The organism is Stenotrophomonas sp. YJH_SMC_133 (genome assembly GCF_059370655.1).
Window position 1 is genome coordinate 1 of sequence record NZ_JCAFTW010000001.1, and the last position, 227112, is coordinate 227112.

General features: G+C 67.1%; 195 protein-coding genes, 1 tRNA gene and 2 riboswitches (1 of these 198 only partly in view). Of the genes, 103 read left to right on the forward strand and 93 right to left on the reverse strand.

The features are described from left to right. The first annotated feature begins 491 nt into the window (after positions 1-491). From gcvT to AC5P78_RS00015, 3 genes are all read left to right on the forward strand, one after another. Positions 492-1604: a glycine cleavage system aminomethyltransferase GcvT gene (gcvT, locus tag AC5P78_RS00005; RefSeq protein ID WP_414498644.1), complete on the forward strand. Its 1113-nt coding sequence runs from the start codon at positions 492-494 to the stop codon at positions 1602-1604. 93 nt (positions 1605-1697) lie between these two features. Then, positions 1698-2093, forward strand: coding sequence for a glycine cleavage system protein GcvH (gene gcvH / locus AC5P78_RS00010; protein WP_005410701.1), 396 nt, complete (start codon positions 1698-1700; stop codon positions 2091-2093). A 612-nt stretch (positions 2094-2705) separates the two neighbouring features. Then, positions 2706-3374: a hypothetical protein gene (locus tag AC5P78_RS00015; protein WP_012481035.1), complete on the forward strand. Its 669-nt coding sequence runs from the start codon at positions 2706-2708 to the stop codon at positions 3372-3374. 118 nt (positions 3375-3492) lie between these two features. Here AC5P78_RS00015 and AC5P78_RS00020 read toward each other — a convergent pair whose 3' ends face one another. Next, a complete protein-coding gene (locus AC5P78_RS00020) occupies positions 3493-4386 on the reverse strand; it encodes a LysR substrate-binding domain-containing protein (protein WP_227415905.1) in 894 nt (297 codons plus the stop codon). A 114-nt stretch (positions 4387-4500) separates the two neighbouring features. Here AC5P78_RS00020 and AC5P78_RS00025 point away from each other — a divergent pair, with 114 nt between their 5' ends. Beyond that, complete coding sequence (locus tag AC5P78_RS00025; protein ID WP_076739152.1) at positions 4501-5259, forward strand: SDR family NAD(P)-dependent oxidoreductase; 759 nt, start codon at positions 4501-4503, stop codon at positions 5257-5259. Positions 5260-5358: 99 nt separating this feature from the next. On the opposite strand, the gene AC5P78_RS00030 is transcribed toward AC5P78_RS00025, so the two are convergent. Next, a complete protein-coding gene (locus tag AC5P78_RS00030; protein WP_005410697.1) occupies positions 5359-6759 on the reverse strand; it encodes a serine hydrolase domain-containing protein in 1401 nt (466 codons plus the stop codon). A 324-nt stretch (positions 6760-7083) separates the two neighbouring features. Between AC5P78_RS00030 and AC5P78_RS00035 the strand changes: the two genes are divergently transcribed. Both AC5P78_RS00035 and AC5P78_RS00040 read left to right on the forward strand, forming a co-directional pair. Beyond that, positions 7084-8373, forward strand: a complete 1290-nt coding sequence (locus tag AC5P78_RS00035) for an NTP/NDP exchange transporter (protein ID WP_181453183.1) — start codon at positions 7084-7086, stop codon at positions 8371-8373. Between the two features lie 42 nt (positions 8374-8415). Beyond that, positions 8416-8766, forward strand: coding sequence for a DUF1304 domain-containing protein (locus tag AC5P78_RS00040; RefSeq protein ID WP_099527759.1), 351 nt, complete (start codon positions 8416-8418; stop codon positions 8764-8766). A gap of 257 nt (positions 8767-9023) precedes the next feature. Here AC5P78_RS00040 and AC5P78_RS00045 read toward each other — a convergent pair whose 3' ends face one another. From AC5P78_RS00045 to AC5P78_RS00055, 3 genes are all read right to left on the reverse strand, one after another. Next, positions 9024-9491, reverse strand: a complete 468-nt coding sequence (locus tag AC5P78_RS00045) for a hotdog fold domain-containing protein (RefSeq protein WP_414498538.1) — start codon at positions 9489-9491, stop codon at positions 9024-9026. Positions 9492-9567: 76 nt separating this feature from the next. Next, positions 9568-12045, reverse strand: coding sequence for an acyl-CoA dehydrogenase (locus AC5P78_RS00050; protein ID WP_005410692.1), 2478 nt, complete (start codon positions 12043-12045; stop codon positions 9568-9570). Further along, positions 12042-12959 carry an alpha/beta fold hydrolase gene (locus AC5P78_RS00055; protein WP_005410691.1) on the reverse strand — a complete coding sequence of 306 codons (918 nt, stop codon included), beginning with the start codon at positions 12957-12959 and terminating at the stop codon, positions 12042-12044. Before AC5P78_RS00055 ends, AC5P78_RS00050 begins: the two co-directional genes overlap by 4 nt. A 141-nt stretch (positions 12960-13100) precedes the next feature. Between AC5P78_RS00055 and AC5P78_RS00060 the strand changes: the two genes are divergently transcribed. Both AC5P78_RS00060 and AC5P78_RS00065 read left to right on the forward strand, forming a co-directional pair. Next, on the forward strand, positions 13101-13700 hold the full coding sequence (locus AC5P78_RS00060; protein WP_005410690.1) for a TetR/AcrR family transcriptional regulator: 600 nt from the start codon (positions 13101-13103) through the stop codon (positions 13698-13700). A 230-nt stretch (positions 13701-13930) separates the two neighbouring features. After that, on the forward strand, positions 13931-16888 hold the full coding sequence (locus AC5P78_RS00065; RefSeq protein WP_099562606.1) for a TonB-dependent receptor domain-containing protein: 2958 nt from the start codon (positions 13931-13933) through the stop codon (positions 16886-16888). Between the two features lie 219 nt (positions 16889-17107). On the opposite strand, the gene AC5P78_RS00070 is transcribed toward AC5P78_RS00065, so the two are convergent. Continuing rightward, complete coding sequence (locus AC5P78_RS00070) at positions 17108-17920, reverse strand: XOO1806 family protein (protein ID WP_024956328.1); 813 nt, start codon at positions 17918-17920, stop codon at positions 17108-17110. A gap of 149 nt (positions 17921-18069) precedes the next feature. Continuing rightward, positions 18070-18963, reverse strand: coding sequence for an Hsp33 family molecular chaperone HslO (gene hslO / locus AC5P78_RS00075; protein WP_005410687.1), 894 nt, complete (start codon positions 18961-18963; stop codon positions 18070-18072). Between the two features lie 77 nt (positions 18964-19040). On the opposite strand from hslO, the gene mtgA reads away from it, so the two are divergent. From mtgA to AC5P78_RS00090, 3 genes are read left to right on the forward strand one after another with little or no spacing between them, the layout of a single operon-like run. Further along, positions 19041-19790 carry a monofunctional biosynthetic peptidoglycan transglycosylase gene (gene mtgA / locus AC5P78_RS00080; RefSeq protein ID WP_005410686.1) on the forward strand — a complete coding sequence of 250 codons (750 nt, stop codon included), beginning with the start codon at positions 19041-19043 and terminating at the stop codon, positions 19788-19790. 46 nt (positions 19791-19836) lie between these two features. Continuing rightward, complete coding sequence (locus AC5P78_RS00085) at positions 19837-20856, forward strand: glycosyltransferase family 2 protein (protein WP_005410685.1); 1020 nt, start codon at positions 19837-19839, stop codon at positions 20854-20856. Then, positions 20816-21247 carry a CBS domain-containing protein gene (locus AC5P78_RS00090; protein WP_005414236.1) on the forward strand — a complete coding sequence of 144 codons (432 nt, stop codon included), beginning with the start codon at positions 20816-20818 and terminating at the stop codon, positions 21245-21247. Before AC5P78_RS00085 ends, AC5P78_RS00090 begins: the two co-directional genes overlap by 41 nt. Positions 21248-21428: 181 nt before the next feature. On the opposite strand, the gene AC5P78_RS00095 is transcribed toward AC5P78_RS00090, so the two are convergent. The 4 genes from AC5P78_RS00095 to AC5P78_RS00110 all read right to left on the reverse strand — a co-directional run bounded on the left by AC5P78_RS00095 (position 21429) and on the right by AC5P78_RS00110 (position 26836). Next, a complete protein-coding gene (locus AC5P78_RS00095) occupies positions 21429-23402 on the reverse strand; it encodes an AsmA family protein (RefSeq protein WP_495217138.1) in 1974 nt (657 codons plus the stop codon). Positions 23403-23485: 83 nt separating this feature from the next. Continuing rightward, positions 23486-24124: a PAQR family membrane homeostasis protein TrhA gene (gene trhA, locus AC5P78_RS00100; RefSeq protein ID WP_005410682.1), complete on the reverse strand. Its 639-nt coding sequence runs from the start codon at positions 24122-24124 to the stop codon at positions 23486-23488. A 159-nt stretch (positions 24125-24283) separates the two neighbouring features. Then, complete coding sequence (locus tag AC5P78_RS00105; RefSeq protein WP_414498539.1) at positions 24284-25888, reverse strand: peptide chain release factor 3; 1605 nt, start codon at positions 25886-25888, stop codon at positions 24284-24286. Between the two features lie 66 nt (positions 25889-25954). Continuing rightward, positions 25955-26836: a M23 family metallopeptidase gene (locus AC5P78_RS00110; RefSeq protein ID WP_012481024.1), complete on the reverse strand. Its 882-nt coding sequence runs from the start codon at positions 26834-26836 to the stop codon at positions 25955-25957. 148 nt (positions 26837-26984) lie between these two features. Further along, positions 26985-27103, forward strand: a riboswitch (SAM riboswitch). Between the two features lie 77 nt (positions 27104-27180). On the opposite strand from AC5P78_RS00110, the gene metX reads away from it, so the two are divergent. From metX to AC5P78_RS00125, 3 genes are read left to right on the forward strand one after another with little or no spacing between them, the layout of a single operon-like run. After that, entirely contained in the window at positions 27181-28212 is a 1032-nt protein-coding gene (gene metX / locus AC5P78_RS00115) for a homoserine O-succinyltransferase MetX (RefSeq protein WP_005410679.1), read from the forward strand. Then, entirely contained in the window at positions 28209-29444 is a 1236-nt protein-coding gene (locus AC5P78_RS00120) for an O-succinylhomoserine (thiol)-lyase (protein ID WP_059035134.1), read from the forward strand. Before metX ends, AC5P78_RS00120 begins: the two co-directional genes overlap by 4 nt. Then, on the forward strand, positions 29441-30508 hold the full coding sequence (locus AC5P78_RS00125) for a homoserine dehydrogenase family protein (protein WP_049404532.1): 1068 nt from the start codon (positions 29441-29443) through the stop codon (positions 30506-30508). The genes AC5P78_RS00120 and AC5P78_RS00125 overlap by 4 nt, the downstream gene beginning before the upstream one ends. Positions 30509-30615: 107 nt before the next feature. On the opposite strand, the gene AC5P78_RS00130 is transcribed toward AC5P78_RS00125, so the two are convergent. Continuing rightward, positions 30616-31611 (reverse strand): alpha/beta fold hydrolase, encoded by a 996-nt coding sequence (locus AC5P78_RS00130; protein WP_414498540.1) that lies wholly within the window; start codon positions 31609-31611, stop codon positions 30616-30618. A gap of 203 nt (positions 31612-31814) precedes the next feature. Beyond that, the gene (locus AC5P78_RS00135; protein ID WP_005410675.1) at positions 31815-33197 is read right to left on the reverse strand and encodes an L-serine ammonia-lyase; all 1383 of its coding nucleotides are present in this window, start codon (positions 33195-33197) and stop codon (positions 31815-31817) included. A 100-nt stretch (positions 33198-33297) separates the two neighbouring features. Here AC5P78_RS00135 and AC5P78_RS00140 point away from each other — a divergent pair, with 100 nt between their 5' ends. Then, complete coding sequence (locus AC5P78_RS00140) at positions 33298-33528, forward strand: glutaredoxin family protein (RefSeq protein ID WP_005414144.1); 231 nt, start codon at positions 33298-33300, stop codon at positions 33526-33528. Between the two features lie 71 nt (positions 33529-33599). On the opposite strand, the gene AC5P78_RS00145 is transcribed toward AC5P78_RS00140, so the two are convergent. From AC5P78_RS00145 to AC5P78_RS00155, 3 genes are read right to left on the reverse strand one after another with little or no spacing between them, the layout of a single operon-like run. After that, positions 33600-34172, reverse strand: coding sequence for a YceI family protein (locus tag AC5P78_RS00145; RefSeq protein WP_005414145.1), 573 nt, complete (start codon positions 34170-34172; stop codon positions 33600-33602). A gap of 3 nt (positions 34173-34175) precedes the next feature. Then, positions 34176-34748: a cytochrome b gene (locus tag AC5P78_RS00150; protein ID WP_005410672.1), complete on the reverse strand. Its 573-nt coding sequence runs from the start codon at positions 34746-34748 to the stop codon at positions 34176-34178. 10 nt (positions 34749-34758) lie between these two features. Next, complete coding sequence (locus AC5P78_RS00155) at positions 34759-35391, reverse strand: YceI family protein (RefSeq protein WP_414498541.1); 633 nt, start codon at positions 35389-35391, stop codon at positions 34759-34761. A gap of 164 nt (positions 35392-35555) precedes the next feature. Here AC5P78_RS00155 and AC5P78_RS00160 point away from each other — a divergent pair, with 164 nt between their 5' ends. Then, positions 35556-39098 carry a sensor histidine kinase gene (locus tag AC5P78_RS00160; protein ID WP_049396073.1) on the forward strand — a complete coding sequence of 1181 codons (3543 nt, stop codon included), beginning with the start codon at positions 35556-35558 and terminating at the stop codon, positions 39096-39098. Between the two features lie 94 nt (positions 39099-39192). Then, on the forward strand, positions 39193-42720 hold the full coding sequence (locus tag AC5P78_RS00165) for a hybrid sensor histidine kinase/response regulator (RefSeq protein ID WP_099474504.1): 3528 nt from the start codon (positions 39193-39195) through the stop codon (positions 42718-42720). A 513-nt stretch (positions 42721-43233) separates the two neighbouring features. Here the strand turns inward: AC5P78_RS00165 and mdtD are convergent. The 5 genes from mdtD to AC5P78_RS00190 all read right to left on the reverse strand — a co-directional run bounded on the left by mdtD (position 43234) and on the right by AC5P78_RS00190 (position 47837). Then, positions 43234-44643, reverse strand: coding sequence for a multidrug transporter subunit MdtD (gene mdtD, locus AC5P78_RS00170; RefSeq protein WP_010482759.1), 1410 nt, complete (start codon positions 44641-44643; stop codon positions 43234-43236). Between the two features lie 92 nt (positions 44644-44735). Beyond that, positions 44736-45818, reverse strand: a complete 1083-nt coding sequence (hemE, locus tag AC5P78_RS00175) for a uroporphyrinogen decarboxylase (RefSeq protein ID WP_099480911.1) — start codon at positions 45816-45818, stop codon at positions 44736-44738. A gap of 26 nt (positions 45819-45844) precedes the next feature. Next, entirely contained in the window at positions 45845-46084 is a 240-nt protein-coding gene (locus AC5P78_RS00180; protein ID WP_005410666.1) for a WGR domain-containing protein, read from the reverse strand. A 101-nt stretch (positions 46085-46185) separates the two neighbouring features. Then, a complete protein-coding gene (gene aroB / locus AC5P78_RS00185; protein ID WP_109337473.1) occupies positions 46186-47298 on the reverse strand; it encodes a 3-dehydroquinate synthase in 1113 nt (370 codons plus the stop codon). Further along, on the reverse strand, positions 47295-47837 hold the full coding sequence (locus AC5P78_RS00190; protein ID WP_005414151.1) for a shikimate kinase: 543 nt from the start codon (positions 47835-47837) through the stop codon (positions 47295-47297). Before AC5P78_RS00190 ends, aroB begins: the two co-directional genes overlap by 4 nt. A gap of 98 nt (positions 47838-47935) precedes the next feature. On the opposite strand from AC5P78_RS00190, the gene AC5P78_RS00195 reads away from it, so the two are divergent. After that, positions 47936-48139 (forward strand): dodecin family protein, encoded by a 204-nt coding sequence (locus AC5P78_RS00195; protein WP_005410663.1) that lies wholly within the window; start codon positions 47936-47938, stop codon positions 48137-48139. A gap of 6 nt (positions 48140-48145) precedes the next feature. Here the strand turns inward: AC5P78_RS00195 and AC5P78_RS00200 are convergent, their stop codons facing one another. Then, on the reverse strand, positions 48146-48973 hold the full coding sequence (locus AC5P78_RS00200) for a hypothetical protein (protein ID WP_060380704.1): 828 nt from the start codon (positions 48971-48973) through the stop codon (positions 48146-48148). 40 nt (positions 48974-49013) lie between these two features. On the opposite strand from AC5P78_RS00200, the gene pdxH reads away from it, so the two are divergent. Together pdxH and AC5P78_RS00210 are read left to right on the forward strand one after the other, a co-directional pair. Next, the gene (gene pdxH, locus AC5P78_RS00205; RefSeq protein WP_060380703.1) at positions 49014-49613 is read left to right on the forward strand and encodes a pyridoxamine 5'-phosphate oxidase; all 600 of its coding nucleotides are present in this window, start codon (positions 49014-49016) and stop codon (positions 49611-49613) included. 9 nt (positions 49614-49622) lie between these two features. After that, positions 49623-49982, forward strand: a complete 360-nt coding sequence (locus AC5P78_RS00210) for a YqfO family protein (RefSeq protein WP_060380702.1) — start codon at positions 49623-49625, stop codon at positions 49980-49982. Between the two features lie 55 nt (positions 49983-50037). Here AC5P78_RS00210 and prpR read toward each other — a convergent pair whose 3' ends face one another. Beyond that, positions 50038-51621: a propionate catabolism operon regulatory protein PrpR gene (gene prpR, locus AC5P78_RS00215; RefSeq protein ID WP_076739161.1), complete on the reverse strand. Its 1584-nt coding sequence runs from the start codon at positions 51619-51621 to the stop codon at positions 50038-50040. 154 nt (positions 51622-51775) lie between these two features. Between prpR and prpB the strand changes: the two genes are divergently transcribed. The 9 genes from prpB (at position 51776) to pbpC (ending at position 67538) form a co-directional block, all read left to right on the forward strand. Next, on the forward strand, positions 51776-52669 hold the full coding sequence (gene prpB / locus AC5P78_RS00220) for a methylisocitrate lyase (protein ID WP_049404562.1): 894 nt from the start codon (positions 51776-51778) through the stop codon (positions 52667-52669). 36 nt (positions 52670-52705) lie between these two features. Further along, the gene (prpC, locus tag AC5P78_RS00225) at positions 52706-53863 is read left to right on the forward strand and encodes a bifunctional 2-methylcitrate synthase/citrate synthase (protein ID WP_111188339.1); all 1158 of its coding nucleotides are present in this window, start codon (positions 52706-52708) and stop codon (positions 53861-53863) included. Between the two features lie 97 nt (positions 53864-53960). Beyond that, a complete protein-coding gene (gene acnD, locus AC5P78_RS00230; RefSeq protein ID WP_495217139.1) occupies positions 53961-56579 on the forward strand; it encodes a Fe/S-dependent 2-methylisocitrate dehydratase AcnD in 2619 nt (872 codons plus the stop codon). 100 nt (positions 56580-56679) lie between these two features. Further along, on the forward strand, positions 56680-56922 hold the full coding sequence (locus tag AC5P78_RS00235) for a type II toxin-antitoxin system ParD family antitoxin (RefSeq protein ID WP_005410653.1): 243 nt from the start codon (positions 56680-56682) through the stop codon (positions 56920-56922). Continuing rightward, positions 56919-57281: a type II toxin-antitoxin system RelE/ParE family toxin gene (locus AC5P78_RS00240; protein ID WP_024956932.1), complete on the forward strand. Its 363-nt coding sequence runs from the start codon at positions 56919-56921 to the stop codon at positions 57279-57281. The genes AC5P78_RS00235 and AC5P78_RS00240 overlap by 4 nt, the downstream gene beginning before the upstream one ends. Before the next feature lie 3 nt (positions 57282-57284). Further along, positions 57285-58463 carry a 2-methylaconitate cis-trans isomerase PrpF gene (gene prpF, locus AC5P78_RS00245; protein ID WP_111189059.1) on the forward strand — a complete coding sequence of 393 codons (1179 nt, stop codon included), beginning with the start codon at positions 57285-57287 and terminating at the stop codon, positions 58461-58463. 97 nt (positions 58464-58560) lie between these two features. Next, positions 58561-60021, forward strand: coding sequence for a bifunctional 2-methylcitrate dehydratase/aconitate hydratase (locus tag AC5P78_RS00250; RefSeq protein WP_495217140.1), 1461 nt, complete (start codon positions 58561-58563; stop codon positions 60019-60021). A 163-nt stretch (positions 60022-60184) separates the two neighbouring features. Then, positions 60185-65092, forward strand: a complete 4908-nt coding sequence (locus AC5P78_RS00255) for an alpha-2-macroglobulin family protein (protein ID WP_495217141.1) — start codon at positions 60185-60187, stop codon at positions 65090-65092. A gap of 64 nt (positions 65093-65156) precedes the next feature. Then, complete coding sequence (gene pbpC / locus AC5P78_RS00260; protein ID WP_414498583.1) at positions 65157-67538, forward strand: penicillin-binding protein 1C; 2382 nt, start codon at positions 65157-65159, stop codon at positions 67536-67538. Positions 67539-67610: 72 nt separating this feature from the next. Here the strand turns inward: pbpC and AC5P78_RS00265 are convergent, their stop codons facing one another. Both AC5P78_RS00265 and AC5P78_RS00270 read right to left on the reverse strand, forming a co-directional pair. Further along, positions 67611-68186 carry a ferritin-like domain-containing protein gene (locus AC5P78_RS00265; protein WP_005410647.1) on the reverse strand — a complete coding sequence of 192 codons (576 nt, stop codon included), beginning with the start codon at positions 68184-68186 and terminating at the stop codon, positions 67611-67613. Between the two features lie 29 nt (positions 68187-68215). Then, positions 68216-68698, reverse strand: coding sequence for a peroxiredoxin (locus tag AC5P78_RS00270; RefSeq protein ID WP_005410646.1), 483 nt, complete (start codon positions 68696-68698; stop codon positions 68216-68218). Positions 68699-68958: 260 nt separating this feature from the next. Between AC5P78_RS00270 and AC5P78_RS00275 the strand changes: the two genes are divergently transcribed. After that, complete coding sequence (locus AC5P78_RS00275; RefSeq protein WP_005410645.1) at positions 68959-69852, forward strand: DnaJ C-terminal domain-containing protein; 894 nt, start codon at positions 68959-68961, stop codon at positions 69850-69852. Between the two features lie 88 nt (positions 69853-69940). On the opposite strand, the gene pilH is transcribed toward AC5P78_RS00275, so the two are convergent. Continuing rightward, positions 69941-70312 (reverse strand): twitching motility response regulator PilH, encoded by a 372-nt coding sequence (gene pilH / locus AC5P78_RS00280; RefSeq protein WP_005410644.1) that lies wholly within the window; start codon positions 70310-70312, stop codon positions 69941-69943. An 88-nt stretch (positions 70313-70400) separates the two neighbouring features. Next, positions 70401-71396 (reverse strand): YhdH/YhfP family quinone oxidoreductase, encoded by a 996-nt coding sequence (locus AC5P78_RS00285; protein ID WP_043034522.1) that lies wholly within the window; start codon positions 71394-71396, stop codon positions 70401-70403. A gap of 153 nt (positions 71397-71549) precedes the next feature. Here AC5P78_RS00285 and hflK point away from each other — a divergent pair, with 153 nt between their 5' ends. From hflK to AC5P78_RS00310, 5 genes are all read left to right on the forward strand, one after another. Then, positions 71550-72683: an FtsH protease activity modulator HflK gene (gene hflK / locus AC5P78_RS00290; RefSeq protein ID WP_012481000.1), complete on the forward strand. Its 1134-nt coding sequence runs from the start codon at positions 71550-71552 to the stop codon at positions 72681-72683. Next, a complete protein-coding gene (gene hflC, locus AC5P78_RS00295; RefSeq protein ID WP_005414169.1) occupies positions 72680-73543 on the forward strand; it encodes a protease modulator HflC in 864 nt (287 codons plus the stop codon). Before hflK ends, hflC begins: the two co-directional genes overlap by 4 nt. A gap of 67 nt (positions 73544-73610) precedes the next feature. Further along, a complete protein-coding gene (locus AC5P78_RS00300) occupies positions 73611-73796 on the forward strand; it encodes a DUF2065 domain-containing protein (RefSeq protein WP_005414170.1) in 186 nt (61 codons plus the stop codon). A 399-nt stretch (positions 73797-74195) separates the two neighbouring features. Further along, positions 74196-75488, forward strand: coding sequence for an adenylosuccinate synthase (locus tag AC5P78_RS00305; protein WP_005410639.1), 1293 nt, complete (start codon positions 74196-74198; stop codon positions 75486-75488). Positions 75489-75605: 117 nt separating this feature from the next. Next, positions 75606-76268 (forward strand): hypothetical protein, encoded by a 663-nt coding sequence (locus AC5P78_RS00310; protein ID WP_049396062.1) that lies wholly within the window; start codon positions 75606-75608, stop codon positions 76266-76268. On the opposite strand, the gene AC5P78_RS00315 is transcribed toward AC5P78_RS00310, so the two are convergent. Together AC5P78_RS00315 and AC5P78_RS00320 are read right to left on the reverse strand one after the other, a co-directional pair. Then, positions 76204-76881: a M23 family metallopeptidase gene (locus AC5P78_RS00315; RefSeq protein WP_049459394.1), complete on the reverse strand. Its 678-nt coding sequence runs from the start codon at positions 76879-76881 to the stop codon at positions 76204-76206. The two genes, AC5P78_RS00310 and AC5P78_RS00315, sit on opposite strands and share 65 nt — an antisense overlap. A gap of 4 nt (positions 76882-76885) precedes the next feature. After that, the gene (locus tag AC5P78_RS00320) at positions 76886-77848 is read right to left on the reverse strand and encodes a L,D-transpeptidase family protein (protein WP_065183425.1); all 963 of its coding nucleotides are present in this window, start codon (positions 77846-77848) and stop codon (positions 76886-76888) included. 232 nt (positions 77849-78080) lie between these two features. On the opposite strand from AC5P78_RS00320, the gene AC5P78_RS00325 reads away from it, so the two are divergent. Then, a complete protein-coding gene (locus tag AC5P78_RS00325) occupies positions 78081-80207 on the forward strand; it encodes a methyl-accepting chemotaxis protein (RefSeq protein ID WP_114619096.1) in 2127 nt (708 codons plus the stop codon). A 90-nt stretch (positions 80208-80297) separates the two neighbouring features. Here the strand turns inward: AC5P78_RS00325 and AC5P78_RS00330 are convergent, their stop codons facing one another. Together AC5P78_RS00330 and AC5P78_RS00335 are read right to left on the reverse strand one after the other, a co-directional pair. Continuing rightward, a complete protein-coding gene (locus tag AC5P78_RS00330; protein WP_005410634.1) occupies positions 80298-80588 on the reverse strand; it encodes a hypothetical protein in 291 nt (96 codons plus the stop codon). A 14-nt stretch (positions 80589-80602) separates the two neighbouring features. Then, positions 80603-81142 (reverse strand): hypothetical protein, encoded by a 540-nt coding sequence (locus AC5P78_RS00335; protein WP_111198030.1) that lies wholly within the window; start codon positions 81140-81142, stop codon positions 80603-80605. Between the two features lie 140 nt (positions 81143-81282). On the opposite strand from AC5P78_RS00335, the gene AC5P78_RS00340 reads away from it, so the two are divergent. Next, complete coding sequence (locus AC5P78_RS00340) at positions 81283-82023, forward strand: alpha/beta fold hydrolase (protein ID WP_111198032.1); 741 nt, start codon at positions 81283-81285, stop codon at positions 82021-82023. 9 nt (positions 82024-82032) lie between these two features. Here AC5P78_RS00340 and AC5P78_RS00345 read toward each other — a convergent pair whose 3' ends face one another. After that, positions 82033-82524: a hypothetical protein gene (locus tag AC5P78_RS00345; RefSeq protein WP_099480891.1), complete on the reverse strand. Its 492-nt coding sequence runs from the start codon at positions 82522-82524 to the stop codon at positions 82033-82035. A 22-nt stretch (positions 82525-82546) separates the two neighbouring features. Further along, on the reverse strand, positions 82547-84637 hold the full coding sequence (locus AC5P78_RS00350) for a catalase (RefSeq protein ID WP_005414177.1): 2091 nt from the start codon (positions 84635-84637) through the stop codon (positions 82547-82549). Between the two features lie 114 nt (positions 84638-84751). On the opposite strand from AC5P78_RS00350, the gene AC5P78_RS00355 reads away from it, so the two are divergent. The 3 genes from AC5P78_RS00355 (at position 84752) to AC5P78_RS00365 (ending at position 87438) form a co-directional block, all read left to right on the forward strand. Further along, complete coding sequence (locus AC5P78_RS00355; protein ID WP_005410629.1) at positions 84752-85474, forward strand: helix-turn-helix transcriptional regulator; 723 nt, start codon at positions 84752-84754, stop codon at positions 85472-85474. Between the two features lie 82 nt (positions 85475-85556). Then, positions 85557-86924, forward strand: a complete 1368-nt coding sequence (locus AC5P78_RS00360) for an amino acid permease (RefSeq protein WP_414498612.1) — start codon at positions 85557-85559, stop codon at positions 86922-86924. A 103-nt stretch (positions 86925-87027) separates the two neighbouring features. Then, complete coding sequence (locus AC5P78_RS00365; RefSeq protein WP_005410627.1) at positions 87028-87438, forward strand: VOC family protein; 411 nt, start codon at positions 87028-87030, stop codon at positions 87436-87438. 93 nt (positions 87439-87531) lie between these two features. Here AC5P78_RS00365 and gcvP read toward each other — a convergent pair whose 3' ends face one another. Next, positions 87532-90399, reverse strand: a complete 2868-nt coding sequence (gcvP, locus tag AC5P78_RS00370; RefSeq protein ID WP_414498611.1) for an aminomethyl-transferring glycine dehydrogenase — start codon at positions 90397-90399, stop codon at positions 87532-87534. Positions 90400-90461: 62 nt separating this feature from the next. Beyond that, positions 90462-90564, reverse strand: a riboswitch (glycine riboswitch). A gap of 299 nt (positions 90565-90863) precedes the next feature. On the opposite strand from gcvP, the gene AC5P78_RS00375 reads away from it, so the two are divergent. The 3 genes from AC5P78_RS00375 (at position 90864) to AC5P78_RS00385 (ending at position 93588) form a co-directional block, all read left to right on the forward strand. Continuing rightward, positions 90864-92090 carry a multidrug effflux MFS transporter gene (locus AC5P78_RS00375; protein WP_032966071.1) on the forward strand — a complete coding sequence of 409 codons (1227 nt, stop codon included), beginning with the start codon at positions 90864-90866 and terminating at the stop codon, positions 92088-92090. A 140-nt stretch (positions 92091-92230) separates the two neighbouring features. Next, on the forward strand, positions 92231-93127 hold the full coding sequence (locus AC5P78_RS00380) for a siderophore-interacting protein (RefSeq protein ID WP_138970189.1): 897 nt from the start codon (positions 92231-92233) through the stop codon (positions 93125-93127). Positions 93128-93195: 68 nt separating this feature from the next. Then, positions 93196-93588: a hypothetical protein gene (locus AC5P78_RS00385; protein ID WP_005410623.1), complete on the forward strand. Its 393-nt coding sequence runs from the start codon at positions 93196-93198 to the stop codon at positions 93586-93588. A gap of 294 nt (positions 93589-93882) precedes the next feature. Here the strand turns inward: AC5P78_RS00385 and AC5P78_RS00390 are convergent, their stop codons facing one another. From AC5P78_RS00390 to AC5P78_RS00405, 4 genes are all read right to left on the reverse strand, one after another. Beyond that, positions 93883-95847, reverse strand: coding sequence for a M2 family metallopeptidase (locus tag AC5P78_RS00390; RefSeq protein ID WP_049395147.1), 1965 nt, complete (start codon positions 95845-95847; stop codon positions 93883-93885). Between the two features lie 621 nt (positions 95848-96468). Then, positions 96469-98118: a phosphoethanolamine transferase gene (locus tag AC5P78_RS00395; protein ID WP_049397846.1), complete on the reverse strand. Its 1650-nt coding sequence runs from the start codon at positions 98116-98118 to the stop codon at positions 96469-96471. Beyond that, positions 98115-98867 carry a phosphatase PAP2 family protein gene (locus tag AC5P78_RS00400; RefSeq protein ID WP_005410619.1) on the reverse strand — a complete coding sequence of 251 codons (753 nt, stop codon included), beginning with the start codon at positions 98865-98867 and terminating at the stop codon, positions 98115-98117. Before AC5P78_RS00400 ends, AC5P78_RS00395 begins: the two co-directional genes overlap by 4 nt. Positions 98868-98978: 111 nt before the next feature. Beyond that, the gene (locus tag AC5P78_RS00405) at positions 98979-100682 is read right to left on the reverse strand and encodes an ArnT family glycosyltransferase (RefSeq protein ID WP_049397847.1); all 1704 of its coding nucleotides are present in this window, start codon (positions 100680-100682) and stop codon (positions 98979-98981) included. 131 nt (positions 100683-100813) lie between these two features. Between AC5P78_RS00405 and AC5P78_RS00410 the strand changes: the two genes are divergently transcribed. Next, on the forward strand, positions 100814-101527 hold the full coding sequence (locus tag AC5P78_RS00410; protein WP_005410617.1) for a response regulator transcription factor: 714 nt from the start codon (positions 100814-100816) through the stop codon (positions 101525-101527). Beyond that, on the forward strand, positions 101514-102800 hold the full coding sequence (locus AC5P78_RS00415; protein ID WP_005410616.1) for a sensor histidine kinase: 1287 nt from the start codon (positions 101514-101516) through the stop codon (positions 102798-102800). The genes AC5P78_RS00410 and AC5P78_RS00415 overlap by 14 nt, the downstream gene beginning before the upstream one ends. Before the next feature lie 86 nt (positions 102801-102886). On the opposite strand, the gene AC5P78_RS00420 is transcribed toward AC5P78_RS00415, so the two are convergent. Further along, positions 102887-103276, reverse strand: a complete 390-nt coding sequence (locus AC5P78_RS00420; protein ID WP_065183429.1) for a VOC family protein — start codon at positions 103274-103276, stop codon at positions 102887-102889. A 127-nt stretch (positions 103277-103403) separates the two neighbouring features. Here AC5P78_RS00420 and AC5P78_RS00425 point away from each other — a divergent pair, with 127 nt between their 5' ends. Then, a complete protein-coding gene (locus tag AC5P78_RS00425) occupies positions 103404-104654 on the forward strand; it encodes a DUF819 family protein (RefSeq protein ID WP_065183430.1) in 1251 nt (416 codons plus the stop codon). A 351-nt stretch (positions 104655-105005) separates the two neighbouring features. Here the strand turns inward: AC5P78_RS00425 and AC5P78_RS00430 are convergent, their stop codons facing one another. Further along, positions 105006-105230 carry a YbdD/YjiX family protein gene (locus AC5P78_RS00430; protein WP_005410613.1) on the reverse strand — a complete coding sequence of 75 codons (225 nt, stop codon included), beginning with the start codon at positions 105228-105230 and terminating at the stop codon, positions 105006-105008. Beyond that, entirely contained in the window at positions 105230-107311 is a 2082-nt protein-coding gene (locus AC5P78_RS00435; RefSeq protein WP_005410612.1) for a carbon starvation CstA family protein, read from the reverse strand. Before AC5P78_RS00435 ends, AC5P78_RS00430 begins: the two co-directional genes overlap by 1 nt. Before the next feature lie 215 nt (positions 107312-107526). On the opposite strand from AC5P78_RS00435, the gene AC5P78_RS00440 reads away from it, so the two are divergent. After that, positions 107527-108378, forward strand: coding sequence for a pirin family protein (locus AC5P78_RS00440; RefSeq protein WP_033834360.1), 852 nt, complete (start codon positions 107527-107529; stop codon positions 108376-108378). Between the two features lie 128 nt (positions 108379-108506). Here AC5P78_RS00440 and AC5P78_RS00445 read toward each other — a convergent pair whose 3' ends face one another. The 4 genes from AC5P78_RS00445 to AC5P78_RS00460 all read right to left on the reverse strand — a co-directional run bounded on the left by AC5P78_RS00445 (position 108507) and on the right by AC5P78_RS00460 (position 113563). Continuing rightward, positions 108507-108965 carry a hypothetical protein gene (locus AC5P78_RS00445; RefSeq protein ID WP_005410610.1) on the reverse strand — a complete coding sequence of 153 codons (459 nt, stop codon included), beginning with the start codon at positions 108963-108965 and terminating at the stop codon, positions 108507-108509. Positions 108966-109160: 195 nt separating this feature from the next. Continuing rightward, positions 109161-109880 carry an aquaporin Z gene (aqpZ, locus tag AC5P78_RS00450; protein ID WP_414498629.1) on the reverse strand — a complete coding sequence of 240 codons (720 nt, stop codon included), beginning with the start codon at positions 109878-109880 and terminating at the stop codon, positions 109161-109163. A gap of 120 nt (positions 109881-110000) precedes the next feature. Beyond that, positions 110001-110864, reverse strand: a complete 864-nt coding sequence (locus AC5P78_RS00455) for a pirin family protein (RefSeq protein WP_005410608.1) — start codon at positions 110862-110864, stop codon at positions 110001-110003. Between the two features lie 635 nt (positions 110865-111499). Then, positions 111500-113563 carry a 3-hydroxyacyl-CoA dehydrogenase NAD-binding domain-containing protein gene (locus AC5P78_RS00460; protein WP_024958698.1) on the reverse strand — a complete coding sequence of 688 codons (2064 nt, stop codon included), beginning with the start codon at positions 113561-113563 and terminating at the stop codon, positions 111500-111502. A 235-nt stretch (positions 113564-113798) separates the two neighbouring features. On the opposite strand from AC5P78_RS00460, the gene rpoE reads away from it, so the two are divergent. From rpoE to recO, 9 genes are all read left to right on the forward strand, one after another. Further along, positions 113799-114419: an RNA polymerase sigma factor RpoE gene (gene rpoE, locus AC5P78_RS00465; protein WP_005414197.1), complete on the forward strand. Its 621-nt coding sequence runs from the start codon at positions 113799-113801 to the stop codon at positions 114417-114419. Next, positions 114416-115297, forward strand: coding sequence for a sigma-E factor negative regulatory protein (locus tag AC5P78_RS00470; RefSeq protein WP_005414198.1), 882 nt, complete (start codon positions 114416-114418; stop codon positions 115295-115297). The genes rpoE and AC5P78_RS00470 overlap by 4 nt, the downstream gene beginning before the upstream one ends. A gap of 74 nt (positions 115298-115371) precedes the next feature. Continuing rightward, a complete protein-coding gene (locus tag AC5P78_RS00475; RefSeq protein WP_005410604.1) occupies positions 115372-116907 on the forward strand; it encodes a DegQ family serine endoprotease in 1536 nt (511 codons plus the stop codon). Positions 116908-117087: 180 nt separating this feature from the next. Continuing rightward, positions 117088-118881, forward strand: a complete 1794-nt coding sequence (gene lepA / locus AC5P78_RS00480; protein WP_005410603.1) for a translation elongation factor 4 — start codon at positions 117088-117090, stop codon at positions 118879-118881. Positions 118882-118935: 54 nt separating this feature from the next. Then, positions 118936-119730: a signal peptidase I gene (gene lepB, locus AC5P78_RS00485; RefSeq protein WP_005410602.1), complete on the forward strand. Its 795-nt coding sequence runs from the start codon at positions 118936-118938 to the stop codon at positions 119728-119730. A gap of 52 nt (positions 119731-119782) precedes the next feature. Further along, positions 119783-120166: a DUF4845 domain-containing protein gene (locus AC5P78_RS00490; RefSeq protein ID WP_005410601.1), complete on the forward strand. Its 384-nt coding sequence runs from the start codon at positions 119783-119785 to the stop codon at positions 120164-120166. After that, on the forward strand, positions 120156-120836 hold the full coding sequence (gene rnc / locus AC5P78_RS00495; protein WP_005410600.1) for a ribonuclease III: 681 nt from the start codon (positions 120156-120158) through the stop codon (positions 120834-120836). Before AC5P78_RS00490 ends, rnc begins: the two co-directional genes overlap by 11 nt. After that, positions 120833-121729 (forward strand): GTPase Era, encoded by an 897-nt coding sequence (era, locus tag AC5P78_RS00500; RefSeq protein WP_005410599.1) that lies wholly within the window; start codon positions 120833-120835, stop codon positions 121727-121729. Before rnc ends, era begins: the two co-directional genes overlap by 4 nt. An 18-nt stretch (positions 121730-121747) precedes the next feature. Beyond that, complete coding sequence (recO, locus tag AC5P78_RS00505) at positions 121748-122467, forward strand: DNA repair protein RecO (RefSeq protein WP_005410598.1); 720 nt, start codon at positions 121748-121750, stop codon at positions 122465-122467. Between the two features lie 569 nt (positions 122468-123036). Here recO and AC5P78_RS00510 read toward each other — a convergent pair. Next, entirely contained in the window at positions 123037-123765 is a 729-nt protein-coding gene (locus AC5P78_RS00510) for a response regulator (RefSeq protein ID WP_012480972.1), read from the reverse strand. 127 nt (positions 123766-123892) lie between these two features. Here AC5P78_RS00510 and rlmD point away from each other — a divergent pair, with 127 nt between their 5' ends. From rlmD to AC5P78_RS00555, 9 genes are all read left to right on the forward strand, one after another. Further along, positions 123893-125227 (forward strand): 23S rRNA (uracil(1939)-C(5))-methyltransferase RlmD, encoded by a 1335-nt coding sequence (rlmD, locus tag AC5P78_RS00515; RefSeq protein ID WP_414498450.1) that lies wholly within the window; start codon positions 123893-123895, stop codon positions 125225-125227. 34 nt (positions 125228-125261) lie between these two features. After that, complete coding sequence (locus tag AC5P78_RS00520) at positions 125262-125747, forward strand: CYTH domain-containing protein (RefSeq protein WP_012480971.1); 486 nt, start codon at positions 125262-125264, stop codon at positions 125745-125747. A 113-nt stretch (positions 125748-125860) separates the two neighbouring features. Beyond that, on the forward strand, positions 125861-126556 hold the full coding sequence (locus tag AC5P78_RS00525) for a DsbA family oxidoreductase (RefSeq protein WP_414498451.1): 696 nt from the start codon (positions 125861-125863) through the stop codon (positions 126554-126556). Between the two features lie 160 nt (positions 126557-126716). After that, positions 126717-127724 (forward strand): beta-N-acetylhexosaminidase, encoded by a 1008-nt coding sequence (gene nagZ / locus AC5P78_RS00530; protein WP_005414204.1) that lies wholly within the window; start codon positions 126717-126719, stop codon positions 127722-127724. Beyond that, positions 127724-128278, forward strand: coding sequence for a hypoxanthine-guanine phosphoribosyltransferase (locus tag AC5P78_RS00535; protein ID WP_005410592.1), 555 nt, complete (start codon positions 127724-127726; stop codon positions 128276-128278). The genes nagZ and AC5P78_RS00535 overlap by 1 nt, the downstream gene beginning before the upstream one ends. A gap of 82 nt (positions 128279-128360) precedes the next feature. After that, positions 128361-129107: an S-methyl-5'-thioinosine phosphorylase gene (locus AC5P78_RS00540; RefSeq protein ID WP_099605972.1), complete on the forward strand. Its 747-nt coding sequence runs from the start codon at positions 128361-128363 to the stop codon at positions 129105-129107. A gap of 88 nt (positions 129108-129195) precedes the next feature. Then, positions 129196-129402, forward strand: coding sequence for a cold-shock protein (locus AC5P78_RS00545; protein WP_005410590.1), 207 nt, complete (start codon positions 129196-129198; stop codon positions 129400-129402). Positions 129403-129505: 103 nt separating this feature from the next. Then, positions 129506-130774, forward strand: a complete 1269-nt coding sequence (locus tag AC5P78_RS00550; protein WP_043035435.1) for an FAD-dependent oxidoreductase — start codon at positions 129506-129508, stop codon at positions 130772-130774. A gap of 180 nt (positions 130775-130954) precedes the next feature. Further along, positions 130955-131224 carry a hypothetical protein gene (locus tag AC5P78_RS00555; RefSeq protein WP_024958257.1) on the forward strand — a complete coding sequence of 90 codons (270 nt, stop codon included), beginning with the start codon at positions 130955-130957 and terminating at the stop codon, positions 131222-131224. Between the two features lies 1 nt (position 131225). On the opposite strand, the gene pdeM is transcribed toward AC5P78_RS00555, so the two are convergent. Genes pdeM through AC5P78_RS00575 form a run of 4 tightly spaced genes read right to left on the reverse strand, consistent with a single transcriptional unit; the run spans position 131226 to position 136915 of the window. Then, positions 131226-131867, reverse strand: coding sequence for a ligase-associated DNA damage response endonuclease PdeM (gene pdeM, locus AC5P78_RS00560; protein WP_183153529.1), 642 nt, complete (start codon positions 131865-131867; stop codon positions 131226-131228). Continuing rightward, complete coding sequence (locus AC5P78_RS00565) at positions 131857-134316, reverse strand: ligase-associated DNA damage response DEXH box helicase (protein WP_043035437.1); 2460 nt, start codon at positions 134314-134316, stop codon at positions 131857-131859. Before AC5P78_RS00565 ends, pdeM begins: the two co-directional genes overlap by 11 nt. After that, complete coding sequence (locus AC5P78_RS00570) at positions 134313-135920, reverse strand: ATP-dependent DNA ligase (RefSeq protein ID WP_043035438.1); 1608 nt, start codon at positions 135918-135920, stop codon at positions 134313-134315. The genes AC5P78_RS00565 and AC5P78_RS00570 overlap by 4 nt, the downstream gene beginning before the upstream one ends. Beyond that, the gene (locus tag AC5P78_RS00575) at positions 135917-136915 is read right to left on the reverse strand and encodes a ligase-associated DNA damage response exonuclease (protein WP_005414211.1); all 999 of its coding nucleotides are present in this window, start codon (positions 136913-136915) and stop codon (positions 135917-135919) included. The genes AC5P78_RS00570 and AC5P78_RS00575 overlap by 4 nt, the downstream gene beginning before the upstream one ends. 113 nt (positions 136916-137028) lie before the next feature. Here AC5P78_RS00575 and AC5P78_RS00580 point away from each other — a divergent pair, with 113 nt between their 5' ends. Beyond that, positions 137029-138666: an acyl-CoA dehydrogenase family protein gene (locus AC5P78_RS00580; RefSeq protein WP_414498452.1), complete on the forward strand. Its 1638-nt coding sequence runs from the start codon at positions 137029-137031 to the stop codon at positions 138664-138666. 236 nt (positions 138667-138902) lie between these two features. On the opposite strand, the gene AC5P78_RS00585 is transcribed toward AC5P78_RS00580, so the two are convergent. From AC5P78_RS00585 to AC5P78_RS00595, 3 genes are all read right to left on the reverse strand, one after another. Then, complete coding sequence (locus AC5P78_RS00585; RefSeq protein WP_005410582.1) at positions 138903-139313, reverse strand: hypothetical protein; 411 nt, start codon at positions 139311-139313, stop codon at positions 138903-138905. A gap of 157 nt (positions 139314-139470) precedes the next feature. Further along, the gene (locus tag AC5P78_RS00590; protein ID WP_005410581.1) at positions 139471-139812 is read right to left on the reverse strand and encodes a hypothetical protein; all 342 of its coding nucleotides are present in this window, start codon (positions 139810-139812) and stop codon (positions 139471-139473) included. 124 nt (positions 139813-139936) lie between these two features. Continuing rightward, the gene (locus AC5P78_RS00595) at positions 139937-141112 is read right to left on the reverse strand and encodes a thiolase family protein (RefSeq protein WP_005410580.1); all 1176 of its coding nucleotides are present in this window, start codon (positions 141110-141112) and stop codon (positions 139937-139939) included. 183 nt (positions 141113-141295) lie between these two features. Between AC5P78_RS00595 and AC5P78_RS00600 the strand changes: the two genes are divergently transcribed. Continuing rightward, positions 141296-144142, forward strand: coding sequence for an autotransporter serine protease (locus AC5P78_RS00600; RefSeq protein WP_012480961.1), 2847 nt, complete (start codon positions 141296-141298; stop codon positions 144140-144142). A gap of 45 nt (positions 144143-144187) precedes the next feature. Here the strand turns inward: AC5P78_RS00600 and AC5P78_RS00605 are convergent, their stop codons facing one another. Then, positions 144188-145285, reverse strand: coding sequence for a Glu/Leu/Phe/Val dehydrogenase dimerization domain-containing protein (locus AC5P78_RS00605; protein ID WP_005410578.1), 1098 nt, complete (start codon positions 145283-145285; stop codon positions 144188-144190). A gap of 278 nt (positions 145286-145563) precedes the next feature. Between AC5P78_RS00605 and AC5P78_RS00610 the strand changes: the two genes are divergently transcribed. Next, entirely contained in the window at positions 145564-146640 is a 1077-nt protein-coding gene (locus AC5P78_RS00610) for an HDOD domain-containing protein (protein ID WP_049396637.1), read from the forward strand. A 3-nt stretch (positions 146641-146643) separates the two neighbouring features. Here AC5P78_RS00610 and AC5P78_RS00615 read toward each other — a convergent pair whose 3' ends face one another. The 3 genes from AC5P78_RS00615 to AC5P78_RS00625 form a co-directional block, all read right to left on the reverse strand. Then, positions 146644-148236 carry a phospholipase D family protein gene (locus AC5P78_RS00615; protein WP_495217142.1) on the reverse strand — a complete coding sequence of 531 codons (1593 nt, stop codon included), beginning with the start codon at positions 148234-148236 and terminating at the stop codon, positions 146644-146646. A gap of 130 nt (positions 148237-148366) precedes the next feature. Next, complete coding sequence (locus AC5P78_RS00620) at positions 148367-149065, reverse strand: RNA pseudouridine synthase (RefSeq protein ID WP_012480958.1); 699 nt, start codon at positions 149063-149065, stop codon at positions 148367-148369. Positions 149066-149112: 47 nt separating this feature from the next. After that, on the reverse strand, positions 149113-149613 hold the full coding sequence (locus AC5P78_RS00625; RefSeq protein ID WP_005414217.1) for a M48 metallopeptidase family protein: 501 nt from the start codon (positions 149611-149613) through the stop codon (positions 149113-149115). 62 nt (positions 149614-149675) lie between these two features. Here AC5P78_RS00625 and AC5P78_RS00630 point away from each other — a divergent pair, with 62 nt between their 5' ends. After that, entirely contained in the window at positions 149676-150233 is a 558-nt protein-coding gene (locus AC5P78_RS00630) for a DUF2058 domain-containing protein (protein ID WP_012480957.1), read from the forward strand. Between the two features lie 170 nt (positions 150234-150403). Continuing rightward, positions 150404-150670, forward strand: a complete 267-nt coding sequence (locus AC5P78_RS00635) for a DksA/TraR family C4-type zinc finger protein (RefSeq protein WP_012480956.1) — start codon at positions 150404-150406, stop codon at positions 150668-150670. A gap of 511 nt (positions 150671-151181) precedes the next feature. Here AC5P78_RS00635 and AC5P78_RS00640 read toward each other — a convergent pair. After that, on the reverse strand, positions 151182-151775 hold the full coding sequence (locus AC5P78_RS00640) for a mechanosensitive ion channel family protein (protein ID WP_005410571.1): 594 nt from the start codon (positions 151773-151775) through the stop codon (positions 151182-151184). A gap of 36 nt (positions 151776-151811) precedes the next feature. After that, positions 151812-151991 (reverse strand): hypothetical protein, encoded by a 180-nt coding sequence (locus AC5P78_RS00645; RefSeq protein ID WP_044570681.1) that lies wholly within the window; start codon positions 151989-151991, stop codon positions 151812-151814. A gap of 126 nt (positions 151992-152117) precedes the next feature. Between AC5P78_RS00645 and AC5P78_RS00650 the strand changes: the two genes are divergently transcribed. The 3 genes from AC5P78_RS00650 to AC5P78_RS00660 are packed head-to-tail and all read left to right on the forward strand — an operon-like array spanning position 152118 to position 154118. Next, positions 152118-152696 (forward strand): RNA polymerase sigma factor, encoded by a 579-nt coding sequence (locus AC5P78_RS00650; protein ID WP_012480954.1) that lies wholly within the window; start codon positions 152118-152120, stop codon positions 152694-152696. After that, positions 152693-153226, forward strand: a complete 534-nt coding sequence (locus AC5P78_RS00655) for a hypothetical protein (protein WP_012480953.1) — start codon at positions 152693-152695, stop codon at positions 153224-153226. The genes AC5P78_RS00650 and AC5P78_RS00655 overlap by 4 nt, the downstream gene beginning before the upstream one ends. Before the next feature lie 10 nt (positions 153227-153236). After that, complete coding sequence (locus AC5P78_RS00660) at positions 153237-154118, forward strand: DUF4097 family beta strand repeat-containing protein (RefSeq protein ID WP_012480952.1); 882 nt, start codon at positions 153237-153239, stop codon at positions 154116-154118. Between the two features lie 49 nt (positions 154119-154167). Here AC5P78_RS00660 and AC5P78_RS00665 read toward each other — a convergent pair whose 3' ends face one another. The 3 genes from AC5P78_RS00665 to AC5P78_RS00675 form a co-directional block, all read right to left on the reverse strand. Further along, the gene (locus AC5P78_RS00665; RefSeq protein ID WP_005410566.1) at positions 154168-154350 is read right to left on the reverse strand and encodes a hypothetical protein; all 183 of its coding nucleotides are present in this window, start codon (positions 154348-154350) and stop codon (positions 154168-154170) included. Positions 154351-154361: 11 nt separating this feature from the next. Beyond that, positions 154362-154655: a YkgJ family cysteine cluster protein gene (locus tag AC5P78_RS00670; protein ID WP_053462562.1), complete on the reverse strand. Its 294-nt coding sequence runs from the start codon at positions 154653-154655 to the stop codon at positions 154362-154364. A 229-nt stretch (positions 154656-154884) separates the two neighbouring features. Continuing rightward, the gene (locus AC5P78_RS00675; RefSeq protein ID WP_012480950.1) at positions 154885-156246 is read right to left on the reverse strand and encodes an Hsp70 family protein; all 1362 of its coding nucleotides are present in this window, start codon (positions 156244-156246) and stop codon (positions 154885-154887) included. A 182-nt stretch (positions 156247-156428) separates the two neighbouring features. Here AC5P78_RS00675 and AC5P78_RS00680 point away from each other — a divergent pair, with 182 nt between their 5' ends. Continuing rightward, positions 156429-156764 carry a zinc ribbon domain-containing protein YjdM gene (locus tag AC5P78_RS00680; RefSeq protein WP_005414225.1) on the forward strand — a complete coding sequence of 112 codons (336 nt, stop codon included), beginning with the start codon at positions 156429-156431 and terminating at the stop codon, positions 156762-156764. 6 nt (positions 156765-156770) lie between these two features. Here the strand turns inward: AC5P78_RS00680 and AC5P78_RS00685 are convergent, their stop codons facing one another. Beyond that, positions 156771-157922 carry a transglutaminase-like domain-containing protein gene (locus tag AC5P78_RS00685; RefSeq protein ID WP_012480949.1) on the reverse strand — a complete coding sequence of 384 codons (1152 nt, stop codon included), beginning with the start codon at positions 157920-157922 and terminating at the stop codon, positions 156771-156773. Positions 157923-158162: 240 nt separating this feature from the next. Between AC5P78_RS00685 and AC5P78_RS00690 the strand changes: the two genes are divergently transcribed. The 4 genes from AC5P78_RS00690 (at position 158163) to AC5P78_RS00705 (ending at position 161027) form a co-directional block, all read left to right on the forward strand. Continuing rightward, positions 158163-158765: an HD domain-containing protein gene (locus AC5P78_RS00690; protein ID WP_005410561.1), complete on the forward strand. Its 603-nt coding sequence runs from the start codon at positions 158163-158165 to the stop codon at positions 158763-158765. Positions 158766-158814: 49 nt separating this feature from the next. Further along, positions 158815-158988, forward strand: coding sequence for an oxidoreductase-like domain-containing protein (locus AC5P78_RS00695; RefSeq protein WP_050550426.1), 174 nt, complete (start codon positions 158815-158817; stop codon positions 158986-158988). Next, positions 158985-159602, forward strand: a complete 618-nt coding sequence (locus tag AC5P78_RS00700; RefSeq protein WP_012480946.1) for a DUF998 domain-containing protein — start codon at positions 158985-158987, stop codon at positions 159600-159602. Before AC5P78_RS00695 ends, AC5P78_RS00700 begins: the two co-directional genes overlap by 4 nt. A gap of 78 nt (positions 159603-159680) precedes the next feature. Beyond that, on the forward strand, positions 159681-161027 hold the full coding sequence (locus AC5P78_RS00705; RefSeq protein ID WP_012480945.1) for a virulence factor family protein: 1347 nt from the start codon (positions 159681-159683) through the stop codon (positions 161025-161027). A gap of 150 nt (positions 161028-161177) precedes the next feature. On the opposite strand, the gene mprF is transcribed toward AC5P78_RS00705, so the two are convergent. After that, on the reverse strand, positions 161178-163742 hold the full coding sequence (gene mprF / locus AC5P78_RS00710) for a bifunctional lysylphosphatidylglycerol flippase/synthetase MprF (protein ID WP_138970198.1): 2565 nt from the start codon (positions 163740-163742) through the stop codon (positions 161178-161180). Between the two features lie 192 nt (positions 163743-163934). On the opposite strand from mprF, the gene AC5P78_RS00715 reads away from it, so the two are divergent. Then, positions 163935-164282: a RidA family protein gene (locus AC5P78_RS00715; RefSeq protein ID WP_005410556.1), complete on the forward strand. Its 348-nt coding sequence runs from the start codon at positions 163935-163937 to the stop codon at positions 164280-164282. A 148-nt stretch (positions 164283-164430) separates the two neighbouring features. On the opposite strand, the gene rnfB is transcribed toward AC5P78_RS00715, so the two are convergent. The 9 genes from rnfB to AC5P78_RS00760 all read right to left on the reverse strand — a co-directional run bounded on the left by rnfB (position 164431) and on the right by AC5P78_RS00760 (position 173562). Then, positions 164431-164844, reverse strand: coding sequence for an Rnf electron transport complex subunit RnfB (rnfB, locus tag AC5P78_RS00720; RefSeq protein ID WP_012480943.1), 414 nt, complete (start codon positions 164842-164844; stop codon positions 164431-164433). A gap of 24 nt (positions 164845-164868) precedes the next feature. Continuing rightward, the gene (locus tag AC5P78_RS00725; RefSeq protein WP_005414141.1) at positions 164869-165459 is read right to left on the reverse strand and encodes an HAD family hydrolase; all 591 of its coding nucleotides are present in this window, start codon (positions 165457-165459) and stop codon (positions 164869-164871) included. 78 nt (positions 165460-165537) lie between these two features. Further along, positions 165538-167604, reverse strand: a complete 2067-nt coding sequence (gene metG / locus AC5P78_RS00730; protein WP_043035451.1) for a methionine--tRNA ligase — start codon at positions 167602-167604, stop codon at positions 165538-165540. Positions 167605-167706: 102 nt separating this feature from the next. Beyond that, on the reverse strand, positions 167707-168150 hold the full coding sequence (locus tag AC5P78_RS00735; RefSeq protein WP_012480941.1) for a DUF2147 domain-containing protein: 444 nt from the start codon (positions 168148-168150) through the stop codon (positions 167707-167709). A gap of 410 nt (positions 168151-168560) precedes the next feature. Beyond that, positions 168561-168965: an SMU1112c/YaeR family gloxylase I-like metalloprotein gene (gene gloA2, locus AC5P78_RS00740; protein ID WP_012480940.1), complete on the reverse strand. Its 405-nt coding sequence runs from the start codon at positions 168963-168965 to the stop codon at positions 168561-168563. Beyond that, the gene (locus AC5P78_RS00745; protein ID WP_138970199.1) at positions 168962-170032 is read right to left on the reverse strand and encodes a serine hydrolase domain-containing protein; all 1071 of its coding nucleotides are present in this window, start codon (positions 170030-170032) and stop codon (positions 168962-168964) included. Before AC5P78_RS00745 ends, gloA2 begins: the two co-directional genes overlap by 4 nt. Before the next feature lie 16 nt (positions 170033-170048). Beyond that, on the reverse strand, positions 170049-171989 hold the full coding sequence (locus tag AC5P78_RS00750) for a DUF885 domain-containing protein (RefSeq protein WP_005410549.1): 1941 nt from the start codon (positions 171987-171989) through the stop codon (positions 170049-170051). Between the two features lie 95 nt (positions 171990-172084). After that, positions 172085-172870, reverse strand: coding sequence for a queuosine precursor transporter (locus tag AC5P78_RS00755; protein ID WP_138970200.1), 786 nt, complete (start codon positions 172868-172870; stop codon positions 172085-172087). Then, on the reverse strand, positions 172867-173562 hold the full coding sequence (locus AC5P78_RS00760; protein ID WP_005414135.1) for a DUF502 domain-containing protein: 696 nt from the start codon (positions 173560-173562) through the stop codon (positions 172867-172869). Before AC5P78_RS00760 ends, AC5P78_RS00755 begins: the two co-directional genes overlap by 4 nt. A 76-nt stretch (positions 173563-173638) precedes the next feature. Between AC5P78_RS00760 and AC5P78_RS00765 the strand changes: the two genes are divergently transcribed. Continuing rightward, a complete protein-coding gene (locus tag AC5P78_RS00765) occupies positions 173639-174955 on the forward strand; it encodes a hypothetical protein (protein WP_012480936.1) in 1317 nt (438 codons plus the stop codon). A gap of 7 nt (positions 174956-174962) precedes the next feature. Here AC5P78_RS00765 and AC5P78_RS00770 read toward each other — a convergent pair whose 3' ends face one another. The 4 genes from AC5P78_RS00770 to trxA form a co-directional block, all read right to left on the reverse strand. Further along, positions 174963-175415: a DUF4442 domain-containing protein gene (locus tag AC5P78_RS00770; protein WP_010482929.1), complete on the reverse strand. Its 453-nt coding sequence runs from the start codon at positions 175413-175415 to the stop codon at positions 174963-174965. 73 nt (positions 175416-175488) lie between these two features. Continuing rightward, positions 175489-177114 carry a CHASE2 domain-containing protein gene (locus AC5P78_RS00775; RefSeq protein WP_012480935.1) on the reverse strand — a complete coding sequence of 542 codons (1626 nt, stop codon included), beginning with the start codon at positions 177112-177114 and terminating at the stop codon, positions 175489-175491. After that, positions 177111-178766, reverse strand: coding sequence for a FecR family protein (locus AC5P78_RS00780; protein ID WP_099524270.1), 1656 nt, complete (start codon positions 178764-178766; stop codon positions 177111-177113). Before AC5P78_RS00780 ends, AC5P78_RS00775 begins: the two co-directional genes overlap by 4 nt. Before the next feature lie 153 nt (positions 178767-178919). Next, positions 178920-179777 (reverse strand): thioredoxin, encoded by an 858-nt coding sequence (gene trxA / locus AC5P78_RS00785; protein WP_012480933.1) that lies wholly within the window; start codon positions 179775-179777, stop codon positions 178920-178922. Between the two features lie 124 nt (positions 179778-179901). On the opposite strand from trxA, the gene AC5P78_RS00790 reads away from it, so the two are divergent. From AC5P78_RS00790 to AC5P78_RS00825, 8 genes are all read left to right on the forward strand, one after another. Then, positions 179902-180504 (forward strand): DUF998 domain-containing protein, encoded by a 603-nt coding sequence (locus tag AC5P78_RS00790; protein ID WP_062606135.1) that lies wholly within the window; start codon positions 179902-179904, stop codon positions 180502-180504. 105 nt (positions 180505-180609) lie between these two features. After that, a complete protein-coding gene (gene leuS, locus AC5P78_RS00795; RefSeq protein WP_012480931.1) occupies positions 180610-183252 on the forward strand; it encodes a leucine--tRNA ligase in 2643 nt (880 codons plus the stop codon). Positions 183253-183388: 136 nt separating this feature from the next. After that, positions 183389-183973 carry an LPS-assembly lipoprotein LptE gene (locus AC5P78_RS00800; RefSeq protein WP_005410539.1) on the forward strand — a complete coding sequence of 195 codons (585 nt, stop codon included), beginning with the start codon at positions 183389-183391 and terminating at the stop codon, positions 183971-183973. A gap of 9 nt (positions 183974-183982) precedes the next feature. After that, positions 183983-185020, forward strand: a complete 1038-nt coding sequence (gene holA, locus AC5P78_RS00805; protein WP_005410538.1) for a DNA polymerase III subunit delta — start codon at positions 183983-183985, stop codon at positions 185018-185020. After that, positions 185021-185689: a nicotinate-nucleotide adenylyltransferase gene (gene nadD / locus AC5P78_RS00810; protein WP_005410537.1), complete on the forward strand. Its 669-nt coding sequence runs from the start codon at positions 185021-185023 to the stop codon at positions 185687-185689. 58 nt (positions 185690-185747) lie between these two features. After that, entirely contained in the window at positions 185748-186158 is a 411-nt protein-coding gene (gene rsfS / locus AC5P78_RS00815) for a ribosome silencing factor (protein WP_005410536.1), read from the forward strand. A gap of 64 nt (positions 186159-186222) precedes the next feature. Next, entirely contained in the window at positions 186223-186693 is a 471-nt protein-coding gene (gene rlmH / locus AC5P78_RS00820; RefSeq protein WP_005414126.1) for a 23S rRNA (pseudouridine(1915)-N(3))-methyltransferase RlmH, read from the forward strand. A gap of 22 nt (positions 186694-186715) precedes the next feature. After that, positions 186716-186792: transfer RNA gene (locus AC5P78_RS00825), tRNA-Asn, on the forward strand. 73 nt (positions 186793-186865) lie between these two features. On the opposite strand, the gene AC5P78_RS00830 is transcribed toward AC5P78_RS00825, so the two are convergent. The 4 genes from AC5P78_RS00830 to AC5P78_RS00845 form a co-directional block, all read right to left on the reverse strand. After that, positions 186866-188287, reverse strand: a complete 1422-nt coding sequence (locus AC5P78_RS00830; RefSeq protein ID WP_099472665.1) for a basic amino acid/polyamine antiporter — start codon at positions 188285-188287, stop codon at positions 186866-186868. Between the two features lie 129 nt (positions 188288-188416). Beyond that, a complete protein-coding gene (locus AC5P78_RS00835) occupies positions 188417-191251 on the reverse strand; it encodes a TonB-dependent receptor (RefSeq protein WP_012480927.1) in 2835 nt (944 codons plus the stop codon). A 196-nt stretch (positions 191252-191447) separates the two neighbouring features. Then, positions 191448-192098: an energy transducer TonB gene (locus AC5P78_RS00840; RefSeq protein WP_012480926.1), complete on the reverse strand. Its 651-nt coding sequence runs from the start codon at positions 192096-192098 to the stop codon at positions 191448-191450. Between the two features lie 213 nt (positions 192099-192311). Then, positions 192312-193049: an SIMPL domain-containing protein gene (locus AC5P78_RS00845; protein WP_005410531.1), complete on the reverse strand. Its 738-nt coding sequence runs from the start codon at positions 193047-193049 to the stop codon at positions 192312-192314. 131 nt (positions 193050-193180) lie between these two features. Here AC5P78_RS00845 and AC5P78_RS00850 point away from each other — a divergent pair, with 131 nt between their 5' ends. From AC5P78_RS00850 to tldD, 4 genes are read left to right on the forward strand one after another with little or no spacing between them, the layout of a single operon-like run. Next, on the forward strand, positions 193181-193789 hold the full coding sequence (locus tag AC5P78_RS00850; protein WP_012480925.1) for a Maf family nucleotide pyrophosphatase: 609 nt from the start codon (positions 193181-193183) through the stop codon (positions 193787-193789). Beyond that, positions 193782-195269 (forward strand): ribonuclease G, encoded by a 1488-nt coding sequence (gene rng, locus AC5P78_RS00855; protein ID WP_005410529.1) that lies wholly within the window; start codon positions 193782-193784, stop codon positions 195267-195269. Before AC5P78_RS00850 ends, rng begins: the two co-directional genes overlap by 8 nt. 30 nt (positions 195270-195299) lie before the next feature. Next, complete coding sequence (locus tag AC5P78_RS00860) at positions 195300-199154, forward strand: YhdP family protein (RefSeq protein WP_012480924.1); 3855 nt, start codon at positions 195300-195302, stop codon at positions 199152-199154. Between the two features lie 60 nt (positions 199155-199214). Beyond that, positions 199215-200660, forward strand: coding sequence for a metalloprotease TldD (gene tldD / locus AC5P78_RS00865; protein WP_012480923.1), 1446 nt, complete (start codon positions 199215-199217; stop codon positions 200658-200660). A 41-nt stretch (positions 200661-200701) separates the two neighbouring features. Here tldD and yjgA read toward each other — a convergent pair whose 3' ends face one another. After that, positions 200702-201289 (reverse strand): ribosome biogenesis factor YjgA, encoded by a 588-nt coding sequence (gene yjgA, locus AC5P78_RS00870; RefSeq protein WP_005414121.1) that lies wholly within the window; start codon positions 201287-201289, stop codon positions 200702-200704. 68 nt (positions 201290-201357) lie between these two features. On the opposite strand from yjgA, the gene pmbA reads away from it, so the two are divergent. After that, positions 201358-202725, forward strand: coding sequence for a metalloprotease PmbA (pmbA, locus tag AC5P78_RS00875; protein ID WP_065183446.1), 1368 nt, complete (start codon positions 201358-201360; stop codon positions 202723-202725). 87 nt (positions 202726-202812) lie between these two features. Beyond that, a complete protein-coding gene (locus tag AC5P78_RS00880) occupies positions 202813-203187 on the forward strand; it encodes a DUF4870 domain-containing protein (protein ID WP_005410524.1) in 375 nt (124 codons plus the stop codon). Between the two features lie 81 nt (positions 203188-203268). On the opposite strand, the gene AC5P78_RS00885 is transcribed toward AC5P78_RS00880, so the two are convergent. The 5 genes from AC5P78_RS00885 to AC5P78_RS00905 form a co-directional block, all read right to left on the reverse strand. Beyond that, complete coding sequence (locus AC5P78_RS00885) at positions 203269-204147, reverse strand: polyprenyl synthetase family protein (RefSeq protein WP_012480920.1); 879 nt, start codon at positions 204145-204147, stop codon at positions 203269-203271. Continuing rightward, a complete protein-coding gene (locus AC5P78_RS00890) occupies positions 204137-204397 on the reverse strand; it encodes an exodeoxyribonuclease VII small subunit (RefSeq protein ID WP_005410522.1) in 261 nt (86 codons plus the stop codon). Before AC5P78_RS00890 ends, AC5P78_RS00885 begins: the two co-directional genes overlap by 11 nt. 36 nt (positions 204398-204433) lie before the next feature. Beyond that, positions 204434-205720: a tRNA lysidine(34) synthetase TilS gene (gene tilS / locus AC5P78_RS00895; protein ID WP_173364576.1), complete on the reverse strand. Its 1287-nt coding sequence runs from the start codon at positions 205718-205720 to the stop codon at positions 204434-204436. Between the two features lie 534 nt (positions 205721-206254). Further along, positions 206255-206800 carry a WG repeat-containing protein gene (locus AC5P78_RS00900; RefSeq protein WP_012480918.1) on the reverse strand — a complete coding sequence of 182 codons (546 nt, stop codon included), beginning with the start codon at positions 206798-206800 and terminating at the stop codon, positions 206255-206257. After that, on the reverse strand, positions 206797-208503 hold the full coding sequence (locus AC5P78_RS00905; protein WP_005410519.1) for an alkaline phosphatase: 1707 nt from the start codon (positions 208501-208503) through the stop codon (positions 206797-206799). The genes AC5P78_RS00900 and AC5P78_RS00905 overlap by 4 nt, the downstream gene beginning before the upstream one ends. A 153-nt stretch (positions 208504-208656) precedes the next feature. Here AC5P78_RS00905 and AC5P78_RS00910 point away from each other — a divergent pair, with 153 nt between their 5' ends. Continuing rightward, a complete protein-coding gene (locus AC5P78_RS00910) occupies positions 208657-209991 on the forward strand; it encodes a dicarboxylate/amino acid:cation symporter (protein WP_005410518.1) in 1335 nt (444 codons plus the stop codon). Between the two features lie 226 nt (positions 209992-210217). On the opposite strand, the gene AC5P78_RS00915 is transcribed toward AC5P78_RS00910, so the two are convergent. Together AC5P78_RS00915 and AC5P78_RS00920 are read right to left on the reverse strand one after the other, a co-directional pair. After that, complete coding sequence (locus AC5P78_RS00915) at positions 210218-210991, reverse strand: C40 family peptidase (RefSeq protein WP_005410517.1); 774 nt, start codon at positions 210989-210991, stop codon at positions 210218-210220. Between the two features lie 131 nt (positions 210992-211122). Further along, entirely contained in the window at positions 211123-211701 is a 579-nt protein-coding gene (locus AC5P78_RS00920) for a C40 family peptidase (RefSeq protein WP_005410516.1), read from the reverse strand. A 73-nt stretch (positions 211702-211774) separates the two neighbouring features. Between AC5P78_RS00920 and AC5P78_RS00925 the strand changes: the two genes are divergently transcribed. The 7 genes from AC5P78_RS00925 (at position 211775) to AC5P78_RS00955 (ending at position 218352) form a co-directional block, all read left to right on the forward strand. Beyond that, entirely contained in the window at positions 211775-212257 is a 483-nt protein-coding gene (locus AC5P78_RS00925) for an FKBP-type peptidyl-prolyl cis-trans isomerase (protein ID WP_012480915.1), read from the forward strand. 99 nt (positions 212258-212356) lie between these two features. Next, the gene (locus AC5P78_RS00930) at positions 212357-213601 is read left to right on the forward strand and encodes a DUF418 domain-containing protein (protein WP_329755495.1); all 1245 of its coding nucleotides are present in this window, start codon (positions 212357-212359) and stop codon (positions 213599-213601) included. A gap of 3 nt (positions 213602-213604) precedes the next feature. Further along, on the forward strand, positions 213605-214855 hold the full coding sequence (locus AC5P78_RS00935) for an NAD(P)/FAD-dependent oxidoreductase (RefSeq protein ID WP_012480913.1): 1251 nt from the start codon (positions 213605-213607) through the stop codon (positions 214853-214855). Next, the gene (gene gorA / locus AC5P78_RS00940; protein WP_005410512.1) at positions 214852-216210 is read left to right on the forward strand and encodes a glutathione-disulfide reductase; all 1359 of its coding nucleotides are present in this window, start codon (positions 214852-214854) and stop codon (positions 216208-216210) included. Before AC5P78_RS00935 ends, gorA begins: the two co-directional genes overlap by 4 nt. Positions 216211-216328: 118 nt before the next feature. After that, entirely contained in the window at positions 216329-217249 is a 921-nt protein-coding gene (locus tag AC5P78_RS00945) for a DMT family transporter (protein ID WP_414498630.1), read from the forward strand. Further along, complete coding sequence (locus tag AC5P78_RS00950) at positions 217156-217584, forward strand: MGMT family protein (protein ID WP_371105605.1); 429 nt, start codon at positions 217156-217158, stop codon at positions 217582-217584. Before AC5P78_RS00945 ends, AC5P78_RS00950 begins: the two co-directional genes overlap by 94 nt. A gap of 93 nt (positions 217585-217677) precedes the next feature. Then, on the forward strand, positions 217678-218352 hold the full coding sequence (locus tag AC5P78_RS00955) for a rhomboid family intramembrane serine protease (RefSeq protein ID WP_005410509.1): 675 nt from the start codon (positions 217678-217680) through the stop codon (positions 218350-218352). A gap of 139 nt (positions 218353-218491) precedes the next feature. Here the strand turns inward: AC5P78_RS00955 and AC5P78_RS00960 are convergent, their stop codons facing one another. Both AC5P78_RS00960 and AC5P78_RS00965 read right to left on the reverse strand, forming a co-directional pair. Next, complete coding sequence (locus AC5P78_RS00960) at positions 218492-220075, reverse strand: phytoene desaturase family protein (RefSeq protein WP_062606189.1); 1584 nt, start codon at positions 220073-220075, stop codon at positions 218492-218494. 76 nt (positions 220076-220151) lie between these two features. After that, positions 220152-220646 carry a VOC family protein gene (locus AC5P78_RS00965; protein WP_049459374.1) on the reverse strand — a complete coding sequence of 165 codons (495 nt, stop codon included), beginning with the start codon at positions 220644-220646 and terminating at the stop codon, positions 220152-220154. A 318-nt stretch (positions 220647-220964) separates the two neighbouring features. Here AC5P78_RS00965 and AC5P78_RS00970 point away from each other — a divergent pair, with 318 nt between their 5' ends. Beyond that, the gene (locus AC5P78_RS00970; RefSeq protein ID WP_049459373.1) at positions 220965-223988 is read left to right on the forward strand and encodes a TonB-dependent receptor; all 3024 of its coding nucleotides are present in this window, start codon (positions 220965-220967) and stop codon (positions 223986-223988) included. 130 nt (positions 223989-224118) lie between these two features. Here AC5P78_RS00970 and AC5P78_RS00975 read toward each other — a convergent pair whose 3' ends face one another. Together AC5P78_RS00975 and AC5P78_RS00980 are read right to left on the reverse strand one after the other, a co-directional pair. Beyond that, the gene (locus tag AC5P78_RS00975; RefSeq protein WP_005414105.1) at positions 224119-226128 is read right to left on the reverse strand and encodes a M13 family metallopeptidase; all 2010 of its coding nucleotides are present in this window, start codon (positions 226126-226128) and stop codon (positions 224119-224121) included. Positions 226129-226350: 222 nt separating this feature from the next. After that, on the reverse strand, positions 226351-227112 hold the 3' end of the coding sequence (locus tag AC5P78_RS00980) for a M13 family metallopeptidase (protein WP_197634432.1). Its footprint extends 1341 nt past the window's final position; 762 of the gene's 2103 nt are visible here — the last part of the coding sequence; its start codon lies off the right edge, out of view — the gene reads right to left on this strand; the stop codon is at positions 226351-226353.

Here is a 227112-nt window from a genome sequence, read left to right on the forward strand (position 1 = left end):
AGTGCTCGACTATGGACGGTCAAACGGGCATTTTTATGGTGGTTCATCCGGGCTCTTTGGGGTCTGGAGAGGTGTGGTAACCACCATTTTCCAAAGATGTCCCGGATGAACAACGTACAGAGAGATCACAGTTAGTCGACTGGCATGTGTTGGGTCGGGCGGGTTGGGTTCGCGGGACACGCCGTAAACCCCGCTCTGCGGTCCGGCCCAGCCGCTGGCGGCTGCGCGTTCGCGCGCTTGCGAAGCAGTGCTTCGCAAGCAAAGCGCCCCCAGGGATGGGTTCACGGCGTGTCCCGCTCGCCCCATACCGCTCCGGCCAAGCCGTCGACTTCACCGAGCCGATACGCTTTGGCTGTTGCCGTTGCCTGGCCTGTAAAAGGCGCCCGCCGGCCGCAGGCCGGCCAAACACCCCCGCTGCGCTGCGGCGCGACCTGCAGGCGACCGATCTGGGATAATGGGCATCCTTGTTTCCTCTGCTGCCGGACCCGGTCATGACCCAGAAGACGCTGCTCAACGATACCCACCGCGCCCTTGGCGCCAAGATGGTCGATTTCGGGGGTTGGGACATGCCCATCCACTACGGCTCGCAGCTGGACGAGCACCACCTGGTGCGTCGCGAGTCGGGTGTGTTCGACGTCAGCCACATGACCGTGGTCGACCTGCGCGGTGACCAGGTCAAGCCGTTCCTGCGCCGCCTGTTGGCCAACTCGGTCGACAAGCTGAAGGTCACCGGCAAGGCGCTGTACTCGTGCATGCTGAATCCGCGCGGCGGCGTCATCGACGACCTGATCGTCTACTACCTGGGCGACGATTTCTTCCGCATGGTGGTCAACGCCTCCACCCGCGAAAAGGACCTGGCCTGGCTGCGCGAGCAGGCCGCGCCGTTCGGCGTCAGCGTCGAGCAGCGCCCGGACCTGGCCATCCTGGCCGTGCAGGGCCCGCAGGCGCGCGCGATCGTGATCGGCCTGGCCCGCGAATCCGAGCGCGAGGCGCTGACCAAGCTGGGCCGCTTCGCCGCCCTGCAGGTGCAGTCCGACGACGGCGTCGAGCTGTTCGTCGCCCGCACCGGTTACACCGGCGAAGACGGCTTCGAAATCCTGCTGCCGCAGGACGCGGTGGTCGCGTTCTGGAACCGCCTGCTGGCGGCGGGCGTGAAGCCGGCCGGTCTCGGCGCACGCGACACGTTGCGCCTGGAAGCCGGCATGAACCTGTATGGCCAGGACATGGACGAAGAGATCAGCCCGTACGAAGCGGCGCTGGCCTGGACCGTGTCGCTGGACGAAGGCCGCGACTTCATCGGCCGCGACGTGCTGGAAGCGCAGAAGAACGCAGGCACCGCGCGCCAGATGATCGGCCTGGTGATGGACGAGAAGGGCGTGCTGCGCCATGGCCAGGCAGTGACCACGGCCAGCGGCCAGGGCGAGATCCTGTCCGGCACCTTCTCGCCGACCCTGGCCAAGGGCATCGCCTTTGCCCGCGTACCCGCCGGTGAACTCGGCGAGGTCACCGTCGACATCCGTGGCCGGCAGGTGCCGGTGCGCGTGGTCAAGTTCCCGTTCGTGCGCGAAGGCCAGGCCCAGCCCGGCGTGCTCGCCGACGCCTGATCCGGACATGCCGGTCGTCACTGACAGCAGTGGCGGCCGGTTGGTTACACTAGCCCCGTTTTTTCCACCCCTGCATATCTCTGGAGCAGTCCCATGAGCGAGATCCCCGGCGACCTCAAGTTCCTCAAGTCCCATGAGTGGGCCCGTGTCGAAGGCAATGGCCGCGTCACCGTCGGTATTTCCGACCATGCCCAGGGCCTGCTGGGTGACCTGGTCTACGTCGAACTGCCGGAAGTCGGCGCCGACGCCAAGGCCGGCGAACAGATCGCCGTCGTCGAGTCGGTGAAGGCCGCCTCGGACGTCTACAGCCCGATCAGCGGCAAGGTTGTCGAGGTCAACTCGGCCCTGTCCGACAAGCCGGAAACCATCAACGAAGATGCCTACGGCGAAGGTTGGATGTTCGTGGTCGAACTGACCAACGCTGAAGAGGTCAACGAGCTGCTGGACCCGGACGCGTACGCCGAAGCCCTGGAGAACGACGACCACTGAGTCGTCGTTTCCGGGTTCTGCAACGGCCACCTTCGGGTGGCCGTTTTTGTTTTGGCGAGTACGTCGGCTCATGACGCAGGGTTTGCTGCGCGCCCTCGACGCGGCATCAGCAGACCCGCGAACGGTACCGAGGGGCGTGCGCAGTTTTGCGCAAATCCGCGTTTCCGCCCCGCGCCGACGCGTCCGGATGTGAAAACTTTTCGCCCCCCGTTGCGGTGCCGTTGTGCTGGCGCTGGTGCCGGCGCCGGCCGGTGCCGGCGTTGCGTGCATGCAGCGGCCGCCAACATGCATGCATCTGCGCAGAGTGCCTATTTCAAGTGGTTTTTGTTCAACGCTTGCGTTGTTGTTGCTGCAGGCAACGCGCGTGCGTGGTGCATTGTTGGTCGTCGAGGGCGGAGCGTCGCGACCGTGCAGGCAACACCGCGGATGGCGCGGATGTGAAAATTTTTCGCGGGGGTTGTTGACAGTAAAAAAAACCGTGATTAGGTTTCGCCTCAGCAGACCTTGCCTGCCAAACCGAGTGCGCAGAATCAATCGTCCGATGCGAAGCAGCCCCTTCAAGACCACCGCGACCCAGATGACGGTGGACATGGCCCCGCTTCCCCCGGAGAAATGCAAGGCACCTCCCGTTCCGATGCCCGCTCCGCCGATCGAGGCGGGCATTGCCGCATCCGTAACGGCGCGCTTGACGCGCCGGCGGTCCCCGCACGCAGCATCCGCGGGTTTGATCCACCTGGGCGTTTCAACTCCCTATCACTGACGAGGAGCCATCCCATGGCAACCAAGAAAGCTGCGAAGAAAAAGCCCGCCGCCAAGAAGGCGGTGAAGAAGGTCGCGAAGAAGGCCGCTGCCAAGAAGGCAGTGAAGAAGGTCGCGAAGAAGGCGACCGCCAAGAAGGCAGTGAAGAAGGCTGCGAAGAAGGTCGCCAAGAAGGCCACTGCGAAGAAGGCAGTGAAGAAGGCGGCGAAGAAGGTAGCCAAGAAGTCTCCTGCCAAGAAGACCGCGAAGAAGGCCGTCAAGAAGGTAGCCAAGAAGGCCACCAAGAAGACTGCCAAGAAGGCAACGGCCCGCAAGCCGGCCAAGAAGGTCGCGAAGAAGGCGACTGCCAAGAAGGCCGTCAAGAAGACCGCCAAGAAGGCAGTGAAGAAGACCGCGAAGAAGGCCACCAAGAAGGCTGCCCCGAAGAAGGCAGCGAAGAAGGTTGCCAAGCGCAAGCCGGCCGCCCGCAAGAAGAAGGCCGCTCCGGTCGCTCTGCCGGCAACCCCGGCGCCGCTGATCTAAGTACTTCCCGATAGCCGCATCCTGAAACCCCTTCCCTGGCTGCCCAGCGGGGAGGGGGTTTTTTTATGGGCCATTGGTAGCGTCGAGCCATGCTCGACCGCCTTGCTGACGGTCGATGCTAGCGGTGCGGCGCCGGTGGAAAGCGCTCCACCAGGAAATCGATGAAGCTGCGCAGGCGGGTCGATGGGTAGCGGTCGTGGGCGTAGACCACGTGCATCGGCCGCCCCGCGTGGCCGTGTTCGGGAAACAGCTGCACCAACCGCCCAGCCTCGACATCCGCGGCCAGAAGCAGTGCCGATTGCAGCACGATGCCCAGCCCATGCAGCGCCGCTGTACGCAGCGCTTCGCCGTTGTTGATCTGCAGCCGACCTGTGGGCACATGGCCGAGCCCGCCAGCATCGGCCTGCGGCCACTGCGCCAGCGCGCTGGGTTCGAAGGACAGGCATTGGTGCCGGGCAAGCGCCAGCAGGTCGGAGGGCGTACCGTGCCGGGCGAGGTATCCGGGCGAGGCGCACATCATCAAGCGATACGGTGCCAATGCACGCGCCACCAGCACGCTGCTGTCGGCCAGCGTGCCGATGCGCAGGGCTGCTTCGAAACCCTCCTCTGCGAGGTCGACCACGCGGTCGGTCAGCACCGCGTCGACACGCACGTCGGGGTAGCGCGCCATGTAATCGGCCAACGCCGGTACCAGCGCATGCGTGCCGAAGATCACCGGCGCGCTGATGCGCAGCGTGCCTGCAGGTGCAAGGTGCTGGTACTGGGCCTGAGCATCGGTTTCCTCCACCAGCCGCAGGATCTCCCGGCAGCGGGCGTAGTAGTCCTCCCCGAACGGCGTCATGTGCTGGCGCCGGGTGGTACGACTGAGCAACTGCATGCCCAGCCGCGCCTCCAACGCACGCAGGTGCTTGCCGGCCATCGTCGGGGAGATGGCCAGTGCTGCCGCCGCAGCGCTGAGGCTGCCCTTGTCCACGATCAGCACGTAGACCTGCATGCTTTCCAGCAGGTTCATCTGACACTCCGGGTGTTGAATGCTGAAACTTTTGCGGAGTTTATCAATCACGGGTGATCAAACAGCATGCACTGCAGGGGCCGGATCCACCGGCCGTGCTGAAAGGAGAACACGATGGATTTGAATCTTGAGGGACGCACAGCGCTGGTCACCGGGGCGGGCAGTGGCATCGGTGCCGCTGTCGCCAGGCAACTGGCCGCGCAGGGCGTACGTGTTGCCATCTCGTCACGGCGGCAGGCACCGCTGCAGGCGCTGGCGGCAGGGATCGAAGCGGCGGGCGCACCCGCGCCGATCATCCTGCTGGGCGATGTCACTGACGCCGGGGACGTGCGACGCATTGCTGACGCGTCGCTGGCGGCGTTGCAGCGGGTGGACATCCTGGTCAACGCGGCTGGCGGTTCGCGGCCAACGACCGTCGATGCAGCCGACTCGATCTGGGAGGAGGCATTGGCGCTGAACTTCTCTGCCGCACGACGGCTGACCCAGGCACTGCTGCCGGCGATGCAGGCGCAGGGATGGGGGCGGGTGATCAACTTCAGCGGTTCGATGGAGCCCCGTTCGGTGAATGCCGCCACCGCGGCGAAAGCAGCGCTGCATCTGTGGAGCAAGGGGCTGTCGTCGGAGGTGGCCGGGCAGGGCATCACGGTGAATGCCATTGCGCCGGGTCGGATCAACAGCCCGCAGATCCTGGACCGCCTGCATCCCACCGAGGAAAGCCGACGCGCGTTCATCGCCAGTAACATCCCGATCGGGCGCTTCGGTGAGCCGGAAGAAGTGGCGCCGCTGGTGGCATTCCTCGCCTCGCCGCTGGCCGGTTACATCACCGGTGCGGTGATTCCGGTGGACGGCGGCATGCACTACTTCGCGCATTAGCCCTCCGTTTGTAGAGTCGAGCGCGGCTCGATTCCACAACAGCCAACAAAAAGGGCGGCCTGCAGGCCGCCCTTCATGCTCACGGTCGCGCCCGCCTGATCAGCGCGGCGACGCCACCGCGCGGTTGCTGGAAGCGCCCTTGCCCTTGCGCTTGTCCTGCTGCGCCGGGCTTGCACCTTCGGCCATCAGGTTGTCGCTGCCGAAGTCGGTGTCCACATCCAGCCAGCGCTGTGCCGGCAGGCCGAGCGCGGAATCGAGCACGGTCGGCAGCAGGCCGCTGGGCAGGCCGCTCTCGCCATTCCACATGATGGCGATGCCGAGATCGCGTTCCGGCACCAGCGCGACCAGGCCGCGGTAGCCCTGTACGGCACCGGCATGGAACACCACGTCGTGGCCGGCGTAGTCGAAGGTGCGCCAGCCCAGCGCGTAGCCGGCCGAGTGCAGGCGCTCGCGGCGCCAGCCCGAACGCATCTCGCCGGGGGTGTTGATCAGGCTCGAGTGCAGGGTGGCCAGCAGCGGTGCCGGCAGCACATCGGGGCGATGGCCGGTGTGCGCCAGCAGCCACTGCGCCATGTCGCTGGCGCTGGCGTTGACGCCAGCCGCCGGGGCAACACGGTAGTAGGTCGGCTTCGGTGTCAGCGACACCCAACCGTTGCGGCTGCGCACGTGCGGACGCGCCCAGCGCGAGCTGGCCTGGATGCCGGCCAGGCCGAGGCTGGCATCGTTCATGCCCAGCGGCTTGAAGATGCGGCGCTCGACCGACTGCTCGTAGAAGCTGCCGGAGGCGGCATAGACGACGTCGCCGATCAGGCTGAAGGCCACGTTCTGGTAGGCGTAGCAGTCGCCCGGCAGGCACTTCAGGCTGGTGTTGGCCAGCTTCTGGGTCAGCGCGTAGTACTCGGCGTTGCCTTCGATGTCGCGGTCGTAGGCGTTGTACGGCAGGCCGACGCGATGGCTGAGCACATCGGCCACGGTCAGGCGGTCGGTGGCTTCGGGCGAGTTGAGACGGAAGCCCGGCACATAGTCGGTGACCTTGCTGTCCCAGCGCAGCGTGCCGTCGTTGACCAGCAGGCCGGCCATGGTGCCGGCGAAGGCCTTGGACAGCGACGCCAGGCGGAACACGGTGTGCGCATCGACCGGCAGCGGATTGTTGACGTCAGTGACGCCATAGCCGCGCGCGCTGAGGATGCGGCCGCCCTGCACGATGGCCACGGCCATGCCCGGCACGCGCTCGCCATAGGTGAGCTGCTGCGCCATCGATTCGATATTGGCGACGTTGAAGCCTGCGGCGGGCGCCTGCACCTGCGGCACCAGCCCGGTACGGTAGGCCGCCGGCTGGGTGTGGGCAACGGCGGTGGCCGCAGCGGACTCGATGTTGGCCGGCATCGGCGGCAACGGCGGCGGGGTCTGCGCGGTGGTGGACAAGGCAACAGGCATCAACATGCCCAGCAAACCGGTGGCCGCCGAACGGATCGGACGACGCAGGCTGTTCTTTTTCATCGGTGGGACCCGTGCGCGACTGCTGATGGCGATTCTAGCGCCGCTTTTCCTCTGTGCACAAACAAAGCGAAGATGAATGCGCATCTCGTTGAAAAAGTTGGGATTTTGACGCCTCGAAAGCGTGTATCGGAACGTGTCATCCGGACCCGGTCATGACACCGCGTTGCGGCCTTCAAACGGCTACCTGCTGGCGATGTTGCAGTGCATTGGATAACGTACGCGCTTCACCGCCCCGGAGCCTGCCATGCCGCTGTCCAACCGCCGTCATCTGGCGAGGGACGCCGCGTGAGCGCGGTACGAGGGAAAGGCCCGCTGCAGGGGCTGATGGCGGCACTGCGCGAGTCCCCGGCGCTGTGGTGGTCGTTCCTGTACTTCTTCTGCCTCCTCAGCGGCTACTACGTGTTGCGTCCGGTGCGTGAAGCCATGGCCGCCTCGGCGGACCTGGAAACGGTGTTCCCGCCGATGCTGATCGCCTGGTTCGCCAGCCATGACATCGCGCTGAAGGACTTCGTCCTGCAGTTCCTGTTCTCCTGCGTGTTCGTGATCATGCTGGTGCTGCAGCCGGTGTACGGCTGGCTGGTCAGCCGCTTCCCGCGGCGGGTGTTCCTGCCGGCGGTGTATGGCTTCTTCATCGTCACCCTGCTTGGCTTCTACATGATGTTCGACAGTCACGTGCCAGGGCGGGGCATGGCCTTCTTCCTCTGGGTGATGGTCTTCAACCTGTTCGCGGTGGCGGTGTTCTGGAGCTTCATGGCCGACGTGTTCTCCAACGCGCAGGCGCGGGCGTATTACGGCTACATCGGCGCGGCCGGCACCGTCGGCGCGTTCCTTGGCCCGGTCATCACCAGCGCGCTGGCACAGCGTGTGGGCATCGCCAACCTGATGCTGGTGTCTGCGGGTTTCCTGATTGTCTGCTTGTTCTGCATCTGGCGGTTGCGGCACTGGGCGGTGCTGCGCGAACGCGAGCAGCAGCTGGTCTCGGGCGAGAAGCCGATGGGCGGCAGCGTGCTGGATGGCCTGAAGCTGATCGTGCGCGAGCCGCTGCTGCGCTGGCTGGCGGTGCTGGTGGTGTTTGGCGTGGGCGTGGGCACCCTGTTGTACAACCAGCAGGCCAGCATCGTGCGCGCGGCCTTCAACGACCCGGCTGCCAGCACCGCGTTCTTCTCGCGCATCGACCTGGCGGTGAACGCGCTGACGCTTCTGTTGCAGTTGAGTCTGACCCGCTGGCTGTTGTCGCGCCACGGCATAGCCCCGGCCCTGCTGATTCCCGCATTCGCCATCCTGATCGGATTCTCGGTGCTGGCCGCATCGCCGCTGCCGATGATGGTGGCGGTGGTGCAGGTGCTGACCCGGGCCAGTGAGTTCTCGCTCTTCAAGCCGGCACGCGAAACCATCTACACCCGCGTGGACCGCCAATGGCGCTACAAGGCCGGTGCGGCCATCGACACCGTGGTCTACCGTGGTGCCGACCTGAGCTTCACCTGGGTGCACAAGGGCCTGTCATTGTTCGGCTCGCACGTGGTGTTCATCGGCGGCATGCTGGTGGCCGCGTGCATGACCGCAGCCGCGTTCGGTGTACTGCGCGAAGAAAAGAAACTGCCGCGCGACCGCTGATTTTCCGGGGCCCGATCCCCATCCCTGTCCAAGGAACTGCCCATGTACTGGATCGCACTCACCCTGACGTTGCTCGTCGCCCTGCTGCACGTCTATTTCCTGATGCTGGAGATGTTCCTGTGGACCAGCCCGCTGGGCCTGAAGACCTTCCGCAACACGCCGGAGAAGGCGGAGACCACGCGGGTGCTGGCGGCCAACCAGGGCCTGTACAACGGCTTCCTGGCAGCAGGCATCGTGGTGGGGCTGGTGATCGGGCAGCCGGTGCTGGTGACGTTCTCGCTGGCCTGCGTGGTGGTGGCAGGGTGCTATGGCGCCTACAGCGTGAGCCGGCGCATTTTCATGATCCAGGCGGTGCCGGCGATCGTGGCGCTGGTTCTTCGCGCGGTGGCGTAGTTCCCAGCCAACGGCGCAGCCCCTCGTGGGTTGGTCGCGGAATGCGGGTCGTGGATCTGGCCGGGCGGATGGGCTGGGCAGGGGACGCCGTAAACCCGTCCCTGGGGGCTTGGCCGCGGCATGGATGCCGCGGCCAAGCCCCCAGGGACGGGTTCACGGCGTCCCCCTCGAATCCATCGCCCTCGGCCCCCACCGGAAACCCGCGCTTTCCGCGACCAACTGCCCGCCCACGAGGGGCTGCGCCGTTCGCGGGAACACTACTTCGCCGGCGACATCCACATGTCGATGACCGCGCTGAACACCTCCATCCCCGCGCGGTCGCGCACACTCACCGACACCGGCAGTGCATAGCCCTCGGCAGCGGCCACGATCGGCTGGGCCGGCAATGCCACCGCCTGCAGCATGCCCCGTGCCTTGGCCAGGTACTGCACCTGCATCCCCTTCGGAATCCAGCGCATGCCCTTCGGCAGCGAGGCGTCGACCATCAGCCCGGCGGTCAGTTCGGCCAGGTTGCACATCGCGATCGCGTGCACCGTGCCGATGTGGTTGCGCACCCTGCGGCGGTCGGCCAGCGTGCCTTCGCAGCGGCCGTGTTCCAGGCGGGTGATGCGCGGCGCGATGCTGGCGAAGTACGGCGCCTTGAAACACACCGCGCGTGAGAACAGCCAGGTGCCGGCGGGCCAGCGCTGCAGGCGGTTGTAGAGCGAGAGCAGGGGCGTGGACATGGTCGGTGTTCCGGTCGTCGGATAGAGCGACGGCGGGCCGAGGCCCGCCGTCGAAGGCAACGCGTATCGCGGGCGATCAGGCGGCCTGCGAATGCGGATCCTTGTGCTGGCGGTCGTAGTAGCTGGCCGCGCGCAGTTCGTGGGTGTCGAAGTCGTCCACGGTGATCGTATCCAGGGTCAGCGTGCGCAGCTCTTCCAGCAGGCTGCGCTCGTCCTGGGTGATCACGCCCTCGGCCACGGCTTCGTCCAGCTGGCTCTTGAAGTCCAGCGCCTCGATGCCCTTGCTCTTCAGCGCCTTCAGGAACTTGCGCTCCACCGGCTCGGCCATGATCGCCTTGCTCAGGTAGCTGTTGATGCGGCCACCCGGGTTGTTCTCGCACGGGGTCAGGAACACGCCACTGGCCAGGCGGTCGCGGGCTTCGTTCGGCGCCATCAGCAGGGCGGCGACGCGGCGGCTCAGGCGGTCGCCCGGGGCCTCGGCACGACGGCCCAGCGGGAAGATCAGCGCCCACATCAGCCAGCCGATCGGACGGATCGGGAAGTTGCGCAGGGCCGCCGACAGCGATTCCTCGATCTTGTGCACGCTGTCATGGAAGGCCCAGGCCAGCAGCGGCTGGTCGGCCTGCGGTGCGCCCTCGTCGTGGTAGCGCTTGAGCATGGCGCTGGTCATGTAGACGTGGCTCAGCACGTCGCCCAGGCGGCCGGACAGCGATTCCTTGAACTTCAGCTTGCCGCCGAGGGTCATCATCGAGATGTCGGCCATCAGCGCCAGGTTGGCCGAGTAACGGTCCAGCTTGCGGAAGTAGCGGCGGGTGTAGGCGTCACCCGGGGCGGCACCGAAGCGTGCCCCGGTCAGGCCGAACCAGAACGAGCGCACGGCATTGGAGATGCCGAAGCGGATGTGGCCGAACAGGCTGCGGTCGAAGTCCTGCAGGCCGGCACGGGTATCCGGATCCTGCGCGGCCTTCATTTCCTTCAGTACCCACGGGTGGCAGAGGATCGCACCCTGGCCGAAGATCAGCAGGCTGCGGGTCATGATGTTGGCGCCTTCCACGGTGATCGCGATTGGCGCGGCCTGCCAGCTGCGGCCGGCGAAGTTGCGCGGCCCCAGGATGATGCCCTTGCCGCCGATCACGTCCATCATGTCCGAGATCACTTCGCGGCTCATGGTGGTGCAGTGGTACTTGGCGATCGCCGACGGTACCGACGGCACGTCACCACGGTCGACTGCAGCAGCGGTGGCCTGCGACAGCGCGCTGATCTTGTACGCCTTGCCGCCGATGCGGGCCAGCGCTTCTTCCACGCCTTCGAAGCGGCCGACCGACAGACCGAACTGCTTGCGGATGCGTGCATAGGCGCCGGTCACGGCGGCACCGGCCTTGGCACCGCCGCTGGCGGTGGACGGCAGGGTGATCGAACGGCCCACGGCCAGGCACTCGTTGAGCATGTTCCAGCCCTTGCCGGCCATGGCCGCGCCACCGATCAGCTGGGTCAGCGGAATGAACACGTCCTTGCCGCGGATCGGGCCGTTCTGGAACGTCGAGTTCAGCGGGAAGTGGCGACGGCCGATTTCAACGCCGGCGGTGTCGCGCGGCAGCAGGCCCAGGGTGATGCCGATGTCGCGGGTGTCGCCGATCAGGCCATCCGGGTCGTACATGCGGAAGGCCAGGCCGATCAGCGAAGCGACCGGGGCCAGGGTGATGTAACGCTTGTCGAAGGTCAGCTTGACGCCGAGCACCTGCTCGCCGTTCCACTCGCCCCTGCAGACGATGCCGTAGTCCGGAATCGAGGTGGCGTCGGAGCCGGCGAACGGACCGGTCAGGCCGAAGCAGGGCACTTCGCGGCCATCGGCCAGGCGTGGCAGGTACTGGTCCTTCTGTTCCTGGGTGCCGTAATGCACCAGCAGTTCACCCGGGCCCAGCGAGTTGGGCACACCGACGGTGGAGCTGACCACCGAGGACACCGAGGCCAGCTTCTGGATCACCTTGTGGTGGGCCAGCGCAGAGAAGCCCAGGCCGCCATATTCCTTCGGGATGATCATGCCGAAGAACTTGTTCTTCTTGATGAAGGCCCACAGCTCCGGCGGCAGGTCAGCGTGGACGTGGGTGATTTCCCAGTCGTTGACCATCGTGCACAGCTCTTCGACCGGGCCATCGAGGAAGGCCTGTTCCTCGGCGGTCAGCTGCGGCTTGGGGTAATTGAGCAGGATGTTCCAGTCCGGATCACCGGTGAACAGTTCGCCCTCGAAGCCAACCGAGCCGGTTTCCAGCGCGATGCGCTCGGTCTGCGACAGCGGCGGCAGCACCTTGCGGAACACCTTCATCATCGGGCCGGTCAGCAGCGGCTTGCGGATGAACGGCAGCAGCAGCGGCACGGCGATGACGGCCAATACGGCGGCAGCCACGATCGTGGCGGTCTGGTTGACGTAGGGAATGAACCAGCAGGCGACCAGCAGGGCCACGCTGATCAGCGTCCAGGTAACCAGCCGCATGCGGTGGTAGGCGACGAACGCGCCTGCCAGCAGCAGGGCGAGGAAGGGAAGAACGATGCTCATGAGCGTGCTCCGGTGACGTGCTCGTTTGTGGCGGACGAAGCTGCAGCATCCGCTGCGGGCAACACGTCCAGATAGTCCAACACAGTAGCGGTAAAGGCGTCGTTGTCATCGCCGGCGACCATGTGCGTGGCCTGCGGCAGCTGTACATGACGCGCGTGCGGCGCCAACGCCAGGAATTCGGCCACGGTCTGTGGCGTGACCAGGTCGCTTCGGCCGCCGCTGACCAGCAGCAGCGGGCACTTCACCTGGCGTGCGGCCTCGGCCAGCGCATCCTGGTGCTGCTCGCTGTCGCGGGCCAGTTCGGCCACCAGGCGCGGGTCCCAGTGCCAACGCCAGCGGCCGTGGCCGTCCTCGCGCAGCAGTGCGCGCAGCGACTGCTCGGATTTGCGCGGACGGTGCGGCATGTAGGCCGAGATCACGTCGGCGGCCTGGGTGAGCGAGGCAAAGCCGTCGGGATGGGCGGTCATGAAGGCCAGGATGCGTTCAACACCGGCGGTATCCCAACGCGGGGTGATGTCCACCAGCACCATCGCCGAGAACAGGCCCGGCCAGCGCGATTCGGCCAGCAGGCCGAACAGGCCGCCCATCGAGGCTGCGACCAGCACCGGCGGGCGTGGCTGTTCCCCGGCCAGCACGATCAGGTCATCAGCGAACTGCTCGCCGTGATAGGGCAGTTCGGCAGAATTCCAGTCCGAATCGCCGTGGCCACGGGCGTCGTAGGCCAGCGTCTGCAGCCCCGCCGCAGACAGGGCCCGCGCGGTGGCGTTCCATGCGTGCCGGGTCTGGCCGAAGCCATGCGCGAACAACACGCGGCCACGGCGGCCGTGGTCGCTGGCGGTTGCGGCCAGGCGTGCGCCATGGGCGGCCTCCAGGCGAAGATCATGGAACGCAGCGGGAGTAGGGGACGTAACCATACTTGCTAGTATGGATCGCTTGTGAGGGAAGTCAATACTGCACGGTATGGTGCGCTGCGGCAGGTGCCCAGGCGGGCGTCGAGACGGTTTCGGCCGCAACCGCGTACTGCAACGAACCCCGGCGTATGGTTAAATCAGCCCATGAATCAACCTGACGCTTCCGCCGGCGAACCGCGCGCCGGCCGCAACAGCCGCCTGAGTGCCGAAGACTGGGCCCAGGCCGCTCTCGATCTGATTGCTGAACAAGGTGTGGGGGCCGTCGCGGTGGAACCGTTGGCGCGGCGCCTGGGTGTGACCAAGGGCAGTTTCTACTGGCACTTCCCCTCGCGTGATGCACTGCTGCAGGCGGCGCTGGAACGCTGGGAACTGTTCGAACAGGAACAGGTGTTCGGCAGCCTGGAGGACGTGCCGGATCCGCGCGTGCGCCTGCGCCAGCTGTTCCAGATGGTGGCGCACGAAGTGCAGCCGCACATCATCTACAGCGAACTGCTGAAGGCGCTGGACCACCCGATGGTGCGCCCGGTGATCGACCGCGTTTCGCAGCGCCGGCTCGACTACCTGGTTGCTTCGTTCCGCCAGGCCGGGCTCAGCTCCACCGATGCACGGCATCGCGCGCGCCTGGCCTATGCCGCCTACGTCGGCTTCCTGCAGCTGTCGCTGCAGCTGCAGCAACCCAAGCAGGCCCGCGAGGATTTCGAGGCCTATGTCGAGCATCTGATCGAGACGCTCATTCCCAGCTGAATGGGAGAATGGCGCCCTGCAAGTGCCGAATGCGCCTTGCAGGCGACCTCAATGCGCCAACGTATGTCGTGGTGAGGCTGGTTTCACGCGATTTGGGCATTTTCTTAACGACTCTTTAATTCCAGATCAAGTGTGGCTACTATCGGGTCACCAGCCGTTTTTTGTGCCTCCCTTTTGGGGCACGTCGGTTGGACTCAGCACACAACCCAAGATCCATGGAGAGAGAGCCCATGAAGTTGAACAGCAACAAGCTGCGCGATGCAGTGTGCGTTGCGCTGGCCGCCAGCGCCGCATCCGTTGCCGGTACCGGGGTGGCGTCTGCCCAGACCGCCACCAACCTGGACCGCATCGAAGTCACCGGTTCGCGCATCCGTACCGTCGACGTCGAAACCGCCCAGCCGGTCCTGACCCTCAACCGCGCTGACATCGAGAAGCAGGGCTTCTCGTCGGTCGCTGACATCCTGCAGAACATCAGCGCCGTGGGTACGCCGCCGATCAGCCGTGCCCAGCCCCTGTCCTCGGGCGAAGCCGTCGGCGGCACCTACATCAGCCTGCGTGACCTGGGCGCCACCCGCACCCTGGTGCTGCTCAACGGCAAGCGCCTGGGCATCACCACCGGTGGCCTGCAGGACATCTCGACCGTGCCGGTCTCGGCCATCGAGCGCATCGAAGTGCTGAAGGACGGCGCTTCGTCGATCTACGGTTCCGATGCCATCGCCGGCGTCATCAACATCATCACCCGTACCAACTTCGAAGGCGCCACCGGCAGCGTCTACTACGGCCAGTACAGTGAAGGCGACGGTGCCACCCGCACCATGGACTTCACCATGGGCGTGAAGGGTGAGCGCGGTTCGCTGACCATCGGTGCCGAGTACGCCAAGGAAGACAAGGTGCGGGCGGCCGATCGTCCGTACGGTGCGTTCCCGCGCAGCTCCAACCACCCGGATTTCGGTTGGACCACCGTGGGTGAGTTCGGCGGTTTCGTCAGCCGTCCGGCCGATGGCCTGCCGGGCGTCACCTATCCGGCCGCCAGCCCATCCAACCCGAACCGCGAAGTGCGCGTGATCCTGCGTGAGGGTGGCAACGCGAACAACAAGGCCGACTACGTCGCGCAGAACGTCAACAGCTTCTCCACCAAGGACAAGACCAACACGAACCTGCAGACCGACCTGCGTACCCCGCAGGAACGCCGTGCAGTGTTCGTCGATGGCATCTACGACCTGACCGACAACGTGCGCCTGCGCACCAACATGCTGTACAGCTTCCGCGATTCGAACCGCCAGATCGCCGGCTACCCGTACGGCGCACTGGCCTTCGGTTCGCCGATTTCGGCCAGCAGTGCGTTCAATCCGCTGGGTGCTGACATCGCCAACTGGTGGCGTCGTACTTCGGAAGTGCCGCGCAACACCCGCGCCGAGCTGACCACCTTCCGCTTCAGCGGCGGCCTGGAAGGCAGCTTCGAGTTCTCCGACCGCCTGTTCGACTGGGATGTCGGCTACCTGTACAACAACAACAAGCTGGTCCAGACCAGCACCGGCGACCTCAACCTGACCGCGCTGCGTGCGGCGGTGGGTCCGTCCTTCATCAACAGCAGCGGCGTGGCGCAGTGCGGTACCGTGGCCAACCCGATCGGGCTGAACCAGTGCGTGCCGTACAACCCGTTCCTGCATGCCGGCATCCAGAGCAACGGTGCCAACGGCGCATTGACCGGCAACACCGCCCTGCAGAACCTGCTGTTCCCGTCCGCGCACTCCACCGCCGAGACCACCACCAAGGTCATCACCGCCAACCTGGCCGGCAGCCTGTTCACCCTGCCTGCCGGCGACCTGGGCTTCGCCGTGGGTGTCGAGCACCGCAAGGAAACCGGCAGCTTCAGCCCGGACGCGCTGGTGCAGTCGGGCAACACCTCCGGCCTGGCCAACTTCCCCACCGGTGGTGGCTACAAGGTTGACGAAGTCTATGCCGAGTTCAACGTGCCGATCCTGGCCGACCTGCCGGGCGCCCGCGAGCTGAGCCTCAACGCGGCCACCCGCCATTCGGACTACGACACCTTCGGCACCACGCTGAACAGCAAGTTCGGCTTCAAGTGGAAGCCGATCGACTCGCTGCTCATCCGCGGTACCTGGGCGGAAGGCTTCCGTGCCCCGACCATCGCCGACCTGTACAGCGGCGGTTCGCAGTCGTTCGACTTCTTCACCGATCCGTGCGATTCGGTCTACGGTGCGGCGCGCACCAATCCTGCGGTGCGTGCCCGTTGCGCCGCCGCACTGCCGGCCGGCGTAAATGCAGCCAACTTCCGCCAGCAGCAGCAGGGCTTCACCCCGACCACCGCTGCATCGTCGCAGACCCCGCTGGCCTTCGTCTCCGGCTCCAACGACCAGCTGACCCCGGAAACCTCGACGTCCAAGACCCTGGGCTTCGTCTGGAGCCCGGGTTTCATCCAGAACTTCAACATGTCGCTGGACTGGTGGGAAATCCGCGTCGAGAACACCATCATCTCGGACACGGCCAACCTGATCCTCAACGACTGCTACATCAACGACATCGCGGCACGCTGCTCGGCGTTCACGCGTGACCCGGTGACCGGCATCGTCAACAACCTCAAGCGCACCGGCATCAACGCCGGTTACCGCGAGGTGGAAGGCTTCGACCTGGATGTCAGCTACCGCCTGCCGACCGATCGTTTCGGCAACTTCAGCGCGCAGTGGACCAGCACCTACACCTCGCGTGATGACCTGGTCACCACCAAGAACCCGGTCACCCACCCGAATCCCCGCACCGGCGTGGGCTGGGCGGGCGGCGCCTTCCGCGTGCGTTCGAACCTGAACCTGGGTTGGGAAATGGGTGACTTCGGCGCCAGCTGGACCGTCCGTTACTTCTCCGGCATGAAGGAATCGTGCCTGAGCGCCGTGACGTTCCCGGAAGAGTGCAACCTGCCGAACTACGCTTCGCCGAACAACCAGGGCGTGGCGGTGGGCAGCGCGACCAACCAGCGTGGCGCGACCGTGTTCAACGACGTCCAGCTGCGCTGGAACGCACCGTGGAATGCGACCGTGGCCGTGGGTGCCAACAACGTGTTCGGCCGCGTGGGCCCGACCATGTACAGCCAGCCGAGCGCGAACGTCTCCTACTACGGTGGCTTCGACATCGGTCGCTTCCTGTACATGAAGTACACCCAGCGCTTCTGATCGCGGCGTAATATCTACGTGTGACATGGCCACGCCCCGAAAGGGGCGTGGCTTTTTTCATGGGGCAGCCAGGCTTGATGGCGCAGGCCTTTGCGCAGCCGTGCTGGACCAGGCCGCGCACAGGCGCTTGCGCATCGCCGCGTGGTGGCGGCGAGGTGTCATTACGGGGATGGGCGAAGGGAGCGCGCGCGGAAGCGTCGCGGTGAGGCGGCAGGGAGCTTACAGGTCCTGCTCGTAGCGCACGTACGGCACGGTGCCGTCGTCGTTGCTTTCGTTGCGTGGCGAGAACGGATTCTTGCCGCGGCTGATCACGTTCTCGGCGCCCACGGTGAGCTGGCCGGACCATGGCGTGCGCCAGGTCAGGCCGATACCCAGGCCTTCCCACTTGCCGGGCTTGCCGGGCACGTCGATGACGCGGCCGATGATGCTGCCGGTGAAATTGCCGTAGCCGGCGCCGATGCTCAGGCTCTTGCTGTCCCAGCGGTCGGCAATGGCCGGCGAGGCGTCGGCCAGCGGCACCAGGCGGGCCTTGGCGTAGGTGCCGGCGATGGACACGAAGCCTTCGCGGCCGATGTTCTTCTGCGCGAACACGGTCAGGTCATTCTGCTCGGCGCGCAGCGAAGGGGTCTTGTTCGGGCCTGCCAGCCATGCCGGCAGGGTTTCACGGCCGGTGCCGGCGGTGATGCCGAGGCGGCTGCTGCCACGGTTCAATGCGGCGGTGCCGGTGAAACGCCGGCTGTTGAGGTCGTCCTCGTCGCCGAGGCTGGCCAGCATGCAGTGGCTGGCCAGGCCGCTCATGCTGGTCCCGCTGCTGCTGCAGAGCAGGCCCAGCGAATCGCCGGAGGACAGGCCAAAGGCCGCATCCAGCGAGTTGCGGCCGAAATGCCAGCGCGCCCCGGCCGCCTGCTCACCGGTCGGCTCCAGGTACAGCAGGGCCTCGACCTTGCCGCTGCCCTTGTTCCATACCGGCAGCACGGTGCGGGTGTCCTTGCTCTGCGCATGCACGCCCGTGATCGCGCCAAGGGCGATCATCATGGCCAGCGGTAGACGCAGGAAGGTACGCATCGGACCAGTTCAGACAGGGACGGACAACGGAAGTTCCCGTGGGGACGGGAACTTGATCCTAGGGTGTTTATGAATTCTTAACAAGCCTTGATCCTCCCCAGGTACAAGACTGCCGTTCATTGAAGCCGTTCAGGCGCCGGTACAGCCCCCTGGGCGCCGTGGAACAGTATGCCGAACTCCGTCAATGGAAAGTGATACTCACGCCCGCAGAATTCGCAACGGACCTCGACGGCGCCGGTGTCTGCAGCCGCTGCACGGGCCTCCTCCTCACCCAGCGACTGCAGCATCGCCGCCACCCGCTCGCGGGAACAGGAGCAGGCAAAGGACAGCGGCTTTTCGCCCATCAACGCCGGCTTCTCTTCGTGGAACAGGCGGTGCAGCAGCTGCTCGGCCGGGGTGGCCAGCAGTTCGGCCTTGCCCAGGGTCTCGAACAGGGCGCTGGCGCGCGCCCAGCCGTCCTCGTCGCCCTCGTCGCCCGGCAGCTTCTGCAGCAGCAGGCCGGCGGCACCATTGCGGTCGGCCGCCAGCAGCAGGCGGGTCGGCAGCTGCTCGGACTGGCGGAAGTAGTCCTCGAAGGCCTCGTCCAGTTCCGGTGCGGTCAGTCCGACCAGGCTCTGGTAGCGCTGTGGTTCACGCGGGTCCAGGCCGGGGTTCTCGATGGTGATGGCGAGGATCGCGTCATCGCCCAGGCTGGACAGGTCGCGCGGCGCGTCGCCGCCTTCGCTGAGCTGGGCGATACCGCGCAGGGTGCCGGCGGCGGTGCATTCGGCGAACAGGGTGCGCAGGGCAGTGCTGCTGCGCAGCTGGATCGACAGGCGTCCATCGATCTTGGTATGGCCGGTGAACAGCGCCGAGGCCACGCAGGCCTCGCCGAGCAGTTCGGCGGCGGTATCCGGGTACTCGGCGTGGGACAGGATTTCCTGCCAGGTGGCCTGCAGGTGCACGTGGACGCCGCGGACGCCGGCGTCGGGGAGCAGGAAGCGGATCAGGGAATCGGAGTTGGCGGTCATCGGCTCACATCGCGCGTAAACGGGGGCAGTTGCCGGATAATGCGCCGACAACCAGATAGAAGAAGGATGCACCAGTAATGGGGGCAGGGGGAGAGCAGCACAAGGTGGAAGCTGTCGTAGAAGGCCCGCGCCGCAGGCGCTGGCGCTGGAAACGGCTGCTGTGGCTGCCGGTGCTGCTGGCTGCTTTCAGCTGCCTGCAGGTCCTGGTGCTGCGGTTCATCGACCCGCCCGTGTCCATGGTGATGCTGTGGCGCTATGGCGAGGCGCTGGGCGAGGCCGATTGGTCCTATCGCCTGCATTACCAGTGGCGCGACCTTGACCAGATGGCGCCGAGCCTGCCGATTTCGCTGGTGGCCGCCGAGGACCAGCGTTTTCCCGACCACAACGGCTTCGATCTGCAGGCGATCGAGAAGGCCCGCGACCATAATGCCAAGGGCGGGCGACTGCGTGGCGCCAGCACGATCAGCCAGCAGGTGGCCAAGAACCTGTTCCTCTGGCAGGGCCGCAGCTGGATCCGCAAGGGGCTGGAGGTCTGGTACACCGTGCTGATCGAAGCGCTGTGGCCAAAGGAGCGCATCCTGGAGATGTACGCCAACATCGCCGAGTTCGGTGATGGCGTGTACGGAGCTCAGGCGGCGGCGCAGAAGTTCTGGGGCAAGGACGCGGCCAGGTTGAGCCCGGCCGATAGCGCGCGGTTGGCGGCGGTGCTGCCGGCACCGCGGCGCTACAACGCCGCAAAGCCAGGGCCGTACGTGCAGCGGCGCGCCGCCTGGATCCAGCGCCAGGCACGGCAGCTGGGCGGGGCCGCGTACCTTTCGGAAGAGTGAGCGCGCGCCGCCTGATCTACGGCCGGCGGCAACGTACAATCCGGGCATGACCCGCGAACGGCTCACTTTCGTCATCGCCGCCTACAACGAGGCCCTGGCACTGCCGTTGCTGCATCCGCGGTTGTGCGCGGTGCTCGACGCGCTGCCCGACATCGACGGCCACATTCTGTACGTGGACGACGGCAGCCATGACGGGACCTGGGAGGTGATCGCCCGCCTGGCCCAATCCGACGCGCGGGTCTCCGCGCTGAAGCTGTCGCGCAATTTCGGCAAGGAAGCCGCACTGACCGCTGGCCTGGACCTGGTGCGCGAAGGGGCGGCGATGATCCTGGATGCCGATGGCCAGGACCCGCCGGAGCTTGTGCCGCAGTTCGTCGCGCGCTGGCGCGAGGGCCATGACAACGTCTATGGCACGCGCCTGGCGCGCGATGGCGAGGCCTGGATCAAGCGTGCCACGGCGGCGATCTTCTACCGCGTGATGGGGCGCCTTTCGCGTACGCCGATCCCGGCCGACACCGGGGATTTCCGCCTGCTGTCACCACGCGCGCTGAGTGCGCTGCGCGAGATGCGTGAGCGCCATCGTTTCATGAAGGGGCTTTTCAGCTGGGTGGGTTTCAAGCGCGTGGCGGTGCCCTACCACCGCCACGCACGCGTGGCCGGCACCAGCAAGTTCAGCCTGTGGCGGCTGTGGAACTTCGCCCTGGAAGGCATCACCGGGTTCTCGACCGTGCCCCTGCGCGCGGCGACCTACCTGGGGCTGGCAACCGCGGCGGTGGCCTTCGTGTTCGGCATGTGGGTGATCGTCAAGGCCGCGCTGTACGGCGACCGGGTGGCGGGCTGGCCGACGATGATGGCGGTGATCCTGTTCCTGGGCGGGGTGCAGTTGATCGCGCTGGGCCTGATCGGTGAGTACCTGGGGCGCCTGTACGAAGAGTCCAAGCAGCGGCCGTTGTACCTGGTTGACGCGTGGCTAGCATCCGCCGTGGCAGACTCGGCTCTGCAACCCACCCTCGGAGGGCAGGCAGATGACCACGGTACGGCAACTGTTGGACGGCAAGTCTCCTGAAGTACATGCGGTCGCGCCGGATGCGGCGGTGATCGATGCGATCCGGTTGATGGCGGAAAAGGGCATTGGCGCGGTCCTGGTGATGGACGGGCCACGGTTGGTCGGGATCCTTTCGGAGCGCGATTACGCGCGCAAGATCGTGTTGCGTGATCGTTCTTCGCGCGATACGGCGGTGGCCGAGATCATGACGACGCAGGTGGTGACGGTGTCGCCGGGCGAACAGGTGGAGCATTGCCTGCAGCTGGTGACCGACTACCGCATCCGCCACCTGCCGGTGGTGGAGGGCGCGCAGGTGCTGGGGGTGATTTCCATTGGCGACCTGGTGAAGTCGGTGATCGATGCGCAGCGCAGGGAGCTGGATCAGCTGCAGCAGTACATCGTGGCGGGATGAGTTTTTCGCTGGCGGGCCTGCGGCCCGCCGGCCCGCTTTTCGAAGCTCAAAGCCAGGGCCAAAGCCAAAGCCAAAGCAGCGCCTTCCTGATGCGGGGGAGGCTGAGGGCATGGGCGTGTCCTGCCTGGGTCACCCGTCCCCCTCAAACCACGATCAATCCAGGCGCCACGAACGAACGCTCCTACTTCGCATACTGCCCACCGCAGTCGGCATCCTTGCCCGGCCCCAGTTCAATCGTAGCCAGCAGCGCTGCCGGCGGGGCAATGCTGCCCAGTGCCAGGGCCACCGCGCCGCGAATACCCAACGCCTTGAAGTCAGGGCGGAACGACGGGTCCTTGAACGTGCCGCTGATATGCAACGGTGACCGCAGTACCAGGATGCTCTTGTCCTTGGGGCGCGGTTTCAGCAGCAGGTCCAGGGTCTCGTCGCGCAGGCTGACCGTGCCTTCGCCGATGAGGATGGTATCGGTGGTGTCCACCGCCAGTGCCTGGCTGGTCATCAGGCCGTCCTGCACACCGAAGTCGGCGAAGGCGCAGCGCAGCGGAATCTGCTTGTCACCGGTCACCAGGAACTTCAGTGATTCGGTGATATCCAGCCCGGCCAGTTCCATCACCAGGTTGCCGACATGGCCACGGCCCATCGCCAGCCCGACCTTACCGCTGCTGCTGCCGAGCATGGCGGCGATCGAGTTGCCGCGCCCGCTCAGGTCCACTTCGCCGCCGATGCCGCCCTTGGCCTGCTCGGCCAGCTTCGCATCCGGGAAAAGCTGGCCCAGTTGCACGCCGCGTACGCTGGCCCTCAACGCAGTGCGAATCTGCGCCTGGCGTGCATCCATGCGGATCGTGCTGCGGATATCGCCGCCGGCCACGCCGAAGTTCAGCGGGTCCAGCCGCAGCACGCCGTCATCCAGCAGCAGGTGCGCGTCCATGTCGTCCAGTGGCAACGAGGGCGCGTTGATGCGGTGGGCCTTCCAGCGCACGTCGGCATCCATCGCACGCAGTTTGCCCAGGTTGTAGGGCGTGTCGGGCAATACCCGGCTGCTGGCGGCGACGCGGGCGGCCTGTGCCTTTTGCTCCGCATTCGCGGTTTCGCCGCCGCCGGTCTTCGGTGGCGCTCCCACGAAGCCGGCCAGGTCATCGAAGTCCAGGCGCCTGGATTCCAGTGTCGCGGTCAGCCGTGGACGGTCGCGTCCCACCTCGAACTGCAGGTTGCCAGCGAGGTCGCTGTCACCGACCTTCCCGGTGAAGCTGTCGTAGCGCCAGACGTTGTGGTCGCGCTTCAGCCGTCCGTCCAAGGCGTAGGGCGGTGAGGGCGGGATGGCAATGCCGAGCAGCGGGTACAGGTCCGACAGGTCCTGCCCGCTGAGTGCGAACTGCAGGTCGAACACCCGCAGCTGGAACGGATTGGTCAGCGTGCCACTGGCCACCGCGTGGGTAGCGCCGGCGCGACCGTCGAGGTGGATGCGGAACGGGTGGTCGCTGTCGGTCAGTTCCAGCGGAGATTCGGTGCCACCGCGCAGGGTGAACGGGTTGCCTTGCCAGTGGCCTTTGCCCTGTACCAGCAGCGGCGGTGAGGCATCGGCCTGTTTCGGCTGACCGCTGCGCACGCCCACGCGGATGTCGGTGCGGCCCAGTGCATCGATGAACTGCAGCCGACCATCGTCGATGCGCAGGCGTTTGAGCTGCGGGCTTGTGCCGCCGGCGCTGTCACCGAGGAAGTCCCAGTTGCCCGGCTCGCCCTTGCGCGGGGCGGTTTCCAGCAGCACGTCCGGCCGGGTCAGGCGCACCTCGGGCAGCTGCACGCTGCCGCGCAGCAGGGGCCAGACCCGCACGTCGATCTCGACGCGGTCTGCGCTGGCCATCTCAGGTTGTTTCGCCCAGCTGGCATTGGCGAAGGTGATCGCATCGGCGCGGATCGTGCTGGTGCGGCCGAGGTCGACATCAAGGTTCCCGATGCGCAGCACTCGGCCGGTGCGTGCCTGTACCGCGCGCTCCACCGGTCCCTTGAACCAGTTCCAGTCCCACAACGCGAGCAGTATCAGGATCGCCGCCAGCAGGAAGACCAGGATCGTGAGCCAGCGCCGGCCTCGTGGGCCGGGGCGGCGGAGGCGCCAACGGGACGTGCGCTTTGCGGCAGGGGAGGCGGCAGCATTCACGCTGCCATGGTTGCCCCCTGTTCGTGGACAGGGCGCGAAGCGACCATGTGCATGGCGTGCACACGCCGCCGTCGAGCGGCCGTTTACAGCACCTGCATGGTGACCGCGACGAAGTGGCAGACGCTGCCGCCGATCACGAACAGGTGCCAGATGGCATGCGAGTACGGGATCGATTCACGGTGGTAGAAGTAGGTCCCCAGCGTATACGACAGGCCGCCGGCGAACAGCCAGGTGAGGGTGCCGCCATCGATCGAGGCCCACATCGGCTTGATCGCCACGACCACCAGCCAGCCCATGGCGATGTAGATCACCGTTGAGAGCACCTTGAAACGGCCGGTGTAGAACAGCTTGAACACCACGCCGCCCAGCGCCAGCGCCCAGATCGCGGTGAACAGGCCCCAGCCCCACGGACCGCGCAGGCCGATCAGGGTGAACGGGGTATAGGTGCCCGCGATCAGCACATAGATCGCGCAGTGGTCGAACACCTTCAACCGGCCCTTGGCAACCGGATGCTGGATGGCGTGGTACAGCGTGGAGGCGGTGTACAGCAGCAACAGCGCGATACCGAACACGATCGCGCTGGCCAGCTGCCAGCCGTCGCCGTAGATCGCAGCCAGGGTGATCAACACCGCGCTGGCGGCCAGGGCGAATACCGCGCCCAGGCCATGGGTCAGGGCGCTGGCGATTTCTTCACGGATCGAAGCAATGGACGTCGTGGACATGGCGTAGGCATTGTTCGCGGGGAGGGGGACCCGCACCCCCTTATCATCGCCGCGATGGGCGATACGTGCACGCCTGTCACCGTATGGTGGGTGAATGCCTGCCTTGCGTTGGCTGGGGTCAGAGCCCTTTCCTGCGGAAAGGGATCCGACCCCTTGGCATCAGCCCACCGAAACGGTATGCGCCGCTTCGCGGGTGGCCGAGAAACGCACGTCCGGCGAGCGTTCCTGCGCCAGCTGCAGGTTGACCCGGGTCGGTGCCAGGTAGACCAGGTGGCCGGCTGCATCCAGTGCCAGGTTCAGCGCATTCTTTTCTCGGAACTCTTCCAGCTTCTTCTCGTTGCTGCAGTGGACCCAACGCGCGGTGGTCACGCTGACCGGCTCGAAGGTGGCTTCCACGCCGTACTCGTCCTTCAGGCGATAGGCCGCCACGTCGAACTGCAGCACACCCACCGCACCCAGGATCAGGTCGTTGCTGGTGAGAGGGCGGAAGAACTGGGTCGCGCCTTCTTCGGACAGCTGGGCCAGTCCCTTCTGCAGCTGCTTGAGCTTGAGCGGATCGCGCAGGCGCGCGCGGCGGAACAGTTCCGGCGCGAAGTTGGGGATGCCGGTGAAGGTGACCGCTTCGCCTTCGGTAAAGGTATCGCCGATGGAAATGGTGCCGTGGTTGTGGATGCCGATCACATCGCCCGGCCAGGCTTCGGCGGCGATTTCACGATCGCTGGCCATGAAGGTCAGTGCGTTGGCCAGCTTCATTTCCTTGCCGGTGCGCACGTGGAAGGTCTTCATGCCGGCGCTGAAGCGGCCCGAGCAGACGCGCATGAACGCGACGCGGTCGCGGTGCTGCGGGTCCATGTTGGCCTGGATCTTGAACACGAAGCCGGTCAGCTTGTTTTCTTCCGGGGCGATCTCGCGGCCGGTGGTGGAGCGTGCCTGCGGCGACGGCGCATGCTCGACGAAGAAGTCCAGCAGCGGCTGCACGCCGAAGTTGTTCACGCCCGAGCCGAAGAACACCGGGGTCTGCTTGCCGGCGCGGTAGGCCTCCAGGTCGAACGGATGGCTGGCGCCCTGCACCAGTTCCAGCTCGTCGCGCAGGTCGGCCAGCATCTGCGCACCGATCTTCTCGGCCAGGCCGGGGGCGTCGATGGACGGGAAGATGGTCGAGTCCTGGCGGGTGAAGTTGCGGCCCGGCTCGTACAGGTGCACTTCGCCGCTCAGCAGGTGGACCACGCCCTTCAGGCGCTGGCCCATGCCGATCGGCCAGGTGACCGGCGCGCACTGGATGCCCAGCACGGTTTCCACTTCATCCAGCAGCTCGATCGGGTCCTTGCCCTCGCGGTCGAGCTTGTTGATGAAGGTCATGATCGGGGTATCGCGCAGGCGGCACACTTCCATCAGCTTGATGGTGCGCTCTTCCACGCCCTTGGCCACGTCGATCACCATCAGTGCCGAGTCCACCGCAGTCAGCACGCGGTAGGTGTCCTCGCCGAAGTCGGCGTGGCCGGGGGTGTCGAGCAGGTTGACGATCTTGTCTTCGTACGGGAACTGCATCACCGAAGAGGTGACGGAGATGCCGCGTTCCTTTTCCAATGCCATCCAGTCGGAGGTGGCGTGGCGGGCGGCCTTGCGGCCCTTGACCGAACCGGCCATCTGGATCGCGCCTCCGAACAGCAGCAGCTTTTCGGTCAGCGTGGTCTTGCCGGCGTCAGGGTGGGAAATGATGGCGAAGGTGCGGCGACGCGACGCTTCGTTGGCGACTTCGGACATGGCAGTGGCGCCCACCCGGGGCGCTTTTCAAAGAGATAAGCGCCCGATTATACCGACCGGGGCCGTTCAGCGCCCGATGCCGCCCTCGGCCTCGCCCTGGCGGGCGAACTGCAGCTGGCCCTGTTCGGCGAAGATGCGTGCCGGCACCGAACGCAGGCCCATGCCGCGGTTGACCTGTACCACGAAGTGCAGGTGCGGTGCGCTGCTGAAGCCGCTGTTGCCGGACAGGCCGATGGGCTGCCCGGCGCCCACTGCCTGGCCGCGACGCACGCGCATGCCGCCGGCCTGCAGGTGGCCGTACAGGGCCATGCTGCCGTCGCTGTGCAGCACGCGGATGAAGTTGGCGCGGGCACCATCACGTTCGCGGTCCTGGCCGTTGCCTCGGAAGCCATCCTGGATCTGCATCACAGTGCCCTCGCGCGCGGCCAGCACCAGTGTGCCCTCCGGCAGTGCGAAGTCGACCGCGTCGCGGTTTTCCTCGTCGTCGTGGCTGAACCGGCCCTGCGGCGCCTGGTCCACGCGCGGGCGTGCATCATCGAAGGGCAGGCGGTAGGCCACATCCTCGGCCTGTGCGGCGGGGTTGCCTGGTACCGACTGCAGGCGCAGGTCCAGCATCCGGCCGTTGACCGGCGCGGGGAGGTGGCCGACGACCAGACTGCTGTCGCCCTGTATCAGTGACTGCACCGGCAAGCCGTCGACCGGGTGCCCAGGGGCGGCGCGCAGTTCGATCTGCAACGGCCCGGCCAGGGTGTTGTCGATCCGGGCCTGCCACTGTTCGCCGATCGACTGCAGGCGCAGCTGGGCCATCGGAAGGGGGGCCTTCGCCTCCGCGCTGGCGGGGGCAGGCGCCTTCGGCAGCATCCCCCAGCCCTGGCGCCAGTCGCTGGCGCCGGCAGAGGCGCTGGCCAGCAGCGGCAGGAGCAGGCAGGTCAAGGGCAGGCGTGGCATCAGCGGATTCAGGAAAACGGACCGTCCGGACTGTACCCGATCCTGAACGGAGCGACCGCGACACCTCTCGCATACCTGTCGCGAAAATATTCATCGCTTTATCCGCATGAAGGGATTGACAGCGCCCGGAAGCGCTGGCATCGTGGCCTCACCATCGAGACCGGCAGAGGGACAGGCCCTTTGAAGCCGGGGCAGCCCGCGGATGCGAAAGCGTTCGCGTAGGTGCCAAATCCTGCGGGGACCGTGGCGTCCACCGGAAGATGGTTCGATCCATGCACCGCACGTGCATCTCGAACGCGAGCCCCGCGAAGGCTCGATGGCCGATTCCCCAACCGGATCCCGCCATGAGCTTCGCTGCCAGTACCGCCGTTCGCCCCGAACCCTTTGTCCCCGTCAGCGTGCCGGTTGAAGACCGCGTGCATGCCGAGCGCGGTGAGTTCGCCGCGGTGCTGTCGATGCGTCACGCTGGCCCCAGCCCGGTGCGCCTGCGCTATGAGTGGGTCGGCCCGGCCAATGCGCCGGTGGTGGTGCTGGCCGGCGGCATTTCCGCCCATCGCCATGTGGCGTCCAACGCACAGTTCAGCGAGAAGGGCTGGGCCGAAGACCTGGTCGGCAGTGGTCGCACGCTGGATCCGCAGCAGTTGCGCGTACTGGCGTTCGACTTCATCGGGGCCGACGGTGCGTTGGACGTGCCGATCGATACCGCTGACCAGGCCGATGCGCTGGCGCTGCTGCTGGATCATCTGGGTATCCGCACGCTGAAGGCCTTCGTCGGCTACTCGTATGGCGCGCTGGTCGGCCAGCAGTTCGCAATCCGTCATCGAGCCCGGGTGCGCCAGCTGGTGCTGGCCAGCGGCGCGCATCGTCCGCACCCGTATGCCGCGGCCTGGCGCGCACTGCAGCGCCGCGCCGTCGCCCTCGGCCAACTGCAGTGCGGCGAAGACCACGGCCTGGCGCTGGCCCGGCAGTTCGCCATGCTCAGCTACCGCACCCCGGAAGAGTTCGGCGAGCGCTTCGACGCCGCGCCGGAAGTGATCAACGGCCGCGTGCGGGTCGCCGCCGAGGACTATCTGGACGCCGCCGGCGCGCAGTACGTCGCGCGCACGCCGGTGACCGCCTACCTGCGCCTGTCCGAATCGATCGACCTGCACCGCGTGGACCCCGCGGCCATCCTGCCGCCGACCGTGGTGGTCGCGGTGGAGGGTGACCGCCTGGTGCCGCTGGCCGACCTGGTCGGCCTGGTCGAGGGGCTGGGGCCGCGCGGAAGCCTGCGCGTGCTGCGCTCGCCCTATGGCCACGACGCCTTCCTCAAAGAAACCGATCGCATCGACGCGATCCTCGCCACCGCCTTCCGCACCTCTGGAGAGTCCGCATGAGCCTGCACGCCAACGAGCCGTCCTGTAGCCGCACCACTGCCGCCGTCCGTGCCGGCATCGATCGGGACACCGCGCATGGCGCGGTCACGCCGCCGATCGTGCTGTCGTCGAACTTCAGTTTTGAAGGCTTCGGCAACAAGCGCCAGTACGACTACACGCGCAGTGGCAACCCGACCCGCGACCTGTTGGGTGAAGCGCTGGCCGAGCTGGAAGGCGGTGCGGGCGGCGTGATCACCGCCACCGGCATGGGGGCGATCAACCTGGTGCTGAACGCGCTGCTTCAGCCGGGCGATACCCTGGTCGTGCCGCACGACGCGTACGGTGGCAGCTGGCGGCTGTTCAATGCGCTGGCGAAGAAGGGCCATTTCGAACTGGTCACCGCCGACCTGACCGATCCGCGCGCGCTGTCGCAGGCGCTGGCCACCCAGCCGAAGCTGGTGCTGGTGGAAACGCCGTCCAATCCGCTGCTGCGCATCACCGACCTGCGCTTCGTCATCGATGCCGCGCACAAGGCAGGTGCTCTGGTTGTGGTCGACAACACCTTCCTGTCGCCGGCCCTGCAGCAACCACTGTCATTCGGTGCGGATCTGGTGCTGCATTCCACCACCAAGTACATCAACGGCCACAGCGACGTGGTGGGTGGTGCGATCGTCGCGCGCGATCCGGCACTGCATGAGCAGCTGGTGTGGTGGGGCAACGCGCTGGGCCTGACGGGTTCGCCGTTTGATGCCTTCCTGACCCTGCGCGGCCTGCGCACGCTGGATGCGCGCCTGCGCGTGCATCAGGAGAACACCACGTCGATCGTTGCGCTGCTGGACCAGCATCCGGCGGTCGGCCGCGTCTATTATCCGGGTCTGGCCGATCACCCGGGCCACTCCATCGCTGCTCGCCAGCAGAGTGGCTTTGGCGCGATGCTGTCGTTCGAACTGGCGCACTGCGCGGGTGATGATCCGCACGCGGCGGTGCGCGCGTTCGTCGATGGCCTGCGCTGTTTCACCCTGGCCGAATCGCTGGGCGGCGTCGAAAGCCTGATCGCGCACCCCGCCACCATGACCCATGCGGCGATGACCGCCGAAGCGCGTGCTGCGGCCGGCATCAGCGAAGGCCTGCTGCGCCTGTCGGTTGGCATCGAGGCCGAGCGTGACCTGTTGGCCGATCTCGGCGCCGCGCTGCAGCGTGCCGAAGCGGTGATTGATGCGGCTGCGCGCCGCAAACAGGTGGTGGATGCATGAGCGCGCTCGCCGCAGAAATTCCTGCTCTGGGCGTGGGACGCCTGGCGCTGCTGGGCACCGGCACGGTCGGCTCGGCCTTCGTACAGCGTTACCAGGCATTGCGGGCGCGTGGGCTGGAACTGCCCAGCGTGCAGTGGCTGGCCAATTCACGCACTGCGCTGGAGATCGATCGTGACCTGGCCTTGCCGCTGGAACTGGCACGGCGTGCACCGCGCGATGGCCAGAGTTCGCCACCGTGGGCGAGTGCGGAAGGACTGGAGCGTGGCGACGTGGTGGTCGACGCCACCGCCAGCGAAGACGTGGCCGCGCGCCACGTGCAGTGGCTGGCGCGGGGCGTGCATGTGGTGACCGCCAACAAGCTGGGGCGTGGTGCGCAGCTGGCCCGCGCGCAGGCCATTGCGGAAAGCTGTGCCGACAGTGGCGCACGCTATGGCGACAGCGCGACGGTGGGCGCGGGCCTGCCGCTGTTGAGCAGCCTGCGTGCACTGGTGGCCGGTGGCGATCACATCCATGCCATCGAAGGCGTGCTGTCCGGTTCGCTGGCGTGGCTGTTCCATCGCTATGACGGCCAGTCGCCGTTCTCGGCGGCGGTGCGCGAGGCGCTGGCTGCCGGCTACACCGAGCCCGATCCGCGCCTGGACCTTTCCGGTGAAGACGTGCGTCGCAAGCTGCTGATCCTCGCTCGCAGCAGCGGGTTGGCGCTGGATGCGTCGCAGGTAGAGGTGGATTCACTGGTGCCTGAAGCGCTGGCAGCGCTGCCGCTGGAGGATGCGGTGGCGGCGCTCGAGCAGCTGGATGCGCCGTTGCAGGCGCGCTGGCAGCAGGCGCATGACAATGGCCGCGTGCTGCGTTTCGTTGGCCGTGTTGATGGCGAGGGTGCGCAGGTGGGCCTGCGTGAGTTGCCTGCCGATCACCCGTTGGCGCAGGGCGCGGGCACCGACAATCGGGTGGCCATCCACAGCGATCGCTATCACCGCCAGCCGTTGTTGATCCAGGGCCCGGGCGCGGGCGCGGAAGTCACCGCCGCCGCGCTGCTGGATGACGTGCTGCGGATCGTCGGCTGATCGCACTGCTTCTGTAGAGCCGAGCCCATGCTCGGCTGCTGCTGGCAAAATCCCCTCCTGCTGGATAAGCCGAGCATGGGCTCGGCTCTACAGGGGACGGCTGCCGTTCAATGCGCCTTCAATGCCTTCAGCAACGCCGCGTTGAACTGCTTCGGGTCCTGCACCTGCGGCGAATGGCCCAGTTCGGCGAACTCGATCAGCGTCGCGCCGGGAATCGCCGCGGCTGCCGCCTTGCCGAGCACCGGATAGTTGCCCAGCGTCGCCTTCACCGCTGGTGGCGCCAGGTCGCGACCGATCGCGGTGCGGTCCTTCTGGCCGATGAACAGCGTGGTCGGCACCTGAACATTCTTGAGTTCGTAGACCACCGGCTGGTTGAACACCATGTCCGAGGCCAGCGCCTGGCTCCATGCAACGGCCTGCTTGCCCGGGCCTTCGTACATGCCCGACTGCATCCGCGCCCACGGTTCATATGCCGGCTTCCATTTGCCGTCGTAGTACACGTCCAGCTGGTAGTGGCGGATGCTGTCATAGCTGATGTTCATTTCGCCGGCGTACCACGCGTCCACGCTGCGCCAGGGAACACCCAGCGCCTTCCAGTCTTCCAGCCCGATCGGGTTGACCAGTGACAGGCTGCGCAGGTCCTGCGGGAACATCAGCGCATAGCGCACCGCCAGCATGCCGCCCATCGAATGACCGACCAGGTGCACCGGGACGTCACCCAGTTGCAGCTGTTGCAGCAGGGCATGGGTGTTGGCGGCCAGCTGCGCGAAGCTGTACTGGTAGCGCTCGGGCTTGCTGGATTTGCAGAAACCCACCTGGTCCGGGGCGATCACCCGGTAGCCGGCGGCGACCAGTGGCTTGATCGATTCCTTCCAGGTGGCGGCACAGAAGTTCTTGCCGTGCAGCAGCACCACCACGCCGATGGGTGCTTTCTTCGGCGCGATGTCGAGGTAGGCCATTTCCAGCGGCTGCCGCTGCGATTCCAGCGCGAAGGTCTTCACCGGATAGCCGTAGTCGAAACCCTCCAGCCGCGACCCGTAAGTGGGCGCGGCCAGCGCAGGCAGTGGAAGGCAGGCAAGCAGGGCGGCAGCGATCACGCGCATGGGGCGGTCCTGGATAGGGGAGCCCCGAGCCTAACCGGAACGCAGTGACGGTGTCGTCCGACCGGGCAAGGGCGACTGGGTAGAGTCGACTGTTAGTCGACTACCTTCCCCACAACGAGCGAAAATCCCGCGCTGCGCGCGATAGTCGACCAACGGTCGACTCTACCTGTGGCCCGGCGCCATCGCGCCGGGACCGGTCGACCTCAACACTCGATGACGTTCACCGCCAGGCCGCCACGGCTGGTTTCCTTGTACTTGTCCTGCATGTCGCGGCCGGTATCGCGCATGGTCTTGATCACCTTGTCCAGCGACACCTTGTGCTTGCCGTCGCCGCGCATCGCCATGCGCGAGGCATTGATCGCCTTCACCGCGCCCATCGCATTGCGCTCGATGCAGGGGATCTGCACCAGCCCGCCGATCGGATCACAGGTCAGGCCGAGGTTGTGTTCCATGCCGATTTCCGCGGCATTCTCGATCTGGCTCGGGTTGCCACCCAGCGCTGCGACCAGGCCACCGGCCGCCATCGAGCAGGCCACGCCCACTTCGCCCTGGCAGCCCACCTCGGCGCCGGAGATCGAGGCGTTTTCCTTGTACAGGATGCCGATCGCTGCCGAGGTCAGCAGGAAGTCGAATACGCGCTGTTCGTTGGCGCCGGGGCAGAAACGGTCGAAGTAATGCAGCACCGCCGGCAGCACGCCGGCAGCGCCGTTGGTCGGCGCAGTCACCACACGACCACCGGCGGCGTTCTCTTCGTTCACCGCCAGCGCGTACAGGTTGACCCAGTCCAGCGTGGTCAGCGGATCGCGCATCGCTGCTTCCGGCTTCGACGACAGCTCGCGGTACAGCGCCGGTGCACGACGGCCGACCTTCAGGCCACCCGGCAGCACGCCTTCCTCGCGGATGCCGCGCGCCACGCACGACTGCATCGCACTCCAGATCTCGCGCAGGTTGGCGCGGATCTCGTCTTCGCTGCGCCAGCACTTCTCGTTCTCGAACATCAGCTGGGCAATGCTCAGGCCGCTGCGCGCGGTCTGCGCCAGCAGCTCGTCGCCGCTCTTGAACGGGTAGGGCAGCGGGGTTTCGTCGGGCACGATGCGGTCATCGGCCGCGTCGTCCTGGTTGACCACGAAGCCGCCACCGACCGAGTAATAGTCGCGGGTGGCGATCACCTCGTCCTCGGCGTTGTACGCGGTGAAGCGCATGCCGTTGGTGTGGTACGGCAGCTTCTGGCGCTTGTTCATGCCGAGGTCGCGCTTCTCGTCGAAGGCGATCTCGTGCTGGCCCATCAGTTGGATGCGCTTGCTGCTGCGGATGCGCTCCAGGGTGGCCGGAATGATGTCCGGATCGATCAGGTTCGGCCGCTGGCCTTCCAGGCCCAGCAGGATCGCCTTGTCGGTGCCATGGCCGCGGCCGGTCAGCGCCAGCGAGCCATAGACATCGGCGCGGATGCGCGCGACTTCGTTCAGGCGACCCGGGTCGAGCAGCCAGCGATGGATGAATCGCTCGGCGGCCTTCATCGGCCCGACGGTGTGCGAGGAGCTCGGGCCAATGCCGATCTTGAAAACGTCGAACGTGCTGACAGCCATGGTTGCCGTACTGCGGGTACCGGAGGAGACCGCTATTCTAGCGGTTCATGCCGCACTTCCATGGCTGCGGCGCAGCATTTCGGCAGAGGGAGCAAAACCGGTGTTGACCCTGTTCCAGCGCGATGACTGCCACCTGTGCGACATGGCCCTGGCCGAGCTGGCCAAGGCGCGGGCACCGGAGTTCGAATCGGTGTTCCTGGATGACCAGCCTGCGCTGGAAGCGCGCTACGGCGCGCGGGTGCCGGTGCTGCGCGACGAGCGCGGCGACCGTGAGCTGGACTGGCCGTTCGACGCGGCCACGGTCCAGGCCTGGCTGGCCGTCGATCGGTAGTGCCGGCCGTTGGCCGGCAACCCCGCGATGCCCGGTGATGCCGGCCAGCGGCCGGCACTACCAGAGGCGGTTTATTTCGCGTCGAACTTCACGATCGTGCTGATCGCGGTTTCGTCCGGGATGGTCTTGGTGTCGGCCCAGTCGCCGCCGCCGACGCCGAAGTCCAGGCGCTTGACCGTGGCCTTGCCGGTCAGCACCGGCTGGGTGCCCGGCTTCCAGGTGAAGGTGAGGGTGACCGGCTTGCTGACGCCTCGCAGCTCCAGTGTGCCATCGGCGGCGAACTGGTCATTGCCCACCGCGCGGAAGCCCTTGGCGGTGTAGCGTGCGGTGGCGAACTTGCCAACATTGAAGAAGTCGGCGGTCTGCAGGGTCGAGTCACGGTCGCTGTTGCCGCTCTTGGCGCCGGCCAGCGGGATCACCACGTCCAGCGAACCGGCGGCCGGATTGGCCGGGTCGAAGCTGAGCTTGGTGGCGAAGCCCGGGAAGCTGCCGGTGAACACTTCGCCGTCGTACTTGGTGGCGAACACCAGGATCGAGCCGGCGCCGGGCGCCTGTGCGTAGTCGGCGGCGAACACCGGGGTGGTGGCCAGCATGCCGGCCAGGGCGGCGGCCACGGCGGCCGGAGTGGTCAGTTTCAGGTTCATCGGTCAGTCCTTCTGAGGGGAGGCGAGCCAGCCGCGCGGCAACATGCGGGACAAGGTCGCATCGCGCTGGAACAGGTGGTGGTAGAAGGCAGCGCCGGCATGGGCCAGCACCACTGCGATCAAAAGCCAGAAGCCGTACTCGTGGATGGCATGCGATACCGCGACCACCTGCGGGTCGGGACCGCTCAGCTTGGGCACGTCGACCAGGCCGAACCAGCGGAACGGGCGCAGGCCGCTGGCCGAGTCGTACAGCCAGCCCGACAGCGGGATGGCGAACATCAGCACGTAGAGCAGCACGTGGGTGGCACTGGCGATGCGTTCCTGCCAGCTGGGCACGCCCGGCACCGGCTTGGGGGCACCGGCATACAGGCGCCAGCCGAGGCGGAAGAGCACGAGCGCCAGCACGGTGATGCCGATCGACTTGTGCGCGGTATAGACCCAGAAATACTTGGGGGTCTTGGGCAGTTCGCCCATGGTCAGGCCGACCACGCCCAGGGCGAGGATCAGCAATGCGATCAACCAATGCAGGATCTGGCTGACACTCCCCCAGGCGGCGGGGGTGTTCTTGGCGGTCATGAAGGGTCCTCTAGGGGGCCGTCTTGGGGTCGGAGTGTGGAACGGGAGCGGGAGTTCCCGGGGCGTCGCTGCGGTCGAGGGTGGCTTCAGCCTCGATCCTCAGCTGTACTGCATCACCGATGACGCCCGGCCAGGCGGTGATGCCGAACGCGCGCCGGCTCAGCGTGGTGCTGGCGGAAAAACCGGCGGTGCGTCGGAACGGGGGGAGGGGGTAGCGCTTGACGGCGTTGAGGGTCACGTCCAGCGTGATCTCCTGGCTGACCCCGCGCAGGGTCAGGGTGCCGATCACGTGGGCGCGCCTGGCATCGATCGGTTCGACCCGGCTGGAGACGAAATGTGCCTTCGGGAAACGCTCGCCATCCAGAAGGCTGCGGGCCAGCGTGGCCTGGTTCCATTTGGCGTCACCAAGGTCCAATCGCGACACGGGGACTTCGACGTCCAACGTGGCTTCGCGCCAGTTGTCGGGATCGAACTGCAGCCGGCCCTCACTGCCGGAGACCGTGCCCATCGCCTGCGAGTAGCCCGCGTGGTCGATGCTGAACAGCACACGCGTGTGCACCGGATCGAGGCGATAGGTATCTGCATCCGCCCAGGCGGGAGCGGTGGCGAGCAGCATCGGCAGCAGGGCCAGGCAGGGACGCATCGATGGCGGGCTCCGGAAGGGGTACGCTGTGATCATACGCACAGGCCCCTGCCAAGGATGCGTGCATGGCTGCAACAGTTCGTGGTGGTCCTGCCCCGGCAACAGGCTGTTGCAGCCATGACCCCGGCCCTGTGTGACAATCGGGACAGGACAGGGGGTTCAGGATGACGAGCAGCTGGCGCCTGTGGTGCCTGGGCATCGCGGCAACGGGGCTGCTGCTGTTGGCGTCTGCCACGGCGGCTGCAGCCCTGGACATGGCAGAAACACCACGCCTGCGGCGCTTCGGTGCCGCCGAAGGCATGCCTTCGCGCATGGTGCTGGCGCTGGCCGAGGACCGCCAGGGCCATGTCTGGGCCGCAACCGATGGCGGTCTGGTGCGCTACGACGGCAGCTCGCTGCGGGTCTGGGAACATGACCCGGAACAGCCCGGTTCGTTGCCCGGCAACGAGATCGAGACCCTGCTGGTCGATCCGCTGGACCGCGTGTGGGTGGGCATCAATGGCAAGGGCGTGGCCCGCCTGGATGCCGACCGCGAGCGGTTCAAGACCTTCGATGCGGTCAATGGTCCGTGCCTGGGCCAGTTCTGGACGCTGGCCTACGCCGGGGATGCGTTGTGGATCGGCACCAGCAGCCAGGGTATCTGCCGGTTCGGGGAGGACGGCAGCCTGCGCTTCTTCAAGCACGACCCGGCCCGTGCCGACGGCCTGCCCAGCAACACCATCTACAGCAGCCTGGTCGATGCGCGGGGGCGCCTGTGGATCGGTACCGAGGCCGGCGTCGCACGCTGGAATGGCCGTGACTTCGAGCCCGTGGCACCGCACGCGCTGGGCGCATTGAGCGTGCTGCGGATGAGCCGCGATCCGGATGGCTCGATCTGGGTCGGCAGCCAGAACGATGGCCTGTACCGCATCGATGCGCAGGACCGGGTCAGTCGTCCGCGCTGGAGCGACAGCGCCGGCCTGCGCTCGGCGCTGGTGCTGGCCGATCGCCAGGGCGGCTACTGGGCGGGCACGTCCGATGGCCTGCTGCGTGGCGACGCAAGTGCGCTATGGCGGCTCGACGGCGACCGCGGCAGTGGTTTCCTCACTGCACAGAGCGGTGTGCTCGATCTGCTGCAGGACCATGAAGGCGGATTGTGGGTCGCCCTGCTGACCCAGGGACTGGCCTACCTCCCGCCGGACTGGCGCCGCTTCTCGATCTGGAACCAGCTCGATGGCAAGCCGCTGGACAGCCAGTACCTGCTGGGCGCGGCCAGTGATGGCCAGAACTACTACGTGGGTTCGGCGCACGGCGTGTATCAGCTGGACGCGCACGGCACGTTGCGCCTGCTGGCCAGCGACCGCGAGATCGGCAGCGGTGCGGTGTGGTCGGTACTGCCACGGTCGGACGGGCGCCTGTGGCTGGGGCGTGCCGGCCGCATCAGCGTGTATGACCCGGCCACCCGCGCGCTGCACGACTGGCACATCGGTGGAGGCGCCGATCTGCGCCAGCGCATCGACCTGATGCGGCAGGCACCCGATGGCACGGTCTGGCTTTCGGTGATGAACCTGGGCCTGCAGCAGCGCAGTGCGGAGGGCCGGGTGCTGCGCAGCTATCCTCTCGACGATTTCCGCAAGGCGGCCGACTCACCCATCGAGCAGATCCGCTTCGATGCCCATGGCAAGGCATGGGTGATGGGCGACATGGGCATCTGGCGTGAGCAGGCCGGTCGCTTCGAAGCGGTGCCGGGGGTCTCGCGCGGGCTGATCTACGACCTGGTGTGGGTGGATCCGCAGCAGTTGTGGCTGGCCCGCCAGGGCGCGCTGGAGCGCTACCAGTGGGATGGCATGAGCCTGCGCCTGATCCAGCGCATTGATGGAAGCGCCGGTGTGCCGCCGGTCAGCATGGGGGGCCTGGCATTGGCCGACAATGGCCGGGTGTGGGCGACCACGCCGCGCGGCCTGCTGCGCTGGGACCCGAAAGCACGACGCCTGCAGTTGTTCAATGAACGCGATGGCCTGTCCGATGCCGAGTTCACCAGCCGGCCGCCAGCGGTGAATGCTGATGGTCGCGTTCTGGCCGTCGCCCAGACCGGCCTGGTTGCATTCGACGTGAATGCCGACGACGTGGTGCTGCCCGGGTCGTCGCTGGTGATTGCCGAGGTGCGCGTGCGCCGCGACGATGCACGCGGCTGGCAGCCGCTGCCGAACACCGGCACCCTGCTGCTGGGACCGGATGATCGCGACCTGCAGATCGATGCACGGTTGTTGTCGTATGCCAATCCCCAGGGCAACCGCTACCGCTTCCGGGTACGCGGGTATGACCAGAACTGGGTGGAGCAGGGCGGCGACGGCCAGCGCACGCTGTCGCGACTGCCGACCGGCAGCTACGTCATCGAAGTGCAGGCGGCCACCGCCAATGGTGCATGGACGCCTTCGCAGCAGCTGCAGGTGAAGGTGCTGCCACCCTGGTGGCGCAGCGGCATGGCGATCTTCGGCTACATCCTGATCGGTTCGCTGCTGCTGCTCGTCCTGGTCTGGTCGATCCGTGCGCGCCTGCGCCGTCGCCAGCAATGGCAGCTGACCGTGCACAAGCAGGAGCTGGCCGAACAGGCCTCGCAGGCCAAGAGCCGGTTCCTGGCCACGCTGGGGCATGAAGTCCGCACGCCGATGACCGGCGTGCTTGGCATGAGCGAGTTGCTGCTGGCCACACCGCTGGACCCGGTGCAGCGCAGCTATGCCGGCTCCATCCAGCAGGCCGGCAGCCATCTGCTGCGGTTGGTCAACGATGCGCTGGACCTCGCGCGCATCGAAGCCGGTCGACTGGAGCTGGATCTGCGTCCGTTCGACCTGGCCGGACTGCTCGACCAGGTGCAGGCGCTGATGCAGCCCATGGCGAAACAGCGCAAGCTGGATTTCCAGCGTGGCGACGATCCGCCCGGCCCGATCAGCGTCAGTGGCGACGAGATGCGCGTGCGGCAGATCCTGCTCAACCTGCTGGGCAATGCCATCAAGTTCACCGAGCGCGGTCATGTCGGCCTGGCCGTGCACCTGGAAGAGAACGGCGGCGGTCTCTGCTTCGAAGTGCACGACAGTGGTCCGGGTATCAATGCCGAGCAGCAGGAGCGGCTGTTCCACCGATTCGAACAGGCGGAGGGGCCGCGCACGGCCTCGCGCTATGGTGGAAGCGGGCTGGGCCTGGCGATCTGCCAGGAGCTGGCCGTGGCGATGGGCGGGCGCATCGAAGTGGACAGCCAGCCAGGCAAGGGCGCGCGTTTCCGGGTGCGGTTGCCGCTGCCCTGGACCCGGCAGGCAGCCGCCACGGGCGAAGCGCCGGCACTGCCGATGCTGCCGCCACTGCGCATCCTGCTGGTGGAGGACGATGCCACCGTGGCCGAGGTCATCGCCGGCCTGCTGCGCAGCCGCGGCCATGAGGTGGTGCATGTGCTGCATGGCCTGGGGGCTTTGTCGGAGATCGCTACCGACGGCTTCGATGTCGGCCTGCTCGATCTCGACCTGCCTGCGCTGGACGGTACTGCGATCGCCCGCCAGCTGCGCACCCTGGGCTACGAACTGCCACTGGTGGCGGTGACCGCCCGCTCCGATGCGTATGCCGAATCGCAGGTGCTCGCTGCCGGTTTCGATGGTTTCCTGCGCAAGCCGGTGACCGGCGACATGCTGGTGGCAGCGATCATCCAGGCTCGCGCCAAACGACAGACCACAACTTGAAAACGTCGACGCCGGGCGTGAACGGCGCGACTTTCGGTTTACCATGCCGACGCCCGCGGCGCGGGAATCATCAGGCAGCGTGAGGAGGCAATCGGTGGTGTATCTGCGGGCGGCAATGCTGCTGCTGATCCTCCTGTGCGGCCTGTCACCCGCTGCCGCGCAGCCGGTGCCACCGAGCCCGCGCCAGGTGACGGTATTCGACGGCCTGCCGTCCAATACCGTCAACCGCATGGCCGAAGACCGCTATGGCTACCTGTGGATCGCCACCAACGACGGCCTGGCCCGTTACGACGGGCGCAACTACCGGATCTGGCGTTCTGAGGATGGCCTGCGCGACAACCGCATCTGGACGGTCCTGGTCGATGCGCGCAACCAGCTCTGGATCGGGACCGAGAACGCGGGCCTGGTACGGATGTCGGCCGACCGCCGCCAGCTGCATTTCTACGACCGCAGCAGCCAGCCCTTGATGGGGACCAACACGGTCTGGAGCCTGGCGACCACGCCGGACGGTGCGATCTGGTTCGGCACCCACGAAGGTGGGCTGTACCGGCTGGACAGCCAGGACCGCCTGCAGCGTTTCCTGCCCGAGGCCAACAATCCCCGCAGCCTGCCTGCCGCCTCGGTGCCGTACCTGGCTACGCTGGCCGATGGCAGCCTGTGGGTCGGCACCAAGCATGGCGTGGCGCGCTGGACCGGCACCGACTTCGAGCGGGTCGGCACCGACGTCATTCCCAGCCTGCTGATCAATGGGTTGACCAGCGAACCCGATGGCAGCCTGTGGATCAGTACGATGGCCGGCGCCACGGTGCGTCGCCCCGACGGGCGTTTTGAATCGCCGCCCTGGAAACTGCCGCCGGGCGAGCAGGTGCTCGGCATGATGCTGCGCGATGAACAGGGCGGGCATTGGTTGGATACCCGTACCGGGCTTGGTCGGGCCGTGGATGGGCAGTACCAGACCGTTCCGCTGTACAGCGCCGTTGCGCGCGGGCCGGTGCGGCCGAACTGGACGGGCGCCTACGAGGACCGCGAAGGCGGCATCTGGTTGGCCAGTACCAATGCCGGCCTGTGGCATCTGCTGCCGCGCTGGTGGCAGTTCTCGGTGCTGTCGCGATTGGAGGACGACACCGGTTCTCTGCGCAATGCCTTCGTGCTCGGCACCAGCCCTTCCAGCAATGGCGGCATCTGGACGGTCGGCAGCCACGGTGCGCTGGACCGGTTCGATCCCAGGACGGGCAAGATCGAGCAGCACCGCACCTGGGTCAATGGCATGTACTGGTTGTCCTCGGTACGCGAGGATCGCCGTGGCCAGGTCTGGATCGGCTCGACCGATGCGTTGCTGCGCTATGACCCGAAGCGACGTGAGCTACGTCGCTGGGGCCGTGATGCCGGGGCCGACGCGACCATGGAAGGGGTCATCGAGTCGATGATGACCTGTGACGGCGACAGTCTATGGTTGATGTTGCCTGCAGGTCTGCAGCAGCGTGACCTCGACGGTCGCCTGCGCCGCCAGCTGGAAAACGGCCAGCGCGGCCTGCAGCAGGGCCAGCTCAACCTGGATGTGGAATGCGGGCCGCAGGACCACATCTGGCTGGCCAGTAGCCGTGGCCTGCTGCAGTGGCTGCCGGAAAGCGAGCGCTTCCAGCCGGTGCCGGGCGCGCCGGCGACGGCGATCCATGCGTTGCACGTGGGCCGCGATGGCCAGGTCTGGCTGTCGGAGGATGGCCGCCTGTCGCGCTACCGCTGGAGCCAGGGCCGGTTGGAGCGGCAGGCCGTTGTCGGCGCGGAGCAGGGCTACCCGGCAATCTCCGCCTCCGGGCTGGTGGTCGACGCACAGGGCGTGGCCTGGGCCACCAGTGCGCGCGGCCTGGTCCGGGTTGGCGCCGACGGGCAGAGCGTGCGCCTGTACGGCGTCCACGACGGCCTGCCCAGCCAGGAGTTCCGCGAGCACACGTTGACGATGTCCGGCGATGGCCATCTGGTGGCCGGTACCCCGGCCGGCGTGGTGGTGTTCGACCCGGAACAGGTGCGGCCGTCGGTGCGGCGGGCGCCGTTGGTGATCGAACGGGTCGAAGTCCGCCGCAACGAGCAGGTACTCGACCTGACCCACGACACGCCCTTGCAGATTGCCGATGGTGACCGTGACCTGCGCATCGTCGCGCGACTGTTGTCATTCGCCGATTCGGCCTCCAACAGCTACCGCTACCGCCTGGCCGGCTACGACCCCGATTGGGTGGAAGTGGGGCCGGCCGGTGAGCGCCTGTTCTCGCGCCTGCCGCCGGGCAGCTACCGCCTGGAGGTACAGGCGCGCTCGGCCGACCATGTCTGGTCGCGGGTGCAGAGCCTGGAATTCCGTGTACAGCCACCGTGGTGGCGCAGCCTGTCCGGGCTGCTGGTGCTGGCCTCGATCGCGCTTCTGCTGACCAGTTGGTTTGCCTGGTTGTATCGCCGTCGCCTGCAGCGGCGCCATGCCTATCAGCTGGCACTGCATAAACAGGAACTGGCCGAACAGGCCTCGGCGGCCAAGACCCGCTTCCTGGCCAATCTCGGCCACGAAATCCGCACGCCGATGACCGGTGTGCTCGGCATGAGCGAACTGCTGCTGGCCTCGCCGCTGGACCCGCAGCAGCGCGGCTACACGCAGTCGATCCGGCACGCCGGCGAACACCTGCTTCACCTGGTCAACGATGCACTGGACCTGGCACGGATCGAATCCGGACGGCTGGAGCTGCAGTCCAAGCCGTTCGCGCTGAGCTGCCTGCTGCAGGACCTGGCCGCGCTGATGGGACCTCTGGCAGCGCAGAAGGGTCTGCGCTTCACCCTCGACAACCAGTTGCCGCCGGGCCTGCAGGCGACCGGCGATGCGATGCGGGTAAGGCAGATCCTGCTCAACCTGCTCTCCAACGCGGTCAAGTTCACCAGCCGTGGAACCATCACCCTGCATGCGCGCAGCGACGGCGAGCTGCGCGCGTTGCATTTCGAAGTGCGCGACACCGGGCCGGGCATCAGCCAGGAACAGCAGCAGCGCCTGTTCCGCCGCTTCGAGCAGGCCGATGGCGCCCGCACCGCGGCGCAGTACGGCGGCAGCGGCCTGGGCCTGGCGATCTGCCGCGAACTGGCGCAGGCGATGCAGGGGCGTATCCAGGTCGAGAGCCAGCTCGGCCGCGGCACGTGTTTTGGCGTGACCCTGCCGTTGCCGCTGGTGGTCGATGCCAATGCAGAGTCCGAGGGCGAAGTGCACCGCGAGGATGCGGCCAACATGCCGCCATTGCGCGTGCTGCTGGTCGAGGATGATGCAACCGTGGCTGATGTGGTGCGCGGGCTGTTGAGTGCGCGCGGCCATGAAGTGGTGCATGCGGGCCATGCGCTGGCGGCACTGCGCGAGATCAGCGCAGGGGATTTCGACGTCGGCCTGCTGGATCTGGACCTGCCGGGCCTGAGCGGCTTCGAGCTGGCCCAGCACCTGCGCAACCAGGGCTACATGCTGCCACTGCTCGCCGTGACGGCACGGACCGATCCGGACCTTCAGCAGCAGGTGGAAGCGGCCGGCATCGGTGGTTTCCTGCGCAAGCCGGTGACCGGTGAGCTGCTGGTGGAAGCGATCGCCAAGGCGATGGGCAGGTAGGGCTTATTGCAGGGCTTGCAGCCCTGCACCTGCAGAGGCTTCAAGCCAAGGCAACAGCAACGGCAAAAGCAGGCATTCCGTGGGTGGTGGGGCGGTGTGGGCTTGCAGGACACGCCGTAAACCCGTCCATGGGGGCTCGATGGCGCCATCCATGGCGCCAACGGTCCTGCGCCCACACCGCCCCACCTCTGACAGATTTTCGCGATCGGGTAGATCCACGCCATGCGTGGATGAATCTCTATCGAGATCGAATATGTCGAATTGAGATCGAAAGGCATCCACGCATGGCGTGGATCTACTGCAGATCGCAGAATTCTGTCGAAGGCGGGGTGGGTCCGGTTGCGGGAGTGTCCGCGGCATGGATGCCGCGGCCAAGCCCCCAGGGATGGGTTTACTGCGTCTCCCGCAACCGGATCCACCCCGCCATCCCTTAGGACGCCAGCTTTTGCTTCGGCTGTTGCCTTGGCTTGAAGCCTCTGCAGGTGCAGGGCCGCAGGCCCTGCCGAACCACCCTCACTCCGCAACGTGCTCGACCTGCCGTGGCTCCGGCTTGGTATCGGGCAGCTGCCAGAAGATCATCGTAGAGGTCAGGGTGATCGCGCCCACGCACAGGAACGTGGCATGCAGCGCGGCGGTGGCGCTGTTGCTGTCCAGGTGGTTGCCGAACGCGGCCAGCAGGCTGCCGGCCGCAGCAGCACCAAAGCCGGCGGCGAGCATCATCACCATCGACAGCAGGCTGTTGCCGGAACTGGCGAACTCACGGTCCAGATCGCGCAGGGTCACGGTGTTCATCACGGTGAACTGCAGCGAATTGACCGCGCCGAAGAACGCAAGCTGCAATAGGCGCCAGGCCAGGTGCTGGCCGGGTGTCATCAGGATGAAGCTGGCCATCGCCAGGCCCACCAGCACGGTGTTGACCATCAGCACGCGGCGGTAGCCGTAGCGCTCCACCAGCTTCACCGCCAGTTTCTTTGAGACCATGCCGGCGGCTGCCACCGGCACCATCATCAGGCCGGCGTTCATCGGGCCCAGGCCCAGGCCGACCTGCAGCAGCAACGGGATCAGCATCGGCATGGCGCTGCTGCCGATGCGCGAGAAAAGATTGCCGAGAATGCCGATGCGGTAGCTGGGTACGCGGAACAGCGCCAGCGAGAACAACGGCGCCGTCGAATTGGCGGCGTGCAGCCAGTAACCCACCAGCGCCGCCAGCCCTGCAACGGTCATCAGCATCACCAGCGCGTGTGGCGTGCCCAGTCCGGAGATGCCGTCCAGCGCCAGTGACAGCACCACCATCGCGAAGGCCAGCATGATGTAGCCACGCAGGTCGAAACGGGTGCGATGGCTGGCGTAGTGGTCGGGCATGATCTTCATCGCGGCGATGAATCCGATCACGCCGATCGGCAGGTTGATCAGGAACACCCAGTGCCACGAGGCGATCTCCACCAGCCAGCCGCCCAGCGTGGGGCCGATCAGCGGGCCGACCAGGGCCGGGATGGCAATGAAGCTCATCGCGCGCAGGAAATCCTCGCGCGGCACTGATCGCATCACTGCCAGCCGGCCGACCGGCAACAGCATTGCGCCGCCGATGCCCTGCAGCACGCGCGCACCGACCAGCTGGTGCAGGTGCTGGGCCAGCGCGCAGGCCAGCGAGCCGAGGGTGAACAGAATGATCGCCACCAGGAAGGTGCGACGGGTGCCGTAGCGGTCAGCGATCCAGCCCGAGGCGGGAATGAAGGTGGCCACCGCCAGCGCGTAGCTGAACACCACCGACTGCATCTGCAGCGGGCTTTCGCCCAAGCTGGCCGCCATCGCCGGCAATGCCGTGTTGACGATGGTCGAGTCCAGCATCTGCATGAAGATCGCCAAGGACACCAGCCACAGCAGGGGGCGCTGGCGGTTGTAGGTCGATGGCGATGTGGACATGGGGTGCGGCCGGTGCAGCGTGGGGGATGCCATGATCGCGCACTGTGGGTCACGGCGCGATCAACATCGCGCCGCAACCGTATGCCGAATGCTCAGCGCTGGCTGTGCGCGTGCACCGCGTCGACCAGCACCTGCACGTGGGCCGGGTCCATGTCCGGCGACATGCCGTGGCCGAGGTTGAACACGTGGCCCTCGCGCGAACCGCCATTGCCGGCGGCGTAGGTGTCGAGCACCCGCGCTGCGGCTGCGGCAATCGCATCCGGCGAGGCGTACAGCGTGGTCGGGTCGAGGTTGCCCTGCAGCGCGACGCGGCCACCGGTGCGGCGCATCGCCTCGTCCAGGTCCAGCGTCCAGTCCAGGCCCAGTGCATCGGCGCCGGTCTGCGACAGCGCTTCCAGGTGCAGGCCGGTACCCTTGCCGAACAGGATCAGCGGCGTGCGCTCGCTGCCTGCGCCGCGCTCCAGGCCCTCGGCGATGCGCTGCAGGTAGCGCAGCGAGAACTCGCGGTACATGGCCGGCGACAGCACGCCGCCCCAGGTGTCGAACACCTGCAGCGCCTGCGCACCGGCCGCGCGCTGCGCGCCCAGGTACGCAATCACCGCGTCAGTGGTGACCTCCAGCAGGCGGTGCAGGGCCTGCGGATGGTTCAGCGCCATTGCCTTGATGCGCGCGAAATCCTTGCTGCCGCCGCCTTCCACCATGTAGCAGGCCAGTGTCCAGGGGCTGCCGGAGAAGCCGATCAACGGTACCTGGCCGTCCAGCTCCCGACGGATCAGGCGCACTGCGTCCATCACATAGCCCAGGTCCTGCTCCATGTCTGGTACCGCCAGCCGGGCGATGGCCGCTTCGTCACGCACCGGATGACGGAACTTCGGGCCTTCGCCTTCAACAAAGTAGAGCTCCAGGCCCATCGCATCGGGAATGGTGAGGATGTCCGAGAACAGGATGGCTGCGTCCAGCGGGAATCGGCGCAGCGGCTGCAGCGTGACTTCGCAGGCGATCTCCGGGTTCTTGGCCATGGCCAGGAAGCTGCCGGCCTTGGCCCGGGTTGCGCGGTACTCCGGCAGGTAGCGGCCGGCCTGGCGCATCAGCCAGACGGGGGTGCAGTCCACCGGTTCGCGGCGCAGGGCGCGCAGCAGGCGATCGTTGCGGAGAGGGCTGGTCACGATGGGCATTCCTTGGACGAAAGTTGGCAGCGGCGTCAGTCGCCGTGCGAGAGGATCTGGAAGCCGCGATGCAGTTCGGCATCGCGGGCCTTCTCGAAGGCATGACGGGCTTCGTCAGCCTGCAGGAACAGCTCGCGCCGCAGCTGCGAGCGGTTACCGACGCGGCCGCTCTCGCGCAGCAGCTCCCAGCCGCCGAACAGGTCCGGCTGCAGGCTCAGGCGCAGGAAGCGCGGTGCCTGCGCACCGGCGTCGGGATGTTGCAGGTAGACGTGCATGGGCCGATTGTAGCGGGGCCAGGGTGACCCCGGCCGCAACGCGGTCGTGCCGGCGGCTGGCGGGCTTCCTCGTTGATGACGTTGCCGGCCAGCGGCCGGCACTACCGGGCCGACAGCACCTTCAGCACCGCCGCCTCATCCACGTCCGGCACCACTTCGGCGCGGCCCATGCCGCGCCACAGCACCAGGCGCAGGCGGCCGGCCACATTCTTCTTGTCCAGCCGCATGCGGCCGAGCAGGGCCTGCGGGTCCAGCCCGGCCGGGATCGACACCGGCAGGCCGAGCCGTTCCAGCAGCGCCTGCAGGCGTGCGCGATCGGCATCGTCGGCCAGGCCCAGATCGGTGGACAGCTTCGCGGCCAGCACCATGCCCACCGCCACCGCTTCGCCGTGGTTCAGGGCATCGCGGCCCGGGGCCGAGTAGCCCTGCTCGGTTTCGATGGCATGGCCGAAGGTATGGCCGAGGTTGAGCAGGGCGCGCTCGCCCTTCTCGAACGGATCACGCTCGACGATGGCCGCCTTGTGCCGGCAGCTGCGCGCGATGGCTTCGGCCAGTACCGCATCGTCGCCGGCCAGCAGCGCATCGGCATGCTGCTGCAGCCATTCGAAGAACACGGCATCACCCAGCGCGCCGTACTTCACCACTTCGGCCAGGCCGGCACGCAGCTCGCGCGGCGGCAGGGTGGCCAGCACACGGGTATCGGCGATCACCGCGCGCGGCGGATGGAACGCGCCGACCAGGTTCTTGCCGGCAGGGATGTCGACCGCCGTCTTGCCGCCCACCGACGAATCGACCATCGCCAACAGGGTGGTCGGCAGCTGCACGCAGTCCACGCCGCGCATCCAGCAGGCCGCGGCGAAGCCGGCCAGATCACCGACCACGCCGCCGCCGAGGGCGAACACGCAGGCGTCGCGGGTGGCGCCGAGCGCGGCCAGCGCTTCGATGGCACGGCCGAATTCGGCCAGCGTCTTGGAGGCTTCGCCCGCGGCCAGCACATGCTCGCCGACGATCAGGTCGGGGCGTGCGGTCAGAAGGGTCTGCTTCACGGCACCCAGATAGCGCGGGGCCACTTCGCTGTCGCTGAGCAAAAGCACGTGGCGGCCACGCACATGCGAGGCCAGCGCGGTGCCGTCGGCCTGCGCACCGGCGCCGATGGTGATGGAGTAAGGATGGTCGCCGCCGACGGCGACCTGCAGCAGGGCGGGGGAAGTCATGGGGTCAGGTCCTGGCGCTGCCATTGCGTGGCCAGCTTGACCACCAGGTGGGCGGTCGCGTCGGCAGCGGTGTACGGGTCGGTATCAAGGGTGATGTCGGCCAGTTCGCGGTACAGCGGGTCGCGGTGCGCGGCCAGATCGTGCAGCACCTGCTCACGGTCCGGGCGCTGCAGCAGCGGCCTGCCTTTGTCGCGGGCCAGGCGCTCCAGCTGCGCGGTCACGCTGACCCGCAGGTAGACCACGAAGCCGCGCTGGGCGATCAACGCGCGGTTGCCAGGATCCAGCACCGCGCCGCCACCGGTGGAGACCAGCTGGCCGCGACCCTCCAGCACGCGGGCAAGCGCCTCGCGTTCATGGCTGCGGAAGCCGGCTTCGCCGGAGTGCTCGAAAATGGTCGGGATGCTGGCGCCGGCGGCATCGACGATGGCCTGGTCGACATCGACGAAGTCCAGCGTGAAGCGCTCGGCCAGGCGGCGGCCGATGCAGGTTTTGCCGGCGCCCATCGGGCCGATCAGGATCAGGTTCGGAGCAGGATTCATGCCCTGTGATGCTAACACCTCCGTGCCCTGGCCTTTACGTCCTTCACGTCAGGGTAGGCGTTCCTGCGGGGTTTCCCGCGCCAACCGGAGTACAGGCCATGACGGTCGCGAAGGTCATCGAAATCACCGCCTCCTCGCCGAAGAGCGTGGAGGACGCCGTGCGCAGCGGTCTGAAGAAGGTCTCCGAGACGGTCAAGGGCATCCAGGGCGCCTGGGTGAACGAGACCAAGGTGGTGACCAATGGCAGCGGCGAAATCACCGAATGGCGGGTCAACCTGCGGGTGACCTTCCTGGTGGAATAGGCGCGCTCAGCGCACGTCCTGCACCTGTCGCTGGCCGTCCAGCACCACCACGTGGTCGGCCAGGGCGGGCAGGGCATGCAGCGCCTGGCGGCTGACCCGCTCGTAGTACTGCACGAAGCGCTCCAGCTGTGGCCGGCTCATGCCGTGCCGGCCCGGCTGCGCGGCCTGCAGGTTCTGCTCCTGCTGCCAGCGCCAGCGCGGTACCACCGAGAAATCCGGCGGCTGCAGGAACCACAGGCGGTCGCAGCGCTGCCACAGCGCCGGGTAGTCGCGGGCCAGCGCCTGGTTGCACCAGCGCCGCCAGCGACCATCGGCGTCGGCTTCGCGCTCCAGTGCGTTCAACGGGCTGTCCAGCGCGTCGTCATCCTGCGCGGGGGTGCCCAGGAACCAGCCTTCGAAGACCAGCAGGTCCAGCGGTTGCTGCAGGCGCGGCCAGTGCGCTTCGGGCAGGCGTTCATCGGCCAGCTTGTCGAAGCGCGGCATCGCGAAGGGCTGGCGTGTGGCCACGGCGTCCAGCACTGCATGGGCCAACGGCAGGTCATGGGTGCCCGGCGGGCCTCGGGTGATCAGCAGCGGGTGCACCTGGCGGGCCAGCCGCTGCCGCTGTGCGCGGGTCAGGTAGACGTCATCGATGGACAGCGTGGCGGCGTTCAGGCCGCGCGACTGGGCGCGCGCCACCACCTGCGCGGCCAGCGTCGATTTGCCGCTCCCCTGCAGGCCGCTGATCGCCAATACTGGAACCGCTGCAGCGTTGCCCAGTGCATCGTCCAGCACCTGTTCGGCCAATGTTTCGGGGAATCCTTTCACCTGGGGCATATACGCAGCAGCGGCCATGCAGCCACAATAGCCCAATCCGTGTGAGAAGAACGCAATCATGAGCGACCTGTACGCCGAAGCCCTGTCCACGTTTGCCGGCCTGTTCGAAGAGGCCAAGCAGAGCCGCGAGGTCGAGCCGAACGCGATGACCGTGGCCACCGCCGATACGGACGGGCGTCCCTCGGCACGTACCGTGCTGCTGAAGGCGTTCGATGAGCGTGGTTTCGTGTTCTACACCCACCTGGACAGCCACAAGGGCCGGGAGCTGCAGGCCAATCCGCAGGCCGCGCTGTTGTTCCTGTGGCGCAGCCTGCGCGAGGCCGGTATCCAGGTGCGCATTGAAGGCCGTGTCGAGCAGGTCGCCGATGCCGAAGCCGATGCCTATTTCGCCAGCCGCCCGCGCATGAGCCGGATTGGCGCGTGGGCCTCGCAGCAGTCGAAGACGCTGGCGACGCGCGAGGAATTCGATGCACGCGTGGCCGAGATCGAAGCCCGCTTCGAAGGCAAGGACGTGCCGCGCCCGGAAGGCTGGAGCGGGCTGCGCGTGGTGCCGGACCGCATCGAGTTCTGGTACGGCGCGCAGTTCCGCCTGCACGAGCGCTGGTGCTATGAAGCCGGTGCAGAGGGGCGCTGGAGCAAGCGCCTGCTGTACCCGTAAGGCCGCCCGATGCAACGCCTGCCGCTGTACCGCGTGGTGGTGTTCGTGCCGACTGCGGCACTGGACGAGGTGAAGCAGGGCATCCTGGCAGTGGACGCGCTGGCGGCCGGCGACTACGAGCATGGCATGTGGTGGTCGGCGCCAGGATTCGAGCAGTTCCGGCCGCACGCGGGTGCGTCGCCCGTGCAGGGTGAGGCGGGCCACACCGAAGTGGTCGACAGCGTGCGCCTGGAATTCTGCCTGCCACGCGATCCGCAGCGGCTGCAGCGCATCTTTGAACAGGGCATCGCGCCGCATCACCCGTGGCAGGTGCCGGTGGTGCAGGTGGAGGAGATCGAGCTGCTGTTGGCGGACGGGCTGCCGTTGTAGAGTCGAGCCATGCTCGACTGATGTTTCCGCACAAGCAGTCGAGCAAGCTCGACTTCTACAGGCCTTCAGCGCGCAACCAGCGCCACAGGGTGGTGCGGGATACCCCCAGCGCCTGCGCCATGCCCTCGCGGTCATTGCGATGTTCCTGCAGCAGTGCTTCAAGCTGTGGACGCGGCGGCCGCTTGCCGTTGTTGTCCACCGGCAACGCCGCGACGCCCTCATTCACCAGCTCGGGTGCCAGCTGCAGCAGTCGCGTGGCATCAATCAGCCCTTCAGCCGGCTGCCAGTGGATGCGCAGGCGATCCACCAGATTGCGCAGTTCGCGCACGTTGCCTGGCCAACTTGCGGCGGTCAGCACCGCCCGTGCATCCTCACCCAGTGGCGCGTCGATGCCGCGCAGCTGGCGGAAGAAGTGCTGTGCCAGCAACGGGATGTCACCACGTCGCGCGCGCAGCGCGGGCAGGGTGATGCGCAGCGCCGCCAGCCGGTAGTAGAGATCGCGGCGGAAGCTGCCGGTCGCCGCGCGCTGCTCCAGCGATTGCAGGGTGGCGGCCACCACGCGCAGGTCGACCGGGGTCGGTTCGGTGGCGCCCACGCGCAGCACTTCGCGTTCTTCCAGCACGCGCAGCAGGCGGGTCTGCAGCGGCAGCGGCAACTCGCCGATTTCATCCAGGAACAGGGTGCCGCCGTCAGCGGCCTCAACCAGGCCGACGCGGCCGCCACGGCGTGCGCCGGTGAAGGCGCCATCGCTGTAGCCGAACAGCTCCGCTTCCAGCAGCGATTCGCTGATCGCGCCACAGTTCAGTGCCACGAAGCGGCCACGGCGTCCGCTGGCGGCGTGCAGCTGGCGCGCCACCAGTTCCTTGCCGGTGCCGGTTTCGCCGGTGACCAGTACGGTGCTGTCATGCGGGGCGTACAGCGCGATCTGTGCGCGCACCTGTGCCATGGCCTCGCTGTCGCCGAGCAGGTCGTGGGCATCGCTGCGCGGTGCGGCACGGCGGCGCGGCGCGGGCCGGCTGCCGCCGGAGCGGGCCAGGGTCTGGGTCAGTTCCAACGCGTGCTCGAACGCTTGCCGTACCGAATCTGCCGAGTACAGCAGCACGCCGGGCAGGCCGGCCTGTTCGGCGTGGTCGATGGCCATGCCGGTGCCGACGATCACCTCGATGCCGTTGGCGCGCAGGTCGGCGATGCAGTCGCGGGCGTCCTCGCGGGTGACGAAGCGGCGGTGTTCGATGTCCAGGCCGAAACTCTGCTGGAAGTTGCTGAACACCGGCACGTCGCTGGCGTGGGTGACCAGGCCGATACGGCCGGCGATCCGCCGTGCGCGCGCCAAGGCTTCCATCAGGTCGAAGCCGTTGGCCTGGATCGGCACCAGCGGCAGCTCCAGCCGGCTGCGCAGCCAGGCCGCGTTGGAGCCGCCGGCGATGACCACGTCGCAGTGCTCGCGACGCAGACGTTGGCCGATCACGTCCACCGCTTCCTCGAAGCCGAGGTTGATCTGCTCGATACGCGCGCGGCGATCGAACTCGGGAATGACGTCGCCGAGAAGACCGGTCAGCCGCGAGACGCTGACGGTCCAGATCACCGGCCGACTGGGGTCGGCATCGGCGTGGCGCAAGGGCGAGCGGGGCAGGTACATGGCGGCGCGCGTTGGACGGGATGTTTCATGATACATCTGTTTCAATGTTTCATATGTTTCACTGTTGCGTGGGCGTCATTCCCGTGAAATCAACGGCTTGCAGCTTGGCATGGTGTTTGCGCTCTCTATCCCGTACTTCAACCTGGATTGCCGCATGACCGCTTCCACTCCTTTCTCCGCCGGTGCCCGCTTCCGTGAGGCGCTGGCTGCCGAATCGCCGCTGCAGGTGATCGGCGCGATCAACGCCAACCACGCCCTGCTGGCCAAGCGCGCCGGCTTCCGCGCCATCTACCTGTCCGGCGGCGGTGTTGCCGCGGGCTCGCTGGGCCTGCCGGACCTGGGCATCAACACCCTGGAAGACGTGCTGGTGGACGTGCGCCGCATCACCGATGTCTGCGACCTGCCGTTGATGGTCGACATCGACACCGGCTTCGGCCCGAGCGCGTTCAACATCGCGCGCACCGTGAAGTCGCTGATCAAGGCCGGCGCGGCCGCCTGCCACATCGAAGACCAGGTCGGCGCCAAGCGCTGCGGTCACCGCCCGGGCAAGGAAATCGTCTCGCAGGGTGAAATGGTCGACCGCGTGAAGGCGGCTGCCGATGCCAAGACCGATCCGGACTTCTTCCTGATCGCGCGTACCGATGCCATCCAGGTGGACGGCGTGGACAAGGCCATCGAGCGCGCCATCGCCTGTGTCGAGGCCGGTGCCGACGGCATCTTCGCCGAGGCGGCCTACGACCTGGACACCTATCGCCGCTTCGTCGACGCGGTGAAGGTGCCGGTGCTGGCGAACATCACCGAATTCGGCGCCACCCCGCTGTTCAGCCGCGATGAACTGGCTTCTGCCGGCGTTGCGATCCAGCTGTTCCCGCTGTCGGCCTTCCGCGCCGCCAACAAGGCCGCCGAGAACGTCTACCAGGCGGTGCGTCGCGATGGCCACCAGCGCAACGTGGTGGACACCATGCAGACCCGCGAAGAACTCTACGACCGCATCGGCTACCACGCCTTCGAGCAGCAGCTCGATGCACTGTTCGCCGCCAAGAAATAAGCAGTACCCTGCACCATCAAGTTTTCGGAGGGAAACATGAACGATACGACCGCAACCCCGACCTTCAAGCCGAAGAAGTCCGTCGCCCTGTCCGGCACCGCCGCCGGCAACACCGCGCTGTGCAGCGTGGGCCGCAGCGGCAACGACCTGCACTACCGCGGCTACGACATCCTGGACCTGGCCAACACCAGCGAGTTCGAGGAAATCGCCTACCTGCTGGTGCACGGCAAGCTGCCGACCCGCGCCGAGCTGGTTTCGTACAAGGCCAAACTGAAGTCGCTGCGTGGCATTCCTGCTGCGGTGAAGGCGGCGTTGGAAGAGCTTCCGCCGTCGGCACACCCGATGGACGTGATGCGTACCGGCGTGTCCGTGCTCGGCTGCGTGGCGCCGGAGAAGGACGACCACAACCATCCGGGCGCGCGTGACATCGCCGACAAGCTGATGGCCTGCCTCGGTTCGATGCTGCTGTACTGGTACCACTGGAGCCACAACGGCCGTGCCATCGACGTGGAAACCGACGATGACTCGATCGGCGGCCACTTCCTGCACCTGCTGCATGGCGAGAAGCCGCAGGAGTCGTGGGTGAAGGCGATGCACACCTCGCTGATCCTGTACGCCGAACACGAGTTCAACGCCTCGACCTTCACCTGCCGCGTCATCGCCGGTACCGGCAGCGACATGTACAGCGCAATCTGCGGTGGCATCGGCGCGCTGCGCGGTCCGAAGCACGGCGGCGCCAACGAAGTGGCGTTCGAAGTGCAGAAGCGCTACGACAGTCCCGATGAGGCCGAGGAAGACATCAAGGCCCGCGTCGAGCGCAAGGAAGTGGTGATCGGTTTCGGCCACCCGGTCTACACCGTCTCCGATCCGCGCAACAAGGTGATCAAGGACGTGGCCCGCGAGCTGTCCGAAGAGCAGTCGAGCATGAAGATGTACAACATCGCCGAGCGCCTGGAATCGGTGATGTGGGACATCAAGAAGATGTTCCCGAACCTGGACTGGTTCAGCGCCGTCAGCTACCACATGATGGGCGTGCCGACCGCGATGTTCACTCCCCTGTTCGTGATCGCCCGCACCGCCGGCTGGAGCGCGCACATCATCGAGCAGCGCATCGACGGCAAGATCATCCGCCCGAGCGCCAATTACATCGGTCCGGAAGACCGCGACTTCGTCGCCATCGACAAGCGCGTCTGATCCACCTGCTGTACTCATCCGGCCGGCCGCGTGCCGGCCGGATGCTTTCGCCGCCGCACCGCCGGCACCCGGCCCGCCCCAAGCATTCCGCCAGCCCATGAATACCGATTACCGCAAGAACCTCCCCGGCAGCGCGCTGGACTATTTCGACGCGCGCGCCGCCGTCGATGCGATCCAGCCCGGCGCCTATGCCACTCTGCCGTACACCTCGCGCGTGCTGGCCGAGAACCTGGTGCGCCGCTGCGATCCGGCCACGCTCGGCGATTCGCTGAAGCAGCTGATCGAGCGCCGTCGCGACCTCGACTTCCCGTGGTTCCCGGCACGCGTGGTGTGCCACGACATCCTCGGCCAGACCGCACTGGTTGACCTGGCCGGCCTGCGCGATGCGATTGCCGACAAGGGCGGTGACCCGGCCAAGGTCAATCCGGTGGTGCCGGTGCAGTTGATCGTCGATCACTCGCTGGCGGTGGAATGCGGTGGCTACGATCCGCAGGCCTTCGAGAAGAACCGCGCCATCGAGGATCGCCGCAACGAAGACCGTTTCCACTTCATCGACTGGACCAAGCAGGCGTTCCAGAACGTGGACGTGATTCCGCCGGGCAACGGCATCATGCACCAGATCAACCTGGAGAAGATGTCGCCGGTGATCTACGTGCAGGACGGCGTGGCCTTCCCCGACACCTGCGTGGGCACCGACAGCCACACCCCGCACGTGGATGCGCTGGGTGTGATCGCCATTGGTGTGGGCGGCCTGGAAGCGGAGAACGTGATGCTCGGTCGTGCCTCGTGGATGCGGCTGCCGGACATCATCGGCGTCGAGCTGACCGGCAGGCCGCAGCCGGGCATCACCGCCACCGACGTGGTGCTGGCGCTGACCGAATTCCTGCGCAGGGAGCGCGTGGTCGGCGCGTACCTTGAATTCTTCGGCGAGGGGGCGGCGGCACTGACCATCGGTGACCGCGCCACCATCTCCAACATGTGCCCCGAATACGGCGCGACCGCCGCGATGTTCTACATCGACGGGCAGACCATCGATTACCTGCGCCTGACCGGCCGCGAGGAATCGCAGGTGGCGCTGGTGGAGAACTACGCCCGCACCACTGGCCTGTGGGCTGACGACCTGGCCACCGCGCAGTACGAGCGCGTGCTGCGCTTCGACCTGTCCAGCGTGGTGCGCAACATGGCTGGCCCGTCCAACCCGCACAAGCGCGTGGCCACTGCCGAGCTGGCCGAGCGCGGCATCGCCGACGAGGCCAAGCTGGAAGCGGGCAAGGCCGAGCAGGCGCAGGGTCTGATGCCCGATGGCGCGGTGATCATCGCGGCCATCACCAGCTGCACCAACACCTCCAATCCGCGCAACGTGATCGCCGCAGCTCTGCTGGCGCGCAACGCCAACGCGCGTGGCCTGCAGCGCAAGCCGTGGGTGAAGTCGTCGCTGGCGCCGGGTTCCAAGGCCGTCCAGCTGTACCTGGAAGAATCCGGCCTGCTGCCGGACCTGGAGCAGCTCGGCTTCGGCATCGTCGCCTTCGCCTGCACTACCTGCAATGGCATGAGTGGTGCGCTGGATCCGAAGATCCAGCAGGAAATCATCGACCGTGACCTGTATTCCACGGCCGTGCTGTCGGGTAACCGCAACTTCGATGGCCGCATCCATCCGTACGCCAAGCAGGCCTTCCTGGCGTCGCCGCCGCTGGTGATCGCCTATGCCATCGCCGGCACCGTCCGCTTCGATATCGAGAAGGACGTGCTGGGCGTGGATGCCGACGGCAACGAAGTGCGCCTGAAGGACATCTGGCCCAGCGATGCCGAGATCGACGCGGTGGTGAAGGCCTCGGTGAAGCCCGAGCAGTTCCGCAAGGTCTACAACCCGATGTTCAACGTGCGCGTGGAGCACGGCACCGCGGTCAGCCCGCTGTACGACTGGCGCCCGCAGAGCACCTACATCCGCCGTCCTCCGTACTGGGAGGGCGCACTGGCGGGCGAGCGCACGCTGGCAGGCATGCGCGCACTGGCGGTGCTGCCGGACAACATCACCACCGACCACCTGTCGCCGTCCAACGCGATCCTGGCGTCCAGTGCCGCCGGCGAATACCTGGCGAAGATGGGCCTGCCGGAAGAGGACTTCAATTCCTACGCCACGCATCGCGGTGACCACCTGACCGCGCAGCGCGCCACCTTCGCCAATCCGAAGCTGTTCAACGAGATGGTGCGCAATGACGACGGCAGCGTGAAGCAGGGTTCGTTGGCGCGCGTGGAGCCGGAAGGCAAGGTGATGCGCATGTGGGAGGCGATCGAGACCTACATGGAGCGCAAGCAGCCGCTGATCATCATCGCCGGTGCCGACTACGGCCAGGGCAGCTCGCGTGACTGGGCCGCAAAGGGCGTGCGTCTGGCTGGCGTCGAGGCGATCGTGGCCGAGGGCTTCGAACGCATCCACCGCACCAACCTGATCGGCATGGGCGTGCTGCCGCTGGAGTTCAAGCCGGGCACCACCCGCCTGACCCTGGGGATCGACGGTACCGAGACCTTTGACGTGATCGGCGAGCGTACCCCGCGTGCCGAGCTGACCCTGGTCATCCACCGCCGCGACGGCCAGGACGTGATCGTGCCGGTCACCTGCCGCCTGGACAGCGACGAGGAAGTGGCGATCTACGAGGCCGGCGGCGTGCTGCAGCGCTTCGCCCAGGACTTCCTGGCAGGCGCCAAGGTGGCGTGATAGCCGGCTGAATGCCCGCCCCCGGAGGCCGGGGGCGGGCTTGTCCGACCCCAGGGCAGGGCGCACACTGGCTTGGCAAAAACTGCCAAAGGAGAGTTTCATGGCCACCATGAACATTTCGCTGACCGATCCGCTCAAGCAGTTCGTGGACGAAGAAGTGCGCGAAGGCGGCTACTCCAGTACGTCGGACTATGTGCGTGACCTGATCCGCCAGCGCCAGCGCAGCAAGGCCGAAGAACTGCTCAAGCAGCTGATTGCCGAGGGGCTGGCCTCTGGTCCTTCGGCGCCTCTGGCGCCGGATCACTTTGACAAGCTGCGTGAGCGTGCACGGAACCGCAAGTGAAACCTTCGCACTGGTCCCCTGCAGCGGTTCGAGATCTTGACCAGGCAGCAGCTTGGTATGCAGATCAGGGCGGAGAAGTGCTGGAAATCGGCTTCATCGATGCGGTGGAATCCGTCGTCAAGCTGATCGAGGCCCACCCGGGTGCTGGTTCCGCACTGCATGCGGATCTGTTGCCCTCGCTGCCAGCGCCATTGCGTTTTCATCCGGTTCGTCGCTTCGACGGCTACCTGGTCTACTACGTGGAGCTACCTGCGCACGTTTCCATCGTGCGCATCTGGAATGCTTCGCGGGGCATGGAAGCACTGTTCGAAGACGAGAAGCTCAACCCCGATATTGGTTCGTCGCATCCAGGATACTGATCCATGACCTTCCTCCCGCAACTCCGTATTCCCGCTACCTACATGCGCGGTGGCACCAGCAAGGGTGTGTTCTTCCGCCTGCAGGACCTGCCCGAGGCCGCGCGGGTGCCGGGCGCAGCACGCGATGCGCTGCTGATGCGCGTGATCGGCTCGCCCGATCCGTATGGCAAGCAGACTGACGGCATGGGCGGCGCCACCTCCAGCACTAGCAAGTGCGTGATCATCTCCACTGCTTCTGTGCCGGACCACGATGTGGACTACCTGTACGGCCAGGTCTCGATCGATACCGCCTTCGTCGACTGGAGCGGCAATTGCGGCAACCTCAGCACCGCGGTGGGTCCGTTTGCGATCGCCCATGGGCTGATCGATCCGGCCCGGGTGCCGCGCGATGGCCTGTGCACCGTACGCATCTGGCAGGCCAACATCGGCAAGACCATCATCGCCCATGTGCCGATGCGCGATGGCGAAGTGCAGGAGACCGGCGATTTCGAGCTGGATGGCGTGACCTTCCCGGCGGCCGAGATCCAGCTGGAATTCATCGATCCGTCCGATGACGGTGATGCGGGCGCGATGTTCCCGACCGGCAATCTGGTCGATACATTGGACGTGCCCGGCGTGGGCAGCTTCGAGGTGACCATGATCACCGCCGGCATCCCGACCATCTTCCTCAACGCCGCCGACCTGGGCTACACCGGCACCGAGCTGCAGCCGGCGATCAACGAGGACAAGGGAGCACTGGAGCGCTTCGAGAAGATCCGCGCCTACGGCGCCTTGCGCATGGGGCTGATCAAGAGCCTGGAAGACGCGGCGACCCGCCAGCACACGCCGAAGGTGGCCTTCGTGGCACCGGCACAGGACTACGTGTCGTCCAGTGGCAAGGCCATCCCGGCCTCGGCGATCGACCTGCATGCGCGCGCGTTGTCGATGGGCAAGCTGCACCACGCGATGATGGGTACCGCCGCCGTAGCGATCGGCACTGCGGCGGCGATCCCGGGCACGCTGGTCAATCGCGCCGCCGGCGGCGGCGAACGCGAAGCGGTGACGTTCGGTCATCCCTCGGGCACGTTGCGCGTGGGTGCACAGGCAGGTCTCGTTGACGGCCAGTGGACAGTGACCAAGGCCATCATGAGCCGCAGCGCCCGCGTATTGATGGAAGGCAAGGTGCGGGTACCGGCCGAGTAACCAGCCGAACGGCGCCGGCATCACATGCATCTGGTGGATGCCAACCTTGGTTGGCATGGTGCACGGGCAACCGTGCACCGCAACGAGGAGATTGACGATGTCCGACAGCCACACCCCATCCAACGAGCGTGCAGCGTGGGATGCGCTGCTGGTGGACATCGTCGATTACGTGCGCGACGCACGCATCGACTCACCGCTGGCGTTCCAGACCGCGCACCACTGCCTGCTCGATACGCTTGGGTGCGGACTGGAGGCACTTTCTTTCCCGGCCTGCAGCAAGCTGCTCGGTCCACTGGTGCCGGGCATCAGCGTGGTCAACGGCGCGCGCGTGCCGGGCACGCACTACGTGCTGGACCCGGTGCAGGCCGCCTTCAATCTCGGCGCAATGGTGCGCTGGCTGGATTTCAACGACACCTGGCTGGCTGCCGAGTGGGGCCATCCTTCCGACAATCTCGGCGGCATCTTGGCTGTTTGCGATTGGCTGGGACGCAACGCGCAGGCCCTGCGTCGTCCGCCGCCGACCGTGCACGATGTGCTGCTGGCGATGATCAAGGCGCACGAGATCCAGGGCGTGATGGCGCTGCAGAACTCCTTCAACCGGGTCGGGCTCGACCACGTGGTGCTGGTCAAGGTGGCCACCACTGCCGTGGTCGCCCAACTGCTCGGGCTGGACCGCGAGCGCATGCTCAATGCGCTGTCGCTGGCCTGGGTCGATGGCCAAGCGCTGCGCACCTACCGGCACGCTCCCAACACCGGCTCGCGCAAGAGCTGGGCCGCCGGCGATGCGACCAGCCGTGGCGTGCGCCTGGCCTTGATGGCGGCCAGTGGTGAGATGGGCTATCCCAGCGTGCTCAGCGCGCCAACCTGGGGCTTCGAGGCCGTGTCCATGCGCGGTCAGGCACTGACGCTGGGGCGACCGTTAGGCAGCTATGTGATGGAGAACGTGCTGTTCAAGATCAGCTACCCGGCCGAGTTCCACGGCCAGACCGCAGTGGAGGGCGCGGTCATGCTGCACCAGCAGTTGCGTGCGATGGGGCGGCGGGTCGAGGACATTGCGCACATCGCGATCCGGACCCAGGAACCCTGCATCCGCATCATCGACAAGCAGGGCCCACTGCATAACCCGGCCGACCGCGACCACTGCGTGCAGTACATGGTCGCCATCGCATTGCTGCATGGGCGGCTGGTGGCAGAGGACTACGAGGACGATGTGGCGGCGGATCCGCGCATCGATGCGCTGCGCGCGAAGATGACCTGCCATGAAGACCCGCAGCTCAGCGCCGATTACCTGGACCCTGACAAGCGCAGCATCGCCAACGGCCTGAGCGTGCGCTTCACCGATGGCACCGAGCTGCCCGAGGTGCTGGTGGAGTACCCGCTCGGCCATGCCCGCCGTCGCGAGGAAGGCATTCCGCTGCTGATGGACAAGTTCCGCCGGCACTTGGCCCACCGCTTCCCGACCAGCCAGCAGCAGCGCATCCTGGCCGCATCGCTGGACCCGGTGGCCCTGGCGGCAATGCCGGTGACCGACTACGTGGACCTGTACCTGCCGGGCTAGGGCGATCGGTAGTGCCGGCCGCTGGCCGGCAATTCCATCCAACCTGCCATGCCGGTTGCCGGCCAGCGGCCGGCACTACCCGCGCCTGGGGCAATTGCCGAAATCGCGTCAACACCTTGACGCGGCCTGCCTATAATGGCCGCCTCGATCAAGGAGTGACGACATGAGCGGTCCGGCACGGCGGAAGCGGTGGGGATGGGCGGCGGCGGTACTGGCAGGAGGCCTGTTGCTGGGGCTGGCCGGCTGCCGCAATGACAGCGGGCAGCTGCCCAAGGCCAGTGGTGAGGCGATCACCACCAAGGCCGAGCAGGTGAAGGAATTCACCCTGCTGCGTGCCTACCCGGACCAGAAGAATGACGGCCTGTCGCTGGCGCTGGAGTTCTCGCGCCCGCTGGTCGGTACCCAGGATTTCGACAAGCTGGTGCGCTTCGAGGAGAAGGTCGGCACCGACGACAGCAGCTGGACGCTGTCCGATGACGGCCTGACCCTGCGCTACCCGTTCGTCGAGGCCGGCAAGGAGTTCAGCCTGGTGGTCTCGCCGGACCTGCTGGCCGCCGATGGCAGCTGCCTGGGCAAGGAACTGAAGCAGAAGGTGTTCAGCGGCGAGCTGAAGCCGGTGGTCGGTTTCGCCTCGCAGGGCAGCGTGCTGCCGGCCAAGGACAGCCGCGGCCTGCCGGTGGTCTCGGTGAACGTGCCGGAGGTCGATGTCGAGTTCCTGCGCGTGCGCGAGAAGGACCTGCCGACCTTCTTCAGCCAGTACCAGCGCGGCGGCCGCCGCGGCAGCTGGGAGCTGAGCAGCGACTACGAGCGCAGCCCGATCAACAAGCTGGCAGAGCCGGTCTACGTCAACCGCTTCATCCTGGGGGGCAAGAAGAACGAGCGGGTGCTGACCTACCTGCCGACCCAGGACATCAAGGAACTGCAGGAGCCGGGCCTGTACTTCGCCCTGCTCAAGCGCACCGGTGACTACGAAGGCGAGTTCGATACCGCGTTCTTCTCGGTCAGCGACATCGGCCTGCATACCCGCGCCTACAAGGACAAGCTGTTCGTCCATACCGCCGGCCTCAAGGACGGCGCGCCGCTGAAGGGCATCGACCTGCGCGTGCTCGATGCCAAGGGCGAGGTTGTGCTGAAGGGCAGCACCGACGGCAATGGCAACGCGCTGTTGAACTACACCCTGGATGCCACCCACGTGCTGGTCGCCAGCACCGGCAAGGACACCAGCTTCCTGCCGTTCAACCAGCCGGCGCTGGATCTGAGCGAATTCGCCGTGGCCGGCCGTGACAATGCGTGGTTCGACGTCTACGCCTGGTCCGGCCGCGACCTGTACCGCCCGGGCGAGACCGTGCGCCTGTCCGCCCTGCTGCGCGACAACGACGGCAAGCCGGTCAAGGCGCAGCCGGTATTCCTGCGGCTGAAGCAGCCCGACGGCAAGACTTTCCGCGAGACCCGCCTGCAGCCGGGCGACCAGGGCTACATCAACTTCGAGCAGGTCATTCCCGCCGAGGCGCCGACCGGGCGCTGGCAGGTCGAGTTCCGCACCGACCCGGCCAGCAAGGAAGCGATCCAGGGCATGACCCTGCGCATCGAGGAGTTCCTGCCCGAGCGCATGAAGCTGGACCTGGACAGCGCGCAGAAGACGCTGAAGCCGGGTGAGGACCTGCGCCTGCAGGCCAATGGCGCCTATCTGTATGGCGCGCCGGCCGATGGCAACCGCTTCACCGCGCGCATGGCGGTGGCCGCCGAGCAGAAGCCGGTGGAAGGCCTGCCGGGCTATTTCTTCGGTGACCCGACCCTGCAGCTGCCGCGCGAGGCCAAGGACGTGATCGATACCACGCTGCCGGGCAACGGCCAGCTGCGTGAGGACGTCGTGTTGCCGGAAGAGGCAGCCAAGGCCAAGGCGCCGATTGCCGTAGTGCTGTCCGGCAGCCTGTATGAAACCGGTGGCCGCACGGTCACCCGTACCCTGAAGCGGGTGATGTGGCCGGCCAACGCCCTGGTTGGTGTACGCCCGCTGTTCAACCCGGAGGACGGTGCCGATTCCAACGGCAACGCGCGCTTCGAATTGATGCGCGTGGATGCTGCTGGTACGCCGCAGCCGGCCAAGGGCCTGAAGATCACCCTGGTGCGCGAGCTGCGCGACTACCACTGGACCTTCAACGACAATCGCTGGGACTACGATTTCACCCGCCGTTTCGAGAACAAGGAAACCCGCACCGTCGATGCCGGCAGCAGTGCGGTCGCCTTCGATTTCCCGGTGGAGTGGGGCGAGTACCGGGTGGACGTGTTCGACCCGTCCACCGGCCTGACCAGCCGTTACCCGTTCCGCGCCGGCTGGAGCTGGGGTGATGACAACCGCGGCCTGGACGCGCGCCCTGACAAGATCAAGCTGGGCCTGGACAAGACCGGCTACAAGGCAGGCGACACGCTAGAGGTGACGGTGACCCCGCCGCACGCCGGCAAGGGCATCCTGATGGTCGAGACCGACCGCATGCTGTACGTGCAGGACATCGACGCCAAGCCGGGTTCGACCTTCAAGATTCCGGTCACCGCTGACTGGGAGCGCCACGACGTCTACATCACCGCGCTGGTGTTCCGCGGCGGCAGTGCGCCGAGCAAGATCACCCCGGCCCGTGCGGTGGGCGTGGTGCACGTACCGATGGACCGCAAGGGGCGCACCGTGGCCGTCGGCCTGGCAGCGCCCAAGCAGATGCGACCGGAACAGGACCTGCCGGTGACGGTCAGCGCACCGCAGCTGGCCGGCAAAATGGCGCACGTCACGGTCTCGGCGGTGGACGTGGGCATCCTCAACATCACCCGCTTCCCGGTGCCCGACGCCGGTGCGCACTTTTTCGCCCAGCGTCGTCTCGGCATTGATGCCTACGACATCTACAGCCGGGTGATCGAGAGCTTTGACGGCGGTGCCGGCAAGCTGAAGTTCGGTGGCGACATGGCGCTGCAGGCGTTGCCGCAGGCCAAGCGCCCGACCGCGCGCGTGCAGACCGTGGACCTGTTCTCTGGCCCGGTGCAGCTCGATGCCAAGGGCATCGCCCGCATCCGCCTGAAGGTGCCGGACTTCAACGGCACCCTGCGGGTGTCGGCACTGGTCTACAGCGATGACCAGTACGGCAAGCGCGACGTGGAAACCGTGGTGCGTGCGCCGATCCTCGCCGAAGCCAGCATGCCGCGCGTGCTCGCTCCGGGCGACCGCAGCACCGTGACCCTGGATGTGCAGAACTTCACCGGCAAGCCGGGCCAGTTCAACGTGAAGGTGGAAAGCGAGGGCCCGCTGAACCTGGGCGAGGGCAGCCGCAGCGTGCAGTTGAATGCCGACGCCAAGACCACGTTGAGCTTCCCGCTTTCGGCACGCGAGGGCCACAGCGTGGCCAAGGTGCGGGTGCGGGTGGACGGCAACGGCTTCAAGGCCGATCGCCGTTACGACCTGCCGGTGCGTGCGGCGTGGCCGCAGGTGCTGCGTTCGCAGGTGCGCACGCTTGATCCGTTGGCCGCGGTCAGCCTCGATAACAGCCTGACCGATGGCCTGATGGCCGAGTCGGTGAATGCCCGCCTGCTGGTCAGCCCGCTGCCGCCGATCCCGTTCGCCAGTGCGCTGCAGGGTGCATTGAACTACCCGTATGGCTGTGCCGAGCAGACCACCAGCAAGGGCTACGCCGCGCTGATCCTGGACCAGGCAACATCGTCGATGCTCGGTGCCGACGGGCTGGATGCCAAGACCCGCCGCGAGCGCATGGAAGGTGCGTTTGGCCGCCTGGCGTCGATGCAGGTGGCCAATGGCAACTTCTCGATGTGGGGTGACGACGGCTACGTGAACCCGTGGCTGACCCCGTACATCACCGAGTTCCTGCTCGATGCCAAGGACGCCGGCTTCGCCGTGCCCGACAACGTGCTGCAGAAGGCGCTCAACCGCCTCAGCGAGGATCTGCTGTCCGGTGGCAACCAGTTCTATGGCCAGGACGACCGCGAGAAGCTGAAGTTCGCCAACCAGGCGTACTCGGGCTACGTGCTGGCCCGGGTCAACCGTGCGCCGCTGGGTACCCTGCGCACGCTGTACGACAACGAGCGCAGCAAGGCGGTCGGCGGCCTGTCGCTGGTCCACCTGGGCGTGGCGCTGTCGTTGCAGGGCGATGCCAAGCGCGGCCAGGCCGCGCTGGCGGCGGCCTTCGCCAAGTCCAGCAGCGAACGCCCGTCGTACTTCGGCGACTACGGCAGTGCGATCCGTGATGACGCGCTGATGATCGCGCTGACCCACGAAAACAAGCTGGCCAAGCCGGCCTGGGATGCACGTGCGGTTGACCTCGGCCGTGGCCTGGATGCGCGCCGCAATGCCGGCTGGATGTGGCTGAGCACGCAGGAACAGGTAGCGATTGCCCGCCTTGGCAAGGCGCTTGCTGCCAACCAGAAGGCGCTGGTGGCCGGTGAACTGGTGATCGGTGGCAACACCGAAGCCATCGGCGAACGCAAGCTGTTCGGCCGCAACTTCAGTGCAAATGAACTCGCCAGCGGCGTGCGCTTCACCCCGCAGGGCCAGCCGCCGATGTTCGCCAGCATCGACGTGGCCGGTATCCCGCGTAGCGCGCCGGCACCGGATAACAGCGTGCTGGGCGTCGAGCGCAGCTACTACGGCACCGATGGCAAGCCGTGGTCGCCGCGGCCGCTGAAGGAAGGCGAAGCCCTGATCGTGCGCGTCACCGTCGCTGCCGACACCACGATGCCCGATGCACTGCTGACCGACCTGCTGCCGGCCGGCCTGGAGATCGAGAACTTCAACCTGGGCGATGCCAAGCAGTGGGCCGACGTGGTGGTCGATGGCATCACCATCAGCGACCGGGGTGAAGCGGCCGATACCAAGCACGAGGAATTCCGCGACGACCGCTACGTGGCCGCGCTGAAGCTCTCGCGTGGCAGCAAGGCCAACGTGTTCTACCTGGTGCGCGCGGTGACCCCGGGTACCTACTCGGTGCCGCCGCCGCTGGTGGAGGACATGTACCGGCCGCAGCTGCGCGGCGTCGGCCGCAGCAACCCGACCACGATCACGGTGGTACAGCCGTGACCGCGCGGACGGGCCGCGACGGTGCGGCCCGTCCAGCTGGCAAGCTCCAATGCGGCACGCTGCAATGACGAACACGATGACGGCCCGGCTGGCGGCCCTGCGCCGCCGGCTGCAGCCGCTGTGGCCGTGGCTGCGCTGGGGTACGGCCGCCACGCTGGCACTGCTGCTGGTGCTGGATTTCGCCTTCCCGCCGCCGCTGCCGAAGCAGCGCGATACCAGCACCCTGGTGGTGGCTGCCGATGGCACGCCGCTGCGTGCGTTCGCCGATGCCGAGGGCGTGTGGCGTTATCCGGCATCGACCGACAGCGTCTCGCCGCTGTACCTTCAGGCGCTGCTGACCTACGAAGACCGCTGGTTCTGGCGCCATCCGGGCATCAACCCGCTGGCGATCCTGCGTGCCAGTGGCCAGCTGTTGCGCGGTGGTCGCATCGTGTCCGGTGGCTCGACCCTGACCATGCAGGTCGCACGCATCCTCGATCCGCATACGCGCACGCCCTGGGGCAAGCTCAAGCAGATGCTGCGTGCGGTGCAGCTGGAAGTGCACCTGAGCAAGCAGCAGATCCTGGCCCTGTACCTGGAGCGCGCACCCTACGGCGGCACCATTGAGGGCGTGGAAGCGGCCAGCTGGGCCTACCTGGGCAAGCCGGCGGCGCAGCTGTCGCATGCCGAGGCCGCGTTGCTGGCGGTGCTGCCGCAGGCGCCGAGCCGGCTGCGCCCGGACCGCCATCCGGAAGCGGCGCAGAAGGCGCGCGACAAGGTGCTGTCACGCATGGCCGAGCTGGGCGCGTGGACAGCGGAAGAAGTGGAAGATGCGCGCATCGAGAACGTGGTCGCACGCTCGCTGCGGCCGCCGCTGCATGCCGCGTTGCTGGCACAGCGCCTGCACTCGGCGCATCCGGGCCAGGCACGCATCCAGAGCAGTATCGACATCGGCCTGCAGCGCACCCTGGAAGAGCGCGTGGCCAGCTACTTCTCCACGCTGCCCGAGCGCACCTCGGCGGCCCTGCTGGTGGTCGACAACCAGACCCTGCAGGCGCGTGCCTATGTCGGCACGCTGGCGTTCGGTGACCGCCAGCGGCTCGGCCACGTGGACATGGTGCAGGCCTGGCGTTCGCCCGGCTCCACGCTCAAGCCGTTCCTGTATGCAATGGCGCTGGACGATGGCCTGATCCATTCGGAAAGCCTGCTGGTCGATGCGCCGCAGAGTTTCGGCAGCTACCGCCCCGGCAACTTCGACATGGCCTTCAATGGGCCGATCGGCGCCTCCAGCGCGCTGCGGCTGTCACTCAACGTGCCCTCGGTGGACCTGCTGCAGCGGGTCGGTCCGGCGCGCTTTGCTGCGCGCCTGTCGCACTCCGGCATCCAGCTGCGCTTCCCGCCGGGCAGCACGCCCAACCTGTCGCTGATCCTGGGCGGCACCGGTGCGCGGCTGGAAGATCTGGTCGGTGCGTTCGCCGCGCTCAACCGCAACGGCATCGCCGGGCGCGTGCGCTACACCGATGAAGAACCGATGATCGAGCGCCGCCTGGCCTCGCCGGGCGCCAGCTGGATCGTGCGCGAGATGCTGGAATCGAATCCGCGGCCGGGGTATGGCGTCGGGACGTTCGATGTCGGTGGCCGCCCGCGCGTGGCGTGGAAGACCGGCACCAGTTACGGGTACCGCGATGCGTGGGCGATCGGCAGCACCCGCCACTACACCGTGGGCGTGTGGGTGGGCCGGCCGGACGGCACACCGCTACCGGGCCAGTACGGCGCGGTGACCGCGCTGCCGCTGATGTTCGAGGTGGTGGACAGCCTGCCGCGCCAGCGCGGTGACTCGGCCGCTGCGCCGATGCCGGCCAGCGTCAGCCAGGAAGACATCTGCTGGCCGACCGGTGAGCGTGCCGAAGGCCTGCCTGCTGCGCTCTGCCAGCGGCTGATGCCAGCCTATCTGCTGGAAGGCGCGGCACCACCGACCTTCCCCGAACGCGAGGCACGGCGCTGGCAACCAGGTCGGCAGCGCTACCTTGCCGATGCGCGTACCGGTCTGCGCGTGTCAGCCGATTGCCGCTTGCCGCACGAAGAAGTCGCGCGCGAGATCGCGCGCTGGCCAGCGTTGCTGTCGCCGTGGCTGTCCAAGGCCACGCGCGAAGCCTCGCAGCTGCCGGCGCTGTCGCCGGACTGCCGTGATGATGGCCGCGAGGCCAGCGTTGCGCTGCACATCGATGGGCTCAACGATGGCGCCACGCTGGCGCGCGCGCCGAATTCGGAACATGGCGTACGTCTGCAGCTGCGCGCGCTGGGCAGCGAGCAGGCGGTGGACTGGTTGCTCGATGGACGCTGGATCGCACAGACGCACGGCGCGCAGCTGATGCAGCGCGAGTTCGCCGAGCCGGGCGCGCACACCTTGACCGCGCTGGCGGCAGATGGCGCGTGGACACAGGTAAGGTTCAACGTCCTGCGGTAGGTGCCAACCTTGGTTGGCGCGCGATGCATGCGCCCACCAAGGTGGGCATCTGCCAAGGCGTATGCGGGGCCGCTATTCCCCGATCCACCCATCCAGCAGGTCGGCGAACTCGTCGGCGTGTTCCTCTTCCTGTGCGAGGATCTCTTCAAGAATGCGCTTGGTGGTGGTATCGCGGTCGCCGATGAAGTTGATCATCTCGCGGTAGCTGTCGATGGCGATGCGTTCGGCCACCAGGTTCTCGCGCACCATGTCGCGCAGGTCGCTGCCTTCCTTGTATTCGGCGTGCGAACGCGCGGTCAGCGTATCCGGGTTGAGATCCGGCTCGCCGCCCAGCTGGACGATGCGCTCGGCCAGCTTGCCGGCATGCGCCTGCTCCTGCTGTGCATGCTCGAGGAACTCGGCCTTGACCGCGTCGGCCAGCATGCCCTTGGCCATGAAGTAGTGCCGGTAGTAGCGCAGAACGCAGACGTACTCGGTGGCCAGTGCGTCGTTGAGCAGCTTGATCACCACCTCGCGGTCAGCGCTGTAGCTGTCTGTGATCGCGCCGTCTTCGAGGTTGCGGCGGGCGCGCTCGCGCAGGGTTGCGCGATCGCTGATGCCAGGAACGTTTGCGGCGGGCTTGCTGGCTTTGGCTGGCTTGCTGGACATGGCTGGCCGTTTCCTTCTGCGGTGGGGAATCAGGTGGGGAGATGCTCCAGCACGTACTCGGCCGAAGACACTTCGAACTGGCCGGGCTGTTCAACCCAGGCCTCTCGAACTACGCCGTCGTCGACGTACAGGGCAAAACGACGCGAGCGGATTCCCATGCCCGACGCGCTCGCATCAAGCTCCAGACCCAGGGCGCGGGTCAGCTCGGCATTGCCGTCGGACAGCATCAGAAGGCCGTCGGGCACGCTCTGGTCGGCGGCCCAGGCCTTCATCACGAACGGGTCGTTGACGGCCATGCAGTAGACGTCGATGCCGCGCTGGCGGAAGGCCTCGAACTTTTCGACGTAGCCGGGAAGGTGACGCGCCGAGCACGTCGGGGTGAACGCGCCGGGCACGGCGAACAGCACCACCTTGCGCGCATCGAACAACGAATGCGTATCAAGCGTTTCAATGCCCTCGCGGATGCGCTTGAGGGTCACTTCGGGAATGCGGTCGCCGACATGGATGGTCATGGGAACTCCTTGCTGGGGCAGGCTAGTGGGCTGGATGGGACAGGGGCGTCAAGACATTGGAAACCCGGTGTGCAGGCCCCATCTTCCGGCTTTGTGGCAGGGGCTTCCAGCCACAGCGTGGCGCACCGGGATGGCAGCCGCATTGCGCAGGATCAGTCGGCCTCACCGGGGCCGCACGAGGGGTGGCGTAGCCTCGCAGGCGCGTAGAATGAACCCGGGGCGGCGCCACCGGCGCGGCCGAAGCGAATCGAGGTAGCTGGATGGAATTCAAGGATTACTACGCCACCCTGGGGGTGGAACCGAGCGCGGGCGAGGCGGAGATCAAGACCGCCTACCGCCGGCTGGCACGCAAGTACCACCCGGACGTCAGCAAGGAGGCTGGGGCCGAAGACAAGTTCAAGGCGGTCAACGAGGCCTACGAGGCGCTGCGTGATCCGGAAAAGCGCGCGGCCTACGACCAGCTGCGCGCGCAGGGCTATCGCCCGGGCGAGGAGTTCAACGTGCCGCCGAACTACGGCGGCGCCGGTGGTTTCAATTTCGAGGAAGTGTTCGGTGGCGGCGGCCCCAACGGCGGCTTCAGCGACTTCTTCGAAAGCCTGTTCGCGCGCCAGCGCGGTGGAGCGGGCGCGGGGGCCGGTCCGGGCTTCAGCAGCCAGGGCCATGCGCCCAACCGCGATACCCGCGCCAAGCTGTCGGTGCCACTGGAAGCGGCCTACAGCGGCGACAGCCTGCGCATCACCGTCAACGGCAAGCAGCTGGACGTGCGCGTGCCCAAGGGCATCCGCCCGGGCCAGGTGATCCGCCTGGCAGGGCAGGGCAACCATGGCGGCAACCTGCTGCTGGAAGTGGAATACGCCGCCCACCCGCAGTTCGAGGTCGATGGCCGCAACATCCTCTATACGCTGCCGCTCACGCCGTGGCAGGCCGCGCTGGGCACCAGCATCAGCGTGCCGACCCTGGGTGGCGCGGTGGAGTTGAAGATTCCGGCCGATTCCGATGCCGGCCGCAAGCTGCGCCTGCGCGGGCGTGGCCTGCCGGGCAACCCGGATGGCGACCAGATCGTCGAGATCGAGATCGTGGCCCCGGCTGCGACCGATGAGGCGCAGAAGAAGGCGTACCGCAATCTGGCCAAGGCGTTCGGCGAGACCATTTGAAGGTAGTGCCGGCCGCTGGCCGGCAACTTCATTGCCCTGGACGGTGATGCGTGGTTGCCGGCCAGCGGCCGGCACTACCGCGCGCGTCTCAGCCCTGGCCCGCGAACACGCGCTCCAGCACCTCGGACAGCTCGTCCTCCGAGAACGGCTTGGTGATGTAGGCCTTGGCGCCCTGGCGCATGCCCCACATGCGGTCGGTGTCCTGGTCCTTGGTGGTCACCAGGATCACCGGGATATGCCGGGTCGCCTCGTCGCGGGCGAGGGTACGGGTGGCCTGGAAGCCGTTGAGGTTGGGCATCACCACGTCCATCAGGACCAGGTCGGGCAGCTCGGCCTTGGCGGTTTCGACCCCGGCGGCGCCATCGGTGGCGGTCAGGATCTGGTGCCCGAGCTTCTCGACGATGCGCTGTATCCCCAACAGCTGCGACGGTGAGTCGTCGACGATCAGAATGCGTGCCATGTTGTTCCCCATGTAATGCCCGCAGTGTAGTGCGGGCCCATTACCGGCGGGAGGGCCACGTCTGCCGTCCGTCGCCTGCCTGCGACGTTCAGTCGATCCGCACCACGGTGCGACCCAGCGAACCGCCCGCCAGCATCCGTTCGAATACGGCAGGAAGGCCATCGAGGCCGACTTCGGCGGTGCAGATGCGGTCCAGGTGCTGCGGCTTCCAGTCACTCCCCAGCCGCGACCACACTTCCTCACGCAGTCCGCGTGGCGCATTGGCCGAGGACACGCCCAGCAGCGAGACACCGCGCAGGATGAACGGCATCACCGTCATGTCCAGCGTCGGACTGGCAGCCAGGCCGGCACTGACCACGCTGCCGTAGGGCACGGTCTGCGCCAGCAGGCTGGCCAGCATGGCGCCTCCGGCATTATCGAGGCCACCCCCGAAGCGGCCCGACTGCAGCGCGCCGGTGTCGGCCAGCGCGTCGCGCGGCAGTACCTCGGTGGCGCCGATGCTGCGCAGGAATCCTGCCTGGTCCGGCTTGCCGCTGACCGCGTGCACGCTGTAGCCGGCACGGCTGAAGATGGACAGCGCCAGCGCACCGACACCGCCGCTGGCACCGGTGACCGCCAGCGGGCCGAGTTCCGGGGTCTGGCGGTTGTCCTGCATGCGCAGCAGGGCCAGCGCCGCAGTGAAGCCGGCGGTGCCCAGCACCATCGCCTCGCGTGGGGTCAGCCCGGCCGGCTGGGCGATCACCGCGCGCGATTCCAGCCGCACGTACTGGCTGTAGCCGCCGTCGCGGGTCTCGCTGAGGCCGCAGCCGGTGGCCAGCACCGCGTCGCCTTCACGCCAGTCCGGGTCGGTGCTGGCGACCACGGTGCCGGCCACATCGATGCCGCCCACCAGCGGGAAGCGGCGCAGGATCTTCCCTTTTCCAGTACCGGCCAGCGCGTCCTTGTAGTTGACCGAGGACCAGTGGGCGCGGATCAGCACCTGGCCGGGGTTGAGGTCGTCGACCCCGAGCCGGACCAGGCCGCTGCGGTAGCCGGCGTCGTCGTTTTCGATGCGGAAGGCGGTGAACGGGGTGGTGGGGGCCATCGGCGTTGCCTGACTTCGAGGAAAACGCCACCTTACCCCGTTGCCCCCCTTTCGATCCTGCCGATCCGCCCCATCTTGTATGATCGGTGATGGTTTCACGGCTGGCGGTGCGGGAAGGGCCCGCGCCGCAGCCCAAATCTTGATGGAGCGTGCATGGCCTGGAATACACCCGGCGGCAACAAGGGCGGACAAGGCCCCGAGGACAATCGACGCGGGCCGTTCGGGTCACGCGGCGGTGGCAATGGTGGTGGCTGGGGCGGTTTGCCCGGGCCGCTGAAGGACCTGTTCGACGGCGGCATCGTGCGTTGGGTGGTGGCAGCCGTGGTGCTGCTGGTGCTGTTCTCCAGCTTCCAGCTGATCGGCGAACAGCAGCGTGGCGTGGTGCTGCGCTTCGGCCAGTTCTCGCGCATCCTGCAGCCCGGCCCGAACTTCAAGCTGCCGTGGCCGATCGAATCGGTCACCAAGGTCAACGCCACCGAGATCAAGACGTTCTCGATCCAGGTGCCGGTGCTGACCCGCGACGAGAACATCGTCAACGTCTCGCTGAACGTCCAGTACCGCATCGACGACCCGCAGCAGTACCTGTTCGGCACCGTGGATGCCAACCAGGTGCTGGAGCAGTCGGCGCAGAGCGCCGTACGCGAGGAAGTCGGCCGCGCCGATCTCAACGCCGTGCTGAACAACCGTGGCCCGCTGGCCGTGGCCGCCGAGGAGCGCCTGCAGGCGCTGCTGAAGGCGTTCAAGACCGGCCTGACCGTGACCGGCCTGACCCTGCAGGATGCCCGTCCGCCGGAAGAAGTGAAGCCGGCCTTCGACGAGGTCAACGGTGCCCAGCAGGTCAAGGAACGCCTGATCAACGAAGCCCAGGCCTACGCCGCCAAGGTCGTGCCGGAAGCCCGGGGCCAGGCCTCGCGCGCCCGTACCACCGCCGAAGGCTACAAGCAGGCCGTGGTGTCCAAGGCCGAGGGTGACGCGCAGCGCTTCAGCCTGTTGCAGGCCCAGTACAAGGACGCCCCGGAAGTGACCCGCAAGCGCCTGTGGCTGGAGACCGTGCAGCAGGTACTGAGCGAGAACCGCAAGGTGATCGGTGGCGATGGCCGCCAGCTGATCTACGTGCCGATGACCGGCGATACCCGTCCGAGCACGTCGGCTCCGGCCGCAGTGGCCAACCCGGACGTGGTGATGCCGTCGCTGCCGGGTGCAGCGACGGAAGCTTCCCGTGATCCGGGCCGGCCGGTGGGCCGCCCGACCGGGCGACCGAACGGCCGTGAGGAGGGCAGCCGATGAAGAGTCCTATCTGGATCGCCGTGATCGTGGCGGTGGTGCTGGGCCTGCTCGGCTCGGTGTACGTGGTCCGTGAGGACCAGACCGCCATGGTGCTGAACCTGGGCAAGGTGGTGCGTTCGGACATCAAGCCGGGCCTGCACTTCAAGGTGCCGGTGGTGGAAACGGTGAAGGTCTTCGACCGCCGCTTCCAGGTGCTCGACACCGCGCCGGCGCGCTACTTCACCGCCGAGCAGAAGGACGTCAGCGTCGACTTCTTCGCCATCGGCTACATTTCCAACGTGGGTGACTACTTCCGTGCCACCGGCGGCGATCCGCGCATCGCCAACGCCCGCCTGGCACCGATCATCACCGACTCGCTGCGCAACCAGATCAACTCGCGCACCCTGCAGCAGCTGGTCTCCGGCGACCGCAGCGAGCTGATCGCCGAGCAGCTGAAGGGGATCAACGAAGCGGTGGCCGGCCTCGGCATGCAGATGATCGACCTGCGCATCAAGCAGGTGGACCTGCCGACCGACAGCCAGGTGATCAACGACGTGTACGAGCGCATGCGCGCCCAGCGCAAGCAGGAAGCCGCAAAGCTGCGTGCGGAGGGCGAGGAGCAGTCGCTGACCATCCGCGCCCAGGCCGACCGTGACAGCACCGTGCTGATCGCCGAGGCCGAGCGTGATGCCCAGCGCCTGCGCGGTGAAGGCGATGCCGAGGCGGCGCGCATCTACGGCAAGGCCGGCTCGGCCGATCCGTCGTTCTATGCGTTCTACCGCAGCCTGGAGGCCTACCGTGGCTCCATGACCGACGGCAACGGCGTGATCGTGCTGGACAAGAACGACCCGTTCCTGCAGTACCTGAAGAACGACCGCTGAGGTCGCAGGGCAGTACCCCACGGGGCCCGGCCATATGCCGGGCCCCGTGCTTTTTCCGGAGTCCCCCATGAAAGATCTGTTTGCCGCTGTCTGCCTGGTCGCGGTGCTGGAAGGCCTGTTCCTGTTCGTCGCCCCGTTCGCCTGGAAGCGCATGGCTGAACGTCTGCTGGACCTGCCCAGCCCGGCCCTGCGCAGCTTCGGTGGGCTGGTGCTGCTGGCCGGCCTGAGCCTGCTGTGGTGGGTGCGGCATTGAAAGGGCAGTGCCGGCCGCTGGCCGGCAACCCGGGATTGCCGGCCAGCGGCCGGCACTACCGCCTGCGTTCACATGCATGGCCCGGCTCTGGTGGATACCAACCTTGGTTGGCGTTGCCGGCCAGCGGCCGGCACTACCGGGCGGGGCCTGAGCGGCCGGCACTACCGGGCGGGGCGGCTGACCGGCCGGTAAAGCCGCCCGTCGGAAAGGTGGCACCCGACCCCGGAAACCCGGATAATGCACAAAAGCCGGACGGGCCTCCCCGTTCGGCTTTTTCCGTGTCTGGGCCTTCCATCGCCGGCCGCTCCCCGTTTGGAGCCGCCTTGCAGGTGCTGGCCAGCCCCGCCACGGTTTACCCGTCCGCGGCCCCGATGGCCGCAACAAATCGAGGAGCCCGTCATGGGTCAGTCTGTCGTAGTGTTGGGTGCCCAGTGGGGCGATGAAGGCAAGGGCAAGATCGTCGATCTGCTCACTGAGGAAATCGGCGCCGTCGTGCGCTTCCAGGGCGGCCACAACGCCGGCCACACCCTGGTCATCAATGGCAAGAAGACCGTCCTGCACCTGATCCCGTCGGGCATCCTGCGTGACGACGCGCTGTGCCTGATCGGCAACGGCGTGGTGATCTCGCCGGCCGCGCTGCAGAAGGAAATCGCCGAGCTGGAAGCCTCCGGCGTGGAAGTGCGTTCGCGCCTGAAGATCTCCCCGGCCGCGCCGCTGATCATGCCGTACCACATCGCCCTGGACCAGGCGCGCGAGCGCGCTGCCGGTGGCAAGGCGATCGGCACCACCGGCCGTGGCATCGGCCCGGCCTACGAAGACAAGGTGGCGCGTCGCGGCATCCGCATCGCCGACCTGCATTATCCGAAGCAGCTGGAAGAGCTCCTGCGCACTGCGCTGGACTACCACAACTTCGTGCTGACCAAGTATCTGAACACCGATGCGGTCGATTTCCAGAAGACCTTCGACGAAGCGCTGGCCTTCGGCGAATACGTGCAGCCGATGAAGTCCGACGTGGCCGGCATCCTGCACGACCTGCGCAAGCAGGGTAAGCGCGTGCTGTTTGAAGGTGCGCAGGGTGCGCTGCTGGATATCGACCACGGCACCTACCCGTACGTCACCAGCTCCAACACCACCGTCGGTGGCGCGCTGGCCGGTTCCGGCGTCGGCGCCGATTCGATCGACTACGTGCTGGGCATCGCCAAGGCCTACGCCACCCGCGTCGGCGGTGGCCCATTCCCGACCGAGCTGGACGACGAAGTCGGCCAGGGCATCCGTGACCGCGGCGCCGAGTACGGTGCGTCGACCGGCCGTCCGCGTCGTTGCGGCTGGATGGACATCGTCGCGCTGAAGCGTGCCGTGGCCATCAACGGCATCAGCGGCCTGTGCATCACCAAGCTGGACGTGCTGGACGGCATGGAAAAGCTGAAGGTCTGCATCGCCTACGAATACAACGGCAAGCGCACCGAGTACGCGCCGCTGGACGCGCAGGGCTGGGAAGAGTGCACGCCGGTGTACCTGGAGTTCCCGGGCTGGAGCGAGAACACCCACGGCATCACCAACTGGGACGACCTGCCGCCGGCTGCGCGCGCCTACCTGCGTTCGCTGGAAGAGCTGGCCGGCTGCCCGATCAGCATCGTCTCCACCGGCCCGGACCGCGACCACACCATGGTTCTGCAGGATCCGTTTGCCTGAGGTAACGCCGGGCGCTGCCCGGCGTAGGTGACAGGAAAAGCCCCGCGCAAGCGGGGCTTTTTCGTTACTGTGTCGCCAGGGCTAGCGGGGAAGCAAAGCGATGACCAGGACGTCAGCGTGAAGGGCGAAACGGTCGTGCGGATCACCCTGTGGGTGTTGTGGAGCCTGTGGGGCATCGCCTGCCTGGTACTGGTGCTGGGCGCGGCCGCCAATACCCTGGCTTCGCGCACGCAGACGGTGCCGTTGGTGCTGAGCCCTGGCGCAACCGCCCAGATCACCGTCTACCGCCTCATCGATGATCAACTGCGGCTGCGCCTGCGCTATGCCGCGGACGGTACGGAGGCCGACCCCGAGGTGCTGCTGCGCATCGAAACTCCGACCGATCATGGAGACTTCCGCGCAGGGGAGCGTTCGGGAGTGGCCGGACAGGGCATCAATCGTGGGCTGGCTTCGGTTGAGTCCAGCGGCCTCATGGCGTCCTACTTCGGCTATGGTCGCGGCGATGCATTGCCACGCGGCCGCTCATGGGTGCGGCTAACCGTGCTGGAGGTGGACCCGGCGCTGGCCGATCGCGCGGCCACCGTCGAGCTGCAGCCGCCACTGGACCTGTTGAAGCTGACTGACCTGGATTATGTCTGGTTGTGGCCGTTCTTCTTCTGGAAGGTGGCGGCACTGCTCCTGCTGATTCCAGGAGCTGCCTTGGCGGTGTTCACGTTCACTTTGCGGCGCTGGCAGCACCGGGCTTCGAAGCAGGCGGATTCAGCAGTGGATACGGATTGATCGATTCCCCCTTCCACCACTGCTTCTCCGGCCCCAGCACGTGCACTTCAAAGTGCAGATGCGGAGCCTCGGCACTGGCGTTGCCGGTGCTGCCGACATAGCCGAGGACGTCTCCGCGCTTGATCACCTGCTTCTCCGCCAGGCCATCGGCGTAGCGCTGCAGATGCGCGTAGTAGTAGCACCAGCGTCCGCTGGGCTCGAACTGGTAGATCGTCAGGCCACCGCGCTCGCTGTCGAACAGTTTTTCCACCGTGCCATCGGCCACTGCCAGCACCGGCGTACCGGCATCGGCCATGATGTCGATGGCATCGTGCACGCGGCCTTCGCTGCGCGCATCGGTGAACGTGTCGCGCAGCTGGGAGGCCAGGACGCCCTGTACCGGCAGCAGCAGACCCGACGGCGCATCCGCAGTCCGCGCAGCTGACGGTGCGGTGGCGGCGGGGGCAGGGGCCGTGCCGAGCGGCGCTACCGATCCCTTGGCCGGCGCCACAGCGGCTGCCGGTTGTGCTTCCGGCAGCGAGGCGGCTACCGGCTCGCCTGCATCGCGGCGCAGCCACCAGCCGGCCCCCAGTCCCAGCAGCACGCCCAGCACGATCAGCTGCGAAAGACGCATCGGCTCACTCCTGCATCACCACGGGGACGGAGGTATCCACCGCATCGGCCACGCGCAGCGCATCCCAGTTGGTCATGCGCACGCAACCATGTGACTCGGTCTTGCCGACATGGCCGGGCTCGGGCGTGCCATGCAGGCCGTAGTGTGGCTTGGACAGGTCGATCCAGACCCGGCCGACCGGATTGTTCGGGCCCGGCGGCAGTGTCGCCTTCTTTTCGCCCTTGCGCGCATCCCAGAACAGCTTGGGGTTGTAGTGGAACGGCGGGTCGCGATACACGCCCAGGATCTTCCATTCGCCAATCGGCAGCGGATCATGCTGGCTGCCGGAGGAAACCGGCACCTGAGCGATCACCTTGCCCTGCGCATCCAGCAGCTGCAGGCTGGAATCGGACTTGTCGACGACCACCTTGGCCGCCTTCGGTAGCGGCGATGGTGCGACATTGGGCACCTGGATGCGGTTGCCCGCCTTGCTCAGATCCACGCCCGGATTGAGCAGCTTCAACAGCTCAGGGGATGCGTGGAAGCGTTCGCCCAGCGACTCTTCGACGTTGTTGAAGCCCAGCGATTTCAGTTTGGCCTGTGCGGCGGGGCCCTTCGGCATCGCTTGGAACGGCCCGGCGACATCCTCGCTGGTCAGCGTGTAGCTGGCCAGGGGGGTGACCCTATCAGCCTGCAGGGCCTGCCAGGTCGCGTCGTCCAGTTCACCGGTGACGGTCAGGCCGTGCGCCGCCTGGAAACCCGACACCGCGCGCCGCTGGTTGCTGCCCACTTCACCGTCGATCTGGCCGGGCGAGAAATTCGCGCGATCCAGCAGCACCTGGGCATGCAGGGCGGAACGTGCTGCGGTGTCCGGTCCGGCCTTCTCGGCAATGGGGGCGGGCAGTCCAGGCGGCGGTGCCTGCGCGAACGCCGGCGATGCCAGCAGCGAGAGAGCGAGCAGGGTGGATCGGTACACGGGTAATGGCATTGGGAACTCCAGCAGATGACGCCACCACCTTGCCTGCAGGCCGCGCCGAGCCGCCGTGAAAGAGATCTGACGTCTGCATGAGCAGTCGGGTCGTTGCGCCACCGTCCCCGCGCGGGTGCCGCCGGCCAAGGGCTCACCAAGGTGAATGGTGCCCCACGCCATTGGCGGTTGGCGATCAAGATTGCCTGGCGGGCCGCCGATAACGCCACATCCCCCCGTTTTGGATGTACCGATGAACTACTTGAGGAATGTCAGGGTTGCCTGGCGTCTTGGGCTGGGCTTTGGCCTGTTGCTGCTGTTGGTTGCGGCCGTGGTGGCCACCGGCGCCACCGCCAGTGTCGTGCAGAAGCGCGCGATGCAGCAGGTGGTCGATGTCAGCGTGGCCAAGGTGCGCCTGCTCTCGCAGATGCTCGATGCCAACAACCAGATGATGGTCGTTCGCCGCGAGATGCTGATCCGCCAGGGCGATGACCGTGGCCATGATGAGCAGCGCATCGCCGATCTGGTCAAGCGCTATGAGGCCAGTTGGACGGCCTACCAGGCGCTGCCCAGCGACGCCGAGGGCAAGGCCATTGCCGAAACCATCGCCGCCAAGCGTGCCATCGCGCGTCCGCTCAACAAGCAGACCAGCGAACTGATGGAGCAGGGCGACTACCCGGGCGCCGTGGCGCTGACCCTGGGCCCGGTGCAGGAAGCCGCCAACGGCTGGAACAAGGCGCTGTCCGATGGCGTGGACTTCGAAGAGAAGGAAAGCCGTGAGGCGGCCGCCGAGGCGATCCGCCTGGGCGAGCGCAGCCTGCTGCAGCTGCTGGTGCTGGGCGGCGTCGCGCTGCTGGTGGGCATCGGTGCCTCGGTGATGATCGGGCGCAGCCTGACCGGCCCGTTGGCCCGCGCGGTGAACCTGGCCGAGCGCCTGTCCAAGGGCCAGCTGGACCAGGAGTTCCGCCTTGGCGGCCGCGATGAACTGACCCAGCTGGGTGAAGCCATGGCCAGCGTGCGGCAGAGCGTGCAGGCGGCGATCGGCGCACAGCTGCAGATGGCCGAACAGCACGAGGCGGGTGCGATCCGCTACCGCATGGACGCCAGCGCCTTCCCCGGCGATTTCGGCCGCATGGTGCAGGCCACCAACAGCCTGGTCGAATCGCACGTGCAGGTGGAACTGCTGATGGCTGAAGTGATGCAGCGTTACGCCATCGGTGACCTCAGCCGCGACCTGCCGGACTACCCGGGCGAGAAGGGCACGCTGACCCGCACCCTGGCCGCAGTGAAGCAGAGCCTGATGGCGATCAACGCGCAGATCGATGCACTGGCCCGGGCCGCGCGCGCCGGTGATTTCAGCATGCGTGGCGATGCCGCTGCGTTCCAGTTCCAGTTCAAGGCGATGGTCGAGCACCTCAACGGCATGATGGCCAGTTCGCAGGCCAGCATCGCTGATGTCTCCGATGTGCTGCGTGCGATCTCGCACGGCGACCTGACTGCACGCATGGACGGCGAGTACGACGGTGTATTCGCCCGCATGCGTGACGACGCCAACACCACCACCGCGCAGCTGACCGGCATCGTGCGTGGCATCCAGGTGGCCGCCGACAGCATCAACAACGCGGCGCAGGAACTGGCCGCCGGCAACAACGACCTGTCGCGCCGCACCGAGCAGCAGGCCGCCAACCTGGAAGAAGCCGCCGCATCGATGGAGGAACTGACCTCGACTGTGCGCCAGAATGCCGAGCTCGCTCGTCAGGCCGACAGTGAAGCGCACGCCGCCGGTGCCGCCGTACGCGAAACCGAGCAGGCGATGGCGCAGATGGCGTCGGTGATGGGTGAGATCGATCAGTCCTCGGCACGCATCTCGGAAATCTCCACCGTGATCGACGGCATCGCGTTCCAGACCAACATCCTGGCGCTGAATGCTGCGGTTGAAGCCGCGCGTGCAGGTGAGCAGGGCCGTGGTTTTGCCGTGGTCGCCAGCGAGGTACGTACGCTCGCACAGCGTGCCGGTGTCGCCGCCAAGGAGATCAAGGAACTGATCGAAGACGCCGCTGCCAAGGTGAAGAGCGGCCTGGCGGTGACCGTTGAATCGGAAGCCGCGATCGCCCGCGTGGCCCAGGCCAGCTCGCGCACCACGCAGCTGATGAGCGACATCGCAGCGGCCAGCAAGGAACAGGCCGCCGGTATCGAGCAGGTCAACCAGGTGGTGGTGCAGATGGACCAGGTGACCCAGCAGAACGCTGCGCTGGTGGAAGAAGCCACTGCCGCCAGCCGCGCGCTGGAAGAACAGGCGCATGCGCTGACCACGTCGGTGGCGGTGTTCAAGGTGGAGCAGGGCGCGCGCATGCCCATCGTGCCTGCGCAGGCGGCGTAAGCAACCTGCGACTGGATGTTGGATGACGCCCTGCATCGCGATGCCCCGCATGCAGGGCACCGCATGCACGCAACCGGTCGGTGCCGCTGGCTAGCGGCCGCGCGCGGCGCGTTCGATCAGCCAGCCGGCTGCGTACAGCAACAGCAGTGTTGGCGGAACCAGTACTGCATACGCGGTCGACCAGGGTTTGCCGTACAGCAGGCTGCCTGCGCCGATGGCATCGAGTGCAGCAGACTGCAGGGTGATGGGGAGCGACATCAGGATATAGGCCCCCTTCGGGTCCGCATCCGACTGCGCGCCGTGAACCAGCCATGCGGTCAACAGCAGGTAGACCACGCAAAGCGCAAGACCGGTCCAGCTCAGTAATCGCCGCATCTTCATCCGCATGCCTCCGTTCAACGGACGTCGAAGTGAGCCTGCAGAGGCAGGCTCACATTCCGCAGCAGATCCCTGACCACCACCTGCGCAGTCCACGTGCCTTTCGGATCACTGGCCTCGGCCACGAACTTCAGGTGCAGGTTGGTCATGTACAACAGGGTTGGCGGGCCGGGCAGGGCAGCGGTGAAACAGGGAACATCGCGTTCGTCGATGCTGGTACTGCCGTCCGGGCGCAGCATGCGCAGATCGCAGTGCACCTTGGGTACGCGGTTCTCATCCAGTTGCGGGTTGGACAGGAATGTCAGCAGGAACAATTCACCGCCCGGGTGGACTTCGTCGGCCTGGGTAAAACCGGGAGTGGTCTCTGGTGGGGTTTCCCACTTGGCCCGCCAGTCGGCATCGGAGGTGACCAGCAGCGATGCCGCAAAGCCACCGCTGGATTTCATGGCATCGGTCTCCGGCATCGCCTTGCCTGCCCCGTTTATCCAGCCATCGCTGGCGGAACTGTTCAGTGGCAGCATCATGACCATCATGGCCAGCGCGTAGGTCCATCGCATCAGAGGCTCTCCTTGGCAGCCGCGTCCCGCAGCAGAGCGGGGAGTATCGCTCAACCTTGACCGGCAAAGCAGCAGGAGAGCCGGAGCGAAGGTTCCGCTGCCTGCCGATGTGGGCGATGCTTGCCAGCAAAGGAGGTGACATGGGAATCGGGCGCGAGGAAAAGCCGGGCTGTGATTCAGCATCACCCACGCCGCAGCACGTGCTGATGCTGCCCGGGCTGGATGGCTCCGGCAGGCTGTCGATCCCGTTTCTGTCAGCACTCCAGGCTCATGGGCTGACGACGCAGGCGATTACGCTGCCTGCGCAGGGAGGGCAGGATCACGCCACGCTGGCCCAACGGCTGTGGTCGCAGCTGCCCGGCCATCCCTTCATCCTGCTTGCCGAGTCCTTCTCGGGCCCGTTGGCGGTTGAACTGGCCACGCGACAGCCCGCCGGGCTGCGCGGACTGGTGCTTGCCGCGACCTTTGCGCGTCGACCGGTGCCATTGCCGGCAGCCAGCGCAGCCCTGCTGACGCCGGCCTGGCCTCTGCCTCCCGTGGCGTTGCTGGCGCGCCTGCTGCTGGGGCGGTGGCGCACCCGCGAGCACCTGTCGATGCTGCGCGATGCGCTGGCCCGGATTCCGGCGGCCACATTGCGGCAACGCGCCGCAGCGACCCTGCGCGTCGACGTACGCGCATTGCTGCCGGCAATCGACGTGCCGACGCTGTGCCTGCACGCGTGCCATGACCGCCTGCTGTGGCCGCCCAGCGTGGCAGAACTGCAGGCCCTTTTGCCGGATGCCCGGCATGTTTCGCTGGAAGGGCCGCATCTGCTGCTGCAGGCACGCGCTGACGCAGCCGCAGCCGAAGTTGCCGCGTGGATGAGGACGCTGTCGCCCTGATCGAAGGACTCAGCCGCGCGCGCGGGTACGCGCTGCCTTCTTCGCCGCCACCTTGCGCACGGCCTTCTTCGCCGCACGTGTCTTCGCCGCCTTCTTCGCTGCAGCACTGCGCGAGGCGGCTGTACCGGCCTTCTTGGCCGCTGTCTTCTTTGCGGTTTTCTTTGTGGCTGTCTTGCGAGCCGGTGCCTTCTTTGCCGCCGCCTTCCTGGCTGTCGTCTTCTTCGCAGGCGCCTTCTTCGCCGCCGTCGCCTTGGTCGTGGCCTTCTTTGTGCCCGACTTTCTGGCAGGCGTTTTCTTGGCGGCCGTCTTGCTGGTCGCCTTCTTCGTACCCTTGCGCGCGCTGCCGCTACGCTTGCCACCACCATCCTGCTTGTTCACGGTCGCCCAGGCAATGCGCTCGGCCGTGCCTTCGCTGGCACCGCGCTCGCGCTCGCTTTCCTCGATGTGCTCGGCCTGGCGCTTCTGTTTATCGGAATATGCGGATTTGTCACCACGGGGCATGACAGTTCTCCTGTTGTTGTAGTCAGGCCAGCAGGCGCAGCTTGGGTTCGCGCGCCCACTGGCGGGTGGCGGCCGCCGCCAGGAATGCCTTGGCGTCTTCCGCTTCGACGATGCCGGCGTCGTTGCCGACCCTTGCCGCCTTCAGCAGCGTCTGGCCGCCCGCATCGCTGGCGATGGCCTTCAGGTGCGCCCACGCCTGGCTGACGAATTCGATGGCTGCACTCTCTTTCGACAAGGCCTTCGCCGCTTCCGGGCTGAGCACCACGGCTACTGCATCGAACACGGCCGACGGGGTGCCCGCCAGTTGCCCATCCGCCGCCTGCAGCGCGCCATCGCTGAGCGTGGCGCCACCCACTCTGGGGGCGACCAGCTTCACATCCGCACCTGCTTTCCTGGCTGCCTTGCTCAGGCTGGCAATGATCCGGGCATCAGAACCCTCATCGAACAGGATGCCGATGCAGCGCCCTTGCAGGGTGGGTTTGTTGCGACCGATCACCCGCACTTCGGGGGCGGGGGGCATGTCCCGCACTGGGGTAGCGGTCGGCGCCGGGTCGGGCAGTGCAGGCAACGCCAGACCATCGGCCACGCGCTGCGCCAGTGAGTCATCGATGTTGCGCAGGTGGCTGACGGTGCGTACCCGCACCTTCAGCGTTTCCACCTTGGACAACTCGAACACCAGCGCCGATGCCAGGTGCGCCTGCTCCGGCTTTTCGAGGCTGCGGAAGAACATGCGGGCCTGGCTGTAGTGGTCGGCGAAACTCTCCGCGCGGGTGCGACCCTTGCGGCCATCGTCGGCGCTGGCATGGCTGCGGAATCCGGCAGGCGTCTCGCGCGGGGTGTCCTCCTGCAGCGAACTGGGATCGTAGGCCACCCGGCCCTTGGGAACCTGCATCTGCATGTGGCCGTCGCGCTGATGATTGGCAAACGGGCACTTGGGCGCATTCACCGGGATCTGGTGGAAGTTCGGGCCGCCCAGGCGCAGCAGCTGGGTGTCCAGGTAGGAGAACAGGCGCCCCTGCAGCAGCGGGTCGTTGCTGAAGTCGATGCCCGGTGGCACGTTGGCCGGGCAGAAAGCCACCTGCTCGGTCTCGGCGAAGAAGTTGTCCGGCCAGCGGTCCAGCACCATGCGCCCGATGACCTGCAACGGCACCAGCGATTCGGGAATGATCTTGGTCGGGTCCAGATGATCGAACGGGAATGCGTCGGCGTCTTCTTCGGTGAACAACTGCACCGCCAGTTCCCATTCCGGGAAGTCGCCGCGCTGGATGGCCTCGAACAGGTCACGGCGATGGAAGTCATTGTCGGCCGACTGCAGCTTCAGCGCTTCGTCCCAGACCGTGGACTGGATACCCAGCTTGGGCCGCCAGTGGAACTTGACGAACGTTGACTCGCCGGCCTCGTTCAGCAGGCGGAAGCTGTGCACACCGAAGCCTTCGATCATCCGCAGCGAACGCGGTATGGCGCGGTCGCTCATCGCCCACATGATCATGTGCATCGATTCGGGCATCAGCGAAATGAAGTCCCAGAACGTGTCATGGGCCGATGCGGCCTGCGGGAAGGCACGGTCCGGTTCCATCTTCACCGCGTGCACCAGGTCCGGGAATTTCATGGCGTCCTGGATGAAGAACACCGGGATGTTGTTGCCGACCAGGTCCCAGTTGCCCTCCCTGGTATAGAACTTCACCGCGAAGCCGCGCACGTCGCGCGGGGTGTCCACCGAACCTGCGCCACCGGCCACGGTCGAGAAGCGGGTGAACACGGGTGTCTTCACGCCAACCTCGGTCAGGATGCGCGCGCGGGTATGCGCCTTCAGTGATCGGGTCAACTCGAAGTAGCCATGCGCAGCGCTGCCGCGGGCGTGCACGATGCGCTCGGGAATGCGCTCATGGTCGAAGTGGGTGATCTTCTCGCGCAGGATGAAGTCCTCCAGCAGCGTAGGCCCCCGAGGTCCCTGGCGCAGGGAGTTCTGGTTGTCTGCCACCGGGATGCCCTGATCGGTGGTCATCGCCGGATGACTGCCCCCGGCCTGCTGGTGCAGTTCATCGCCGTTGCCGCGGTGGTGGTTCTCGGCGTGGGTGGTTGCGCGCTTGCCGGTCGGCTTGCTGGCGGCCATTGACGTTGGCTCCGGATGCTCAAAGAGAACCACGACACTGGAACCGGGCCCGTTAAACCGAGGTCCGGCAAAGGTGAACGTACAGGCAAAAGCAGGCTCGGGTATGCTTGTTCCATGCGAGTCGAGCCCGCCGACATCGAAGCCCTGTTCGACGCCATCCCGGATGTGCTGTTCTTCATCAAGGACCTTCAGGGGCGTTACACCCACGTCAACCAGACCATGCTGCGGCGGCTGGGCCTGCGCGCCCGCAAGGACGTGATCGGGCGTACCGCGGCGGAGATCTACCCGACCGGGCTGAGCGCCGACTACGTGGACCAGGACGCCCGCGTGCTGGCCGGTGAGGTGATCGAGAACCTGATGGAGCTGCACCTGTTCGCCAACCGCGAACCGGGCTGGTGCCTGACCTGCAAGCGTCCGCTGGTGGTCGATGGGGCCATCGAGGGCCTGATCGGCATTTCCCGCGACCTTGGCCAGAAGGACAGTCTGGGTACCCAGTACGAGCAGCTGCGGCTGGCGCTGGCCCACCTCAACGCGCACTACGCCGAGAACGTGCGCATGCAGACCCTGCTGGACATCACCGGCTTTTCGCTGTCCAAGCTGGAGCGCAGCTTCCGCAAGGTGTTCCAGATGACCCCGCAGCAGGTGCTGACCCGGCTGCGGATCCAGATGGCCATGCACCTGCTGCACGGTGACGAGAGCATCGCCAGCATCGGCCAGGCCTGCGGTTTCAGCGACCAGAGCGCCTTTACCCGCAAGTTCAAGGCTGAAACCGGTTTCTCGCCGCGTGCCTACCGCGCCCGTATTGGTGGCAGTGTCGGAGAGCCGGCACTGGCCTGAGCCGCCTGCTGCGCTGTGCCTATCCCCGCGGGCATGGGACAGGGTAAGGTGTCGCCCCTGTAGCCCGCCGCCAGCCCTGCCGATGCCCAACTCGATTCCGACCGCTTCGCCGTCCCGCCTCGGACATTCGCTCAAGCCCCGCCAGCTGATCATGATGGGCCTGGGCAGCGCCATCGGTGCCGGCCTGTTCCTCGGCTCGGGCGTGGGTGTGCAGGCGGCCGGTCCGGCGGTCCTGGTGTCGTATCTGGTCGCCGGCGCGCTGGTGATCATCGTGATGAACGCTCTGGGCGAAATGGCGGCGGCCAAACCGACCAGCGGCGCGTTCTCGGTCTATGCCGCCGATGCCATGGGCGCCACCGCCGGTTCCACCGTCGGCTGGTTGTGGTGGGTGCAGCTGGTGATCGTGATCGCCGCCGAGGCGGTGGGAGCGGCCGGGCTGCTGGCCACCGTCTGGCCAGCAGTACCTGTACCGATGGCGGCGCTGGCCTTCATGCTGTTCTTCACCGCGATCAACCTGCTCGGGGTGAAGAACTTCGGCGAGTTCGAATTCTGGTTCGCCATCCTCAAGGTGGCGGCGATCCTGGCCTTCATCGCCATCGGCGTGGCGCTGCTGATGGGCTGGCTGCCGCAGGTGACCTCGCCGGGCCTGAGCAACTTCACCGAGCATGGTGGCTTCGCACCGAAGGGCCTGGCCGGTATTGGCGCTGCACTGCTGGTTGTCGTTTTTGCCTTCGGTGGCACCGAGATCGTCGCCGTTGCGGCGGCGGAGACCGAAGATCCGGAGCGCAGCATCGCCCGTGCCATCCGCACCGTGGCGTGGCGCATCCTGGTGTTCTACATCGGCTCGCTGAGCGTGATCATCGCCGTCGTGCCGTGGACCAGCGAAGCGTTGAAGTCGCCGTTCGCCGCCGTGCTGGACATTGCCCGTATTCCGGGCGCCGGCACCGCCATCACCCTGATTGCGGTGATCGCGCTGCTGTCGGCACTCAATGCCAACCTCTACGGCGCCTCGCGCATGATGTATTCACTGGCGCAGCGCCGCGAAGCGCCGGCGGTGCTGGGCTGGACCGATCCGCGCCAGGTGCCGGTGATTGCCGTGCTGGCCAGCGTGCTGTTCGGTTTCGCCGCCACGGTGATGGAACTGCTGTTCCCGGACCGGGTGCTGCCGGTGCTGCTGAACATCGTCGGTTCCACCTGCCTGCTGGTGTGGACGCTGTCGCTGGTCTCGCAACTGGTGTTGCGCCGCCGCGCGGATCGCCTGGGTACCCGGCTGCCGTTCCGCATGGCGGGCTTCCCGTGGCTGACCTGCTGCGCGCTGGCGATCCTGGCGCTGATCTTCGGCCTGCTGCTGAGCGAGTCGCACACCCGCCTGCAGTTCCTGTCGATGGTGGCGCTGACCGCCACGATCGCCGCCGGCAGCGCCATCGCACGGCGCATGCGCGAGGCGTGACTGAAGCTGCCGGCCAGCGGCCGGCACTACCACGGGGGCTGCACATCTGCCGTGCCATCCTGATCGTGTGGGCCGTCATCGGCCCGTCGACCGGGAGTACCGCATGCTGCGCAGTCGCCCCTTCCTGATGTTTACCGGCCAGGCCGAGGCCGCCCTGGCCCTGTACGCCGAGGCCTTCGCCGATTTCCGCCTGCTGGCAATGCAGCGCCATCCGGACGGCGCCGGTGCCGGCGTGCCCGGGCAGGTCCGACAGGCCATCTTCCTGCTCGGTGGCACCCACTACCTGTGCTTTGACAGCCTGGACGTGCACGATTTCACCTTCAGCCCGTCGATCTCGCTGTTCGTCGAGTGCTCCGGCGCCGAGCAGTTCGAGCGCGCCGCGCGCGTGCTGGGCGAGGGCGGCCACTGGCTGATGCCGGTGGGCGACTATGACTTCAGCAACCGCTACGGCTGGGTGCAGGATCGCTTCGGCGTGTCGTGGCAGTTGAGCCTGGGGCAGATGCCGGACCCGTGATCGGGATTACCGTGGGTGTGGACCCTGGTCCACCCGCCCTCATGAAAACGGCCCGCTTGCGCGGGCCGTTCTCTTTACCGATGCCGCGAGGAATCAAGCCTCGACTTCATCATCCTTGTAGGCATCGACCGGGATGCAGGCGCACATCACGTTCTTGTCGCCGTACACGTTGTCGACGCGCGCCACCGGCGGCCAGTACTTGCTCTGCTTCAGGCTGGCCAGCGGGAAGGCAGCCAGTTCGCGCGGGTAGGCGTGGGTCCACTCGCTGGCGGTCACCGCGGTGGCGGTGTGCGGCGCGTTCTTCAGCGGGTTGTCCTCGCGGTCCAGGCGGCCGTCTTCGATCGCGGTGATCTCCTCGCGGATCTGGATCATCGCGTCGATGAAGCGGTCCAGCTCGTGCAGCGATTCGCTCTCGGTCGGTTCGACCATCAGCGTGCCGGCCACCGGGAAGCTCAGGGTCGGGGCGTGGAAGCCGAAGTCGATCAGGCGCTTGGCGACGTCCTCGGCGCCGATGCCGCTGGTCTTCTCCAGCGGGCGTACGTCGAGGATGCACTCGTGTGCTACCAGGCCGTTGCGGCCGGTGTACAGGGTCTTGAAGTGCGGGGCCAGGCGCTTGGCGATGTAGTTGGCGTTGAGCTGCGCGACCTGGGTGGCCTTGCGCAGGCCTTCGCGGCCCATCATCGCGATGTACATCCAGCTGATCGGCAGGATCGAGGCGCTGCCGAAGCTGGCGGCGCTGACCATGCCGACCGGGCCGTTGTCACCCAGCTTGCCCGGCAGGAACGGGGCCAGGTGTTCCTTGACCGCGCACGGGCCGACGCCCGGGCCGCCGCCGCCGTGCGGGATGCAGAAGGTCTTGTGCAGGTTCAGGTGCGAAACGTCCGAACCCCACTTGCCGGGCTTGGCCACGCCGACCAGGGCGTTCATGTTGGCGCCGTCGGTGTACACCTGGCCGCCGTGCTGGTGGATGATCTCGCAGATCTCGACCACCTCTTCCTCGAACACGCCGTGCGTGGACGGGTAGGTCATCATGATCGCGGCCAGGCGGTCGCTGTACTTCTCGGCGTTGAGGCGGATGTCTTCCACATCGACGTTGCCGTTGGCATCGGTCTTGGTGACCACCACCTTCATGCCGCACATCTGCGCCGAGGCCGGGTTGGTGCCGTGCGCCGAATCGGGGATCAGGCAGATGTCGCGGTGGCCTTCGCCGCGCGAGCGGTGGTAGGCGCGGATCGCCAGCAGGCCGGCGTACTCGCCCTGTGCGCCGGAGTTCGGCTGCAGGCTGACCGCGTCGTAGCCGGTGCATTCGACCAGCATCGCTTCCAGCGTGTCGATCAGTTCCTTGTAGCCCAGCGCCTGGTCGGCCGGCACCAGCGGGTGGATCTGCGAGAACTCCGGCCAGGTCACCGGGATCATCTCGGCGGTGGCGTTGAGCTTCATGGTGCACGAACCCAGCGGGATCATCGTGCGGTCCATCGCCAGGTCCTTGTCGGCCAGCGAACGCAGGTAGCGCAGCAGTTCGTGCTCGCTGTGGTGGGTGTTGAACACCGGGTGGGTCAGGAACGCGGACTGGCGCAGCAGGCCGGCCGGCAGCGCGTCGGCGGTGCTGGCATCCAGCGCGTCGACGTCCAGCGTGGCACCGAACACCGCAGCCACGGCGACGATGTCGGCGCGGGTGGTGGTCTCGTCCAGGCTGATGCCGACCGAGTCGCTGTCGATCGCGCGCAGGTTGTAACCGGCGGCGCGTGCTTTGGCATGGATTTCATCGGCATGCACGCCGGTGACGTGCAGGGTGTCGAAGAAGTCGCCACCGACCTGCACGCCGGCATTGCGCAGCGCTGCGGCCAGGATCGAGGCCAGTCGATGGGTGCGGCGGGCAATGCGGGTGAGGCCTTCCGGGCCGTGGTAAACGGCGTACATCGAGGCCATCACCGCCAGCAGCACCTGCGCGGTACAGATGTTGGAGGTGGCCTTCTCGCGGCGGATGTGCTGTTCGCGGGTCTGCAGGGTCAGGCGGTAGGCCGGGTTGCCCTGGGCATCGATCGAAACGCCGATCAGGCGGCCCGGCATCGAGCGCTTGTAGGCGTCACGGCAGGCCATGAAGGCGGCGTGCGGGCCACCGAAGCCGAACGGCACGCCGAAACGCTGGCTGTTGCCGACCACGATGTCCGCGCCCCATTCGCCCGGGGCGGCCAGCAGGGTCAGTGCCAACAGGTCGGTGGCCACGGCCACCAGGCCGCCACGTGCGTGCACAGCGTCGACCAGCGCCTTGTAGTCGCCGACCTGGCCGAAGGTATCCGGGTACTGCAGCAGCAGGCCGAAGGCTTCCGACTCCAGCGCTTCGGCCGGGGTGCCGACGCGCAGCACGATGCCCATCGGCTCGGCGCGCGTGCGCAGCAGTTCCAGGGTCTGCGGGTGCACGGCGTCGTGCACGAAGAAGGTGTCCGACTTCGACTTGGCCGAACGCTTGGCCAGGGTCATCGCTTCGGCGGCGGCGGTGGCTTCGTCCAGCAGCGAGGCGTTGGCGATTTCCATGCCGGTCAGGTCGGCGCACAGGGTCTGGAAGTTGATCAGCGCTTCCATGCGGCCCTGCGAGATTTCCGCCTGGTACGGGGTGTAGGCGGTGTACCACGCCGGGTTTTCCAGGATGTTGCGCAGGATCACGTTCGGCGTGTGGGTACCGTAGTAACCCTGGCCGATGAAGCTGCGCAGCACGGTGTTCTTGTCGGCGATCGCACGGATCTTCGCCAGTGCCTGCACTTCGGTCATCGACTCCGGCAGTGCCAGCGGTGCCGGCGACTTGATCTTGGCCGGCACGATGGCGTCGGTCATCGCATCCAGCGACGCGTGGCCGACGACGTCGAGCATCTGCGCGATCTCGGCGTCGTTGGGGCCGATGTGGCGCTCGACGAACGCGTTGTGGTGCTCGAGCTCACGCAGGGAAGGGGTGTTCTGGGACATGGCGAAGGATCCGTCAGGAAAGGGCACACGCACGGGCACAAGCCGCCGGTCGGCGGTCTGCGGGGCGCCCCTCTGTCCTTTTGCCTGAGAGTTTAAAAGCGCGGCGGACCGCAGCTTCGTGCCCCTTCGGCGCCGGATCGAACCGGTCTCTCCAGAGTTGTGTTACGGGTGGTATCGGGCCTGAGCGATTACGGGCGTTGCGCCTTCGGCAGCGGTGTTCCGCTTCTCCCACCGTGTTGCCCGCCGATTATAGCCCGTTGCGGGCGCGGCGGCCGCCTTCGGACCTGGCGGCCGCGCCTGAATGGCCGATGGCCCGTCCGTGCGTTTTGTGCACTGCTGCATGGCATCAGGCGCATTCCCCACCTATGATGGGCGGATACCCGAATTCATCTGGCGCCGTCCCTGCTGCAGGGGACCGGCGCCCGCCGTGCGTGCCGCGCATGGCCCTGCCGGACGCCTTTCCCATGACCGCCGCTGTTGCTCCCTCCACCCGCCGCATGGCCCTGCTGCTCGCCGGCCTGGCCATGTTCGGTCCGTTCTCGATCGACACCATCTTCCCCGCGTTCCCGCAGCTGGCCCAGCGCCTGGCGGTGGACGAAGTGGCGGTGCAGCAGACCATCAGCGTGTACCTGCTGTTCTACGGCCTGATGAGCCTGGCGCACGGTCCGCTGTCCGACGCCTGGGGCCGCAAGCGGGTGATCCTCGGTGGCCTGGTGGTGTTCGTCGGCGCTTCGGTCGGCTGCGCGCTGTCCACCGACCTGACCACGCTGCTGGCGTTCCGTGCGCTGCAGGGCCTGTCAGCAGGCGTCGGCATGATCGTCGGCCGCGCGGTGATCCGCGACCTGTACCACGGCCACGATGCGCAGCGCCTGATGAGCCAGGTATCGATGCTGTTCGGCATCGCTCCGGCCATCGCACCGATCATTGGCGGCTGGATCCTGCTCAGTGGCGCCGGCTGGCCACTGATTTTCTGGTTCCTGGTGGTGTTTGCGCTGCTCCTGCTGGCGGCCACCGCACGCTACCTGCCGGAAACCCATCCGGTGGAGGCACGGGTGCCGTTGTCGCCGCGCGTGCTGCTGCGTGATTACGTGCGCATCGGTTTCAACCCGCGGTTCCTGCGCCTGGCGCTGGCCGGCAGCATCGGTTTCGGCGGCATTTTCCTGTACATCTCCTCGGCGCCGGTGTTCGTGATGCAGCACCTGCATCTGGGCGAGGGTGGTTTTGCCTGGCTGTTCATCCCCACCATCGGCGGCATGACCACCGGCTCGTTCCTGTCCGGGCGCATGGCCGGGCACACCACGCCCACCCGCCAGGTGTCCATTGGTTTCGGCCTGTGTGCGCTGTCGGTGCTGCTGAATGTCGGCTACGTGGCGCTGTCGCCGCAGTTCGTGCTGCCGTGGGCGGTGCTGCCGATCTTCCTGGGTGGCATGGGCATGGCGCTGATCTTCCCGATCCTGGCGCTGGCGGTGCTGGACATGTACCCGCACCAGCGCGGCCTGGCCTCGTCGCTGCAGGCCTTCGTGCAGCTGATGATCAGCACGGTGGTGGCCGGCGTGGTGTCGCCGCTGCTCAGCGCCAGCCCGCTGCACCTGGCGCTGGGGCAGGCCGCGTTCTTCGCCGCCGGCTTCGTGTTCTGGTACTGGGAACACCAGCGTGAACGCGCGGCACAGGCGGCCTGCACGGGCCATTGAGCAGCGCGCAGGGGTAGGGCCGGCCGCTTTGCCCGCAACGCTTGCGAAGAGGAACGACCGGACTAGGCTGGGCACTCCAGCCAGCCGGTGCGTGGATGCACGACAGCCAGCCAATCCGATGTCGTTGCATGAGGTTCCCCATGGCTGCGCAGCAGACCTACCGCCTGTTCGAGGTGGCGCTGAAGGAGCGCCGCGTTCTTTCCCCTTCCCTGGACCGCATGGTGTTCACCGGTGCCGACGTGGCGCGGATGAAGACCGAAGGCCCTGACCAGCGCATCAAGGTGTTCTTCCCCTTGCCCGGCCAGGAGGTGCCGCAGGTCCCCAGCGGTGAAGACTGGTACCCACGCTACCGGGCCCTGCCGGACGACAAGCGCCCGCCGATGCGTACCTACACCATCCGCCAGTTGCGCGCCGAGCAGGGCGAGGTCGACGTCGATTTCGTCATCCATGGCGAAACCGGCCCCGCCTCGCGCTGGGCCATGCACGCCCGCCCAGGCGACCGCGTGGTGCTGCTGGCCCCGGACGCCGACTGTGCCGGGAGCAGCGAGGGCTGGGAGTGGAAGCCACCGGCCGGTGTCGGCCAGGTGCTGCTGGTGGCCGATGAAACCGCGTTGCCTGCGGTGGCCGGCATCCTCGAGGAACTGGCGGCCATGGTCGACCCACCGCGCACGCTGGCGCTGCTGGAGGTGGCGCAGGCCGGTGATGCGGTGCACCTGAAGGCGCCCTCCAGCGCCGAGCTGGTCTGGCTGCCGCGCTGGCAGGCCGCCTACGGACAGCGGTTGCTGCAGGCGGTCCAGGCGCGGTTGGCAGCGACCTCGGGCGTGACTGCCTGCGATGCGCTGGAGGAGATCGACGTCGATACGCAGATCCTCTGGGAGCAGGCCGATACCCGGGTGGCCGGGCCGCTGTACGCCTGGGTGGCGGGCGAGGCGGGGGCGGTGATGGCGATCCGTCGCCATCTGGTGCGCGACTGCGGGCTGGACCGCCGCGCGATCACCTTCATGGGCTACTGGCGGCACGGCAAAGTGCTGGACTGAGGGGTGTGAAGCGGTGCTGCGGGCGGGGTGCGCTATCCTTGCGCCCCCCTTCGCAGCGGTACCGCACCATGTCCACCAGCTCCAAGACCCGCCGCGACCAGCGCCGTCGCCAGGAAAAGCAGGCCGCCAACAAGGCCGCCGCGCAGGCCTCGCCGGTGGAGCCGCATGCGGAACTGCGCGATGCACAGCGCACCCTGCTGGCCGGTGTCGTGCGCCGCGACGGCGAATGGGTGCTGGGCATGGATGGCCGCATTGCCGGCCACAGCGAAAGCGCCGCACAGGTGCTGGCGCTGATCATGCAGGCCGGTGAGCTGCACGAACGCAATGGCACGCCGGTGCGCCTGATGTACTCCGACGCGCTGCGCGATGCCGCACAGGCCGAAGCCAGGGAGAAGGGCCAGACCTTCGAGGAATTCAAGGCCGAGCTGGCCGCAGCGATGGCCGCGAAGAAGAACAGCTGACCGCTGTTGCGGTAGAGCCGGCCGCTGGCTGGCTGCCAGCTGTTGGGTCTTCATCGCGTAGTTGCCGGCCAGCGGCCGGCACTACCGGAAAGGGGCGGATCCTTTCGGATCCGCCCCTTTTTTCATTTCGTCGCCGGGGCCGCGTTGGCCTGCCAGCCGCACATCTGGCCTTTGACTGCCGTTTCGGTAGAGCCGGCCGCTGGCCGGCTGCCCGTTGGGTCTTCATCGCGTAGTTGCCGGCCAGCGGCCGGCACTACCAGAAAGGGACGGATCCTCGCGGACCCGCCCCTTTTTTCATTTCGCCGCCGGGGCCGCGCTGGCCTGCCAGCCGCACATCTGGCCTTCGTTCTGCTGCTTCAGCCACTCGTTGACCGGGGTGAAGTACTCGATCATCGGGCCGGCATCGAGCTTGTCGGTACCGGTCAGCTCCTTCAGCGTGGCCTGCCACGGCTGGCTGGCACCCTTGCTCAGCATCGCCCAGTACTTCTGGCCGGCTTCCTTGTTGCCGTAGAAGGTGCACTCATGCAGCGGGCCCTTGTAGCCGGACGCGTCGCACAGGCCCTTGTAGAACTGGAACTGCAGGATGCGCGCCAGGAAGTAGCGGGTGTACGGAGTGTTGCCCGGCACGTGGTACTTCGCGCCCGGATCGAAGAACTCTTCGCCACGGGTGCTGGCCGGCGCCACGCCCTGGTACTTGGCCTTCAGGTCCCACCACGCCTTGTTGTAGTTGTCGGCAGTAATCGAGCCATCGAACACGCCCCAGCGCCAGCGGTCGATCATCAGCCCGAACGGCAGGAACGACACGCCTGACAGCGCCATGCGCATCTGGTTGTTGATGACCGCCTCGCGGCTTTCGGTCGGCGCATCGACCAGGCCGATCGAGCTGAGGTACTTGGGCGTCATCGCCAGCACGATGGTGTCGCCGATCGCTTCATGGAAGCCATCGTTGGCACCGCCCTGGAACAGCGGTGGCAGCGGGTTGTAGGCCAGGTCGTAATAGATGTGGCCCAGCTCGTGGTAGATGGTGGTGAAGTTCTCTTCGTTCGGCTTGATGCACATCTTGGTGCGCACGTCGCCTTCCATGTTCATGTCCCAGGCGCTGGCGTGGCAGACCACGTCGCGGTCGTCAGGCTTGATGAACTGGGTTTTTTCCCAGTAGGACTGCGGCAGCGACGGCATGCCCAGCGACACGTAGAAGTCCTGCGCGCGCTCGGTCATCTGCTTGGCGGTACGCAGTTCGGCCTCGCGCTGCGCCTTGTACTGCGCGGCCACGTTCGCATCCTTGCCGGCCTTGGCCAGCGCCGCGCTCAGGTTGGTCTGGTACTGCTTTTCCAGCGCCGCGGTGATGTCCAGGCTGCCGGCGCCCGGGTACGGTTCCAGCTGGTCCCACAGGTTCGACCAGTCCTGCTGCCACATGTTGCCCAGCAGGTGCGCGGCGATCAGGCCATTCCCCACTTCGGCCTTGTCCTTGCCATAGGTCTTGTCCAGCTTGCCGCGCGCGTAGCAGTGCAGCTGCTCGTACATCGGCTTGACCTGTTCCCACAGGCGGTCGGTTTCCGGGCCGATCTGCTCCGGCGGCATGTCGTAGCCGCTGCGCCACATCTGGCCGGCATCGGTGAAACCCATGCCCTTGGCGCCTTCGTTCACCAGGCCGACGAACTTCTGGTAGTCGCCGCGCATGCTCTTGGTGGTGCTGTGCCAGCCCTGCCAGGCGTCAAGCTGATTGTCGTAGTCGCGGCTGCGCGCCAGTACCTGTTCCAGCTCGCCCAGCTGGCGGCAGGAGTTCGGATCGTTGGCGTCGGTGCAGTACTTGCCGGCGCCGTAGCTGCCTTCCATGCGGGTGGCGATCTGGGTCAGCTCGGCCAGCTTGGCCGGATCGCGCGGCGCCGGCATCGAGGACATCAGTTTCAGCAGGTGGATCGCACGCTTGCTGTCCTCGCTCATCGGCTTGCCATCGAATTTGGCGGCCTGTTCGATCCAGCTGTTGAGCTGGGTCAGCGAGCGCTCGTTGGCCTTGGCCGCGATGCGTTCGGAATCACTGTTGATGTAGGTGGAAGACAGCCACTGCGCCGAGGTCATCTCCGGGTAGGCGGCCTTGAATTCGGCATTGATGCGGGCCACGAACTGGTCGGCGGTTTCGCCGGCCGGGGCGCTGCTGCTGGCGGTATCGGTGCCTGGGGCAGCTTCCTTCTTGCAGGCGGCCAGGGCCAGCGTGGCGGCGGCGATTGCCGAGGCCAGCAGGAGATGACGGTGTTTCACGGGCGGTCCTTGGGTGGTGAACGACGGCCGAAGGCTAGTGGGCAGTGGCTGCGACCGCAAGTGGCGGAAGTCGGCCGGGCGGCGCCCGGCACCCGCAGAGGCTTTCAAGCAACGGCGAAGGCCGAAGCAACAGCGGACTATCCGTGGTTTGGCGGGGCGGTGTCGGAGTGCGGGGACGCCGCAAGTACGTCCGTGTAGGCTTGGCAGCCGCATCCATGCGGCTGACACCCCGCACTCCGACACCGCCCCACCTCTGACAGATTCCATGTGCTGTCGGTAGGTGTCGACCTTGGTCGACACATCTGTCAGATATCGACAATCAAAATGGGGTCGGATCCGTTTTCCTACGGAAAACGGATCCGACCCCATCGGCATGTCCAACAGAGCGCGGAAAACTGTCGAAGGCGGGGTGGGTCCGGTGGCGGGGGCGTGAGCCGCATGGATGCGGCGACCGAGCTTACATGGACGTACTTGCAGCGTCCCCCGCCACCGGACCCACCCCGCCAATCCACGGAATGCCAGCATTTGCTGTTGCTGTTGCTGTTGCTGTTGCTGTCGAGGCTGCCGACCAGCGGCCGGCACTACCGCGGGTGCAGGGCTGAAAGCCCTGCCGAACAACCCTCAACCTTCGCAGTTGGCGAACAGGTCGCGATCGCGCTCGTACAGCGAGGTCTTGACCTGCATCAGGCCCAGCACCGACGGGAACAGGTTGTCGTGGTCGGTATACGCCGCCGAACGCTTGCGCACGCACTGCAGGTCCAACCCACGGCTGCTGGCGAAGCCCGGCGAGAACCACATCGTCATCGGTACGCGGGTCTGCTCGGCCGGAGCGATCGCATACGGCACGCCATGCAGGAACAGGCCCTTCTCGCCCAGCGATTCACCATGGTCGGACAGGTAGATCATCGCCGTGTCGTAATCCTGCATGCCCTGCAGGGTGCCGATGGTCTTGCTCAGGAAATGATCGGTGTACAACACCGCGTTGTCATAGCTGTTGGTGATCTCTTCGCGAGAGCAACGGCCGATGTCACGGGTGTCGCATGTTGGCTTGAAGCGCGCGAAGGCTGCCGGGTAACGCTCGAAGTAGGCCGGGCCGTGGTTGCCCAGCTGGTGCAGCACCACCACGCGGTCGCCTGGCTTGGCACGCACCTGGGTGGCCAGGTCCTGCAGCAGGATCTCGTCCATGCAGCGGCCATCGGCGCACAGCCCCGGGGTGGTCGCATCGGACAGCGACTGGAACTCCAGCCCTTCGCAGACGCCCTTGCAGCCGGACTGGTTGTCACGCCACAACGGTGCGATGCCGGCGCGGTTCAGTACGTGCAGCAGCGACTGGTGTGCACGGATCTTCTTTTCATCGTAGTCGTGGCGTCCCCACGGCGAGAACAGGCACGGCAGCGACACTTCGGTGCTGGTGCCGCAGGAGTGCATGTCGGGGAAGTTGATCACCGGTGCCTGGGCCAACTCCGGGGTGGTGTTGCGGCCGCCGTTGAGCCCCCAGTTCTGCGCGCGCACGGTCTCGCCCATGACGATCACCAGCAGGCGCGGCTTGCTGGCCAGGGCGCGTGGCGTGGCCTTGGCGTCGGTGCCGATCGGCAGCTTCGGCGCGCGCTGCACCGGATTGTCGCCACGCAGCGCGCGCGGCATACCGAGCAGCACGTTGGCCGGTGTGGCGAGATAGCGTACTTCGCGCTGGTTGCGCATCAGCGCCGAGACATCCTGGAACGAGATCAGCGCACCGCCAACTGCGGTCGCCGCCGCCACGACCAGGAAGCCGAGTCGCCACAGCAGGCTGCGGCCCCAACTGCGTCGGCGCAGCTGCACGCGCCACAGCACCACCATCGGCAGCACGGCCAGCAGCAGCAGCGGCCACAGCAGCGATACGGTCATCAGCTCGCGGCTCTCCTTCGGGTCGGTCGCCAGCACGTTGCGCAGCATGTCCGCATCCAGATAGATGTGGTAGCGGCTCATGTAGTGCGCAGCGAACGCCGTCACCAGCAGCAACAGGCTGATTGCCACTTTGGCATTCCAGCGCCAGACCAGGATGCCCAGCAGCACGCCGTGCGCGCCCAGCAGCAACAGCAGCAGCGAAAGCGCGTAACGCAGGCTGCCCGGATGGCTCGCCATCGCGCTGTGCCAGAACAGGCCGTTGCCGGCCACCGCGAAGAACAGGCTGGTCAGCGCGATCAGTGCTTCCGTGGAGAGCTGCGGCCGCCAGTTGCGAAGACCCGCAAGGGTGGGGAGGCGGGCGGAGCGTTGGACCGATGCACTCATGCGTTTGCCTCCTGGCGGTGGGGACGGTCCAGCTGACGGTGGATCAGAACATACAGGCCCAACGAAAGCAGCCAACATATCAACGCGGTGGCGATGTCATGCGAAAGGAAATGGGCGCCCCGCAACTGCTGGCTGATCCCGAACACCAGGCCGGTGCCGAGGCCGATCCAGAGCCCGGTCCAGCGCCAGGACGGCCGCCACAGCAACGCGAAGAAATACAGGCAGAGCCACGCATAGCCTGCGCTGGCGTGGCCTGCCGGGAAGCAGGCCTGTGCCGGCATGCCTTCCGGGCGCAGGGTGAACAGACCGATGAAAGGCTGGTGGCCACCGTAGCGCAGCAGGTCCCAGGGGCATTCCATCGGCACCAGCGACTTCAGCAGGGAGATCACGCCGGTGCCCAGTGCCATGGCAATCACGACATAAAGCAGCGCCCATTGCAGGGTGCGATCGCGACCCCTACGCCAGTGGTGGAAGCACAGCAGGGTCACGACCAGCGCTGCCGCCGTGCTCAACCATTTGCCGGCCTTGTGCACGACGCTGCGGGTGATCCAGGCGTCCTGCAGCGCCCAGTGGCTGCCTTCAAGACGGAACAGGTGATCGGCCACCCATTGATCACCGCCGAAGTCCATCAGCAGCGTAAACAATGGCAGGCCGATTGCGACAGGCAGCCAGAGGTGAGTTACCGCAAATCGAGACGCCAGTGGTGATGTCGCAAGCGGCGCTACCGAATCAAGGGGACGGACGGGCATGCTGGGAAGGGGCGGTTCGGGAATCCGCGCTCATGCTCGTCACCTTGATGTCGGAGAAGGGTCGGACGCCCGTTCGCGCCGGGTTAATGAGTCCCAGGCGCATGTCAACGTTCAGTCTTCTTCGGCAGTCGATCCTGTCCGCTCGGCGTGACACTCCGGGTTCCATGCGGTACCGGGAAGCAGTTGCCAACGATTCCTGTTGGCAACACCGATGTCGATCACTTTGGCCGGATCCACGCAGGGGCTCATCGCATCGTCCAGCACCAGCAGCCAGCGCTTGTCCGGCGCCTCAGCGAGCCAAGGGCCGGCGTCATGCCATTGCTCTGCCCAGGGCCGCTTGAAGCCGAATTCGCGTACCGGGCGGTCGGCCTGCAGCAGGTTCTGCTCGCGCCAGGCCACCAGCGCCAGTTCGGCATCCGGTCCGATCCGCGCGCCGACCCGGCGCATCAGCGCTGACGCCGATGCATAGGGATCCAGCGCCGGGATCAGTACCAGGCCGTAGAGCATCCACAGCATGCCGTGGGTCAGCAGCACCAGCGTCGCCGCGCGGCGCACCCGCAACCACACGATCAGCGTGGCCAGCGCGATGGCGAAGGTCAGCAGGCCATCGCCCAGCACCGGCAGCAGGGTATCGGGCATGGCGCGGCGTTCCAGCTGGGCCACCGCCCAAGCGTGTTCGGTCAGCAGCATCACGCCCAGCGTGCCAGTGGCCAGCATCAGCACCACGCTGTAGCCGAACAGGTAGCGGCGCACGCACAGGCGGCGCAGCAGGCCGGGCAGCAGCGGCGCCACCGCCAGTGCCATCGCCGGCAGCATCGGCAACAGATACACCTCGCGCTTGCCCGGGCTGGCGCTGAAGAACACCAGTACCAGCACGGCCCAGCCCAGCAGCAGCCACTGGCGGCGGTCGCCACGGCGGATACGGCGCCACCAGGGCTTGAACAGCATCGGCAGCAGCAGGCTGCCCGGCAGCCATAGGGTAAGGATCACCTGCAGGTAATACCAGGCGGGCTGCCGGTGGTGCCACGCATTGGCATAACGGGTGCCGGTCTGCTTGAACAGCAGCTCGTGCGCATAAGCCTGCAGTTCGGCACTGGGCGTGTGCAGCAGGGCCCAGCCCAGCGGCGCCAGCCACACCCCGACACCCAGCAGGAAGGCCGGGATCAGCCAGAGCAGGGTTGCCGGATGCGGACCTTCCACCGTGCGTCCGCGGCGGCGCTGGTACAGCCACCAGCCGAACCAGGGCAGCACCATCAGCAGCGGCAGGAACCCCACGCCCTTGGTCACCGTGCCGACGCCTGCGGCGAAGCCGGCCAGCCACAGGGCGGGCAGGTTGCGGCGTTCACACAGATGACGCATCAGGCCCCAGAGGGCCACGGTGGTCATGCCCACCAGCACCATGTCGATCTGCGCACGCTTGGCCATCAGCCCGAACTGCAGGGTGCAGAACAGCGCAGCGAGGGCGTAGATGGAATGTCGTGGCGACCACAGCCGCCGCGCCAGGTCCGACACCAGCCACAGGCTGAGCAGGGCGCCCAGCAACGACGGCAGCAGGAAGGACCACTGCCAGCTGCCGACGATCTCGTAGGCGGCGGCCTGCAGCCACATGAAGACGGGTGGCTTCTCCGCATACAGTTCCACGCCACGGTGCGGCAGCAGCCATTGCCCGCTCTCGACCATGGTCCGGGCCGCCAGCACGAAGCGCGGCTCGTCCGGCGGCTGCGGCTGCCGAAGGCCGATCCCCGCTGCCAGCGCAGCAATGATCAGCAGCCACAACGGGGGCAGGCGCCAACGGCGGGGCAGGGCTACGGGCACGGCAGGCTCCGGGAGCAAAACGGCCATTCTGAGGTGGCAGGGGTGGGAAAAGCGTCAGAGCGGCGCCGGGGCGACCGCATTCCGACATGTGCGGCGCTACCATGGTACGAACTTCCGTGGATGTTTCGTGCATGCGTCTGTTGGTGATCGAGGACAACCGCCAGCTGGTGGCCAACCTGTTCGACTATTTCGAGTCGCGCGGGCACGTGCTCGACGTGGCGCCGGATGGCATCACCGGACTGCACCTGGCCGGGAGCCATCCGTATGACGCCGTCATCCTGGACTGGATGCTGCCGCGCATGGAGGGCCCGGAGGTGCTGCGCCGGCTGCGCGCCGAGCATGCATCGGAAGTGCCGGTGATCATGCTGACCGCGCGTGACGAGCTGCCGGACAAGATTGCGGGCTTCCGCGCCGGTGCCGACGACTACCTGACCAAGCCGTTCGCACTCCCGGAGCTGGAGGTGCGGCTGGAAGCGCTGCTGCTGCGTGCGCAGGGCCGCAACCCGCGCAAGCGCCTGCAGGTGGGCGATCTGGTGCTGGATCTGGCCACCCTGGAAGCCCAGCGCGGCACCCAGGTGCTGCACCTGTACCCGGCCTGCCGCAAGCTGCTGGAAGTGCTCATGCGCGCCAGCCCCGGCGCGGTGACCCGCCAGCAGCTGGAATTCGCTCTGTGGGGCGACGAACCGCCGGATGGCGACCTGCTGCGTTCGCATGTCTACGAGCTGCGCCGCAGCGTGGACGGACCGTTCGCCGAGAAACTGATCCATACCCTGCCGCGGGTGGGTTACCGCTTGGCCGTGACCACGCCCAGCGATGCCGGCAAGGATGATGATGAAGGCGAGTAAGCCGGGGCCGTTGTACCGGCGCGTGGTGTGGTGGTTGCTGGGCTATCTGGCGCTGCTGTCGATCGCGGTGTTCAGCGTCGGCAACTACGTGCATGAACATGCGGAGCACGCTGCCTGGCGCGCGCTGCTCAATTCCGAACTGGACAGCATCGTCGAGCACACCGAGCACGAGCCGCACTATCGCTGGCAGGACTCGGACACGCTCAGCCTGTTCCGCTTCGATGAAGGCAACATGCCGGAAAGCGTGCGCATGCTGCACCCGGGGCTGCATGACGGGGTGCCGATCAACGGGCGGCAGACTGCGGTGATGGTGCGTGACACCGGCTCGATGGGGCGGGTGGCGCTGGCGCTGGACATTTCCGACTTCCATGACCTGGAACAGTTCGCCACGCGCTGGGTGATGCTGGCCGGGGTGATCATGATCTTCGTCACCGTGCTGATGGCGTCGTTCGGCATGGAACGCATGGTGCGCCCGTTGAGCCTGCTGGCGCAGCACATCGCCGCGCTGCGGCCGGGCGTCCAGGGCCAGCGCATCGAGGTCGACCCGCGCGGCAGCTCCGAGCTGCACACCATTGCCGATGCACTGAACGACTATCTGGACCGCAACGAGCAGTTTGTCGAACGCGAGCGGGTGTTCATCAGCACCGCCAGCCACGAGCTGCGTACGCCGATTGCGGTGATGACCGGTGCCGCAGAGCTGGCACTGGAACAGCCGGGCCTGCCCGAGCGCGCGCGCCAGCAGATGCAACGCGTGCTGCGCACCGCGCAGAGCGTGGAGCAGCTGATCGAACTGCTGCTGGTGCTGGCCCGTGACCCGGCGCGCCTGGCCGCACGCGCCGAGCGCATCGCCCTGGACCAGCTGCTGCCGGAAATCGTCGACGACCATCGCCACCTGCTCGGTGACAAGGACCTGAGCATCGGCATCCAGGCGGCCCCGGTGGATATTGTCGCGCCGCTGGCCGTCGTGCAGGCCGCGATCGGCAACCTGCTGCGCAATGCCATCGAGAACAGTGGGCGTGGCCACATTGAGTTGCGCCTGAGCTCGTCGGCGGTGCTGACCCTGCAGGACCCGGGGCATGGCATGAGCCCGGAGGAGATTGCGGCGATCCACGCGCGGATGGCCCGTGGCGAGCGCGCCGACCGTGGCGGCGGCATCGGCCTGGACCTGATCGCCCGGCTCTGCGAGCACCTTGGCTGGACCCTGCAGCTGCAGCCCTGCGAGCCGCGTGGCACGCGCGCCACGCTCGATTTCAGCGCTTCACGTCCGGCCTGAACCGGCCGTCCTGGTAGATGCAAACCTTGGTTGGCATGCTGCCCGTCGACCAAGGTCGACGCCTGCCCACGCAATGTCCGTTCGCATTACCGGCCGTTCGGCTGCGCCACATGCTGGTCGATCAGGATCACATTGCCGTCGGGATCGGCCAACTGCAGGTAGCCGGTGCCCCGCCCACGAGGGTCGGTACGCACCGCCAGTTCAATGCCCTTCGCATCCAGTTCCGCCTGCAGTTCACGTACATCCTGGAAGTGGGGCAGTTCCTGCTTGTGCTGGTCCCAGCCCGGGTTGAAGGTGAGCAGGTTGCCCTCGAACATGCCCTGGAACAGGCCGATGACAACGCCGTTGTTGCGCATCACCAGCCAGTTCTGCGCCGGCTCGCCACCGGTCACCGAGAAGCCCAGTGCTTCGTAGAAGCTGCGGGAGGCCGCCAGGTCCCTGACCGAGAGGCTGACGGAGAAGGCGCCGAGCTGCATGGGAGTGGCTCCGGGAAAGGGCAGCCGGCACTGCAGCATGACCCGGCGTGAAGACAATGTTAATCTCGGGGTGCGCCGCTTCATGCGGCGCTTTTTTTTCCCGCTCTTTCGATCGACAGAGGATCCCATGCCGACCGAACCCGCTACTGCCCTGATCAGCAACGACATCGTTGGCCTGGGCCTGATTGCCGCCACCCTGGCCCTGATCTTCTGGGCTGCCAGTGGCCCGACCCCGTTGTTGAAGAAGATCTTCGCCTGGGTGCCGGCGCTGCTGCTGTGCTACTTCGTCCCCGCCATCTACAACACCGCCGGTGTCATCGACGGCCACAACACCTCGCTGTACAACCCGGTCGCGCGTGACGTGCTGCTGCCGGCCGCGCTGGTCCTGCTGACCCTGTCGATCGACCTCAAGGGTATTGCCAAGCTCGGCCCGAAACTGCTGATCGTGTTCTGCGCCGGTACCGCCGGCATCATGCTCGGCGCCATCGTCTCGTTCCAGCTGATGAAGCTGATCCACCCCGAAACCGTGGCCGGTGATACCTGGGCCGGCATGGCGGCGCTGGCCGGCAGCTGGATCGGCGGCGGCGCCAACATGGTGGCCATGCGCGAAGTGTTCGGCACCGATGCCACCACCTTCGGCCAGTTCGCGGTGGTCGACGTGGCCTGCGCCAGCCTGTGGATGGCCATCCTGCTGTTCCTGGCCAACCGCGCGCAGCAGATCGATACCCGCAACGGTGCCGATACCCGTGCCATCGATGAGATGAAGTCGCGCATCAGTGCCTACGAGGCGCAGAACGCGCGCATTCCCAGCATGACCGACCTGATGGTGATCGTCGGCGTGGCACTGGGCGGCGTCGGCCTGGCCCATGCCATCGCCGCGCCGCTGGCGGGCTGGTTCAAGGCCAATGTCAGCTGGGCCAGCCAGTTCAGCCTGGACAGCCAGTTCGTGTGGGTGATCCTGCTGTCGACAGCGATGGGCCTGGGCCTGAGCTTCACCCGTGCGCGCCGGCTGGAAGCTGCGGGCGCTTCGCGGCTGGGCACGGTGTTCCTGTACTTCCTGATCGCCTGCATCGGCATGCAGATGAACCTGCTGTCGCTGCTGGACCGGCCGTGGCTGTTCCTGCTCGGCGCGATCTGGATGGCCACGCATGTGCTGGTGCTGTGGGTGGTGGCCAAGCTGCTGCGCGCGCCGCTGTTCTTCTTCGCGATCGGTTCGCAGGGCAACATCGGCGCAGCCGCTTCGGCCCCCGTGGTGGCCGCGGCGTTCCATCCGACGCTGGCTCCGGTGGGCGTGCTGCTGGGCACGGTGGGCTACGCCACCGGCACCGGGCTGGCCTATGTCACTGGCCTGATCCTGAAGTGGATGGCCAACGGCTGAGTCCGGGCCGCCCCGGCGTCATGCTTGCGTAGATCCACGCCATGCGTGGATGCATTTCATGGGCCTCCATGAACATGGAAGGGGTCAGATCCGTTTCCCGGAGGAAACGGATCTGACCCCTGATGCATCTCGCCGTCACCGGAAATCTGTCGAAGGTGGGGTGGTGTCGGATGGCGGGGTGTCCGCGGCATGGATGCCGCGGCCAAGCCCCCAGGGATGGGTTTACGGCGTCCCCGCCATCCGACACCACCCCGCCAAGCACACAGAAACCCAGAGCCGACGCCTCAGCTGTTGCCGTTGCTCCGGCCTCTGCGGGCGCCGGGCTGCAAGCCCGGCACCCACCCTGGAACCTCAACAGCAGCGACCACCGTTGCGTCCGCCGTAGCGCGCTTCCTGGCGCTCGCGGAAGAACGTCTTGTAATCCATCGGCTCCTGGTCCGGATGCTTTTCCAGCATGTGCCGGACGTAGTTGTCGTAATCAGGAATGCCACAGCACAGTCGGGCGGTCTGCACCAGGCGCCGCCAGATGCGGCGGTGTGCCTGGTACTGGCCGGCGGGAACCAGTTGCGTGCTCATCACAGATCCACCATTTCATGCGGCTTCAGCGCCACGTACGGGGTCTCGCGGTCGCTGCGCTGCGGATTGCGGCGGGCCGCCAGGATGGTCTTGATCGAATACACCAGCACTGCGCCCACCACCAGCAGGAACAGCGCGGTCAGGCCGGTGTTGACGTAGGCGTTGACCACGATCTGCTTCATCTGCGCCACCGATTTGGCCGGTGCCGTGATGGTGTCGCTGGCGAGGGCGGCCTGGAACTTGTGTGCCTGGGCCAGGAAGCCCTGCGCCGGATTGCTGTCGAAGATCTTGATGAAGCCGGCGTAAGTGGTGCAGATCAGCAGCCAGATGGCCGGCACGGCCGTCACCCACGCATAGCGGTCACGCTTCATCTTGAACAGCACCACCGTGCCCAGCATCAGCGCGATACCCGCCAGCATCTGGTTGGAGATGCCGAACAGCGGCCACAGCGTCTGGATGCCACCGAACGGATCGACCACACCGGTGTAGAGCAGGTAGCCCCACAGCGCCACGCAGCCGGCGGTACCGATGATGTTGGCGGTCCACGATTCGGTCTTCTTCAGGGCCGGCACGAAGTTGCCCAGCAGGTCCTGCAGCATGAAGCGACCGGCACGGGTGCCAGCGTCGACTGCCGTGAGGATGAACAACGCTTCGAACAGGATCGCGAAGTGGTACCAGAACGCCATCATCGCGTCGCTGCCACTGGGAATCGCTTCGTGCAGGATCTGCGCGATGCCCACCGCCAGTGTCGGTGCGCCACCTGCGCGATGCAGGATGGTCGGTTCACCAATGGCCGCCGCGGTCGCGGTCAGCTGCTCGGGCGTGATGGTGAAGCCCCAGGTGTTGGTGATGTAGTGCGCCGCCGAGGCCGCATCGGCACCGATCACCGCCGCCGGGCTGTTCATCGCGAAGTAGATGCCCGGATCGATGATCGAGGCCGCCACCAGCGCCATCACCGCCACGAACGATTCCATCAGCATGCCGCCGTAGCCGATGTAGCGCATGTGCGCTTCATTGGCCAGCAGCTTCGGCGTGGTGCCGGAGGAAATCAACGCGTGGAAGCCGGAGACCGCACCGCAGGCGATGGTGATGAACAGGAACGGGAACATGCCGCCCTTCCACACCGGGCCATCACCACTGGCAGCGAACTGGGTCAGCGCCGGCATCTTCAGTTCCGGCATCACAATCAGGATGCCGACGGCCAGCGCGATGATGGTGCCGATCTTGAGGAAGGTCGACAGGTAATCGCGGGGGGCCAGCAGCAGCCACACCGGCAGCACCGAGGCAACGAAGCCGTAACCGATCAGCATCCAGGTGATCTGGGTGCCGGTGAAGGTGAAGGCCGGGCCCCAGACCGGATCGGCGGCGACCTTGCCGCCGTACCAGATCGCGGCCAGCAGCAGGATCAGGCCGACCACCGAAATCTCGCCGATCCTGCCGGGGCGGATGTAGCGCATGTACACGCCCATCAGGATCGCGATGGGCATCGTCGCGATCACCGTGAACATGCCCCACGGGCTTTCGGCCAGCGCCTTGACCACCACCATCGCCAGCACCGCCAGGATGATGATCATGATCAGGAACGCACCGAACAGCGCGATGGTGCCGGGCACCTGGCCCATCTCTTCCCGCACAAGATCGCCCAGGGAGCGGCCGTTGCGGCGGCTGGACAGGAACAGGACCATGAAGTCCTGCACCGCGCCGGCCAGCACCACGCCCACCACCAGCCACAGCAGGCCGGGCAGGTAGCCCATCTGTGCGGCCAGCACCGGTCCCACCAGCGGGCCGGCACCGGCAATGGCTGCGAAATGGTGACCGAACAGCACGTGCTTGTTGGTCGGCACGTAGTCCAGGCCATCGTTGTTGATCACCGCCGGGGTGGCCCGGGTCGGATCCAGCTGCATCACCTTGTTGGCGATGAACAGGCTGTAGAAGCGGTAGGCCACCAGGTACAGCGAAACGGCGGCGACGACGATCCACAGGGCATTGATGTGTTCGCCGCGGCGCAGGGCCACGGTGCCCAGACAGAAGGCGCCGAGCAGGGCGAGTACCGCCCAGCCTATTTTGGAAAACCCTTTCATGAGGTGCTCTCTCCCGGAAAGACAGTCAAAGAGTCCCGCGTGCCCTCGGCAGGGTCAATTGGCACAGGACGAATCGGCGGTAGTACTTTGGTCGTACGCTTGTTGTGCTGACATGCAGCGAACATCAGGGATGGAACAATCGGTTGCGGCGCCGTCCATTGGCGTGCGGCCATGTGGCGTCCATCTTCAGTGGCATCCATCCAACAGGAGTCGCCATGAGCTTTCCCGAACCGGTCCGCGTATTGCGGACCATCCGTGGCATGCCCACCTCCGACGGTGCCGGCGTGCGCCTGACCCGCGTCATCGGCGGCCCGACGCTGCCTGACCTGGACCCGTTCCTGCTGCTCGATGAATTCGGCACCGACCGTGCCGAGGACTACATCGCCGGCTTCCCGGAGCATCCGCATCGCGGTTTCGAGACCGTCACCTACATGCTCGACGGGCGCATGCGGCATCGCGACAACCACGGCAACGAGGGCCTGCTTACCCCGGGCAGCGTGCAGTGGATGACCGCAGGCCGTGGCCTGGTGCATTCGGAAATGCCCGAGCAGGAAAGCGGTCAGATGCGCGGCTTCCAGCTGTGGGTGAACCTGCCGGCGAAAGAGAAGATGACCGAGCCGAAGTACCAGGAGTTCGCGCCCGAGCGCATTCCCGTGGTGCGGCCGGACGCCGGCGTGGAAGTGAAGGTGATCGCCGGCAACGTGGATGGCACGCAGGGCCCGATCGTGCAGCCGGCCACCGATCCGCTGTACCTGGACATCACGCTGGCCCCGGATCGCGCCTGGACCTATGCCTTGCCGGAAGGGCACAACGCCTTCGCGTATGTGTTCGAAGGTGCGGTGACGGTGGGTGAGCAGGACGCGGCGCGCGACGTCGCCCGCCAGGAACTGGCGGTGCTGGGCGGTGGCGAGCAGCTGCATCTGTCGGCCGGCAGCGAGGGTGCGCGGCTGATCCTGGTGGCTGGTCGTCCGTTGCGAGAACCGGTGATGCGCCATGGCCCGTTCGTGATGAACACGCGGCAGGAACTCATGCAGGCCTTCGTCGATTTCCAGGAAGGCAAGTTCTGAGGCGGTGCCGGCCGCTGGCCGGCAACTGCCTGCGGTCACGGCGGATCGAGGTGCCGGCCAGCGGCCGGCACTACCGTCAGGTCGGCTCGCATTGCGGGGATGCTGCAAGGCAGTCATCCCCGCCATCGTCAGTTCCCGGCAGCCACGGCCGACGGGGTCAGGCTCATCCCCTGCGCCAGCTGTTGCAGCGAACCCAGTTCCTGCGCGCTGTCCGGATACAGCGAAATCTGCGCGTAACGCCCTTTGTCGAGCTTGACCACGCTGATGCGGCGCTCGGCATAACCGGGCGGCTGCTGGCCTCCCAGATCGGGCTGGTACCAGTACAGTGATTCACCGCCGAAGCTGCCCTTTTCGTGGCGCAGCGAGCGGTTCAATGGAAGGTTGGGATCGCGTGCACTGAGCATCAGGCTCAGTACCTCGCGGCCATCGCTGGTGCTGGCACGGCAGACCAGGAAATCGGCCTGTGCCTGCTGTTGCCACTGCAGGCCGCTGTTGGCCGGCAATGAAGGACATTCGGTGGGAGCCTGCGCGGCGGCCTGGGCCGCAGCGAACAGCAGGCTCGACAACACTACAGGCGCGAACTTCATGCATCCCCCAAGGTGGTGTGTCGTGGCTCCGTCGGATGGACCGGCGGCCTTGGCATCCCATCCCCGGATGCCCCGCCGGCCGGCATGTGCACGGACGGTCAACTCAACCTTAACGGAACGTGAGCGATCGCACAAATTGCGGTTACAAGCGTAACCATTGCGGCCGAAGGTCAGCCGCAATGGTCCGCACAGGCCTCAGCGGTCGTTGCCGAGCCACTTGTAGATGATGCCGCCGATCGCACCGCCCAGCAGCGGGGCGACCCAGAACAGCCACAGCTGGCTGACCGCCCCGCTGCCGGCGAAGAAGGCCACGGCGGTGGAGCGGGCCGGGTTCACCGAGGTGTTGGTGACCGGGATGCTGATCAGATGGATCAGGGTCAGCGACAGGCCGATCGCCAGCGGCGCGAAGCCAGCCGGTGCCTTGCCGTGGGTGGCGCCCATGATCACGATCAGGAACACGGCGGTCAGCACCACTTCGCACAGGAAGGCCGCCGCCACGCTGTAACCGCCGGGTGACAGCGCACCATAGCCATTGCTGGCGAACGCACCGGCCTGGCTGCAGTCGATGGCGAAGCCGCTGGCCCCCGAGGCGATCTGCAGCAGGATGAAGCCGGCGAACAGGCCACCAGCCACCTGGGCGATGATGTACGGCACCAGGTCCTTGGTCGGGAAGCGGCCACCGGCCCACAGGCCGACGCTGACCGCCGGATTGAAGTGCGCGCCGGAGATATGGCCGAACGCATAGGCGCCGGTCACCACGGTCAGGCCGAAGGCGAGCGCCACGCCGAGGAACCCGATACCCAGCGGATTGCTGTCACCGCCGAACTTGGCGGCCAGCACCGCACTGCCGCAGCCACCCAGAACCAGCCAGAACGTGCCTAGGAATTCGGCGGACAAGCGTTTACCCATGCTCATGTGTTGCACTCCTTTGACGGTCGAAAGTGTGATTTATGTCACATTTCAATGATCAGCGGGTGACTGTAGCGTCAACGCCGGTGCAGGCATACACCTTCGGATGTGTGCAACACGCGATGTTCAGTACTGCGGCAGCGGGATGAATTCCTTGTCGTCGCCCGGAATGGTGCCGAAGCGGCCGGCCTCCCAATCGTGCTTGGCCTGCTCGATGCGTTCCTTCGAGCTGGACACGAAGTTCCACCACAGGTGACGCGGGCCATCCAGCGGCTCGCCACCGAACAGCATCGCCTTCACCGGCGTCTTCGCGCGCAGGCGGCCGCGTGCGCCGGCCTCGGGAATCACCAGATGCTGTGCAGGGATGTCCACGCCATCCAGCTGTGCGTCGCCTTCGAGGATGTACAGCGCGCGCTCGCGGTGGCCGTCGTCGATATCGATTTCCGCATCCGGGTCGAGATCGATCGCCACGTTGAGGGTGTCGGCGAACACCTTCACCGGCGATTCCTCGCCATAGGCGCGGCCGGCGATGACGCGCAGCCAGGCACCGTTGCGACGCTGCTCGGGCAGGGTGGCAGCGGCATGGTGGTAGAACGCCGGCTCGATCTCTTCATGCGACTTCGGCAGCGCCACCCAGGTCTGCATGCCGTGGATCGGGTTGTCGTGATCGCGGTCCGGCTGCGGCGTGCGCTCGGAATGGGCGATGCCGCGGCCAGCGGTCATCCAGTTGACGTCTCCGGGTCGGATCACCTGGTCCGAACCGAGTGTGTCGCGATGGCCGATGGCGCCCGACCACAGGTAGGTGACCGTGGCCAGGCCGATATGCGGATGCGGGCGCACGTCGATGGCGGTGCCGGGGTGCATGAGCGCCGGGCCCATCTGGTCGACGAACACGAACGAGCCGATGCTGCGCGCCTGCAGGGTGGGGACGGCGCGACGGACTTCGAGTCCGCCGATGTCGTGCACGCGCGGGGCGATGATGGTGGTCATGCGGGCGTTCTCGCTGGCAGGGATCAGGCGGTCAGCATCGCATGCAGCTGTGACGGGCACATGCCCCGTATGGGTAACAGGGTGTTCCAGCAAACGGCGCAGCCCCTCGTGGCTGTGGGGTTGGTCGCGTAAAGCAAAAGCCGCGCTTGGCCGGGCGGGGTGGGTTCGCGGGGGACGCCGTGAATCCGTCCGTGGAGGCTTGGCCGCGGCATCCATGCCGCGGACACCCCCGCGAATCCCCCCCGCCCGACCTCTGACAGTTTCCGTGTGCGTCCAGCCACGGAGAAGAAAAAAGAAAATCAAAGTCAAAATCAAACGCTGGTTGCTTCGCTCCTGGTGGCGGCCCAGGTAGCCACCCACCCGTTCGTAGTGATCCACACCGGAATCGAGATTCACCGACCGTCACCGGGAAACTGTCAGGGGTGGGGCGGTGTGGGCAGGCAGGACCGTTGGCGCCATGGATGGCGCCATCGAGCCCCCATGGATGGGTTTACGGCGTGTCCTGCCTGCCCACACCGTCCCGCCCAACAAACAGAAAAGCCAGAGCCGGCTGTTGCTCCGGCTCTGGCTTTTGAGGTTGCCGGCCAGCGGCCGGCACTACCGCGGGTGCCGGGCCGCAGGCCCGGCCGATAAACTCAAACCACTGGTTCGCGCAGGGTGGGGTTGTCCCAGCCCGGGCGCGGGGCGAAACGGTCGCCGTGGCGCTGCTGCAGTGCCTTCAGCCGCTCGACGATCGCATCGGCACCGACCGCACGGATGTGCTGGATCGGACCACCGCGGAACGGGGCAAAGCCGGTACCGAAGATCACGCCGGCATCCAGCAGGTCCGCATCGGCCACAACGCCTTCGTGCAGGCACGCCACCGCCTCGTTCAACAGCGGCAGGATCAGGCGGTCCTCAAGATCGGCCGGGGCCTGGTAGTCGCTGGCCACGTCCGGCTTCTTCGGCTTGCCGTTTTCCCAGGTGTAGATGCCCTGGCCGTCCTTCTTGCCGCGCTTGTCCGGCTCCACCGTCTGCAAGGCTGCTGGAATCTGCAGGCCCAGGAACGGCGCCAGTTCGCGGCCGACGCCGGCGGCCACGTCCAGGCCGACGGTGTCGATCAGTTCGATCGGGCCCATCGGCATGCCGAACTTCACCGCGGCCCTGTCGATCACCGGGCCCGGAATGCCTTCGGCATATGCGGTGGCGGCTTCCAGCATGTACGGGAACAGCACGCGGTTGACCAGGAAGCCCGGGCTGCCGGCCACCGGTACCGGGAACTTGCCCAGCGCCTTGCAGAACGCGGCCAGGCGGCGCTCGGTCTCCGGCGCCATGCCGTCGTGGTGGATGATCTCCACCAGTGGCATCTGCGCCACCGGGTTGAAGTAGTGCAGGCCAGCAAACTGCGCCGGGCGCTGGATGTGGTCGCGCAGTTCCACCAGCGGAATTGACGAGGTGTTGGTGGTCAGCAGCGCGTCCAGCTTCATCTTCGGTTCCAGCGTCTGGTACAGCGCACGCTTGGCTTCCGGGTTCTCGATGATCGCTTCGATCACCAGGTCGGCCTCGGCCACGCCGTTGCCTTCCAGGTCGGCACGCAGGCGCGCGGCCACGGCGGGGCGCTTGCTCTCGTCGCGCACCTTCTTGGCGAACAGCGCCTGCGCGCGCTCCATGGCCGGGTCGATGAAGCGCTGCTCGCGGTCCTGGAGAGTCACTTCAAAGCCCTTGTAGGCGGCCCAGGCGGCGATGTCACCGCCCATCACGCCGGCGCCGACCACGTGCACGTGGCGGATGCCGGAATCACCACCACCGAGGCCCTTCAGGCGTTCGGTGAGGAAGAAAATGCGGATCAGGTTGCGTGCGGTCGGGGTGCTGGCCAGCTTCACCACGGCGCGGCGTTCTGCATCCAGGCGTGCCTGGATCGGCTTGCCGCCACTGCGCTGCCAGGTGCTGATCAGCGCGTAGGGCGCCGGATACTGGTCCTTCTTGGCCTTGCGTGCGACCTGCTTGACCATCTGCGGTGCCAGCAGCGTGCGTGCCAGCCAGGTGTTGGTGGCCCAGGCCGTCGCGCGCTGCTTGAACGGGCGCGTGGTGCCGGACAGCGCCAGCGCCACGGCGGTGTCGAGCACCACGGCCGGTGCCACCACCTTGTCGACCAGCCCGATGCCACGCGCGGCCGAGGCCGACAGCGTACGGCCGGTCAGCATCATGTCCATTGCCGCGGGAGCGCCGACCAGCTGCGGCAGGCGCGCGCTGCCGCCCCAGCCCGGGAAGATGCCCAGCTGGGTTTCCGGCAGGCCGATGCGGGTGCTGCTGTCATTGGAGGCCACGCGATAGCGGCAGGCCAGCGCCAGCTCGGTGCCGCCGCCCAGGCAATGGCCGTGGATGGCCGCCACGGTGGGGCAGGGCAGCTCGGCCAGCTTCTGGTAGGTAGCCTGGCCGCGGCGGATGGCGTCGTTGACGGTGCCGCGACGGTCGAACTCCTGGAACTCCTTCAGGTCCGCCCCGGCAATGAAGCCGGCTTTCTTCAGCGACTGGATCACCACGCCCTTGGGCGGGTCCAGTGCAATGCGCTCAAGCAGGTCACCCAGCTCCAGCAGCACATCCTGCGACATGGCATTGACGCTGCTGTCCTGGCGATCCAGGGAGAGGACCACCACGCCGTCGTCGCGGATCTCGGGGTGCCAGTGGCTGAAGCGGAGACCATCGAAGCCTGAGAGCATGGACGTTCCATCCGGTTGTGTATGGAGAAGCGGCTATGATCCAGAGGTTGTTTCCCCCGCGTCAAATCCCAATAGCAGGGGAGTGGCGACCCCGGATCCATGGCCGTGGACCGGAACGCTAACGGAACGGTGGTTAAAAGCTGGTGCGGCGCCGGGTGATCGGCGACTGAACTTTTCCCGGGATTGGCAGTCTCATTGCCCGACGTCGGTTGGGCTGACAGGAGTGCGGCCCCTCATGGCCGAGGTTGATACACCACAGGAGCTGGATCTGGAACTGGTCCGGCGCGTGCAGCACGGCGAGAGCGCCGCGTTCGATGTCCTGGTGCGCAAGTACCAGCATCGCGTGGTGGCCCTTGTCGGCCGCTACATCGCCGACTGGAGCGAATGTCAGGACGTTGCCCAGGACACTTTCATCCGCGCCTATCGCGCGATCGGAAGTTTCCGTGGCGACGCCCAGTTCTCAACCTGGTTGCATCGAATCGCCGTGAATACCGCCAAAAACTACCTGGCTTCACACAATCGACGGCCACCGACCGATGACATCGACATCGGCGATGCCGAACAGTTCGACAGTGGTACGCGCCTGCGCGACACCGACACGCCCGAACGCGAGTTGATGCGCCAGGAGCTGGAACAGACGGTGATGAAGGCCGTCAACGCGCTGCCGGAAGAGCTCCGGTCGGCGATCACCCTGCGCGAGGTGGAAGGCCTGAGCTACGAGGAAATCGCGCAGAAAATGGGGTGCCCGATCGGCACCGTGCGTTCACGGATCTTCCGGGCGCGCGAGGCGATCGACACCGAACTCCGGCCGCTGTTGGACATCGGCAGCGCCACCCGTGAGAAGAGCCGCGTATGACCAGTAACCCGTTCAACGAATCGCAGAACCATCAATCGCCCGCCGGGCAGCGCCTGGACCAGCGCCATCGCGAGCAGCTGTCGGCCCTGGTCGATGGCGAGCTGGGCGCCGATGAAGCGCGCTTCCTGCTGCGGCGGATGGAGCATGACCCCGAACTGGCCGGCTGCCAGGAGCGCTGGCAGCTGCTGGGCGACGTGATGCGTGGGCAGGCGTCGGCACTGGCCCCGGCCGGGTTCAGTTCCGCCGTGGCTGCTGCCATCGCCGCCGAGCCTGCGCCGCAGGCCGAGCCGCGCCGTCAGGTACGTCGCAGTGGCTGGCGGGCCTGGGGCGGTGGTGCCGCACTGGCCGCTTCAGTGGCAGCGGTGGCGCTGTTCATGGGCGGTGAGAAGCTGAAGGAAGCCACCCCGGGCGAGCCGTTGGCACCTCAGGTGATCGCCAGCCAGGCGGAGCTGCCGACCGTGCCGACCGATCCTGCCCCGGTTACCGAAGCCTCTGCAGACACGGCTGCGATGGCTGTGGCGGCGGCTCCCGCCCTGGCGATGGCCACTGCCGGTCGCCGCCAGGACACCCGCCGCGCCAGTGCCACCCGCAGCCAGCAGGCCGCGCGTGCCGCCCAGCGTGAGGACGTGCCGCAACGCGCGGTGGCTGCTGCGCAGGCGCCGCTGACCCCGACCGTACCGGCCAATGGCAGCCGCAACATGCCGTTTGGCGAGGTCGGTGGGCTGCAGGCGCGGCCGTGGCCGCGTTCCAGCCTGGCGCCTGCCGCCGGCGGCGCGCTCAATGCCAGCTTCCCGGCCCATACCGGTGGCGCCGCCTTCTACCCGTTCGAGCCGCGCCTGCAGGACGACCTGCCGGTGCCGCCGCGCCCGCGCGACTGAGCCGGGCGCTTTCACGCCCCGCCGTCAGCGGGGCCCGTATTCCTCTTTCCATCCGATCCGGAGGTTGCCGTCCGATGACTCCCCGACTCCGCACGCAGGCCATGGGCCTGTTGGCCCTGACCCTGCCGCTGGTGGCCTGCGCGCAGGCACCGGCTCCGGCCGCCCCGACCCAGGCTGCTCCAGCCACCGCGCCAAGGGCACCGGCACAGCCGCTGGTTACCGGCCTGCCCGATTTCACCAACCTTGTTGAACAGGTCGGGCCGGGTGTGGTCAACGTCGACACCACCATCGTCCGCACCAACCGCCAGGCTTCGCGGGGCCCGATGGGCGGTGACGACGACATGCCGGAATTCTTCCGTCGCTTCTTCGGCCCGGACTTCCCGATGCCGGGGCAGGGCCCGGGCGGCCCGGACGGTGGCCCCAGCATCAAGGGCCGCGGCATGGGCTCGGGCTTCATCATTTCGCCCGATGGCTATGTGCTGACCAACTACCACGTGGTGGCCGATGCCAGCGACGTGAAGGTCAAGCTGGGCGACAGCCGTGAGTTCAACGCCAAGGTGGTGGGCAGCGACCAGCAGTACGACGTGGCGCTGCTGAAGATCGATGGCAAGAACCTGCCGACCGTGCGCGTGGGTGATTCCAATACGCTGAAGCCCGGCCAGTGGGTTGTCGCGATCGGCTCGCCGTTTGGTCTCGACCATTCGGTCACCGCCGGTATCGTCAGTGCACTGGGGCGTAGCACGGGTGGCGCCGACCAGCGCTACGTGCCGTTCATCCAGACCGACGTGGCGATCAACCAGGGCAACTCCGGCGGTCCGTTGCTGAACACCCGCGGCGAAGTGGTCGGCATCAACTCGCAGATCTTCTCCGCCTCCGGCGGCTACATGGGCATCAGCTTCGCGATCCCGATCGACCTGGCGATGAGCGCGGTCGAGCAGATCAAGAAGAGTGGCAAGGTCACCCGTGGCCAGCTGGGTGCGGTGGTCGAGCCGATCGATGCGCTGAAGGCGCAGGGCCTGGGCCTGCCCGACAGCCGTGGCGCGCTGGTCAACCAGATCGTCGCCGGCAGTGCCGCAGAGAAGGCAGGTGTGCAGATCGGCGATGTGGTGCGTTCGGTCAACGGCAGCCCGGTCAACAGCTGGTCCGACCTGCCGCCGCTGATCGGTGCGATGGCACCGGGCAGCCGGGTCACGCTGGGGGTGATCCGCGACGGCAAGCCGCGCGACCTCAGCGCCACGCTCACGGCGCTGAGCGAAGACGGTCAGGGCAATGCCCGTGCGGCGTCTGCCGCCAGGCCCGATGCGGCACCGCAGGCCGGCGCCAATGCCCTGCTGGGCCTGGACGTGAGCGACCTGACCGCACCGCAGCGCAAGCAGTTCGGCCTGGATGGCAACGAAGGCGTGCGTATCACCGGAGTCAAGGGCCAGGCGGCGCGTGATGCCGGCCTGTCTCCGGGCATGGTGATCCTGCAGGTCGGCCGCACCCCGGTCGGCAGCGTGGAGAGCCTGAACCGGGCGCTGTCCAGCTACAAGAAGGACGACGTGGTGATGCTGCTGGTGCGCACCGGCAACGGCAACAGCGCCTTCGTGGCGGTCAAGGCCGGCCAGTAAGGCCTGCCGGGGCCGCTTCGGCGGCCCCTGTGTCTCCCCTGAAGCCCCGCCCTGGCGGGGCTTCGGCCTTTCCGGGCGGGGCCCGAGCAGTCCGCTTTCGCGGTGGGGCGCCGGGCATGCGATAATCGACCGTTACCCTGACGACGCCGCGCGCCGCCGCCACCTATGTCTTCTGATTCGATGCGGAACATCCGCAACTTCTCCATCATCGCCCATGTCGACCACGGCAAGTCCACGCTGGCCGACCGCATCATCCAGCTCTGTGGTGGCCTGCAGGCCCGCGAGATGGAAGCGCAGGTGCTCGACTCCAACCCGATCGAGCGCGAGCGCGGCATCACGATCAAGGCGCAGTCGGTGTCGTTGCCGTACCTGGCCAAGGACGGGCAGACCTACCATCTGAACTTCATCGACACCCCCGGCCACGTCGACTTCTCCTATGAAGTCAGCCGCTCGCTGGCCGCCTGCGAAGGCGCGCTGCTGGTGGTCGATGCGGCCCAGGGCGTGGAAGCGCAGTCGGTGGCCAACTGCTACACCGCGGTGGAGCAGGGCCTGGAAGTGGTGCCCGTGATCAACAAGATCGACCTGCCGACCGCCGACATCGAGCGCGCCAAGGCCGAGATCGAGGCCGTGATCGGCATCGACGCCTCCGACGCCGTGCCGGTCAGTGCCAAGACCGGCCTGAACGTGCAGGACGTGCTGGAAGCGATCGTGCATCGCATCCCGCCGCCGACACCGCGCGACACCGAGAAGCTGCAGGCGCTGATCATCGACTCCTGGTTCGACAACTACCTGGGCGTGGTCTCGCTGGTACGCGTGATGCAGGGCGAGATCAAGGCCGGTGACAAGCTGCAGGTGATGTCCACCGGCCGCAACCACCAGGTCGACAACGTCGGCGTGTTCACGCCGAAGCGGAAAGTGCTGCCTGCGCTGCGTGCCGGTGAAGTGGGCTGGGTCACCGCCAGCATCAAGGACGTGCACGGTGCGCCGGTCGGCGACACCCTGACCCTGGCTGGCGACCCGGCACCGAAGCCGCTGCCGGGCTTCCAGGAAATGCAGCCGCGCGTGTTCGCCGGTCTGTTCCCGGTCGATGCCGAAGATTACCCGGACCTGCGCGAAGCGCTGGACAAGCTGCGCCTGAACGATGCCGCGCTGCGTTTCGAGCCGGAAAGCTCCGAGGCGATGGGCTTCGGCTTCCGCTGCGGCTTCCTGGGCATGCTGCACATGGAAATCGTGCAGGAACGCCTGGAGCGCGAGTACAACCTGGACCTGATCAGCACCGCGCCGACGGTGGTGTATGAAGTCCTGAAGACCGATGGCTCGATCATCAACATGGACAACCCGGCCAAGCTGCCGCCGGTGAACCAGGTCGAGGAGATCCGCGAGCCGATCATCCGTGCCAACGTGCTCACTCCCGAGGAGTACATCGGCAACATCATCAAGCTGTGCGAAGAAAAGCGGGGCAGCCAGATCGGCATCAACTACCTGGGCAGCCAGGTGCAGATCAGCTATGAGCTGCCGATGGCCGAGGTGGTGCTGGACTTCTTCGACAAGCTGAAGTCGGTCAGCCGTGGCTACGCCTCGCTGGACTATCACTTCGTGCGCTTCGACGCCGGCCCGTTCGTGCGCGTGGACGTGCTGATCAACGGCGACAAGGTCGATGCACTGTCGCTGATCGTGCACCGCAGCCATGCCGACCGTCGTGGCCGCGAGCTGTGCGAGAAGATGAAGGACCTGATTCCGCGCCAGATGTTCGACGTCGCCATCCAGGCTGCGGTCGGCTCGCAGATCATCGCCCGTACCACGGTCAAGGCCATGCGCAAGAACGTGCTGGCCAAGTGCTATGGTGGCGACGTTTCGCGCAAGAAGAAGCTTCTGGAAAAGCAGAAGGAAGGCAAGAAGCGCATGAAGCAGGTCGGCCGCGTGGAGATCCCGCAGGAAGCGTTCCTGGCCGTGCTGCAGATGGACAACAAGTAATCCCGCACCGGCCCTGCGGGGCCGGTCGTCCGGTGACGTTGCAAAGGACCCTGAATGAAACTGTTTGAGATCCTCCTGGTCGTGCTGACCCTGGCCTCGGGCCTGATCCTGCTTGCGGACAAGCTGTACCTCGCCAAGCGTCGCGCCCAGCGCGCCGGCCTGCTCGATTCCGAGCCGGTGCTGGTGGATTACTCGCGTGCGTTCTTCCCGGTGCTGGCGATCGTGCTGATCGTGCGCAGCTTCATTGCCGAACCGTACAAGATCCCGTCCAGCTCGATGATGCCGAACCTGCTGATCGGCGATTTCATCCTGGTCAACAAGTTCTCCTACGGCCTGCGCCTGCCGATCAGCAACACCAGGATCGTGCCGTTCGGCGAGCCGTCGCGTGGCGACGTGGTGGTATTCCACTTCCCCGGCCACAGCGACAACGACCCGGCCAAGGGCGAGAACTTCATCAAGCGCGTGATCGGCGTGCCGGGTGACACCGTGGTCTTCGAAGGCGACGGCGTGATCCTCAATGGCGAGCCGCTGAAGTACGACAACAAGGGCATCTACGCCGGCCACAAGGGTCAGGGCGAAGGCGCCAACCTGCTGGTCGAGCACCTGCCGGGCCGCACCCACACCGTGCTGGAGACCGACTACCCGCGCGGCCAGGGCCAGTGGACGGTGCCGGCCGGCAAGTACCTGGTGATGGGCGACAACCGCGACAACAGCGACGATGGCCGTTTCTGGGGCCTGCTGCCGGAAGAGAACCTGCGCGGCAAGGCCTTCCTGATCTGGCTGAACTGCCAGGGCTGGTTCTGCAAGGATGGCTTCGAGCCGTCGCGGATCGGCTCGAGCATCAACTGATCGGGCATCAACTGAGTACCTTCACATCCAACGCGTATCTGGGGAGAACGCAATGAAGACGATGAACACGCAGCGCGGCATGACCCTGACCTCGTTCCTGACGGTCCTGATCGTGGTCGGTTTCTTCCTCTACATCGGCATGAAGCTGTTCCCGATGTACCAGGAGTACTACGCCGTGCGCTCGGCGATGAAGAGCCTGGCCAACGAGCCGGGCGTGGGCAGCATGGAGCCGTCGCGGATCCAGGACCTGTTCTTCAAGCGCCTGTACATCAACTACTCGGACAATGTGAAGCCGGCCAACGTGAAGTTCGACCGTCGCGACAATGGCTGGACCCTCAAGGTCAACTACGAAGTGCGTCGCCAGCTGATCGGCAACCTCGATGTGGTTGGCAAATTCGATTCTTCCCAGGACCTGACACGAAGCGGTGCCCAGTAAATTCATCCAACGTGGCGACCTGATCGGTCATGCCTTCAGCGACCCGGCCCTGCTCAAGCAGGCGCTGACGCATCGCAGTGCTGGTGCGCCGCACAACGAGCGCCTGGAGTTCCTCGGCGACAGCATCGTCAACATGATGGCGGCCGAGGCGTTGTACCGACGCTGGCCCAAGGCTGACGAAGGGGCGATGACCCGTGCCCGTGCCGAACTGGTGCGCGAAGGCGCGTTGGCGGTGATCGCGCGCACCCTGCAGTTGGGCGAGCGGCTGACCCTGGGCCCGGGCGAAATGAAGTCCGGCGGTCATCGCCGCGACTCGATCCTGGCCGACGCAGTGGAAGCCGTGGTGGCTGCGATCTACCTGGATGCCGGCTTCGAGGCCTGCCGGGCGGTGGTACTGCCCTGGTTCAGCGCTTCGATCGAAGCGCTGCCGGCCTCCGGCCGTCCCGAGAAGGACCCCAAGACCCGCCTGCAGGAATGGCTGCAGGCCCGACAGAAGGCGTTGCCGCAGTATGAACTGGTGTCAGAATCCGGTGACGACCATGCCAAGCACTTCCGGGTACGCTGCAACGTAGCCGACCCGGCCGCCAGCACCGAGGGCGAAGGCGCCTCGCGGCGGCTTGCCGAACAACAGGCGGCTGCGGCCGTCCTAGAACAACTGGATTCCAAGTGAGCGAACAAACTCCTCATCATTGCGGCAGCGTGGCCGTCATCGGCCGCCCGAACGTGGGCAAGTCGACCCTGACCAATGCCCTGGTCGGTGCGAAGGTCAGCATCGTTTCCAACCGTCCGCAGACCACGCGCCATCGCCTGCTGGGCATCGCCACCTACCCGGAAGGCCAGCTGGTGCTGGTTGATACCCCCGGCCTGCACAAGGTGCAGAAGCGGGCGATGAACCGGGTGATGAACCGTGCCGCGCGCGGCTCGCTGGAGGGCGTCGATGCCGGCCTGCTGGTGATCGAGGCCGGTCGCTGGGATGAAGAAGACAGCCTGGCCTTCAATGTGCTGCGCGATGCCGGCATTCCGGTGGTGCTGGTGGTCAACAAGATCGATCGCCTGAAGGAAAAGGGCGCGCTGCTGCCGTTCCTGCAGCAGGTGACCGAAGGCCGTGATTTCGCTGCCGTGCATCCGATCTCGGCGCAGAAGCGCAATGGCCTGGAAGCGTTGGTGCGCGACGTGCTGAAGCTGCTTCCGGAAGCGCCGCCGATGTTCGGCGAGGACGAGATCACCGACCGCAGCCAGCGTTTCCTGGCCGGCGAGCTGGTACGCGAGCAGCTGATGCGCCAGCTCGGCGAAGAGCTGCCGTACGCCACCACCGTTGAGATCGAGCGCTTCACCGAGGACGGCAACCTGCTGCGCATCGGCGCGGTGATCTGGGTCGAGCGCGAAGGCCAGAAGGCCATCGTGATCGGCAAGGGCGGCGCCCGCCTCAAGGAGATCGGCGCCAAGTCCCGCCTGCAGATGGAGCGTCTGTTCGGGGCCAAGGTGTTCCTTGAGACCTGGGTGCGCGTGCGTGAAGGCTGGTCCGATGACGAGGCCGCGCTGAAGGCCTTCGGTTACGAGTAAGCCGTTGCGGTCGCTTCGATGATGATCGAGGACGACACCGGCTTCGTGCTGCATGCGCGGGCCTACCGCGAGACCAGCCTGCTGGTCGAAGTGTTGAGCGCGCAGCATGGCCGCGTCGGCCTGCTCGCGCGTGGTGTGTCAACCGCGAAGGGCCAGGTGCTGCGCGCTGCCCTGCAGCCATTGCAGTGGATCCGCTTCAGCGCCCAGCAGCGCGGTGAACTGGCCCAGTTGCGCGGCGCTGAAGCGCTGGATGCGGCCCCGCGCCTGGTCGGCCAGGCGATGCTGGCCGGCTTCTATCTGAGTGAACTGACCCTGCGCCTGGCACCTCGCCAGGATCCGTTGCCTGAGTTGTATCTGGCCTATGGCGAAGCGCGCGCGCGGCTGGCGGTCGGTGCCGGCCTGGCCTGGACGCTGCGTCGTTTCGAGCGCGAGCTGCTGACCGCGCTGGGCCTGGGTTTCGAACTGGACAGTGCCAGCGACGGCCAGCCGATCGACCCGGCCGCGCGCTACGAGCTGGACCCACAGGAAGGCGCGCAGCGCCTGCTCAGTGAGCGCGGTGGGGAGCGCCGGGCGGCGGCCACTGGCTCGGCCCTGCTGGCGTTGGCGGCCGACGAAGAGCCCGCTGCCGCCGACCTGGCCAGCCTGCGCCTGCCGATGCGGCGGGTGCTGGCCCATCACCTCGGGCCACGCGGCCTGAAGTCCTGGGAAATGCTCGAGCAGCTCGCGCCCCGCAGGTAGGGGGGTGTTCGGCAGGGCTTGCAGCCCTGCACCTGCCGAGGCCAAAGCAACAGCAACAACAACAGCATGCATTCCGTGGGATGGCGGGGTGGGTCCGGTTGCGGGAGACGCCGTAAACCCGTCCCTGGGGGCTTGGCCGCGGCATCCATGCCGCGGACACTCCCGCAACCGGACCCACCCCGCCTTCGACAGATTCCTGCGAGCTGTCGGAACGGCACTCTGCTCTGGTGGGTGTCGACCTTGGTCGACACAGTAGAGCCACGCCATGCGTGGATGCGTTTCGATTTCAATTCGAAATATTTGATTCTGATTGAGATTCATCCACGCATGGCGTGGATCTACCCGCCGTCACCGGGAATCTGTCGGGGGTGGGGCGGTGTGGGTTGGCAGGACCGTTGGCGCCATGGATGGCGCCATCGAGCCCCCAGGGATGGGTTTACGGCGTGTCCTGCCAACCCACACCGCCCCGCCCAACAAGCAGAAAGCCAGAGCCGCTCTGGCTCTGGCCTTTGGTGTTGCCCTGGCTTGAAGCTTCGGCAGGTGCAGGGCGCAGCCCTGCCGAAAAACCCTCAATGCAGCAGGGCAGCCACCGCGGCGCGGAACCCATCCTGGGCCTGCCCGGACTCGGGCGCATGATGCAGCTGCCGCACCGCCCGTCCCAGCCGTGCCGCGCCGACAAACCCACAGCTCGCCTGCAACCGGTGCAGCTGGCTGCGCAGCTGGCGCTCGTCGTGCTGGTCCACGGCCTGCTCGACCGCGTCGCGTACGCCCGGCAACTCGGCCAGGAACAGCTCGCGCAGCGCGATCAAGTGGTTGCGCTGGCCATTGAGCGCGGCCAGTGCCGCGGTCTCGTCCCAGTCCTGCACCTGCAGCTCGACCGCTGCCGGAGCCGGGGCAACGGAGATCCCCGCCGGGCTGTTCACCAGTGCCCGGCGCACGGCCTTCAGCAACTGGTCGCGGCCCAGCGGCTTGACCAGCGTGTCGCTGAAGCCAGCTTCGCGCAGGCGGGCATGGATGGAGGTGTCGCCATCGGCGGTATGCGCCAACGCCGGGGTATCGGGGTGCGAACGGCGCAGTTCACGCAGCAGCTGCGCGCCGTTGCCGTCCGGCAGGTTGACGTCGATCAGCCACAGGTCATGCGCGCCGGGCTCGGCGCTGGCCAGCGCACTGGCCAATGAATCTGCGGTGTCCACGTCCGCCGGTAACGTTTCCAACGCCGCTTTGAAAAAACCGCGGCTGATGATGTCGTCCTCGACAAGCAGGAAGCGGGGCCGGCTGGCCCGCGGGGTCATCTGCATCAGGGCTGCCTCCATGTCAGCTGCTGCAATCATCAAGCACGGCGGCGGCGGGCGCAAGCGGGTCCGGACCCTGCCAGTCAGGATCTGCGACAATGTGCCCCCATTTTTGCCCGCAGCCTGTTGCCACGTGGCCCGATCCCGCTCCCGCATCGACCGTACCCCGTTCCAGACCGAGATCCTCGACCTCAGCCATGATGGTCGCGGCGTCGCCCGCCGTGAAGGCGAGGGCGGCAAGGTCACCTTCGTCAGCGGCGCCCTGCCGGGCGAGTTGGTCATGGCCGAACAGACCGCCCGCAGCCGCCATTTCGACGAGGCGCGCACGGTGGAAGTGCTGCAGGCCTCGCCCCAGCGCGTGACCCCGAAGTGCCCGCATTTCGGTACCTGCGCCGGCTGCGTGCTGCAGCATCTGGACGAAGACCAGCAGATCGTCGCCAAGCAGCGCGTGCTGATGGACAACCTGGAGCGGATCGGCCATGTGAAGCCGGGCAAGGTGCTGGCGCCGCTGGTCGGCGAGAGCTGGGGTTATCGCCGCAAGGGCCGCTTCTCGGTGCGCCGGGTCGAGAAGAAGAACAAGACCCTGGTCGGTTTCCGTGAACAGGACCCGCGTTTCGTCGCCGATCTCAGCCAGTGCCTGACCGTGATCCCGGAGATCGGTACCAAGGTCGAGGCCTTGTCGACCTTCATCGAGTCACTCGATGGCAAGCGCGACATCCCGCAGATCGAATTCATCGCCGGTGACCAGGCGGTGGTGCTGACCGTACGTCACCTGCAGCCGCTCAGCGATGCCGACCGCGCCGCCTGGGCCGCCTTTGGCCAGCAGCATGGTTTCGTGATCTACCTGCAATCCGGCGGCGTGGACACCGTGCAGCCGCTGGACGGGCAGGGCGTGCCGCTGTCGTTCCGGTTGGCGCCTTGGGACGTGGAACTGGCGTTCCGCCCGCTGGACTTCATCCAGGTCAACGCCAAGCTCAACGAAAAGATGATCGCCCACGCCCTGGACCTGCTTGAGCCGGGCGAGGACGAACGCGTGCTTGACCTGTTCTGCGGCCTGGGCAACTTCACCCTGCCGCTGGCGCGCCGCGTGCGCGAAGTGGTGGGTGTGGAGGGCGATGCCGGCCTGGTCGCGCGTGCCCGTGAGAATGCCGTGCGCAACGGCCTGGCCAACGCGCAGTTCTTCAGCGCCGACCTGACCCAGGACCAGCGCAGCACCCCGTGGATGCGCCAGGGCTTTGACAAGCTGCTGCTGGACCCGCCGCGCTCGGGTGCGATCGAAGTGCTGCAGCAGCTGCCGCTGAAGCAGTTCAAGCGCATTGTCTACGTCAGCTGCCACCCGGGCTCGCTGGCGCGCGATGCCGGCTATCTGGTCAACGAACAGGGCTTCACCCTGGTCAGTGCCGGTGCGATGGACATGTTCCCGCACACCGCGCACGTGGAAAGCATCGCGGTGTTCGAGAAGCGCTGAGCGGCTGTCATCACCCATGGCGCATAATCGCGCCATGGGCATTGAAATCGAACGCAAATTCCTGGTCATCAACGATGGCTGGCGATCCGCTGCGCACCGGGTGATCCCGATGGCGCAGGGCTACATCAACGACATGGGCGCGCTGGATCGCGGTACCCAGAACGCCTCGGTGCGCGTGCGTATCGAGGGCGACCATGCTGCGCTGAACCTGAAGTCGCGCACCATCGGCCACACCCGGCAGGAATTCGATTACCCGATTCCGGTGGAGGACGCGCGCGCGCTGCTGGCGCTGTGCGTGGGTGGCCTGATCGACAAGCGCCGCCATCTGGTCGAGCACGCCGGCCTGACCTGGGAAGTGGACGAGTTCCTCGGCGACAACGCCGGCCTGGTGGTGGCCGAGGTGGAACTGGACAGCGCCGACCAGGCCATCGAGCTGCCGGACTGGGCCGGCGCGGAAGTCACCGACGACGCCCGCTACTACAACGTCGCGCTCGCCAGTCATCCCTATTCACAGTGGTGAAACCCTGAAAAGGGGACGGAGGGGATTAAGTCGTCTTTACCCCGCCTGTGCGGAAAGCGACTTGATCCCCTCCGTCCCCTTTTTTCGGCGGGGGCGGGCCCCATGTCGGGGGGATGAGAATCGACATCTACTCCGACGTGGTCTGTCCCTGGTGCTGGATCGGCAAGCATCGTTTCCAGCAGGGCGTGCAGTTGCTGGGCGCCGATGCGCCTGAACTCGATATCCACTGGCAGCCGTTCCAGCTGGACCCGGACGCGGACGACACCCCGGTGCCGCTGCGCGAGGCTTATGTACGCAAGTTCGGTGGCGTCGAGCGCACCGAGCAGATCCTCGGCCAGACCCAGACCACGGCGCGTGCGGAAGGCCTGCCGATGGACTTCAGCCGGGGCCAGGTGCGGGTGACCACGCTGCCGGCACACCGGGTGCTGTGGCTGGCCGGCCAGCACGGCGTGCAGGACGCGGTCGGGGAGGCGCTGTTCCGCGCCCACTTCGAGCTTGGCCAGAACCTTGCGGACAGCGCGGTGTTGATCAAGGCCGGTGTGGAGGGCGGCCTGGACGGCGGCGAAATCGCGCAGATGCTGGCCTCCGACCGCGGCCTGGCCGAGGTCGACGCCAAGCTGGCGGAGGCGCATGCGCTGGGCATCTCCTCGGTGCCGACCTTCGTCATCGATGGAAAGTGGGCCATTTCCGGGGCGCAGCCCCCCGAGGCCTTCGCCAACGCCCTGCGCCAGATTGCCGCCGAACAGGGCGCCCCGGCCACCCCGGCTGGCGACGACGAGGCCTGCGGCCCGGACGGCTGCAAGGTCTGAGCAGATCGGGGTCAGGGCCCCTGCGGGGATCCGGCCCCGGGGTCGGATCCCCGCAGGGGCTCTGACCGCACACTCCCCTTTTTCTGACCACTGCGCCTGTCGGCCGGTTCTGCGACAATGCGGCACTGCGCCATGCGGGCGCGCGTTGTGGAGATCGACCATGCTGCTGATCGGCGTTGCCGGCACCGAACTGACCGCCCAGGAACGTGACTGGCTGCAGCACGATGCCGTGGCCGGGGTGGTGCTGTTCAAGCGCAACTTCGCCTCCCGCCAGCAGGTGACCGATCTGAGCGCGGCGATCCGCGCCGCCGCGCCGCGCCCGCAGCTGATCTGCGTGGACCAGGAAGGCGGTCGTGTACAGCGTTTCCGCGAGGGTTACAGCGATCTGCCGCCACTGCAGGACATTGGTGCCCTGTATGCCACCGACCCGCAGCAGGCCTTGGCATTGGCCGAACGGCACGCCTGGCTGATGGCCAGCGAGGTACGCGCCAGCGGCCTGGACCTGAGCTTCGCGCCGGTGGTCGATCTTGGCCGTGGCAACCGTGCCATCGGCAACCGCGCTTTCAGTGAAGACCCGCAGGTGGTGGCCGCGTTCACCGCCGCCTACGTGCGTGGCATGCACTCGGTCGGCATGGCCGCCACGCTCAAGCATTTCCCCGGCCACGGCACCGTGCTGGAAGACACCCACGTCGATACTGCGATCGATCCGCGCGCGCTGGACGAGCTGCGCGCGCAGGACCTGGTGCCGTTCCAGGCCGGCATCGCCGCCGGTGCCGATGCGGTGATGATGGCGCACGTGATCTACCCGCAGATTGCGCCTGAACCGGCAGGTTACTCGCCGCGCTGGATCCAGGACATCCTGCGCGGCGAGCTCGGCTTCCGTGGCGTGGTGTTCTCCGACGACATCGGCATGGCCGCCTCGCACAGCGCCGGCGGCGTGCCGGCGCGCGTGCACGCCCATCTGGACGCCGGCTGCGACGTGGTGCTGGTCTGCCACCCGGAGCTGGTCGATGAAGCCCTGCACGCGGTGCAGGGGCGCTCCCTCAATACCGCTGCGCTGCTGGGCCTGATCGGCCGCGGCGCGCTTGGCTGGGATGGCCTGCTGGCCGATGCCCGCCATGGCGACACCCAAACCCGTCTGCTTGAAACCCTTGGAAGAACCGTCTGATGCCCAACCTCACCATTTCCCAGGCCCTGGCCCAGGCTGACCTGCTGGTCGACCGCCCCACCATCGACAAGGCCATCGCTGGTATCGCCGACGCCATCGCGCGCGATTACAAGGGCGAGGTGCCGCTGTTCCTGTCCATCATGCACGGTGCGCTGCCGTTCGCCGGCCAGCTGGCGCTGGAACTGGGCGCGCGCGGCCAGGACGTGCAGTTCGATTACCTGCACGCCACCCGTTACCGCGGTGAAACCACCGGCGGCGACCTGGTCTGGAAGCACAAGCCGGCCACCTCGCTGTTCGGCCGCCGTGTGCTGCTGGTCGACGACATCCTTGACGAGGGCTACACCCTGCAGGGCGTTCGCACCTGGTGCCTGGAACAGGGCGCAACCGACGTGCGCATCGCCGCGATGACGGTGAAGAAGCACGACCGCGCGCTGCCGGACGTGACCGCCGACTACGCCGGCATCGAACTGCCGGACCGCTACGTGTTCGGCTTCGGCATGGACGTCAACGAAACCCTGCGCTGCGTGCCGGCCATCTACGCGATGAAGGAATAACGGCGCAGCCGCCCGCGGCGCGTCTTCTTCTGCCGCCGGCATCCTCGGGTGCCGGCGTTCGTCTTTTCATGGAGTGCTTCGAATGCAACAGATCGCCCTGGCCGTGATCGGCGGTACCGGTGTCTACAACCTGGCCAAGCTTGACGACGTGCAGACCCACGAGGTCGACACCCGCTTCGGCCGTCCGTCGGGCCCGGTGCGCGTCGGCACGCTGCTCGGCCATCGCGTGGCGTTCCTGGCGCGCCATGGTGAAGGCCACTCGCTGCCGCCGCACAAGATCAACTACCGCGCCAACCTGGCCGCGCTGCAGCAGCTGGGCGCGCAGCGCGTGTTGGCGTTGAACACGGTCGGTGGCATCACCGAGAACTTCGGCCCGCGCGTGCTGGCCTGCCCGGACCAGATCATCGACTACACCTGGGGCCGCATCAGCACCATCTGTGAAGAAGAGGGCACCGATGTGGTCCACGTCGATTTCGGCCACCCGTACACGCCGATGCTGCGCAGCAAGATCCTGGCGGCGGCCAAAGTGACCGGCGTCACGGTCCATGACGGTGGCTGCTACGGCGCAACGCAGGGCCCGCGCCTGGAAACCATCGCTGAAATCGCCCGCATGCGCCGCGACGGCTGCGACCTGGTGGGCATGACCGGCATGCCGGAAGCCGCGCTGGCACGCGAACTGGGGCTGGATTACGCCTGCCTGGCGATCATCGCCAACTGGGCTGCCGGCTGTGGTGAAGGCGAGGAGATTACGATGGCCGAAGTGCTGGCCAACGTACAGGCGGCCAGCAACGGACTTCCGGAACTGGTGGGCGAATTGGCGCGGGGGTGATTGTCTTCCCCGAGCAAGCTTTGCATACTCAGCTTGTGCGCGGGTTCAGCGTACACCACCCATTCATTGCATAAGGTCTCGCATCACCATGCCGAACGGTACCGTCAAGTGGTTCAACGACGCCAAGGGATTTGGCTTCATCTCGCCGGAGGATGGCAGCGCCGACGTGTTCGCGCACTTCTCCGCCATCAACTCCAAGGGCTTCCGCAGCCTGCAGGAAGGCCAGCGTGTCACCTATGACGTGACCCAGGGCCCGAAGGGTGCCCAGGCTTCGAACATCACGCCGGCCGAGTGATCCACTCGACAGTGCGTTGAAAACCCCGCTTCGGCGGGGTTTTTTTTTGCGCGGCGTGCCCGCGGCCGGTTCGCGGTCCACCCGCCTCGGGCACAATGTGACCATGACGGAACGACTGCGTATCGCCGTGATCGGCTACGGCACCGCTGGACAGGCAGTGTCCATCCTCCTCACCCGTGACGGCCACGAGGTAGAGATATTCGAGCGCGTGCCGACGCCGGGACCGGTGGGTGCCGGTTTCCTGCTGCAGCCCAGCGGCCTGCAGGTGCTGTGGCAGATGGGCCTGCTGGATGCGGTGCGCGCGCATGCCGCGCCGGTGCACCGCCTGTATGGCGACACGCCATGCGAGCGCGCGGTGATGGACATGCGCTACGACGGTCTGGATGCGCGCCTGCATGGCCTGGGCATGCAGCGTGGGGCGTTGTTCTCGCTGTTGGACCAGGCGCGCGCGGGGGCAGGCAATCTGCATGCGGGCGTCACCATCGCCGCCGTGGATGCCGAGCAGGGCCGCCTGCGCGACAGCGAAGGGCGCCTGCATGGCCCGTTCGACCTGGTGGTGGCCGCCGATGGCGCGGCCTCTACGCTGCGCAGCACCATTGCCGGCGGTGCCGGGCTGGACCGCGTGTATCCGTGGGGAGCGCTGTGGTGCCTGTTGCCGGCCGAAGACTGGCCGCATGTGCAGGAGCTGCGGCAGCGCTACGTGGCCGCGCGCAAGATGATCGGCCTGTTGCCGGTCGGCACGCGCCCCGGCGATGACACGCCGCGCCTGAGTTTCTTCTGGAGCCTGCCACGCACCGACTTCGAGCGCTGGCAGGCCGATGGCATGACGCCCTGGCTGGACGAGCTGCATGCGCTGTGGCCGCAGGCCAGTGCGCGCTTCGCCCACCTGCGCGATGCCGGCCAGCTGGCGCGCGCGGTCTATCGCGATGCAGTGATGACGCGCTGGCACCAGGGCCGCATGGTGCTGGCAGGTGATGCGGCGCACGCGATGAGCCCGCAGCTGGGACAGGGGGTGAACATGGCGCTGCTCGATGCGCTGGCGCTGCGCGATGCGGTGCGCACGCATGGCGGTGGTGCCGCTGCATTGCAGGCCTACCAGGCGCAACGCAGGGCCCACGTGGCGGTCTACCAGCGCTGGAGTCGCTGGCTGACGCCGCTGTTCCAGTCCGATCGCGATGCCTGGGCGAAGACGCGCGACGTGCTGCTGGGCCCGATGGGGCGCCTGCCGGGAGGCCGTGGCCACATGCTGCGCGTGCTCAGCGGCACGCAGCAGGGGTGGTTCGGTTCGCTTACGCTGGATCCGGCCTTCATCGACGCATTGGCGACGACGATGGAAATACCTCGCAGCAACGCGATCACGGCCAGCGCGTGAAGCGTGCCGTCACGTGAATTAACGGTTGCCTCACCGCGGATGTGCGAGAAGTAGGTTGCACGCGACTGCGCGTCGCCCGTTTTCCTTTCCGTGATCAACATCGCGCGTGGCTCGGGCAGCGCTGCTGTTGCGGCCTGTTGCGGCCCGGACGTGCCGCTTGATGTTGAACAGGAGGACGCCATGTTGTTCGCGGTCGAAGAGCTGGAATCGGAAATCTGCAAGCTGCGTGGACTGCTGCAGATGCTGCACGAGGACCAGCCCGACGTACTGGAGGATGTATTCGAGTTCCATGTCGGCAGCCTGGTCAGCCATGCGTCGCCGGAACACCACGCACGCATCCGGACCTGCGCGCAGGAGATGCTGGCGGCAATCCAGGCCTTGCCGCGGCGGCGTGAGAATGACACCCCTGATTTCCAGTTGATGCCGCAGCTGGGCATTGGCCCGGCCTGAGTCAGGCGACCGGCAGTTCCACCAGGCCGCTTTCCACGCAGGCGATCATCTGTTCGCCGCGGGCGGGGGCAGGCACGATGCCTGCAGTGAATGCGGAGAAGGCCGGCAGGACCGTCATCCGGTCACGCAGCCAGAACGCGGGGAAGCGCCGTCGCAGTGGCTTCAAGGCAACCTGCGGGTGCAGATGCCCGGCGATCACATGCAGCGCCGCATCGGGCATCGGCTCATGCCGAAGCAGGAACGGCAGCAGTCGTACTTCATCGTGGATCTGGACCTGCAACTGCGCATGCGGCAGCTGGCGGTCGTGATTACCGCGCAGGACATGCACGTCCAGCGAAGCATTGCGTTCACGCCATCCCAGCCATTGCTGGTACCACGCAGCGCGATGCGCCGGCCCATGCAGGATGTCGCCCAGGATCCACAGCTCGCGGCAGGCATGCAGGTCCAGAAGCCGCTGCAAGCGTTGCAGGTCTTCGCCGGTGCCGCCGCTGGGCAACGCGATGCCGGCGCGACGGAATACATCGGCCTTGCCCAGGTGGAGGTCTGCGATCAGCAGTGCCTGCCGCGCGGGCCAGTACAGCGCACGCGCGCCCACCAGGACCACGGACTCACCAGCAAGCAGCAGCGGTAATTCATCGGTCATGACGGCGCTCCAGTTGCTGGGCCGCGCGCTGCACGCGCATACGCCAGTCTTCATTGCTGAACTGACCGCGCAGGCGTTCGGCCCACAATGGAAAGCCCAGCGGCGTGAGTGATGATGGTCGCTGCAGCGACAGCTGCTGCGTGCCGATCCGCTCCAGTACCTGTTGCACCCCCGGCAGGTCGAGGCTGTCGTACAGCACTTCATGTTCCGCCAGCGCCAGCAGCAGGTGTTCCGGATCGTGCTCGCGCAGCACGTCGTACAGCAGGCCCGCGGACGCCTGCAGCTGGCGCAGCGACCGTGGCATGCCACCGGGCAGGCTGGGCACCAGCAGGCCTGCTACGCGTGCGATGCCCCGGAACTGACGTCGCGCCAGCTCGCCCAGGTTCACTGCGGCGCGCAGATCGTCCAGCAACCGGTCATTGCCGAACAACGCACGCCATTGCGCCTCATCCAGATCGATCGGCCGCGCCGGCGCCAGCACCAGGCCATGATCGTTCACCGCATAGCCAATGCTGTTGCGTTGCTGGCGGGTGCAGCGCAGCGCCAACAGCGCGGCCAGTGCCTCGTGTACGTGGCGGCCGGCAAAGGGGTAGACGAACATGAACTGGCCTTCGCGGCGCCGCACCTCTTCCACCAGCAGGTGCTCTGGGCCGGGAAGCGCCGACAGCTGTTGCTGCAGTGCCAGCAACGGTGACAACCAGCGGGATTCGGCACTGTCGTCGGCGCCGGACAGCACCCACTCCAGCTCACGGCCGAGTGGCATCGACAGCGGCAACTGGCCTCCCTGCCAGCGCGGCACCACACCATCACCGCGCCCTCGTGCCAGCCGCACGAAAGCGGTCATGTCGCGCAGCTGCACCAGTTCCAGCAGGCGCCCGGCGAACTGGAAACGGTCGCCGCGACGCAGGCGGCTGGCGAACTGCTCCTCCACTGCACCAAGCCCGCCACCGCGCAGGAACTGCACGCGCACGCTGCCATCGCTGCTGATGGTGCCGATCGACAGGCGGTGCCGCAGCGCCTGGCGGCGATCGTGCATGCGGTAGCTGCCATCGGCATCGCGCACGACCTTGTGGAAATCGGGGTACTGCGCCAGCGCCTGCCCACCCTGCACGATGAAGTCCAGCACGGCCCGCCATTGTTCATCGCCCAGCGTGGCGAAGGCATGGGTGCGACGCACCTGCGCCAGCAGCGCATCACTGTCAAAGCCGCCTGCGAGGGCGCGGCTGACCGCATGCTGTGCCAGCACGTCCAGTGACAACGTCGGCGGTCGACGCGCTTCGACCACGCCTTCGTGCAGTGCGCGGCGCACCGCTGCATATTCGGCCAGTTCCAGTGCGTGGCTGGGTATGCAGACGATGGCCCCCGCGACGCCGGGACGATGGCGTGCGCGCCCGGCGCGCTGGCGCAGCCGCGCCACGCCCTTGGGGCTGCCCAGCTGCAGTACCTGTTCAACCTCCGGGAAATCCACACCGAGGTCGAGGCTGGAGGTCGCCACCACGCAGCGCAACGCGCCTGCGCGCAGGCCGTCTTCCACCTGCTGGCGCAGTGCTGGATCCAGCGAGCCATGATGTAGTGCCAGCGTGTCCGCGTCTTCCGGCCATACCGCCGCCAGCGCCTGGTGCCACAGCTCGGCCTGCGCGCGGGTGTTGGTGAACAGCAGGCTGCTGCGTACGGCCATCAGCGCGTCCAGCACGCGCGGCAGCTGCGCCAGGCCGAGATGCCCCGCCCAAGGGAAACGTTCACCGGGTTCCGGCAGCAGGCTGCGCACGCTGATCGCGCGCGGACGAACGCCCTGTACGATCGGTGCATCCTGTTGGCCAGGCAGCAGCACGTCGCGGGCCTGCGGCAGGTTGCCCAGCGTGGCCGACAGTCCCCAAAGCTGCAGGGAAGGAGCGGCGTCGCGCAGCACCGCCAGGTTCAGCTGCAGCAGGACGCCGCGCTTGTTGCCCAGCAGTTCATGCCATTCGTCCACCACCACGCAGCGCAGCTGGCGCATGCGTGGCAGTGTGTCGGGATAGCTCAGCAGCAGTGCCAGCGATTCCGGCGTGGTCACCAGTACGTCGACGCGGCCTTCGCGGGCCTGCCGGCGCTCGCGGTTGCTGGCATCGCCGCTGCGCAGGCCGACCCGCCAGCCCAAGCCCAGCCCGTCGACCACTGCCTGCAGCGCACGTGCGGTATCACTGGCCAATGCCCGTAGCGGCGTCACCCACAGCACCTGCAGCGGCCGCACCGCGCTGGCCCGGCGCGGTGCCGACGGTGGATCGAGCATCGCCTGCAGCAGCGGGCCGCCGAACATGGCCAGCGTCTTGCCGCTGCCGGTGGGGGTGTGCAGCAGCCCGGAGTCGCCCGCCAGATAGTGCCGCCACATCGCGCGCTGGAACGGCAGTGAGCGCCAGCCGCGCGCAGCGAACCAGTCTTCCAGCCGGCGCAACGCCTGGCGGCGGTTCATCGCGCCAGCGCCTGCAGCGTGGCCAGCTGGTCGGCTTCCGTGGCGGGCTTGTCGTGGCGCCAGCGCAGGATGCGGGGAAAGCGCACGGCGATGCCGGATTTGTGCCGGCTGCTGCGGTTGACTGCCTCGAAGCCCAGTTCAAACACCTGTTCGGCACGCACGCTGCGCACCGGGCCAAACCGTTCACGGGTGTTGGCGCGGATCCAGCGATCGAGGGCCAGGATTTCCTTGTCATCCAGGCCCGAATAGGCCTTGGCCACCGGCACCAGCGTATCGCCGTCCCAGACGCCGAAGGTGTAATCGGTGTACAGCGTGCTGCGCCGTCCATGGCCGGCCTGCGCGTACAGCAGCACGGCATCGATGGTCAGGGGGTCGACCTTCCATTTCCACCAGTCGCCGCGCCGTCGCCCTGACTGGTAGGCGGACGTCCGGCGTTTCAGCATCAACCCTTCGACGCCCCGCTCACGGGCGGCCTCCCGCAACGTGGCCGCCTGCAGCCAGTCTCCAGCGGGTACGTCGGGCGACAGCTGGATGCGTGTGTCGCCGAGGGCACCGATGACCTCGGCCAACTGTGCACGCCGTTGCTGCAGTGGCAGCCCGCGCAGATCCTCGCCATCGCGTTCAAGCAGGTCGTAGGCAAGCACGCGTACCGGGGTGTTGCGCAAGGTCGCTGCACCGGGCTTGCGACGCTGGATGCGGGTCTGCAGCGCGGTGAAGGCGCGCGGCAGGTCGTCGCTCTCGTCCCAGGCCAGCAGTTCTCCGTCCAGCACGCAGCCGTCGGGCAGCGCCATCGCGGCCTGTTCAATTTCCGGGAAGCGGCCATCCAGCCGTTCCTCGCCACGTGACCACAGCGCCACTTCACCGCGTCGGCGCAGCAGCTGCAGACGGATTCCATCCCACTTCCACTCCAGCAGCCAGTCTTCGACCGGACCCAGCCGTTCGCCCGGTTCGCCCTCCAACGGTGAGGCCAGGAAGAACGGGTACGGCTGCTGCCGGTCCAGTGGCAGTTCATCCGGCGACAGCAGCTGCCCCAGCAACGCGGGAGAGGGCACCCACTCGCCGAGCATGCGCTGGGCGATGCGCGCGATGTCCAGGCCGGACCATTCTGCCAGCGCCTGCTGCACCAGCCGTTGCGAGACACCCACGCGCAGCGCGCCGGTGAGCAGCTTGTTGAACACCAGGCGCTCGCCGCTACGCAGCTGCCGCCAGCCGGCGACGACCGCCGCACGGCGCACCACTTCGGGCTGGTTGGCCACCGCCAGCAGATGCTGTTCGATCCAGTCCGACAACGGCCGGTCGGCGGCGGGATGCAAGGGGTCATCCAGCAGCAGTGTCAGTGTTTCGGCCAGATCGCCGACCTGAGCGTAGCTGTCTTCCACCAGCCAGGCGGGCAGTCCGGATTCCTCGGCAATCCAGCTGCGCAGCTCACCACTGGCGGCGATCCTGCGGCGTGCGCCGCCGACCTTGCCGCCGCTGAGCAGGTACAACGCCCACGCCGCATCGTGCGCCGCTGCGTGGCGGAAGTAGTCGACCAGTGCGGCGCGCTTGTCCAGCGTCGCAGTACTGCGGTCCAGGCGCTGGTAGAGCGCGGCGAACGCCTTCATTCCTCGCTCCCGAAGTCGGTGCGAAAGGCTTCAGCCGCCACGCCGCGCTCGCGCAGGAACGGAATCAATGCATCGGTATTGCCATGGGTGGCGATGACCCGCTGCGCGCCGGTCTGTTCGATGGTCTGCAGCAGCGCGGGCCAATCAGCGTGATCGGAAATGACGAAGCCCCGGTCGACGTTGCGGCGCCGCCGGTTGCCGCGCAGCTGCATCCACCCCGAGGCGAACCCCAGTTGATGCGGTCCGAAGCGGCGCATCCACGGCGTGCCTGCGGCCGAGGGTGGGGCCAGGATCAACTGGCCGGCGGCATCGGGTTGACGCCCCTGTTCGGCGACGGTGAGCGTCTCCAGCATCGGGATGTTGGCCTGCCGGTAGACCGACACGCCATTGGCGATGGCGCCGTGCAGCCACGCGGGGCGGTCGTCCAGTGGCAACAACTCGGCCAGCACCCGCTGCGCCTTGCCGAGTGCATAGCACAGCAGGATCGCCGCTTCGCCACGTTGTTCGCATTCGCGGCGCCACGCCACGATCTCTGCGGCGACCGCCGGGGTGTCCGGCCAGCGATAGATCGGCAGCGCGAACGTCGCTTCGGTGATGAACGTATCGCAGGGCACCACTTCGAAGGGCGTGCAGGTCGGGTCGGGTTGGCGCTTGTAGTCGCCGGACGCCACCCACACCCGTTCACCATCGTCGATGCGCACCTGGGACGAACCGAGCACATGACCGGCCGGATGCAGCGATACCTGCACCCGGCCCAAGCGGAACGGCACCCCCTCGGCGTGCGCCTGCACGCCAACATCGCCCAGCCGCCAGCGCAGGATCGGCAGGCTTCCTTCGCTGCAGTGGTATTCGCCCATGCCCGGGCGCGCGTGGTCGCCGTGGCCATGGGTGATGACCGCGCGCGGCACCGGGCGCCAGGGATCGATGTGGAAATCTCCCGCGGCGCAGTACAGCCCCTCCGGACGCAGCACCACCAGATCGTCATTGCCTTCCATGCGGCCACTGTGGCCTGCGCTTCGTGCAGGCGGTGAGAACCGGCCTGAACACGGGCTTGGCGGGGCATGCGGCACAATCGGACCGCATACCTCTTGCCGCCAGGATGGACCGGATGAGTGGACCTAGCTTCAGCAGCAACGCGCCGTTTGAAACCCATGTGGTGCTGAACCAGCCGCCACCGTTCGCGGGACGCCAGCTGTGGACCGACGATGTGGCGTTGGCGGAGGCGGTGCATCGCGAGGGTGCCGGTGCCTTAGCGCCACGCCTGGCCGTGTACGGAGCCTTGGCCGGCGACGAGCTGTACCGGCTCGGCTTCGATGCCAACCGTGATCGCCCGCAGCTGCGTACGCACGATGCGCAGGGCCACCGCATTGATACGGTCGAGTTCCACCCTGCGTACCACCAGCTGATGTCCGCAGCGAAGCAGCATGGCGTGGCGGGTTTGTCCTGGCACGAGCCGCAGCCCGGCGCACACGTCGCGCGTGCGGCGCTGAGCTACCTGCACCACCAGGCCGAAGCCGGCACCAGTTGCCCCTTGACCATGACCCATGCGGCGGTGGCAGTGCTGCAGTCGCAGCCGCACCTGGCCGAATGGGCGCGCAAGGCCGCCGCGCCGGTCTATGACCCGCGCGACGTGCCGGTGGCGGACAAGACCGGCATCACGCTGGGCATGGGCATGACCGAGAAGCAGGGCGGCTCGGATGTACGTGCGAACAGCACGCGCGCCGAGCCGATCGATGGCGAACGTTACCGCCTGGTCGGCCACAAGTGGTTCTTTTCCGCGCCGATGTGCGATGGCTTCCTGGTGCTGGCGCAGGCGCCGGGCGGGCTGACCTGCCTGCTGATGCCGCGCCGGCTGGCCGATGGCGACCGCAATGCATTCAGGCTGATGCGGCTGAAGGACAAGCTGGGTGACTGGTCCAATGCGTCCAGCGAGGTCGAGTTCTGTGGCGCGCAGGCATGGCGCGTGGGCGAAGAAGGGCGTGGCGTGGCGACCATCATCGGCATGGTGATGATGACCCGCCTGGACTGCATGCTGGGTGCGGCCGCGGAGATGCGCATGGCGCTGGCGCAGGCGCTGCATCATGGACGCCATCGGCGCACCTTCGGCAAGCTGCTGGTGGAGCACTCGCTGATGACCAACGTGCTGGCTGATCTGGCGCTGGAGTCGGAAGCGGCCACGGTGTTGGCGATGCGCATCGCACGCGCGGTGGATCGTGCCGGTGTGGATGCCAATGAAGCGGCGATGGCGCGGTTGGGGACGGCGCTGGGCAAGTACTGGCTGTGCAAGCGGGCGCCGGCCTTCGTCAATGAAGCGCAGGAATGCCTGGGCGGTGCCGGCTACGTGGAGGAGTCGATGCTGCCCCGCCTGTACCGGCAGGCACCGTTGAATTCGATCTGGGAGGGCAGCGGCAACATCCAGTGCCTGGATGTGCTGCGTGCGCTGGCGCGTGAACCGGAGGCGATGACGGCGTTGCGCGGTGAGCTGGCGTCGGTGGCTGACCGTGATGCGCGCTATGCAGCAGCATTGCAGCGTTGGGCAGCGGCGCCGCCACCGGAGGAAGCGCAGGCGCGGCTGTTCTGCGAGCGCACTGCGCTGCTGCTGCAGGCGGCGCTGCTGCTGCGTGCGCGCAGTCCGATGGCGGAGGCGTTCGTGCGTAGCCGGCTGGAAGGGGAGCATGGGCTGGCGTTCGGGACGCTGCCGGCGGGGCTGGAGCTGACGGCGATGCTGGCGCGCGCGCTGCCGTAGGGGCGGCCCACGCCGGCTCTCGACACCTACGCTGACAGATTTTCATCAGATAAGGCTCGGGCGCGCCATCCATGGCGCTTACGCCCCTGCGCAACCTACCCGCGCGTCCTTGGACACTTTCCGTGGGCGCACACCACGGAATCAACAGAAGAAGCAGGGAGCGAAAAGCAGAAAAGCCGCGGCAGTGCCGCGGCTTTTCCTGTGGAGCCGAGCCGGTGCTCGGCTGCCGGTAAGGCTTAGTGCTTGGCTTCTTCCTTGGCGGCGTTGGCCTTGGCGTCATTGGCGACATCGCGGGCCTTGTCGGCGACCTTCTGCGCGGCGTCGGCGGTGGCGTCGCTGGCGTGCGCGGCGGCGTCGGTTGCGGCGTCCTTGGCCTTGTCGGCGGCGTTGGCAGTGGCGTCTGCGGCCTTGTCCAGCGCCTGCTGGGTATCGGCGGCGGCCTGCTCGGAAGCGGCGGCGGTCTTGTCGGCGGCTTCGCGGGTGGCGGCAGCAGCCTTGTCGACGGCGTCGCGGGCGGCAGCGCCGGCGCTGTCGGCCGCCTGCTGCGCGTCCTGCTTGGCCTGTTCGGCTTCCGGGCCCTTGCAGGCGGCCAGGGCCAGCAGCAGGGAGGCGGCCAGCAGGGTGGTGGTGATCGGACGAATCTTCATGGCGGTCTCCGGCACTGCAATGGATGGGGACGCCAGCCTATTCATGCCGTTGTGAAGACCGGGTCGCGATGCAGGGGCTTGATCGCCGGCATCCACGCAAAGAAAAAGCCGCTGGCGAACCAGCGGCTTTTCCAGAACAGCGTGAAGAAAGAAGTTATTACTTCTTGGCTTCTTCAGCAGCGTCCTTGGCCTTCTCAGCGGTGCCTTCAGCAGCCTTGGCAGCGTCAGCAGCAGCGCCGGCAGCAGCGTCGGTGGCAGCACCGGCGGTCTGGGCAGCGGCGTCGGTGGCGGCGTCAGCAGCGGTGGCGGCGGTGTCAGCGGCCTGCTGGGCAGCGTCGGCGGTCTGGGCGCCAGCAGCGGCGGCCTGGTCGGCAGCAGCCTGGGCTTCGGTGGCGGCTTCGTTGGCCGAAGCAGCGGCGTCCTGGGCAGCTTCCTGCTTCGAGCAGGCGGCCAGGGCCAGAGCCAGGGACATCGCGACCAGCAGCTTGTTGATGCTCATTGTGTAAATCCTCGTCGTTAGAATTAGGCAACGCGCATGCTGCGCGCCGACAACATGATGACAAGCCAAGATTGGGTGTCAAGCGATCCCGCATTCATTTTTGCGAAATCATCGTTAAATCTTTTTAAATCAATTCGATGGCGATTGCCGTTGCTTCGCCGCCGCCGATGCAGAGGGTGGCAATGCCGCGCTTGCCACCACGCGTGCGCAGAGCGTTGACCAGGGTCACCACAAGACGTGCGCCGGAAGCACCGATGGGGTGACCCAGTGCGCAGGCGCCGCCATTCACGTTGAGCTTGTCGTGAGGGATGCCCAGTTCGCGCATCGGGGCCATCGCCACCACGGCAAAGGCTTCGTTGATTTCGAACAGATCGACCTGGTCCAGCGACCAGCCGGTCTTGCCCAGCAGCTTGTGCAGCGCACCGATCGGCGCGGTGGTGAACCACTCCGGCTCCTGCGAGTGGGTGGCGTGGCCGACGATACGGGCCAGCGGCGTGATGCCTCGCGCGGCGGCGTCCTCTTCGGTCAGCAGCACCACCGCGGCGGCGCCGTCGGAGATGCTGGAGGAACTGGCGGCGGTGACGCTGCCGTCCTTCTTGAAGGCCGGGCGCAGGGTCGGGATCTTGGCGATGTCCGAGCGCCCCGGCTGCTCGTCGATGGCGACCTCGACCTCACCCTTGCGGGTGGCTACCTTCACCGCGACGATCTCGTCGGCGAACGCACCATTGGCCTGGGCAGCCTGCGCGCGCTTGACCGACTCGATCGCATAGGCGTCCTGCTCTTCGCGGCTGAACTGGTACTTGTCCACCGCGCACTCGGCGAATTCGCCCATGGCCTTGCCGTCATAGGCGTTGACCAGGCCATCGTGGGCCATGTGGTCGACCGCCTGGAAGTTGCCGAAACGGTTGCCGGTACGGGAGTTCGGCAGCATGTGCGGGGCGTTGGACATCGATTCCATGCCGCCGGCGACCACGATGCTGGCCGAGCCGGCCTTGATCAGGTCATGGCCGAGCATGATGGTCTTCATGCCCGAGCCGCACACCTTGTTCAGCGTGGTGGCACCGGCCGACAGCGGGATGCCGGCGGCGATCGCCGCCTGGCGGGCGGGCGCCTGGCCGAGGTTGGCCGGCAGCACGCAGCCCATCAGGACTTCGGAAACGTCGCTGGCCGGGACACCCGATTGTTCCAGCGCGGCGGCGATGGCTGCGGCGCCGAGGGTCGGGGTCGGCACGCCGTTGAACTGGCCGAGGAAGGAGCCGATGGCGGTGCGCTTGGCGGCGGCGATGACGATGTTGGACATGGCAATCTCGTTGATGCGTAAGCAATGTTCGGAAAGGAGACCGGAGGCCGTTGGATGCGCCCCGGTTTCCCGGCAGACTGCGTGGGGGTCGGCCCAAGTATAGAGGGTCGGGGAGGGCTGCCGCTGTGCGGCGCCGAACGCCTGCCGGGATGAAGGCAGGCCAACGTTCACGGGAAGGAATCGATGGAGCGAACGATGATGGTGAGGTCTGTGCTGGCAACCGCGCTGGCGATGGCGCTGACGGCCTGTGGTGGAGGCGGCGGAGGCGGCAGCAACGTGCGCGTCGACCCGCCCCCGACCACGCCGACACCTCCAACCACGCCTCCGCCGACGACACCACCGCCGGCCAAGCCGCAGGAGCCGGCCTTTGACGCGCATCTTTCAGTCACCAACGCGCGTGCCGCACAGGCCGCCGGCCTGACCGGGCAGGGCGTGCGCATCGGCATCGTCGATTCGGGCGTGCAGCGCAACGCGGTGGCCTTGAATGGTCGCGTGCTGGCCAACTTCAATTACATCGATCCCGCCAGGAACAACCTGGCGGTTGATGACGTGGTCGGGCATGGCACCGCCGTGGCCAGCCTCGCCGCCGGCGCAGCAGTGGGGACCTGGCCGGGCGGTATCGCGCCAGGCGCCCAGATCGTCTCGGCAAGAATCATTTCCGACAAGCCGCCGACCGACGACGGCAGTGGCCAGGGCAATGCCTTCAGTGGGCCGCTGGGCGTGGCCCAGGTCCACCAGGACCTGATCAGCTACAACGTGAAGGTGATGAACAACTCGTGGGGCGGCCTGTACTGGACCGATCTGCCGACCACCGCGCAGGTAGCCGCCGAATACCGGCCGTTCGTGATCAACCACGGTGGCCTGGTGGTGTTCGCCGCCGGCAATGACGGCCGCAGCGAGCCGAGCAGCCTGGCCGCGCTGCCCAGCCAGAAGGGCGTGGCAGGCACGCTTCCGGCGGCCGATCTGGAGCGCGGCTGGCTGGTGGCCACGGCGGTGGACCCGTTTACGCCGGGCGCGCTGGCCAGCTATTCGAATGCCTGCGGCCAGGCGGCCCGCTACTGCCTGGCAGCGCCGGGCAGCGCGGTCTACCCGGATGCCAACGGTGGCAGCTACTACTGGAACTACGGCACCTCGTTCGCCGCGCCGCTGGTCTCCGGTGCGGCGGCGCTGGTCTGGCAGCGCTTCCCCTACTTCAACAACGATCTGGTGAGGCAGACCCTGCTGGGCACTGCCAAGGACATCGGTGCGCCTGGCGTGGATCCGGTGTTCGGCTATGGCCTGCTCGACATCGGTCGCGCGATCAACGGTCCCGGCCGCTTCGACTGGGGCGATGTGGTTGCCAACGTTGATGCCGGCTCGACCAACTCGATGTGGAGCAACGACATCACCGGCAGCGGTGGCCTGGTCAAGCAGGGCGGAGGCAAGCTGGTACTGGCCGGCAACAACAGCTATTCCGGCGCCACCCGCATCGAGCGCGGCATCCTGACGCTGCAGAACGGTGGCGTGATCCGTTCAAATGTGACGATCCTCGCCCAGCCCGACCCGGACTCCACCGGTCTGCAGTTCAACGGTGGCACGCCGCGGGTGATCGGCAATGTGGTCAACGGCGGCAGCGTGTTCCTCACCACCGGCAACACCACCGGCACCATCGAGGGCAACTACACCCAGCAGCCCGGCGCGCAGCTGATGATCGCGCTCGGTGCCAACGCACTTCAGGTCACCGGCAACGCAACGATCAATGGCGGTGTGCGTGTGCACGGCTTTGTCTCCGGCTATGTGCCGCAGAACGGAACGCGCCAGGACCTCATCCACGCCGCGGGGGGCCTGAACGGCACCTTCAGTACCCAAGCCACTTCCACCGGCCTGCAGGGGCTGACCCTGGTGGCACCCACGTATGGCTACGACAGCAACAACGCCTGGTTGAACGTGAACCAGGTCAGCGTCACCGCCGCAGCCAGTGGCCTGAGCGCCTCCGCACAGGCCGCAGCGCAGCGCCTGGAAGGCGCATTCGCAGTGCTCGACGGCAACACCGGCCTGCAGGGATCGCCCTTCGGTACGGCAGCCGGTGCGCTGCAGTGGGCCGGAGGCGGCCAGCAGGGCCTGGCCGACAGCCTGCAGAGCCTGTCCGGCCAGGCGCATGCCCGCGCCGAGGCTGCCACCTTCGACAGCATCGACATGTCGCGGCGTGCGATTGCCGAGCGCTTCGATCGTGTACAGGCCACCCCGCGCCTGCGCGGGAGCTGGCAGAGCGCGCTGGGTGAGGCGGGGCAGGGCAGCTTCGCCGGCAACGCCGCCGACAGCCGGGGCTGGATGGCCGGCCAGGATCTGCCGCTGGGCGGCAACGGCCTGATGGGCGTCGCCTTCGGCGAGACCCGCAGCAATGGTGGCAGCAGTTTCGGCGGTGATCGCGGCCGTGACCGCCAGGCGCAGGCGCAGTTGTACGCTGGCTGGAGCCTGGGGCGTGGCTATGCGCTGGCCCAGTTCGGCAGTGGCCAGTTCACCCGCGCGCTGGATCGCCAGCTGCTGCTGGGTGCGGGCGCCTACGGTGTCTCGGCGCGTTACGGCGGGCGTTTCAGCAGCGCCAGCGTGGAAGGCGGATATCGCCTGGGCCGCGCAGGCGCTTCGTTGACGCCCTACCTCGGTGCCAGCACCACGCGTGTCGATACCGATGCGTTCAATGAGCTGGGCGGTTTCGGCTTCGGCCTGCGGGGTGATGCCACCCGCGCGCAGCGCAGCCAGATGCTGGCCGGCGTCCGCGGCGAGCGGGGCTGGGGGCGTTGGAACCTGCGCGGACACGCCGAGTGGCAGCAGCGGCTGGACGGCGGTGACGCCGATTGGCAGGCCAGTTTTGTCGGCGTGGATGCCTGGGCGCCGCTGGCAGGCTGGAATGCGCCGCGCGGCAGCGCGCTGATCGGCGTCGCGCTGGAATCGTGGTGGGGCCGCAATGGCCGCTTGAGCCTGGGCTTCGACCAGCGTATCGGTGGCGAGGGCGCGCGGCAGGCTGCGTTGCGCTACAGCACCGGGTTCTGAGCAATCGGTCGCGCCGGGAAGGCTCCCGGCGCGACGTCTGCAGCCTCAGCCGCCGCGCAGGTTGCCCAGGCGAGGAGTGCTGCGGCCCAGCGGCATCTTCAGCTTGCCGATCGACAGGATGCGGCTTTCCGCAATACGATCGGCCGCCCGCTGCGGCGCGATGTTCTCGCGCTGCGACAGTTCGAAGATGCGGGTGAGGTTGTGGTAGATGCTGCGGATCAGGCGCATCGCGCGTTCGCGGTTGTAGCCGTCGATCTCCAGCGACACGTTCATCACACCGCCGGCGTTGACGGCGTAGTCCGGGGCGTAGAGGATGCCGCGCGCATGCAGTTCGTCGCCGATCTCCAGGCTCGACAGCTGGTTGTTGGCAGTGCCGCAGATGATCTTGGCCTTGATCCGCGGCAGCGTGTCGGCGTTGATCGCGCCTTCCAGCGCACACGGTGCGAACACATCGGCGTTCACTTCGTGGATCTCGTCCGGCTTGACCGCCTCGGCGCCGAAATCGCTGACTGCACGATCAACCAGCGCACTGTCCAGGTCGGTGACATACAGCTTGGCGCCGCGGTCACGCAGCAGTTTCACCAGTTCCATGCCGATGTGGCCCAGGCCCTGCACCGCGATGCTGGTCTTGCCTACTTCCTCATGGCCGAACTTGAAGCGCATCGACGCCATCAGTGCCTGCAGTGCGCCGTAGGCCGTGAAAGGCGCCGGATCGCCGGAGCCACCATGGACCTGGTGCACGCCGGTCACGAACTGGCTCTCCAGGTAGATGTTCTCCATGTCGTTGACGTCGGTGCCAACGTCCTCGGCGGTGATGTAGCGGCCGCCCAGCGAATCGACGTAGCGGCCGAAGGCGCGGAACAGTACCTCGGTCTTGTCCGTCTTCGGATCGCCGATGATCACCGCCTTGCCGCCGCCCACGTTGAGCCCGGCCAGCGCATTCTTGTAGGTCATCGTCCGGCTCAGCCGCAGCACATCGGCCAGCGCCTCGTCGGTGCTGGCGTAAGGGCGCATGCGCACGCCGCCCAGGGCGGGGCCCAGGGTGGTGTTGTGGATGGCGATGATCGCCTTCAGGCCGGCATCGTGGTTGTGGCAGAACACCACTTGTTCGTGGCCGGTGGTGGCGAGGGTTTCGAATAGCATGGCGTCTCCGATGGCGCGAACAGCGGCGAACTGCAGCGAACGGCCAGTGAACGGTAGGGTCCCAAAAAAAAAAAAGCGACGTCGTCAGTGCAGGGGGACGGGTCGCGCGGCGCCATTCTAGTCCATTCCCCCGGTCGCTGCCGTCGACATCGGCGCCCTTCCGGTTAAAGAAGATGAAAGTGCGGCCGATGCTGCGACGACGGCGGGTGGCCGGATTCGCGTGAAGAGGCAGGGCGGTCAGTGACGGCAAGGGCACCACAACGACAGGGCAGGCGGCGATGACGCCGGCCTGGTGGCGATCGCTGCGCGGCTGGCTGGCGCGCTCGACCGGGGCGGCTCCGTTGCGCCTGGCGGCCGTATCGCGACAGGCGGTCGCTGCTGCCGCAGCCAGCCTTCAGGGCGAGGCGCTGCAGGCCGGTGAGATCGCCGCCCACCTGCAGCGCGGCCTGCATGCACTTGCCCTGTACCCACGGCTGGCCGGCGAGCCTGCCCCCGTGCAGGATCCGGCACTGGGCGAAGCGGTGGCGCGCGCGCTGCAGGACCGTGACTGGGCCGCCCGGCACCTGCCGCGGCGCCCGCAACTGCTGCCGCAGCTGATCCAGACCGTCAACGACGATGCCGCCTCGGCACGGGTGATGGCGGCGATCATCGGCCAGGACCCGGTGCTGACCGGAAATCTGCTGCGCATCGCCAACAGCCCGGCCTACAAGGTGCATGAGCGGCCGGTGGAAAGCCTGCAGCGTGCGGTGACCCTGGTCGGTACCGAGGGCGTGCGCCAGATCATCAGCGCGGTGCTGGTGCAGCCGGTGATGCAGGTGCAGTGCGGCATGTTTCCGCAGTTCAGCACGGTCATCTGGGAGCACGCACTGCTGGCTTCGCGTGCGGCCGCCGATCATGCGCGCACGGTCACCTTCGGTGATGCCTTCGCTGCGCAGTGGCTGGGCCTGGTGCAGGGGCTGGGGTCAGCGCTGGTGATGCGCCAGTTGCTGCAGGAAGCGCAGGCACGCGACGAAACCGTGGAGCCGGCGCTGGCCCTGCAACTGCTCCAGCAATGGTCGTTGCCGCTGGCACAACGCGTGGCTGCAGCCTGGGAGCTGCCCGAGCCCGTGCACCAGGCACTGGCGCCGGAGGCCGATGGCCCACTCGCCGACAGCCTGCGTCTGGCCAGCGCTGCGGCGGCAGCCAGCCTGCTGTGCCGGCATGGACATGCCAGCCAGAGCCGCATGCTGGCCCTGCTCGAACAGTTGCCTTCAGCGCCGCCGCATGCCCTGCGTTGGATCTGGCGGCGCCTGCATGGACGCAGCGTGGAAACACGTGATGAGGCCGGACAGGAAGAGGCGGGTCCAACACCCTGAGCGCTACAGCTGCGATTCGACCGGCAGCCAGCTGATCACCCGCGACAACCAGCGTTTGCGCGCCGTTGCCCCCGGCTCCGCCTCCACCCAGTGCGGTGGCGGTTCGCGCTCCAGCCAGCGCAACCGGCGACGGTCATCCAGCGCCAGCCACCAGCTGTGCCTGGGATCAGCCAGGCGCAGGTACTCGTCCCGCAGCTGTGCGCCCAGCACCGGATCGTCGAACAGCACGCCCATCTCGGTGTTCAGATAGGCCGAGCGCGGGTCGAGGTTGAACGAACCGACAAAACCGCGGCGGTCATCGACCAGGAACGCCTTGGTATGCAGGCTGGCGCCGCTGCTGCCGAACACGCCGGCATCGCCGGGCTGCCCTTGTGCCTTCAGTTCGTAAAGGTGGACGCCGGCTTCGAGCAACGGCACGCGGTAGTCCATGTAGCCACCATGTACGGCGGCGACGTCATTGGCGGCCAGTGAGTTGGTGACCACGCCGACCTGCACGCCCCGCCCGGACATGGCCGAAAAGCCATCCAGGCCCTCGTTGCCGGGAACGAAGTAGGGCGAGATCAACAGGGCCTTGCGCCTGGCGGCCTGCAGCTCGCTGATCAGGGTCGACACCAGCCAGGCAGCGCGATCGTCCTTGCGGTGCTTCATCGGCGGGTCGGACACGATGCGCACTGCACCGCTCCAGCGCAGCGGCTCGGGGCTCGGGCGCTGCCGCTTGCGTGATTCGGCCACGCGCGCCAGGTACGGCCGGGCCACGTCCCGCTGCGCCTCATGGTCCGATTCGCGCACCAGCAGGCGCAGCTGTGCGTCGGTATGGAAGGCAAGCGCGGATACCGGAATGGCGGTGTCGCTGTTCCAGTAGTCGTCGAAGATGCGGTTGGCCTGCTCCACGGCGGGGCCGGCGACCAGCAGGTCCAGATCCTGGAAGTTCACATCGGTGCGCGCGCTGAAATACTCCTCGCCGATGTTGCGGCCACCGACGATCGCGACGCGGCCATCGGCGATCCAGCTCTTGTTGTGCATGCGGTGGTTCACGCTGAAGAAGCGCTGCACCATCTCCACCATGCGCAGGATGCCGGTCCGGTTGCGGAACGGGTTGTACAGGCGGATCTCGATGTTCGGATGCGCATCGAGCGCCATCATCAGCGCGTCCTTGTCCTTGGCATTCATGTCATCAAGCAGGATGCGCACGCGCACGCCGCGCTCGGCGGCGTCATACAGCGCCTTGGCCATCAGGTGGCCGATCAGGTCGTCGTGCCAGATGTAGTACTGCAGGTCCAGGCTGCGGCCTGCGTGCGTGGTGATCATCGCGCGTGCGGCGAAGGCATCCATGCCATCACTGAGGAAGGCCACGCCGGACTGGCCGGGATGGGCCTCCTGCAATGGCACGATCTGCTGGTCGATGCGGGTCTGCGCCGGCTGCAGTGGCAGCACATGCGAAGGCGTGCCCCGTGCCTGCGGCGTGAGGTGGTCGGCCAGCAGCAGGCCGGACAGCACCAGCAGCACCAGCACGGCGAGGATGATCGCAGCAACACGCAGCAGGCGTCGCCACAGCGGCTTGGGCAGGCTCATGCCCCGATGGTAGAGCCACGCCATGCGTGAAGGAATGCCTGCAGGATCGACAGGGGGTCAGAGCCCTTGCCTTCGGCACGGGATCCCACCCCGAGGGGGCGTCACCGATGGGGTCGGATCCCATTCCACAGGAAAGGGCTCTGACCCGCACACCTCAGAACCGCTCGTCGCTGCCCAGGTAGCGCCACTGCCCCGGCGGCAGCGGCCCCAGCGCCACGCGTCCGATACGCAGGCGGCGCACCCCGGTCACCTGCAGCCCGGCGGCTGTCACCGCTGCACGCAGGCCCTTGGCGGTAAGCCCCTTGCCGGCAAAGCGCAGGCGTTGTTCGCTCTGCCAGCTGACCTTGCCGCCGCCGGCCTCCTGCTGCAAACGCGCCATCAGCCATGGCCCACGCTCCGGGCCGCCCTCGGCCACTTCGATCAGGTATTCCTGTTCGGTGCGGCCAAGATTGCGCTGCAGATGGGCCAGCGTGGCCGGATCCTGGCTGACCACCACCAGGCCGCTGTCGCTGGCCGGAAGCGAGGCGGCCAGCTGCAGGCCATGGAAGTGACGCTGCAGCGGACGGATGTCGCTGGCATCGAGTTCGCTGCGGCTGTCACTGCTGACCAGCGCACACAGGGTCTCAGCGGCAACGCCGGCCGGCTTGTTCAACAGCATGCTGACCCGCTCGGCCTTTTCATCGCTGGCCTGCTCGGCCACAACGATCACCGCTCTGTCATCGACCGGGCGCTGCGGCTGCTCCACCACGTCGCCGTTGACCGTGACCCAGCCGCCTTCGATGTAGCGTCGCGCTTCGCCGCGCGGGATGCCGAGCAGGGCGGACAGGCGTTTGTCGAGACGGATCGGTTCCATGGCGGCAAGGTCGGGCAGGGGGCGCGCAGTGTAGCTGCTGCGGCCGGTCAGCGCTGGCCGCGGTTGGCCAGCTCGGTCAGGTACAGGCGGGTATCGAACTCCAGCTGCAGGTACTCCGGCTCCATGTGCTGGCACAGCTGGTAGAAGGCCTTGTTGTGGTCGGCTTCCTTCAGGTGGGCCAGCTCATGTACCACGATCATGCGCAGGAACGCTGCTGGTGCCTGGCGGAACACGGTGGCGATGCGGATCTCGCGGCTGGCCTTGAGGCGGCCGCCGTGCACGCGGGAAATGGCGGTATGAGTGCCCAGCGCGTGCTTGATCACTTCCAGCGTGTTGTCGTAGCAGACCTTGTTGAGCGGCACCGACTTGCGCAGGTAGCGGTCCTTCAGCTCCTGGGTGTAGTCGTACAGCTGGCGGTCGCTGCGCACTTCATGCGGGTCGGGGTAGCGCTGCTGCAGCCAGGGGCCGAGCTTGCCCTGCGCCAGCAGTTCGCTGACCTGGGCGACCAGGGGTTCGGGATAGCCGGTGAGGTACTTCAGGACTGCCATGCAGGGGCGGCGGGGCGTCGGTAGAATGGGGCATCCAAGATTACACGCGGTACGCACCGACCATGGCAAAGCCCAACGCGCTGCAGGAACAATTGCTCAAGGCCGGCCTGGCCAAGAAGTCGCAGGCCAGCGCCGCCGCGCGCGAGCAGGCCAAGGCCCGGCAGGGCAAGGCCGAATCGACCTCGGCCGACGTCCAGCGCGAGGCTGAACGGGCCCGTGCCGAGAAGGTCGAGCGCGACCGCGCGCTGGCCGCCGAGCGCAATGCGCAGGCCAGGCAGGCTGAACAGAAGGCGCAGGCGAAGCAGATCATCGCGGCCCATGCCGTGCCCCACAAGGGCGATGACGAGTACCGCTTCAGCGATGGCACGGCGATCCGCACCCTGCTGATCGACCCCAAGCTGCGCAAGGCGCTGTCGGTGGGTGTGCTGGTCATCGTTGCCCACGGCGACGGTTACGCCGTGTTGCCGCGTGCTGCGGCGGAAAAGGTGCGCGAACGCGCCCCGGAAGCGATCATCGTCGACCACGGCCAGCCGGGCTCGACCGCTGAGATATCCACCGGCAATGCCGAGGACGACGCCTACTACGCCCAGTTCCAGGTGCCCGACGACCTGGTCTGGTAAGCGAAAAGGGGACGGAGGGGATTAAGTCGCGATCGACCTGATTGAAGCCCTCCACGCTCTGCTCAGATTGCTGAAGATCAGCCGGGCATGGCTCGGCTCAACACAGGTCTGCTCCTTTGTGCGCGGGTGTATCGTCCCCATATCAGGCGACACACCTGCGGAGGATGGCCATGGCCACCGGTTGGGCGGGAGACGGCGCGGTCCAGGACCAGATCGACGCCACCGTCGACGATGCGATTGCCCGCGCGCGGCGCCAGCTGCGGCAGGGCCCTGGTCTGGAACACTGTGAGGAATGCGACGCACCGATTCCGTTGGCGCGGCGCCGGGCCGTGCCTGGGGTACGGCTGTGCGTGGCGTGCCAGCAGGCGCATGACGACGAAGAGCAGGCGCATGCCGGGTACAACCGGCGTGGCAGCAAGGACAGCCAGCTGAGGTAAGGGGTGTTTTATTGCAGGGCTGCGCCCTGCACCTGCAGAAGCAACGTCAACATCAAAGGCTGGCATTCCGTGGGTTGGCAGGGCGGTGTCGGAGTGCGGGGACGCCGTGAACCCGTCCATGGGGGCTTGGCCGCGGCATCCATGCCGCGGACACCCCGCACTCCGACACCGCCCCGCCTCTGACAGATTTCCGCGATCTGTTGGAACCCGCTGCTGATGCCGACCGTTGGTCGGCACGGGGTCGGATTCAATTTTGACTATCGATATCTGACAGATGTGCCGACCAACGGTCGGCACCCACCAACAGCGCGCGGAATCTGTCAGAGGTGGGGCGGTGTGGGTGGGCAGGACCGTTGGCGCCATGGATGGCGCCATCGAGCCCCCATGGACGGGTTTACGGCGTGTCCTGACCACCCACACCGCCCCGCCATCCCACGGAATGCCGCTCTTGATCTTGCTTCGGCTTCGGCCTCTGCAGGTGCAGGGCGCAGCCCTGCAAAGGAAGACCCCCTCAGCCGTCGCCCTGGATGCCGCCGGGGGCCTGTGCCGGGTCGCGCCAGCGCCGCACCGTGCGCTGGAAGAACAGGTTGTTCGGCAGCTGCAGCACCGTGCCCTCGTGGCCGTCGCCGGTCTCCTGCAGCGTGGTGTAGATCAGGTTCACGTCGATCACCCGGCCCTTCAGGCCCGGTTTCTCGCCGTTCTCCAGCACCTCGATGTAGTCATGCAGGCGGAATGGGCGCGTGGTGAAGATCAGCAGCGTGCAGAAGATGTTGGAGAGCACGCTCCAGGCCGCGAAGAAGGCCACCGCACCCACCGCCGCGAAGCCGGTGAACGCGGTCCACAGTACCGACGGCGATGCGCCGAGCAGGCTGAGGATGTACAGGACCGCGCTGAAATAGACCACGAAACTGGTGATCCGGCGCGCGCCCATCACCATTTCCGGTGGCAGCGTGTAGTGCTCGGCGAAGCGGCGGATCAAGCGCCGTGCCAGCACCCGCAGCAGCCACGCGGCCAGCAGGGTGAGCAGGATCTTCACGGCGATACCCGCGTCGTGGAGCCAAGGGTAGGTCCAGGCCGGCAGGTGATCCTTCAGCGACAACATCATGGGGGCGACGACGGGTGGCAATAACGGCCCTCGATGTTACCCGGCGCGTGCGGGGGATTCGACCGGCGGGGTCCAGGCCAGGCAGACCAGCTCCTGGCGGTGCTGCTGCAGGCAGGCGCGGCCGTTGTCGGGGCGCAGCTGCAGTGACAGGCCCAGCGCCTGCAGCAGGACGCAGGCAGCGATCACCAGCAGGGCGGCGCAGGAAGGGCTGGACATGGCAGGACTCCCGGACGGCAGATTCGCGAAGGACCTTCCATGGATGCAGCAGCCGTCGAAAAGGTTGCATGGCATCGGCCGTCGATCGGCTCTAAACCTTTTCCCGGGTCGCCGCATCCAAGCGATATGCTCGACACCACCATGCCCGCGCCGCCCGCCGCCAACGACGCCGTCGACGAACCCGCTCTGGTACGGGCGGCGGCCGCCGGCGACACCGCTGCCTACGAACTGCTGTACCGGCGTCACGCGCCGCGTGTATTCGCTGTCCTGTGGCGGTTGTGTGGCGGCCAGCAGGCACGTGCCGAGGATGCGCTGCAGGAGGCCTTCCTGCAGGCCTGGAAAGCCCTGCCAGGGTTCCGTTTCGAGAGCAGCCTGTCCACCTGGCTGCATCGGCTGGGGGTCAACGCCGCACTGATGGAACTGCGTGGTCGCGCCGCAGGGCAGGATCACGACAGTCTGGAGGAAGTCGATGGCGGCCTGCTGGAACTGGCGGTGCATGACCGTTGCGCGGGTACCGAGCGTGACCTGGAGCGCGCATTGTCGACACTGCCACCACGGGCGCGTGCGGTACTGGTGCTGCACGATATCGAAGGCTGGAAACACCAGGAAATCGCCGAGCAGCTGCAGATGGCTGTCGGCAGTTCCAAGGCACAGCTGCATCGTGCGCGCGGCCTGTTGCGCGCACGGCTGGGAGACATGACATGAGTACACACGAACACGATTCCGATCACGACCTGCTGGCCCGGCTGCGCGCGCTGCCGAACGAGCGCGATGTACCCGCCGATGGCTGGGCACGCCTGTCCGCCCGGCTGCCGCCGCGTGGACCGCAGGCAGCACCCGAGCCAACGGACAACGTGGTGGTCCTGCCGGTGCGTTCGCGGCGCCGCTGGTGGTTGCCGGCCGGCGCTGCCCTGGCGGCCAGCCTGGCACTGTATGTGGTGGCGCCGTGGCGGCATGCGCAGCCGGATACGCCGGCGCCGTCCGCCCTGCAGCTGCAGGCCGCGGCGATGACCGAGCAGTACCAGCAGGCCGTGGCCGCGCTGCCCGATGGACGGGCGCCGGAATGGCAGCCGGCCTTGCATGAACTGGATGAAAGCGCGGCGCAGATCCGTGCCGCCCTGGCGCAGGACCCGCGTGCGCCGCACCTGCTTGGCCAGCTCAAGCGCACCTATGCGTTGCGGCTGGAACTGACCCGGCAGGCGGCCTATGCCGCCGAGTCCGGCCTGACGACCTGAGGAGACCCCCATGACCCGAACCCTGATTTCCTGCTGTGTCGCGCTGCTGCTGACCCCTGCCGTGGCACTGGCCGACACCCGCATCGACGAGCGCCACACCTTGGCTGCGGGCGGTCGCATCGAGCTGAGCAACGTGGCCGGCAAGGTGACCGTGCGTGGCTGGGACCGCAATGACGTGCAGCTCACCGGCACGCTCAGCGACGGCCTGCAGTTGCGCCAGGAAAAAAGCGCCAACCGTGTGCGCTGGGAGATCGAATATCCGCGCCGCAGCAACAACGGCGGTGCAACGCTGGTGCTGAACGTGCCGCGATCGGTGGAGCTGCTGCTGAGCACGGTCAGCGCCAGCCAGGACATCAGTGGTATCGATGTGCGACGGCTGCAGGCCGACACGGTCAGCGGCAGCCTGAGCGCGGCTGGCCGCAGTGGCGACAGCAAGCTCAACACGGTCAGTGGCAGCGTCAGCGCACGCCTGCAGACGCCGAAGCTGGATGTGAACACCGTCAGTGGCCGCATCGAGGCCGGCGGCGGCGTGTCCGGTGATATCGGTGCGCAGACGGTGTCCGGACGGGTCGAGGTCGACGCCGGGCGCGTGCAGCGACTGGCGGTGGAAACCGTCTCTGGCAGCATCGATCTGGCAGCGGCCGGGCTGGCGCCCGGTGGCCGCATCAATGTCGAATCGGTCAGTGCCTCGGTCACGCTGAGCCTGCCACGCACGGTGTCGGCACAGCTGTCGGTGAACAGCTTCAGCGGCTCGATCAACAGCGACGCCGGTCAGGTGGAGCGGCCGCGCTATGGGCCGGGCAGCCATCTCGATACGCGTCTGGGGGGCGGCGATGGAGACATCCGCATCCAGTCGCATTCGGGCAGTGTGCGGGTACGCCTGGATCGCTGAGCACGGTCCGGCAGGCCGCGGCGGCAGCGCCGCCGCGGTCGGTACTGGGTCAGCTGGCTTTCTTCAGCGCCCAGGTGGTGCCGAGGACTTCGATCTTGCCACCGGCCTTGCGGAACGCTGCCAGGTCCGAAGCGATCGAATCGCTGCTGACCACGGTGCTGGCGGCCGCGCCCTTGCGTTCGCTGCGGATGCTGTTGCTGGCCTTCGCGGGGGTCTTTGCCTTGCGGGGCATGGTTGCTCCTGTCAGGTGGAAGGGGAGGAAAGCGCCCAGGCGTCGGCCTGGCGCAGGTAGTCCTGCCGCTCGCGGCGGCAGTCATCGCCGCCCATCGAAAACTGGCGGCAGATCGCCGGGCGCTGCGAATAGATCGTGCAGCGCAGGTGATAGGGATCGATCGCCGCGCACCAGCCTTCCTCGTTGCGCGCCATCACGGCACGGCCGTGGGTGTCGCGTGACAGGAACTGGCCAGGCACGTGGTCGCCGGGCTGCAGCAGCACGGGCAGCCGGCAACAGACCGCGTCACAACGGCGGCAGTCGATGGGTGCAGGTGCTGCGTCAGGTTGTAAGGCCACAGGGGCCTGGCGGGTGCCCAAAGCGGGTCTCGATGGCGGCTCAGGTGCTGCGCGGACCATGAACGAGCCAGGAAGGCATGGCCGCTAGGCCCGCAGGGCGGGCCAGGCTGCACCGTGGACACACACCGGCGTGGCCGGTGGAAGGTGCAGCGGGGTTCTAGCCGACCAAGAGTAACTTAGACCGCGTAACGTTTTGTTAATCCTGGCTGGCTGCCGCCAATGCCAGGCCCTGGACCACGCCCAGCGAGGGCTCGCCGTGGACCATGCGGGCCCCCGGGAAGGCCTCGGCCACGGCCTGGCGCAGGTAGCCGGCACGGGACATGCCGCCGGTCAGGAACACCGCATCCGGGTCGCCCCCGATGTCGCTGCGGACCTGGGCCAGCAGTTCCCGGATCTGCTCCAGGTAGCCGTGGGCGGCGGCGGCCAGGCCATCGGCGCTGCTGTCGGCATGCAGGTCGCGGGCGATGTAGTCCAGCGTGCTGCGGTGCTCGCTGGCGGCGCTGAGGGCGATCTTGGCGCGTTCGACATCGCGGTACAGGCGGGCGGTATTGCCGGTGTCCTGCAGGGCCTGCAGGCGCCCGCCCCACGGCTCGTCGACGTGATCGTATTTGTGCTGGCGGAAGTCGCGCTGGCGCGTCATGTCCTGCACGGTGGCTGCTTCCACATAGTGGTGGGCGGGCACGCGGGTGATGCCGCGGCCGAACAGCGGCATGTAGCTGGACAGGCTCAGCGCCAGATCAATGTCGGTACCGCCGCGGGCGATACCCCACGCGCGGTGGATACGCGGGGCGTCGTCGCCACCGACTTCGGCATGCGCGATATCGGTGGTACCGCCGCCGATGTCGACGATCACCGCCTGGTGCCGCTCGCGGCTTTCGGCGTGGTAGTGCATGGCCGCCGCGGCGGGTTCTTCGAGGAAATCGATCTGGTCGAAGCCGGCCTGGGTGGCGGCCTCGCGCAGGATATCCAGTGCCTGGTCATTGCCGGCCGCGCCGATCGAGCTGCGGAACTGCACCGGGCGGCCGAGCAGAGCGGCACGCAGCGGCTGGCCAAGCTGGGCGCTGGCGGTCAGGCGGATGTGTTCGAGGATGTGCGCGGCGATGCCGGTGATGGTCTGCTTCGCGCGCGGGTGCAGGTTGTAGCCCAGCATCGACTTCGGGCTCTGCACCAGGTTGCCTTCGTGTTCCTCGAAATAGGCTTCCAGCGCGTCGTCGCCGTAGACCGCGTTCTGCAGCAGGTCGCTGGCGCTGCGTTCCTTGCCGGCGCGGGCCTCCATCCATTCACGGCGCAGGGCGCGCAGGGCTTCACGGCGCAGCGCCTGCGGCGTGCGTTCCTGGCCGGCGGCACGGGCTGCACGCGCGGCGCTGTCGATCATCTGCTGCAGCTGGTGTTCCTGGCCGTCGTCGAGCTGGAAGTCGTCCGGGTCGGGCACCACGCCGGGGAAGTACACGCTGGTGCGGAACTGTTCGGCGTCACCGAAACGGATCGGCAGCAGTTTCCCCTCATGCACGATGGCGGCGGCGGAGTTGCTGGTACCGAAGTCGATGCCGAGGCGCATGGGGAGTTCCGGGGGCGGTCAGGGGCCGCGCACTCTGCTGCAGTTCGTCGCCGACTGCAAGTTCCAGCGTCACGGCTGCTCCAGCCGCGGTCATGGCGGCGGCCGGGCACCTGCCAGGGAGCCGGGGCCCCGGACCGGGCGGTTACAATGGCGGCTGTTGATTCACTTTGAGGTACTTGCCGATGTCGTCTGTTCCCGCCTGCCCGCAGTGCACCCTGGAAAACACCTATGCCGATGGCGCGCTGTGGATCTGCGCCGATTGCGGTTTCGAATGGACCGCCGAGGAAAGTGCCGGTTCGACCCTGGTCGTGCGTGACAGCAACGGCAATACCCTGCAGGCCGGCGACACCGTCACCGTGATCAAGGACCTGAAGGTGAAGGGGTCTTCGATCCCGCTGAAGCAGGGCACCGTGATCCGCAACATCCGCCTGGTCGAAGATGATGCCGAGCACATCGAAGGCAACTCGGACAAGATCAAGGGCCTGGTCCTGAAGACCTGCTTCCTCAAGAAGGCCTGATCGGTCTCAGCGCCTGGCCTGCTGCTGCGCGCGCCAGCGGGCCAGGCTGTCGAGCTTGGCCTGGTAGCGTGCCTGCTCCGGTGCACCACCCAGCAGCTGCGCGCGGGTCAGTTCACGGTCGGCGCGCTCAAGCTGCCCGGACAGGAAATACACGCGCGCCAGCCCGAAGTGGAACTGGTGCGCGGTGTCATACAGGCGCACGGCCTGCCGGTAATAGCGGATGGCTTCGGCCAGCTTTCCGGCCTGCTCGGCCTGCGTGCCCAGCATGTACTGCGCGAACGGGTCCTCACGCTGCACCGACTTCAAGCGTCGCTCCAAGGCCTTGGCCTGCGCATCCAGCCCAAGCTGCCGATACAGCGCGCTGGCATTGGTCAGCGCCGCATCCTGGCGACCGTCCAGGCGCAGGGCGCGGTCCAGTGCCTGCCGCGCCGCATCGGTGTTGCCCTCACGGTTGTCGAGCACACCCAGGTTGTTCCAGACCGAGGGGAACGCGCGATCCTGCACGACCGAGGCATCGAAGAACGCGCGGGCGCCGACGAGGTCTCCTTCGGCCATGCGTTCGGCACCTCGATTGTTGTAGAAATGGGCCAGTGCACGCGCGCGGCTGACCGGCTGCGGGCCGTGGCGGTCGTAGAGTACGTTGCGATCGAGGTCGACCGTGGCGTAACGCCCCGCGATCTCCACGCCCGCGTTGACGTGGCCCACACTGTAGACCACGCCGGCGTCCTGGTCCTGGTACCAGGACACGACCTGGCCGACTTCCTGGACGCGGGCCTGGATGCCAGCCTCGCGCGCCAGTGCCACGAACATCAGCGTGAAGGCGAGGCAGTTGGCGCGGCGCTGCTGCCAGACTTCGTCCACGGTGTAGGTCGCGTTCGCGTCGTACTGCAGGTCCAGCCCCTGGCGGCCGAAGATCATTTCCACCAGTGCCTGCAGCCGCTGCTCGCGCGATGAACTGCGGTCGATCACCTGCGCCTGCAGCATCGCGCGCATTGCGGGAGGAATCGCGAAGACCTGTTCCGGTGAGGGGACCTCCACCGGGGTGACGCTTCCGATGGGCGGGAGTGCATCGGTGCGCGGGTGGTCCTGTGCGCAGAGCGGCGCGGCCATCAAAGCGGCCAGGACCACGATGAAGATGCGGGCGGCAGGGCGGTACATGACAGTTCCCGGCAGCGGCGGGCGCTCCCGCCTGCAGCGAGTGTAGACCCGGCGGCGCCGCGCTGCAGTGACCGTTGGTCGGCGCGTGGCCGGTACGGCGTTTCATCCACAACCGATGTGGACCAGCGCTCGACAAAGCTGTGGACAACCGCGTCCAGGCCTCACCGGGCAAGCGTTGTGAGTATGTGGTGAAAAAACCATCAGCTTGCCGCGGGGCTGCGCAGGCGGGATGATCCGGGTATGGATTTCTCTCCGCTGACGCTGGCTCCTGCGCAGTGGCAGGCGCTGCAGGACAGCTACGCAACGCCGCCCCGCGCCTACCACCACTTCGGACACGTACGCGCGGTGCTGCAGCACTGCCAGGACGTGGCTGACGGCCCGGGCTGGCAGAGGCCCGCCGAGGTGTACCTGGCCGTGCTCTACCACGACGCGATCTATGTGGCGGGCCGCAAGGACAACGAAGCGCGTTCGGCGGCGCTGGCCCTGCAGGCAATCGCACGGGCCCCGGAACTGGCCGGCGTCGACGCCGCGCGGGTCGAGCAGTTGATCCTGCTGACAGCCCGCCATGGCGATCTGGGCCCGGACGACGTTGATGCCGAGGCCGCGCTGTTCCTGGACTGCGACATGGCGATCCTGGCCGCGCCCGAGCCGGTGTTCGCCGCCTACGATCGTGGTGTGGCCGAAGAGTACAAAGGGGTCGTGCCGGGCTTCCTGTACCGCGCCGGGCGTCGCCGTTTCCTGCAGGGGCTGCTGCGGGCGCCGCGCATCTTCCTCAGTGACTTCTTCCACCAGCGCCTGGATGCGGCGGCTCGGGAAAACCTGCGTCGACAGCTGGCCCGCTGAGCTGGACCGGTACACTTGGGCCTGCTCTCACCGATTGTCGCTTCCCACTGTGTCCGTCCCTGATCCCGATCCCCGCCCGCTGCCACCGGAAGAGCCCGGTCCCAACGAATGCTGTGGCAGTGGTTGCCCGCTGTGCGTGCTGGATCTGTACGCCGATGAGCTGCAGCGCTATCGCAAGGCGCTGGCCGAGTGGAAGACGCGGCATCCGGAGGCAACGCCATGAGCCGTGCGCGTCCGGCGGCGGTGCTGGCACTGGTGGCGCTGCTGCTGTTCGTGGCCACCGCGCTGTGGACCCAGGTCGCGCGCAGTGATCTGGACTGGGTGCGGGCAACCTTGAGCCTGTACCTGCACGGGCCGTGGGGCCTGGCATTGCGCGCTGCCTACTGCCTGCTGGCGCTGGCCATTGCGGCGCTTGGCATTGCGCTGTATCGCGGCAGCATTGGCCCGCGCCGCAGTGCGGCGGCGCCGCTGTTGTTCATTGTCTCTGCACTGGGGCTGGCGACGGTCGCCATCGGTGACAGCTGGCTGCCTGAAGCGACCCCGCTGCTGGCACCGTTCATCCATGGACTGGCAGCCAACACCGCGTTCCTGTGTGCCAGCGTCGGCATGCTGCTGCAGGCCTGGTATCTGCGCCGCGAACCGGGTTGGCAGTCCGCCGCGGGCCTGCTCTGGGGCTGGGCATGGCTGGCCTTCGTGCTGCTGTGGCTGCATGTGCTGTGGCGCGCCGGGCCGCCGCGTGGGCTGGGCCAGAAAGTGGTGATCGCGGTGATCGTGGGCTGGCTGCTGTATCTGGCGATGGCCCTGTACCGGCGCAGCCGTCGGGCCGCAGCCCACTGAATCCCCAACGGCCTGCGCCGGTACGTGCCGTGCACGCGGCGGCGGCGTATCGTGTGCGCATTCCATCGGGGATGCGACATGAAGCGTGCAGGGCTCGGCAGGGCAATGGGTGTGGTTCTGGCGTTGGCAGCGCTGCCGGCAATGGCGGCGGCCAACGTGCAGCAGTTCAGCCACGGGCGGTTCGAGCAGATTCCGGTGCACATGCCGGCTGGCACGCCGCAGCGTGTGGTGATCTGGTTCCATGAACCCACCGCCGGTGGTGATACCAGCCGCCTTCCGATCGAGGCCCTGCGTGCCGATGGCGCGATGGTCGCTGCCGTGGACATCGCGCATCTGCGCAGCGTGCTCAAGCGCGAGGGGAATCCGACCTGTTCGTTCGGTTCCGGCGACGTCGAGAACTTCTCGCGCTGGTTGCAGGCCTCCCTGCACCTGCCTGGCTACCACCTGCCGCTGGTCGGTGGTGATGGTGAAGGCGCCGAGATGGCCTACACGCTGGCCGCACAGGCCGACACCCAGGTATTCGCCGGCCTGCTGACCACCGGCTTCTGCCCGGATCACAGCCACGAGCGCATGGTCTGCGGCGATGGCGTGAAGCACAACAAGCTGCAGCCTGCCGAGTTGAATTCCCCGTGGCTGAGCGCCGCCGGCGACCATGGCTGCAAGGTTGGCGAGGCCAGCCGCTTCGTGCAGCAGGTGGCGATGGCACGCGAGTTCAAGCGCACCGCGCGCGGCGATGCTTCACCCGGCCTGGTGGCGGCGGCGCGGGTGATCGGCGCGCAGGCCGGCGTCAGCCTGGCACCGCCACCAGCCGCGCTGAAGGGCCTGCCGATAGTGGAAGTACCGGCGACCGGCAGCGGCGACACGCTGGCCGTGTTCGTTTCCGGCGATGGCGGCTGGGCCGGCCTGGACAAGGACGTGGCATCGTCGCTCAACGAGCATGGCGTGGCCGTGGTCGGCATCGACTCACTGCGCTACTTCTGGAGCGAGCGCACGCCGAAGGGATTTGCCACTGACCTGCAGAAGATCATCGATCACTACCGCCAGCAGTGGCACCGCGACAAGGTGATGCTGATCGGTTTCTCGCAGGGTGCCGACGTGCTGCCGGCCACCATCAACCAGCTTGATGCCGGCACCCGTGAGACGCTGGACCGTATCGTGCTGCTGTCGGTGGGCAGGAAGGCTGACTTCGAATTCCATGTCAGCAACTGGCTGGGGGGTGGTGGCGACGGCCTGCCGATCGCGCCGGAAGTGGCCAGACTGCCGGCGGAAAAAACGCTGTGCGTATACGGCGACAAGGATGAGGACGCACTGTGCCCGGACCTGCCGGCCAATGACGGCGTGAGGAAGGTGAAGCTGCCGGGCGATCACCATTTCGGGGGTGACTATGATCGCTTGGCCGAGGTGATCCTCAAGGGCGGGGCGTGAAGCGGAGAGAGTGCGAACCAACGGTTCGCACCCACCAGAACGTGCCGCGGTAATGCCGGGCCATGCCTGACCGCTGTCGCTGGCGTGTCGACCAAGGTCGACACCTACCGGGCGGCAGGTGGTGCCGGGCATGCTCGGCGGTATGGGGCGTCAATTGCGCCGCGGGTCCAGCGAGATCAGGCGCGTGGCATCCAGCAACGCGGCCGGCAGGTGCATGCCGCCGGGTGCTGCCAGATAGCGCGGTCGCCACTGCGGGTCGAACTTCGACTTGAAGCGGCGCAGGCCACTGAAGCCATAGAAGCGTTCGCCATGCCGCGCCAGCAGGCCGGCCAGTCGGTTCCAGCGCCCAGCAAGGCGATGCTGGGCCAGCCCGGACAGCGGCGCCATGCCCAGCGAGAAGCGCGCATAGCCCTGAGCGCGGCCCCACAGGAACAGCTCGATGAACAGGAAGTCCATCGTGCCCTTCGGTGCCTCGTTGACATGGCGCATGAGGTCCACCGACAGCTCGGCACCGGCCGGTGCCTGCCACAGGTTGGCGAATGCCACGATCTGGCCCTCGGCTTCGACCAGTGCCACCGGGAAGCGCGCCAGGTAATCCGGATCGTAGCTGCCCAGCGAGAAACCCTTCTCGTCGCCGGCCTTGTCTTCCAGCCACGCGTTGGAGATCGCTTGCAGGCGGGGAAGCAGGCTGGGAATCTCTTCCACCGGTGCCACGCGGAACGAAAGGCCCCCGCGCTTGCCACGGTTCCAAGCCTGGCGCAGATCGGCGCGTTCGCGGCCTTCCAGGCCGAAGTCGTGCAATGGCACGATCGCTTCCTCGCCCAGCTTGACCAGGCCCAGGCCCAGGTCGAGATAGGTCTGCCAGTAGGTCTCGCCCACCTGGTAGAACACCGGGCGCAGGCCGAGCCGGTCAGCTTCCTCGCGGAAGCGCCATATCAGCGCACGCGCCACATCAGGCGGGCCGACCGGATCGCCCATCGCGATCAGCGAACCGCCGTAGCGCTGCATCATCACGAAGCCCTGTTTCGCATCATCGCGCAGCACCGCCTTGTCGGCGGTCAGTACCAGGCAGGCCTGGGTATCGGTGGCACCGGCCAGTACCGGCGCCAATGATTGCAGCGTGGCCTCGTCGGCGGCTGGCAGCGGGCTGCGCGTACTGTGCAGCAGCCGCGCCAGGCCGAACATCACCAGCGCGATCGCCACCACCAGCAGCGCACGCAGCGCACGCGGTGCGTTGCCGGATATCGCAAACTGCCACCACAGCTCGTTCTGGTACTCGACATGGCTGTAGGTGAAGAACAACAGCCAGGTGACCGCCACCAGTACCAGGCCGAGGTTGCGCAGCCATGGCCACGACCATGCTTCATCGAGCAGCGCGCCCTGGCGGTAGAACTCGCGGCGTGCGGCCCACAGCGCCATCGCCACCAGCAGGGCGGAGACCGCGATCAACGGTTGGCCACCGCGCAGCCACAGTGGCAACGGGGTGATCACGCACACGGCCATCGCCAGCATCCATGCGGCATGGCTGCGCCGGGCCAGGCCCTGGCCGATCAGCAGCAGGGCGACGCCGCTGAGGCTGCCGATCAGATGGGACGTTTCCAGGATCGGCAGTGATGCGTTGACCAGGTGACGGCGCGGCGTGGGCAACGTGCCGTCGATGACCAGCGCAGCACCGATGCTGAACACCGCCAGCGCGATGATCTGCGGCAACCATGGGCGCAGCGCGTTCCAGCCGGCACGGGTCGCCCCGGCACTGGCCTGCAGCGGCTGGCGCAGCGCGGGTGCAAGCGCGAGCAGGGTGGCCAGCAGCAGGGGCAGTACGTAGTAGGTGACGCGGTAGATCAACGCCGCCGCCAGCACCGCAGCCGGTGCCACCTGTGGCAGCAGCTTCAGCAGGCTCCATTCGAACACGCCGAGGCCGGCGGGCACGGTCGAAACCAGGCCGGCCAGCACCGCGACCAGGTACAGGCCGACGAAGCCGGGCAGGCCGGTCGGCGTCGAGTCCGGAAGCAGCACATAGAACGCGGCACTGGCCAGCACCAGCTCGATCACGCTGAGCACGGTCACCCCGATCATCGTGCGCCGGTCGGGCAGCCACAGCACATGGCCGAACACGCTGAACTGGCGTCCATCGCGGCCGACCAGCAGCAGGGTGGCCGCATAGGCCAGCAGCGCGACGATGCCGACGATGCGCACGGCATCGGGATTCAATGGCAATGCCAACGCTGCCGCCGCCGGTTCCATGCACAGCGCCACGCTGATCAACAGCCATGCACCGAATACGAAACCGAGCGTGCTCATCAGCACCACCTGGCCAATCTGCGCCAGGTCCAGGCCGGCGCTGCGGTAGCCGCGCAGGCGCACCGCGCCACCGGTCAACGCGGCAAAGCCCACGGTCTGGCCCAGCGTGTGTGCCAGGAACGCGGTGATGCCGACGCGCGCGGGGTGCACGCGGATGCCGCTGCGACGCAGGCCGATGGCATCGAAGCCGATCAGGCAGGCGTAACTGGCCAGGCCGAGTACCACGGTGAGCGCGATCTGCGTGCCGCTGAGCTGCCGGAACGCCTGGCGGATCGCACGATAGCCGTGCTCGTCGAACTCATTGGCCAGGCCGTGCAAGGCCAGGGCGAGGATCAGCAGCGGGATGACGATGGTGAGGACCCGCTTCCATGCCGGGGTGGAGGGAGCGGTGGCGGGGTCGGTGGTTTCGGTCATCGGCGCAAGGGTGCGTCAGGGAGGGCGAGGGCGGTGTCAATGCAGCCGTGGCGCATCGTGCGCCTGTCGCTGGCATTTGACCAGCGTCGCTGTCGGAAGCCGGTAGTGACCGTGTGTGGATGGCTGCCCTGCACCCATCGTTGACCGGTTTGGAGGACAATGCAGGCCTGATCACCCGCAGGAGCCACGCCCATGATGGAGCGTTACGACGTCGGACCGCGCATGTCCGAAATGACCGTGTACAACAAGGTCGCCTACCTTTCCGGCCAGATTCCGGAAGACACCAGCCAGGACATCACCGGGCAGACCCGGCAGGTGCTGGCCGAGATCGACAAGCTGCTGGCGCTGGTGGCCAGTGATCGCCAGCACGTGCTGCGCGCCGAAGTGTTCCTGGCCGACATGGCCGACTTCGATGGCATGAACAAGGCATGGGATGAGTGGGTGGTGGAAGGTGCGACCCCGGCGCGCGCCACGGTCGAGGCCAAGCTGGCCCACGCCGACTGGAAGGTCGAAATCGTGGTGACGGCGGCAGTGCCGTAACGGCGGGGTCACCTCCCAGCAGTGGAGGGGGGGTAGAGTCGACGGTTAGTCGACTGTCGCGCGCAGCGCGGGGTTTTGCGCCGCCGGAACGAAGAGCAGTCGACTAACAGCCGACTCTACCCCGCCGCTCCGCCGGTTGGTCCGGTGGCTAGGCCGGCACCAGCTCGATGCAGTCGACCGGGCACGGCGGGATGCACAGCTCGCAGCCGGTGCACAGATCGGCGATCACCGTGTGCATGTACTTGGCGCCGCCGACGATGGCGTCCACCGGGCAGGCCTGGATGCACTTGGTGCAGCCGATGCAGTCGGCTTCCACGATCAACGCCACCTGCGGCGCCTTGTGCTCGCCGCGCGAACGATCAAAAGGAATCGCCGGTACGCGCAGAACCTGGGCCAGCGCGCGTGCACCGGCATCGCCACCGGGTGGGCAGCGGTCGACGCCTGCCTCGCCGCGCGCCATCGCCTGCGCGTACGGTCGGCAACCGTCGTAGCCGCATTGCCCGCATTGAGTCTGCGGCAGCAGGCGGTCGAGGCGTTCGGTCAGGGGTGGGATCAGGCTCATGCGTGGCGAAGGCTGCGCGTCGGGTTACTTCAGGGGTTTGCCGCGGAACCAGCGCTCGTGGGCCAGCGCCAGCATCGGCTTGTCTTCGGAACTGTCACCGTAGGCATGGATGCGCACGTAACGCGACAGATCGAACTGGCGACGGATGTGCTCGACCTTGCGCGGGCCACAGTCGCCACCGGCGTAACGGCCGGTCAGGCGTCCGTCCTGACATTCCAGCCGGTTGCAGATCAACTGCAGGCCCAGCTGCTCGCACCACGGCCGCAGGTACAGGTCCAGCGAGCCGGACACGATCACCACGGTGTGCTGCTGTTCCTTGTGCCAGCGGATCTGCTCCAGCATTTCCGGGCGCACCACGTCGGGCAGGAACTCACGCGAGAAGCCGGCGGCCAGGGTGGCGATGTCGTCACTGTGGCGGTCGCTGAAGGTCAGGCGGGTGACGCGCGCGCGGATGCGTTCGGCCGAGATCAGCTTCAGCTTGTACGCGAGCAGCCACGGGCCGACCTTCCACCACGCCTGCGCCAGCTGTTCGGCGGTGGCCACGCGGCGCAGGAAACGGCCATAGGTATCGCAGGTGGTCACGGTGTGGTCGAAGTCGAACAGCGCCAGTTCCATTCCGTTGCCTCCCATCGCGTTGCCTCCGCTGGCCAATGCTGCCGGCGGGCGCGGCCGAGGCCACGCCCGCTGCGGGCATCAGCGGACCGGCATGCCCGGCTGCGCGCCGCTGTCGGCGTCCAGCAACGCCAGCGCACCGCCGTCGAAGCCGGCCGACAGGATCATGCCTTCGCTCAGGCCGAAGCGCATCTTGCGCGGGGCCAGGTTGGCGATGAACACCACGCTGCGGCCGACCAGCTTCTCCGGCTCGCCGTAGCTGCCACGGATACCGGAGAAGATCTGGCGCTTGCCCAGTTCACCTGCATCCAGCTCGAAGCGCAGCAGCTTGTCCGATCCTTCCACGAACTCGCAGACCAGCACCTTGCCGATGCGCAGGTCGAGCTTGGCGAAATCGTCGATGCCGATGTAGGCCGGCGCGTCGGCGCTCTTTGCTTCGTCCTTGGCCGGGGCCGGGGCGGCCGGCTTGGCGGCGGGGGCAGCGGCAGCCGCCGGCTGCAGGGTGTCCTTGGAGGCGTCGATCATGGCGTCAATCTTCTTCGGGTCGATACGGGTGAACAGCGGGGTGTAGTCGGTGATGCGGTGGCCCAGCAGCGGCTGTGCCAGTTCGGTCCAGTCGTTCACCGGCGCGGCCAGGAAGGCTTCGGCCTGCGCGGCGGTGGCCGGCAGCACCGGCTTCAGGGCGGTGACCAGCACGCGGAACAGGTTCAGGCCCTGGCTGCATACGGCCTGCAGTTGCGCATCGGCGCCTTCCTGCTTGGCGATGACCCACGGCTTGACGTCGTCGATGTAGCGGTTGGCTTCGTCGGCCAGGGTCATGGTCAGGCGGATCGCCGCGGCCGGGTCGTTGCGCTCGTAGGCTTCACGGATCGGCGCCAGGCCATCGACGAAGCGCTGGTACTGCGCCGCATCGGGCAGCTGCGCGGCCAGCTGCCCGTCGAAGCGCTTGCTGATGAAGCCGGCGCAGCGGCTGGCCAGGTTGACGAACTTGCCGACCAGGTCGGCGTTGACGCGGGCGATGAAGTCACCCAGGTTCAGGTCGAGATCGTCGACGCCACCGCCGGACTTGGCGGCGTAGTAGTAGCGCAGCGCTTCCGGCTCCAGGCCGACATCGAGGAAGGTACGCGCCATCACGAAGGTGCCGCGCGACTTGCTCATCTTGGCGCCGTCCACGGTCAGGTAGCCGTTGACGTGCAGGCGGGTCGGCGCGCGGTGACCGGTGCCGTGCAGCACCGCCGGCCAGAACAGGCCGTGGAAGTTGACGATGTCCTTGCCGATGAAGTGGTGCAGCTCGGTGCTGGTACCGGCGCGCAGGTGCGCTTCGAAGTCCTCGCCGATCCTGCCGCACAGGGTCTGGAAGCTGGACAGGTAGCCGATCGGCGCGTCCAGCCAGACGTAGAAGTACTTGCCCGGCTGGCCGGGAATCTGGAAGCCGAAGTACGGCGCATCGCGCGAGATGTCCCACGCGCGCAGGCCACCTTCGGCGTTGAGCCACTCGCCGAGCTTGGCCTTCACGCCCGGCAGGGCGACGTCGCCGGCCAGCCATTCGCGCAGGAACGCGTCGAAGTGGCCCACCTCGAAGAAGAAGTGCTCCGAATCGCGCATTTCCGGCGTGGCACCGGAGATGACCGAACGCGGTTCCTTCAGATCGGTCGGCGCATAGGTAGCGCCGCACACTTCGCAGTTGTCGCCGTATTGGTCGGGGCTGCCGCAGTTCGGGCAGATGCCCTTGACGTAGCGGTCGGGCAGGAACATGCCCTTGGCCGGGTCGTAGAACTGCGCCACCGAACGGCGGCTGATGTGGCCGGCCGCTTCCAGCTTCAGGTAGAACTGCTCGGTCAGCGCCTTGTTGGCCGCCGAATTGGTCGAGTCGTAGTGGTCGAAGGCCACGCCGAAGGCGGCGAAGTCACGTTCGTGGCTGGCCTGGATGTTGGCGATGAAGGTTTCCGGGGTGACCCCGGCCTTTTCCGCGGCCAGCATGATCGGCGTGCCATGGGTATCGTCGGCGCAGACGAACCAGGCCTTGCCGCCACTCATTCGCCGCGCACGCACCCAGATGTCGGCCTGGATGTAGCCGACCAGGTGGCCCAGGTGCAGCGGGCCGTTGGCGTAGGGCAGGGCGGTGGTGACGAGCGCGGTACGGGTCATGGTCGCGGGGTGAAGCCGAGGGGAACCGCAGAGTATCGCATGCCCGCAACGAGGTGACCCGGCCGGGGCCGGGTCACCGGGATGAAGTGAGGCCAGGGGCGCTTATTCGCGCTGCCAGGTCTGCGCGCGGCAGATGAAGGCGATGCAGCCGGACACGTCCAGCCTGGTGCCGCCGGGCTGCAGTTCCATCTTCGACTTGTAGGTCTTGCCGTTGGCCGGGTCGAGGATGGTGCCACCGGACCACTTGTTGGCGCCGTCGGCCTTCAGGTTCCAGAGGATGGTCATGCCCTTCACCGGCTTGTTCCTGTTGGCGCCTTCACAGCCGTCACAGACCGGGTTGGGGCCCTTGTCCGAGTGCAGGATGTCGACCACCTTGCCGGTCAGGGTGCCGTTGGCGGCCTGGGTGATCTCGACGATCGACTTCACCTTGCCGGTCTTGTCGTCGATGGTCTTCCAGCGGCCGGCGGCGCCGTCGGCGGCCTGGGCCGAGAGCGCGGCCAGGCACAGCGGCAGTGCCAGCAACAGGGTCTTGAAGGTGTTGCGCATGGTCCCCTCCCAGGGTTCATTCCGGCACGGTGCCGGTACGGGTCGACTGTATACCCATTCGGCGGGGTATGGGGAAGAGGGGCGTTGCAGGGCTGCGCCCTGCACCTGCGGTAGTGCCGGCCGCTGGCCGGCAACCTCAAAAGCAAAGGCAGCTATCCGTGGGATGGCGGGGCGGTGTGGGTGGGCAGGACACGCCGTAAACCCATCCATGGGGGCTCGATGGCGCCATCCATGGCGCCAACGGTCCTGCCCACCCACACCGCCCCACCTCTGACAGATTTCTGCGGCTGTGGGTAGGTGTCGACCTTGGTCGACACGGTAGATCCATGCCATGCGTGAATGAGGTTTTGGTTGCGGCGATGGGGTCAGATCCCTTTTCCGTCGGAAAAGGGATCTGACCCCCGGGGACGTCAACCGACTTCGTACAACTCCAGCGGCAGGTCGTCGGGGTCGGCGAAGAAGGTGAAGCGGCGGCCGGTGTACTCGTCCACGCGGATCGGTTCGCAGACCACGCCATGTGCAGCCAGGCGCTGGATGAACGGTTCCAGCGTGGCCACGCGGAACGCGAGGTGGCGCAGACCCTGGGCCTCCGGGCGGCTGGGACGGGGCGGCGGCGAGGGGAAGGAGAACAGTTCCAGCTGGCCGCCGTCGGGCAGGGCCAGATCGAGCTTCCAGGAATCGCGTGCGGCGCGGTGGTTCTCGGCCAGCACGCGCAGGCCGAGGATGCGCACGTAGAAGTCCTTCGAGCGTGGGTAGTCGCTGCAGATCAGTGCGGCGTGGTGGATGCCCAGCAGGGCGTCGGAACCGGGGGTCATTGCAGGGTGTCCAGCCAGCGCTGGGCGATCTTCTGCGCCAGCGGATAGGGTTCGGGGTCGTTGCGGTTGGTCAGCACGATCACGGTCAGGTGCTTCTCCGGGTGGCGCACGATCACGTTGCGGAAGCCGATGCTCTCGCCGCTGTGCCATTGCACCGGACCATTCAGCCGCCAGCCGAAGCCGTAATGCGGCACGTCCGGTTCCGATGTGGTCGTGGCCGGGCTGAACATCGCGCGGCGCGAAACCTTCGACAGCAGGCGGTCGTCGTACAGCGCGGCATCCCAGCGGGCGAGATCGTCCAGCGAGGAGTAGATCCCGCCGTCTCCCAGTACGGCGCTGGTAGTGCTCTGGTCGGTGCGCTGCCAGCGGCCATCGATCCGGCTGTAGCCATAGGCGCGTGCGGCGACCGTGTCCACGCCGTCCTGGTGGGCCACGGTATGCGTCATGCCCAGCGGGCGGAAGATGCGTTGTTGCAGGAAGGCGGCGAAATCCTGGCCGGATGCGCGGCCCACGATCAGTGCCAGCAGTGCATAGCCGCTGTTGCTGTAGCGGTACTGCGTGCCCGGCGCGAAGTTCAGCCGGTCCTGGCGCGACAGCAGGGCCAGCACATCGGCATCGTGTACCTGCCGCGAGTCTGCCGGGTCCATCAGGTCTTCGTAGTCGAGCAGGCCGCTGGTATGCGAGAGCAGGTGGCGGAGGGTGATGCCCGCTGCAGCCGGTGGCAGCTCGGGCAGCCACTGCCGGGCCGGCTGGTCCAGCCCGAGCCGGCCGTCTTCCACCAGCAGCAGCACCGCCGCAGCGGTGAACTGCTTGCTGACCGAGGCCAGCCGGAAGTTGCTGGCGGCTGTGACCGGGGTGCCGTCTTCGACCACCGCAAGGCCGTAGCCACGGCGGAACACCGGCTGCCCGTCATGCAGCACCAGCACTGCGGCGCCGGGCACCTGGCCATCGTAGGCCTGCATCAGGCCGTCGATACCGGCATCCGGTGGGGTCAGCACCGGTGCGGCGTCGCCCGCCAGAGGCAGCAGGCCCAGCACGGCGGCGAACAGGGCGACGGCAGGGCGCATGGTGGCTCCGGAAGCGTCAGGGCGAAGGTGTGGGCGCAGCGCTGGCCGGCTGTGCCATCCAGCGCTCCATCTTGCGGTCCAGCACGTCCAGAGGCATCGAGCCGTCTTTCAGCAGTTCTGCATGGAAGCGGCGCAGATCGAAGGCTGCGCCCTGGCGTGCCTTGGCCTTGTCGCGCAGGGCAACGATGGTGGTCAGGCCGGCGACGTTCGACAGTGCCTGGCCGGGCTGGGCCATGATCCGCTCGACTTCGGCGTTGGCGTCATCGCTGCTCATGTCCACCGTCTTCTGCAGGTAGGCCACGGCCTGCTGCTTGCTCCAGCCCTGTGCATTGACGCCGGTGTCGGCGACGACGCGCGCGGCGCGCAACAGGCGTGAGTACAGGTAGCCGATACGGTCGTAGGGATCGGTGTAGACGCCGAGGTCTTCACCCAGCGTTTCGGCGTACAGGCCCCAGCCTTCGACGAACGCAAGATCGCCACCGAGGCGACGGAAGCGTGGCAGCTTGGCCAGCTCCTGCTGCAGGCCCAGTTGCACGTGATGGCCGGGAATCGCTTCATGCAGGTACTGCACCGGCACGCTCCAGCGCTTGCGGCTGGGCAGGTCGCGGGTGTTGATGTACAGCACGCCGGGCTGCCCAGGCGGCGACGGCTGGTAGGCGGCAGCGGCGGCGGTCAGCGCCCGTTCCGGTTCCACCGCGCGTACTTCCAGCGCGGACTTCGGCAGCGTATCGAGCACCTGCGGCAGGCGCGCGTTGACCTGCTGCTGCACCTGGCGGTAGCGGCTGATCAGTGCATTGGCATCGCTGTACTGGAACTGGCGATCGTTGCGCATGCTGCGCAGCAGCTTTGCCGGCGTGCCACGCAGCTTGGCGTCCTTCATCACCGTGGCGATCTGTGCCTGCAGTTCCTGCACGCGTTGCTCGCCCAGCGCGTGCAGCTGCGTGGCGGTCTGGTCGCTGGCGGTGGTCTGCACGATCAGGTTGGCGTACCAGGCCTGGCCGTCGGGCAGCGCGCCCATGCCGCTGCTGGCGCGCGTGGCCGGCAGGTACTCGGTGGCGATGAAGCCGCGCAGGGCGCGGTAGGCGGGCATGATGCGCAGTTCGATCATGCGCTTGTACTCGGCACTGATGCGCGCCTTGTCTTCGGCCGCAATCGTGTTCGGCATGGTGCGGATCGGCGACCAGAAGATGCTCTCTTCAGCGGTCGGCTTGATCACCGCATCCAGCTGCGGCAGCACCTTCTCCATCAGGTCGCGCGGCTGCACCACGCCGGCCTTCATGCCCTGGCGCATGTTGTCGATGGCCTGGTCGAACAGTTCGGGAATGCCGAGCGAGCGGCGCGACCAGGTGTCATAGTCCTGCACGGTGTTGAACGGCTGCGCGCCCGCGCCGGAGCCGAGGATCGCCATGATGCTGCCGATGTTGTAGTACTGGCTGATCGGCATCATCCAGCTCGGGTAGCGCTCGGCAGCCAGCGAGGCGCGCGCGTCACGTACGAAGATCTCGTAACTGAGCAGGTCCTGGCCCTGCAGGCCATCGCTGCCGAGTTTTTCGACCTTGCCCAGCCACTGCGTGGTGAAGTCGTGCGACTGCTGGCGCCAGGCGGCGGACAGGATGTTGGGCAGCTGGTCGTTGTAGCGCGGTTCGCCCTGGAACGTGGCCTGCAGCGGGTTCAACCGCATCGAGGCATCCCAGTACTCGTCGTACAGCCGTTCCAGCTGCACCTGCTTGGGCACGGCACGGGCCGGTGCGACCGGACGCGGCGCAGCGCGGCGCGCCGAACTGCCACGGGCCGGTGCGGTGGCACGGGCGGGCCTGGCCTTGGGCTTGGCGGCCTGGCGGGTCTGCGCAGCGGCAGGGCGGCTGGCCTTCTTCTTCGCTGCTTCGGCCGACGGCACGGCACTGAACAGGAACAACGCGGCAATGGCAGCGGCCAGGACGCGGGGGGAATACGGCATCAAGAAGCTTCCGTGGAACACAGATCGTGGAGCTTGCACGATCCGCGCGCGTACGGCCAGCGTGAAGACGCAGTCAGCTTGGCGGCGCTGGGGCTTCAGTCAGCCGCAGCGGCGGCGCGCAGTGCCGCCGCGCGATCGGCGCCCAGATAGCGGGTGATGGCACGCCGCATCAGGTACAGCAACGGAATCAGGGCGACCGCAAAGCCCATCTTGTACACGTAGTTGACGCTGGCGATCGCAAGGAACAGCGAGGTCGGCCAGTGTTGCGGGCCCAGCACAAAGGCGATCCAGATCACCACGAAGCTGTCCACCACCTGCGAGATCGCAGTTGATCCGGTCGCACGCAGCCACACGTGGCGTTCGCCGGTGGCCTGGCGGATGCGGTGGAACACCGCCACGTCGATCAGCTGGCCGAGCAGGAAGGCCACCAGCGAACCGGCGATGGTCCACATGCCCTGGCCGAACACGGCTGCGAACGCGGCCTGGTAGTCGGGCACACCATGGTCATCCATCGACGTGACCCACCAGCTGGCCGGCGCCAGCGAAATGGCCGCGAAGGCGAACAGGAAACCGTAGCCGATCAGCACCACCGCCAGCCACGAGATGAAGCGCACGCCGCGCTTGCCGAAAAACTCGTTGATGGTGTCGGTCATGATGAACACCACCGGCCACAGCAGGGTACCGGCGGTGAAGCTGAGCGAGCCGGTCTGGCCGAACAGGTTCCAGTTCAGCGGGGCGATGCCCAGCGTGTCTTCCAGCGCGAAGATCTTCACCCCGATCAGCTCGGCCAGCACCGCATTGCCGCAGAAGAACGCGGCCAGCACGATGAACAGCAGGACCGCGCGGTCCTGCAGCGGGCGCTCGATCGGCGCCGGGGTCATTCGGTGCGTTCGCCGGTGCGTTCGCCGGCGCGGGTGAACGGCACGCTGGACGGTGCGACGGCGCCGCCGGAAATGATGAAGCTCATGGCCTGGTCGACGGTCCAGTCAGTCGGGGTCAGCAGTTCCACCGGCACGATTTCCAGGTAGCCCGAGGTCGGGTTCGGCGTGGTCGGTACATACACCGCGGCCAGCTCACGGTCGGTGCCGTGTTCCTTGATCACGCGGGTGACCAGTCCGACCGATTTCATGTCGCGGTGCGGGAAGTCGATCAGCACCACGCGCTGGGTGCTGCCCGGTTCGGTCTGCAGCATGTCCAGCAGCTTCTTTGCGCTGTCGTAGATGATGCTGGCCAGCGGAATGCGCTTGATGACCGCGCCCACCCAGCGCAGCAGGCGCTGGCCGAGCACGCGGCGGCTGGCCACGCCCACCGCCAGGATCACCAGCAGGGTGGCCAGCAGGGCGATGGTGTCCTGGATCCATTCGGCGCGGACCCAGCCGAGGTAGTGCGGGAAGCTTGTCGCGATCTGCTCGGACAGCGGTACCACCAGCGGGCTGGAAATGCCCGACAGCAACACGAACACGAACTTGACCACGACCCAGGTCAGCCAGATCGGCAGCAGGGTCAGCAGGCCGGTCAGGAACAGGCGCTGCAGGGAGGGGCGGGGGACCAGGGCGGGGGCTTCGAGCGACATGTGCGCATTGTAGCGGTCACTGCCGGTCGATTACGCTGGTGGATCGACTGCGGCAACGAGCCATGGAAGGGAAGCTGTGTTGAAGATTCTGCGCGGACTGGGCTGGACCCTGGCGGGCCTGCTGCTGTTGACCATCGTGGTGTGGTGCGCCTCACGCATGTGGCCGGTGCCGGAATCGCGGTTGCAGGCGCAGCACCGGCTGGAAGCGCGGCTGCCGGCGAGCGGGCGCAACGGTTATGCCCTGTTGTGGACGCTGCCGTTCGACGATCTGGATGCCCGCCAGCGCGAGCAGGCGTTGGCCGAGGACGTGCGCCGTTGGGAGGCCGACCTGCTGGGCAGCAGCGGCGGCCAGACACACCTGGTGGCCAACCATGCCGAGCTGCGCTCGCGGCCCGGTGCCAGTTGCGGGCCGGCCGCCCGCGGCTGCCTCGCCCAGGTCCGCGCGGACCCGCAACGCTTCGTGGAGGCCCATGCCGGGCACCAGCAGTTGCACGCGCGGCTTGATCAGCTCGCCGAAGCAGACTACTTCGTATCGCCGTTCCAGCCGAAGGGCGAGGGCATCCTGGTGCCGATGCCGACCTACGGGCTGGTGGTCGATGCCACCAGCGCACGTGCGCTGGCGTTCGTACAGGGTGACATCGACGGTGCCCTGCGCGGCAGCTGCCGGGGAGTGCAGCTGGGCCGGCGGCTGGTGCCCGGTGGCAGCTATCTGGTCGAAAGCATCATCGGCGCCAGCCTGGTACAGGCCAACGCGCAGCTGCTGGCCGACATGCTGGTCGAACTGCCTGCCGATCACCCGCTGCCGGCCGAATGCGAACAGGCCATGCAGCCGATGCGGGCCGACGAGCAGAGCCTGTGCCGTGCGATGCAGGGCGAGTATGCGATGAACCGGGTGGCGATCGAGACCTCGGCGCGGGAATTCGGCGGCGCGCTGGTACTGGACCGCAGCAGCACCCTGGCCCGTGCGGCCGGCAATCTCGGTTGGGCCTGTGGCGCGACGGCGACCGCTGCGCTGGAGGCGGACCGTCCGTTGCCGGCACCGGCGCCGCCGCAGCGTGACTTTGGTTGCCTGTCGAACGTCATGGGTTGCCTGTTGACCGACATTGCGGGTCCGGTCTATCCGGCCTATTCGTCGCGCACCCAGGACGCCGCGGCGATGCTGCGCCTGCTGGGTGCACAGCGCTGGCTGCGGCAGCAGCCGGGGGATCCGGTGGATGCCCTGCAGCGGTTGCCGGCACAGTTCGCCTCGCCGGTGCGGGTGCCGCGCTTGTCGGCGGATGGCCGCCATCTGCAGGTGCCGCGCCGCTCGCCGTCCCGCAGCAACGACGAAAGCCCGTGGCTGTCGGTGCCGCTGCAGGCGGAGCCAGCTTCGACTGCGTTGGCGCGCGATTGAGGCGCGCTCAGCGCGCGTGCGGCTTCAGGCGCAGGTACACCTGCTTGCGGACCTGTGCGACCACTTCGCCGCTTTCATCGATCACGTCGTTGCTGAACCAGCGCAGCACCTTCTCGCCACTGGCCGCTTCGGCGCGCAGTTCATCCAGCAGCGCGTCGTCGATGCGGAACGACGTCCGCACGATGCCACGGCCCGGCTTGAGGAAGTCGATGGCGCCGGCGCGGTCCCACACGTAGTAGTCGCGGCCGAGGATGTGCAGCAGGCCGAGCATCCAGAACGGATCGGTCATCGCGAACAGGCTGCCGCCGAAGTGGGTGCCGACGTAGTTGCGGTTCCATGGCCGCAGGCGCAGCTCGACATCAATCTGCCGGTAGTCGGGGGTGATGCGGGTGACGTGGATGCCGGTGAACAGGAAGGGCGGCCAGAGGTTGATGCCGAAGCGGAACAGACGGGCGTTCATGCGGATCCGGGGGCGCTGGGCGAGGTGTCCAGTCTAACCATTCGCATGCGTATGTTGCACCCGGTGGCACCGGTCACGCGCCGCCGTCCATCACATACCCGTCGCGTCCATTCGCTTTGGCCTGGTACAGCGCGGTGTCGGCCCCTTCGACGAAATGATGCGGTTGCAGCTCGCCTTCCGGTACCCGGGTAAACACGCCGATGGTGAGCGTCACCCGATCGTCGCTGCCGTCACCGTGTACCGGCAACGCACGTACGCAGTCGATCAGGTCCTGGATGACAAGCCGCGCGCCTTCGGCCGGGGTATCGGGCAGTACCAGTGCGAATTCATCGCCACCGTAACGCGCGGCCATGTCGCGCGGCCGCCGCGCATGCGCGCCGATCAACCGGGCGACGTCCCGCAGCACGCGGTCGCCGACCTGGTGGCCATGGCGGTCGTTGTGGCGCTTGAAGTGGTCGACGTCGATCAGCGCCAGGCTCAGCGGCTTGCCGTTGCGTCGTGCGGCGTCGCATTCCTGCTGCAACGCCTGTTCGAAACGCAGGCGATTGCCAAGGCCGGTCAGTGCGTCGCGGTTGGCCTGCCGGTGCCAGGCCGAAATCCGCCAGGTCGCCCAGGCCAGCAGGACCAGCAGGACGCCCAGCAGGGCGGTGGCTGGCGCCCACCAGAGGTTGCTGGTGCGCAACAGCAACCAGCTCAGCAGAGGGGCAAGCGGCAGCGAACACAGCGCCGCCAGCCACGGCAGGCGCAGGCCGAGCAGGATCACACACAGCGCCACCAGCACCGCGCTGATGGTGTGCTGCCAGAAGCGGGGCAGCACCTCGATCTGCTTGTGCTGCAGCAGCATCGAGGCGATGTTGGCCTGGTACTCGCTGCCGCTCATCCAGAACTCGCGGGTGGTCGGGGTCAGCAGGCGCGGTGCGATGCCGCTGGCGGTCATGCCGACGATGATGCGGCGGCCATGCAGCATCGCCATGTCCACGTGGCCATCGAGTACGTCTGCGTAGGAAACCTGCGGCAACTGCTCGGGAGGTCCGGCATAGCGCACCCGCACGTAGTCGTTGCGCCGCCATTGATAAGGCGAGCCCACCTCGGGATCAGGGTCGGGCAGTCCGCGCACCGCGCCCGCAGGCAGGCCGGTCAGGGCCAGCCCGAGCGCCGGCCAATGCGCCTTGCCGATGCCCGCATGCAGGTAGATGCCGCGGGCGACGCCGTCGCTGTCCACCTCAACGTCGGTGTGGCCGATGGCGGCGGCACTGGCCGCGATCTGCGGAACCGGCAGCATTTCCTCGGCCATGCGATCACCGGCTGCCGGTGCGGCCAGCACCGGCAGCACCACCCGGCCATTGCGACGGATGGCCGCGGCCAGCGCCTCATCCTGGCGGCTGTCGCGGCGGTCCGGCTCGGACAGCATCAGATCCAGCGCGACCCGTTCGGCACCGGCATCGGTCAGGCGATCCAGCAACCGGGCGTGGACCGAGCGCGGCCACGGCCATTGGCCGATGCGTTGCAGGCTGCCTTCGTCGATGGCCACGATCAGCACGCTCGGGTCGGGTCGATAGTCCCAGTTGCCGACCATCGCGTCGTAGGTGGCCTCGTCCTGCCGCCACAGCCATTGGCCCTGGCTGGCGACGAGGGTCAGTATCCCGGCCAGCATGGCCAGCAGGATCCGCTTCGACCACGGCAGCGGCGAACGCCTCACAACAGCAGCCACAGCAGCAGGGCACCGCCGCCGGTGCCATAGCAGAGGCGACACGGCAGGGCGATCTTCTGGGCAGGCGAGAACTCGCCGGCATGGCCGTCATCGTCGATGTACTGCACGCGCACATGCAGGGTGCCGCGCCACGGACGCTTGAAGCTGACCTGCGGTTCGGCCACGGTTTCGTCGACCAGGGGTGCCTTGAAGTCGCCGCGGCGGTCGACCTGCACGCGATAGCGCTGGCCTTCGCTGCCGGCCTGCCAACGCAGGGTCAGCTCACCGTGCGCGGCCTCGGGCGGTTGCAGCGCAGGATCCACCGGCTCGTTGCTCAGTTGCAGTGGCAGGGCCTGGCCATAGCGCCCCTGGTGCCCATTGGCGCTGCGGGAGGCGATCCGCCAGAAGTAGTGACCCGGCGGCAATGGCTGCGCCAGGCGCAGGTCGGTGCCGGTGCTGGTCTGTTCCTGCAGTGGCTGTACGAAGGTGGAATCAGCCGCGATCTGCAGCACGCTGCTGCGCGCACCGGGGGCTTGGCTCCAGCGGAAACGCGGGCGGTCGCTGTTGATTGTCTGTCCATGCAGCGGGGCCAGGGTCAGCGGCGGTGGAGGCTGGTCGCTGAGTTCGAAGTCGGCACTGGCGTCGATGCCTTCCACACCCTGCGCATCGACCGCGCGCAGCAGGATGCGCAGCTGGCCCGGCGGCAGATCGCCGATGGCCAGGCGGGTATCGGGGGTGGTGGCAGCGAACAGCAGGATCTCCGGCGTGGCTGCCTCCACCACTTCAACGCGGTAATGCGCGGCGCCGGCGACCGGAGTCCATGCCAGCAGCGTCGGCAACGGGGCCAGGCGCAGTTCATCGTTGCGCAGCTGCGGTGCCGGCAGCAGTACGGAGACTGTGTCCGGAGCGGCGTCTGCGCTGGCGCTGCGGGTGGCCTGTCCGGGCTGGACCATGCGCTGGCCATGGGCGTTGCCGACCTGCACCTTGCCCTGCAGGACCTCGGTGGCCGCGACATCACGACCGTCGCCGGCACTGACCCGGAAGACGGTGCCGCGCACGCTGCTGGTGGCGGTGGGCGCATCGATGATGTAGCGCGATGCCGGGCCGCGCGCGGGCGTCACCCGATTGCTGGCGCGGCCCTGCTGCAGGCGCAGGCGGGTGTCGACCATGCCGGTGTGGCCATAGCGGCTGAGCTGGTCCAGGCGCAGGCGCGAGTACTCACGCAGCTGCAGGCGCGACGCATCGGCAAATTCCAGCGTGACGCTGGATTCGCCCTCGGTCTGTACGGTGTCTCCGATATGCAGCTGCTCGCCGGCCTGGATGGCGCGGCTGGCGCTGCCGTCTCCACTGGACAGTTCGACCTTGCCGCGGACCGAGAGCACCCGCGCCGGTGCCGGTTCGATGCGCAGCCAGCTGATGGGGAAACGCAGCAGCTGGCCGGGCGGCAGCCGGTAGGGATTGTCGATTCGGTTGTGCTGCTGGAGCTGTTGCCAGCGCACCGAGGGTTTCAGATACACGCCACCCAGATCCCACAGGGTGTCGCCGGGGCGGACCCGGTAGTTCCAGTCCTGCGCGGCGGCGATGGCCGGCAGCAGAAGCAGGGCACAGAGCAGGGCGCCCTGGAAGCGCATGGCAAACAACAGCGAGCGGACGAAGGTCACAGTTTTGCAATCCCGGCAATGCGGGGGTGCAGCTGCAAGACCCCATGGCCCCGACCTCATCCCCCCGAACGGATCGTGGCGGCCCTACGGCCGCCATCGTGCGCATTATTGCCCGCGTCCAGTGCAGGGATTCTGAACGAACCCGGCTTCCGTTCAGAACAGCAGGGAGGCCATCCTGCGGCGGTACTGGCCGACCAGGTCCTCGTCGGAGATCACATTGAAGGCATCGATCAGCGCCTTGCGCGGCAGGCCTTCCTCGAAACTCCGGTCGATCCGCAGCATGTCCAGGAACTGCGCCAGCGCGGCTTCGTCATGGCCGCCGAGCAGCAGCTGCACGCCGCGCAGGTGGCGGGCCTTGAGGTCATTGCCGTTGGCGGCGATGCGCGCGTCCAGCACCTCGGCGGCCGGGGCGTCCTTCAGGGCAGCGGCAAAGGACAACCGGGCGCGGGCGCGCACGGCGCGGTCGTCGGTGGCCAGGTTGGCGGGCAGGCCGTCGATCAGCGTACCGGCTTCGTCCACGCCGCCGATCTGCAGCAGGGCCAGGGCCAGGTCGAGCTTCAGCTCGTCCTTGTCCGGCTCGGCGGCGATCTGCGCACGCAGTACATCCACCTGTGCCTGCGGATCCAACGGCGCTTCGTCGTCGGCGGCGGTGTCACCGACGTCGGCCGGCACGATGCCGTGCTGGGCCAGGAACTCACGCAGCTGGCCTTCCGGGATGGCGCCGGGGAAGCCGTCCACCAGCTGGCCGCCCTTGACCAGGAACACGGTCGGCACCGAGCGGATCTGGAAGGCGGCGGCGATCTGCTGTTCCTTGTCGACATCGACCTTGGCCAGCTCAAAGGCGCCGTTGTATTCGGCGGCCAGCTTTTCCAGCATCGGCCCCAGGGTCTTGCAGGGGCCGCACCACGTGGCCCAGAAGTCGACCAGCACCGGCGTCTGCAGCGACTTCTGCAGGACTTCGGCCTCGAAGGTCGCAGTGGTGGCGTCGAATACGTAGGTCGTCTCGGTCATGGGGGAGGCATCGATTGGCATCTGGAGACCGATTCTATGGTGACGATCGATGCCAGTCTCAACCCGGACTGCGGCAAATGCCCGACAATGCGTCGTTCCCGCCGCCGTTGCTCCTGGAGCCTGCATGACCTCCCCGTCTTCCCTGTTGCGTCTGTCCGGCCCCGCCGCCGCACTGCTGTTCGTGCTGGCGGTGCTGGGCTTCGGCACCGGCCTGGAAGGTTATGCACAGGCGCGGCACCCGGTGGCCCTGCTGGGCGCACACGGCGTGCCGCACGCGTTGGCCTTCAATCTGCTGGGCTTCGTACTGCCGGGCCTGTTGGCGGTGGTCGTGGCCGAGTGCCTGCGCCGACAGCTGCCGGCCAGTGCTGGCTGGGCGCCGCGGGTGGGCAGCCAGATGCTGTTGCTGGGCGGACTGGCCTTCACCGCGATGGGCTTGATGCCGCTGGATGTGGACGATCTGCACGGGCCGGCCAGCCAGCTGCACGCCAGTGCCTGGATGATCTGGGTGCTGGGCTTCGTCGCCGGCACCCTGTTGCTGGGCATCTCGCAGCTGCGCCAGACGCACGGGCGCGCCTTGGGCGGGGTGGCGATCGCCTGTGGCGTGCTGGCGGCGCTGGCTGCCTTTGCGCTGCAGGGCGTGCTGCCGGCGCCGCTGGCACAACGGCTTGCATTCGCCTGCTGGGCGGTCTGGCTGGCGCTGGCCCTGCCTCTGTCGCGACCGCGCTGAGACCGGCTCCGGGCGCTGGCGGGGCCGGCGGTCGGCGGGCAGGATTGGAGACGTTTGCCGCACTGCGGTACGCTGTACCGCTTTGCCGCCGCATCCGCGTGTTCCATGACCAGCGCTGAAACCAACGCCTACGACCCGCAGCAGGTTGAATCCGCCGCCCAGAAGTACTGGGACGCCACCCGTGCCTTCGAAGTCGACGAGACTTCGGACAAGCCGAAGTACTACTGCCTGTCGATGCTTCCGTACCCGTCCGGTGCGCTGCACATGGGCCACGTGCGCAATTACACCATCGGCGACGTGATCAGCCGCTACAAGCGCATGACCGGCCACAACGTGCTGCAGCCGATGGGCTGGGACGCGTTCGGCCTGCCGGCGGAGAACGCGGCAATCAAGAACAAGACCGCACCGGCGGCCTGGACCTACAAGAACATCGAGCACATGCGTGGCCAGTTCAAGGCCATGGGCTATGCGGTGGACTGGTCGCGCGAATTCGCCACCTGCCGCCCGGACTACTATGTACACGAACAGCGCATGTTCACGCGCCTGATGCGCAAGGGCCTGGCCTACCGCCGCAATGCGGTGGTGAACTGGGATCCGGTCGACCAGACCGTGCTGGCCAACGAGCAGGTCATCGATGGCCGTGGTTGGCGTTCCGGTGCGCTGGTCGAGAAGCGCGAGATCCCGCAGTGGTTCCTGCGCATCACCGATTACGCCCAGGAACTGCTGGACGGCCTGGATGAACTGGACGGCTGGCCGGATTCGGTCAAGACCATGCAGCGCAACTGGATCGGCCGCTCCGAAGGCCTGGAAATCCAGTTCGACGTGCGTGATGTCGACGGCACTGCGCTGGATCCGCTGCGCGTGTTCACCACCCGTCCGGATACCGTGATGGGCGTGACCTTCGTGTCGATCGCCGCCGAACATCCGCTGGCCCTGCATGCGGCGAAGAACAACCCGGAACTGGCTGCGCTGCTGTCGGAAATGAAGCAGGGTGGCGTGTCCGAGGCCGAGCTGGAAACCCAGGAAAAGCGCGGCATGGACACCGGCCTGCGTGCCATCCATCCGGTCACCGGCGAAAAGGTGCCGGTGTGGGTCGCCAACTTCGTGCTGATGGGCTACGGCACCGGTGCGGTGATGGCTGTTCCGGGCCACGACCAGCGCGACAATGAAGTGGCCAACAAGTACGGCCTGCCGATCAAGCAGGTGATCGCGCTGAAGGATCCGCGCAACGACGACGAGCGCACCTGGGATGGTGCCCGCTGGCAGGACTGGTACAGCGACAAGAACCGTGCCTTCGAGCTGGTCAACTCGGCCGAATTCGATGGGCTGGATTTCCAGGGCGCCTTCGAAGCCCTGGCCGAACGCTTCGAGCGCAAGGCCCAGGGCCAGCGCCGCGTCAACTATCGCCTGCGCGACTGGGGCGTGAGCCGCCAGCGCTACTGGGGTTGCCCGATTCCGGTGATCTACTGCGACAAGTGCGGTGCGGTGCCGGTGCCGGAAGAGCAGCTGCCGGTGGTGCTGCCGGAGGACGTGGCGTTCTCGGGGACTGGTTCGCCGATCAAGACTGATCCGGAATGGCGCAAGACCACCTGCCCGGAATGCGGCGGCGCGGCCGAGCGCGAGACCGACACCTTCGACACCTTCATGGAGTCGAGCTGGTACTACGCCCGCTACACCTCGCCGGGTGCCCGAGATGCGGTCGACAAGCGCGGCAATTACTGGTTGCCGGTCGACCAGTACATCGGCGGCATCGAGCACGCGATCCTGCACCTGATGTATTTCCGCTTCTACCACAAGCTGCTGCGCGACGCGCGGATGGTGGACAGCAACGAACCGGCACGCAACCTGCTGTGCCAGGGCATGGTGATCGCCGAGACCTACTACCGCCCGAACCCGGACGGCTCGAAGGACTGGATCAATCCGGCCGATGTAGAAGTGCAGCGCGACGAGCGCGGCCGCATCACTGGCGCCACGCTGATCGCCGACGGCCAGCCGGTGGTGGTCGGTGGCACTGAAAAGATGTCCAAGTCGAAGAACAACGGCGTGGACCCGCAGGCGATGGTCGACAAGTACGGTGCCGACACCGTGCGCCTGTTCTCGATGTTCGCCGCCCCGCCGGAACAGTCGCTGGAGTGGAACGAAGCCGGCGTGGACGGTATGGCGCGCTTCCTGCGCCGCCTGTGGGCCCAGGTGCAGAAGCACGCCGCCGACGGTGCCGCCCCGGCGCTGGACGTGGCCGCGCTGGACGCCAACCAGAAGGCACTGCGTCGCAAGACCCACGAGACCATCGGCAAGGTCGGTGACGACTATGGCCGTCGCCACAGCTTCAATACCGCCATCGCGGCGGTGATGGAACTGATGAACGCGCTGGCCAAGTTCGAGGACGGCAGCGAGCAGGGCCGTGCGGTGCGCCAGGAAGCGCTGCAGGCCATCGTGCTGCTGCTGAACCCGATCACCCCGCATGCCAGCCACGCCCTGTGGCAGGTGCTGGGCCATGGCGAGACGCTGCTGGAAGACCAGCCGTTCCCGCAGGCCGACGCCGGTGCGCTGGTGCGCGACGCGCTGACCCTGGCCGTGCAGGTCAACGGCAAGCTGCGTGGCACCATCGAGGTGGCCGCCGATGCTGCACGCGAGCAGGTCGAAGCACTGGCTCTGGCCGAGCCGAATGCGGCCAAGTTCATGGAAGGCCTGACCGTGCGCAAGATCATCATCGTGCCGGGCAAGATCGTGAACATCGTCGCTGCCTGATGCATCCTGGGCCGGTCACCCACGCGGTGGCCGGTACCTTCCCGGTGCGGGGCCATGCACTTGATGGCCCTGCATTCACGCGGCTTCGGGCAGGCTGTGTGTTGCCGTGATCGCCCGGCTCCGCCAGACTGTCTCCATGACCCGAATCCTGCTTGCCCTCGTTCTTGTCCTCGGCCTTGCCGGCTGCGGTTTCCATCTGCGCAACAAGCTGATGCTGCCGACCGACACGGCGCCGGTGAAGGTGGTCTCCACCGCGCCATACAGCGAACTGGTCAAGCTGCTCAATCGCAGCCTGCTGGCTTCCGGTGCCAAGCTGGCCGACGAGGACAGCAAGGGGCCCAGTACCCAGCTCCAGGTGCTGTCCGAACGCTGGGGCGACCTGCCGATCGCCATCGACTCGCAGGGCCGTGCGCAGGAGTACAGCCTGCGCTATGCGGTGATCTTCATCTTCCGTCGCGAGGATGGCAGCGAGCTGGTGCCGCAGCAGGTGATCGAACTGTCGCGCGACTACGTTTCGCCGCCGACCGACGCCACCGGTACCACCACCGAACGCGAAATCCTGGCCGATGAGCTGCGACGGGAAATGTCCGCGTCGATCATCCGCCGCATCGACAGCGTGGTGCGCGCCGAGATCGAGAAGGGCGGCAGCCTGACGGCGCCGAAGGCCAAGCCGATCGAAGGGGCGGAGCCGGCCGAGCCGGTTCCCGCAGCCAAGCACTGAGTCGCGACGATGGAACTGCGTCCGGAGCAGCTGGCCAGCCAGGGCGCTGACACCCCGCTGGCGCCGGTCTACCTGATTGCCGGCCCGGAAACCCTGCGCGTGCTTGAGGCGGCCGACGCCATCCGTGCACGCGCACGCGCCGCCGGCATCGCCGAGCGGGAAGTGTTCGACGCCGATGGGCGTGATTTCGACTGGAACCAGCTCGACGCCAGCTTCAACGCGCCCAGCCTGTTCAGTGCCCGCCGCCTGGTCGAGGTGCGCCTGCCCAGCGGCAAGCCGGGCAAGGACGGGGCCGAGGTGATCAGCCAGTTCTGCGCCAACCCGGCGCCGGACGTGGTGCTGATGATTACCGCCAACGAATGGAGCAAGGCCCACCAGGGCAAGTGGGCCGAGGCAGTCAATCGCATCGGCGTGCTGTCGGTGGCGTGGGCGATCAAGCCGCACGAACTGCCGGACTGGATCGAGCGCCGCCTGCGTGGCAAGGGCCTGCGTGCCGATCCGGCCGCCGTGCAGCGCCTGGCCGAGCGGGTCGAGGGCAACCTGCTGGCCGCTGCGCAGGAAATCGACAAGCTGGCGTTGCTGGCCGACGGCCAGCCGCTGGACGTGGAACGGATGGAATCGCTGGTGGCCGACGCCGCCCGCTATGACGTTTTCCGGCTGCTGGAAGCCACGTTCTCCGGCCAGCCGCCGGCGGTGCTGCGCATGCTGGCGGGCCTGCGCGGCGAAGGCGAGGCAGTGGCCGCACTGATGCCAATGGTGATCCGCGAGCTGTTGGCTGGTGCCGGCCTGGCCCGGGTACAGGCGCGTGGCGGCAATCTGGCCGCCGAAATGAAATCGCGCGGCATCTGGGAATCGCGGCAAGCGCCCTACAAGCGTGCGCTGCAGCGGCACCCCGAGGGCAAGCGCTGGGAGCGTTTCGTGGCCGAGGCCGGACTGGTCGACCGCATCGCCAAGGGGCGCGCCGACGGTGATGCCTGGCTGGCGCTGGAGCGCCTGCTGGTGGCCGTGGCCGAACCGCGTGCCGTGCGCCTGCTGGCGCGGGCCTGAATGATGAGCCTGCGGATCTATTACGGGGGCACCTTCGATCCGGTGCACCTCGGGCACCTCGCCATCGCGCGTGCTGCCCGTGACGAACTGCAGGTCGCTGTGCGCATGCTGCCGGCGGCTGATCCGCCGCATCGCGCGGTGCCGGGCGCAACCGCTGACCAGCGCTTCACCATGCTCTCGCTGGCCATCGGCGATGAGCCTGGCCTGCTGCTGGACCATCGTGAACTGGACCGCGCCATACGCTTTCCCGGCCGCCCGTCCTACACCGTCGACACCCTGCGCGAACTGCGCGGCGAGCTGGGCCCCAGCCGGCCATTGGCCTGGCTGGTCGGGGCCGACAGCCTGCTGGGCCTGACCCGCTGGCATGAATGGGAGGCACTGTTCGGGCTGGCCCATTTCGTGGTGGCCGAGCGCCCGGGCAGCCCCCTTCAGGCCTCGGTGGATGGCGAACTTGGCCGCGCCCTGGAAGGCCGCTGGGCCGACAACGAGCAGGCCCTGTTCGCCAGTCCGGCCGGGCGCATCCTGCGCCTGCATCATCCGCTGCGCGAGGAATCGGCCAGTGCCGTGCGTGCGCAGATCGCCGCCGGCGGCCCCTGGCGGGCGTTGCTGCCGCCGGCCGTGGCCGACTATGTGGCCGCCCATGGCCTGTACCGCTCCCCTACGCCGTGAATGCCGCCGCCCCGGCTTGCCCGTATAATCGCCCCCACGTTTATCGAGTCGATCCACTTTGAGCAACCAGACCCAGCCCCAGACCATCAAGGTCGATCTGCCCAGCCCGCCGCCGTCCGTGCCGGAACTGCTGGCCAGCGTCCGCCAAGCCACCGAAGACCTGAAGGCCAAGGACCTGGTCGAGATCGATGTGCGCGGCCGGTCCAGCGTTGCCGACTACATGATCGTCGTTTCGGGCACCTCGACCCGCCACGTCAAGTCGATCGCCGATGAAGTCGTGCGCTTTGCCAAGAATCTCGACGTGATGCCGCTGGGTGTTGAAGGCGAGCGCGAAGCCGAGTGGGTGCTGGTCGACCTGGGCGACGTGATCGTGCATGTGATGCTGCCGCGCGTGCGTGAGTTCTATGCCCTGGAGCGCCTGTGGACCGTTGGCGACCAGCCGCCGTCCAGCGACGACGAAGTGGCCTGAGCCGCACGTTGATGCATCCCTTCGACGGCGCCGATGGCGCCGTCGACGTTTTGGAGGACCGTTGATGAAAGCCCGCCTGATTGCTACCGGCGAACGCGCACCCAGCTGGGTGGCGCAGGGCTTCGCCGAGTACCAGAAGCGGCTGTCGCACTGGCTGCCGTTCGATCTGGTGGAAATCGAGCCCGGCCTGCGCGGCAAGGGCCGCGATGCGCGCCGCGCCACCGAAGACGAAGGCAGGCGCGTGATCGCCGCACTGCCGAAGAATGCCTATGTGGTGGCGCTGGATGTGCCGGGCCGCCAGCTCAGTTCCGAACAGCTGGCGCAGCGGCTGGAGCATTGGCGTGGGCAGGGCAGGGACCTTGCCTTCCTGATCGGTGGCCCGGAAGGGCATTCGCCGGAAGTTTCCGCGCTGGCCGACGAAAAGTGGTCGATTGGACCATTGACGCTGCCGCACATGCTGGTACGCCTGGTGGTGGCCGAGCAGTTGTACCGGGCCGCCGCAATGATTGCGAATCACCCCTACCATCGCGCGTGAAGAGTGGTTATACTAGTCGTCTGCCCGAATAGCTCAGCCGGTTAGAGCACTTGACTGTTAATCAGGGGGTCGTTGGTTCGAGTCCAACTTCGGGCGCCACCTTGAAGAGACCTGCATCGCAAGATGCAGGTCTTTTTTTTGCGTTGTTGTAGAGCCGAGCCCGCGCTCGACTCTACAGTGCCAGCTCACCTCTGGAGAACGCCACCAGCGTAGCGATGGCCACCACCAGAATGGCGCCGAACAACACCCATTCCCAACGCGTGAATACCTGCTCACCGCGTTGCAGCCGGGTCAGTGCGAACACCACCACGCCGGGCACATACAGCAGCACCGACAGCAGCAGGTTGTCGAGGCCTCCTGCATACACCAGCCACAACGCGTAGGCACTGGCCAGCAGCGCCACAGCGAAGTCACGCCAGCGCACGCCCGGTTCACCCGCATAGGCGTCCCCGCGCCACGCCAGCTGCACGCCGAACGCGGTGGACAGGAAGTAGGGCACCAGGCTCATCGAGGCCGCCAGCAGCACCAGGCCCGTGTAGCTGCCGGAGTTGACCAGCACCAGCAGCAGGAACAGCTGGATCAAGCCATTGCTCAGCCACAGCGCGTTGGCGGGCACGGCGCGCGCATTCTCGCGTCCCAGGAAGGCCGGCATGGTGCCGTCGCCTGCAGCGGCGTACAGCACTTCGGCACACAGCAGCACCCAGGCCAGCAGCGCGCCGAGTACCGAAATGATCGAGCCGACGATGATCACCGTCGCGCCCCACTCGCCAACGATGGCGCGCAGCACATAAGCCATCGACGGATTGGGCAACCCCGCCAGTTCGGCCTGCGACAGCACGCCCATCGACAGCAGGCTGACCAGCACCAGCAGCAGCCAGACGCCGAGGAAGCCGATCACCGTGGCGCGGCCGACATCGGCGCGACGGGCCGCGCGCCGCGAGTAGATGCTGGCGCCTTCGATGCCGATGAATACCCACACGGTCACCAGCATCATGCCGCGCAGCTGCTGGCCGAGGTCGCCGAGCGCGGGCGCGCCCAGGAAATCGGCACGGAACACATCCATGCGGAAGGCGCCGGCGGCCAGGATCAGGAACAGCGTGATAGGCAGCAGCTTGGCCACCGTCACCAGCCCGTTGACGATGGCGGCGGTGCGCAGGCCGCGCAGCACCAGCAGGTGCACGGTCCAGAGAAGTAGCGACGAAGCGGCCACGGCGGCCGGGGTATTGCCTTCACCGAAGACCGGCATGAAGTGGCCGAGACCACTGAAGATCAGCACGAAGAAGCTGGCGTTGCCGAGCACCGAGGCAACCCAGTAGCCCCACGCAGCGGAGAAGCCGATGTAGTTGCCGAAGCCTTCGCGCGCGTATGCGTAGATGCCGGTATCGAGATCCGGCCGGCGGTTGGCCAGGGCCTGGAACACGAAGGCCAGCATCAGCATGCCGGCGCCGCTGACCGCCCAGCCGAGCAGCGCCGCCGCCGGACCGGCGCTGTGCGCTACGTTCTGCGGCAATGAAAAGATGCCGGCACCGACCATCGAGCCGACCACCAGTGCGGTCAACGCGGGCAGCCCGAGGCGTTGTGATGTCACGGCCATGATGTCCCCTGCGGCGCTGATGCCGCTGACCCACGGTAGCGGTGTGCCCGTGAACATGCACGCAAGGGGCCGCAACGACGAAGGCCCGGGCAGATGCCCGGGCCTTCGACGGTGGTGCGTTGAACGGTATTACTTGAAGGTGTACTTGGCGCCGACAGTGAAGTAACGGCCGATGGCGCCGCTGAAGTGCAGCGGGTTGTAATTGACACCGCCGTAGGTGGACGGATCCAGCGGCGCGATGCGATCGAACACGTTCTGCACCGAGGCGTTCAGCTCGAAGGCTTCAGTGATGTTCCAGCGGCCCGACAGGTCGAAGGTGGTGAACGAGGAGATCTTCTTGACGTCCGTACCGTCTGCATACGCGAAGAGGTAGGAGCCGTTCGGACCACGGAAGTCCTTGTTGTCCATCTTCGAGATGTAGTTGGCAACGCCGCTGACGCTCCACGGACCCTGCCTCCAGGTGGTGCCGAAGTTGATGCGGTCCTTTGGCGTGCCGATGCAGTTGGTCACGTCGCAGTTGCCGTGGGTACCGGCGTAGTCGACAGTCACGTCGGCATCGGTGCGCTCGAACTTGAGCACATGGCTCCACTGCAGGTCCATCTCCAGCTGACCTGGGCCGATATCGAAGGTCTGGCGGATATCGGTATCGATACCCCGGACCCGGGTCGATGCGGCATTGATGTACTGCGTGTTGACCGCCAGGATGCTGCCGGTACCGGGTACGCCATTTAGCAGGTTGTTGTCACGCAACACGTTGCCGGCGGCAATGGCTTCGGAGGTGCTGCCCTGGGCGATTTCGTTGGTGCGCTTGATCTGCCAGGCATCGATGGTCAGCGAAGTCGTGGACGTGGGCTGCAGGACGATACCCACCGAATAGCTCTTGGACTCTTCCGGTTTCAGGTCCTTGTTCGGGCGGGTGATGATGGCGACCGGCAGAGCGCCACAGTCGTCGTCGTTTGCACCTGGTGCCGGATTGCCGCCCGGGCAACGCACGGGGTCGGACGCATTGGAGAATGCTGCCAGACCACCATCGCCGTTCTCGGCGGGGTTCGGTGCACGGAAGCCTTCCGCATAACTGCCGCGCAGTGCGATCCAATCGGCCGGCGTCCACTTGATGCCGATCTTCGGCGTGGCCTTGCCTTCACCGCTCTCGTACTTGTCGTAGCGCACCGCACCGGACAGTTCCAGGGTTTCCAGCACCGGTGCGGACAGCTCGACGTAACCGGCGTACACGTTCTGGGTGCCGTCGTAGGCCGAGTAGCCCAGGCCGATGATCTGGCCCTGGTCGGTGTAGGTCTGCGGGGTCAGGCTGTTGCTGGTCTTGCGCCATTCAGTACCCAGCGCCAGGCCCAGCGGGCCACCCTTCAGGTCCATCAGGCTGCGCGACACGGTGAAGTCGAACATGTCCAGGCTCGACTTCGCACGTGCGCTGATATCCGGCGAAATGAAGTCGTACAAGGCCTGCGAGTTCATACCGGCATTGTCACCGATGCGCCAAACACCACCAGCGCAGTTTGGGTTGGCCAGTGCACAACGTACATTGTCGTAGTTGAGGAAGCCGGTGCGCTTGTTGACCAGGTCGGTGCCGGAGTGCAGATACGCGGTGTCGTAGCTCCAGTCGCCCCAGTTGCCCTTGACGCCGACCAGGAAGCGGGTGAACTCGTTGGTGTTGTTGGTTACACGCGGGCCGACATCCCAGGCCGAATAGCGCAGGCGCGAGGCCTGGCCCGGAATCGGATTATCTGGATGATTCGGTCCCAGCACCGTAGCGCCGTCGCCACTGTTGGCGTTGACCGGGCCACCCGGATAGCCCCAGCCGCCTGAAACGCCAGACGGGGTGTTGCTGAAGGTGGTTTCCTTCTTTGAGTAGCCGATTTCGGTGTAGATCTCACCACCTTCACCAAAGGCGAAGCTGGCACGTCCAAACACGTTGACGTACTTCTCTTCCGGGGTGAGATCGCGATACAGCTGGTTCGGATCCCACAAGCAGCCCTGCGCCTGCGCGGATGCCTCTGTCTGGCCCGGAATCGTGGTAAGACCAGCACAACCGGGCAAAGCGACCAGGAAGGCCGGATTCTCTTCGGTCACATTGCGATCGTCGTACACCGAACCGTTCGGACCAACACCGCCGCGGGTCTTTCCACTGAGGAAAGCGCCGCCGAGGAACTGGGCGTTGTTGCCATAGCCCCACGGGCGGGTATCGCCGGTACCGATCCACTTGCGGTTCTTGCGATCGCTGATCTTGATCGCGTCGGTCTTTGCGACATCCAGGCTGAAGAAGGCATTCCAGCCGTCGGTGGCCAGATCGCCGGTACCGGCGGTCAGGGTCGCCTTCTTCGCGTCGCCATCGCTGTCGCCGGACAGGCCGTAGGAACCGCGAAGGATCGCGCCCTGGAAATCACTGCGCAGGATGATGTTGACCACGCCGGCGATGGCATCGGAGCCATAGATCGCCGAGGCGCCGTCCTTCAGCACTTCCACGCGTTCAACGGCGTCGAGCGGGATGGTGCTCAGGTCGGTGAAGACCTTCTGGCCGTCATCGGCCAGGCCGTAGGTGGCCATGCGACGACCATTCAACAGGACAAGGGTCGAACCCGCGCCCAGGCCGCGCAGCGAGATGCCGGCACCACCGCCGGCAAAGCCGTTGCCGAAGGTCTTCGGGATCGAGCCGGAACCATCGGCGGTCAGGGTCTGCAGGTATTCGGCGACCGTGGTCTTGCCGGTGCGGTCGATTTCCTGGCGGGTCACCACCTGCACCGGGGACGGTGTTTCGGTGTTGGTGCGCGGAATGTTCGAACCGGTAACCGTGATGCGGTCCAGGTTGGTGGCCTTCTCCTGCGCGAAGGCGGAGGTGGAAGCCGCGGCGCCAACCAGCAGCAATGTGCCGCCGGTAAGGATGTGGGTGATGGACGATGCCAGGGTGCAGCGGCGGCGGCTGGCGGGCCGTTGGATCAGGTGTTTCACAGCTTCTCTCCTAACTGGAAAACCGTAGCGTTGAGGGCTGTCTCCGGAGTATCCGGGACGGGCCAATCTAGGTTTCCGACGGGTGACGAAGTCGTGAAATTTTGCTTAATCCGTAACGTTTGAACTGGAACTTTGCCGAGTTTGGCAGTTCGGTCTCGAAGGCCGGTCCGACAGGCGGTCGGACCGGCCCGGGTCGTCAGTCCGGCAACGAGAACTGCACCGGCACCAAACCGATGGCCGGTACCGCTATACCATCACGCTGGGCCGGTTCAAAGCGCCACCGCTTGAGCACCTGTTGGCGCGCAGCCTGGTCCAGGTGGCGCGAGCCACTGCTGCGCTCGATGCTGACCGCGACCGGCTGGCCGCTGCTGTCGACCTCCACCCGCAGCAGCACCGTGCCCTGCTCATGGTTGCGCAGTGCGGCGACCGGATAGGCCGGTGGCGGGGCACTGCGGTATTGCAGCTGGGCGCCGGCCAGCGGTGCATGGGTGTCGATGCTCGGCGCGAGTTGCGGCGGGGCCGGTTCGGCGGCCGGCAGCATGATGCCCTGCGTTTCCTCCACGGTCGCGGTTGGGGCCGGCAGTGGCGGTGTCGCCGGCTGTGCCTGCGGTTTCGGCACGACCCGGGCGACTTCCTTCGGTTCCTGCAGCACCGGTGGGGGCGGCGTTGGCGGGATCTTCTCGATCAGCCTGACCGTGGTCTTGTCACGCGGGACCTGCACGGCCTGGTAGGTCGCCGGGATCAGCAGCAACAGGAACGCGAGCAGGTGCAGGGCGATGGCCGCGCTCCAGGCGGCAACGCGGGCGGGGTCGAAGTGCGGGGATGCAACGGGATACGTACGAACCATGGTCCACCTCCATGCCAGTGACGAAGTCCTCAACGCACCAGGGCCCGTGGCGGGGTTGCCGCACGCGGCTGGCAGCCAATCATTAACGCCAGGCCCCAGCCACTGCCTAGAGGTAGGGGCAGGACCGTTGGGCTGGCCTTCAGCCAGCCGCCCCGGCCCATGAAAAAGGCGGGCCCCTGCGGGACCCGCCTCTGTCTACCGGAACGGATGGGATCAGCGACCCAGCTCGAACACCACGTCCAGATTGACCGACACAGTGGATTCGCCCGGGGCGACCGGCGTGGCCTTGTCCATCGCCGCGCCGGCGGCCATGGTCCGCATCATCGGCATCGGGCGGTAACCACCCCCGGCATTCTCGGAGATGCTGACGATGCGGCGCACCTGAAGGCCGAGCGACTTGGCATAGGTCTGGGCGCGGGCCTGGGCCTTCTTCAGCGCGGCCAGGCGCGCTTCGTCATAGACCGGTTCCGGCTGGTCGATCTCGAAGCTGGGGCCGTTGATCTGGTTGGCGCCCTGAGCGGCCAGCGCGTCCAGCACCTTGCCGAGCTTGGCGATGTCACGGACCTTCAGGCTGACCGTGTTGCTGGCCTGGTAGCCGGTGATCTTCGGCGCTTCGTTGTCGGCATAGCGGTACTGCGGGTTGAGGCTGACGCCGCTGGTCTGCACGTCGCGCTCGGCGATGCCGGCGGCCTTGATCGCGGCCAGTACCTTGTCCATCTGCTGGGCGTTCTGGCGCATTGCGCTGTTGCCATCGGCGGCCTGGGTGACCACGCCGGCCGACAGGGTGGCCACGTCCGGTACGCGGGTGGCTTCGGCATTGGCCGAGATGTTCAGCAGCGTGCCTTCGGCCGCGGCGGCGATCGACGGCGACGACGGGGCGGCATGGGCAGTCATCGAGGTTCCAAGGGCGAGGGACAGGGCAAGCAGCAGCGGGGTGGCGGTCAGGCGCATGGAGAACTCCTTGTTGTGCCGTTGAGGGTGGTGTCGTAGCGATGAACGCGCTGTGAGCCCGTTCGGGGTTCAACGCGTTCCGGGACGGGTTGCCGACGATTCAGGTGGCGGCCTCAGGTTATGCTGTGCCGATGCTCTATCTTGCTTCCCGCTCCCCCCGACGCAACCAGTTGCTGGCCCGACTCGGACGCCCCTTCCAGGCCCTGGACCTGGAGGTCGTCGAGCAGCGCGCGCCCGCTGAAAGCGCCGAACAGTATGTGTGCCGGGTCGCCGCCGACAAGGCGCGCGCCGGCCTGGCCCGGGTGCTGGCCGATGATCCGCAGGCGCGGGTGCTCGGCTCGGACACCGAGGTGGTGCTGGACGGTGAAGTGTTCGGCAAGCCGGCCGACGCCGCCGGCGCCCGCGCGATGCTGGCGCGCCTGGCCGGGCGCACCCACCAGGTGATGACTGCGGTGGTGGTGGTCGGCGCCGACGGGCTGGACAGCGAACTGGTCATTTCCGAAGTGACCTTCGCCCCGATCGCCGCCGCCGACATCGCCGCCTATGTCGCCACCGGCGAGCCGTTGGACAAGGCCGGGGCCTACGCCATCCAGGGCGGGGCCGAGCGCTGGATCGAACATCTTTCCGGCAGCTACTCCGGCGTCATGGGGCTGCCATTGCTGCATACCGATCGTCTGCTGGCGCGCTGTGGCGTGCTGGCCCCCACTGCCGATGCCGCCAGGGAGGCTGCCGATGTCTGAGGAAATCCTGGTCAATGTGACCCCGCGCGAGACCCGGGTCGCGGTGATCGAGAACGGCATGCTGCAGGAACTGCACATCGAGCGCGGTTGGCGCCGGGGTGTGGTCGGCAACATCTACAAGGGCAAGGTGCAGCGGGTCATGCCCGGCATGCAGGCCGCGTTCGTCGAGGTAGGCCTGGAGCGCGCCGCGTTCCTGCACGCCAACGACGTGGTGCGCCCGGCCCCGGTGGCCAGTGCAGACACCGAGAACACGACCCTGCCGCCGCCGGCCAGCGTGCCCATTGTCGAGCTGCTGCGTGACGGCCAGGACATCGTGGTGCAGGTGGTGAAGGACCCGATCGGCACCAAGGGCGCACGCCTGACCACCCAGATCAGCATTCCGTCGCGCTACATGGTGCTGCTGCCGCAATCCAAGGTGGTGGGGGTGTCCGCGCGCATCGAGGATGAAGCCGAGCGCGCCCGCCTAAAGGCCCTGGTGACCGAGCTGTCTGCGCAGCATGGCGGCTACGGCTACATCGTGCGTACCAATGCCGAGGGCCAGCCGGCCGAGGCCATCGCCGAGGACATCGCTTACCTGTCGCGGGTCTGGAACGTGGTCGAGCGCCGCGGCCGCGAAGCGGCCTCGTGCAGCAACATCTATGAAGACCTGAGCCTGCCGCTGCGTTCGGTGCGCGACCTGATCCGCAAGGACGTGGACAAGGTGAAGGTGGACTCGAAGGAAACCTTCGCGCAGCTGCAGGCGTTCGTGGCCAAGTACATGCCGGTGCTGGCCGAGAAGCTGGAACTGTATTCAGGCGATCGCCCGATCTTCGACATGTTCGGGGTGGAGGACGAGATCGGCCGTGCGCTGGACAAGCAGGTGCCGCTGAAATCCGGTGGTTACCTGGTGATCGACCAGACCGAGGCGATGACCACCATCGACGTCAATACCGGTTCGTTCCTCGGCCAGCGCAACCTGGAAGAGACGGTGTTCCGCACCAACCTGGAAGCGGCACAGGCGGTGGCCCGCCAGCTGCGCCTGCGCAACCTGGGCGGCATCATCATCATCGACTTCATCGACATGGACGATGCCGAGCATCGCCGCCAGGTGCTGCGCACCCTGGAAAAGGCGCTGGCCCGCGACCATGCCAAGACCACGGTGTACGACTTCTCGCCGCTGGGGCTGGTGGAGATGACGCGCAAGCGCACGGTGGAAAGCCTGGAGCGCCAGCTGTCGGAAACGTGCCCGCAGTGCAGTGGCCGTGGCAGCATCAAGACCACCGAAACGGTGACCTACGAGATCTTCCGCGAGATCACCCGTGCCGTGCGCCAGTTCGATGCCGCACGCCTGCTGGTGATCGCCTCGACCAAGGTGGTCGCGCGCATCACCGACGAGGAATCCTCGGCGGTGGCCGAGCTGGAGGAATTCCTCGGCAAGAGCATCCGCTTCCAGGCGGACGAGCAGTACCTGCAGGAGCAATTCGATGTCGTTCTGCTCTGATCCTCGCCGGCCGCAGGCCGGCGGTGGCCGATGAGCGCGCCGCCGCGCCTGCGACTGCGAAGGATCCGCCGTCATTTCATTGCCGCCTGCGCGGTAGGCCTGGTCGGGCTGGCACTGCTGGTGGGTACCCTCAGCCAGCTGCTGCCGCTGGCCGAGCGTCACCCCGACAGGATTGCCGCCTGGCTGAGTGAGCGTGCCGGCCAGCCGGTGCATTTCGACCAGCTGCAGACGGCCTGGACCCGGCGTGGTCCGCTGCTGCAGCTGAAGGGCCTGCGCATCGGCGCCGGTCAGGGCCTGGCCATCGGCGAGGCCGAAGTGCTGGTGTCAATGTACAGCGGGATGCTGCCTGGTCGCTCGCTGACCGAGCTGCGCCTGCGTGGCCTGGCACTGGACCTGCAGCAGGGCAAGGACGGCCGCTGGTCGGTGCGTGGCCTGCCGAAGTCAGACACGGGCGGTGACCCGCTGGACGCGCTGCGCCGGCTGGGCGAGCTGCAGGTGATCGATGGCCGCTTGGGTGTGCATGCACCGGGACTGGGTATCGATACCACCCTGCCGCGTATCGATCTGCGCCTGCGCGTCAATGGCGACCGCCTGCGTGTGGGCGTGCGTGCCTGGGCGCAGACCGATGCCCTGCCGCTGACCGCAGTGCTGGACGTGGACCGCGCGCGCGGCAACGGGCAGGCCTGGTTGGGTGCCGATCCTGTTGATTTCCATGCCTGGTCGCCGTTGCTGGCAGCTGGTGGCGTGCGCCTGCGCGAAGGCAAGGGTGAGCTGAACCTGTGGCTGACCCTGCGCGACTTCGCGCCGGTGGCGCTGACCACCGATTCGGACCTGCGTGACGTGCGCGTCGACGGTGCACCGATGCCCGACGTGGCAACGCCGCGGTTGCAGCTGCAGCGCTTGCAGGCGCGCCTGCGCTGGCAGCGCCAGGCCGATGGTTGGGCGCTGCAGGTACCGCGCCTTCGTTTGAAGACCGAAGACGGCGAACAACAGCTCGATGGCCTGCAGTTGCAGGTTGGCAGGCAGCTGCGGGTGAGTTCCGGCGAAGTACAGGCCGGTACGGCGCTGCGTGCGCTGGCGCTGAGTGATCGCCTCGAGCCAGGCCTGCGCCATTGGTTGTTCCTGTCCAAACCGCAGCTGGATGTGCGAGAGCTGCAACTGGCCGGCGAACGTGATGGCCCGTTGCGGGCACAGGGCGAGCTGCAGTCGCTGGGCTTTGCCAGCGTTGGCAATTCTCCGGGTCTGCGCGGCCTGGGGGGACATTTCGAGGGCGACGCCGATGGCTTCAGCCTGCAGCTGCAACCGCAACGGCAGCTGCAGTTCGATTGGCCCACCGGCTTCGGCGTGCGGCACGACCTGCACCTGGCTGGACAGATCGTGGGCTGGCGTGACGAGGGCGGTGGCTGGCGTATCGGCACTGCGGCGATGCGCGTGGAAGGCACCGACTACGCGGCCGATGTGCGCGGTGGTGTCTGGTTCCAGGGCGACGGCACGCGGCCCTGGCTGCAGTTGGCGGCCAAGCTGGACGATGTGCCGATGACGGCGGCCAAGCGCTTCTGGATCCACTCCAAGATGAGCAAGGGCGCCACCGACTGGCTGGACATGGCGCTGGCCGGCGGCCAGGTGCGCAATGGCATCGGCCTGGTCAGCGGTGACCTGGACGATTGGCCGTTCGACAACAACGATGGTCGTTTCGAGGCCACCGGCCATATCACCAACGGCGACATCCGCTTCCAGCACGACTGGCCGCTGATGCGCCAGGTCGACGCCGATATCGCCTTCATCGGCCCCGGCTTCGACATGCATGGGCGAGGGGACCTGGCCGGTGTAGCGGTGCAGAGATTCGAGGCGGGCATCCAGGACTTCGGGCAGCAGCCGCTGTACGTGCGTGCCGATGCGCAGAGCGAGGCCGGCAGACTGCTGGCAATGCTGCGGCAGAGCCCATTGCACAAGGACTATGGCGACACCCTGGACAACCTCACGGCTGCGGGCCCGGCGCATGTGACCTTCGACCTGCTGCAGCCGCTGCACCACGATGAAGGCGGCGGTCACCTGCAGGGCACGGTCGACCTCAATGGTGTGAAGCTGGTGGACAAGCGCTTCCAGCTGGCCTTCGACAACATGCATGGGCAGGCGCGCTACAGCAATGGTGGCTTCGGTGCCGAGGAACTGGCGGTGCGCCACCTCGGTCAGGACGGCCGCTTGAGCCTGCGTGCCGGCGGCTACGTGCACGACAGCAGGCTGGCGTTCGAGTCCCAGCTGACGGCCAACCTCGACGCCGGTGTGCTGATTGACCGCGCCCCGGAAATGGCGTGGCTCAAGCCCTATATCGCGGGTAACTCGCCCTGGACCATCGCGGTCAACCTGCCCAAAGTCGCACCGGGAGCGCCCGCACCGCCCAGCGAACTGCGCCTGAGTTCGGATCTGGTGGGAACCCGCCTGGACTTGCCGGCACCGCTGGACAAGCCGGCCACCGAGCCGCTGGCGACCACGGTGGCCGCGCAGCTGCCGATGGGCGCTGGTCGCATCGATGTGGCCTTTGGCCAGCGTCTGGCCCTGGCCGCGCGCAGCCACAACAACCGCACCGGTGTGCAGGTCACCCTGGGCAGCGACCATGCCGATCGCGAGCCGCCGCCCAGCGGACTGTCCGTCAATGGCCGCAGCCCGACTCTGGATGCGCTGGAGTGGATCAGTCTGGCCCGTGGTGGCAACGACGATGACGGCATGCCGCTGCGTGCAGTGGACGTGCAGGTCGGCAAGCTGATGCTGATCGGCGGCGTCTTCGAGCAGACCCGGTTGCAGCTGCAGCCGGGACCGCAGGCGCTGGACGTGCGCCTGGATGGACCTTCGCTGGCCGGTCGCCTGACCGTACCCAACGCCGAAGGAGGCACCATCAGTGGCCGACTCGACCGTGTGCACTGGCAGTCGCTGCCGCCGGCGCCGGGCGCGGCCGCGCCAGCCCGGGTGCAGGCCGGCGCCAACGACATGGACCCGGCCAAGCTGCCGCCGTTCGCGCTGGACATTGCCGACCTGAAGTTCGGCAAGGTGGTGCTGGGCCAGGCGGTGCTGCGTACGCGGCCGCTGGCCAATGGCCTGAACGTGGACGAGCTGCGCTTCCGCGCGCCCGATCAGGAGATCGACATCAGCGGTCGCTGGCTGGGTCGCACCGGTGGTGCCCGCACCGAGCTGACCGCGCAGGTGCGCAGCGAGGACCTGGGCGCCCTGATGCAGAACCTCGACTACGGCGGCCAGCTGCGTGGCGGCTCTGGCCAGGCGCAGCTGCAGGCCTCCTGGAGCGGGGGGCCGTCGGACTTCCAGCTGGCCAATCTGCAGGGCAGCCTTGATCTGCACGCGCGTAATGGCCAGCTGCTGGAGCTGGAGCCGGGCGCTGGCCGTGTGCTGGGCCTGCTCAGCGTGACCCAGCTGCCGCGGCGCCTGATGTTCGACTTCCGCGACTTCTTCTCCAAGGGCTTCGCGTTCAACCAGGTCGACGGCAGCGTGCAGTTCGGGCAGGGCATGGCCCGCACCGACAAGGTACTGATCGAGGGCCCGGCGGCGAACATCACCATCCGCGGCCAGGCCGACCTGCGCAACCAGCGGTTCGACCAGACCATCGATGTCAACCCGCGCGCTGGCAACCTGCTGACGGTGGTCGGCGCGGTGGCCGGTGGCCCGGTGGGCGCGGCGCTCGGCGCGGCCACCAATGCGGTACTGTCCAAACCGCTCGGCGAGATCGGCGCCCGCACCTACAAGGTGACCGGTCCATGGAAGGAGCCGAAGGTGGAAGTGATCGAACGCAGCCGCGACAAGACCCCGCCAGCGCCCGCGCCGCGCCCGGCCCCGGCCGTTCCGCCGCCCGTTACCGACCTGCCACGCTCACGCTGAGCGTGGGCCTCCTGTTCACGGGGCTTGCCTGAGCGCCCCAGCACCCCCAGATCGAGAACCATGACTGATATCGCCCTGACGCTTGCCCAAGATCGCCTGCTGCGCCCCGGCGGGCTGGATACCGCTGGCCTGGAGCGCACCTTCGGCCAGCTGCTCGGCCCCGGTGTGGACTTCGGCGACCTCTATTTCCAGCACGCCCGCCGCGAGAGCTGGAGCGTGGAAGACGGCATCGTCAAGGACGGCGCCCATTCCATCGAGCAAGGCGTGGGCGTACGGGCGATGTCCGGCGAGAAGACCGGATTCGCCTACTCCGACGACATCCATGCCGACGCGCTGCTGGCCGCGGCGCAGTCGGCGCGTGCGATTTCGCGCGAGGGTGGCGCGCAGTCCGGGCGCTCGCTGCTGCGCGGCAATTCACGCGCGCTGTATCCGGCGCTGGATCCCATCGATGGCGTCGGCAACGAGGCAAAGGTCGAGGTGCTGAAGCGCCTGGACGGCTACCTGCGTGCCGCCGACCCGCGCGTGAAGCAGGTGATGGTGAGTCTGTCCGGCGGCGTGGACACGGTGCTCATCGCGCGCAGCGACGGCGTGCTGGGCGCTGACGTGCGCCCGCTGGTGCGCCTGAACGTGCAGGTGATCGTCGAACACAACGGCCGCCGCGAGTCCGGCTATGCCGGTGGCGGTGGCCGCTATGGCTACGGGGAACTGTTCGCTGATGGCCGCCCGGAAGCGTTTGCGCGCGAGGCCCTGCGCCAGGCGCTGGTGAACCTGGACGCCGTGCCGGCGCCGGCCGGCGTGATGCCGGTGGTACTGGGACCTGGCTGGCCCGGCGTGCTGCTGCATGAAGCGGTCGGCCACGGCCTGGAAGGCGACTTCAACCGCAAGGGCACCAGCGTGTATGCCGGCCGCATCGGCGAACGCGTGGCGGCACCGGGCGTGACCATCGTCGACGATGGAACCCTGGACGGGCGTCGCGGTTCGCTCAACATCGACGACGAAGGCCACCCGAGCCAGTGCACCACGCTGATCGAGGACGGCATCCTGGTCGGCTACATGCAGGACAGCCTCAATGCACGCCTGATGGGCATGGCACCGACCGGCAACGGGCGTCGCGAATCGTTCGCGCACCTGACCATGCCGCGCATGACCAATACCTACATGCGCGCCGGCCAGCACGACCCGCAGGAAATGATCCGCTCGGTGAAGAAGGGCCTGTATGCAGTGAACTTCGGCGGCGGCCAGGTCGACATCACCAGCGGCAAGTACGTGTTCTCGGCCACCGAGGCCTACCTGATCGAGGATGGCCGCATCACCGCGCCGGTGAAGGGGGCGACCCTGATCGGCAACGGTCCGGAAACCATGCAGAAGGTGCGCATGGTCGGCAACGACCTGGCGCTGGACGAGGGCGTGGGTATCTGTGGCAAGGACGGGCAGAGCGTGCCGGTGGGTGTCGGCCAGCCGTCGCTGTTGATCGAGGGCATCACCGTCGGCGGTACCCAGGCCTGAGCCGGGCGATGGCCAGCGCCACCGCCCGCTCCAGCGCGGACTCAGTCCTCGTCGGCCTCGTCGGCTTCGACGTGGCCAGCGTCTTCGGCGCTGGCCTTCAGGCCGAGCGCCGCCGGCAGCATCAGTGCGCGCAGCACCTGGTAGATCTCGCGATAGGCACGCGGCGGCTTGTTCTTCGCCTTCTCGGCCTGCGCATTGCGCACCAGCGTGCGCAGTTGCTGGCGGTCGGCCTGCGGGTAATCGTCCAGCAGGGCGGCCAGCGCCTTGTCACCTTCGGCCAGCAGGCGCTCGCGCCAGTCTTCCACGCGGTGCATCATCGCCACTTCGCGGCGGCCGGTTTCGCTGTTGGCATCCAGCGCATCGCGGATCGCATCCAGCGTGGCTTCTTCTTCGCGGCGCATGTGCTTGGCCAGGAACGCCAGCTGGCGCTTGTGGGCGATGTGCGCGGTGATGCGCTTGCACTCGGCGATGTGCGGCAGCAGGTCTTCCGGGATCGGCAGGCGCGCCAGCTGGGCCGGTGTCAGCGACACCAGTTTTTCGCCCAGGGCCAGGACGTCGAGCGCGTCGCGCCGGTTCTGGCTGCGGCTCTTGTCGTGGAATTCACCGGTTTCTTCGTCGCGTCCGCGCATCGTCCATACCTGATTTCAAAAAAAGTCGCCCGGCGTGATGCCGGGCCCAACCCGTACAGGATAAAGCATTGAACGTGATCGCCCCTGAAGCCGCCGTCGGCGACGACAGCCCGGCCCGGCTGGAACGGCTGGCCGACCTCTCCCAGCAGCTGCTCGACCGCGCCCGCGCGCTGGGCGCCAGCCAGGCTGAAGTCAGCTGCAGCGAAGACCGCGGGCTGGAGGTGAATGTCCGCCTCGGCGAGGTCGAAACCGTGCAGTCCACCCGCGACCGCGGCATCGCCGTCACTGTGTATTTCGGCCAACGCAAGGGCAGCGCCAGCACCGGCGACCTGAACGAGGCCAGCCTGGCGGCCACGGTCGAGCAGGCCTGCGCCATCGCCCGGCATACCGAAGATGACGCGGCCGCCGGTCTGGCCGAGGCGGCGCTGATGGCCACCCACTTCCCGGACCTGGACGGCTGGCACCCGTGGGCGCTGCAGGCCGACGAGGCGGTGGACCTGGCCCTGGCTTGCGAAGCCGCAGGCCGTGAGGCCGATGCGCAGATCCGCAATTCCGACGGCGCCTCGGTGTCGAGCATGCAGAGCCTGTCGGTCTATGCCAATTCGCATGGTTTCATCGGCCGTGAGCGCGGCACCCACCATTCGGTCGGTTGTGCGCTGATCGCCGGGCAGGGCGATGGCATGCAGCGTGACGGCTGGTACACCAGTGCGCTGGCTCGCGAGGACCTGGAGGACGTCGACCTGGTCGGACGTCGTGCCGCCGAGCGCACTGTCGCCCGCCTGCAGCCACGATCGCTGGCCACCGGCAGCATGCCGGTGCTGTTCGCCCCGGAAGTGGCGCGCAGCCTGGTCGGGCACCTGCTGTCGGCGGTGTCCGGCGGTGCTCTATATCGCCAGGCCAGCTTCCTGCTGGACAGCGTTGGCCAACGCCTGTTCCCGGAATGGATGCAGATCGAGGAGCTGCCGCACCTGCGCCGTGGCCTGCGCTCGGCCGCCTTCGACGGCGACGGCGTGGCCACCCGGGCCTCGGCTCTGGTCCGCGACGGCGTGCTGCAGCGCTATGTGCTGGGCAGCTACTCGGCACGCAAGCTGGGCCTTCAGACCACCGCCAACGCCGGTGGCGTGCACAACCTGCAGTTGGCGGCCAATGCCGGCCCGCTGCAGGACATCGCGCGGCAGATGGGCGATGGCCTGCTGGTGACCGAGCTGATGGGGCAGGGCGTGAACGGCGTGACCGGCGACTATTCGCGTGGCGCGGGTGGCTTCCGGGTCGAGAACGGCGAGATCCAGTACCCGGTGGACGGCATCACCATCGCGGGCAACCTGCGCGAGATGTTCAGCAGCATCGAGGCGGTCGGCAGCGACGTCGATCCCCGTTCGCACATCCGGACCGGTTCGATCCTGTTGGGGCGGATGACCATCGCAGGTAATGATTGATGCCGTCGATGGCGTAAGCTATGCCCGCCTGACGCAATCAGCTGGGTGCTGGTTGGTCAAGACCACCCAATGAAAAGGAGTTTTGTCGTGAGTGAATTCGATAACGTCCCGCCGCCGCCACCGGCCACCGCCGACGTTCCGGCCGACCAGCGCACCATGGCCCTGGCCGCGCACCTGCTGGGCATTTTCACCGGCTTCATCGGCGCGCTGATCATCTGGCTGATCAACAAGGACGATGCTGGCAAGGCCTTCGTGACCGACCAGGCCAAGGAAGCCCTGAACTTCCAGATCACCGTGACCATCGCCATGGTCATCAGCATGATCCTCACCATCGTGATCATCGGCGTGTTCCTGGCCCCGATCGTCGGCATCATCAGCCTGGTGTTCAGCATCATCGCTGCGGTCAAGGCCAACAACGGCGAAGCCTACCGCTACCCGTTCGCGCTGCGCCTGATCAAGTAAGATCGTCTGCACGCGGAACTGAAAACGCCCGGCACTGCCGGGCGTTTTCGTGTGCGGGGAATGCCGGGCCGCGTGCAGCGATCAGTGATCGCGTTCCACCGCCAGCGTCGCCAGCGCGCGCAGCGCGTCGGCTTCCTCGCCATACCTGGCCAGGATCGACTGCATGCGCGCTGCGAGCTCGTGCAGCTGGGCCTTTGCGCCGTCCATGCCAAGCAGGGCGGGGAAGGTGCTCTTGTCCTGCGCCTGGTCCTTGCCGGCAGTCTTGCCCAGCTGTTCGGAACTGGCTTCGACATCGAGGATGTCATCGCGGACCTGGAAGGCCAGGCCGAGTGCATCGGCGAAACTGTCGAGCTGGGCCAGCTGCGGTTCGTGGGCCTGGCCGCACAGCGCGCCCATGCGCACTGCCGCGCGGATCAGCGCGCCGGTCTTCAGCGCGTGCATGCGGGTCAGCGCCGCCAGCGTCTGCTGCTGGCCGGTGGCATCGATGTCCAGCGCCTGGCCGCCACACATGCCGGACGCGCCTGAGGCGTGGGCCAGGGTCTGCAGGCAGGCCACGCGCAACGTGGCCGGCAGCGGCGCATCGGCCAGCAGGCCGAAGGCGCGGGTCTGCAGGGCGTCGCCAGCAAGGATCGCGGTGGCTTCGTCGAAGGCGACGTGGGTGGTGGGCTTGCCGCGACGCAGGGCGTCGTCATCCATCGCCGGAAGGTCGTCATGCACCAGCGAATAGGCATGGATCAGCTCGACGGACATGGCCGCCGCATCCAGGCTTTCCGGCTGCGTACCGAACAGGTGACCACTGGCGTAGACCAGCAGGGGCCGCATGCGCTTGCCGCCACCAAGCACCGAATAGCGCATGGCCTGATGCAGGCGCTGCGGCGCCTCGGCAGGCGAGGGCAGGGCGGCATCGAGCTGACTTTCGATACGGTCACGCCAGCGCGCGAACAGAACCTCAGCCGTCATGGCTGGGCGGGTCGAAGGGCTCGGAGGCTTCCGGCTGCGCCGGATCACTGAGCAGGCGCACGCGCAGTTCGGCCTGCTCCAGTGCCTGCTGGCACTGGCGGTACAGACCGACACCACGCTCGTAAGCACTGAGCGAAGCTTCCAGGCTCAGCTCGCCGGTTTCCATCTGCTCCACCAGCTGCTCCAGCGATTCGAGCGACTGCTCGAACTGGGCGACGGGGGAGGCGTTTTCGGGGGACTTCTTGGCCATGCGGCAAGTGTGGACGGGCCGCGCGCGGGGGTCAATTCACCAGCCGCCGGGACGCCACCGCAGCTGTGCCTCGTTGGCCTGCAACCAGGCCTGCAAGGGCGCGGCGATGACCACGTCGGCGGCGGCCAGCAACTGCGGGCCATCGAAGATCAACGGCAGCTGCGCGCGTCGCCAGGGGGCGAGGTGCTCGCGCTGCAGGCAGTCCTTCAGCGCGTGCGAATGCTGGCGACCCTGCAGCAGGATGCGCTCGCCGCCCACGCGTGCACGGACCTGCAGTGGCTGTTCGAAAGCGCCGGCGCCCAGCAGGCTCAGCTGGCCACCGTCGGGCAATGGCAGCGGTGCACGGCCATCCCACTCGGCCTGCCAGTCGAGGGGCAGCGAGGGCAGCCGGGCCGGCAGCAGATAGGCGTGGTCGCGCCATTGCTGGATCACGTGCTGCTGCCAGCGCACACGCGCCTGGCGGTCGGTGTCGGCCGGCAATAGCTCCTCCAGCGCCTGCTGCAACACCGAGGCCGGCAACGGTGCCGCATCATGGCCCAGCACCCACGCGCGCAGCACGCGTGCTGCGCGGCGCGGCGACATCTGGCGCAGCAGTTCCAGTGACAGCACGCGCGGTGCCACTTCCAGATGCGCGATCAGCTCGGCGTCTTCCTCGTCCAGCAGTTCGCGGGTCTGCCGGCAATGCGTCGCGCTGCCCGCCAATGCTGCAGCCGCATGCGGCCAGCGCTGGCGCAGCAACGGCAACACCTGCAGGCGCAGGAAGTTGCGATCGGCGTGGTCTTCCGCGTTGCTGGGGTCTTCGATCCAGCGCAGCGCGTGCTGGCGCGCGTAGTCGAGCAGTGCACTGCGTGGTACCGCCAGCAGCGGGCGCCACAAGGGATGTTCGCCAAGGCGGCTGTGCGTGGACATCGCCGCCAGGCCATCGACGCCAGAAGCGCGCAGGGCGCGCAACAGGAAGGTCTCGGCCTGGTCGTCCTGGTGCTGCGCCAGTGCCAGCGTTTCGCCTTCGCGCAGCTCAGCCGCGAACGCGGCACGTCGTGCCTGTCGCGCGGCACCTTCGGTGCCCAGGCCTGTGCCGTTCTCGACCTGCACGCGGTGCACGGCCAGCTCAATGCCCCAGGCGTCGCATTGCTGCTGGCAGTGCAGCACCCAGTCATCCGCATCGGGCTGCAGGCCGTGATGCACGTGCACCGCGCGCAGGGCGGTGCCGGAAGTCTGCGCGCAGCGCCACAGCCAGTGCAGCAGCACGGTGGAGTCGACGCCACCGCTGTAGCCCACCAGCAGCGGCGCATCCAGCGGAACGAGGGCAGGGAAGGCAGTCACGGTGGCAAGTATAGGGTTGCTCGGCAGGGTTGCGCCCTGCACCCGCTACGATCCAGAGGAACAGCAACAGCAACAGCAGAAGCTGGTTTCCTGAGGGTAGGCGGGGTGGGTCCGGTTGCGGGAGACGCCGTAAACCCGTCCTTGGGGGCTTGGCCGCGGCATCCATGCCGCGGACACTCCCGCAACCGGACCCACCCCGCCTTCGACAGTTTCCTGCGAACTGTCGGGTTGCTCATGGGGTCAGATCCGTTTTCCTGCGGAAAACGGATCTGACCCCGGATTCAATTCGATATCTGACAGATACGATCCACGCAAAGCGTGGATGGTCCAACCGTCACCGGAAAACTGTCGGGGGTGGGGCGGTGTGGGTGGGCAGGACCGTTGGCGCCATGGATGGCGCCATCGAGCCCCCAGGGATGGGTTTACGGCGTGTCCTGCCCACCCACACCGCCCCACCCAACTCACAGGAAACCAGAGCCGCTTTTGATCTTGCTTTGGCGTCTGCAGGTGCAGGGCGCAGCCCTGCCAAAAACCCTACTTCACCCGACGACCCGAACGGTCGATGCGGAACCACTCTCCGCCTTCCATCGGCGTGTGGCCATCGGCATCCGGCGTACCACGACGGCAACCATTGCAGACCTCGGCCACGCCGTCCTGGAACGGCCATGCGAAATCGAAGGTGCCGGGCACCACCTGGCGGAACGTCAGGTCGAAGTAGCCCACGCGGTTGCCGACGCGGGCGCGCAGCAGGCCTTCCTGCGGCGTTTCCGGGCCGTTGTCCCAGGTCAGCACCGGCAGGCTGCGGCCCTTGCGGTCGACGTAGTGGAAACCCTGGTCGGCGTACACCACTGCCAGGCCGTGGTCGTCGTAATTCAGGTCCTTCAGCGTGTCGGCGCTGATCTTCGGCCGGTGATCGATCACCTCGCAGTTGGGCAGTGGCCACAACCCGTGTTCGTCGGTCAGCAGCTTGCATGCCGGTGCCTGTGCCGCTGCAGTGGCGCTGACCAGCACGCCAAGCAGGGCCAGCGACCGCGCGAAGCGGCCGCTGGCAGCGTCAGGGCGGGCCTGCCGTGCGATCACTTGGCCTCGGCCTTGCGCTCGAACGCGGTCGGTGCCGGCAGCTGCACCGGCACGCCCTTGTCATCGCAGGTGCCGGCCTGGCACAGGCGCTCGCGCAGGGCCGGGGTGGCCTGCACGATCATGTGATAGATCGCGTTCTGTTCCAGCGTGCCGCGGATCGCCTTGCTGCCCGGGCCGCGTGCCCAGATGCCGACGTCCTCGCCACCGTGCGATTCGGACTTCATCGGCACCAGTGCTTCCTGCATGTAGTCCGGATGCTCGGTGTCGACCTCGCGCAGATTCGGGCGGCCGTTGGCCGGTTCGAAGCTGCTCGGGTTGTGCGGGTAACGCTTCGGGCCGGCCGGCTGCTGGTTGCTGCTGCCGGTGTGGCCCGGGCCGTTGGCGTAGCTCAGCGTGGTGTACGGCTGGCCGGTGCCGTCCAGCGCGTAGTCCAGCTTGCCGGCGCCGTCTTCGCCGCCCTTGTCCTTCACCTTGCCCAGGATCGGGTTGCCACGTGCCGGGTAGCCGACGAAGTTCAGCGTGTGCGAGTGGTCGGCGGTGACGATGATCAGGGTGTCGTCGGCGGAGGTCAGTTCGTTGGCCACGCGCACTGCGTCGGACAGGGCCACGGTCTCGGTCAGTGCACGGTAGGCATTGCCGCTGTGGTTGGCGTGATCGATGCGCGCGCCTTCGATCATCAGCACGTAGCCTTCCTGGTGCTTGGCCAGATTCTTGATCGCTGCGGCCGTCAGTTCGGCCAGGCTCGGCTCGCCGCCCGGATCCTGCGGGCGCTCGTACTCGTAGCGCATGTGGTCCGGCTCAAACAGGCCAAGGATGGCCGGTGCGTTGGCGGCGGCGGCCAGCTGCTTGCTGTTCCACACGTAGGCACCCTGCGGGTGCGCCTGCTGCCATTCCTGCACCAGGCTGCGGCCATCCAGGCGCTGGCCGACCTTGTCGTCGTATTCCGGATCGCGCTCTTCCACGGTGGTGAATTCACCGCGGCCGCCACCGAGGGCGACCAGGGGGCCGCGGCCATAGCGTGAGGTCGACAGCAGTTGCTGGGCGATGTCCTTGCAGCCGGCCGCCTTGGCCGCTTCGGTCAGGTCGGTGTCGTTTTCCCAGTTGCGCTCGGGCGAGTGCGCGTAGGTGGCGGCCGGGGTGGCATGGGTCAGGCGCGCGGTGGAGACCACGCCGGTAGCCAGACCGGCGCTGTCGGCCAGCTGCAGCCAGGTCAGCAGGCCCTTGGACAGGCTGTCGGCACAGTCGGTGCGGCTGCCGGCGCTGACGCCGATCGCACCCATGTGGGTCTTCACGCCGGTGGTGATGGCGGTCATGGTGCCGGCCGAATCGGGCGTCTGCGAATCGGTGTTGTAGGTCTTGCTGAATGCCGTGGCCGGGAAGCGCTCCCAGGACAACAGGTTCTCTTCACCGGAGCCACCCTTCTGCTGGCCCTCGTAGATGCGCGAGGCGGCCACGGTGGTCAAGCTCATGCCGTCGCCGAGGAACAGGATGACGTTCTTGGCCTTGCCGGACATCGCACCGTTGGCGGCGGCCTGGGCGGCGCCACTGCGGTACCACCACTGCGGGGTCTCGCCGGCCGGGTGGGCGACGGGGTCGACGGCGACCTTGAGGCTGGCCGGGGCAGTGGCGGGGGTGGTGCTGGCGCAGGCGCCCAGCAGCAGGGTGGTGGCGCAGGCGGCCAACAGGGAGACGGAACGGCGCATGGACGCTGGGATCTCACAAACTGTAACGGGACGTTCATTATGCCCGCCCTCGCAAGGCACGCCGATGACACACTGATTTGCCGGTCGGGCGGTCGTTCCCCAGCCGTTGATGGGCTATCGTGCCAGCATCCCTTCCTTCCCTCTGGATTGCCTATGAAGCTGGTCTCTGCCTGGCTGCGGATTCCATTCTGGCAGCGCGTGGTCGGTGGCTTCGTGCTCGGCGCGCTGGCCGGCTGGGCGCTCGGCCCGGCCGCGGAAACGTGGTTCGGCCCGCTTGGCGAGCTGTACGTCACCCTGATCAAGATGATCGCCGTGCCGCTGGTGTTCTTCGCGGTCATCAATGCGATCTCCTCGCTGCACGGCCAGAAGTCGGTTGCCGCGCTCAGTGGCCGCACCTTCCTGTGGTTCGTGATCACTGCTGCGTTGGCGGTGTGCGTCGGACTGGGCGTGGGCACCGTGCTGCAGCCCGGCGCCGGTGGCCTGCAGCTGACGATGGCCAGCAATTACGTGCCGCGCGAAGTGCCCAGTGTGGTGCAGGTGCTGCTGGACGTGGTACCGGCCAATGTCTTCTATGCGCTGTCTGGTATCGGCACAAAGGTCAACGCGGCCGGCGAAACCGTGCTGGCCGCCGGCCGTGGCTCGATCCTGCCGGTGATCTTCTTCGCTGGCCTGGTCGGCTTCGCCATCGTCAAGCTCGGCGAGAAGGTGACCGAGGCGCGCAAGCTGGTCGGCCAGATGAGCGACATCATGATCCAGGTGACCCGCTTCGTGCTGGAAGTCACCCCGATCGGCACCTTTGGCCTGATCGCCGGCCTGGTCGGCAGCTACGGGTTCGAGAAGCTGCTGCCGCTGGGGCATTTCGTGCTGGCCCTGTACGTGGCCTGCGCCCTGCACATCGTGGTGGTCTACAGCGCACTGCTGTTGGCGCACGGACTGAACCCGCTGAAGTTCTTCCGTGGTGCGGCGCCGGGCATGCAGGTTGCGTTCGTCAGCTCTTCCAGCTTCGCGGCGATGCCGGTGGCACTGCGTTCGATCACCCACAACCTGGGCGTGAACAAGGATTACGGTTCGTTTGCGGTGCCGCTGGGCGCCAGCATCAAGATGGACGGCTGCGGTGCCATCTACCCGGCGCTGTGCGCGGTGTTCATCGCGCAGTACAGCGGTGTGCCGCTGACCCCTGAACAGTACGTGGTGGTGCTGATTGCTTCGGTGCTGGGCAGCTTCGGTACGGCCGGTGTTCCGGGTACCGCGGTGATCATGGCTACGGTGGTGCTGAGCGCGGCCAACCTGCCGTTGGAGACGATCGGCTACCTGTATGCCATCGACCGCATCCTCGACATGATGCGCACGATGACGAACGTGACCGGCCAGATGCTGGTGCCGGTGATCGTGGCCAAGGAAACCGGGCTGCTCGACCAGGCGGTGTATGACAATCCGTCCAGCAATGTGGGTGTGGACGACCCCGATCCGACGCCGCCACGCGGCTGAGGTTGCGTGGAGATGAAAGGCCCGCCCTGAACGGCGGGCTTTTTGTCTGGGAGCTGGCTGGCGCGGTGGCGGTCAAGCCGGGCCTGGTAGATCCACGCCACGCGTGGATGGAGGCGGTGCCGACCAAGATCGGCAGCTACCCACCATTGCGCGGGCTTAACAAAAAAGCCGCTGCAGGGCAGCGGCTTTCTCGTGTCAGGCGGCGTGGTAGCGCCAACCGGCCAGATCAGAGATCGACCCGGCGGGCCTGCATGAACTTGTTGCCCCAGTAGCCGCTGAGCAGGGTGTCCACGCGCACGTCCTTGCCCGAGCTCGGTGCGTGCAGGAAGCGGCCATCACCCACATAGATGCCGACGTGATCGACGCGGCCCTTGCGGCCGAAGAACACCAGGTCACCGGCGGCCAGCGCGGTGCGGTCGTTGATCAGTTCGGCGTTGTCGTCATGTGCCATTTCGCGCGAGACGCGCGGCAGCTCAATGCCCAGGGCCGAGCGGAACACGTAGCCGACCAGACCACTGCAGTCGAAGCCGCTGTCCGGGTTGCTGCCGCCCCAACGGTATGGGGTGCCCAGCAGGGTCATCGCGCGACGCAGCAGCGACTGCACCTTGCCATTGTCGGCCGCGGTGCCGACAACGCTGCCATTGGCAGCGCTGCTGGTGTCGTAGTTGGCGAGGAGGCGGCTGAGGTCACCGGCCACCACGGCCGAGCGGTCCATCAGCGGAATGGTGTCGTTGGCGGCCAGGTGAGGCAGCAGGGCGGCCAGGGTAGCGCTGGCGGCGGCGTCGACGCGGCTGCGTTGCGGAGCGGCAGCCTCGGCCTTGGCGGCCGGTCGGGCGGTGCTCTCGGCCACCGGGGCCGGGCTCACATCGGAACGGTTCGGAGCAGTCTGCGACCAGGCCGGAAGGCTGGTCAGACACAGTGCCAGGCCAAGCAACAGCGGGCGGGCACTACGTGAAGATACGGAAGTCTGGCCTTCGCTTTTCAGGTCGTCAGTCGTCACGCGTCGGTCACAGGAAAAAAACGATGGGGCATCATGCCCTGTAAAAGCGCGGATAAGTTAAAAATTCCGTTAGTAATTCGTTATTTGCAGGGTGATGTTCGTCACAGGTTTGAACATATCGCCTGTTCATTTTAGCGAAGGACGCGTTTCGCCCCTGTGTAGTGGTCCTTCCAGTAGGGACCGCTGAGCGAGTCGAGGCGCACGGTGCCGCCGGTGCTCGGTGCATGCACGAAACGCCCTTCACCGACATAGATACCGACATGGGTGACGCTGCCGCGGCTGCCAAAGAACACCAGGTCGCCGGTGGCCAGGCGCTGCGGATCGATTTTCGGACCCTGTACCGCCGCCAGGTCGCGCGAGGTGCGCGGCAGTTTCAGGTCCAGCATCTCGCGATAGACATAGGCCACCAGGCCGCTGCAGTCGAAGCCGGAATCCGGGGTGTTGCCGCCATAGCGGTAGGGGGTGCCGACCAGGCTGATGGCACGCATCAGCACCGAGTTGGCCGCCTCGGGGTTGTCCGGCACGGTCTTCGGCCAGTTCGCGGTCGGCGGGGGCGGAGCGGGGCGGGTGGCCTTGCCGCCGCCGCAGGCGGTCATCAGCACGGGCAGGGCCAGCAGCAGGGCCGGGGCGAGGAGCCGGCGCAGGCCGGACGAAACTGGCGTGATGTGCATGTTCTCCGGATAATGCGCCACCTTGGGATTGGCCGTCATGATGGCGGCGTCCCCGCCGGGCGACAACCCGCCCCAACCCGCCTGCCTCCGGCAGATCCAGACAGAGTTGCGCATGAAGATCGAAAAAGACCGCGTTGTCCGCTTCCACTACACCGTTTCCGAAGTCGGCCAGGAGCCGATCGAATCGTCCAAGGACCGCGGCGAGCCGCTGGCGATCCTGATCGGCCACGGCAACATCATCCCGGGCCTGGAAAACGCCATGATGGACAAGGAAGCCGGCGCGACCTTCAGCGTTGACGTCAACGCAGCCGATGCCTACGGCGAGCGCCGCGAGGGCCTGTCCCAGCGCGTGCCGAAGAAGCATTTCGGCAACACCAAGCTGGCTCCGGGCCAGCAGGTCGTGCTGCAGACCAACTTCGGCCCGCGTGCGGTGACCGTGCAGAAGGTCGGCATGAGCGTCGTCGACGTCGACCTGAACCATCCGATGGCTGGCAAGGACCTGCACTTCGACGTGGAAATCGTCGATGTGCGCGAAGCCGGCAAGGAAGAGATCGACCACGGCCACGTCCACGGCGACGGCGGTCACCACCACTGATCGCAGCGCGATCATGATGGCAGCAACGGCCCGCTTCGGCGGGCCATTGCGTTTCTGGAACACGGCGCGGCCATCCATGGCACGCGGGCCGGCGGCATAATGGCGGACCTGCCCGACGGACGCCCCGTGAACGCCGCTTCTCCTTCCCTGCAGCCGGTGGCTTCCGGCGAACGCATCGCCGTGCTGGACGTGCTGCGCGGTGCTGCGCTGCTGGGCATCCTGCTGATGAACATCGAGGCCTTCAGCGGACCGCTGGACCTGGCCTTCACCGGCATCGACGTGCATTGGCAGGGTATCGACTACTGGGCCGATGCCTTTGTCTACGTATTCGTGCAGGGGAAGTTCTTCACCCTGTTCTCGTTGCTCTTCGGCGCCGGCTTCGCGGTGATGGCGCAGCGCGCCGAGGCGGCCGGGCGTGACTTCACCCCGTTCTACCTGCGCCGCAGCGCTGGCCTGCTGCTGATCGGCCTGTGCCACGCGCTGCTGGTCTGGTCCGGCGACATCCTGGTGATGTACGCGTTGGTCTCGTTGCCGTTGCTGGCCTGCCGCGAGGCGCCGCGCAGCTGGCTGCCGTGGATGGGTGTAACGGTCTATCTCGGCGGTGTGGCGATGATGCTGCTGGTCGGCGCGATGGTGTCGATGGCTTCGGCGGAGGACGTGCGGAAGATGCTCACCGACGCGCAGCAGAGCATCGATCTGCAGCGCCTGGTGTACGGGCAGGGCAGCTGGATGCAGGCCAATGCGCAGCGGCTGAGCGAGTTCGGCACGTCGATGGGGGCGATGCTGATCACCGGCCCGGAAGTGCTGGGCATGTTCCTGATCGGCAGCTGGTTTGCCGGCAGCGGCGCGCTGGCCACGCCGGATCGCTTCCCGCGGCTGTATGCGGTGTTGCGTTGGGGGGCGCTGCCCTTCGGCCTGCTGGTCACGCTGCTGGGTGTTGCCTGGAAGCCGTATCTGGCGCCGGGCGCTTACGATCTGCCGGTTACGGCGGCGATGGCGTTGGTGACGATCGGCGGCCTGCCGATGTGCCTGGGTTACCTGGCCTGGATCGTACACTGCCGCGCGCGGCTGGGCTGGCTGGCGCCGGTCGGGCGCATGGCGTTGACCCATTACCTCGGCCAGTCGCTGCTGTGCACCTGGCTGTTCTACCACTACGGCCTGGGCGCGTTCGAAACGATGCCACGCAGCGTGCAGTTGATGTTCGCGCTGCTGCTGTTCACCGTGCAGGTGGGCATCTCGCACGTATGGCTGCGCCGCTTCCGCTTTGGGCCGATGGAATGGCTGTGGCGCGCGATGACCTATCGGCAGTGGCCGCAGATGCGGCGCGAGGCCGGCCAGGGCTGATCGATGCAGGGCGCGCGCGAGGATGTGATCGTGGTCGGCGCCGGTGCCATTGGACTGGCTGCCGCACTCGCGCTGCGTGCACAGGGCCGGCAGGTACGCGTGATCGACCGTGGGCGTGTCGGCGGCGCGACTTCGCATGGCAACTGCGGCACCATCACCCCCAGCCACGCGCCACCGCTGGCAGCGCCCGGCGTGCCGTTGCGCGCGCTGCGCTGGATGCTCGATCCGCGTGCGCCGCTGTACGTGCGTACACGCCTGGACCCAGCATTGTGGCGCTGGCTGCTGCAGTTCGGGGCGCGCTGCAACGCACGCGACTGGCTGCACGCCACGCGGGCACGCGGCGCATTGTTGAATGATTCACGGCTGCGCCTGGCGCAGTGGGTGCAGACGCATGCGCTGGACTGCGAGTTCGAGGCGCGCGGTCTGGACTATGTGTTCGGTGACGCCCGCAATTTCGATCACCACGCTGCCGAGTGTGAGGCGCTGAACGCACAGGGCATTGCCTCGGCGCGCATCGATGGCACCGACTACGCGCGCGACAATCCGGCGTTCCATGATCGCCTTGCCGGTGCGATCCACTTCCCCGGCGATGCCCAGCTGCGTCCGGACCGCTACACCGCCGAACTGGCGCGCGTGCTGCGCGCACAGGGCGTGGTGATCGAAGAACAGTCGGACGTGGAGGTTTTCAGCGCCGACGCGCAGGGTGTGCGCGTGCGTGCCGGTGAACGCATGCTGCAGGCGCGCGAGCTGGTGCTGGCGACCGGGCCGTGGTCACCGCGCTGGGCGCGGCAACTGGATCTGCGCGTGCCGATCCAACCCGGCAAGGGCTACTCGCTGACCTGGTCACGACCGGCGCAGGTGCCGCAGCGTCCAGTCGTGCTGAAGGACCATTCCGTGTTCGTGATCGCCTGGCGCGAAGCGCTGCGGCTGGGCGGCACCATGGAATTCGCCGGTGCCGATCCGCAGCTGCGCACGACCCGCCTGCAGGCCTTGCAGCAGGCCGCCGACCACTACCTGCGCGCGCCACGTGGTGCGCGGCTGCAGGAGCAGTGGTGCGGGTGGCGCCCCATGAGCGTGGACGACGTGCCGTTGATCGGCCGCGCGCCCGCGCATCCTCACGTCTGGCTTGCAGCGGGGCATGGCATGCTCGGCATCAGCATGAGCGCCGGCACCGGCCAGCTGATCGCCGATCTCGTCTGCGGCCGCACGCCGGCGATCGATCCTGCCCCTTACCGACCCGAGCGATTCCGATGAGCACTGCACCCTATGATTACGACCTGATCGTCCTTGGCGGTGGTTCCGCCGGCCTGGCTGGCGCGATCCGCGCCGCGCAGCACGGCAAGCGCGTGGCGCTGCTGGAGCCTGGTGAACTGGGCGGGACCTGCGTCAACGTCGGCTGCGTGCCGAAGAAGGCCATGTGGCTGGCGGCCGACCTGCACGAGCGCATCGGCCTGGCCAGTGCGATGGGTTTCGATGTCAAGGCACGCCCGGCATTGTCGTGGAAGGAGCTGGTGATCCATCGCCAGGCCTACATCAGCAACATCCACACCAGCTACCACAAGCGCCTGGACGAAACCGGCGTGGTGCGCATTCCGGCGCGCGGTCATCTGCTCGATGCGCATACCGTGGCCTGCAGCGATGGCGTGCGTTACAGCGCTGAACACATCCTGATCGCCACCGGCGCGCACCCGCTGCGGCCTGACATCCCCGGTGCCGAACTGGGCCTGGTCTCCGATGATTTCTTCGATCTGCGCGCGGCACCGGCCGAGGTGGCGATCATCGGTGGCGGTTACATCGCGGTGGAGCTGGCCGGCCTGCTGCAGGCACTGGGCAGCAAGGTGAGCCTGCTGGTGCGTGGCCAGCGGCTGCTGGATCGCTTCGATTACGAGCTGACCGATCAGCTGGCCGAGAACCTGAAGCAGCAGGGCGTGCGCATCCATTTCGGCTATCGCCTGCGCGAACTGCAGCGCGATGGCGAACGCGTACGTGCATTCGGCCATGATGGCCCGCTCGACAGCGTGTTCGACGCGGTGTTCTTTGCCACCGGCCGCCGTGGCAACAGCCGCGATCTGGGCCTGGAAGCGCTCGGCATCGGTATCGGCGAACACCAGCAGGTGCAGGTGGACGAATGGCAGACCACGTGTGTGCCGAGCGTGCACGCGGTGGGCGACATCGCTGGCAAGGTCGGCCTGACCCCGGTGGCGGTGGCCGCTTCGCGGCGGCTGATGGACCGCCTGTTCGGTGGCCGCCCGCAGTCGAAGATGGATTACGAGAACGTGGCCAGCGTGGTGTTCTCGCATCCACCGCTGGGCGCGGTGGGCATGAGCGAAGAAGAGGCGCGCGCGCGGTTCGATCAGGTGAGCGTCTACCACAGCCGTTTCCGTCCGATGCTGCAGGGGCTGGCCAATGGCACCCAGCGCAGCCTGTTCAAGATGGTCTGTGCTGGTCCGGAAGAACGGGTGGTGGGCATCCACCTGCTGGGCGAAGCGGCCGACGAGATCCTGCAGGGGTTTGCGGTGGCGGTGAAGATGGGCGCGACCAAGGCCCAGTTCGACGACACCGTGGCGATCCACCCGACCTCGGCCGAGGAAGTCGTGCTGATGCGCTGAGCTGGACGGTTTTAGAGCCGAGCGCAGGCTCGGCTCTCCAGGTCACCAGGCGCACCCATGCGACAATGGACGCCCTTACGCCTTCCCTGGCCGCCCCGTGCGGCCCGCCGTCGTCCTGATGTCCAGCCCCGCTTCCCGTATCGCCACCGCTTCCCCACGCATCGCGCTGGGAGGCATCGGCCTGGCCGCCATCGGCGCCATCGCCGCCTCCGGCAAGGCCATCATCGTCAAGCTCGGACTGCGTCACGGCGTGGATGCCACCACGCTGCTCGCCCTGCGCATGCTGATGGCGCTACCGCTGTTCGTACTGATGGCACTGTGGGCCGCGCACCGGGCCGAGCCGCTGACCTGGGCCGACCGTGCCCGCGTTTTGTGGCTGGGCTTCACCGGCTACTACCTGTCCAGTCTGCTCGACTTCCAGGGCCTGCAGTACATCAGCGTGACCCTTGAGCGCCTGATTCTTTACTTGAACCCGACCCTGGTGCTGCTGATCAACGTGCTGCTGACGCGCCAGCGGCCGGGTCGGTGGCAGATCGGCGCGCTGGTGCTGAGTTACCTCGGCGTGCTGCTCGCCTTCGGCCACGATCTGCAGCGCGAGGGCGGGCAGATCATCGTCGGCAGCCTGCTGGTACTGGGCAGTGCGCTCAGCTACGCGCTGTACCTGTTCGGCAGTGGGCAGGTAGTCGCACGCATCGGCGCGGTGCGGTTGACCGCCTATGCCAGCTGCGTGGCCAGCGTGCTGGTGCTGCTGCATTTCGCGGTGACCCATCCGCTGCCGTTGCTGTGGCAGGCACCGGCGCCAGTGCAATGGCTGTCGCTGGTCAATGCCACCGTGTGCACGGTGCTGCCGGTGCTGGCGATCATGCTGGCGGTGCAGCGCGTGGGTTCGTCGCTGGCCGCGCAGGTCGGTATGCTGGGCCCTGTTTCCACCATCGTGATGAGCCTATGGCTGCTCGACGAACCGATGGGGCCGGCGCAGATCGCCGGCACCGTGCTGGTGCTGATCGGCGTTCTGCTGGTGACCCGCCTGCGGCGCTGACGCCGGAGCAGGCGCGTGCGCGCATCCTGGCGGTGATCCGCGCGATCCCCGTGGGGCAGGTGATGGGCTACGGCCAGGTGGCGATGCGCGCGGGCCTGCCCGGGCGTGCACGCCTGACCGCGCGCATCCTGGGCCAGAACGACGACCCGGACCTGCCCTGGCACCGCGTGCTGCGCTCGGATGGGCGCATCGCCATGGAAGAAGGGTCGGCCGGATGGCGCGAGCAGTCACAGCGGTTGCGCGCGGAGGGCGTGGTGGTGGAGAACGGCCGGGTGCGGATGCCGGCGGCTGATCCGGCAGCGGCACTGGATGCCGCTGTGTGGGGCCCGGGCTGAGCACCGCTGGCGACTGAACAGGCCGGACCTGAGGGCCGCCAACAAGACACGGTGCTGCGGCTATGATGGAGGCCGTTCCATGCCGGTACTCCCATGTTCCCGCGACTGCCAACCGTCACCAAGGCCCTGCTGATCGCCAATGCGATCCTGTTCCTGCTGCAGCAGCCGTTCCTGCTCGGCATGCAGACCTTCGAGCCGTTCATGCTGCAACCGCTGCAGCAGGGCTTCGATGCGTTCTCGCCGGGCGGCAACTTCCAGCCGTGGCAGCTGCTGACCTATGGCTTCCTGCATGGCAGCTTCGGCCACCTGTTCTTCAACATGCTGGCGGTCTTCATGTTCGGCGCGCCGCTGGAGCAGACCTGGGGCGAGAAGCGCTTCCTGCTGTATTACCTGGTGTGCGTGGCTGGTGCAGGCGTCTGCCAGCTGCTGGTGGGCACGCTGCTGGAAAACCCGGCGACGGTGCTGGGCGCCTCCGGTGGCGTGTTTGGCCTGCTGCTGGCCTACGGCATGCTGTTTCCCAACCAGCGGGTGATGCTGCTGTTCCCGCCGATCCCGATGAAGGCGCGGACCTTCGTGATCCTGTTCGGCGTGGGCGAACTGGTGCTGGGCATGACCGGCTGGCAGCCGGGCGTGGCCCATTTCGCGCACCTGGGCGGCATGCTGTTCGGCTGGTTGCTGATCCGTTACTGGCGCGGGCAGCCGCCGTTCAACAAGCGCCGCCCGCCCGGCCCACCGAAGCGCCCGAACCATCTGCGCAGCGTCAAATGATCCGAAGGATCATTTGACGCCGTAGGTGCCGACCGTTGGTCGGCACACCTTTTCCCACGCGGGTAGGTGCCAACCTTGGTTGGCACGCTTTGAATGGGATCACTTGACGCCCAGGTGCCGACCGTTGGTCGGCACACCGCTACAGGTCCCGCAGCACCACCTGCGCCGCATTGTGCCCCGGTGCACCGGTAACACCACCGCCGGGATGGGTACCCGACCCACACAGATACAGGCCGGGAAGGGCGCCGCGATAGCCGGCCTGGCCGACCATCGGCCGCGCCGAGAACAACTGGTTGGCGCTCAGTGCGCCGTGGAAGATGTCGCCGCCGACCAGGCCGAAGGTGCGTTCCAGATCGAGCGGGGACAGCACCTGACGACCGAGCACGCTGTCAGCGAAGCCGGGCGCATAGCGTTCAACGGTAGCGATCATCAGGTCGGCTACCGTCTCGCGGTGGTCATCCCAGTGACGCCCATCAGGAAGTACCGGCGCCACATGCTGGCAGAACAGGCTGGCCACATGCTGCCCGGGCGGTGCCAGTGAATCGTCCAGCGTACTGGGTATCAGCATTTCCACGATCGGTTCGCGCGACCAACCGTCGCGGCGCGCATCCAGCCAGGCGCGATCCATGTAGTCCAGGCTGGGTGCCATGATGATGCCGGCGCTGAGGTGATCGCCCGGACCGGGCAGGGCGCGGAACTCCGGCAGCCGCGACAGCGCCACGTTCATCCGGAAGGTGCCGGAACCGCAGCGCCAGTTCGTCATGCGTTCGCGTGTGGCAGCCGGTACCTGCGCCGGCTCCAGCAGCTGTTCGTACAGCAGCTTCGGATTGACGTTGGCGACCACCGCGCGTGCACGCAGGGTTTCGCCGTTGGCCAGTTCCACCCCCACGGTGCGGCCCTGTTCGGTCAGTATCCGTCGCACGCCGGCATCCACGCGCAGTTCGGCCCCGGCCTCGCGCGCGGCGCTGGCGATGGCCTGGCTGATCGCGCCCATGCCACCCATCGCATGGCCCCATGCACCCTTCACGCCATTGCACTGGCCGAACACGTGATGCAGCAACACGTAGGCGCTGCCCGGTGTGTATGGACTGGCATAGTTGCCGACGATGCCATCGAAGCCGAACAGCGCCTTGATCGGCTCGCTCTCGAACCAGCGGTCCAGGTATTCCGCCGCCGACAGAGTGAACAGGTCCAGCAGCTCCTGCCGCAGCGGTGCATCCAGCGCCGCCAGTTCGCGGCCGAGCTTCCCCATCTGCCAAAGTGCGGGCAGGCCGCGCCAGCCGCCGGCGACGCCGATGTCCGGTGGCGCGCGGAGAGCCCACGCGCGCAGTACATCGGCGAAGATCTCCAGGCGTGCTTCGTACGCTGGCAGGCGCTGTGCATCCCGAGCGGAGAATCCAGCGACTTCGGCCTGGGTGCGGCCAGGTGCCGACAACAGGTAGCGGTCGTCGGGCAATGGCAGGAAGTTGTTGGCCGGGCGCGTGACAATGCGCAGCCCATGCGCATGCAGTTGCAGGTCTTCGATCACCTTCGGTTGCAACAGCGACACCGTGTACGACGCCACCGAGTTGCGGAAGCCGGGATGGAACTCCTCGGTGACCGCCGCTCCGCCGAGCACGCCGCGCCGTTCAAGGACCAGCACGTTCTTTCCGGCCTTCGCCAGATAGGCCGCACAGACCAGACCGTTGTGGCCACCCCCGATGATGATTGCATCCCAGGACATCAGCACCTCTGAAAAAAGGGACGGAGGGGATTAAGTCGCAATTGGCACGGGACCAGCGGCGATGGGAAGAAACGACTTAATCCCCTCCGTCCCCTTCTTTTATTGCCGCTTCGATGGTGGCGATGTCGATCTTCTTCATCGGCATCATCGCGTTGAAGGCGCGCTTGGCCAGTGCCTTGTCCTTGCTGGTCACCGCTTCGATGAGCATGCGCGGGCTGATCTGCCAGGAGATGCCCCAGCGATCCTTGCACCAGCCGCATTGGCTCTCCTGGCCACCGTTGCCGACGATCGCATTCCACAGGCGGTCGGTCTCGGCCTGGTCCTCGGTCTGGATCTGGAAGGAGAACGCTTCGCTGTGCTTGAACGCGCTGCCGCCGTTGAGGCCGACGCAGGGAATGCCGCAGACGGTGAATTCGACGGTCAGCACGTTGCCTTCCTTGCCATCCGGGTAGTCGCCCGGCGCGTGATGCACGGCGGTGACCGCGCTGTCGGGCAGGAGGCTGGCATAGAAGGTGGCGGCCTCGAGCGCGCCGTTGTCGTACCAGACACAGATGGTGTTCTTGTGTGCCATGTCGGGGCTCCGCGATGGACGAAGCCGCAGCGATAGCACGCCGGGTGTTAAGCCGGGATGGGTATCACGGTGAGCGGAGACTGGGGGGGCGGTAACGGGTGGAGCGGGCTGCAAGCGGCTGATTAATAAACAAAACTTGAACAAAGTTCATGTTTGTATCAAAACTTTTCTTTCAATTTCAATTGGTTATTTTTGTTCAGCTGCCATTGCAAATTAAGAATTGATGAAATTAATATTTGGTTCAGCTACATGGGGCTGTCGCTTCCGTGCAGCAATTCTGCAACTGCAGCCTGATCTTCACCGAATCAAGGAAACTCCATGACCAGCAGCAAGCACGTCGCAAGGTTGAAGCGCACCGCCTTGGCGGTCGTCCTGACTTCTTTCATCGGCGCCGCAGCCGCGCAGAGCACGACCGGTTCGTTGTACGGCAGTGCGCCTGCCGGCACGACCATCGTCGTGCAGAGCGATACGGGCCTGAAACGCTCGGCGACCGTCGACAGCAATGGCCGCTACAACCTCGGCTCGTTGCCGGTGGGCAAGTACACCATCATCCAGCAGCGTGACGGCCGGACCGTCGATCAGCGCGAGAATGTTCTGCTGAAGGTCGGCGTTGGCACCGAGGTATCGTTTGCCGGTGGCAGCAGTGCCGCCACCACGCTGGAGGCCGTGAACGTCGTCGCGGCGAATGTGCCGAAGATCGATGTCACCAATACGGTGTCCAAGTCGGTCATTACGTCCGAGCAACTGGATGTGTTGCCACTGGGGCGCAGCGCCGAAGCCATCGCATTGCTCGCGCCAGGTGTTGTCGCAGGCAGTGGCGCGTTCAGCAATGGCTCGCGTTCGGTGCTGTCTTTCGGTGGTTCCAGTGTTACTGAGAATGCCTACTATCTGAATGGCTTCCTGGCCAACAATCCGCTCAGCAACCTGGGTGGTATCAGCCTGCCCTATGGGTCGATCGACCAGCAGGAAACGTTCATGGGCGGCTACGGAGCGGGATACGGGCGCTCCACCGGTGGTGTGATTAACCAGCTCGGCAAGCGCGGCACCAATGAATGGCATTTCGGCGTGCAGGCCACCTGGGCCCCGGACTCGCTGTCGGCTTCTGCGGCCACTGTCATCTATCCCAATCGCCAGCTGCCAGATGGATACAGCTACACCGATGACTCGTTGCCTGGTTCGCTCTATCGCTATCGCAAGGACGATGTCGCCACGCGTACCACCTACAGTGGCTATGCCAGTGGCCCGCTGATCGAGGATCGTCTGTTCATTCACTTGGCTGCGGAAAAGGACCGCACCGAAGGTGTGTCCACGAACAGCTCTGCAGCAACGCAGCAGGTGCGCAACCACTACACCATTGATGCGCCGAAGTTCTATGGAAAGATCGACTGGAACATCAACGATAGCAACACGCTGGAATACACCCGCGTGCAGAACACCGATCGCAACGGTGGCTACTACCGATCGTTCGACTACGAGGACCTGGCCGAAGGTGATCGCACCGGCACGTTCCCGAACACCACGAAGCTCAAGGACGACTTTGACATCTTCAAGTACACCGGCTACCTGAACGATGACCTGACCCTGAGTGCGGTATGGGGTCGCAGCAAGGAGAGCAATCTGGAGTCGAATCCGCTGGATACGGCCAACCCCTATCTCAGCAGCCCGGGCAATCAGGATCCGTCCATTACCGGTGGCCGCCCCATCCGCAACGACCAGTCGGCGCTCTATACCAAGTCGTCAGATGCGGGCAGCAAGACCCGAGGCCTGCGTGTAGACCTGCAGTACCGCATCGGCAACCACGAGCTGACCGGTGGTATCGATAACATGTACTTCCAGGGGCATAACGAAGGTCAGGCGATGACCGGGCCGGGGTATGCCTGGATCTATGGTCGTGTTGATCCGGCCTCGTCGCCGAATCCGGGCTTTGATATCACCCCGCCGGGCGGCAATGGCTACTTCGTGCAGAAGTACATCTTCTCCACGACCACCAGCATGTCGGTCAAGCAGAAGGCCTACTATCTGGAGGACCGCTGGCAGGTCACGCCGAACTGGTTGGTGACCCTCGGCATCCGCAATGACAAGTTCACCAACTACAACAGTGCGGCCAAGCCTTACGTCGACAGCGGTGACCAGTGGGCGCCGCGCCTGGGCGCGAGCTGGGATGTGTTTGGCGATTCGTCGCTGAAGGTGTTCGCCAACCTGGGCCGCTACTACCTGGCGTTGCCCAACAGCGTTGCCATTCGTGGTGCTTCCGCCTCGACGTTCACCCGCGAGTACTTCACCTATAGCGGAATTGATGCCAACGGCAACCCGACCGGGTTGACCGCTCTGGGCCCGGGCCCGGTGTCAGCCAACAATGAATATGGCCAGACCCCTGATCCGTTGTCGATTGCGCCGACCGACCTGAAGTCGCAGTACCAGGACGAGCTGATCCTTGGCTTCGAGAAGACGCTGGGCGAGCGCTGGAGCTCCGGTGCCAAGTTCACCTATCGTCGCCTGCAGACGGCCATCGACGATACCTGTGACTCCGATCGCATCCACGACAAGCTTGCCGCGATGGGCGTCGACGACAGCAATCTCGATGTCCCGGGCTGTGTGATCTTCAATCCGGGCAAGACCAACACCTTCATGATCCGACACGCGGATGGCTCGGGTTACACGCCGGTGCAGATGAGCTCCGCCGACTGGGGTTACGGCAACAAGAAGGCCAAGCGTGACTACATCGCCGTCGATCTGTTCATCGAGCACCCGCTGAGCGACAAGTGGTACGGACGTCTGGATTACACCTGGTCGCGCAGCTTCGGCAATACCGAAGGCCAGGTGAAGTCGGATATCGGCCAGGATGACGTCTCCAAGACCCAGGACTGGGATGCCGCGGCACTGATGGAATACGCCGGTGGCTATCTGGCGAACGACCGCCGTCACCAGCTGAAGGGCTATGGCGCCTATATGTTCAACGACGAGTGGTCGGCGTCGGCCACCCTGCGGATCATGTCGGGGGCGCCGAAGAGCTGCCTGGGCTACTACGGCACCGATGAGAGTGATCCGCTGGGCTACGACGCGGCCTATCACTATTGCGGTGGCAAGCCGTCGCGTCCGGGTGACGCCGGCCGGCAGCCCTGGACGACCCGCCTGGATCTGGGCGTGATGTATCGCCCTTCGTTTGCCGATCACAAGCTGGCTTTCAGCCTGGATGTTTTCAATGTGCTGAACCAGCGTCGCGCCGTGCAGTCTGACGCGGTCTATGAAGATGGCCCCTACACGGTGTCCAACACCTACGGCATGGGTACCTACTTCAGCGCGCCTCGTTCGGTTCGTGTCAGTGCGTCCTACGACTTCTGATCGCAGCACCTGATCGATCTCTCCAGAAAACGACCTGGACCCCGGCCATGCCGGGGTCCCTTTTTTGGGTCGCCAAGCGAAAAAAGGGCGCCCGAAGGCGCCCTCTGCATTACCAGTTGCAGCAGTTGGCTCAGCGCCAGACCTTGATCTGCTCGGCTTCGCTGCGCTGCATCGGCTGGCCGGCCTTGCAGCTGAAGGTGGCACCGAACGCCGGCAGGTTGGCCAGCGTGCCGTTGCTGCGCCACAGGCCCGGTGCACGGATGTCGGCGGTCAGGCGACGCACGGCCTCGTTCGGCGACAGCTGCTGCGCCCACAGTGCCGACCAGGCGCGGAAGAAGCCCTGTTGCTGTGCCTGCTTGGCCTTCGGCTCCTGCGCGGTGTACGCGGCCCAGGCCAGTTCCAGACCGGCGATGTCGGCCAGGTTCTCTTCCTGGGTGAGCGTGCCGTTGACCTTGGCACCCTTCACGCCCGGGAAATCGTAGGCGCCGTACTGCGCGGCGACGCGGTTGCCGAGCAGGGTCCAGGCGGTCTTGTCGGCCGGCGTCCACCAGCTGCGCAGTTCGCCCTTGGCATCGACCAGTGCGCCCTTGGCATCGATCGCACGGGTCAGCTCGTGGCCGACCAGGCCACCGAAGCTGCCGAACTTGTCGGCAGCGTCGGCCTTGGCGTTGAACACCGGCCCCTGCAGGATCGCAGCGGTGACGATCAGGCGGTTCTGCGCCAGGTCATAGGCCAGCGACGGCTGCTGCGGCAGCACGTCCCAGCGGCGGTCGGCGTTGCCCTTGCCGATGCGCTTCATTTCCTCACGGTGGCGCCAGGTCGACGCGATCAGCATGTTGCCGCCAAACGAACCACGGCCCATCGGCTGCACGCTGTAGTCGAGATCACGCAGCGGGGTACCGATCTCGATCTTCAGCGCGGCCAGCTTGGCCTGCGCTTCGGTCTTGGCTTCGGCACTCATCCAGCTGCTGTTCTTGACCGCTTCGATCTGCACTTCGCGCACCTTGTCGACGATCCATGCGGCCTGGCGACGGTCTTCGGCCGACAGGTAACGGGCGGCGTATTCGCGACCGAGCATCGGGCCGGCGGCCACGTTGATCGCCTCCAGCACGTCTTCCCAGCGCTGCGGCGGCAGGGTTTCGCCACGCAGCACGCGGCCGCGGAATTCGAATTCGGCGTCGCGGTAGGCCTTGGACAGGTAGGGCGCCATCGAGTCGCCCACGCGCCAGCGCAGGTAGGCCTTCCACTGGTCCGGCTTGAGCTTGGTGACCATGCCATCGAGCTGCTTGAACAGGCCCGGGTCGGCCAGCGAGACCAGATCGTCGTCCACGCCCTGGGCCTTCAGGAAGGCATCCAGCTGCAGGTTGCGGTAGCGGCTGTTGAGCTCCTTGGTGGAGATCGGCGCGTAGTTGTTGAACGGGTTGTTGATGCCGGCCAGCGACTGCGCGTTGCGCGCCAGTTCGGTTTCCAGTGCGATCACCGATTGCGACTCGGCATCCAGCTTGGCGGCCGGAGTGCCGGTCAGTGCCAGGATCTGCTTGACGTAATTGCGGTAGCGGCCCATCAGCGCAACGGTGTCGGCGTCGGTGCGGGTGTAGAACGCCGGGTCCGGCAGGCCCATGCCGCCCTGCATGAAGTAACCGATGTGGCGGTCCAGCGCCTTCAGGTCCACGTCCGGGCCGAAGTTGAAGGCCACCGGGATGCCGACCTGGTGCAGCGCGGCGATCGAGGCCGGCACATCCTTGGCCTTCTTGATGGCGTTGATGCGGGTCAGCAGCGGGGCGATCGGATTGGATCCGTCGGCTTCCACGGCGGCTTCGTCCAGGCCGCTGGCCCAGAAGTCGCCCAGCAGTTTCTGCACGTTGCCCTGCGGCGCCTTCATCGCTGCGTCGAGCAGTTCACGCTGCTGCTGGCGGCTGCGGTCGACCAGCTGGCCCAGCGCGGTGGTGGCACCGGTCTGTGGCACCGGGTTGGCCTTCAGCCAGCCTGCGTTGGTGGCGTCATAGAAGTCGCTGCACTGGGCGCTGACGGCCGGGGCGCGCGCGGCCTTCTTCTTGGCGGCGGCGAACGCATCATGGGTCGGGACCAGGGTCGCCAGGCTGATGCCCAGGGCGATGGCAAGCGGACGGAAATTGGGCATGTGGAACGAATCCGTGATGGATTGAGGGCGCGCGCACTATAGCAAGCCGCGCATCGACGCGGCATGCACGCATCACGCTGCTTTCGCCGACCAGGGTCGGCCGCTAGCGGGGAGCGCCGAGATCATTGGATCCACACCATGCGTGGATGAAAAACACCCCGGAAAAACAAAGGCCCGGGAATTCCCGGGCCTCTGCAGGTCTGCCGCGGCGTCAGCCGTGGCTTACCAGATCACCACCTGCTGGTCGCCGCTGCGGGCCATCGGCGAACCGGCCTTGCACTGGAACGCGGCCGCGAAGGTCGGCAGGTTCGACGGCGCACCCATGGCGCGGAACTGCGCCGGGGCGTGCGGGTCGGTCGCCAGGCGGACCTTGGCGTTCTCCGGGGTGTACTTGGTGCGCCACACGGTGGCCCAGTTGAAGAAGAAGCGCTGGTCGCGGGTGAAGCCGTCCACCTTCGGGTCTTCCTTGCCGGCGCTGGCCTTCTGCAGGGCATCGTAGGCGGTAGCCAGGCCGCCCAGGTCGGCGATGTTCTCACCCAGGGTCAGGTGGCCGTTCACCGCCTGGCCGTCGACCTTGTACTGGTCGAACTGCTTGACCAGCTTGCCGGTCAGGCCTTCGAAGTTCTTCTTGTCAGCGGCGGTCCACCAGTCTTCCATGTTGCCGGTCGGCCCGAAACGTGCGCCCTGGTCGTCGTAACCGTGGGTCATTTCGTGGCCGATCACCGCGCCGATGCCGCCGTAGTTCAGTGCGTCGTCGGCCTTCGGATCGAAGAACGGCGGCTGCAGGATGGCGGCCGGGAACACGATCTCGTTCTGCAGCGGGTTGTAGTAGGCGTTGACCGTCTGCGGGGTCATGCCCCACTCGGTCTTGTCCACCGGCTTGCCGATCTTGGACAGGTTGAACTTGTAGTTGAATTCGTTGGCCGCGCGCACGTTGCCCAGGAAGCTGTCGCGCTGGGTCTGCAGGCCCGACCAGTCACGCCA

What these genes read in the sequence shown, in the direction of transcription:
- gcvT (WP_414498644.1), top strand. Translation starts at nt 492, where the DNA reads ATGACCCAGAAGACGCTGCTCAACGATACCCACCGCGCCCTTGGCGCC.
- gcvH (WP_005410701.1), top strand. Translation starts at nt 1,698, where the DNA reads ATGAGCGAGATCCCCGGCGACCTCAAGTTCCTCAAGTCCCATGAGTGG.
- AC5P78_RS00015 (WP_012481035.1), top strand. Translation starts at nt 2,706, where the DNA reads ATGCAAGGCACCTCCCGTTCCGATGCCCGCTCCGCCGATCGAGGCGGG.
- AC5P78_RS00020 (WP_227415905.1), bottom strand. Translation starts at nt 4,386, where the DNA reads ATGAACCTGCTGGAAAGCATGCAGGTCTACGTGCTGATCGTGGACAAG.
- AC5P78_RS00025 (WP_076739152.1), top strand. Translation starts at nt 4,501, where the DNA reads ATGGATTTGAATCTTGAGGGACGCACAGCGCTGGTCACCGGGGCGGGC.
- AC5P78_RS00030 (WP_005410697.1), bottom strand. Translation starts at nt 6,759, where the DNA reads ATGAAAAAGAACAGCCTGCGTCGTCCGATCCGTTCGGCGGCCACCGGT.
- AC5P78_RS00035 (WP_181453183.1), top strand. Translation starts at nt 7,084, where the DNA reads ATGGCGGCACTGCGCGAGTCCCCGGCGCTGTGGTGGTCGTTCCTGTAC.
- AC5P78_RS00040 (WP_099527759.1), top strand. Translation starts at nt 8,416, where the DNA reads ATGTACTGGATCGCACTCACCCTGACGTTGCTCGTCGCCCTGCTGCAC.
- AC5P78_RS00045 (WP_414498538.1), bottom strand. Translation starts at nt 9,491, where the DNA reads ATGTCCACGCCCCTGCTCTCGCTCTACAACCGCCTGCAGCGCTGGCCC.
- AC5P78_RS00050 (WP_005410692.1), bottom strand. Translation starts at nt 12,045, where the DNA reads ATGAGCATCGTTCTTCCCTTCCTCGCCCTGCTGCTGGCAGGCGCGTTC.
- AC5P78_RS00055 (WP_005410691.1), bottom strand. Translation starts at nt 12,959, where the DNA reads ATGGTTACGTCCCCTACTCCCGCTGCGTTCCATGATCTTCGCCTGGAG.
- AC5P78_RS00060 (WP_005410690.1), top strand. Translation starts at nt 13,101, where the DNA reads ATGAATCAACCTGACGCTTCCGCCGGCGAACCGCGCGCCGGCCGCAAC.
- AC5P78_RS00065 (WP_099562606.1), top strand. Translation starts at nt 13,931, where the DNA reads ATGAAGTTGAACAGCAACAAGCTGCGCGATGCAGTGTGCGTTGCGCTG.
- AC5P78_RS00070 (WP_024956328.1), bottom strand. Translation starts at nt 17,920, where the DNA reads ATGATCGCCCTTGGCGCGATCACGGGCGTGCATGCGCAGAGCAAGGAC.
- hslO (WP_005410687.1), bottom strand. Translation starts at nt 18,963, where the DNA reads ATGACCGCCAACTCCGATTCCCTGATCCGCTTCCTGCTCCCCGACGCC.
- mtgA (WP_005410686.1), top strand. Translation starts at nt 19,041, where the DNA reads ATGGGGGCAGGGGGAGAGCAGCACAAGGTGGAAGCTGTCGTAGAAGGC.
- AC5P78_RS00085 (WP_005410685.1), top strand. Translation starts at nt 19,837, where the DNA reads ATGACCCGCGAACGGCTCACTTTCGTCATCGCCGCCTACAACGAGGCC.
- AC5P78_RS00090 (WP_005414236.1), top strand. Translation starts at nt 20,816, where the DNA reads ATGACCACGGTACGGCAACTGTTGGACGGCAAGTCTCCTGAAGTACAT.
- trhA (WP_005410682.1), bottom strand. Translation starts at nt 24,124, where the DNA reads ATGTCCACGACGTCCATTGCTTCGATCCGTGAAGAAATCGCCAGCGCC.
- AC5P78_RS00105 (WP_414498539.1), bottom strand. Translation starts at nt 25,888, where the DNA reads ATGTCCGAAGTCGCCAACGAAGCGTCGCGTCGCCGCACCTTCGCCATC.
- AC5P78_RS00110 (WP_012481024.1), bottom strand. Translation starts at nt 26,836, where the DNA reads ATGCCACGCCTGCCCTTGACCTGCCTGCTCCTGCCGCTGCTGGCCAGC.
- metX (WP_005410679.1), top strand. Translation starts at nt 27,181, where the DNA reads ATGAGCTTCGCTGCCAGTACCGCCGTTCGCCCCGAACCCTTTGTCCCC.
- AC5P78_RS00120 (WP_059035134.1), top strand. Translation starts at nt 28,209, where the DNA reads ATGAGCCTGCACGCCAACGAGCCGTCCTGTAGCCGCACCACTGCCGCC.
- AC5P78_RS00125 (WP_049404532.1), top strand. Translation starts at nt 29,441, where the DNA reads ATGAGCGCGCTCGCCGCAGAAATTCCTGCTCTGGGCGTGGGACGCCTG.
- AC5P78_RS00130 (WP_414498540.1), bottom strand. Translation starts at nt 31,611, where the DNA reads ATGCGCGTGATCGCTGCCGCCCTGCTTGCCTGCCTTCCACTGCCTGCG.
- AC5P78_RS00135 (WP_005410675.1), bottom strand. Translation starts at nt 33,197, where the DNA reads ATGGCTGTCAGCACGTTCGACGTTTTCAAGATCGGCATTGGCCCGAGC.
- AC5P78_RS00145 (WP_005414145.1), bottom strand. Translation starts at nt 34,172, where the DNA reads ATGAACCTGAAACTGACCACTCCGGCCGCCGTGGCCGCCGCCCTGGCC.
- AC5P78_RS00150 (WP_005410672.1), bottom strand. Translation starts at nt 34,748, where the DNA reads ATGACCGCCAAGAACACCCCCGCCGCCTGGGGGAGTGTCAGCCAGATC.
- AC5P78_RS00155 (WP_414498541.1), bottom strand. Translation starts at nt 35,391, where the DNA reads ATGCGTCCCTGCCTGGCCCTGCTGCCGATGCTGCTCGCCACCGCTCCC.
- AC5P78_RS00160 (WP_049396073.1), top strand. Translation starts at nt 35,556, where the DNA reads ATGACGAGCAGCTGGCGCCTGTGGTGCCTGGGCATCGCGGCAACGGGG.
- mdtD (WP_010482759.1), bottom strand. Translation starts at nt 44,643, where the DNA reads ATGTCCACATCGCCATCGACCTACAACCGCCAGCGCCCCCTGCTGTGG.
- hemE (WP_099480911.1), bottom strand. Translation starts at nt 45,818, where the DNA reads ATGCCCATCGTGACCAGCCCTCTCCGCAACGATCGCCTGCTGCGCGCC.
- AC5P78_RS00180 (WP_005410666.1), bottom strand. Translation starts at nt 46,084, where the DNA reads ATGCACGTCTACCTGCAACATCCCGACGCCGGTGCGCAGGCACCGCGC.
- aroB (WP_109337473.1), bottom strand. Translation starts at nt 47,298, where the DNA reads ATGACTTCCCCCGCCCTGCTGCAGGTCGCCGTCGGCGGCGACCATCCT.
- AC5P78_RS00190 (WP_005414151.1), bottom strand. Translation starts at nt 47,837, where the DNA reads ATGAATCCTGCTCCGAACCTGATCCTGATCGGCCCGATGGGCGCCGGC.
- AC5P78_RS00195 (WP_005410663.1), top strand. Translation starts at nt 47,936, where the DNA reads ATGACGGTCGCGAAGGTCATCGAAATCACCGCCTCCTCGCCGAAGAGC.
- AC5P78_RS00200 (WP_060380704.1), bottom strand. Translation starts at nt 48,973, where the DNA reads ATGGCCGCTGCTGCGTATATGCCCCAGGTGAAAGGATTCCCCGAAACA.
- pdxH (WP_060380703.1), top strand. Translation starts at nt 49,014, where the DNA reads ATGAGCGACCTGTACGCCGAAGCCCTGTCCACGTTTGCCGGCCTGTTC.
- AC5P78_RS00210 (WP_060380702.1), top strand. Translation starts at nt 49,623, where the DNA reads ATGCAACGCCTGCCGCTGTACCGCGTGGTGGTGTTCGTGCCGACTGCG.
- prpR (WP_076739161.1), bottom strand. Translation starts at nt 51,621, where the DNA reads ATGTACCTGCCCCGCTCGCCCTTGCGCCACGCCGATGCCGACCCCAGT.
- prpB (WP_049404562.1), top strand. Translation starts at nt 51,776, where the DNA reads ATGACCGCTTCCACTCCTTTCTCCGCCGGTGCCCGCTTCCGTGAGGCG.
- prpC (WP_111188339.1), top strand. Translation starts at nt 52,706, where the DNA reads ATGAACGATACGACCGCAACCCCGACCTTCAAGCCGAAGAAGTCCGTC.
- acnD (WP_495217139.1), top strand. Translation starts at nt 53,961, where the DNA reads ATGAATACCGATTACCGCAAGAACCTCCCCGGCAGCGCGCTGGACTAT.
- AC5P78_RS00235 (WP_005410653.1), top strand. Translation starts at nt 56,680, where the DNA reads ATGGCCACCATGAACATTTCGCTGACCGATCCGCTCAAGCAGTTCGTG.
- prpF (WP_111189059.1), top strand. Translation starts at nt 57,285, where the DNA reads ATGACCTTCCTCCCGCAACTCCGTATTCCCGCTACCTACATGCGCGGT.
- AC5P78_RS00250 (WP_495217140.1), top strand. Translation starts at nt 58,561, where the DNA reads ATGTCCGACAGCCACACCCCATCCAACGAGCGTGCAGCGTGGGATGCG.
- AC5P78_RS00255 (WP_495217141.1), top strand. Translation starts at nt 60,185, where the DNA reads ATGAGCGGTCCGGCACGGCGGAAGCGGTGGGGATGGGCGGCGGCGGTA.
- pbpC (WP_414498583.1), top strand. Translation starts at nt 65,157, where the DNA reads ATGACGAACACGATGACGGCCCGGCTGGCGGCCCTGCGCCGCCGGCTG.
- AC5P78_RS00265 (WP_005410647.1), bottom strand. Translation starts at nt 68,186, where the DNA reads ATGTCCAGCAAGCCAGCCAAAGCCAGCAAGCCCGCCGCAAACGTTCCT.
- AC5P78_RS00270 (WP_005410646.1), bottom strand. Translation starts at nt 68,698, where the DNA reads ATGACCATCCATGTCGGCGACCGCATTCCCGAAGTGACCCTCAAGCGC.
- AC5P78_RS00275 (WP_005410645.1), top strand. Translation starts at nt 68,959, where the DNA reads ATGGAATTCAAGGATTACTACGCCACCCTGGGGGTGGAACCGAGCGCG.
- pilH (WP_005410644.1), bottom strand. Translation starts at nt 70,312, where the DNA reads ATGGCACGCATTCTGATCGTCGACGACTCACCGTCGCAGCTGTTGGGG.
- AC5P78_RS00285 (WP_043034522.1), bottom strand. Translation starts at nt 71,396, where the DNA reads ATGGCCCCCACCACCCCGTTCACCGCCTTCCGCATCGAAAACGACGAC.
- hflK (WP_012481000.1), top strand. Translation starts at nt 71,550, where the DNA reads ATGGCCTGGAATACACCCGGCGGCAACAAGGGCGGACAAGGCCCCGAG.
- hflC (WP_005414169.1), top strand. Translation starts at nt 72,680, where the DNA reads ATGAAGAGTCCTATCTGGATCGCCGTGATCGTGGCGGTGGTGCTGGGC.
- AC5P78_RS00300 (WP_005414170.1), top strand. Translation starts at nt 73,611, where the DNA reads ATGAAAGATCTGTTTGCCGCTGTCTGCCTGGTCGCGGTGCTGGAAGGC.
- AC5P78_RS00305 (WP_005410639.1), top strand. Translation starts at nt 74,196, where the DNA reads ATGGGTCAGTCTGTCGTAGTGTTGGGTGCCCAGTGGGGCGATGAAGGC.
- AC5P78_RS00315 (WP_049459394.1), bottom strand. Translation starts at nt 76,881, where the DNA reads ATGCGTCTTTCGCAGCTGATCGTGCTGGGCGTGCTGCTGGGACTGGGG.
- AC5P78_RS00320 (WP_065183425.1), bottom strand. Translation starts at nt 77,848, where the DNA reads ATGCCATTACCCGTGTACCGATCCACCCTGCTCGCTCTCTCGCTGCTG.
- AC5P78_RS00325 (WP_114619096.1), top strand. Translation starts at nt 78,081, where the DNA reads ATGAACTACTTGAGGAATGTCAGGGTTGCCTGGCGTCTTGGGCTGGGC.
- AC5P78_RS00330 (WP_005410634.1), bottom strand. Translation starts at nt 80,588, where the DNA reads ATGAAGATGCGGCGATTACTGAGCTGGACCGGTCTTGCGCTTTGCGTG.
- AC5P78_RS00335 (WP_111198030.1), bottom strand. Translation starts at nt 81,142, where the DNA reads ATGCGATGGACCTACGCGCTGGCCATGATGGTCATGATGCTGCCACTG.
- AC5P78_RS00340 (WP_111198032.1), top strand. Translation starts at nt 81,283, where the DNA reads ATGGGAATCGGGCGCGAGGAAAAGCCGGGCTGTGATTCAGCATCACCC.
- AC5P78_RS00345 (WP_099480891.1), bottom strand. Translation starts at nt 82,524, where the DNA reads ATGCCCCGTGGTGACAAATCCGCATATTCCGATAAACAGAAGCGCCAG.
- AC5P78_RS00350 (WP_005414177.1), bottom strand. Translation starts at nt 84,637, where the DNA reads ATGGCCGCCAGCAAGCCGACCGGCAAGCGCGCAACCACCCACGCCGAG.
- AC5P78_RS00355 (WP_005410629.1), top strand. Translation starts at nt 84,752, where the DNA reads ATGCGAGTCGAGCCCGCCGACATCGAAGCCCTGTTCGACGCCATCCCG.
- AC5P78_RS00360 (WP_414498612.1), top strand. Translation starts at nt 85,557, where the DNA reads ATGCCCAACTCGATTCCGACCGCTTCGCCGTCCCGCCTCGGACATTCG.
- AC5P78_RS00365 (WP_005410627.1), top strand. Translation starts at nt 87,028, where the DNA reads ATGCTGCGCAGTCGCCCCTTCCTGATGTTTACCGGCCAGGCCGAGGCC.
- gcvP (WP_414498611.1), bottom strand. Translation starts at nt 90,399, where the DNA reads ATGTCCCAGAACACCCCTTCCCTGCGTGAGCTCGAGCACCACAACGCG.
- AC5P78_RS00375 (WP_032966071.1), top strand. Translation starts at nt 90,864, where the DNA reads ATGACCGCCGCTGTTGCTCCCTCCACCCGCCGCATGGCCCTGCTGCTC.
- AC5P78_RS00380 (WP_138970189.1), top strand. Translation starts at nt 92,231, where the DNA reads ATGGCTGCGCAGCAGACCTACCGCCTGTTCGAGGTGGCGCTGAAGGAG.
- AC5P78_RS00385 (WP_005410623.1), top strand. Translation starts at nt 93,196, where the DNA reads ATGTCCACCAGCTCCAAGACCCGCCGCGACCAGCGCCGTCGCCAGGAA.
- AC5P78_RS00395 (WP_049397846.1), bottom strand. Translation starts at nt 98,118, where the DNA reads ATGAGTGCATCGGTCCAACGCTCCGCCCGCCTCCCCACCCTTGCGGGT.
- AC5P78_RS00400 (WP_005410619.1), bottom strand. Translation starts at nt 98,867, where the DNA reads ATGCCCGTCCGTCCCCTTGATTCGGTAGCGCCGCTTGCGACATCACCA.
- AC5P78_RS00410 (WP_005410617.1), top strand. Translation starts at nt 100,814, where the DNA reads ATGCGTCTGTTGGTGATCGAGGACAACCGCCAGCTGGTGGCCAACCTG.
- AC5P78_RS00415 (WP_005410616.1), top strand. Translation starts at nt 101,514, where the DNA reads ATGAAGGCGAGTAAGCCGGGGCCGTTGTACCGGCGCGTGGTGTGGTGG.
- AC5P78_RS00420 (WP_065183429.1), bottom strand. Translation starts at nt 103,276, where the DNA reads ATGCAGCTCGGCGCCTTCTCCGTCAGCCTCTCGGTCAGGGACCTGGCG.
- AC5P78_RS00425 (WP_065183430.1), top strand. Translation starts at nt 103,404, where the DNA reads ATGCCGACCGAACCCGCTACTGCCCTGATCAGCAACGACATCGTTGGC.
- AC5P78_RS00430 (WP_005410613.1), bottom strand. Translation starts at nt 105,230, where the DNA reads ATGAGCACGCAACTGGTTCCCGCCGGCCAGTACCAGGCACACCGCCGC.
- AC5P78_RS00435 (WP_005410612.1), bottom strand. Translation starts at nt 107,311, where the DNA reads ATGAAAGGGTTTTCCAAAATAGGCTGGGCGGTACTCGCCCTGCTCGGC.
- AC5P78_RS00440 (WP_033834360.1), top strand. Translation starts at nt 107,527, where the DNA reads ATGAGCTTTCCCGAACCGGTCCGCGTATTGCGGACCATCCGTGGCATG.
- AC5P78_RS00445 (WP_005410610.1), bottom strand. Translation starts at nt 108,965, where the DNA reads ATGAAGTTCGCGCCTGTAGTGTTGTCGAGCCTGCTGTTCGCTGCGGCC.
- aqpZ (WP_414498629.1), bottom strand. Translation starts at nt 109,880, where the DNA reads ATGAGCATGGGTAAACGCTTGTCCGCCGAATTCCTAGGCACGTTCTGG.
- AC5P78_RS00455 (WP_005410608.1), bottom strand. Translation starts at nt 110,864, where the DNA reads ATGACCACCATCATCGCCCCGCGCGTGCACGACATCGGCGGACTCGAA.
- AC5P78_RS00460 (WP_024958698.1), bottom strand. Translation starts at nt 113,563, where the DNA reads ATGCTCTCAGGCTTCGATGGTCTCCGCTTCAGCCACTGGCACCCCGAG.
- rpoE (WP_005414197.1), top strand. Translation starts at nt 113,799, where the DNA reads ATGGCCGAGGTTGATACACCACAGGAGCTGGATCTGGAACTGGTCCGG.
- AC5P78_RS00470 (WP_005414198.1), top strand. Translation starts at nt 114,416, where the DNA reads ATGACCAGTAACCCGTTCAACGAATCGCAGAACCATCAATCGCCCGCC.
- AC5P78_RS00475 (WP_005410604.1), top strand. Translation starts at nt 115,372, where the DNA reads ATGACTCCCCGACTCCGCACGCAGGCCATGGGCCTGTTGGCCCTGACC.
- lepA (WP_005410603.1), top strand. Translation starts at nt 117,088, where the DNA reads ATGCGGAACATCCGCAACTTCTCCATCATCGCCCATGTCGACCACGGC.
- lepB (WP_005410602.1), top strand. Translation starts at nt 118,936, where the DNA reads ATGAAACTGTTTGAGATCCTCCTGGTCGTGCTGACCCTGGCCTCGGGC.
- AC5P78_RS00490 (WP_005410601.1), top strand. Translation starts at nt 119,783, where the DNA reads ATGAAGACGATGAACACGCAGCGCGGCATGACCCTGACCTCGTTCCTG.
- recO (WP_005410598.1), top strand. Translation starts at nt 121,748, where the DNA reads ATGATGATCGAGGACGACACCGGCTTCGTGCTGCATGCGCGGGCCTAC.
- AC5P78_RS00510 (WP_012480972.1), bottom strand. Translation starts at nt 123,765, where the DNA reads ATGCAGATGACCCCGCGGGCCAGCCGGCCCCGCTTCCTGCTTGTCGAG.
- AC5P78_RS00520 (WP_012480971.1), top strand. Translation starts at nt 125,262, where the DNA reads ATGGGCATTGAAATCGAACGCAAATTCCTGGTCATCAACGATGGCTGG.
- AC5P78_RS00525 (WP_414498451.1), top strand. Translation starts at nt 125,861, where the DNA reads ATGAGAATCGACATCTACTCCGACGTGGTCTGTCCCTGGTGCTGGATC.
- nagZ (WP_005414204.1), top strand. Translation starts at nt 126,717, where the DNA reads ATGCTGCTGATCGGCGTTGCCGGCACCGAACTGACCGCCCAGGAACGT.
- AC5P78_RS00535 (WP_005410592.1), top strand. Translation starts at nt 127,724, where the DNA reads ATGCCCAACCTCACCATTTCCCAGGCCCTGGCCCAGGCTGACCTGCTG.
- AC5P78_RS00540 (WP_099605972.1), top strand. Translation starts at nt 128,361, where the DNA reads ATGCAACAGATCGCCCTGGCCGTGATCGGCGGTACCGGTGTCTACAAC.
- AC5P78_RS00545 (WP_005410590.1), top strand. Translation starts at nt 129,196, where the DNA reads ATGCCGAACGGTACCGTCAAGTGGTTCAACGACGCCAAGGGATTTGGC.
- AC5P78_RS00550 (WP_043035435.1), top strand. Translation starts at nt 129,506, where the DNA reads ATGACGGAACGACTGCGTATCGCCGTGATCGGCTACGGCACCGCTGGA.
- AC5P78_RS00555 (WP_024958257.1), top strand. Translation starts at nt 130,955, where the DNA reads ATGTTGTTCGCGGTCGAAGAGCTGGAATCGGAAATCTGCAAGCTGCGT.
- pdeM (WP_183153529.1), bottom strand. Translation starts at nt 131,867, where the DNA reads ATGACCGATGAATTACCGCTGCTGCTTGCTGGTGAGTCCGTGGTCCTG.
- AC5P78_RS00565 (WP_043035437.1), bottom strand. Translation starts at nt 134,316, where the DNA reads ATGAACCGCCGCCAGGCGTTGCGCCGGCTGGAAGACTGGTTCGCTGCG.
- AC5P78_RS00570 (WP_043035438.1), bottom strand. Translation starts at nt 135,920, where the DNA reads ATGAAGGCGTTCGCCGCGCTCTACCAGCGCCTGGACCGCAGTACTGCG.
- AC5P78_RS00575 (WP_005414211.1), bottom strand. Translation starts at nt 136,915, where the DNA reads ATGGAAGGCAATGACGATCTGGTGGTGCTGCGTCCGGAGGGGCTGTAC.
- AC5P78_RS00580 (WP_414498452.1), top strand. Translation starts at nt 137,029, where the DNA reads ATGAGTGGACCTAGCTTCAGCAGCAACGCGCCGTTTGAAACCCATGTG.
- AC5P78_RS00585 (WP_005410582.1), bottom strand. Translation starts at nt 139,313, where the DNA reads ATGAAGATTCGTCCGATCACCACCACCCTGCTGGCCGCCTCCCTGCTG.
- AC5P78_RS00590 (WP_005410581.1), bottom strand. Translation starts at nt 139,812, where the DNA reads ATGAGCATCAACAAGCTGCTGGTCGCGATGTCCCTGGCTCTGGCCCTG.
- AC5P78_RS00595 (WP_005410580.1), bottom strand. Translation starts at nt 141,112, where the DNA reads ATGTCCAACATCGTCATCGCCGCCGCCAAGCGCACCGCCATCGGCTCC.
- AC5P78_RS00600 (WP_012480961.1), top strand. Translation starts at nt 141,296, where the DNA reads ATGGAGCGAACGATGATGGTGAGGTCTGTGCTGGCAACCGCGCTGGCG.
- AC5P78_RS00605 (WP_005410578.1), bottom strand. Translation starts at nt 145,285, where the DNA reads ATGCTATTCGAAACCCTCGCCACCACCGGCCACGAACAAGTGGTGTTC.
- AC5P78_RS00610 (WP_049396637.1), top strand. Translation starts at nt 145,564, where the DNA reads ATGACGCCGGCCTGGTGGCGATCGCTGCGCGGCTGGCTGGCGCGCTCG.
- AC5P78_RS00615 (WP_495217142.1), bottom strand. Translation starts at nt 148,236, where the DNA reads ATGGCGTGGCTCTACCATCGGGGCATGAGCCTGCCCAAGCCGCTGTGG.
- AC5P78_RS00620 (WP_012480958.1), bottom strand. Translation starts at nt 149,065, where the DNA reads ATGGAACCGATCCGTCTCGACAAACGCCTGTCCGCCCTGCTCGGCATC.
- AC5P78_RS00625 (WP_005414217.1), bottom strand. Translation starts at nt 149,613, where the DNA reads ATGGCAGTCCTGAAGTACCTCACCGGCTATCCCGAACCCCTGGTCGCC.
- AC5P78_RS00630 (WP_012480957.1), top strand. Translation starts at nt 149,676, where the DNA reads ATGGCAAAGCCCAACGCGCTGCAGGAACAATTGCTCAAGGCCGGCCTG.
- AC5P78_RS00635 (WP_012480956.1), top strand. Translation starts at nt 150,404, where the DNA reads ATGGCCACCGGTTGGGCGGGAGACGGCGCGGTCCAGGACCAGATCGAC.
- AC5P78_RS00640 (WP_005410571.1), bottom strand. Translation starts at nt 151,775, where the DNA reads ATGATGTTGTCGCTGAAGGATCACCTGCCGGCCTGGACCTACCCTTGG.
- AC5P78_RS00645 (WP_044570681.1), bottom strand. Translation starts at nt 151,991, where the DNA reads ATGTCCAGCCCTTCCTGCGCCGCCCTGCTGGTGATCGCTGCCTGCGTC.
- AC5P78_RS00650 (WP_012480954.1), top strand. Translation starts at nt 152,118, where the DNA reads ATGCTCGACACCACCATGCCCGCGCCGCCCGCCGCCAACGACGCCGTC.
- AC5P78_RS00655 (WP_012480953.1), top strand. Translation starts at nt 152,693, where the DNA reads ATGAGTACACACGAACACGATTCCGATCACGACCTGCTGGCCCGGCTG.
- AC5P78_RS00660 (WP_012480952.1), top strand. Translation starts at nt 153,237, where the DNA reads ATGACCCGAACCCTGATTTCCTGCTGTGTCGCGCTGCTGCTGACCCCT.
- AC5P78_RS00665 (WP_005410566.1), bottom strand. Translation starts at nt 154,350, where the DNA reads ATGCCCCGCAAGGCAAAGACCCCCGCGAAGGCCAGCAACAGCATCCGC.
- AC5P78_RS00675 (WP_012480950.1), bottom strand. Translation starts at nt 156,246, where the DNA reads ATGCGCCTCGGCATCGACTTCGGTACCAGCAACTCCGCCGCCGCCATC.
- AC5P78_RS00680 (WP_005414225.1), top strand. Translation starts at nt 156,429, where the DNA reads ATGTCGTCTGTTCCCGCCTGCCCGCAGTGCACCCTGGAAAACACCTAT.
- AC5P78_RS00685 (WP_012480949.1), bottom strand. Translation starts at nt 157,922, where the DNA reads ATGTACCGCCCTGCCGCCCGCATCTTCATCGTGGTCCTGGCCGCTTTG.
- AC5P78_RS00690 (WP_005410561.1), top strand. Translation starts at nt 158,163, where the DNA reads ATGGATTTCTCTCCGCTGACGCTGGCTCCTGCGCAGTGGCAGGCGCTG.
- AC5P78_RS00700 (WP_012480946.1), top strand. Translation starts at nt 158,985, where the DNA reads ATGAGCCGTGCGCGTCCGGCGGCGGTGCTGGCACTGGTGGCGCTGCTG.
- AC5P78_RS00705 (WP_012480945.1), top strand. Translation starts at nt 159,681, where the DNA reads ATGAAGCGTGCAGGGCTCGGCAGGGCAATGGGTGTGGTTCTGGCGTTG.
- mprF (WP_138970198.1), bottom strand. Translation starts at nt 163,742, where the DNA reads ATGACCGAAACCACCGACCCCGCCACCGCTCCCTCCACCCCGGCATGG.
- AC5P78_RS00715 (WP_005410556.1), top strand. Translation starts at nt 163,935, where the DNA reads ATGATGGAGCGTTACGACGTCGGACCGCGCATGTCCGAAATGACCGTG.
- rnfB (WP_012480943.1), bottom strand. Translation starts at nt 164,844, where the DNA reads ATGAGCCTGATCCCACCCCTGACCGAACGCCTCGACCGCCTGCTGCCG.
- AC5P78_RS00725 (WP_005414141.1), bottom strand. Translation starts at nt 165,459, where the DNA reads ATGGAACTGGCGCTGTTCGACTTCGACCACACCGTGACCACCTGCGAT.
- metG (WP_043035451.1), bottom strand. Translation starts at nt 167,604, where the DNA reads ATGACCCGTACCGCGCTCGTCACCACCGCCCTGCCCTACGCCAACGGC.
- AC5P78_RS00735 (WP_012480941.1), bottom strand. Translation starts at nt 168,150, where the DNA reads ATGCGCAACACCTTCAAGACCCTGTTGCTGGCACTGCCGCTGTGCCTG.
- gloA2 (WP_012480940.1), bottom strand. Translation starts at nt 168,965, where the DNA reads ATGACCCCCGGTTCCGACGCCCTGCTGGGCATCCACCACGCCGCACTG.
- AC5P78_RS00745 (WP_138970199.1), bottom strand. Translation starts at nt 170,032, where the DNA reads ATGCGCCCTGCCGTCGCCCTGTTCGCCGCCGTGCTGGGCCTGCTGCCT.
- AC5P78_RS00750 (WP_005410549.1), bottom strand. Translation starts at nt 171,989, where the DNA reads ATGCCGTATTCCCCCCGCGTCCTGGCCGCTGCCATTGCCGCGTTGTTC.
- AC5P78_RS00755 (WP_138970200.1), bottom strand. Translation starts at nt 172,870, where the DNA reads ATGACCCCGGCGCCGATCGAGCGCCCGCTGCAGGACCGCGCGGTCCTG.
- AC5P78_RS00760 (WP_005414135.1), bottom strand. Translation starts at nt 173,562, where the DNA reads ATGTCGCTCGAAGCCCCCGCCCTGGTCCCCCGCCCCTCCCTGCAGCGC.
- AC5P78_RS00770 (WP_010482929.1), bottom strand. Translation starts at nt 175,415, where the DNA reads ATGAACGCCCGTCTGTTCCGCTTCGGCATCAACCTCTGGCCGCCCTTC.
- trxA (WP_012480933.1), bottom strand. Translation starts at nt 179,777, where the DNA reads ATGACCGAGACGACCTACGTATTCGACGCCACCACTGCGACCTTCGAG.
- AC5P78_RS00790 (WP_062606135.1), top strand. Translation starts at nt 179,902, where the DNA reads ATGACCTCCCCGTCTTCCCTGTTGCGTCTGTCCGGCCCCGCCGCCGCA.
- leuS (WP_012480931.1), top strand. Translation starts at nt 180,610, where the DNA reads ATGACCAGCGCTGAAACCAACGCCTACGACCCGCAGCAGGTTGAATCC.
- AC5P78_RS00800 (WP_005410539.1), top strand. Translation starts at nt 183,389, where the DNA reads ATGACCCGAATCCTGCTTGCCCTCGTTCTTGTCCTCGGCCTTGCCGGC.
- holA (WP_005410538.1), top strand. Translation starts at nt 183,983, where the DNA reads ATGGAACTGCGTCCGGAGCAGCTGGCCAGCCAGGGCGCTGACACCCCG.
- nadD (WP_005410537.1), top strand. Translation starts at nt 185,021, where the DNA reads ATGATGAGCCTGCGGATCTATTACGGGGGCACCTTCGATCCGGTGCAC.
- rlmH (WP_005414126.1), top strand. Translation starts at nt 186,223, where the DNA reads ATGAAAGCCCGCCTGATTGCTACCGGCGAACGCGCACCCAGCTGGGTG.
- AC5P78_RS00830 (WP_099472665.1), bottom strand. Translation starts at nt 188,287, where the DNA reads ATGGCCGTGACATCACAACGCCTCGGGCTGCCCGCGTTGACCGCACTG.
- AC5P78_RS00840 (WP_012480926.1), bottom strand. Translation starts at nt 192,098, where the DNA reads ATGGTTCGTACGTATCCCGTTGCATCCCCGCACTTCGACCCCGCCCGC.
- AC5P78_RS00845 (WP_005410531.1), bottom strand. Translation starts at nt 193,049, where the DNA reads ATGCGCCTGACCGCCACCCCGCTGCTGCTTGCCCTGTCCCTCGCCCTT.
- AC5P78_RS00850 (WP_012480925.1), top strand. Translation starts at nt 193,181, where the DNA reads ATGCTCTATCTTGCTTCCCGCTCCCCCCGACGCAACCAGTTGCTGGCC.
- rng (WP_005410529.1), top strand. Translation starts at nt 193,782, where the DNA reads ATGTCTGAGGAAATCCTGGTCAATGTGACCCCGCGCGAGACCCGGGTC.
- AC5P78_RS00860 (WP_012480924.1), top strand. Translation starts at nt 195,300, where the DNA reads ATGAGCGCGCCGCCGCGCCTGCGACTGCGAAGGATCCGCCGTCATTTC.
- tldD (WP_012480923.1), top strand. Translation starts at nt 199,215, where the DNA reads ATGACTGATATCGCCCTGACGCTTGCCCAAGATCGCCTGCTGCGCCCC.
- yjgA (WP_005414121.1), bottom strand. Translation starts at nt 201,289, where the DNA reads ATGCGCGGACGCGACGAAGAAACCGGTGAATTCCACGACAAGAGCCGC.
- AC5P78_RS00885 (WP_012480920.1), bottom strand. Translation starts at nt 204,147, where the DNA reads ATGACGGCTGAGGTTCTGTTCGCGCGCTGGCGTGACCGTATCGAAAGT.
- AC5P78_RS00890 (WP_005410522.1), bottom strand. Translation starts at nt 204,397, where the DNA reads ATGGCCAAGAAGTCCCCCGAAAACGCCTCCCCCGTCGCCCAGTTCGAG.
- AC5P78_RS00905 (WP_005410519.1), bottom strand. Translation starts at nt 208,503, where the DNA reads ATGCGCCGTTCCGTCTCCCTGTTGGCCGCCTGCGCCACCACCCTGCTG.
- AC5P78_RS00910 (WP_005410518.1), top strand. Translation starts at nt 208,657, where the DNA reads ATGAAGCTGGTCTCTGCCTGGCTGCGGATTCCATTCTGGCAGCGCGTG.
- AC5P78_RS00920 (WP_005410516.1), bottom strand. Translation starts at nt 211,701, where the DNA reads ATGACGGCCAATCCCAAGGTGGCGCATTATCCGGAGAACATGCACATC.
- AC5P78_RS00925 (WP_012480915.1), top strand. Translation starts at nt 211,775, where the DNA reads ATGAAGATCGAAAAAGACCGCGTTGTCCGCTTCCACTACACCGTTTCC.
- AC5P78_RS00930 (WP_329755495.1), top strand. Translation starts at nt 212,357, where the DNA reads ATGGCGGACCTGCCCGACGGACGCCCCGTGAACGCCGCTTCTCCTTCC.
- AC5P78_RS00935 (WP_012480913.1), top strand. Translation starts at nt 213,605, where the DNA reads ATGCAGGGCGCGCGCGAGGATGTGATCGTGGTCGGCGCCGGTGCCATT.
- gorA (WP_005410512.1), top strand. Translation starts at nt 214,852, where the DNA reads ATGAGCACTGCACCCTATGATTACGACCTGATCGTCCTTGGCGGTGGT.
- AC5P78_RS00945 (WP_414498630.1), top strand. Translation starts at nt 216,329, where the DNA reads ATGTCCAGCCCCGCTTCCCGTATCGCCACCGCTTCCCCACGCATCGCG.
- AC5P78_RS00950 (WP_371105605.1), top strand. Translation starts at nt 217,156, where the DNA reads ATGGCTGCTCGACGAACCGATGGGGCCGGCGCAGATCGCCGGCACCGT.
- AC5P78_RS00955 (WP_005410509.1), top strand. Translation starts at nt 217,678, where the DNA reads ATGTTCCCGCGACTGCCAACCGTCACCAAGGCCCTGCTGATCGCCAAT.
- AC5P78_RS00960 (WP_062606189.1), bottom strand. Translation starts at nt 220,075, where the DNA reads ATGTCCTGGGATGCAATCATCATCGGGGGTGGCCACAACGGTCTGGTC.
- AC5P78_RS00965 (WP_049459374.1), bottom strand. Translation starts at nt 220,646, where the DNA reads ATGGCACACAAGAACACCATCTGTGTCTGGTACGACAACGGCGCGCTC.
- AC5P78_RS00970 (WP_049459373.1), top strand. Translation starts at nt 220,965, where the DNA reads ATGACCAGCAGCAAGCACGTCGCAAGGTTGAAGCGCACCGCCTTGGCG.
- AC5P78_RS00975 (WP_005414105.1), bottom strand. Translation starts at nt 226,128, where the DNA reads ATGCCCAATTTCCGTCCGCTTGCCATCGCCCTGGGCATCAGCCTGGCG.